The 221,718-nt window shown below is 63.1% G+C and carries 228 protein-coding genes and 1 tRNA gene (1 of these 229 cut by a window edge); 124 read left to right on the forward strand and 105 right to left on the reverse strand.

Annotated features, from left to right (window positions below):
- The 4 genes from H6P80_RS14835 to H6P80_RS14850 all read left to right on the forward strand — a co-directional run.
- Positions 1–386 carry the 3' portion of a thiamine pyrophosphate-requiring protein gene (locus H6P80_RS14835; RefSeq protein WP_185802206.1) on the forward strand. 1,243 nt of this gene lie to the left of the window's left edge, so the window shows 386 of its 1,629 coding nt (coding positions 1,244–1,629); its start codon lies beyond the left edge, outside the window; it ends in the stop codon at positions 384–386.
- Positions 387–475: 89 nt separating this feature from the next.
- Positions 476–1,381 (forward strand): TauD/TfdA family dioxygenase, encoded by a 906-nt coding sequence (locus tag H6P80_RS14840; protein ID WP_221893050.1) that lies wholly within the window; start codon positions 476–478, stop codon positions 1,379–1,381.
- Entirely contained in the window at positions 1,378–2,685 is a 1,308-nt protein-coding gene (locus tag H6P80_RS14845) for a spinster family MFS transporter (protein WP_185802208.1), read from the forward strand. Before H6P80_RS14840 ends, H6P80_RS14845 begins: the two co-directional genes overlap by 4 nt.
- Positions 2,678–2,968: a hypothetical protein gene (locus tag H6P80_RS14850; protein ID WP_185802209.1), complete on the forward strand. Its 291-nt coding sequence runs from the start codon at positions 2,678–2,680 to the stop codon at positions 2,966–2,968. Before H6P80_RS14845 ends, H6P80_RS14850 begins: the two co-directional genes overlap by 8 nt.
- Here H6P80_RS14850 and H6P80_RS16780 read toward each other — a convergent pair.
- Entirely contained in the window at positions 2,940–3,308 is a 369-nt protein-coding gene (locus tag H6P80_RS16780; RefSeq protein ID WP_407947261.1) for an RraA family protein, read from the reverse strand. The two genes, H6P80_RS14850 and H6P80_RS16780, sit on opposite strands and share 29 nt — an antisense overlap.
- Complete coding sequence (locus H6P80_RS16750) at positions 3,209–3,439, reverse strand: hypothetical protein (protein WP_328805042.1); 231 nt, start codon at positions 3,437–3,439, stop codon at positions 3,209–3,211. The genes H6P80_RS16780 and H6P80_RS16750 overlap by 100 nt, the downstream gene beginning before the upstream one ends.
- Before the next feature lie 412 nt (positions 3,440–3,851).
- On the opposite strand from H6P80_RS16750, the gene H6P80_RS14860 reads away from it, so the two are divergent.
- From H6P80_RS14860 to H6P80_RS14895, 8 genes are all read left to right on the forward strand, one after another.
- Positions 3,852–4,862: an amidohydrolase family protein gene (locus H6P80_RS14860; protein WP_185802210.1), complete on the forward strand. Its 1,011-nt coding sequence runs from the start codon at positions 3,852–3,854 to the stop codon at positions 4,860–4,862.
- A 2-nt stretch (positions 4,863–4,864) separates the two neighbouring features.
- Positions 4,865–5,860 (forward strand): DODA-type extradiol aromatic ring-opening family dioxygenase, encoded by a 996-nt coding sequence (locus H6P80_RS14865; RefSeq protein WP_185802211.1) that lies wholly within the window; start codon positions 4,865–4,867, stop codon positions 5,858–5,860.
- Between the two features lie 11 nt (positions 5,861–5,871).
- Positions 5,872–6,543: an RraA family protein gene (locus tag H6P80_RS14870; protein ID WP_185802212.1), complete on the forward strand. Its 672-nt coding sequence runs from the start codon at positions 5,872–5,874 to the stop codon at positions 6,541–6,543.
- Entirely contained in the window at positions 6,540–7,193 is a 654-nt protein-coding gene (locus H6P80_RS14875; RefSeq protein WP_185802213.1) for an RraA family protein, read from the forward strand. Before H6P80_RS14870 ends, H6P80_RS14875 begins: the two co-directional genes overlap by 4 nt.
- Before the next feature lie 3 nt (positions 7,194–7,196).
- Positions 7,197–7,739 carry a flavin reductase family protein gene (locus tag H6P80_RS14880; protein WP_185802214.1) on the forward strand — a complete coding sequence of 181 codons (543 nt, stop codon included), beginning with the start codon at positions 7,197–7,199 and terminating at the stop codon, positions 7,737–7,739.
- A 2-nt stretch (positions 7,740–7,741) separates the two neighbouring features.
- The gene (locus H6P80_RS14885) at positions 7,742–8,032 is read left to right on the forward strand and encodes a YciI family protein (protein WP_185802215.1); all 291 of its coding nucleotides are present in this window, start codon (positions 7,742–7,744) and stop codon (positions 8,030–8,032) included.
- A gap of 198 nt (positions 8,033–8,230) precedes the next feature.
- Positions 8,231–9,271 (forward strand): aromatic ring-hydroxylating dioxygenase subunit alpha, encoded by a 1,041-nt coding sequence (locus H6P80_RS14890; protein ID WP_185802216.1) that lies wholly within the window; start codon positions 8,231–8,233, stop codon positions 9,269–9,271.
- 129 nt (positions 9,272–9,400) lie between these two features.
- Positions 9,401–10,069 (forward strand): GntR family transcriptional regulator, encoded by a 669-nt coding sequence (locus H6P80_RS14895; RefSeq protein WP_268938920.1) that lies wholly within the window; start codon positions 9,401–9,403, stop codon positions 10,067–10,069.
- On the opposite strand, the gene H6P80_RS14900 is transcribed toward H6P80_RS14895, so the two are convergent.
- Positions 10,066–10,386 carry a hypothetical protein gene (locus tag H6P80_RS14900; protein ID WP_185802217.1) on the reverse strand — a complete coding sequence of 107 codons (321 nt, stop codon included), beginning with the start codon at positions 10,384–10,386 and terminating at the stop codon, positions 10,066–10,068. The genes H6P80_RS14895 and H6P80_RS14900 overlap by 4 nt on opposite strands.
- Before the next feature lie 80 nt (positions 10,387–10,466).
- Here H6P80_RS14900 and H6P80_RS14905 point away from each other — a divergent pair, with 80 nt between their 5' ends.
- Entirely contained in the window at positions 10,467–11,735 is a 1,269-nt protein-coding gene (locus H6P80_RS14905; protein WP_185802218.1) for a Rieske 2Fe-2S domain-containing protein, read from the forward strand.
- Between the two features lie 4 nt (positions 11,736–11,739).
- A complete protein-coding gene (locus H6P80_RS14910; RefSeq protein ID WP_185802219.1) occupies positions 11,740–12,525 on the forward strand; it encodes an amidohydrolase family protein in 786 nt (261 codons plus the stop codon).
- Between the two features lie 5 nt (positions 12,526–12,530).
- Here H6P80_RS14910 and H6P80_RS14915 read toward each other — a convergent pair whose 3' ends face one another.
- Positions 12,531–13,745: an MFS transporter gene (locus H6P80_RS14915; RefSeq protein WP_185802220.1), complete on the reverse strand. Its 1,215-nt coding sequence runs from the start codon at positions 13,743–13,745 to the stop codon at positions 12,531–12,533.
- Positions 13,746–13,791: 46 nt separating this feature from the next.
- Positions 13,792–15,207: an MFS transporter gene (locus tag H6P80_RS14920; RefSeq protein WP_268938921.1), complete on the reverse strand. Its 1,416-nt coding sequence runs from the start codon at positions 15,205–15,207 to the stop codon at positions 13,792–13,794.
- A gap of 199 nt (positions 15,208–15,406) precedes the next feature.
- Here H6P80_RS14920 and H6P80_RS14925 point away from each other — a divergent pair, with 199 nt between their 5' ends.
- Both H6P80_RS14925 and H6P80_RS14930 read left to right on the forward strand, forming a co-directional pair.
- Entirely contained in the window at positions 15,407–18,220 is a 2,814-nt protein-coding gene (locus tag H6P80_RS14925; protein ID WP_185802222.1) for a TonB-dependent receptor domain-containing protein, read from the forward strand.
- A 14-nt stretch (positions 18,221–18,234) separates the two neighbouring features.
- Positions 18,235–18,645: a DoxX family protein gene (locus H6P80_RS14930; RefSeq protein ID WP_185802223.1), complete on the forward strand. Its 411-nt coding sequence runs from the start codon at positions 18,235–18,237 to the stop codon at positions 18,643–18,645.
- 5 nt (positions 18,646–18,650) lie between these two features.
- On the opposite strand, the gene H6P80_RS14935 is transcribed toward H6P80_RS14930, so the two are convergent.
- Positions 18,651–20,066, reverse strand: a complete 1,416-nt coding sequence (locus H6P80_RS14935) for an MFS transporter (RefSeq protein WP_185802224.1) — start codon at positions 20,064–20,066, stop codon at positions 18,651–18,653.
- A gap of 132 nt (positions 20,067–20,198) precedes the next feature.
- Here H6P80_RS14935 and H6P80_RS14940 point away from each other — a divergent pair, with 132 nt between their 5' ends.
- From H6P80_RS14940 to H6P80_RS14975, 8 genes are all read left to right on the forward strand, one after another.
- Positions 20,199–21,353 carry a WD40/YVTN/BNR-like repeat-containing protein gene (locus H6P80_RS14940; RefSeq protein WP_221893052.1) on the forward strand — a complete coding sequence of 385 codons (1,155 nt, stop codon included), beginning with the start codon at positions 20,199–20,201 and terminating at the stop codon, positions 21,351–21,353.
- Between the two features lie 19 nt (positions 21,354–21,372).
- Positions 21,373–21,858: a hypothetical protein gene (locus H6P80_RS14945; RefSeq protein WP_185802225.1), complete on the forward strand. Its 486-nt coding sequence runs from the start codon at positions 21,373–21,375 to the stop codon at positions 21,856–21,858.
- Positions 21,859–21,980: 122 nt separating this feature from the next.
- The gene (locus H6P80_RS14950; protein WP_185802226.1) at positions 21,981–23,204 is read left to right on the forward strand and encodes an acyl-CoA dehydrogenase family protein; all 1,224 of its coding nucleotides are present in this window, start codon (positions 21,981–21,983) and stop codon (positions 23,202–23,204) included.
- A 59-nt stretch (positions 23,205–23,263) separates the two neighbouring features.
- Positions 23,264–23,965 (forward strand): GntR family transcriptional regulator, encoded by a 702-nt coding sequence (locus H6P80_RS14955; protein ID WP_185802227.1) that lies wholly within the window; start codon positions 23,264–23,266, stop codon positions 23,963–23,965.
- A gap of 42 nt (positions 23,966–24,007) precedes the next feature.
- Positions 24,008–24,883: an amidohydrolase family protein gene (locus tag H6P80_RS14960; protein WP_185802228.1), complete on the forward strand. Its 876-nt coding sequence runs from the start codon at positions 24,008–24,010 to the stop codon at positions 24,881–24,883.
- Positions 24,880–25,815, forward strand: a complete 936-nt coding sequence (locus H6P80_RS14965; RefSeq protein WP_185802229.1) for a substrate-binding domain-containing protein — start codon at positions 24,880–24,882, stop codon at positions 25,813–25,815. Before H6P80_RS14960 ends, H6P80_RS14965 begins: the two co-directional genes overlap by 4 nt.
- An 18-nt stretch (positions 25,816–25,833) precedes the next feature.
- Positions 25,834–27,141 (forward strand): Rieske 2Fe-2S domain-containing protein, encoded by a 1,308-nt coding sequence (locus H6P80_RS14970; protein ID WP_185802230.1) that lies wholly within the window; start codon positions 25,834–25,836, stop codon positions 27,139–27,141.
- A 12-nt stretch (positions 27,142–27,153) separates the two neighbouring features.
- Positions 27,154–28,020: a peptidyl-alpha-hydroxyglycine alpha-amidating lyase family protein gene (locus H6P80_RS14975; protein WP_185802231.1), complete on the forward strand. Its 867-nt coding sequence runs from the start codon at positions 27,154–27,156 to the stop codon at positions 28,018–28,020.
- A 97-nt stretch (positions 28,021–28,117) separates the two neighbouring features.
- Here H6P80_RS14975 and H6P80_RS14980 read toward each other — a convergent pair whose 3' ends face one another.
- Complete coding sequence (locus tag H6P80_RS14980) at positions 28,118–28,561, reverse strand: hypothetical protein (protein WP_185802232.1); 444 nt, start codon at positions 28,559–28,561, stop codon at positions 28,118–28,120.
- A gap of 122 nt (positions 28,562–28,683) precedes the next feature.
- On the opposite strand from H6P80_RS14980, the gene H6P80_RS14985 reads away from it, so the two are divergent.
- From H6P80_RS14985 to H6P80_RS14995, 3 genes are read left to right on the forward strand one after another with little or no spacing between them, the layout of a single operon-like run.
- A complete protein-coding gene (locus H6P80_RS14985; RefSeq protein ID WP_185802233.1) occupies positions 28,684–31,335 on the forward strand; it encodes a carboxylesterase family protein in 2,652 nt (883 codons plus the stop codon).
- Positions 31,336–31,363: 28 nt separating this feature from the next.
- Positions 31,364–32,470: a 5-methyltetrahydropteroyltriglutamate--homocysteine S-methyltransferase gene (locus H6P80_RS14990; RefSeq protein ID WP_185802234.1), complete on the forward strand. Its 1,107-nt coding sequence runs from the start codon at positions 31,364–31,366 to the stop codon at positions 32,468–32,470.
- Between the two features lie 39 nt (positions 32,471–32,509).
- Positions 32,510–32,995: a hypothetical protein gene (locus H6P80_RS14995; protein ID WP_185802235.1), complete on the forward strand. Its 486-nt coding sequence runs from the start codon at positions 32,510–32,512 to the stop codon at positions 32,993–32,995.
- A gap of 648 nt (positions 32,996–33,643) precedes the next feature.
- On the opposite strand, the gene H6P80_RS15000 is transcribed toward H6P80_RS14995, so the two are convergent.
- From H6P80_RS15000 to H6P80_RS15030, 7 genes are all read right to left on the reverse strand, one after another.
- Positions 33,644–35,254 carry an AMP-binding protein gene (locus H6P80_RS15000; RefSeq protein ID WP_328805043.1) on the reverse strand — a complete coding sequence of 537 codons (1,611 nt, stop codon included), beginning with the start codon at positions 35,252–35,254 and terminating at the stop codon, positions 33,644–33,646.
- 69 nt (positions 35,255–35,323) lie between these two features.
- A complete protein-coding gene (locus tag H6P80_RS15005; RefSeq protein WP_185802236.1) occupies positions 35,324–36,118 on the reverse strand; it encodes an enoyl-CoA hydratase/isomerase family protein in 795 nt (264 codons plus the stop codon).
- On the reverse strand, positions 36,118–36,945 hold the full coding sequence (locus H6P80_RS15010) for an SDR family NAD(P)-dependent oxidoreductase (protein WP_185802237.1): 828 nt from the start codon (positions 36,943–36,945) through the stop codon (positions 36,118–36,120). The genes H6P80_RS15005 and H6P80_RS15010 overlap by 1 nt, the downstream gene beginning before the upstream one ends.
- Position 36,946: 1 nt before the next feature.
- Positions 36,947–37,345: a MaoC/PaaZ C-terminal domain-containing protein gene (locus tag H6P80_RS15015; protein WP_185802238.1), complete on the reverse strand. Its 399-nt coding sequence runs from the start codon at positions 37,343–37,345 to the stop codon at positions 36,947–36,949.
- 33 nt (positions 37,346–37,378) lie between these two features.
- Entirely contained in the window at positions 37,379–37,825 is a 447-nt protein-coding gene (locus tag H6P80_RS15020) for a MaoC family dehydratase N-terminal domain-containing protein (protein WP_185802239.1), read from the reverse strand.
- 2 nt (positions 37,826–37,827) lie between these two features.
- Complete coding sequence (locus tag H6P80_RS15025) at positions 37,828–39,009, reverse strand: lipid-transfer protein (RefSeq protein WP_185802240.1); 1,182 nt, start codon at positions 39,007–39,009, stop codon at positions 37,828–37,830.
- An 81-nt stretch (positions 39,010–39,090) separates the two neighbouring features.
- Entirely contained in the window at positions 39,091–39,741 is a 651-nt protein-coding gene (locus H6P80_RS15030) for a TetR/AcrR family transcriptional regulator (protein ID WP_185802241.1), read from the reverse strand.
- A gap of 142 nt (positions 39,742–39,883) precedes the next feature.
- Here H6P80_RS15030 and H6P80_RS15035 point away from each other — a divergent pair, with 142 nt between their 5' ends.
- The 8 genes from H6P80_RS15035 to H6P80_RS15070 all read left to right on the forward strand — a co-directional run bounded on the left by H6P80_RS15035 (position 39,884) and on the right by H6P80_RS15070 (position 48,381).
- Entirely contained in the window at positions 39,884–40,504 is a 621-nt protein-coding gene (locus H6P80_RS15035; RefSeq protein ID WP_221893053.1) for an RNA polymerase sigma factor, read from the forward strand.
- Positions 40,505–40,518: 14 nt separating this feature from the next.
- Positions 40,519–42,201 carry a long-chain fatty acid--CoA ligase gene (locus H6P80_RS15040; protein ID WP_185802243.1) on the forward strand — a complete coding sequence of 561 codons (1,683 nt, stop codon included), beginning with the start codon at positions 40,519–40,521 and terminating at the stop codon, positions 42,199–42,201.
- Positions 42,202–42,224: 23 nt separating this feature from the next.
- Positions 42,225–43,868 (forward strand): long-chain-fatty-acid--CoA ligase, encoded by a 1,644-nt coding sequence (locus H6P80_RS15045; protein ID WP_185802244.1) that lies wholly within the window; start codon positions 42,225–42,227, stop codon positions 43,866–43,868.
- On the forward strand, positions 43,868–44,314 hold the full coding sequence (locus H6P80_RS15050) for a nuclear transport factor 2 family protein (RefSeq protein WP_185802245.1): 447 nt from the start codon (positions 43,868–43,870) through the stop codon (positions 44,312–44,314). The genes H6P80_RS15045 and H6P80_RS15050 overlap by 1 nt, the downstream gene beginning before the upstream one ends.
- A gap of 215 nt (positions 44,315–44,529) precedes the next feature.
- Complete coding sequence (locus H6P80_RS15055; protein WP_185802246.1) at positions 44,530–44,952, forward strand: hypothetical protein; 423 nt, start codon at positions 44,530–44,532, stop codon at positions 44,950–44,952.
- A gap of 18 nt (positions 44,953–44,970) precedes the next feature.
- Positions 44,971–45,861, forward strand: a complete 891-nt coding sequence (locus tag H6P80_RS15060) for an enoyl-CoA hydratase (RefSeq protein ID WP_185802247.1) — start codon at positions 44,971–44,973, stop codon at positions 45,859–45,861.
- 241 nt (positions 45,862–46,102) lie between these two features.
- Positions 46,103–47,245: an acyl-CoA dehydrogenase family protein gene (locus tag H6P80_RS15065; RefSeq protein WP_221893054.1), complete on the forward strand. Its 1,143-nt coding sequence runs from the start codon at positions 46,103–46,105 to the stop codon at positions 47,243–47,245.
- A complete protein-coding gene (locus H6P80_RS15070) occupies positions 47,242–48,381 on the forward strand; it encodes an acyl-CoA dehydrogenase family protein (RefSeq protein WP_221893055.1) in 1,140 nt (379 codons plus the stop codon). The genes H6P80_RS15065 and H6P80_RS15070 overlap by 4 nt, the downstream gene beginning before the upstream one ends.
- A 23-nt stretch (positions 48,382–48,404) precedes the next feature.
- Here the strand turns inward: H6P80_RS15070 and H6P80_RS15075 are convergent, their stop codons facing one another.
- Positions 48,405–49,166 carry a GntR family transcriptional regulator gene (locus H6P80_RS15075; RefSeq protein WP_185802249.1) on the reverse strand — a complete coding sequence of 254 codons (762 nt, stop codon included), beginning with the start codon at positions 49,164–49,166 and terminating at the stop codon, positions 48,405–48,407.
- Positions 49,167–49,337: 171 nt separating this feature from the next.
- Here H6P80_RS15075 and H6P80_RS15080 point away from each other — a divergent pair, with 171 nt between their 5' ends.
- From H6P80_RS15080 to H6P80_RS15090, 3 genes are read left to right on the forward strand one after another with little or no spacing between them, the layout of a single operon-like run.
- Complete coding sequence (locus H6P80_RS15080) at positions 49,338–51,707, forward strand: TonB-dependent receptor (protein ID WP_185802250.1); 2,370 nt, start codon at positions 49,338–49,340, stop codon at positions 51,705–51,707.
- Between the two features lie 45 nt (positions 51,708–51,752).
- Complete coding sequence (locus H6P80_RS15085; RefSeq protein ID WP_185802251.1) at positions 51,753–52,832, forward strand: phosphotransferase; 1,080 nt, start codon at positions 51,753–51,755, stop codon at positions 52,830–52,832.
- Positions 52,829–54,229, forward strand: a complete 1,401-nt coding sequence (locus H6P80_RS15090; RefSeq protein ID WP_185802252.1) for an MFS transporter — start codon at positions 52,829–52,831, stop codon at positions 54,227–54,229. The genes H6P80_RS15085 and H6P80_RS15090 overlap by 4 nt, the downstream gene beginning before the upstream one ends.
- Before the next feature lie 41 nt (positions 54,230–54,270).
- Here the strand turns inward: H6P80_RS15090 and H6P80_RS15095 are convergent, their stop codons facing one another.
- From H6P80_RS15095 to H6P80_RS15105, 3 genes are all read right to left on the reverse strand, one after another.
- On the reverse strand, positions 54,271–55,167 hold the full coding sequence (locus tag H6P80_RS15095; RefSeq protein WP_185802253.1) for a phytanoyl-CoA dioxygenase family protein: 897 nt from the start codon (positions 55,165–55,167) through the stop codon (positions 54,271–54,273).
- A 96-nt stretch (positions 55,168–55,263) separates the two neighbouring features.
- On the reverse strand, positions 55,264–56,697 hold the full coding sequence (locus H6P80_RS15100; RefSeq protein WP_185802254.1) for an amidase: 1,434 nt from the start codon (positions 56,695–56,697) through the stop codon (positions 55,264–55,266).
- Positions 56,687–58,027: an aspartate aminotransferase family protein gene (locus H6P80_RS15105; RefSeq protein ID WP_185802495.1), complete on the reverse strand. Its 1,341-nt coding sequence runs from the start codon at positions 58,025–58,027 to the stop codon at positions 56,687–56,689. Before H6P80_RS15105 ends, H6P80_RS15100 begins: the two co-directional genes overlap by 11 nt.
- A 468-nt stretch (positions 58,028–58,495) precedes the next feature.
- Between H6P80_RS15105 and H6P80_RS15110 the strand changes: the two genes are divergently transcribed.
- Complete coding sequence (locus tag H6P80_RS15110) at positions 58,496–59,455, forward strand: AraC family transcriptional regulator (RefSeq protein WP_185802255.1); 960 nt, start codon at positions 58,496–58,498, stop codon at positions 59,453–59,455.
- A 2-nt stretch (positions 59,456–59,457) separates the two neighbouring features.
- Here H6P80_RS15110 and H6P80_RS15115 read toward each other — a convergent pair whose 3' ends face one another.
- The 3 genes from H6P80_RS15115 to H6P80_RS15125 form a co-directional block, all read right to left on the reverse strand.
- Positions 59,458–60,351, reverse strand: a complete 894-nt coding sequence (locus tag H6P80_RS15115) for an MBL fold metallo-hydrolase (RefSeq protein ID WP_185802256.1) — start codon at positions 60,349–60,351, stop codon at positions 59,458–59,460.
- Positions 60,352–60,364: 13 nt separating this feature from the next.
- Positions 60,365–61,114 carry an SDR family NAD(P)-dependent oxidoreductase gene (locus H6P80_RS15120; protein ID WP_185802257.1) on the reverse strand — a complete coding sequence of 250 codons (750 nt, stop codon included), beginning with the start codon at positions 61,112–61,114 and terminating at the stop codon, positions 60,365–60,367.
- A 140-nt stretch (positions 61,115–61,254) separates the two neighbouring features.
- Positions 61,255–62,883 carry an FAD-binding oxidoreductase gene (locus H6P80_RS15125; RefSeq protein WP_328805045.1) on the reverse strand — a complete coding sequence of 543 codons (1,629 nt, stop codon included), beginning with the start codon at positions 62,881–62,883 and terminating at the stop codon, positions 61,255–61,257.
- A gap of 292 nt (positions 62,884–63,175) precedes the next feature.
- On the opposite strand from H6P80_RS15125, the gene H6P80_RS15130 reads away from it, so the two are divergent.
- From H6P80_RS15130 to H6P80_RS15145, 4 genes are all read left to right on the forward strand, one after another.
- Positions 63,176–63,502, forward strand: a complete 327-nt coding sequence (locus H6P80_RS15130) for a c-type cytochrome (protein WP_328805046.1) — start codon at positions 63,176–63,178, stop codon at positions 63,500–63,502.
- A gap of 100 nt (positions 63,503–63,602) precedes the next feature.
- Entirely contained in the window at positions 63,603–66,185 is a 2,583-nt protein-coding gene (locus H6P80_RS15135) for a TonB-dependent receptor (protein WP_185802258.1), read from the forward strand.
- Between the two features lie 99 nt (positions 66,186–66,284).
- Complete coding sequence (locus tag H6P80_RS15140; RefSeq protein ID WP_185802259.1) at positions 66,285–67,352, forward strand: aromatic ring-hydroxylating dioxygenase subunit alpha; 1,068 nt, start codon at positions 66,285–66,287, stop codon at positions 67,350–67,352.
- A complete protein-coding gene (locus H6P80_RS15145; RefSeq protein WP_185802260.1) occupies positions 67,352–67,852 on the forward strand; it encodes a MarR family winged helix-turn-helix transcriptional regulator in 501 nt (166 codons plus the stop codon). The genes H6P80_RS15140 and H6P80_RS15145 overlap by 1 nt, the downstream gene beginning before the upstream one ends.
- 1,003 nt (positions 67,853–68,855) lie before the next feature.
- On the opposite strand, the gene H6P80_RS15150 is transcribed toward H6P80_RS15145, so the two are convergent.
- Genes H6P80_RS15150 through H6P80_RS15160 form a run of 3 tightly spaced genes read right to left on the reverse strand, consistent with a single transcriptional unit; the run spans position 68,856 to position 72,056 of the window.
- Entirely contained in the window at positions 68,856–69,626 is a 771-nt protein-coding gene (locus H6P80_RS15150) for an SDR family NAD(P)-dependent oxidoreductase (RefSeq protein ID WP_235973986.1), read from the reverse strand.
- Between the two features lie 7 nt (positions 69,627–69,633).
- On the reverse strand, positions 69,634–70,428 hold the full coding sequence (locus tag H6P80_RS15155; RefSeq protein ID WP_185802262.1) for an enoyl-CoA hydratase/isomerase family protein: 795 nt from the start codon (positions 70,426–70,428) through the stop codon (positions 69,634–69,636).
- On the reverse strand, positions 70,425–72,056 hold the full coding sequence (locus H6P80_RS15160; RefSeq protein WP_185802263.1) for a class I adenylate-forming enzyme family protein: 1,632 nt from the start codon (positions 72,054–72,056) through the stop codon (positions 70,425–70,427). The genes H6P80_RS15155 and H6P80_RS15160 overlap by 4 nt, the downstream gene beginning before the upstream one ends.
- Positions 72,057–72,240: 184 nt before the next feature.
- Here H6P80_RS15160 and H6P80_RS15165 point away from each other — a divergent pair, with 184 nt between their 5' ends.
- The 15 genes from H6P80_RS15165 to H6P80_RS16755 all read left to right on the forward strand — a co-directional run bounded on the left by H6P80_RS15165 (position 72,241) and on the right by H6P80_RS16755 (position 86,647).
- Positions 72,241–72,756, forward strand: coding sequence for an FAS1-like dehydratase domain-containing protein (locus H6P80_RS15165; RefSeq protein ID WP_185802264.1), 516 nt, complete (start codon positions 72,241–72,243; stop codon positions 72,754–72,756).
- Positions 72,753–73,220, forward strand: coding sequence for a MaoC/PaaZ C-terminal domain-containing protein (locus H6P80_RS15170; RefSeq protein ID WP_185802265.1), 468 nt, complete (start codon positions 72,753–72,755; stop codon positions 73,218–73,220). The genes H6P80_RS15165 and H6P80_RS15170 overlap by 4 nt, the downstream gene beginning before the upstream one ends.
- Before the next feature lie 95 nt (positions 73,221–73,315).
- A complete protein-coding gene (locus H6P80_RS15175; RefSeq protein ID WP_185802266.1) occupies positions 73,316–74,455 on the forward strand; it encodes an acyl-CoA dehydrogenase family protein in 1,140 nt (379 codons plus the stop codon).
- Positions 74,448–75,248 (forward strand): enoyl-CoA hydratase/isomerase family protein, encoded by an 801-nt coding sequence (locus H6P80_RS15180; RefSeq protein WP_185802267.1) that lies wholly within the window; start codon positions 74,448–74,450, stop codon positions 75,246–75,248. Before H6P80_RS15175 ends, H6P80_RS15180 begins: the two co-directional genes overlap by 8 nt.
- Complete coding sequence (locus tag H6P80_RS15185) at positions 75,238–75,993, forward strand: enoyl-CoA hydratase/isomerase family protein (protein ID WP_185802268.1); 756 nt, start codon at positions 75,238–75,240, stop codon at positions 75,991–75,993. Before H6P80_RS15180 ends, H6P80_RS15185 begins: the two co-directional genes overlap by 11 nt.
- Positions 75,993–76,457 carry a MaoC family dehydratase gene (locus H6P80_RS15190; protein WP_185802498.1) on the forward strand — a complete coding sequence of 155 codons (465 nt, stop codon included), beginning with the start codon at positions 75,993–75,995 and terminating at the stop codon, positions 76,455–76,457. The genes H6P80_RS15185 and H6P80_RS15190 overlap by 1 nt, the downstream gene beginning before the upstream one ends.
- 5 nt (positions 76,458–76,462) lie before the next feature.
- On the forward strand, positions 76,463–76,936 hold the full coding sequence (locus H6P80_RS15195; protein WP_185802269.1) for a Zn-ribbon domain-containing OB-fold protein: 474 nt from the start codon (positions 76,463–76,465) through the stop codon (positions 76,934–76,936).
- Entirely contained in the window at positions 76,933–77,916 is a 984-nt protein-coding gene (locus H6P80_RS15200; RefSeq protein ID WP_185802270.1) for a VOC family protein, read from the forward strand. The genes H6P80_RS15195 and H6P80_RS15200 overlap by 4 nt, the downstream gene beginning before the upstream one ends.
- Positions 77,913–81,377 (forward strand): indolepyruvate ferredoxin oxidoreductase family protein, encoded by a 3,465-nt coding sequence (locus H6P80_RS15205; protein WP_185802271.1) that lies wholly within the window; start codon positions 77,913–77,915, stop codon positions 81,375–81,377. Before H6P80_RS15200 ends, H6P80_RS15205 begins: the two co-directional genes overlap by 4 nt.
- Positions 81,378–81,396: 19 nt before the next feature.
- Positions 81,397–82,278: an SDR family NAD(P)-dependent oxidoreductase gene (locus H6P80_RS15210; protein ID WP_185802272.1), complete on the forward strand. Its 882-nt coding sequence runs from the start codon at positions 81,397–81,399 to the stop codon at positions 82,276–82,278.
- Positions 82,275–83,435: a thiolase C-terminal domain-containing protein gene (locus H6P80_RS15215; protein WP_185802273.1), complete on the forward strand. Its 1,161-nt coding sequence runs from the start codon at positions 82,275–82,277 to the stop codon at positions 83,433–83,435. Before H6P80_RS15210 ends, H6P80_RS15215 begins: the two co-directional genes overlap by 4 nt.
- A 15-nt stretch (positions 83,436–83,450) precedes the next feature.
- The gene (locus H6P80_RS15220) at positions 83,451–83,852 is read left to right on the forward strand and encodes a VOC family protein (RefSeq protein WP_185802274.1); all 402 of its coding nucleotides are present in this window, start codon (positions 83,451–83,453) and stop codon (positions 83,850–83,852) included.
- Positions 83,853–83,901: 49 nt separating this feature from the next.
- A complete protein-coding gene (locus H6P80_RS15225; protein ID WP_221893058.1) occupies positions 83,902–84,606 on the forward strand; it encodes an SDR family oxidoreductase in 705 nt (234 codons plus the stop codon).
- A 211-nt stretch (positions 84,607–84,817) separates the two neighbouring features.
- Entirely contained in the window at positions 84,818–85,438 is a 621-nt protein-coding gene (locus H6P80_RS15230; protein WP_185802276.1) for a TetR/AcrR family transcriptional regulator, read from the forward strand.
- Positions 85,439–85,456: 18 nt separating this feature from the next.
- The gene (locus H6P80_RS16755; protein WP_185802277.1) at positions 85,457–86,647 is read left to right on the forward strand and encodes an acyl-CoA dehydrogenase family protein; all 1,191 of its coding nucleotides are present in this window, start codon (positions 85,457–85,459) and stop codon (positions 86,645–86,647) included.
- Positions 86,648–86,660: 13 nt separating this feature from the next.
- On the opposite strand, the gene H6P80_RS16760 is transcribed toward H6P80_RS16755, so the two are convergent.
- From H6P80_RS16760 to H6P80_RS15275, 8 genes are all read right to left on the reverse strand, one after another.
- Positions 86,661–87,893 (reverse strand): acetyl-CoA hydrolase/transferase family protein, encoded by a 1,233-nt coding sequence (locus H6P80_RS16760; protein ID WP_185802278.1) that lies wholly within the window; start codon positions 87,891–87,893, stop codon positions 86,661–86,663.
- Positions 87,894–87,908: 15 nt separating this feature from the next.
- Positions 87,909–89,093 carry a cytochrome P450 gene (locus H6P80_RS15245; RefSeq protein ID WP_185802279.1) on the reverse strand — a complete coding sequence of 395 codons (1,185 nt, stop codon included), beginning with the start codon at positions 89,091–89,093 and terminating at the stop codon, positions 87,909–87,911.
- Between the two features lie 13 nt (positions 89,094–89,106).
- Positions 89,107–89,925, reverse strand: a complete 819-nt coding sequence (locus H6P80_RS15250; protein ID WP_185802280.1) for an enoyl-CoA hydratase-related protein — start codon at positions 89,923–89,925, stop codon at positions 89,107–89,109.
- The gene (locus H6P80_RS15255; protein WP_185802281.1) at positions 89,922–90,965 is read right to left on the reverse strand and encodes an acyl-CoA dehydrogenase; all 1,044 of its coding nucleotides are present in this window, start codon (positions 90,963–90,965) and stop codon (positions 89,922–89,924) included. Before H6P80_RS15255 ends, H6P80_RS15250 begins: the two co-directional genes overlap by 4 nt.
- Positions 90,962–92,110 carry an acyl-CoA dehydrogenase family protein gene (locus H6P80_RS15260; RefSeq protein ID WP_185802282.1) on the reverse strand — a complete coding sequence of 383 codons (1,149 nt, stop codon included), beginning with the start codon at positions 92,108–92,110 and terminating at the stop codon, positions 90,962–90,964. The genes H6P80_RS15255 and H6P80_RS15260 overlap by 4 nt, the downstream gene beginning before the upstream one ends.
- A 158-nt stretch (positions 92,111–92,268) precedes the next feature.
- A complete protein-coding gene (locus H6P80_RS15265) occupies positions 92,269–93,042 on the reverse strand; it encodes an SDR family NAD(P)-dependent oxidoreductase (protein ID WP_185802283.1) in 774 nt (257 codons plus the stop codon).
- Between the two features lie 32 nt (positions 93,043–93,074).
- Positions 93,075–94,274, reverse strand: coding sequence for an acetyl-CoA acetyltransferase (locus tag H6P80_RS15270; RefSeq protein WP_185802284.1), 1,200 nt, complete (start codon positions 94,272–94,274; stop codon positions 93,075–93,077).
- Entirely contained in the window at positions 94,267–95,763 is a 1,497-nt protein-coding gene (locus tag H6P80_RS15275) for a 3-oxoacyl-[acyl-carrier-protein] synthase III C-terminal domain-containing protein (RefSeq protein ID WP_185802285.1), read from the reverse strand. The genes H6P80_RS15270 and H6P80_RS15275 overlap by 8 nt, the downstream gene beginning before the upstream one ends.
- 516 nt (positions 95,764–96,279) lie before the next feature.
- Here H6P80_RS15275 and H6P80_RS15280 point away from each other — a divergent pair.
- The 6 genes from H6P80_RS15280 (at position 96,280) to H6P80_RS15305 (ending at position 104,817) form a co-directional block, all read left to right on the forward strand.
- A complete protein-coding gene (locus H6P80_RS15280; protein ID WP_185802286.1) occupies positions 96,280–98,748 on the forward strand; it encodes a TonB-dependent receptor in 2,469 nt (822 codons plus the stop codon).
- 296 nt (positions 98,749–99,044) lie between these two features.
- Positions 99,045–100,106: a DUF7065 domain-containing protein gene (locus tag H6P80_RS15285; RefSeq protein ID WP_185802287.1), complete on the forward strand. Its 1,062-nt coding sequence runs from the start codon at positions 99,045–99,047 to the stop codon at positions 100,104–100,106.
- Positions 100,107–100,115: 9 nt separating this feature from the next.
- Entirely contained in the window at positions 100,116–101,606 is a 1,491-nt protein-coding gene (locus H6P80_RS15290) for a phosphotransferase family protein (protein WP_185802288.1), read from the forward strand.
- Between the two features lie 185 nt (positions 101,607–101,791).
- Complete coding sequence (locus tag H6P80_RS15295; protein WP_185802289.1) at positions 101,792–102,955, forward strand: acyl-CoA dehydrogenase family protein; 1,164 nt, start codon at positions 101,792–101,794, stop codon at positions 102,953–102,955.
- Positions 102,956–102,966: 11 nt separating this feature from the next.
- Entirely contained in the window at positions 102,967–103,362 is a 396-nt protein-coding gene (locus tag H6P80_RS15300; RefSeq protein ID WP_185802290.1) for a PaaI family thioesterase, read from the forward strand.
- Between the two features lie 183 nt (positions 103,363–103,545).
- Positions 103,546–104,817, forward strand: a complete 1,272-nt coding sequence (locus tag H6P80_RS15305) for an NADH:flavin oxidoreductase/NADH oxidase family protein (protein WP_185802291.1) — start codon at positions 103,546–103,548, stop codon at positions 104,815–104,817.
- A 490-nt stretch (positions 104,818–105,307) separates the two neighbouring features.
- Here the strand turns inward: H6P80_RS15305 and H6P80_RS15310 are convergent.
- The 7 genes from H6P80_RS15310 to infA form a co-directional block, all read right to left on the reverse strand.
- Positions 105,308–105,383 (reverse strand) — tRNA-Phe (locus H6P80_RS15310).
- A 40-nt stretch (positions 105,384–105,423) separates the two neighbouring features.
- A complete protein-coding gene (locus tag H6P80_RS15315) occupies positions 105,424–105,621 on the reverse strand; it encodes a DNA gyrase inhibitor YacG (RefSeq protein ID WP_185802292.1) in 198 nt (65 codons plus the stop codon).
- Positions 105,622–105,669: 48 nt separating this feature from the next.
- Positions 105,670–106,722, reverse strand: coding sequence for a phosphotransferase family protein (locus H6P80_RS15320; protein WP_185802293.1), 1,053 nt, complete (start codon positions 106,720–106,722; stop codon positions 105,670–105,672).
- Positions 106,719–107,810 (reverse strand): hypothetical protein, encoded by a 1,092-nt coding sequence (locus tag H6P80_RS15325; RefSeq protein WP_185802294.1) that lies wholly within the window; start codon positions 107,808–107,810, stop codon positions 106,719–106,721. Before H6P80_RS15325 ends, H6P80_RS15320 begins: the two co-directional genes overlap by 4 nt.
- A 55-nt stretch (positions 107,811–107,865) precedes the next feature.
- The gene (locus H6P80_RS15330; RefSeq protein WP_221893059.1) at positions 107,866–108,885 is read right to left on the reverse strand and encodes an Rne/Rng family ribonuclease; all 1,020 of its coding nucleotides are present in this window, start codon (positions 108,883–108,885) and stop codon (positions 107,866–107,868) included.
- The gene (locus H6P80_RS15335; RefSeq protein WP_185802500.1) at positions 108,878–109,450 is read right to left on the reverse strand and encodes a Maf family protein; all 573 of its coding nucleotides are present in this window, start codon (positions 109,448–109,450) and stop codon (positions 108,878–108,880) included. The genes H6P80_RS15330 and H6P80_RS15335 overlap by 8 nt, the downstream gene beginning before the upstream one ends.
- Positions 109,451–109,475: 25 nt before the next feature.
- Positions 109,476–109,694, reverse strand: a complete 219-nt coding sequence (gene infA / locus H6P80_RS15340) for a translation initiation factor IF-1 (protein ID WP_010162480.1) — start codon at positions 109,692–109,694, stop codon at positions 109,476–109,478.
- A gap of 270 nt (positions 109,695–109,964) precedes the next feature.
- Here infA and H6P80_RS15345 point away from each other — a divergent pair, with 270 nt between their 5' ends.
- A complete protein-coding gene (locus tag H6P80_RS15345) occupies positions 109,965–112,457 on the forward strand; it encodes a TonB-dependent receptor (protein WP_185802295.1) in 2,493 nt (830 codons plus the stop codon).
- Between the two features lie 6 nt (positions 112,458–112,463).
- Here the strand turns inward: H6P80_RS15345 and H6P80_RS15350 are convergent, their stop codons facing one another.
- The 8 genes from H6P80_RS15350 to hisG all read right to left on the reverse strand — a co-directional run bounded on the left by H6P80_RS15350 (position 112,464) and on the right by hisG (position 121,056).
- Positions 112,464–113,330, reverse strand: a complete 867-nt coding sequence (locus tag H6P80_RS15350; protein WP_185802296.1) for a JmjC domain-containing protein — start codon at positions 113,328–113,330, stop codon at positions 112,464–112,466.
- Positions 113,331–113,335: 5 nt separating this feature from the next.
- Positions 113,336–114,562: a GNAT family N-acetyltransferase gene (locus tag H6P80_RS15355; RefSeq protein ID WP_185802297.1), complete on the reverse strand. Its 1,227-nt coding sequence runs from the start codon at positions 114,560–114,562 to the stop codon at positions 113,336–113,338.
- 295 nt (positions 114,563–114,857) lie between these two features.
- Entirely contained in the window at positions 114,858–116,960 is a 2,103-nt protein-coding gene (locus tag H6P80_RS15360) for a sodium-translocating pyrophosphatase (RefSeq protein ID WP_185802501.1), read from the reverse strand.
- A 145-nt stretch (positions 116,961–117,105) separates the two neighbouring features.
- Positions 117,106–118,047, reverse strand: coding sequence for a thiamine-phosphate kinase (gene thiL, locus H6P80_RS15365; protein WP_185802298.1), 942 nt, complete (start codon positions 118,045–118,047; stop codon positions 117,106–117,108).
- 66 nt (positions 118,048–118,113) lie between these two features.
- A complete protein-coding gene (nusB, locus tag H6P80_RS15370) occupies positions 118,114–118,566 on the reverse strand; it encodes a transcription antitermination factor NusB (RefSeq protein ID WP_185802299.1) in 453 nt (150 codons plus the stop codon).
- Complete coding sequence (locus H6P80_RS15375; protein WP_185802300.1) at positions 118,563–119,090, reverse strand: DUF1993 domain-containing protein; 528 nt, start codon at positions 119,088–119,090, stop codon at positions 118,563–118,565. The genes nusB and H6P80_RS15375 overlap by 4 nt, the downstream gene beginning before the upstream one ends.
- Before the next feature lie 20 nt (positions 119,091–119,110).
- A complete protein-coding gene (gene hisD / locus H6P80_RS15380; protein WP_185802301.1) occupies positions 119,111–120,406 on the reverse strand; it encodes a histidinol dehydrogenase in 1,296 nt (431 codons plus the stop codon).
- Positions 120,403–121,056 (reverse strand): ATP phosphoribosyltransferase, encoded by a 654-nt coding sequence (hisG, locus tag H6P80_RS15385; RefSeq protein ID WP_185802302.1) that lies wholly within the window; start codon positions 121,054–121,056, stop codon positions 120,403–120,405. The genes hisD and hisG overlap by 4 nt, the downstream gene beginning before the upstream one ends.
- A gap of 47 nt (positions 121,057–121,103) precedes the next feature.
- On the opposite strand from hisG, the gene H6P80_RS15390 reads away from it, so the two are divergent.
- From H6P80_RS15390 to H6P80_RS15400, 3 genes are read left to right on the forward strand one after another with little or no spacing between them, the layout of a single operon-like run.
- The gene (locus tag H6P80_RS15390; protein WP_185802303.1) at positions 121,104–122,141 is read left to right on the forward strand and encodes a DUF2332 domain-containing protein; all 1,038 of its coding nucleotides are present in this window, start codon (positions 121,104–121,106) and stop codon (positions 122,139–122,141) included.
- A complete protein-coding gene (locus H6P80_RS16765) occupies positions 122,132–122,839 on the forward strand; it encodes a helix-turn-helix domain-containing protein (protein WP_221893060.1) in 708 nt (235 codons plus the stop codon). Before H6P80_RS15390 ends, H6P80_RS16765 begins: the two co-directional genes overlap by 10 nt.
- A gap of 23 nt (positions 122,840–122,862) precedes the next feature.
- A complete protein-coding gene (locus H6P80_RS15400) occupies positions 122,863–123,642 on the forward strand; it encodes a CPBP family intramembrane glutamic endopeptidase (protein WP_185802304.1) in 780 nt (259 codons plus the stop codon).
- Here H6P80_RS15400 and H6P80_RS15405 read toward each other — a convergent pair.
- From H6P80_RS15405 to H6P80_RS15425, 5 genes are all read right to left on the reverse strand, one after another.
- Positions 123,639–124,538, reverse strand: a complete 900-nt coding sequence (locus H6P80_RS15405; RefSeq protein ID WP_185802503.1) for an alpha/beta fold hydrolase — start codon at positions 124,536–124,538, stop codon at positions 123,639–123,641. The two genes, H6P80_RS15400 and H6P80_RS15405, sit on opposite strands and share 4 nt — an antisense overlap.
- A gap of 65 nt (positions 124,539–124,603) precedes the next feature.
- The gene (locus tag H6P80_RS15410; protein ID WP_185802305.1) at positions 124,604–125,503 is read right to left on the reverse strand and encodes a pirin family protein; all 900 of its coding nucleotides are present in this window, start codon (positions 125,501–125,503) and stop codon (positions 124,604–124,606) included.
- Positions 125,500–125,949, reverse strand: a complete 450-nt coding sequence (locus H6P80_RS15415) for an NUDIX hydrolase (RefSeq protein WP_185802306.1) — start codon at positions 125,947–125,949, stop codon at positions 125,500–125,502. Before H6P80_RS15415 ends, H6P80_RS15410 begins: the two co-directional genes overlap by 4 nt.
- The gene (locus tag H6P80_RS15420; RefSeq protein WP_185802307.1) at positions 125,946–126,650 is read right to left on the reverse strand and encodes a glutathione S-transferase; all 705 of its coding nucleotides are present in this window, start codon (positions 126,648–126,650) and stop codon (positions 125,946–125,948) included. The genes H6P80_RS15415 and H6P80_RS15420 overlap by 4 nt, the downstream gene beginning before the upstream one ends.
- A complete protein-coding gene (locus H6P80_RS15425; protein WP_185802308.1) occupies positions 126,647–126,940 on the reverse strand; it encodes a BolA family protein in 294 nt (97 codons plus the stop codon). The genes H6P80_RS15420 and H6P80_RS15425 overlap by 4 nt, the downstream gene beginning before the upstream one ends.
- A 37-nt stretch (positions 126,941–126,977) precedes the next feature.
- Here H6P80_RS15425 and H6P80_RS15430 point away from each other — a divergent pair, with 37 nt between their 5' ends.
- Genes H6P80_RS15430 through cobT form a run of 3 tightly spaced genes read left to right on the forward strand, consistent with a single transcriptional unit; the run spans position 126,978 to position 130,505 of the window.
- Positions 126,978–127,571 carry a J domain-containing protein gene (locus H6P80_RS15430; protein WP_185802309.1) on the forward strand — a complete coding sequence of 198 codons (594 nt, stop codon included), beginning with the start codon at positions 126,978–126,980 and terminating at the stop codon, positions 127,569–127,571.
- 33 nt (positions 127,572–127,604) lie between these two features.
- Entirely contained in the window at positions 127,605–128,612 is a 1,008-nt protein-coding gene (gene cobS / locus H6P80_RS15435) for a cobaltochelatase subunit CobS (protein ID WP_185802310.1), read from the forward strand.
- A gap of 57 nt (positions 128,613–128,669) precedes the next feature.
- Entirely contained in the window at positions 128,670–130,505 is a 1,836-nt protein-coding gene (gene cobT / locus H6P80_RS15440; RefSeq protein ID WP_185802311.1) for a cobaltochelatase subunit CobT, read from the forward strand.
- A 165-nt stretch (positions 130,506–130,670) separates the two neighbouring features.
- Here cobT and H6P80_RS15445 read toward each other — a convergent pair whose 3' ends face one another.
- The gene (locus H6P80_RS15445; protein WP_185802312.1) at positions 130,671–131,096 is read right to left on the reverse strand and encodes a glycine zipper 2TM domain-containing protein; all 426 of its coding nucleotides are present in this window, start codon (positions 131,094–131,096) and stop codon (positions 130,671–130,673) included.
- Between the two features lie 185 nt (positions 131,097–131,281).
- Between H6P80_RS15445 and H6P80_RS15450 the strand changes: the two genes are divergently transcribed.
- Positions 131,282–132,274 carry an esterase-like activity of phytase family protein gene (locus H6P80_RS15450; RefSeq protein ID WP_185802313.1) on the forward strand — a complete coding sequence of 331 codons (993 nt, stop codon included), beginning with the start codon at positions 131,282–131,284 and terminating at the stop codon, positions 132,272–132,274.
- A 10-nt stretch (positions 132,275–132,284) separates the two neighbouring features.
- Here the strand turns inward: H6P80_RS15450 and rpmB are convergent, their stop codons facing one another.
- On the reverse strand, positions 132,285–132,575 hold the full coding sequence (gene rpmB / locus H6P80_RS15455) for a 50S ribosomal protein L28 (RefSeq protein ID WP_185802504.1): 291 nt from the start codon (positions 132,573–132,575) through the stop codon (positions 132,285–132,287).
- Positions 132,576–132,726: 151 nt separating this feature from the next.
- Between rpmB and H6P80_RS15460 the strand changes: the two genes are divergently transcribed.
- The gene (locus H6P80_RS15460) at positions 132,727–133,011 is read left to right on the forward strand and encodes a hypothetical protein (RefSeq protein WP_185802314.1); all 285 of its coding nucleotides are present in this window, start codon (positions 132,727–132,729) and stop codon (positions 133,009–133,011) included.
- A gap of 53 nt (positions 133,012–133,064) precedes the next feature.
- On the forward strand, positions 133,065–133,520 hold the full coding sequence (locus H6P80_RS15465) for a nucleoside deaminase (RefSeq protein ID WP_185802315.1): 456 nt from the start codon (positions 133,065–133,067) through the stop codon (positions 133,518–133,520).
- Positions 133,521–133,536: 16 nt separating this feature from the next.
- Here the strand turns inward: H6P80_RS15465 and H6P80_RS15470 are convergent, their stop codons facing one another.
- Positions 133,537–134,229 carry an OmpA family protein gene (locus H6P80_RS15470; protein WP_185802316.1) on the reverse strand — a complete coding sequence of 231 codons (693 nt, stop codon included), beginning with the start codon at positions 134,227–134,229 and terminating at the stop codon, positions 133,537–133,539.
- A gap of 140 nt (positions 134,230–134,369) precedes the next feature.
- On the opposite strand from H6P80_RS15470, the gene H6P80_RS15475 reads away from it, so the two are divergent.
- Both H6P80_RS15475 and H6P80_RS15480 read left to right on the forward strand, forming a co-directional pair.
- On the forward strand, positions 134,370–135,689 hold the full coding sequence (locus H6P80_RS15475) for a hemolysin family protein (protein WP_185802317.1): 1,320 nt from the start codon (positions 134,370–134,372) through the stop codon (positions 135,687–135,689).
- 58 nt (positions 135,690–135,747) lie between these two features.
- A complete protein-coding gene (locus H6P80_RS15480) occupies positions 135,748–135,912 on the forward strand; it encodes a hypothetical protein (protein ID WP_185802318.1) in 165 nt (54 codons plus the stop codon).
- A 15-nt stretch (positions 135,913–135,927) separates the two neighbouring features.
- On the opposite strand, the gene rpoN is transcribed toward H6P80_RS15480, so the two are convergent.
- The 6 genes from rpoN to H6P80_RS15510 all read right to left on the reverse strand — a co-directional run bounded on the left by rpoN (position 135,928) and on the right by H6P80_RS15510 (position 141,004).
- Complete coding sequence (gene rpoN / locus H6P80_RS15485; RefSeq protein ID WP_185802319.1) at positions 135,928–137,430, reverse strand: RNA polymerase factor sigma-54; 1,503 nt, start codon at positions 137,428–137,430, stop codon at positions 135,928–135,930.
- A 9-nt stretch (positions 137,431–137,439) separates the two neighbouring features.
- Entirely contained in the window at positions 137,440–138,219 is a 780-nt protein-coding gene (lptB, locus tag H6P80_RS15490) for an LPS export ABC transporter ATP-binding protein (RefSeq protein ID WP_185802320.1), read from the reverse strand.
- A gap of 99 nt (positions 138,220–138,318) precedes the next feature.
- Entirely contained in the window at positions 138,319–138,867 is a 549-nt protein-coding gene (locus tag H6P80_RS15495; protein ID WP_185802321.1) for an LptA/OstA family protein, read from the reverse strand.
- A gap of 5 nt (positions 138,868–138,872) precedes the next feature.
- Complete coding sequence (gene lptC, locus H6P80_RS15500) at positions 138,873–139,511, reverse strand: LPS export ABC transporter periplasmic protein LptC (RefSeq protein ID WP_185802322.1); 639 nt, start codon at positions 139,509–139,511, stop codon at positions 138,873–138,875.
- A gap of 24 nt (positions 139,512–139,535) precedes the next feature.
- A complete protein-coding gene (locus H6P80_RS15505) occupies positions 139,536–140,153 on the reverse strand; it encodes a ribonuclease D (protein ID WP_185802323.1) in 618 nt (205 codons plus the stop codon).
- A 32-nt stretch (positions 140,154–140,185) separates the two neighbouring features.
- Positions 140,186–141,004 (reverse strand): TerC family protein, encoded by an 819-nt coding sequence (locus H6P80_RS15510; protein ID WP_185802324.1) that lies wholly within the window; start codon positions 141,002–141,004, stop codon positions 140,186–140,188.
- A gap of 74 nt (positions 141,005–141,078) precedes the next feature.
- Between H6P80_RS15510 and H6P80_RS15515 the strand changes: the two genes are divergently transcribed.
- Positions 141,079–141,585, forward strand: coding sequence for a hypothetical protein (locus tag H6P80_RS15515; protein WP_185802325.1), 507 nt, complete (start codon positions 141,079–141,081; stop codon positions 141,583–141,585).
- Positions 141,586–141,731: 146 nt separating this feature from the next.
- Positions 141,732–142,415 (forward strand): cold-shock protein, encoded by a 684-nt coding sequence (locus tag H6P80_RS16770; RefSeq protein WP_185802326.1) that lies wholly within the window; start codon positions 141,732–141,734, stop codon positions 142,413–142,415.
- Between the two features lie 106 nt (positions 142,416–142,521).
- Here H6P80_RS16770 and H6P80_RS15525 read toward each other — a convergent pair whose 3' ends face one another.
- The 8 genes from H6P80_RS15525 to H6P80_RS15560 form a co-directional block, all read right to left on the reverse strand.
- Entirely contained in the window at positions 142,522–145,884 is a 3,363-nt protein-coding gene (locus H6P80_RS15525; protein WP_185802327.1) for an autotransporter domain-containing protein, read from the reverse strand.
- Positions 145,885–146,166: 282 nt separating this feature from the next.
- The gene (locus tag H6P80_RS15530) at positions 146,167–146,973 is read right to left on the reverse strand and encodes a PPC domain-containing protein (RefSeq protein ID WP_185802328.1); all 807 of its coding nucleotides are present in this window, start codon (positions 146,971–146,973) and stop codon (positions 146,167–146,169) included.
- 128 nt (positions 146,974–147,101) lie between these two features.
- Positions 147,102–147,602 carry a DUF6265 family protein gene (locus H6P80_RS15535; RefSeq protein ID WP_185802329.1) on the reverse strand — a complete coding sequence of 167 codons (501 nt, stop codon included), beginning with the start codon at positions 147,600–147,602 and terminating at the stop codon, positions 147,102–147,104.
- Positions 147,603–147,738: 136 nt separating this feature from the next.
- The gene (locus tag H6P80_RS15540) at positions 147,739–147,909 is read right to left on the reverse strand and encodes a DUF1328 family protein (protein ID WP_185802330.1); all 171 of its coding nucleotides are present in this window, start codon (positions 147,907–147,909) and stop codon (positions 147,739–147,741) included.
- 137 nt (positions 147,910–148,046) lie between these two features.
- The gene (locus tag H6P80_RS15545) at positions 148,047–148,538 is read right to left on the reverse strand and encodes a Dps family protein (protein ID WP_185802331.1); all 492 of its coding nucleotides are present in this window, start codon (positions 148,536–148,538) and stop codon (positions 148,047–148,049) included.
- A 122-nt stretch (positions 148,539–148,660) separates the two neighbouring features.
- Positions 148,661–149,227, reverse strand: a complete 567-nt coding sequence (locus tag H6P80_RS15550) for a TMEM165/GDT1 family protein (RefSeq protein ID WP_185802332.1) — start codon at positions 149,225–149,227, stop codon at positions 148,661–148,663.
- A gap of 13 nt (positions 149,228–149,240) precedes the next feature.
- Positions 149,241–149,567 (reverse strand): hypothetical protein, encoded by a 327-nt coding sequence (locus tag H6P80_RS15555; RefSeq protein ID WP_185802333.1) that lies wholly within the window; start codon positions 149,565–149,567, stop codon positions 149,241–149,243.
- Between the two features lie 106 nt (positions 149,568–149,673).
- Positions 149,674–150,468 carry a hypothetical protein gene (locus H6P80_RS15560; protein ID WP_185802334.1) on the reverse strand — a complete coding sequence of 265 codons (795 nt, stop codon included), beginning with the start codon at positions 150,466–150,468 and terminating at the stop codon, positions 149,674–149,676.
- A gap of 194 nt (positions 150,469–150,662) precedes the next feature.
- On the opposite strand from H6P80_RS15560, the gene rpmG reads away from it, so the two are divergent.
- On the forward strand, positions 150,663–150,830 hold the full coding sequence (rpmG, locus tag H6P80_RS15565) for a 50S ribosomal protein L33 (protein ID WP_185802335.1): 168 nt from the start codon (positions 150,663–150,665) through the stop codon (positions 150,828–150,830).
- A 21-nt stretch (positions 150,831–150,851) separates the two neighbouring features.
- On the opposite strand, the gene H6P80_RS15570 is transcribed toward rpmG, so the two are convergent.
- Positions 150,852–151,214, reverse strand: a complete 363-nt coding sequence (locus H6P80_RS15570; RefSeq protein WP_185802336.1) for a response regulator — start codon at positions 151,212–151,214, stop codon at positions 150,852–150,854.
- 42 nt (positions 151,215–151,256) lie between these two features.
- Here H6P80_RS15570 and H6P80_RS15575 point away from each other — a divergent pair, with 42 nt between their 5' ends.
- From H6P80_RS15575 to H6P80_RS15600, 6 genes are all read left to right on the forward strand, one after another.
- Positions 151,257–151,532: a DUF3572 domain-containing protein gene (locus H6P80_RS15575; protein ID WP_328805057.1), complete on the forward strand. Its 276-nt coding sequence runs from the start codon at positions 151,257–151,259 to the stop codon at positions 151,530–151,532.
- A complete protein-coding gene (locus tag H6P80_RS15580; protein ID WP_185802337.1) occupies positions 151,529–152,152 on the forward strand; it encodes an HAD family hydrolase in 624 nt (207 codons plus the stop codon). The genes H6P80_RS15575 and H6P80_RS15580 overlap by 4 nt, the downstream gene beginning before the upstream one ends.
- Positions 152,149–152,616 carry a RidA family protein gene (locus H6P80_RS15585; protein ID WP_185802338.1) on the forward strand — a complete coding sequence of 156 codons (468 nt, stop codon included), beginning with the start codon at positions 152,149–152,151 and terminating at the stop codon, positions 152,614–152,616. The genes H6P80_RS15580 and H6P80_RS15585 overlap by 4 nt, the downstream gene beginning before the upstream one ends.
- Positions 152,609–153,328, forward strand: coding sequence for a glycerophosphodiester phosphodiesterase family protein (locus H6P80_RS15590; protein ID WP_185802339.1), 720 nt, complete (start codon positions 152,609–152,611; stop codon positions 153,326–153,328). Before H6P80_RS15585 ends, H6P80_RS15590 begins: the two co-directional genes overlap by 8 nt.
- Entirely contained in the window at positions 153,325–154,470 is a 1,146-nt protein-coding gene (locus tag H6P80_RS15595) for a GNAT family N-acetyltransferase (protein WP_185802340.1), read from the forward strand. The genes H6P80_RS15590 and H6P80_RS15595 overlap by 4 nt, the downstream gene beginning before the upstream one ends.
- 108 nt (positions 154,471–154,578) lie before the next feature.
- A complete protein-coding gene (locus H6P80_RS15600) occupies positions 154,579–156,636 on the forward strand; it encodes an alpha/beta hydrolase family protein (RefSeq protein ID WP_185802341.1) in 2,058 nt (685 codons plus the stop codon).
- 67 nt (positions 156,637–156,703) lie between these two features.
- Here the strand turns inward: H6P80_RS15600 and rpsU are convergent, their stop codons facing one another.
- Positions 156,704–156,910, reverse strand: a complete 207-nt coding sequence (rpsU, locus tag H6P80_RS15605; protein WP_185802342.1) for a 30S ribosomal protein S21 — start codon at positions 156,908–156,910, stop codon at positions 156,704–156,706.
- Between the two features lie 273 nt (positions 156,911–157,183).
- Between rpsU and H6P80_RS15610 the strand changes: the two genes are divergently transcribed.
- The 6 genes from H6P80_RS15610 (at position 157,184) to H6P80_RS15635 (ending at position 162,812) form a co-directional block, all read left to right on the forward strand.
- Positions 157,184–157,948, forward strand: coding sequence for a class II aldolase/adducin family protein (locus H6P80_RS15610; protein WP_185802343.1), 765 nt, complete (start codon positions 157,184–157,186; stop codon positions 157,946–157,948).
- A gap of 13 nt (positions 157,949–157,961) precedes the next feature.
- Positions 157,962–158,252: a hypothetical protein gene (locus H6P80_RS15615; RefSeq protein ID WP_185802344.1), complete on the forward strand. Its 291-nt coding sequence runs from the start codon at positions 157,962–157,964 to the stop codon at positions 158,250–158,252.
- A 72-nt stretch (positions 158,253–158,324) separates the two neighbouring features.
- On the forward strand, positions 158,325–158,903 hold the full coding sequence (locus H6P80_RS15620; protein WP_185802345.1) for a (2Fe-2S)-binding protein: 579 nt from the start codon (positions 158,325–158,327) through the stop codon (positions 158,901–158,903).
- A 134-nt stretch (positions 158,904–159,037) separates the two neighbouring features.
- Positions 159,038–160,006: an RcnB family protein gene (locus tag H6P80_RS15625; protein ID WP_185802346.1), complete on the forward strand. Its 969-nt coding sequence runs from the start codon at positions 159,038–159,040 to the stop codon at positions 160,004–160,006.
- 105 nt (positions 160,007–160,111) lie between these two features.
- On the forward strand, positions 160,112–160,789 hold the full coding sequence (locus H6P80_RS15630; RefSeq protein ID WP_185802347.1) for a 2OG-Fe(II) oxygenase: 678 nt from the start codon (positions 160,112–160,114) through the stop codon (positions 160,787–160,789).
- Between the two features lie 157 nt (positions 160,790–160,946).
- Positions 160,947–162,812 (forward strand): DUF885 domain-containing protein, encoded by a 1,866-nt coding sequence (locus tag H6P80_RS15635; RefSeq protein WP_185802348.1) that lies wholly within the window; start codon positions 160,947–160,949, stop codon positions 162,810–162,812.
- A 40-nt stretch (positions 162,813–162,852) separates the two neighbouring features.
- Here H6P80_RS15635 and H6P80_RS15640 read toward each other — a convergent pair whose 3' ends face one another.
- Both H6P80_RS15640 and H6P80_RS15645 read right to left on the reverse strand, forming a co-directional pair.
- On the reverse strand, positions 162,853–163,395 hold the full coding sequence (locus tag H6P80_RS15640; protein ID WP_185802349.1) for a SixA phosphatase family protein: 543 nt from the start codon (positions 163,393–163,395) through the stop codon (positions 162,853–162,855).
- A complete protein-coding gene (locus H6P80_RS15645) occupies positions 163,392–166,139 on the reverse strand; it encodes an ATP-dependent DNA helicase (RefSeq protein WP_185802350.1) in 2,748 nt (915 codons plus the stop codon). Before H6P80_RS15645 ends, H6P80_RS15640 begins: the two co-directional genes overlap by 4 nt.
- Before the next feature lie 38 nt (positions 166,140–166,177).
- On the opposite strand from H6P80_RS15645, the gene H6P80_RS15650 reads away from it, so the two are divergent.
- On the forward strand, positions 166,178–167,761 hold the full coding sequence (locus H6P80_RS15650; RefSeq protein ID WP_185802351.1) for a lysine--tRNA ligase: 1,584 nt from the start codon (positions 166,178–166,180) through the stop codon (positions 167,759–167,761).
- A 6-nt stretch (positions 167,762–167,767) separates the two neighbouring features.
- On the opposite strand, the gene H6P80_RS15655 is transcribed toward H6P80_RS15650, so the two are convergent.
- The 5 genes from H6P80_RS15655 to rpmF form a co-directional block, all read right to left on the reverse strand.
- The gene (locus H6P80_RS15655) at positions 167,768–168,112 is read right to left on the reverse strand and encodes a MerR family transcriptional regulator (RefSeq protein ID WP_185802352.1); all 345 of its coding nucleotides are present in this window, start codon (positions 168,110–168,112) and stop codon (positions 167,768–167,770) included.
- A gap of 11 nt (positions 168,113–168,123) precedes the next feature.
- The gene (locus H6P80_RS15660) at positions 168,124–168,423 is read right to left on the reverse strand and encodes an integration host factor subunit alpha (protein ID WP_185802353.1); all 300 of its coding nucleotides are present in this window, start codon (positions 168,421–168,423) and stop codon (positions 168,124–168,126) included.
- A 70-nt stretch (positions 168,424–168,493) separates the two neighbouring features.
- Positions 168,494–169,453, reverse strand: a complete 960-nt coding sequence (locus tag H6P80_RS15665; RefSeq protein WP_185802354.1) for a beta-ketoacyl-ACP synthase III — start codon at positions 169,451–169,453, stop codon at positions 168,494–168,496.
- On the reverse strand, positions 169,450–170,496 hold the full coding sequence (gene plsX / locus H6P80_RS15670; RefSeq protein WP_185802355.1) for a phosphate acyltransferase PlsX: 1,047 nt from the start codon (positions 170,494–170,496) through the stop codon (positions 169,450–169,452). Before plsX ends, H6P80_RS15665 begins: the two co-directional genes overlap by 4 nt.
- A gap of 21 nt (positions 170,497–170,517) precedes the next feature.
- Positions 170,518–170,697, reverse strand: coding sequence for a 50S ribosomal protein L32 (gene rpmF / locus H6P80_RS15675; RefSeq protein ID WP_185802356.1), 180 nt, complete (start codon positions 170,695–170,697; stop codon positions 170,518–170,520).
- A 198-nt stretch (positions 170,698–170,895) separates the two neighbouring features.
- Here rpmF and H6P80_RS15680 point away from each other — a divergent pair, with 198 nt between their 5' ends.
- The gene (locus H6P80_RS15680) at positions 170,896–171,321 is read left to right on the forward strand and encodes an MAPEG family protein (protein ID WP_185802357.1); all 426 of its coding nucleotides are present in this window, start codon (positions 170,896–170,898) and stop codon (positions 171,319–171,321) included.
- Here the strand turns inward: H6P80_RS15680 and H6P80_RS15685 are convergent.
- A complete protein-coding gene (locus H6P80_RS15685) occupies positions 171,318–171,980 on the reverse strand; it encodes an MBL fold metallo-hydrolase (RefSeq protein WP_185802358.1) in 663 nt (220 codons plus the stop codon). The genes H6P80_RS15680 and H6P80_RS15685 overlap by 4 nt on opposite strands.
- A gap of 71 nt (positions 171,981–172,051) precedes the next feature.
- On the opposite strand from H6P80_RS15685, the gene pabB reads away from it, so the two are divergent.
- Positions 172,052–173,827, forward strand: a complete 1,776-nt coding sequence (gene pabB, locus H6P80_RS15690) for an aminodeoxychorismate synthase component I (RefSeq protein ID WP_328805058.1) — start codon at positions 172,052–172,054, stop codon at positions 173,825–173,827.
- A gap of 13 nt (positions 173,828–173,840) precedes the next feature.
- Here pabB and H6P80_RS15695 read toward each other — a convergent pair whose 3' ends face one another.
- The 4 genes from H6P80_RS15695 to H6P80_RS15710 are packed head-to-tail and all read right to left on the reverse strand — an operon-like array spanning position 173,841 to position 177,514.
- Positions 173,841–174,572, reverse strand: coding sequence for a hypothetical protein (locus H6P80_RS15695; protein ID WP_185802359.1), 732 nt, complete (start codon positions 174,570–174,572; stop codon positions 173,841–173,843).
- 10 nt (positions 174,573–174,582) lie between these two features.
- Positions 174,583–175,761 carry an aromatic amino acid transaminase gene (locus H6P80_RS15700; protein WP_185802360.1) on the reverse strand — a complete coding sequence of 393 codons (1,179 nt, stop codon included), beginning with the start codon at positions 175,759–175,761 and terminating at the stop codon, positions 174,583–174,585.
- Positions 175,762–175,775: 14 nt separating this feature from the next.
- Positions 175,776–176,669: a prephenate dehydratase gene (locus H6P80_RS15705; protein ID WP_185802361.1), complete on the reverse strand. Its 894-nt coding sequence runs from the start codon at positions 176,667–176,669 to the stop codon at positions 175,776–175,778.
- Entirely contained in the window at positions 176,666–177,514 is an 849-nt protein-coding gene (locus tag H6P80_RS15710) for a prephenate dehydrogenase (protein WP_185802362.1), read from the reverse strand. Before H6P80_RS15710 ends, H6P80_RS15705 begins: the two co-directional genes overlap by 4 nt.
- Positions 177,515–177,683: 169 nt before the next feature.
- On the opposite strand from H6P80_RS15710, the gene msrB reads away from it, so the two are divergent.
- The 3 genes from msrB to H6P80_RS15725 all read left to right on the forward strand — a co-directional run bounded on the left by msrB (position 177,684) and on the right by H6P80_RS15725 (position 180,569).
- The gene (gene msrB, locus H6P80_RS15715; protein WP_185802363.1) at positions 177,684–178,181 is read left to right on the forward strand and encodes a peptide-methionine (R)-S-oxide reductase MsrB; all 498 of its coding nucleotides are present in this window, start codon (positions 177,684–177,686) and stop codon (positions 178,179–178,181) included.
- Between the two features lie 4 nt (positions 178,182–178,185).
- Positions 178,186–178,878, forward strand: coding sequence for a peptide-methionine (S)-S-oxide reductase MsrA (gene msrA, locus H6P80_RS15720; RefSeq protein ID WP_185802364.1), 693 nt, complete (start codon positions 178,186–178,188; stop codon positions 178,876–178,878).
- Positions 178,879–178,961: 83 nt separating this feature from the next.
- Positions 178,962–180,569: a carboxylesterase/lipase family protein gene (locus H6P80_RS15725; RefSeq protein ID WP_328805059.1), complete on the forward strand. Its 1,608-nt coding sequence runs from the start codon at positions 178,962–178,964 to the stop codon at positions 180,567–180,569.
- Here the strand turns inward: H6P80_RS15725 and pdeM are convergent.
- Positions 180,566–181,228 (reverse strand): ligase-associated DNA damage response endonuclease PdeM, encoded by a 663-nt coding sequence (gene pdeM, locus H6P80_RS15730; protein ID WP_185802365.1) that lies wholly within the window; start codon positions 181,226–181,228, stop codon positions 180,566–180,568. The genes H6P80_RS15725 and pdeM overlap by 4 nt on opposite strands.
- Before the next feature lie 62 nt (positions 181,229–181,290).
- Here pdeM and H6P80_RS15735 point away from each other — a divergent pair, with 62 nt between their 5' ends.
- On the forward strand, positions 181,291–181,674 hold the full coding sequence (locus H6P80_RS15735; protein WP_185802366.1) for a hypothetical protein: 384 nt from the start codon (positions 181,291–181,293) through the stop codon (positions 181,672–181,674).
- A 1-nt stretch (position 181,675) separates the two neighbouring features.
- Here the strand turns inward: H6P80_RS15735 and H6P80_RS15740 are convergent, their stop codons facing one another.
- From H6P80_RS15740 to pgmG, 6 genes are all read right to left on the reverse strand, one after another.
- Positions 181,676–183,097 carry an MFS transporter gene (locus H6P80_RS15740; protein ID WP_221893063.1) on the reverse strand — a complete coding sequence of 474 codons (1,422 nt, stop codon included), beginning with the start codon at positions 183,095–183,097 and terminating at the stop codon, positions 181,676–181,678.
- A 28-nt stretch (positions 183,098–183,125) separates the two neighbouring features.
- Positions 183,126–183,779, reverse strand: a complete 654-nt coding sequence (locus tag H6P80_RS15745; RefSeq protein ID WP_185802368.1) for a hypothetical protein — start codon at positions 183,777–183,779, stop codon at positions 183,126–183,128.
- A 30-nt stretch (positions 183,780–183,809) separates the two neighbouring features.
- Positions 183,810–185,015, reverse strand: coding sequence for a dipeptidase (locus H6P80_RS15750; protein ID WP_235973969.1), 1,206 nt, complete (start codon positions 185,013–185,015; stop codon positions 183,810–183,812).
- Between the two features lie 152 nt (positions 185,016–185,167).
- The gene (locus H6P80_RS15755) at positions 185,168–185,572 is read right to left on the reverse strand and encodes a hypothetical protein (RefSeq protein WP_185802369.1); all 405 of its coding nucleotides are present in this window, start codon (positions 185,570–185,572) and stop codon (positions 185,168–185,170) included.
- Between the two features lie 180 nt (positions 185,573–185,752).
- Positions 185,753–188,182: a ligase-associated DNA damage response DEXH box helicase gene (locus tag H6P80_RS15760; RefSeq protein ID WP_185802509.1), complete on the reverse strand. Its 2,430-nt coding sequence runs from the start codon at positions 188,180–188,182 to the stop codon at positions 185,753–185,755.
- A gap of 371 nt (positions 188,183–188,553) precedes the next feature.
- Positions 188,554–189,936 carry a phosphoglucomutase/phosphomannomutase PgmG gene (pgmG, locus tag H6P80_RS15765; RefSeq protein WP_185802370.1) on the reverse strand — a complete coding sequence of 461 codons (1,383 nt, stop codon included), beginning with the start codon at positions 189,934–189,936 and terminating at the stop codon, positions 188,554–188,556.
- Between the two features lie 85 nt (positions 189,937–190,021).
- Between pgmG and H6P80_RS15770 the strand changes: the two genes are divergently transcribed.
- Entirely contained in the window at positions 190,022–190,372 is a 351-nt protein-coding gene (locus tag H6P80_RS15770; RefSeq protein WP_185802510.1) for a DUF3147 family protein, read from the forward strand.
- Here H6P80_RS15770 and H6P80_RS16600 read toward each other — a convergent pair.
- Together H6P80_RS16600 and H6P80_RS15780 are read right to left on the reverse strand one after the other, a co-directional pair.
- Positions 190,369–190,785, reverse strand: a complete 417-nt coding sequence (locus H6P80_RS16600) for a J domain-containing protein (protein WP_235973970.1) — start codon at positions 190,783–190,785, stop codon at positions 190,369–190,371. The genes H6P80_RS15770 and H6P80_RS16600 overlap by 4 nt on opposite strands.
- Before the next feature lie 6 nt (positions 190,786–190,791).
- Positions 190,792–191,625, reverse strand: coding sequence for a division plane positioning ATPase MipZ (locus H6P80_RS15780; protein WP_328805060.1), 834 nt, complete (start codon positions 191,623–191,625; stop codon positions 190,792–190,794).
- 49 nt (positions 191,626–191,674) lie between these two features.
- Here H6P80_RS15780 and panC point away from each other — a divergent pair, with 49 nt between their 5' ends.
- The 4 genes from panC (at position 191,675) to H6P80_RS15800 (ending at position 194,327) form a co-directional block, all read left to right on the forward strand.
- Positions 191,675–192,520 carry a pantoate--beta-alanine ligase gene (gene panC / locus H6P80_RS15785; protein WP_185802372.1) on the forward strand — a complete coding sequence of 282 codons (846 nt, stop codon included), beginning with the start codon at positions 191,675–191,677 and terminating at the stop codon, positions 192,518–192,520.
- A 110-nt stretch (positions 192,521–192,630) separates the two neighbouring features.
- Positions 192,631–192,927, forward strand: a complete 297-nt coding sequence (locus H6P80_RS15790) for an SEL1-like repeat protein (protein ID WP_185802373.1) — start codon at positions 192,631–192,633, stop codon at positions 192,925–192,927.
- A gap of 135 nt (positions 192,928–193,062) precedes the next feature.
- Positions 193,063–193,653, forward strand: coding sequence for an FKBP-type peptidyl-prolyl cis-trans isomerase (locus H6P80_RS15795; RefSeq protein WP_185802374.1), 591 nt, complete (start codon positions 193,063–193,065; stop codon positions 193,651–193,653).
- Between the two features lie 8 nt (positions 193,654–193,661).
- On the forward strand, positions 193,662–194,327 hold the full coding sequence (locus tag H6P80_RS15800; protein WP_185802375.1) for an FKBP-type peptidyl-prolyl cis-trans isomerase: 666 nt from the start codon (positions 193,662–193,664) through the stop codon (positions 194,325–194,327).
- 14 nt (positions 194,328–194,341) lie between these two features.
- Here the strand turns inward: H6P80_RS15800 and H6P80_RS15805 are convergent, their stop codons facing one another.
- The 6 genes from H6P80_RS15805 to pyrE all read right to left on the reverse strand — a co-directional run bounded on the left by H6P80_RS15805 (position 194,342) and on the right by pyrE (position 199,216).
- A complete protein-coding gene (locus H6P80_RS15805) occupies positions 194,342–195,457 on the reverse strand; it encodes an AI-2E family transporter (protein ID WP_185802376.1) in 1,116 nt (371 codons plus the stop codon).
- Positions 195,454–196,326 carry a signal peptidase I gene (gene lepB, locus H6P80_RS15810; RefSeq protein WP_235973996.1) on the reverse strand — a complete coding sequence of 291 codons (873 nt, stop codon included), beginning with the start codon at positions 196,324–196,326 and terminating at the stop codon, positions 195,454–195,456. The genes H6P80_RS15805 and lepB overlap by 4 nt, the downstream gene beginning before the upstream one ends.
- Before the next feature lie 67 nt (positions 196,327–196,393).
- The gene (acpS, locus tag H6P80_RS15815) at positions 196,394–196,822 is read right to left on the reverse strand and encodes a holo-ACP synthase (RefSeq protein ID WP_185802378.1); all 429 of its coding nucleotides are present in this window, start codon (positions 196,820–196,822) and stop codon (positions 196,394–196,396) included.
- Positions 196,819–197,550, reverse strand: coding sequence for a pyridoxine 5'-phosphate synthase (locus H6P80_RS15820; protein WP_185802379.1), 732 nt, complete (start codon positions 197,548–197,550; stop codon positions 196,819–196,821). Before H6P80_RS15820 ends, acpS begins: the two co-directional genes overlap by 4 nt.
- The gene (locus H6P80_RS15825) at positions 197,547–198,638 is read right to left on the reverse strand and encodes a serine hydrolase domain-containing protein (RefSeq protein ID WP_185802380.1); all 1,092 of its coding nucleotides are present in this window, start codon (positions 198,636–198,638) and stop codon (positions 197,547–197,549) included. Before H6P80_RS15825 ends, H6P80_RS15820 begins: the two co-directional genes overlap by 4 nt.
- Positions 198,635–199,216, reverse strand: coding sequence for an orotate phosphoribosyltransferase (gene pyrE / locus H6P80_RS15830; RefSeq protein ID WP_185802381.1), 582 nt, complete (start codon positions 199,214–199,216; stop codon positions 198,635–198,637). Before pyrE ends, H6P80_RS15825 begins: the two co-directional genes overlap by 4 nt.
- A gap of 258 nt (positions 199,217–199,474) precedes the next feature.
- Between pyrE and coxB the strand changes: the two genes are divergently transcribed.
- The 8 genes from coxB to H6P80_RS15865 all read left to right on the forward strand — a co-directional run bounded on the left by coxB (position 199,475) and on the right by H6P80_RS15865 (position 205,687).
- Positions 199,475–200,446 carry a cytochrome c oxidase subunit II gene (gene coxB, locus H6P80_RS15835; protein ID WP_235973971.1) on the forward strand — a complete coding sequence of 324 codons (972 nt, stop codon included), beginning with the start codon at positions 199,475–199,477 and terminating at the stop codon, positions 200,444–200,446.
- Between the two features lie 12 nt (positions 200,447–200,458).
- On the forward strand, positions 200,459–202,105 hold the full coding sequence (gene ctaD, locus H6P80_RS15840) for a cytochrome c oxidase subunit I (protein ID WP_185802383.1): 1,647 nt from the start codon (positions 200,459–200,461) through the stop codon (positions 202,103–202,105).
- Positions 202,106–202,173: 68 nt separating this feature from the next.
- Positions 202,174–203,127 carry a heme o synthase gene (locus tag H6P80_RS15845; protein WP_185802384.1) on the forward strand — a complete coding sequence of 318 codons (954 nt, stop codon included), beginning with the start codon at positions 202,174–202,176 and terminating at the stop codon, positions 203,125–203,127.
- On the forward strand, positions 203,124–203,255 hold the full coding sequence (locus H6P80_RS16665; protein ID WP_268938923.1) for a hypothetical protein: 132 nt from the start codon (positions 203,124–203,126) through the stop codon (positions 203,253–203,255). Before H6P80_RS15845 ends, H6P80_RS16665 begins: the two co-directional genes overlap by 4 nt.
- Before the next feature lie 5 nt (positions 203,256–203,260).
- Entirely contained in the window at positions 203,261–203,821 is a 561-nt protein-coding gene (locus H6P80_RS15850) for a cytochrome c oxidase assembly protein (protein WP_235973972.1), read from the forward strand.
- Between the two features lie 39 nt (positions 203,822–203,860).
- A complete protein-coding gene (locus H6P80_RS15855) occupies positions 203,861–204,682 on the forward strand; it encodes a cytochrome c oxidase subunit 3 (protein ID WP_185802386.1) in 822 nt (273 codons plus the stop codon).
- 58 nt (positions 204,683–204,740) lie between these two features.
- On the forward strand, positions 204,741–205,118 hold the full coding sequence (locus H6P80_RS15860; RefSeq protein WP_185802387.1) for a DUF983 domain-containing protein: 378 nt from the start codon (positions 204,741–204,743) through the stop codon (positions 205,116–205,118).
- A complete protein-coding gene (locus H6P80_RS15865; protein ID WP_185802388.1) occupies positions 205,115–205,687 on the forward strand; it encodes an SURF1 family protein in 573 nt (190 codons plus the stop codon). Before H6P80_RS15860 ends, H6P80_RS15865 begins: the two co-directional genes overlap by 4 nt.
- Positions 205,688–205,711: 24 nt before the next feature.
- Here H6P80_RS15865 and H6P80_RS15870 read toward each other — a convergent pair whose 3' ends face one another.
- Together H6P80_RS15870 and H6P80_RS15875 are read right to left on the reverse strand one after the other, a co-directional pair.
- The gene (locus H6P80_RS15870; protein WP_185802389.1) at positions 205,712–206,107 is read right to left on the reverse strand and encodes a VOC family protein; all 396 of its coding nucleotides are present in this window, start codon (positions 206,105–206,107) and stop codon (positions 205,712–205,714) included.
- Between the two features lie 17 nt (positions 206,108–206,124).
- Positions 206,125–206,607, reverse strand: coding sequence for an SRPBCC family protein (locus H6P80_RS15875; RefSeq protein WP_185802390.1), 483 nt, complete (start codon positions 206,605–206,607; stop codon positions 206,125–206,127).
- Between the two features lie 60 nt (positions 206,608–206,667).
- On the opposite strand from H6P80_RS15875, the gene H6P80_RS15880 reads away from it, so the two are divergent.
- Genes H6P80_RS15880 through H6P80_RS15895 form a run of 4 tightly spaced genes read left to right on the forward strand, consistent with a single transcriptional unit; the run spans position 206,668 to position 209,677 of the window.
- Complete coding sequence (locus H6P80_RS15880; RefSeq protein WP_185802391.1) at positions 206,668–206,997, forward strand: ArsR/SmtB family transcription factor; 330 nt, start codon at positions 206,668–206,670, stop codon at positions 206,995–206,997.
- A 51-nt stretch (positions 206,998–207,048) separates the two neighbouring features.
- Positions 207,049–208,449 (forward strand): threonine synthase, encoded by a 1,401-nt coding sequence (gene thrC, locus H6P80_RS15885; protein ID WP_185802392.1) that lies wholly within the window; start codon positions 207,049–207,051, stop codon positions 208,447–208,449.
- Between the two features lie 8 nt (positions 208,450–208,457).
- Positions 208,458–209,321 carry a class I SAM-dependent methyltransferase gene (locus tag H6P80_RS15890; RefSeq protein WP_185802393.1) on the forward strand — a complete coding sequence of 288 codons (864 nt, stop codon included), beginning with the start codon at positions 208,458–208,460 and terminating at the stop codon, positions 209,319–209,321.
- A gap of 38 nt (positions 209,322–209,359) precedes the next feature.
- A complete protein-coding gene (locus H6P80_RS15895) occupies positions 209,360–209,677 on the forward strand; it encodes a hypothetical protein (RefSeq protein ID WP_185802394.1) in 318 nt (105 codons plus the stop codon).
- A gap of 9 nt (positions 209,678–209,686) precedes the next feature.
- Here the strand turns inward: H6P80_RS15895 and H6P80_RS15900 are convergent, their stop codons facing one another.
- Both H6P80_RS15900 and ccmA read right to left on the reverse strand, forming a co-directional pair.
- Positions 209,687–210,334 carry a heme exporter protein CcmB gene (locus H6P80_RS15900; protein WP_185802395.1) on the reverse strand — a complete coding sequence of 216 codons (648 nt, stop codon included), beginning with the start codon at positions 210,332–210,334 and terminating at the stop codon, positions 209,687–209,689.
- The gene (gene ccmA, locus H6P80_RS15905) at positions 210,331–210,918 is read right to left on the reverse strand and encodes a heme ABC exporter ATP-binding protein CcmA (protein ID WP_185802396.1); all 588 of its coding nucleotides are present in this window, start codon (positions 210,916–210,918) and stop codon (positions 210,331–210,333) included. Before ccmA ends, H6P80_RS15900 begins: the two co-directional genes overlap by 4 nt.
- A 254-nt stretch (positions 210,919–211,172) precedes the next feature.
- Here ccmA and H6P80_RS15910 point away from each other — a divergent pair, with 254 nt between their 5' ends.
- Both H6P80_RS15910 and H6P80_RS15915 read left to right on the forward strand, forming a co-directional pair.
- Positions 211,173–211,355, forward strand: coding sequence for a helix-turn-helix domain-containing protein (locus tag H6P80_RS15910; RefSeq protein ID WP_185802397.1), 183 nt, complete (start codon positions 211,173–211,175; stop codon positions 211,353–211,355).
- Positions 211,356–211,458: 103 nt separating this feature from the next.
- A complete protein-coding gene (locus H6P80_RS15915) occupies positions 211,459–212,595 on the forward strand; it encodes a serine hydrolase domain-containing protein (RefSeq protein ID WP_185802398.1) in 1,137 nt (378 codons plus the stop codon).
- On the opposite strand, the gene H6P80_RS15920 is transcribed toward H6P80_RS15915, so the two are convergent.
- Positions 212,592–212,984, reverse strand: a complete 393-nt coding sequence (locus tag H6P80_RS15920) for a metallopeptidase family protein (protein WP_235973973.1) — start codon at positions 212,982–212,984, stop codon at positions 212,592–212,594. The genes H6P80_RS15915 and H6P80_RS15920 overlap by 4 nt on opposite strands.
- A 73-nt stretch (positions 212,985–213,057) precedes the next feature.
- Here H6P80_RS15920 and H6P80_RS15925 point away from each other — a divergent pair, with 73 nt between their 5' ends.
- The gene (locus tag H6P80_RS15925) at positions 213,058–213,345 is read left to right on the forward strand and encodes a 4a-hydroxytetrahydrobiopterin dehydratase (protein ID WP_185802400.1); all 288 of its coding nucleotides are present in this window, start codon (positions 213,058–213,060) and stop codon (positions 213,343–213,345) included.
- Positions 213,346–213,425: 80 nt separating this feature from the next.
- The gene (locus tag H6P80_RS15930) at positions 213,426–214,784 is read left to right on the forward strand and encodes an APC family permease (protein WP_185802401.1); all 1,359 of its coding nucleotides are present in this window, start codon (positions 213,426–213,428) and stop codon (positions 214,782–214,784) included.
- A gap of 38 nt (positions 214,785–214,822) precedes the next feature.
- Here the strand turns inward: H6P80_RS15930 and H6P80_RS15935 are convergent, their stop codons facing one another.
- Positions 214,823–215,623, reverse strand: a complete 801-nt coding sequence (locus H6P80_RS15935) for an SDR family oxidoreductase (RefSeq protein ID WP_185802402.1) — start codon at positions 215,621–215,623, stop codon at positions 214,823–214,825.
- Between the two features lie 150 nt (positions 215,624–215,773).
- On the opposite strand from H6P80_RS15935, the gene H6P80_RS15940 reads away from it, so the two are divergent.
- From H6P80_RS15940 to H6P80_RS15960, 5 genes are all read left to right on the forward strand, one after another.
- Positions 215,774–216,550: an ATP-binding cassette domain-containing protein gene (locus tag H6P80_RS15940; protein WP_185802403.1), complete on the forward strand. Its 777-nt coding sequence runs from the start codon at positions 215,774–215,776 to the stop codon at positions 216,548–216,550.
- Positions 216,547–218,100, forward strand: a complete 1,554-nt coding sequence (locus H6P80_RS15945; RefSeq protein WP_185802404.1) for an ABC transporter permease/substrate-binding protein — start codon at positions 216,547–216,549, stop codon at positions 218,098–218,100. The genes H6P80_RS15940 and H6P80_RS15945 overlap by 4 nt, the downstream gene beginning before the upstream one ends.
- A gap of 105 nt (positions 218,101–218,205) precedes the next feature.
- Positions 218,206–219,045 carry a p-hydroxycinnamoyl CoA hydratase/lyase gene (locus H6P80_RS15950; RefSeq protein ID WP_185802405.1) on the forward strand — a complete coding sequence of 280 codons (840 nt, stop codon included), beginning with the start codon at positions 218,206–218,208 and terminating at the stop codon, positions 219,043–219,045.
- A 5-nt stretch (positions 219,046–219,050) separates the two neighbouring features.
- The gene (locus tag H6P80_RS15955; RefSeq protein WP_185802406.1) at positions 219,051–220,565 is read left to right on the forward strand and encodes an AMP-binding protein; all 1,515 of its coding nucleotides are present in this window, start codon (positions 219,051–219,053) and stop codon (positions 220,563–220,565) included.
- 20 nt (positions 220,566–220,585) lie between these two features.
- Complete coding sequence (locus H6P80_RS15960) at positions 220,586–221,197, forward strand: NAD(P)-dependent oxidoreductase (protein WP_185802407.1); 612 nt, start codon at positions 220,586–220,588, stop codon at positions 221,195–221,197.
- 32 nt (positions 221,198–221,229) lie between these two features.
- Here the strand turns inward: H6P80_RS15960 and H6P80_RS15965 are convergent, their stop codons facing one another.
- On the reverse strand, positions 221,230–221,628 hold the full coding sequence (locus H6P80_RS15965) for a response regulator transcription factor (RefSeq protein ID WP_185802408.1): 399 nt from the start codon (positions 221,626–221,628) through the stop codon (positions 221,230–221,232).
- Positions 221,629–221,718: the final 90 nt, after the last annotated feature.

Consider the following 221,718-nt stretch of genomic DNA (forward strand, 5'->3'; position numbering starts at 1 on the left):
GCCTCGGCCTTGCCATGGGCGCGAAGCTCGCCTGCCCCGACAGGCTTTGTATCAATGTCTGGGGCGATGCGGCGATCGGCTTTACCGGCATGGATTTCGAGACGGCGGTGCGCGAGCGCATCCCGATCCTTTCGATCCTTCTCAACAACAGCGCGATGGCGATCGAGCTCAATCAGATGCCGGTGGCGACGGAACGTTATTGTTCGACCGACATATCGGGCGATTATGCGGCCTTCGCCCGCGCGCTGGGGGGATACGGAGAGCAAGTGAGCGCGGCGGACGATATCGTCTCTGCGATCCGCCGCGGGATCGAGGCCACCGAGGCCGGACAACCGGCGCTGATCGAGTTCATCACGGCCAAGGAAACGCGGGCATCGCGGTTGTGACGGGGGCAGGCGTTCGCGACCCCGCCAATTGGCGGGGCGACGATCGCGAGGTCGCGGGCCGGCTGACGCGAATTTTGTCGGAAGATGAAATGCGAGCGTTACGCAATCTTGCAGATTGCCATGCCGGTCGGCCAACCGACCAAATCGCCGCGGTCGATTTTTCAGCGCCGGAAATCGGCGGGCTGATCCTGGACTTGCAGCATGCTGTTATGGATGGGGCGGGAGCGATGATTCTTAGGGGCCTCGATCCCGGTTCGATGGAAGCGGGTACTTTCGAGCGCATCTTCTGGGGACTGGGCGCACAGCTCGGTGATGGTGCGATCCAGTCGGCGGCTGGCGAACGCATCGCGCGCGTCGAGAAGCGCGAGGACAACCCCGAAGGGCGCGGCACGCTGATGGACGGCGAACTCAGGCCGCATACCGATTTGCATGAAATCCTCGCGCTGGCTTGTATCCGTGAAGCGGCTGAGGGTGGCGAATCGATGCTGGTCAGTGCCGCCGCGCTGCGTGATGCCGTGGCAAGTCGCGATCCCGAAGCGCTCGCCGCGCTCGAGCGGGGTTATTATGCCGGCATCAACGAGGCGGTCGGCGGCGCCGAGCCGGTGACGCGCGAACCGGTTCCGATCTTCAGCGAAACGCAGGGACGGCTTAGCTGCTGGTACAACCGGTTTTTCCTGGCCGCTGCTGCCCGGGCGAGGAGGGAGGAATTTCCGGAGGCCTTTGCGCGCGCCATGGCGGTCCTCGACGAAGAGGCGATGCGGCCGGGCCTCGGCTATCGGTTCGACCTTGCGCCGGGGGACATGGTGTTCTGGCACAACTGGACCTGCCTTCATGCCCGCCAGGCGTTCAAAGACGGGGACGGACGCACGCGATTGCTGCTGCGGCTGTGGCTGAATGTCGAGTGCGGCAGGCCCGTTGATCCGCGCGTTGCGGCGCGCGCTGCGGCTATCGACGCCGATCATGCCGCTGCCTTTGCGAGAAGGCAGGTCGCGTGAATGCCGAAGCGGAAAGTGCTGGCGATGACAAACCGCGCGTAGGCGACTGGAATTTCCCGGCAATCTATTCGCTCGGTTTTCTCTGCCTGATATCGGTATTCAACTATCTCGACCGCGCGATCCTCGGCCTCGCTTTGCCGTTGATCAAGGAAGAGATGCAGGTTTCCGATACGGCGCTCGGCCTCGTCTCGGGGCTCGCTTTCGTGCTTTTCTACGCCATTCTCGGCGTCCCTATCGCATGGGCTGCCGACCGGTGGAACCGCCGGAACATCATCGCGATTGGCTTCGCCTTCTGGAGCGTGATGACCGTGGCGACCGGTTTCATCGCAAATATCTGGCAACTTGCGATCGCGCGCTTCTTGATGGGGGCCGGTGAAGCGGCCGGCCTCGCACCGTCGAACTCGATGATATCCGATACATTCAGGCGGGAGCGGCGCCCCTTGGCGCTTGCCATTTTCGGTACGGCCAACTCCATCGCCTTTATCGCGCTCTTTCCCATCGCCGGTTGGATCGCGACCGAATATGGCTGGCGCACCATGTTCGTGGCTGCTGGTCTGCCGGGCCTTGGTCTCGCGCTGCTGTTCTTCTTCACGGTAAGAGAGCCCGAACGCGGTGCCGTCGAGGACAAGCCCTCGCGCTTTGCCAATGTCAATTTTCGCGAAACGATCGGGTTTCTGCGCGGCACGCGGACCTATCTGCTGATCCTGCTGGGTGTCACCTTCATGGGCGCTAACGTGTTTGCAGCGGGCGCGTGGACACCGACCTTCCTGAACCGAGTACACGATATGACGATCGCCGAAGTGGCCACCTCGATCGGCCCGGTTCGCGGTGTGCTCGGGGCCGTCGGCATCCTAGCGGGAGGGCTCATGATCGACAGGTTGGGAGCTCGGTGGACGGCTTGGCGGATTCGCATCCCTGCGCTGGCCTGCATCCTGGTCGGTCCAGCCGAAGCGCTGTTCCTTCTGGGCGATCCGCAATGGCTCTGGCTCCTCGGCTTCGGTCTCACGAGCTTTCTGACGCTCATTCACCAGGGGCCTATCTATGCGGCGACGATGAACGTCGTCGGCGTCCGAATGCGCGCCTTGGCCGTCGCCATACTCATTTTCTGCGCAAGCTTGCTCGGACAGGCCGTTGGGCCGCTGGCTGTCGGCATATTGAACGACGCGCTTCAGCCCGAATTTGGGCCGCTGGCTATTCGCTATTCTCTGCTGATCATCGCGATCACCCCTGTGCTCGCGGGTATATGTTTCTGGGCTGCTGCCGCGTCTTACCGGCGGGATATGACAAGGGCCGAAGGTGACTGATCCGAAGCCGAGCCTGCCATCACAGGCTGGCCAGTCTGAGGTTGCCGAAGAACTTTACGGCATTCTGGGGTTTCATGTCCGCCTTGCCCATATGGCTCTGAAGCAATATTTCCATACGCATCACGGCGGGTTGAATCTCACACAGAATAAGATCGCAATTTCCGAGCATGAATCGTCGGTGCTGCGGAATTTCGGCAAGTCTGAACTGAAACAGGCCGTTTCGCTGCTCAGGAAGATCCACGAGAGGGGGCGCGTTAATCGCCGCGGCCGGGATCGGGAATAGAATACCCCGATGCGCGGAATTTCTCTCTGTCGTCGCGCAGGTTGAAAAGGTCCAAGCTTAAAACGCCATCCGCCAGTTTTCGCCGCTTTTCGCTTTCGTCCGCCTCCCGGTGAAGTGATTTTTCCAATGTGGCGTTCGCTTCGTTCCGGGCAACGACGCAAACGCCATCGTCATCCGCTACGATTACATCTCCCGGATGGATGAGAGCGCCGGCGCAGATCACTGGAAAGTTCACATCGCCTAATCTCGCTTCGTCAGCCGCGCGCCCAGACCGAGCGCGACCAGACCGGGAAGCGGCGATTTCGTAGCGGTCGACGTCGCAGATGGCGGCATCGATAATCGCACCTCGGCAGCCATGCGCAATTGCGATGCGGCAATTGCATCGTCGAGGAAACTCTCATGAGAGGGGCTAACAGTTGCGACGACTAGGATATCGCCTTCACAAAGCCGTTCGATAGTGGCGTGAATCATCAGACAATCGGCTTCCGGAACTGCACAGCTACGGCGGTGCCCGCGATTCTCAAACCCCTGATAGTCGGCCGAATCGTCGAATCGATTAGGCCGCGTCGCCCCTGCGCTTCGTGAACGGTCGCTGCGCCGCCAGATTCGAGACCTTCTGTCAGCCGCCGTTCGGCGCGCTGAATCTCTCGAACCACAATGTCTGCATCGTGGAAAGCAGAGGTGAGAGTGGGGCAAAGCCGGGATAAATTACATACTGAATCATATAACAATATTCGGAATGCGGTAAATTCGGGATGTTCGAGAGGCGCGATCTTCGATCCCGAATGAGCGTCTGCTTGACCGTCCCGGCGCGATAGTTATACAAAATAGTATCCAAATTGCGTAGGTTGTTTGCGCAGAGACGTTTTGCAGGGGCCGAGTCATGATTATCGATTGCCATGGCCATGTCAGTGCCCCGGCCGAGCTTTGGGTCTACAAATCCCTGCTGCTCTCGCACCGCGGCGAACATGGCAGGCACTTTCCCGAACTCAGCGACGAACAAATTCTCGCACATACCAATGCGAGGGAAATGGCGCCCTGTGGCCATCTCGACATGCTCGACAGGGTCGGCACGGACCTGCAACTGCTTTCGCCGCGGCCGTTCCAGCAAATGCATTCGGAAAATCCCGGTTATCTCGTCCACTGGTTTTGCGAAGAGACCAACAACATCATCGCCCGACAGGCGGAGCTTCTCCCTGACAAGTTCATCGGCATTGCCGGCATTCCCCAAGTGGCGGGAGAGCCCGTGGAGAACGCGCTGCCGGAACTCGAGCGGGCGGTGTTGCAGCTGGGTTTCAGGGGCTGCCTGCTCAATCCCGATCCCTATGAAAACAGTGGCGCCGAGCCTCCGGCGATGGGCGACCGCTACTGGTATCCTCTCTACGAGAAGCTCTGCGAACTCGACGTGCCGGCGCATATTCACTCAGCCGGTTCGCGGGCTGCGCGGGCGCCCTACACGCTTAATTTCCTGCTCGAGGAAACGATGGCGGCCTATGGCCTCATCAATTCGGACGTCTTCAGAGATTTCCCGCAGCTCAAGATAGTAGTGAGCCATGGCGGAGGCGCAGTGCCCTATCACGTCGGGCGGTTCCACGCGAGCCATCTGCGCAAGGGCCGCGATTTCTACGAGGAAATGCGCAATCTTTACTACGATACGGTGCTCTATTCCGAAGAGGCGCTGAGGCTTCTTATCAAGACGGTCGGTGCCGACAGATGTCTGTTCGGCGCCGAATGCCCTGGCGTGGGCTCGTCTGTCGATCCTGCAACCGGCCGGACGCTCGATGACATCGCGCCCTTCATCCTGGGTTTCGACTGGCTCGGCGATGCGGAAAAAAGGATGATCCTCGAGGATAACGCCCGCGCGCTCTTCAATCTCGGCGAAGGAGCCGCCTGACCATGGCCGAAATAGTACTCGGTATCGGCACGAGCCACGGTCCCATGCTGGTTACTGACACCGAACTTTGGGGCACGAGGATACCGGCAGACAAGGCGGCGCGGCATCCCTGGCGTGGGAAGCTCTGGAGTTTTGACGAGTTGGTCGAAGCGCGCAAGGACGAGCGGTTGGACCTGCAGATCTCGAAAGCCGTGCTCGACGAACGCCAGGCACGCAGCCAGGCGGCGATCGAGACGCTTGCCGATGTCTTCGCCGAAGCCGAGATCGATGTGGCGGTCATCCTCGGCAACGACCAGATGGAAATTTTCGACGAGCGGCTGATCCCGGCTTTCTCGGTCTATTATGGCGAGACGATCTCGAATACCGAATTCACCGACGAACGGATCGCGCAGCTCCCGCCCGGGATCGCCGAATCCATTGCCGGTTATATCCCGCCCGGCGGCGCCGATTATAGCGGCCATCCCGAGCTCGGACTGGCGATTATCGAGGGCGCAATGGCCGACGGATTCGACGTTGCCACGATGAAGGCGCTGCCCAAGCCCGAAACGCCGCACGCATTCGGCTTCGTTTACCGGCGGATCATGCGCGACGACCCGGTGCCGAGCGTGCCGGTGCTGGTCAACACCTTCTACCCGCCCAACCAGCCGAGTGTTTCGCGCTGCTATGATTTCGGCAAGTCGGTGCTCGCAGCGATACAGGGTTGGGAAAGCGATGCCCGCGTTGCCGTTATCGCGTCGGGCGGACTCACGCATTTCGTGATCGACGAGAAGGTCGACCAGCTTTTCTTCGATGCGCTGCGCGATCGCGATATCGGTCGCGTGGCCGAACTCGGCGAGGCGGTGTTCCAGGACGGCACTTCCGAAATCAAAAACTGGGTGCCGGTTGCCGGTGCGATGGCCGAGCTGGGTCTCGATCCCACGGTGGTGGATTATGTGCCCTGCTATCGAAGCGAGGCAGGGACCGGAAACGCCATGGGCTTCGTCCATTGGCGCGCCTGAAAGGATAAGCGGTGATTGACGATGCCGGTTTAGTAGAGCGCCTGAAAAGCCTCGATTGCTGCGCGCTTTCTGACGCGCTCGATAAGCTGGAACTGCAAGGGGCGGTAACGGGTCTGCGCCAGGAATCCGGTGCGGGGCGCATTGCGGGCCGCGCGGTGACCGTGAAGCTCGACACGGGCTATCCGCCGCCAGGTCCGCCACGTCATCTCGGCACGACGGCCATCGAGATGGCTGGCCCCGATGACGTGATCGTGATCGAACAACGGACCGGCGTAGAAGCCGGCTGCTGGGGCGGGTTGTTGACGCTTGGCGCTAAGGTGCGGGGCATCGCAGGCGTCGTTGCCGATGGCCCAGTGCGCGATATAGACGAGGCGAGAAGCCACGGCTTCCCGATCTTCACCAACAAGACGACCTGTCTGACCGCGCGCAGCCGCGTCGTCGAAAAGGCGACCAACGAGCCCATCGAGATCGGCAATGTGAAAGTCTCGCCCGGCGACTATGTCGCCGCCGACAACAGCGCCGTCATTTTCATCGGTTCGGAAAATATTGAGCATGTACTGGACACGGCGGAAGCGATTGCGGCGCGGGAGGCGGCGATGGCGGGCGCGATCGAAGCTGGCACACCGATCAGCGAGGTGATGGGCGGCAATTACGAGCATATGCTTGATGAGAAGGACGGATGAGCGGCGACGGTAACGTCGTGCGCGCGGCCGCCCTCGACACGGCGAGCCTCAGCGACGCGCTCGATCGCTACGGGATAATCGGCCAATGCTACAGGATCGCGAGCCGGCATCCTTCCTTTGGGATGGCAGGTCGCGCCTTTACCATGATCTGCGGCCCCGCCGCGACGCCGCCCGGCACGGTCGGTGATTATATCGACGACGTTCCCGAGGGGCATGTCGTTGTCATCGACAATGGCGGGCGCGAGGATGCGACGATCTGGGGCGATATCCTGACCGAGATCGCCCACCGCCGCGGGCTTGCCGGCACAGTGATCGACGGCATCAGTCGCGACGTTTCGCTATGCCGCGAGCTTGGCTATCCGGTATTCAGCCGCGGCCACTGGATGCGCACCGGCAAGGACCGGGTGCAGGTCGAGCGGCTGGATTGTATCGTCACCATCGGCGGCGCGCGCGTCGCGCCCGGCGACATATTGCGCGGCGACGCCGACGGCGTACTCGTCATCCCGCAGAACCATGAAGACGCTGTCCTCGACGCGGCCGAAGAAATCGCGGGAGCGGAGAAGAAAATCCGCGATGCGGTGCGGGACGGCATGCGGCTGGACGAGGCGCGTAAACAGCTTGGCTATCACAAGTTGCAGAGCCGCTCCTGAGCCATGACCGCCGATATCGACAGCTTCAAGGCGGGCATGCGAAGGCTTGCCGCGAGCGTTGCGATTCTCACGGTCGATGCCGAGGGGCAGGGGCAGGGCATGACGGCGACGGCCGTCTGCTCTGTATCCGCAGAACCTCCGGCGCTGCTATGTTGCATCAACCGGGCGAGCGCCACGCGAGAGGCTTTCATGCAGGCCGATGCCTTCGCAGTGAATCTGCTGGCCGCCAGAGATCGAACGCTCGCCGACCGGTTTGCCCGGCCGATGCCCGCCGATGAACGGTTCGCGCTGGGGCGGTGGACGCGGGCGGTTACCGGCGCGCCGATATTGGAGTCGGCAATCGCGAGCTTCGATTGCCGTCGCAGCGAGACCGCCGAGATCGGCAGCCACACGATTTTTTTCGGGGAAGTCGAAGCGGTGCGCCTGAGCGAGCACCACATCGCGCCGCTCGTCTATGCCGATGGCTGTTACGGCAAATTCGCGGCCACGCGGGAGGTGCCGCATAGCGAAATTTTCTGGATGTCGGGCTGGCAGGAGGAGGGTTGAAAATGAGTCATTATCTCGTCGAATATGCGGAGCTGGGAAATGCCGAAGCGCGCGAGGCGTTACGGCCCGACCATATCGGCTACCGCAAGGGGCTTGGCGGCGGAATGGCGCTAGCCGGGCCGCTCCTCGACGATGCGGGCAGCCCGGTGGGGAGTGTGGTTATCCTGGAAGCGGAAGATCGCGCCGAAGCCGAGCGAATCGCGTCGGCCGATCCCTATGTCGCGGCCGAAGTGCTCGAGCTCGTCTCGGTCAGGGCCTACCGCATCGTGGCGATGAACCCGCCGCAAGGCTGACTCCTTGCTCGTACAGGGCGAGGCAATGCCAATGACGAGGGGCGGGCGCCCGCTGCAGGCATGGTCCGGCGGAAGTCCGTCCATCACAGAAACGGCAACCGCCGATCATACTGGCGCACTGCACATTCGACGCGCAAAAGCATTGAATAGAATTCATAATCGTTATACGATTTTTCCTAACTCGAAAGGTCGATGCGCATGCCCTATCTGATGAACGGCTGGTACATGGCCGCGTTTTCCGACGAGGTCGGGGAGCGCCCTATCGAGCGAACGCTTCTCGATATACCGGTCGTCCTTTATCGTTTGCCCAACGGCAAGGCTGTCGCTCTGCACGATCGCTGCCCGCATCGCTTTGCGCCGCTTTCCGAGGGGCTTTTGGTCGGAAGCGAGCTGCAATGCCCCTATCATGGTCTCCGGTTCGGTGCTGATGGTGCTTGCGTGCACAACCCGCACGGACCGGTGCCCAAATCCGCACGTGTGCGCAGTTTTCCGATACACGAGCAATATGGACTCATCTGGTTTTGGCCGGGCGATCCCGAAAAGGCCGATCCCGACATGCTTCCGGACCTGCTGTTTCTCGAGGAAAATGGCGGAAATTCAGTAGTTTTCGGACATTTGCACGTCGACGGCAACTATCAGCTCGTCGTCGATAATTTGCTGGATCTGACCCACGCTCCCTATCTCCACCCGCAATTCGCGGTACCGGGCGTGTCGACCGAAGAGCGGCTGAACCAGACGAAAACCAAACTCATACGCGACGGCGATCGCGTATCGGCAATGCGCTGGCGACCGGACAGCGAACCCAATGCGCCGACCCGGACGATCTTCGGTTTTACCGACGAGCGCATGGATTCGCGCTCGCACATGCATTGGTATCCGCCGTCGCTTATCCATTTCGATCTCGGTGCGGCGCCGGTTGGCGGGTCCGAACACGCCGGGCTTTGTATTCCCGCGCTCCACGCCATCACGCCGGAAAGCGAGCTGAGCTGTCACTATTTCTTTGCCCAGGCGCGCAACGTGAAGCCCGGCGATCCCGACGTGGATCGTGCGCTGCTCGAACTGCTCGACACTGCCTTTCGGGACCAGGACGAGCCCATGATCGAACGCCAGCAGCGCCGTATGGGTAGCGTTTCCGATCTGGCCGAACTCGATCCGATTTTGCTGAAGACCGACGCGGCACCTGTCGAGGCACGCCGCGTTCTTGCGCGCCTTATCGCCGAGGAAAAGGCGGAAGCATAACAAGCCGCCGGTCAATAGGTGCGATGATCATTTCTTCGTGAAGTTTCGCCTCGCCGTTGCAAGGCGGGCCACCCTCGTGCATTCGACGAGTTTGCTATACATCATGTCCTACTGTTCGCGGGGTGAATTTTGTCGACCGAGAAAAAGCAGGCATATTCCGGCGTTCCAGCGAAGATCGCCGATGAATTGAGGGCCCGGATTGCACGCGGTGCACTGGGCCCGGGCATGCGGCTTGGCCAGACCGAGCTGGCCGCGCAATTCGAGGCCAGCCGTGTTCCGGTGCGCGAGGCACTGAAGCTGCTCAGTTCCGAAGGTCTGATCGAACATGATCCCAATCGCGGTTTTTTCGTCGCCCAATTGTCGAGCGACGAAGCTCGCCAGCTCTTCCGGATGCGCGATCTGATCGAGGATGAATTGCTGAAGACGGTGGTATGGCCCGAAGCGCGCGCGCTGAAAGCGCTGACGCAGCATGCGGCCAAGCTCGATACCCTGCTCGACAAGGGGGAACGGCTCAATTGGTGGTCGGAGAACCGGGAGTTTCACAATCTCGTTTTCGAGCTTTCGCCCAACAAGATAATGGTGCGCGAAGCGATGCGGCTCTGGGCGCTGACCGACCGGTTCAGGGCGATATTGCCGCTGCCGCGCCGGCCGGGCGCTGCGCGGGATGTCGTTGAAAAAAACTACCTCGTCGATGCCCTGTCAAAACGCGACATGAAGCAGTTGCTCGCCGTTCGCCGGGAGCGGCGGCGGGCGTTCGAGCAGATGGTACTCGAAACCCTTGAGGATCGCGGGCTTTAGGCAGTTTTTCCTTCAGGCTCGGCGAGGTCGGCGAGAATCGCCTCCTCAAGGCGCACCGCGGCCGCGAGCGGGCGATGGTCGACGCCGACGAGATCATGGGCTTCCGCGATTGCGAGGCGCAGATCTTCCAGCCGCTTTCTGTCTCCGCCGCTATCGGGCGTTGCCAAAGCAAGGTCGATAAGCCGCCAGGCCTCGTCAAGTTCGGCCTCCCGATAGATGAAATGCTCAAAGCTGGACGAGCCGCGCAACCGCTCGGCCAGCATTTTCAGCGTCGCGCGATCGACGGCCGTGACTTCCATGATATCGTCGAGATCCATATTCTTTCCTTTTCGGGGCGTGACATCCTGCGTCAATCGCGATATTAAATACAAGATAGTATAACGATCTGGAGAAGGCCATGCTCTCCCACGAAGACAATGAACTGCTGGTCCGGGTTGGCCCGGACACGCCGATGGGGGCATTGATCCGGCGCTACTGGATACCGGCGCTGCTCGAATCCGAACTGTCCGAAGCCGATGGCGCGCCCGTGCGAATCCGGCTGCTCGGCGAGGATCTCGTGGCATTCCGGGATAGCGAAGGCCGGATCGGGCTGCTCGACGAGCATTGCCCGCATCGCCGTGCCTCGCTGGCACTCGGAGTGAACGAGGAGTGCGGCTTGCGCTGTCTCTATCACGGCTGGAAGTTCGATGTCGAAGGCCAGTGCGTCGATACGCCGACCGAGCCCGAAGGGAGCAAGCTTGCCAAGCGGATGCGCACGACCGCCTATCCGACGCATAGCGCGGGCGGCATGATCTGGGCCTATATGGGGCCGGCGGAAGCCGTCCCGCCTTTTCCCGAATTCCCGTGGCTCGACATGGCTGAGGGGCATTCGGTGCCCTTCAAGATCATGGAAGACTGCAACTATGCGCAGGCCGTCGAGGGCACGGTCGATTCGGCGCATGCCGGCGTCCTCCACCGTGAAAGCCCGTGGACGCACGAAGCGAAATATCCGCACGAAAAAGATTTGCGGCCGAAACTCGAAGTGGAATTCACCAATTACGGACTGCGCTATTGCGCGACGCGCAAGCTCGACGAAGAGATGATGCACGGCCGCGTTACCCAGGTCGTGCTGCCTTTCTGGACGCTGATTCCGCCCGATGGCGGGCGAGCGCCCGAACATCGCCGCAACCGCCGCCTCGTCAACGCCTTCGTCCCGCGCGACGATGTGTCCACCTGGCATATCCAATGGTTCTTCGACGAGGGGCTCGAGATCGACGTTCCGGGCCGCATCGAGGAAGGCGGCATGTGGATGGACGAGAATTTCCGCAAGACCGTGAACATCGACAACTGGTATGAGCAGGATCGCGAGATGATGCGCACGACGAATCTGTCGGGCATCAAGGGCATCCTGACCCAGGACCATGCGGTAAGCGAGACGCAGGGGCGGGTCCTCGATCGCACCAAGGAACATCTCGGTAGGTCCGACATGGCGGTCGTCGCCTGGCGGCGGCTGATGCTGCAGGCGGCGAAGGCCCTCGGGCAGGGCGAATCGCCGTGCGGGACGACTGCACCGATCGACTGGTCCAAGGTCGTCGCCGAAACCTTCGCCTTCCCCAACAGCTCGACCTGGAAGGACGAACTGCCGTTGCCCGAGGAACTGAAGCCCGAAATTTCGACCGCCGCCTGAGCCGATGATCGTCGACAGCCACTGCCACGTTTCGACGCGCTGGTACGAGCCTGTCGACACGCTGCTTTTCGAAATGGACCGGTGCGGCGTCGACAAGGCGGTGCTGATCCAGCTGCTCGGCAGCTTCGACAATTCCGATATGGCCGATGCGCGGCGCAATCACCCCGGCCGGTTCGCCTTCGTGGCCGCCCTTCCGCCGGAGCAAGCGGATGCGGCGGCTGTGAAACGCGCGGCTGGGGAAGGCGCGGCCGGGCTGCGCCTGCGAGCTTCGTCGTCTTCTCCGGGTGAAGATCCTGACGCCCTATGGGCGGCGGCCGAGGAAGCGAAGTTGGCGGTAAGCTGTGTCGGCCCCGCTGAAAGTTTCGTCGATGGCCGTATCGCGGGCTTTGCCGAAAGCTTTCCCGGCCTGCCGATCGTGCTCGAGCATCTCGGCGGCCTGGCGCGGCCCGATGTCGGCGATCGCGGGGCGATGGTCGATCCTGTTCTCGGCCTGGCAGCGTATCCGAACATTTTCATCAAAATGCCGGGCCTAGGCCAGCTTGCGCCCCGCGTATCGCTCGACGGCGAGGGGGTCCCGCTCGATCTCGAAGGCGTTGCCGGATTGCTCGAAAGCGCCGTCGCCGCGTTCGGCCCGTCGCGGATCATGTGGGGCAGCGATTTCCCCCCGGTCGCGTCGCGCGAGGGTTATGGCCACGCACTAGCCTGGCCTCGCGAGCTGTTGCACAGTCTCGACGACGAAGCGCTGGGCGCCATATTCGGCGGCACGGCAGCGCGCATTTTCGGGCTCTAAACGGCCTAGGCGGCAACCGCGTCAGGCCGCGGCCGTAACGTCTGCATGAGCAGGACGACCAGCAGCGGGGGGATGGCGAACAGGATATAGAGCGGCGCGCGATCGACGCCGCTTGCCAGCGCATAGCCTGCGATAATCGGCCCGAGCGTGGCGCCAAATCGTCCGATACCGATGGCGAGCCCGGTTCCGCCGGCCCTGATCTCGGGCGGGAAAACGATCGGGGCGAGCGCGTACAGGCTCGTCATCGCGCCCGCCATGAAGATGCCTGCCAGTATTGCCACGACGAACAGCGGCGCGACGGCCGCGGGCAGCAATCCGAAAATGGCGATCAGAACGGCGAAGCTGGCGAAGTAGATCTGGCAGACCCGTTTCCAGCCGAGCCGGTCGGCCAGAACGCCGTAGCTGAGCCCGCCCGCGAGGCTGCCGAAATTGAGCAGCAATGTCGCGGTCACGCCGATCTCGCGCGACAGCCCCAGATTTTCGACAAGCTTGGGTGTCCAATTCAGGATGAAGAAGAAGCTCATCATGTTGAGGAAGAAGGCAAGGCAGATGATGATCGTTCCGCTGCGGACACCCGGCGCGACGAATGTCTTGAGCGGGAAGCGCGGCGCGCCGGCGGATCGCTGCTGGCGCGGCTCGGGCAGAAAGGCCCAGTTGAGCAGGAATACTATGAACGTGCCGATGCCGCCGGCGAAGAACACCCATTGCCAGCCTTGGCCATCCATTACGGCAACGGCGACAAGGCCTCCGAGCATGGACCCTGCAGGATAGCCCATGGAGAAGACGCTGATCGCGAGGTTGCGGCGCGCCGGCGGGGCGGTTTCCGCGACGACAGTATTGAGCGTGGCGAGAATGCCGCCAATGCCGAGCCCGGTGAACAGCCGTAGCGCGAGGAGCTGCTCGACCGATTGCGCGAGACCCGAGGCGAACATCCCGGCCGCCATCGCCGCCATGCAGGCCAATGCGACCCGTCGTCGCCCGAACATGTCGGCGAACGGCGAGATGAAGAGCGAGCCGAGCATCATGCCCGCAAGGCCGGCGCTGAACAGATATCCGAGCATCGCGGGATCGAGAGACCATTCGCCCATTATCGCCCCGCCCGTATAGGCGATCGCCATAACGTCGAAGCCGTCGACCATGTTGGCCAGGACGCAGACGCCGATAACGATGAGGCTGTTTCCGCTACCCGCCTTGCGGCCCGAGAGTTTCGCTTCGCTCATCCTATGTCCTTTTCGGTCAAGACCTGTGGTGGGGCGCCTTGTTGTGTCAATCCGCGGTTCCCGACGCGCTGCAGGTCGTCCCTGTTCCCGGCGGGACGGCCGGACCATTTCCCGAGGCCGGTCGGATCGGTCGCGCTTCACCCACGACCTGTCGGCGGATCGCGCCGCCGCTGATCATGCAGAGGCCCAGGGTGATGGCCACGGTCACGAAGAAGCCGGTCGTCCCGAACATCTCGAGCGAATGAACGCCGGTATAGGAACTCAGCACGGCGCCCAGGCGGCCGAACGCCGATGCCGAACCGATCCCCGTGGCGCGCGCATCGGGGCCGTACAGGTTGGCGGCGAGCGTATAGAGCGAATTGTGCAGCCCTGCGACGAAGAAACCTTCGACCATGATCAAGGCAAAGGTCAGGATCTGCAAATCGGCATTCTGGACCGTCACGGCAAGCAAAACAGCGACGATGCTCCCGCCGCCGCACATCCCGATGTGCGACCAGCGCGATCCGAAGCGGTCGATCAGCAAGCCGCAAGTCAGGCATCCGATGACGCCGCCCATATGGAAAGCGGTAATGCCCGTGCTCGCCAGGGTAAGGCTGAAATCCATTGATGAAAGCATCGTCGGTACCCAACTGAATATCGTGTAGCTGGCCAGGAGGCAGGTAAAGAACCCTGTCCATAGCAGCAGGGTGTCGCGCCAACGGCCGCGACCGAACAACGCGGATAGTGGAGCGCGCGCATGGTGCGCGTCCTCTGCATTGGCAGCGAATTGCGCTCCGGCCGGGGCCGAAATACCCATCCGCCCCATCAGCGCGACGAGCTGCCCTTGCCGCTTCGGATCGCGGGCCAGGATGCGCGGCGATTCCGGCAGCGTTTTTGCGAATATCAAGGCCAACATGATCGGCAGCGATCCGGCCACGAGGAACAATGTGCGCCAGCCCCAGTGCGGTAGAACCGAGGCTCCGGCAGCGCCGGCAATAATTCCGCCGATGGGTATGAATACCATGCCAATGGCTATCCCGCGGCTCCGCCGCCGCAGCGGCGTGAACTCGGTTATCAGTGCCGCGCCGTTGGGAACCGCCGCTCCGATGCCGAGGCCGTCAAGGAAGCGCACCGCCATCAGCATCTCGATATTCTGGACAAAGGCTCCGGCGGCGGTCATGATTCCGAAAAGCAGGATGGCCAGTATCACGCCGATACGCCGCCCGAACCGATCCCCGAGCATGCCGCCCACCACCGTGCCGATTGCAACGCCGGCAAGATTGAGCGCCGCCACCGGAGCGAACGCCGATCGCGCTACACCCCAGTCCGCGATGAGCGCCGGAAGGGCGATACCGAGGCTTTGATTCGCCAATCCATCCATTGCAAACAGCAAAGCGAGCAGTCCGAGAACGCGTTTTTGATAGGATGACCAAGGCGCATCATCGACTGCCGTTCCCACGTCAAATTGCTGTTTTTCCGCCATTTTGCCTCTCCCCTGCGGGCTTGTACTACTCGCCTCTATTCCACTTTGTTAGGCGTCCGTGCATTCAGGATTGTATTCAAAATTGACATGCGGTTTGGAAAAGAGCAATAATCCTTGAAAATAAAGGTAGAGGAAAGGGAGGGGGAGCATGCAGGTTCCATCAGCTATTGCAGACCAGGTTTTCGTTGGACGCAGATTCTTGGCTTGCGCATCCGTGCTGGCCATTGCGGCAACGTCGTCGCCGGCGCTGGGCCAGGATATCGACACTGCCGGACTCGACGGAGAGGATCCGGTTGATCAATCTTCGAGCAATGAAACCATTATCGTTACCGGCACACGGATTCCGGGCATCGCTCCGATTGGTGCCAACGTGCTGGGCCTCGATCGGCAGGCGATCGACGAGACCGGTATCCCAACGACCAACGATCTGCTGAGATCTATCCCGCAGATATTCAATATCGGACTCGACGAGGCCCGCACCACCGGCGCGCAACGTGCGATCGCCAATCTTAACGGCAACAGTTCGGTCAACCTGCGCGGCCTCGGCGTCGAAGCTACATTGACCCTGGTCGATGGCCGGCGCGTGGTTCCCGGTGGCGGTGAAGGCCGCGGTTTCGATCCTAATACGATTCCGGCGATTGCACTCGAACGGATCGAGGTCCTAGCCGATGGCTCTTCCGCGATTTACGGCTCGGACGCGATGACCGGCGTGGTCAATCTCATCACGCGGCACAATTATGATGGCGTTATGGTAAGGGGCAGGGTCGGCGTCGCCGATGGCGGGGTGGAACTCTATCAGGCGGAAGCCGTGGTCGGCACAAACTGGACGACGGGCAACGTTGTCGTCGCCGGCGAATATTATTTCCGCGACCGTCTCCAAACCCTGTCGCGCGCCGATCTCTACGACGATTCCGACGCGCCTTCTTTCCGGACGTTTCCGACCAATATCGGTGGGAGCAATCCCTCAAGCGGGTTTGTCGATGCCAATGGCAACGGCTTTCTCGATCCGGGCGAAGACATGGGAAATCCGGTCTACACGCAGAGCAATTTCCTCGGCACAGACGCGCTTCCCGAGCAGGAACGCTATTCGGTCTACGGCTATCTGGAGCAGGAATTCAGCGACAGGCTCACTTTCTTTGCGGAAGGCTTCTTCTCGCGTCGCAATCACGAACGGCTTTACCCGGCTTCGACGCTCAACAATGGCGTCGTGCCGGCGAACAACCCCTACAATCTCACCGGCGTCCCGGTCACCGTCCAATATTCGTTCATCAACGATCTCGGACCGGACCTGCGCGCGGGCTCTGAGGAAGTGTGGGAGGTCATCGCCGGTCTCGAATATGATCTGACCGATGATTGGCGCCTTTCTGGTTACGCCTCCTATGGCGAGACGACGAACCAGCGTATCCGCGATCGGATCAACAATGGTGGGCTGACAGCAGCGCTCAATAGCTCGGACATCAACACCGCCTTCAATCCGTTCAGCAATGGTATCAGCGGCTATCCTTCGGCCACGGTCAAGCGTTCGGTGTTAGACAATATCGAGCAGTTCGAAAATCTCGATGCGACTATTGGCCAGTTCAACGCGCAAATGCAGGCTGACGGTACACTGTTCAGCATCGGCGGCGGCGATGTCCGCCTTGCCTTTGGCACCGAATATCAGGGCCTGTTCCGTGAACAGACGATCCAGACCGTCCGTCCGACCGGAGAGATTTTGCCGCCGAATATCTCGCCGCGACAGGAACGCGAAGTCCTCTCGGCTTTCGGCGAACTGTTCGTACCGGTCATCAGCGACGAAAATGGCGGACCGGGGGCTCGCGAGCTCTCGATCTCTTTGGCGTTGCGATACGACCATTATCAGGACGAACAGATCGCCCCTGCGCTGACATTGCTCGACGCGGGGACGTGGAACCCGAAAATCGGCATCCGATACCAGCCGTTTGAGGATTTGTCTTTCCGTGCCACCTGGGGCACGTCGTTCCGCGCGCCTGTGCTTGGCGATTATTCTCTCGGCGCCCCGACGGTATCCTTGCCGACGGTGATCTCGCCGGGCGTCGCGGCGGCGAACGGCCTGCCGGCGGCTCCGGTCTATATTACGACGCTTATCCAGGGCGGCCATACGCTGGGCCTCTCCCCAGAAGAGGCCGAGACCTGGACTGCCGGGATGGAATTCACACCGGATTGGCTGCCAGGTTTGGTGGGATCAATAACCTATTATAACATCGAATTCACAAATCAGATCCAGCCGCCGGCGAGCCAGAGCTCGCTGAACGATCCGGACTATGTGGCGGCGCTCGTCAGTTCGTCTGAGAATCTCATCATTCCGGGCACCGGTCTTGTGATTTTCAATCCGACGACGGACCAGCTTCAGCAGTTCCTGGCCTTTGGTGGGGCAGCGACCGCTCATGTCGGCGTACCCGACCCCTTCCTGTACGGTTCGGGCAGCGCTCCGGTGGGTCCGCAGAACACCGCAGTCTACGCCCTGATTGACGGGCTAAGCCACAACACCGGAATTGTGCAGACCGACGGTATCGACGTGTCGCTCCAATATAGCTTCGATACGGATATCGGTACTTTCTCGATCGGCGACACATTTTCATATGTGTTCAATTATGATCAGTCGCTGCTGAGCTCGGCCCCGTTGCAGGATTTTCTCAACCAAGTCGATTTTCCCTTGCGCTTCGTGAACCGGGCCCAGCTCGGTTATGCGGTCGAGGGGTTCGCGGCAAACGTCTTCGTGAATTACCAAAATGGGTATGACAACACGACGGTTACTCCGGCCGCCAGGGTCGAATCCTATACGACATTCGATTTGACGGTGACCTTCGACACCGGCGACCGGCCCGATATGAGGGCGCTGCGCAACATGCGTTTTGCTTTCAGCGCGCAAAATCTGTTCGACGCCGATCCGCCGTTCGCGCGCGTCGTTCAGGGCGCGGCCGTGCAAAACTACGACAGTCAGAATGCGAGCCCGCTCGGCCGGTTGTTGAGCTTCCAGATCACGAAGAGCTTCTGACGGCTGGGGCCGTTATGAGGCAGGCAAGGAGCGGCGGCGATCCATACGGGTTGCCGCCGCTCTTTCTTTTCGGCGCGCGGTTGCTGCTCGCTGCACAGTTTCTTGCGTTCGGCGCGCTGAAAATTCGCAATTCGACGACCATGCACAGCTATATAGAGAGCTTCGGCCTGCCGGGCGAACTGGTCTGGCCGGCGGCCATATTCCAGCTCGTGGCGGGTTTGATGATTGTGCTGGGTTTCTGCACGCGGCTGGCGGCGCTCGCGCTCGCCGGATTCTGCCTGCTCGCGACTGGGATCTTCCATTGGGATCTAGGCGATCTGGGAGAGCTTGCCTTTTTCTTCAAGGATCTGGGCGCGGCCGGCGGCTTTCTGTTGCTCTATCATTGCGGCCCGGGCGGCTGGTCGTTCGACGCACGGCGCGGTTAAACTCGCTACGCGGAGTTCGAGGGACGTCCGCTGGATTCGGCGCCCGCATTGGCGGAGAGCCGCATTAGCGAAAGGCCGGCGAGCGTTGCGATGCCGCCGAACACCAGAAAGGTCATGTGGAAATCGCCGATGGAAGCGGCCTGGCTGCTGTCGCCGCGTAACGCCGGGCCGAGCGCAAGCAAAAGCGCCGAGAGCGATACCGCGAGCGCGCTCGTAACCTGCTGGTTCATGTTCATCAGGACGTTGGCCGGGCTTATCAGCCGTTCTTCGAGATCGTCATAGGCGAGTACGGTTATGCCCGTGAACAGTAGCGAGCGGGCCATGCCGCTCAATGCGAGAATAGTGATAATCACCCAGAGGGAGGTCCCGGGCCCAAAGGTGGTGAGCGCGAACACTGTCGCCGCGCCCGCCAGCGCTGAACCGGTGAGAACGGTGCGGAAACCCCAAGTGCGATAGGCGAAGCGGGCCGCGGGTTTGAGGATGAGGTCGCCGAAGTTAAGCACGAGCAGCAGAAGGCCGGCCGTAAAAGCGTTCATGCCGAAATGGATCTGGAAAAAGATCGGCAGGAGGAAGGGCAGGGCCCTGAGTGGCAGCCGAATCAAGGCCCCACCGCTAACGGTGCAAATGCGGAAGGTGTGATTGGCGATCGGTTCGAGCGATATGATCGGTGCGGCATCTCGCCGCAAATGCCGGATCGCGACGACCATCAAAACGCATCCCGCCGCCAGCAAGGTGATGCCGATGACCACGGATTCGGGGTTCCGCACCTGATCCAGCCCGAAAAGCAGCGCGCCGAGCGAACAGCTGACGACCACAAGGCCGAAAAGATCGAGCCTGCCGCGTTCTTCCGGTTCGAGCGTCGGGATAAGCCGGACGGCGATGAAGAAGGTGGCGAGCGCGATCGGCACGTTGAGCAGGAATATCCAGGGCCAGCTCGCATAGGTGACGAGAAAGCCGCCGATCGGCGGGCCGAAAGTCGGCGCCATCAACATTGGCATGGTGGTGATGGTGATAGCGCTCACCAGCTGGTCTTTGGGCGTTGTGCGCAAAAGCACGAGCCTGCCCACCGGGGTCATCAGCGATGCGCCGATGCCCTGGACGACCCGGGCCGCGATGAACGGCCAGAAGCCCGTGCTGAATGCGCAGAGTATCGATGCCGCGCCGAACAGCAGGATGGCGCCGGTAAATATCCGCCGGGCGCCGTAATTGTCGGCCAGCCATCCGCTCGCCGGCAGGAAGGCCACCAGGCTGGCGAGATAGACGGTGATTGCAAGGCTGAGATCGACCGGCGTGACGCCGAAATCCAGCGCCATGCGCGGCAGCGCCGTGGCGAGCACAGCCCCGTCCAGTTGCGCCATGAACATCGTTGCGGCGACGACGAGCGCAATGGTGCGTGTTTTCGGGTCGGCTTTCGCGCTCATTTCGCTCCCGCTGGATTTCGTGTCATGCGTATCGAGGGTCGCACGTCATAATTTTTAGATCAAATTGTATATTTTATGGAATTCTATCTATCGGCCTGCTACTGATTAGACAAAGAATGATGGAGACGGATAGTGCCAATTTGCCTCTCGCCTAACGGTAAGACCGAATATGCAGGAAGCGCGCCGCCGGACGAGCTGATCGTCGGCACTCTGCGCGGTATCCATTTTTTTGAACGAACCGGCGGCACATGGGAATGCCGGCGCACGGCGCTTGACCATCTGCACATCAGCGCGCTGTTGCACGAGCCGGAAAGCGGAAAACTGTTCGCGGGCTGCCATGGCTATGGTGAAGCCGGGGGGCTTTTCGTCAGCGACGATGGCGGCGCCCATTGGGACAAATGCGTCGAGGGGCTGGTGCATGAACATATCTACACGATCGCTGCGCAAAAGCGCCCCGACGGCATAGTCCTTTATGCCGGAACCGAGCCGCCGGGACTTTTCCGGAGCGTCGATCTCGGGGCAAGCTGGGAAGAGTTACCGGGAATATTAAAGGTGCCGGGTACCGACAAATGGACATTTCCGCCGCCGCCGCACATCGCCCATGTCAAGCAGGTCGCATTTCATCCCAATCACCCCGACACCGTTTATGTTCTCATCGAACAGGGCGCGGTGCTCAAATCCGAGGATAGGGGAGAAAGCTGGCGCGAACTCGATAGCTATGCCTCGGACGCGGACAGCTTCTATCGGGACGTCCATCGTCTCGCCTTCGCGCAGAACGACCCTGCGCGGTTGCATCTCGCCACTGGTGACGGGCTTTATCGCAGCGAGGATGCAGGCGAGACCTGGGAGCATCTGCAAGGAAGGACGGACAGGGTCGGGTATCCCGACGCGTTGTTCGTCGATCCGGACGATGACGATATCGTCTATCTGGGCGGTGCGGGCGATGCGCCGGAAACCTGGCGGACGGAAGGCGGGGCCTTTGCCGGTTTCATCGTCAGCGTCGATGCCGGGGATAGCTGGCAGGAAAGAATGGCCGGGCTCCCCGATCCGATCGAAGGCAATGTCGAGGCCATGGCCATGTTTCACTGGCCCGGCGGCGCCGCGTTTTTCGCGGGCACCGCTGTCGGCGACGTTTTCATTTCCGAGGATCGCGGCGCGCATTGGGCGTTGTTGACCGGCGGCCTGCCGCCGATCTCCAAGGCGCGTCACTATCGGCATTTCCTCAGCGCAGACGAAAAGGCGCGAATCGAAGGAGAGGCGCGTTCGGAGGCGGGGAACGCCGCCTGAACGGCATCCGGCAGAACCCATGGCCAGAAAAGCGGACACACTCGAAATCGATCTGGGCGCGAAATCCACGCGCCTCGCGCTTGTCGATGGAAATGGGAGTATCGCCGAAACGGAGATCGATCTCGGCTTCGATCACCTCTCCTATGATGTTGCAGGGCGCGTGATGGACGTCGCCGCCGCGCCGGGCGCGATGATCGCCGATCTCGGTCTCGCGATTACGCAAGGGACTATACCCGATCAGGGAGTGCGCTTGCGCGCGGCCGGTGCCCTGGCGCGTGAAGCGTTGCGGTGCGCGGCGGTTATCGATGAGCCTATGCGGCGGCCCGAACATCTCGGGGCAACGCCGTTCGCGTCCGGCATGGGCGCGGGCGTGAAGGCCGTGGTCATCAGGGGCGAGGGACGGAAATTTTTCGATCGGGATGACAGCGCGAAAAGCCAGTTCGGTATCGATCTTGCCGAAGCGTTCGAAACGGAATTTACCAATTTGGGCATCGAGTTCCGTTAAGCGAAATGGTTGCGAAATAACCGGATCTCAAAGGACTCGACAAAATATAATTCTATATTGTATACATTTTTGAGATACGAGCTACAGTATTATACGCGAAGGCCGCAGAGGAGAGCAAAAATATGGCGCAAGTTGCAGCGGCCGAAACGACTCAGACCGATGCGGTGCAGGCGGCGGGGATTCGCACATGCGGCGAAGCGGTCGAAGCGGCACGCGGCATCGCGGAGGCGGCAGGAGAGCGCGCCGCGGATACGGAAGCGCAGCGGATGCTTCCCGTCGAAATCATAGGCAGGCTGAAAGAGAGCGGTCTTTTCGGTGTTATGCGGCCGGCGCGTTTCGGCGGCTCCGAACTCGGTTATGAAGCGCTTGTGAAATCCTCTGCCGCGCTTGCCGAACGGTGTGGTTCGACGGGATGGGTGTTCGGCGTACTTTGCGGCCATGACTGGTTTCTCACGCAATTCGACGAACAAGCGCAACGCGACGTGTGGGAAGGTAAGCCCGACGCACTCGTATCGACCGTATTCCGCCTTGGCGGCGAGGCCATCGAAACCGAGGGTGGTTTCAGATTGACGAACGGTGAAGGGCGGTTTTGCAGCGGCGTGGATTTTGCCGACTGGGTTATCGTCGGTGGTGCCATCCAACGTGAAGGTGCCTTGCCCGAGCCTTCCTTCTTTCTGGTGTCGCGCGACGACATCGAGATCGTCGACGATTGGTATACCGCGGGATTGCGGGGTACGGGCAGCCGCACGATCCGGATCGCCGATGCTTTAGTGCCGGCGCATCGCCGGGTATCGGTTGCCGATCTTCAAAATGGGACGACGCCGGCGCCGGCGGATCGACCGCCGCTCTTCCACGTCCCTTTCGTGATTTCGCAGCCCTTTTCCCTGATCGGGACGAGCTTGGGCCTGACGGCTGCCGCACTGGACGGCTATGCAACGGCATTGGGCAGAAGGGGCGCGGGTGCCGATGCCGAGGCACTTGCCGAGTTGTCGCCGTCCTTTGCCCGCTATGCGCAGATGCGGCTCGAATATGACAATGCCCGGGCGATGGTGATCGCCAACTGCCAGCGGCTCGATCAATTCGAAATTGGCGGACTGATCGAGGACAGCGAGCGCGCTCAGATCCTGTTCGAGCTGGCACACGCCGCGCAGGCCAGCCGCAGGATCGTCAACAGCGTCTACGAACTGAGCGGCGGCAGCGGTATTTACGATACTTCGCCGATCCAGCGGATCTGGCGAGACGTCAATGCATCGGCGGCGCATGCGGCTTTTGTCGAAGACCCGGCCGCCGCGGCTGCGGGCCGGGCAATGCTTGGTCTACGACCGTCCCAATCGGCACGGAGATAGACAAGCGACATGAGAGGCGTAAGATTCGATTCCGCATGCTGGAAAAGGGGAGTGCACCCGTGCTGCTGAATCTTGCCGACGATAATATTACGAAGAAACGCAACAAGGCGAAGTCGACGAACATGCCGTTGCTGATTGCGGATCGCATCCGGTCCGCGATCGTAAAAGGCCAGCTGGCGCCCGGCGTGCATCTGGGACAGATGCAGATCGCCGAACAGTTTACGGCGAGCAGAGTTCCCGTTCGCGAAGCGCTCAAGCTGCTCGCGGCCGAAGGTATCATCGTTCACGATCCCAATCGCGGCTTCTTCGTGGCCGCGATTTCCGCGAGCGAAGCACAGCAGCTCTACCGGCTGCGCCATCTGCTTGAGGGCGAATTGCTGAAATCGATTCCCTGGCCGGACAAGACGCAGCTCGCGGCACTGGAAACCCGGATCGAGGAGCTTGAGCAGCTGCTGAAGAAGGGCGACCGGCCGAGCTGGGTCTTGCGGCACCGTGAATTTCACAAGGCGCTGTTCGAGCTGTCCGACCGCGACGTCATCGTCCGTGAATGTCTGCGCATGTGGATGTTGACCGATCGATACCGGTCCCTGCTTCCCGGTCCGCAAGCGAGCGGCGACGAGCGGCGCGGGCCGACCGACGAACGCAAGATTCTCGCTGCCTTGAAGGCGAAGGATCGTGCCAAGCTGCTTGAGGTCGTCGAACGCGACCGGCAGCGCGTGGAACAACTCATTCTCGAGGTGTTCGCCAACCGGGATTCCTGATCCGCGGCCACTTTCGGGCGCGGATCATCATGCGAGGAGTGCATGTTCGATAGCCACGCCCATATTACGAGCGCCGATTGCGCGCGCTATCCGGCTGCGGGGCTGACCGAGCCGCCTGCGCCGGAAACCTTCGACGATCCACTGACCGCGGAGCGGCTGCTCGCGCTGATGGATGCCGCCGGGGTCGCGCGCGCGATGGTGGTCCAGAAGATGCACACCTATGGCTTCGATAACAGCTATGTCGTCGATGCCGCGGCGGCGCATCCCAAGCGGTTGCGCGCTGTGTGCGGCGTCGATGGACTCTCGGACCGGGTCGGCGACGATGTTCGCCATTGGGTCGGTGAGCGCGGTGCCGTCGGTGTGCGCATGGCGGCGCCCTGGTCGCGCGGCGAGCCTGTTCCCAAAGGCGATCTGCGTTGGCTGGCGAGCGAAAGCGCGCACCGGGCTTTCGCTGCCGCCGAAGATCTGGGCGCTTTCCTCGTCCTCCATTTCTATGCCTGGAACCGCGAAGACGGGCTCGTCGTCCTGCTTGAGCGGCTGAGCGAATTCCGGGAGCTTCCGGTGGTCATCGACCATATGTCAAATTTCGTGCCCGGCCTCGGGCAGACGCCGGTTGACGATCCCTTGCTGGTCCGGCTGGCCGAGTTTCCCAACGCGGTTCTCAAATTTTCGACGATCAACCTTTTGCGGTGGCGGGACGCCGGGCACGACGCCGGCGCTCTGATGCAGGCCTTTGTCGGGCTATTCGGCGCAGGCCGGATCTGCTGGGGATCGGATATCAGCAATTCGCCGGGCAGCTATGACGAGATGATCGCCAGCGCGCAGGCGGCGCTTGCCGCGCTCGATGCGGAAAATCGCGACGCGATCCTGTCGGGAACCGCGGCCGGGCTTTGCGGCCGAGCGCCTGCGCGCGCATGACCGGCCTGCCACTCACCGTCGCATTGTCCGCCAATGCGTACACCCGGCCTGTGGTCGGCGGAGAGGTTGCTATCCGCGGAGCCGCGCCCGAGTTCACGGTGCTCCATCCTTCGGAAATGTTCTACCGCCAGCTCCATTTCGCGGAATTCGACGTTTCGGAGATGTCGGTTGCCTCGCTTATCATCGCCCATGCGAGCGGCGATCGGCAATGGCTCGCGCTGCCGATCTTTACGATGCGGCAGGTTTTTCACACCGGCATCCTCGTCCATCGCGATTCCGGAATCGCTGTGCCGAAGGATCTTGAGGGCAAGCGGGTCGCCGTTCCCGAATATCAGCAGACCTCCGCGATCTGGTCGCGCGGCATCCTTGCCGAGGATCTCGGCGTCGACCTGACCAGTATCGACTGGTTCATGGAGCGCGGCCCTGAGCGCAGCCATGGCTCGGCCACCGGCTTCGCGCCGCCGCCCGGCATTCGCCTCCAGACGATCGCGCCGGAAACCAATATCGGCGAGATGCTGGTCGCCGGCGAGCTCGATGCGACGCTGCTCTACCTTAACGCGCCCAATCTCGTCGATCGCAGCAGCATCGACGTGTCGGAGGTCGCGCGCCCCCTCTTCCCCGATCCCGAGGCCGAAAGCCGCCGTTATGTCGCCGAAACCGGCATCATGCCGCTCAATCATTGCCTCGTTGTGCGCCGCAGCCTCGCCGAAACCCGTGCCTGGCTGCCCGGCGTGCTGACCGATGCATTTCTGGAGGCCCGGCTACGTGCAAAGGGCGATCCGATCGCGCCCTATGGCCTTGCCCCCAACCGCGCGGTCCTGGAACGGCTGGCCCGCTATATTCACGGCCAAGGACTGATCGAGCGCCCGGTCGATATCGAAGACATTTTTGCCGCGGAGCCCGCGCTTGCGAGCGCGCCCGGCGCCGCCTGAAACGAAGGAGAACAGACCATGCTTCGCGCCGAAGAAAATGAACGCGTCACGCGCACCGGCCCCGGCACGCCGCTGGGCGAGGTGATGCGCCGCTACTGGGTGCCGGCCCTGCTTTCCGCCGAGCTCCCCGAGCCCGATTGTCCGCCGGTTCGCGTGGGCCTACTCGGCGAACAGCTCATCGCCTTTCGCGATAGCGAGGGCCGGGTCGGCCTGCTCGATCAGCGTTGCCCGCATCGCGGCGCCTCGCTCTTTTTCGGTCGCAATGAGGAATGCGGTATCCGCTGCATCTTCCATGGCTGGAAATTCGATGTCGACGGCAATTGCACAGATCTGCCCAACGAACCTGACGATTCCAAAATGAAGGACAAGGTAAAGGCGACGGCCTATCCAACCGCGGAGGCGGGCGGCGTGGTCTGGGCATATCTTGGGCCCAAGGAGAAGATGCCGCCGCTGGAGAAACAGGAATGGATGACGCTGCCCGAAGGCCATTTCTACTGCACGAAAAACCAGGCCGATGCCAACTGGTTGCAGATGCTCGAAGGCGGCTTCGACAGCTCCCATTCCTCTTTCCTGCACCGTCAGCTCAAATGGGCCGAGGGTGAGGCCGGCACGAAGACGCAAGTGTTCCGCGCCCGATCGACCGCGCCCCGGCACGAGGTCGATGCCAATGATTATGGTTGCTCCTATGCAAGCCTCAGGGCGCTGCCGGACGGCGAGGACAATTATGTTCGCGTCACGCAGTTCGTCATGCCCTTCCACCAGCTCCGGCCGTTCGAGGGCAAGTACGAACGCCCGTTGATCAGCGGCCATATCTGGGTGCCGATCGACGACACCCATTGCTGGGTTTACAGCTGGATGCAGGCGAAGGACGGCGGCCCGCTGGATCGCGAATTCATCGAGGCCGAGGAGCGCGATGCCGGCCGCAGCCCGGAATTCTTCATTCCAGGCACCTTTCGTTTCAAGCAGAACAAGGACAATGACTATCTGATCGACCGTGAGGCGCAGAGAACCGAAAGCTTCACCGGCATCACCGGCATTTCGACGCAGGATCAGGCTGCGCAGGAAAGCATGGGGCCGATCGCCGATCGCACGTTCGAACATCTCGGCACGGCCGATCTCGCGATCGTCCGGATCCGTCAGCTGCTGCTCAAGGCCTGCCGCGATCTTGAAGAGGGCAGTGATCCGCTGGGTTCGCAAGCCGCGCTCGTGCCGGTTCGGCCGGCCGAGAAGGTGGTGCCGAAAGACGAAGACTGGCGCAGCGCCCTTGCCGGGGACCTTGAAATGCCCGGCACCGAAAAGGCTGGCGAACTCGCCGCCGCGAAATAGGGGAGAGAAGCCATGACGCTGCAATTTGGCGACGGCGAGTATCGTTACGAACTTGTCGAGGGATGGGGGCGACTGCCCGATGACTGGAGCTTCATGCAAGTCGCCGGCATCGCCGTGGATTCGCAGGACCGGGTTTACGCCTTCCATCGCGGCATGCATCCGTGCATCGTATTCGATCGCGAGGGCAATGTGCTTTCCGGATGGGGCGACGGCCAGCTCGCCGAGGCGCACGGCCTGTATATCGACAGGGACGACAATGTCTTCTTCGTCGATCGCGGCGCGCACACGATCGAGAAATTCTCGACCGAAGGCGAAAAGCTGCTGACCGTCGGCGAGCGCTGGCAGTGCGCGCCCAAGTTCAGCAACCTGCCTTTCAACCGGCCGCAGGGCGTCGCCACCGCGCCGAACGGGGATATTTATGTCGCCGACGGCAAGTGCAATAACGCGATCCACTGGTACAACCCTCAGGGCGAGCACATAAAATCCTGGGGCAAGGAGGGGACGGGCCCCGGCGAATTCAACGAGCCCCATGGCATGTGGATTAAGGAAGACGGCACGGTGATGGCTGTCGATCGTGGTAATGACCGGATCCAGTTTTTCTCACCCGATGGCGAATATCTTTATTCATGGGACGGCCTGAGCCATCCCGATCATATCTATATCGGCCCGGACGGCACGATCTACATTACCGAGATCGACTCCCACAGTGTCAGCATCTGGAACGATGCGGGCGAACTCCAAACGCGCTGGGGTGGGGAGCGCACCGACAAGCCCGGATTGTTCTGCGGCCCGCACGGCATCTGGGCCGATTCGCACGGCGATCTTTATGTCAGCGAGGTGCTGACCGGGCGGCGCGTGCAGAAATTCCGGCGCTTATAGAGACGGGCCGCCGCGCTTCGCCTTTCGCCGGTCGAGCCACCAGATGATCGCGGTTACGACGGTGGCGATTAGGATCGGTGTGCCGTCGGTCATCAGGTTAAACATCGGCTTCTCCTCTCCGCCAGGCGGGTGCGGGCTGCGCGCGCGCGACGAGCATCGGCCGGAAATAGCCGAAATAGCAAAGCAGCAGCGCGATATTGACGCCGAGCTCGAGCGGCCCGCTGACCAGTTGGCGCGGCGTGCCGACGATCAGCGTGTTGAGGTAGAAAATCATGGCCGATACCGGCATTTCGAGAACGAGCAGCATTGGAACGAGCCGGTTTGCCAGCAGGCCTGCGCCAACGACGATTTCCAGAACCTTGATAATCGGGAACAGACCCATGGCGTATAGCGAGTCGATGAACGGACCGCCGATCGGGTGCGGCACCTGCGGCTGCGCTTGGAACTCCACGAAATAGCGCACGCCCGAATAGAAAAGATGGACGCCGAACCATAGTCGCAGCCACATAATCGCGTAGTGGTCCCAGCCTTTCCTCTCCATTTTTCTCTCTCCCTTGTCTCTCCCCTTTCCCTGCTAACCAATTGCCGATAGATTGTCTCGCAAAATAAGCTAACAATAATGAAAGGCCATTCGATAAGGCCGCAAAGGAGAGGACAAAACCGATGATGAGCATGGTCCGATTGCTGCCATTGGCGTTCGCCCTGTTATGGCTGGGCGGTCTTTCTCCCGCAATTGCGCAGGAGCAGCCCGCAGAAGGCGAATTGGGCCGCACCATCGATGTCGGCGAGACCGGTTACGATGTGCGGCGGCTGGTAATGGCGTCGGCCTGTCCGCATGCCTGCCCGTGGGGCGAGCTTGGCGAGTTCGTCCGCGATGCGATGGCGCCGCTCGATTACGAGATCGTGTTGTGCCGCAACTGCAACCGGATTTACGGCCCGCCGCTGGTCGCGCGCGGCGAAAGGCCGCCGCCGCTCGACCGGATCAACCTTGCGACCGGCACCACCGAACGCGTCGATGCCCCGGTCGATTTCGGTGTCACCGAAAGCGGGATGCTCGACCAGGCCTATCTGGGGGAAGGGATTTATGCCGAGGAAGGGCGGTTTCCCAACCTTCGCCTGATTGCGAAGCTGGAGGACCCGACCTATCTGCTCGTCGCGGTACGGGCGGATTCCGGCATTACGGACCTTGCACAGCTCGCGGCGCTGGACAGGCCGCTGCGCATCCTTTCCGATTTTCAGGGAGCCGCCGATGCGGTGCTCGCGCATTACGGGCTCGACCGCGAAAGCGTCGAAAGCCGTGGCGGGTCCATCGAGTTTTTCATGCGGGCCGATGCGGATACGCCTTTCGATCTTGTCGTCAGCGCGCTTGGCAGTTCGGCCAACAATCTCGAATCGCGGCCCTGGACGGCATTGAGCGAAGCGCATGATTTGCGGTTTCTCGATTTGCCCGAAGAGCTGATCGCGAACATTATCGCGGACGGTCGCGCGCAGCCGGTTACCATGCGCTGGGGCTATTTGCGCGGTGTCGACCATCCGGTGCGCACGGTGGGGCGGTCCGGTGAGGCGATCTTCGCGCGCGCGGATATGCCCGATGACATCGCCTATGATCTTGCCCGCGCGATTGACGGCGCGCGCACCGATCTGCGCTGGTTCGTCCGGCCCTATTCCTATGATCCGCAAACCGCGTGGCGGAATTTCAGCGTACCGCTCCATCCCGGCGCGGCGCGTTACTATCAGGAGCTGGGCTATATGGACGAGAGCGAACCGCCTGCCGCCGCGAATATCGAGGTCGAAACGAGCCTCGGCAGGGTTTCGGGAGTGGGCGAAGAAGGACTAGCGGTTTTCCGCGGCATTCCCTTCGCCGCGCCGCCGGTCGGGTCGAATCGCTGGCGCGCGCCGCAGCCCGCTCAGCCTTGGCCGGGCGTGCGTGTGGCCACCGAATTCGCGCCCGCCTGTCCGCAGCCCGATCAGCGCGAAAGTGCCGTCTTCGAGCGGCACTCCCTCCGGCAGAGCGAGGATTGCCTGTACCTTAACATCTGGACCCCGGCCGAGGCGCCCGATGCACGCCTCCCCGTGATGGTCTGGATCTACGGCGGCGGTTTCAACAACGGCGCGACGTCCCTTCCGACCTATTCGGGCGAAAACCTTGCGGCGCGCGATGTGATCGTCGTTTCGATCGCCTATCGGATCGGCGCCTTCGGCTTCCTGGCGCATCCCGCTCTCACCACCGAGGCATCGGATGGCAGCTCGGGAAATTACGGCCTGCTCGACATGATCGCGGCGCTCCAATGGGTGAATGAGAATATCGCTGGTTTCGGCGGCGATCCAAATAACGTTACGATCTTTGGCGAATCGGCGGGCGGTATCGCTGTTTCGATACTCGCTGCCTCGCCGCCGGCGCGTGGACTTTTCCAGCGTGCAATCAGCCAGAGCGGAGGCTCCTTTGCGCCACCGCGCACGGCCAATGAGGGCGGCAGCAACGTCCCGACCTTGGTCGTTGCAGAAGCCCATGGAGAACGTTTGTTCGAGACCCTTGGCGTGGATACTCTCGCCGAAGCGCGGGCCGTTCCGGTCGAGGCAATTCTCGATGCCGTTGGCCCGGCGATACCCGGCAACCTCTTCTGGCCGGTTCTCGACGGCGTGGTAATTCCCGACGACCAGTACGAACTGTACGCGGACGGTGCCTTTAACGACACGCCCATCCTCGTCGGGACGAACGATGACGAGGGGGCGCTCTTTGTGCCGCAGGGCCCGCCGGCCGAACGCTATATCGGGGGCGTGCGCGCGGGCTTTGGCGAGCATGCCGACGCGGTCCTCGAGACGTATTCCGGCGGAACCGATGCCGAGGCGCTGCGCTCGAGCCGTGATCTCTTTCGCGATACCGCGTTCGCCTGGCACACATGGACATGGGCGAGACTGCAAGCCGAAGCGGGAGGTAGCCCGGCCTTTGTCTATTATTTCGAGCAGCGCCCACCCTATCCCGACATTCCGATGCTCGCCGACTGGGGCGCTGCCCATGCGATGGAATTGCCCTATGTTTTTGGCACGTTACGGCCTGGACGAATGGACTGGCGTGACGGCGACAGACACGTTTCCGATCTTATGATCGGCTATTGGACGAACTTCGCCAAGACCGGCGATCCCAATGGCGAGGGCCTTCCCGAATGGCCGCGTTTTACACCAGACGCGCAACAGGTCCTGTATATCGACGAAACGCCGCACGCCGGATCCGTGCCCAATTCCGAACAGCTCGAAACGCTCGACAGCTACTATCGTTGGCGGCGTGAGCAGCGGGCCCACGAGCAATCCCGATAACTCCATTCCTGCCATAGAGGATCATCGAATGTCGAAAACGCCTCCGTTCCACGCCGATCATGTCGGCAGTCTTTTGCGCTCTACCGCCGTACATCAAGCCCGTGAGAAGTATGCGGCGGGCGAAATCGACTATGCGGCACTCCAGGCGGCCGAGGATGCGCATATCCGCGATCTCATCGCCAAGCAGGAAGAGATTGGGCTCAAAAGTGTAACCGACGGCGAAACCCGCCGGGCCGTGTGGTCGACTGATTTTCTTCAGGAATTGGAGGGCATGTCCTTTGCCGAGGAGCAGGCAAGCTTCGGCGACAAGACGCTGCACCCGATCCGCCATCTCAAGGTTACCGGTAAGCTGGGCTTCTCCGGTCATCCGATGATTGAGCATTTTCGCTTCCTGGACGCGAATACCAACGCGACGGCAAAAATGACCATCCCCTCGCCGGCGATGTTGGTTTCGCCGCGCAGAAACTGGCGAGAGGTCGTCGATCGGGCAGCTTATGACCGGCTCGACACGCTCTATGAAGATCTCGCCGAGGCCTATCGTCAGGCGGTGCAGGCTTTTTACGACGCCGGCTGCCGGTATCTCCAGTTCGACGATTGCGCCTTCGCCTTCCTTTGCGACGAGGGAATCCGCGAGGAGGTCACGTCGCGCGGCGATGATCCCAGGGCGCTGATGGAAGGCTGGACCGAACTTATCAATTCGGTCCTCGCCGCGAAACCGGCCGACATGACGATCACGACCCATATGTGCCGCGGCAATTTCCGTTCCAAATGGTTGGCGCAGGGCGGTTACGAGACGATCGCCGACCTCCTGTTCGAGCGGCTCGGCTATGACGGCTTCTTTCTCGAATATGACAGCGACCGCGCCGGTGGATTCGAGCCGCTTCGGCGGTTGCGAGAGAGCGGAGACCAGGTTGTTGTGCTTGGCCTCCTCACGACCAAGGTCGGCACGCTCGAGGCCAAGGACGACATCAAACGCCGTATCGAGCAGGCGACGGAATATGTTCCGCTCGATCGGCTGCGCCTCAGCCCGCAATGCGGGTTCGCCAGCACCGAGGCAGGCAATGAGCTTGCCCAGGACGAGCAATGGGCCAAGCTGAAAATGGTTGTCGATATCGCGGATGAGGTCTGGTCCTAGGTCAGGCCGCATCCGTTGCGGAGAGGCGGAGAAACACCGATGGGCTACCAGAGAATGATCTTCATCGCCCGGATGATCCTGGGTATCTTCTATCTCATCAGCGGCCTGAATTGGTATTTCGGGTTCATGCCGCTGCCGAGCATCTACATGCCCGTCGACGCGCCCATGAAGCATGCCGTAGTTACCGAGATGATCCGGACCGGCTGGATGTTCCAGTTCGCCAAGACAGCTGAAATCGTGGTGGGGCTATCGCTACTGGCGGGGCGGGCCGTTCCGCTGACATTGGCTCTGACGGTGCCGCTGGCATTCATCACCTTCATGCTCGACGCGATGATATTCGACGAAATCTGGGGCTGGGTGTCGGGTTCGACCGACACGGAAACCTTACGGGCGGCCATTGCCGACATGATCATAGGCGGACTGTGCGTCTTGTCGCTCCATGTCTGGCTGATGCTCTGCTATTTCGATCACTATCGCCCGCTATTCGTGTGGCAGGCGAAGGCAACCGACTGGGGTGGGGCATGAACGCGGCGCAGCCGAAAACGGCCAGGCGCGGTGGGAAATTGCGAACGGCGTTCCTGGTCTGGGGCTGGGTGGCGATTGTTATGCAACTTTGGAATCTGTATCTTTTTGTCGGCCTGATTGGAAAATAGGGGTTCGACAACATGCTGCCGCTGATGCAGATTCTCTCGCTATCTGCTGGAGTGGGCGTTCCGTGGCGGACGCCCAAGTGCCATGATTGCGATTTGCAGCCGCGCGATGCGGCAAATGGCCGAAATTTCGCGTAAAATCGCGCTGAGAATCTCGGTGCCGGAGAGATTGGAAAAAGCGGGAAAAAAGTGGTGCACCGTGCAGTCCGTGGCGAACCGGTCGCTGGTCGGATTTCCCGTTTTTTTGAAAAGGGGGGGGGGACGTTTGCGGTTTCGGCAAATTCTTCGTGTCTTCCATGCCGAGAGCTAAGCGTTGCGGCAGTAGGGGATCGAGCTCGCCGAGTCATAGGCTAGGGAATTTTATCGGTGGAGCAGGGTAAGGCCGTACGCGAAACAAGGACGCGCGCTTTCACCTCAATTCAATGCACGCGTATCGACCATTGAGCGGCGGTGACAGTGACGATCGGCGTACCGACCCGGTTCGTGCCGGTTGCCGTTTGATGGTTCGTGCACGGGCATCGAATTAAAGGGACAATGGCCGATCGGTAGCGATCGCCCGAGCGATTTCGGAACGGAGCACGTCCTTGCGCACCTTTCCCGTCGCGGTCTTGGGCAGTTGATCGACCAGCTCTATTCGCTCAGGCCATTTCTGCTTTGCCAGGCCCGATTGCGAAATGAACTCGGCGAGGTTCGCCCTGCTCAGTTCCGCGTCGGGCCGGAGGACGACGACGGCGCAGACGCCTTCGCCCAAGCGCGCGTGCGGCATCGCGACGACCGCGGCATCCTCGATAGCCGGATGCCGGTACAAGAGGTCCTCGATTTCCTTGGCGCTGATATTTTCGCCGCCGCGGATGATAAGATCCTTTTTGCGGCCCGTAATCAGCACGGCATTTTCCGGCGTGAGGATGCCCAGATCGCCGGTTTTGTAGAAGCCGTCATCGGTAATGGCCTCTTCGGTCTGAAGCGGATCGAAATAGCCAAGCAGCATGGCTGGCCCGCGGGCCAGAATCTCGCCTTCTTCGCCCGCCGCCAGCTCATTGCCATCCTCGTCGACGATCCGGACTTTATAATCCTCGATCTTGCCGTCGGTGGTGGCGGCAAGCTCGTGCTCATCGGCCCCATGAAAGCCCATCGTGATAAGCGGGGCTTCCGTACAGCCGAAGACCCTGAATGCCGGCGCGCGGTCCAGTACGGTATTGGCGTGCCGGATGATCGACGGCGGGACCGCTGCGCCGCCACAGGCGAAGAAGCGCAGCGAGGGCAGGCCGGTTCCGCGGCGTTCGGCGCAATCGGCAAGCTCTTTCAGAAATGGCGTCGCCGAGATCGTGCCGACGACATCATATTTCTCGATCAGGTCCGCCGCTTCCTCGGCATTCCATTGTTCCATGAGCAGGGTTTTGGCGCCCGTCAGAAGCGGCATTTCGAGATAGCCATAGCCGGTCAGATGGGTGACCGGCGAGGGCATGAGCAAGACTTCGCCCTCCTGGATGCGCCATTGCCGGATGCACATGTCGAGCGCGTTGTTGAGCGTGTTCTGGCTGTGAAGGACGCCCTTGGGCGTGCCGGTTGTGCCGGACGTATAGAGGATGATTTTCACGGCGTTCGGGCTGGCCGCCCATCCGCCCAGGGAGCGCCCGCGGCCGCACTCTACCAGAGCCTCGTAGCTGCGCGCCGGATCCGATCCGCGAACGAAAATGACCGTTTCCAGCGAAGGCAGGTCGGGCTGGATGCGTTCGGCCATCGCCGCATAGTCGAAGCCGCGGAACTGCTCGGCAAGAAACAATAACCGGCAACCGGAATCGGCCAACATCTGCCGCATTTCGGCATCCCGATAGATCGGTACGATGGGAACGACCACCAGCCCGGCCATCGCCGCGGCGAGATTGATCGCCGCCGCCTCATGCCAGTTGGGGATCTGGAAGCTGATCCGGTCGCCGGCGTGCAGCCCCAGATCGCCGAACGACACAGCAAGCGCCTCGGCGTCTTCGAAGAGCGCGCCGAATGTTACGCGCGGTTCGTTGCCGATAAATATCTCGGCATTCGGCGTTGCCATCGCCCTGTCATAGGCCAGTTCCGGCAACGTACGGTCGCGCCAGGCTCCGGTGGCCTGATAGGCCTGCAAATGCGCTGGCACGGCGTTCGACAAATCGGCTGAAGCTTGATCCGTCAGTGTCCTGTCTCCTTGGCCTATATGATCCGCTGGTCAGCGGCGCTTGCCGATAAAGTTACGGACGCCGGCCCGGAAATTCTCGGTATCCATGCAGATGAGGAGCCGGTTCAGTTCGGCCTCAAGCTGCTCGCTGACCGATGTCCTTGTCGATTGATAAATCAGCGATTTGGTGGCGGCGATGACTTCGCTGCCGTTTCCCGCAAGCTTGCGCGCAAGGGCCATGGTGCGGTCCGCGATTGCGGCTTCCGGCACGACATGCGTGACAAGGCCGAAAGCAAAAGCCTGATCGGCGGAAAGCTCTTCCTCGGCGAGAAATATCTGCAGCGCGCGCCTTGCACCGACCGTTTCGACAAGGCCGATCGTTCCCCCGCCATCGGGCGAGACGCCAAGCTGCGCATAGGATGGGCGGAACCGGGCGCTTTGCGAAGCGACGCACATGTCGCCCATGAAGCTGAGGGAAAAGCCCGCGCCGGCTGCGGCGCCCTGAACGCTGGTTATGACGAGCTTCGGCATCCGCCTGAGACAGCACAGGAACCGATGCAGTTCGGTGAGCAATTCACGGATAGGCGCAGCAAGCGCATCGAGGTTGGATGCGAAAAGGCCGATATCGCCGCCGGAACAAAAAGCCCGACCCGCGCCGCGGATAACAAGGACCTTTATGTCCTCATTGCGTTCGACCTGGCTGCCCAATACCGCCAGGCAGCGGGCCATTTCTATGTCGATCGTGTTGAGTGTCTCGGCGCGGTCGAGTGTGATCGATGCGACGGCCCCGTCGATTTCGAGCGATGCCGGCGCGCATCTTACGGGTGTCTCTTGCAGCGTCGCCATCAGACGAGAAGTCCTCCGGCACACACCAGCATCTGGCCGCTTATATAGTCGGATTCCGGAGCGCAAAGCAGGAAAACAGCGTCGGCGGCTTCTTCCGGCGTTCCGGCCCGCCCCAACGGGATCATGCGGGCCCAGCTGTCGAGCATCTCCGATCGGATACCGACCTTGATTTCGCGGCCTTCCATGTTGATCGTCGCCTGTTCGGCAGCGATGGCCTGGGTCAACCGGGTTTCGATCAGTCCGAACGCGACGGCGTTGACGTTGACATTGTAGCGCCCCCATTCTTTGGCGAGGGTACGGGTCAGCCCGCCAATCCCGGCCTTGGCGGACGCATAGCCGGACTGACCGGCATTACCGAACAAACCCGCGATCGACGAAATATTGACAACCTTGCGATGGATCGGCCGGCCTTCTTCTTTCTCCCGCCGGGCAGCCTCCCGAATGGGACCCGCCGCGGCGCGGAGGATCCGAAAGGGTGCGCCGAGATGGACATCCAGCATTTCCTGAAACTGCTCGTCCCGGGTGTTCTGGATCGTTGCGTCCCATGTGTAGCCGGCATTGTTGACGATGATGTCGATGCCGCCAAAGCCTTCAAGCGCAGTATCGATGAACCGGTCGGCAAAGTCCGGCTCGGTCACGCTGCCGTTCACCGCCATGGCCTGGCCGCCGCGGTCGCGGAGTTCGGATGCGACGGCATCGCCATGTTGGGCGTCGATATCGTTGACGACCAGCTTAGCGCCTTCCGATGCGAGCTTGAGCGCGACGGCCCTTCCAATGCCCCGTCCGGAGCCGGAAACCAGTGCCACGCGATCGTTCAATCTGGTCATGCTAGCTCCGCGCACCGACGGCCACGACCGCATGTCCGGTGAGTTTGGTTTCGCCAAACTGATCGGTCATTTCGAGGTTGATCGCGATGCGTTCCTCGCCCTCTTCTTCATACTTGCGGACTGGCCGGCCCGTGCAGCTGAGCCGCGCGCCGAGTTGCGTGATGGCCACGAAGCGGGCCGAGAAGCATCTGATCCGCTCAGGCGGCACCGTGTCGCTGATCGTCTGCCCCATATAGGCCATGCCGAGCATGCCCTGGCCGAAGACATCGCTGAAGCCGGCGGCTTTTGCGGCATCGCTGTCGATATGGGCAGCGTTGTGATCGCCGGATGCCCCTGCGTAGAGCGCCAGTGTCGCGCGCGTTATCGGCGGAAAATCCTTCTGCCAAACCCCGGATACCATGCGCCGCTCGGCTCCTCTTATGCGGGGCGATGCTCAGGCCCCGTTCCGTATGACAAGCGTGCGTTCGATTTCCGCCACCTCGACGCCATTTTGATTGGTCACATCCACCCGCTGGGTCAGGAATGTCAGCGCGCCGCCTTTTTTGTGCGCGACATTTTCGAGCCTCGCCAGGAAATCGAGCCTGTCCCCGCTTTTGACGGGATGGCGATAGGTGAAGCTCTGCTCGGCATGCAGGATCGTCTCGATCGGCACGCCAAGCTCTTCGGTGAAGGCGAAGGGGTTTTCCGCGTCGAGCATCTCGAGGCAGAAAAGATAGGTCGGCGGGATCGGAAGGCGCCCCTGTTCGTCCGGCTTTGTCAGCGCGGGATTGGTTTCACCGATCGCCTTGTGAAAGAAACGGAGCCTGCCCGCTTCGACCATCGCCGTAACGGGCACGAAACGATGGCCGATATAGCTGTCCAGCCTGTCAGCTTCGCTCATCGTCAAACCCGCTCATACAGGGTGACGACGCATGCGCCGCCAAGGCCGAGATTGTGCTGCAGGGCGAGCCGCGCGCCCTCGACCTGACGGACGCCGGCCCGATCGCGCAGCTGCCAGGTGAGTTCGGCGCATTGGGCAAGGCCGGTCGCGCCGAGCGGATGGCCCTTGGATAGCAACCCGCCGGACGGGTTGGTGACGACCTTTCCGCCATAGCTGTTATCATTGTCGCTGACGAACTTCGCGGCGCTTCCCTCCGGCGTCAGCCTCAGTCCTTCATAGGAAAGGATCTCGTTTGCGGTGAAGCAGTCGTGGAGCTCGACAACGTCCAGATCGTCCGGCCCGACGCCCGATCGTTCATAGACCTGATCCGCCGCATTGCGTGTCAGATCATAGCCGACCGCCTTGATCGGGCTCGCGCCGTCGAAGCTCGTTGCGGTGTCCGTCGTCATCGCTTGGGCCCGGATCGCGACTCCGGGCGAGAGCCCGTGCTTGTCGGCGAACCGCTTGGATACGAGGATCGCGGCAGCACCGCCGCAGGTGGGGGGGCAGCATTGCAGCCGGGTGAGGGGCCCCAGCATATGCGGCGAGGCCAGTATTTCCTCGACGCTGAGAGGGGTGCGAAAGATCGCCCTGTCATTATGTTCGGCGTGCCGCCGCGCTTTTTCGGTGACTTTGGCAAACGTCGCGTTGTCGGCACCGTAGCGTTGCTGATATTCCAGCCCGGCGGCCCCGAACAGCTTGATCGCCATGGGTGCCGACTGCGCGCCTTCCACCTGATCCGCGACCGCGGTGAAGCGGGAGAGCGGGGTGGGGCGATCGGGATAGAGTTCCTGGAGCGCGCCTGGCGCCATCTGTTCGAAGCCCAGCGCCAATACGCAATCCGCGGATCCGGAAGCGATGGCCTGCCGGGCGAGGAACAGCGCGGTCGATCCGGTCGCGCAATTATTGTTTACGTTCACGATGGGAATGCCGGTCAGGCCAACTTCGTAAAGCGCCGCTTGCCCACTCGTCGAGTCGCCATAGACGTAGCCGGTATAGGCTTGCTCGATGTCGCGATAGTCGATCGATGCGTCCGCCAGTGCCGCGCGTGCCGCCGCGCTGCCCAGTTCGTTATAGGATGGAGATGTGCCGGGTTTGACGAACGCCGTCATGCCAACACCCGCTACAAGGACGTCCGTTACCATTTTTGCGCCTCCCCTTACCAATGGGTCGGGGCTGCTACCAGTGAGTCGAATATTTGGCAAGGGGCGGTTTGGCTCGTCCCGCTAGCTATCCGGAGATAGGCTTCCGCTCGTCTCAATACCGGCCATTACGAAGCCGATAAGCTGCGCGGTGACCTCTTCGACGCCGAGAGAACCATCGCTGTGATACCATTGGGGGAGCCAGTTCATCGCGCCGAAGATGAACATCGCGGTCACCTTGGGGCTGTCGCACTGGAGCGTTCCGTCTTTGCGGCCGTCCTCGAGAATATCGACAAGGGCATCGTTGATCCGGCGTCGGCCCTCGACCACCGTGCCCTGATTTTCGGGTTCAAGCGCGCTGACACCGGTCATCACGAGACAGGTGCCGAAATCGTCGACAACCATTCGGACATAGCGTTTCAGAAACTCTTCCAGCCGCTCGCGTCCGTTTGCCTCGTCTGGTCCGGGCAGCGGGGTCGCGTCGTCGGTAATCGCTTCGATGGCGATGCGATGGCACTCGAACAGGATGTCGTCCTTGCTGCGGAAATAATAATATAGCGTGGGTTTGGAGATGTTCAGCTCTTCGGCGATTTCGGCGAGCGTGGTCTCATGGAACCCGCGCTTGCTGTATGTGCGCGCCGCCGTCCGCAGGACCACTTGCCGCTTCATCTCGAACTGTTCGTCGCGATTCTGAATCGCGGTTCCCCAGGCGCGCTTCGGTGCGTTTTTCGTCATTTCCAACCCTTTTGACGCCAAGCCGAATCTCGACGGGCCACTGGTAGCCCTTGACTTTAATTCGACCAAGAGGATTATTAATCGACCACAAGATGAATATTCGACTCATGAGTCGAATACGAGGATGCAAGAGGGGCGAGCTATGCCGGAGACGAACGGAAGGGCCGAGGCAAAAGGCGCGCTGATCGCGGCAAAAGGCGGAAGCGCGCGCGATAAAGAACGGGTGGTCACCGATCTCTATCGCGAGAATTGCGACAAGCTTCGCAGCTATGTTTTGCGCATGCTGAAATCACCGGCCGATGCCGATGACGTCGTCCATGACGCGTTCGTCCGGTTTTATAGGAGCGACGTCTTCGCCTATGACAATCCGCGGGCGGTGCTGTTCAAAACCGCATGGCGGCTTGCTCTGAACCGTATTCGCTCCCGGCGCAGCAACCCGGTGGACCGTGCGGATACCCTGATTGACGAACTGACCCAATATCCTTGCGCGGCGGTTTCAGCCGAAGAGGACATCATCTCGAGGGAGAAGGAGAGCGTGTTTCGCGCGGCTATTGCGAGCCTGCCGCCGCGCTGCCGTCAGGTTATCGAATTGCGCACGATGCAGGAACTGTCCTTTCGGGAGATGTCCGATCGGCTGGGGATCTCTGTCAGCACGCTCGAAAAGCATATGGCCCGGGGGAAGCGGGCATGCATCGAGGCCGTGTCGGTGGGGTATGACCATGAAAGCCGCGCTTACGCTACGCCCTCAGCTGTCGCCGCTTGAAAGAGCGCGGCAGAATGGCTCCATCCGCTGAAGGTCGAAGCCAACCGGGCCTGGCAATGCCCGGCGCGATGCAGGATATTCCCCTGCAGGTTTCATCCATGCTGCGTCATGCGGCTGCCATCAACGCCCGTCACGAGATTGTGTCGCGCGGGTCGTCGGGGGACCTTCTTCGCTACGACTATCGGACAGCGGAAAGGCGTTCGCGCCAGCTGGCCAAGGGGCTGCGGGGCCTCGGCATTGGAACGGGGGACCGGGTCGCTAGCCTCGCCTGGAACACCCACCGGCATTTCGAACTATTCTATGGCGTGCCCGGAATGGGCGCAGTCCTGCACACGGTGAATCCGCGGTTCCGCGACGACCAGATAATCTATGTCATCAACCATGCCGGCAACCGGGCGCTGTTTTTCGATGCCGATCTTGCCGAGCTGGTCGCGCGGATCGCGCCGCAGCTGACGAGCGTGGAGCATTATGTGTTGCTGGGCGACGACGCGGAGCTTCCGGCCAACGTTCAAGTGCCAATGACAAGCTATGAAAGCCTGCTTGCCGACGAGGATTTTCGCTGGCCCGAGCTCGACGAACGGTCGGCGTGCATGCTGTGCTATACTTCGGGCACGACGGGCAATCCCAAAGGGGTGATGACATCCCACCGGTCGACGGTGCTCCATGCGCTGGCCGCGCAATCCGCGGTCGCATTCGGCCTGACGCCGATGGAGAGCGTGCTGCTTGTCGTGCCGATGTTTCACGCTTTCGGCTGGGCAATCCCGTTTGTCGCGGCGATTTCGGGGGCGAAGCTGATATTGCCGGGCCCGGCTCCGGATTCCGCGACGCTGGTTGATCTGATCCGCAGCGAAGAGGCAACGCTGGCCATGGGCGTGCCGACGGTGTGGAGCGGCATTCTCGATCATGTTGCTAAGGACGGGGTGGGGCTTGCGCCGCTGCGCCGTGCATTGATCGGCGGTTCGGCAGTGCCGTCCCATATCAGCTCCAGCCTAAGGCAGGACCATGGCGTCGATGTCATTACAGGCTGGGGAATGACGGAGCTCAGTCCGCTCGGATCGTTCACGAGCACGACGCCGGAGATCGAAGCGCTTCCGACGAAGGAGGGCGAAGCGGCGAAATATGGGCGCGCCGGACGGATGCTCTATCCAGTCGAGCTGCGGATCGTGGACACCCGAGGCGAGCCGGTGGCCGCCGACGGCGCGGCGGTGGGCGATATCTGGGTCAGGGGGCCCAGCATCGCCGCGGGGTATTTCGGGGACGAAGGGGAAAATGTTCTCGACAAGAATGGCTGGTTTCCGACCGGCGATATCGGCACGATCGATCGCCACGGTTCGATCGCCATCACCGATCGCTTCAAGGATCTGATCAAGTCCGGCGGCGAATGGATCAGTTCCACCGAGCTGGAAAGTGCCGCCGCGCTTGCGCCGGGGGTGGCGCAGGTGGCGGCGATTTCCGCCCGTCATCCCAAATGGCAGGAACGCCCGTTGCTGATCGTCGTACCGGCGTCTGGCGCCTCGCCGGACGCCGAGGCGATCACCGATGTGATGGCGACGACCTTGCCGCGCTGGCAGCTGCCCGATGCGATACTCTTCGTCAATGGGTTGCCGCTGACGGCCACCGGAAAGGTCGACAAAAAAGCGCTGCGTGCGCTTTATGGCGATCATCTGATCGACAATTCCTCCGACAAGCGGGGCTGAGACGGGGCATGGAAGATCCGAACATGATTACGGCAACGGCCACCCCGCCCGCAGGCAAGACCGCTGCCGCTACCTATCATCCTGAGATCCGCACGCTCGGCGATGCGCCCCGGTTTCACGGGCAGTCACGCGGCGATGCCACGGCCTTCATCTTTGGGGACAGGCATACCAGCTATGCCGATTTCGATAGACATACGGCCCGGGTGGCGAACGGTCTTGCCGCCCAGGGTCTGGGTCCGCGCTCGCGGATTGCCTATCTTGGCAAGAATTCGGATTTCTATTTCGAGCTGCTATTCGGCGCGTTCCGGCTGGGGGCGGTAATGGTGCCCGTCAACTGGCGGCTCGCCAAGCCCGAGATCGTGCATATCATCGCCGATGCCGAGGCCGAAATCCTGTTTACCGACGATTTCTGCGCGCCGTCTGTCCACGATATCGCCGATCAGCTGACGGGCATACGCTTGATCATCGCGACCGGAGAGGGTGCAAACGGCTGGATACAATATGAAACGTGGCGCGACGGGCAAAGCGCAGAAGACCGCCCGAGCGCGATTGATCCGGGCGATGTGGCCGTCCAGCTCTACACGAGCGGAACGACTGGCCTGCCCAAGGGCGTGCAGCTGAGCCATCAAGCCTTTTATGCCTTCAACGAGATGGCGGCCTCCGAGCCGTCGTCCTTCGGGGCTGATATGGATTGGAATATGTGGACCGCGGACGACATGAGCATGGTCGCGCTGCCGGCCTTCCATATCAGCGGAACCGGCTGGGGCGTGGTTGGCGTCTATGTCGGCGCGACGAACGTCGTCCTTCCGGAATTTGTGAATGCCGACGTCATCGACGCCATTCGCCGGTTCAAGGTGACCAAGACGGCGCTGGTCCCGGCCACCATCGACATGATCGTGAACCACCCCGATTTGCGGCCCGAAGACTTCGGATCGATGAAACAATTCCTCTATGGCGCGGCGCCCATTCCGTTGCCGCTGCTCGAACAGGCGCTTGCGGTATTCGACTGCGGTTTCGTCCAGATGTACGGCCTTACCGAAACCTGCGGCGCGGTGACCTATCTTCCGCCGGAGGACCATGTGCCGGGAAATCCCAACCTAGCGTCGGCGGGCAAGCCCTTGCCTGGCGTAGACGTGAAGATTGTCGGTCCCGATAGCGACACGCCGCTGCCGACCGGCGAGATTGGCGAGATATGCTTGCGAACGCCGGCGATCATGCGGGGATATTGGAAACAGGAATCCGAGACGGGGCGGGTGATGGACGATGACGGCTGGTTTCGCAGCGGCGACGCCGGTAGTCTCTCGGAAGATGGATATCTCTTCATTCGGGACCGGGTGAAGGACATGATCGTGTCGGGCGGCGAAAATGTCTATCCTGCCGAAGTCGAAGCCGCATTGCGCGGCCATCCGGATATCGCCGATGTTTCGGTGATCGGCATACCAGACCCGAAATGGGGCGAGGCCGTGAAGGCGGTCGTCGTTCTCACGCTAGGCGCAAAGCCCGATCCTGCCGGCATCATCGCTTATGCGCGCGAGAGGATCGCCGGCTACAAGCTCCCCAAATCGGTAGATTTTCTCGATGCCTTGCCACGCAATGCTTCGGGCAAGGTTCTGAAGCGCGAATTGCGCGCTGCCTATTGGGCCGGACGGGACAGGCAGGTGAATTGATGGGGGATCAGGCGATGCACCCGGCGGAAAGGCTTTTGATCGAGCGTAGCTGCGAACGATTGCAGGCGCGCTATGCCCAGACCGCGGACAATGGAGACATAGAAGGATTTGTGGAGTTGTTCGTCGAGAACGGAAGCGTGGAAGTGCCCGAACATCGAGCTTTTGTCGGTCATGCCTCGATCCGCGAGTCGATCCGCGCACTGGCTGCCACGGGCCTCACCATGCGACATGTCATTACCAACCGGCTGGTGACCGTCATCGACGAAACTCATGCCCAGGGCTCCTGTTATCTCACGGTGTATAATAGCGATGCGGAGCCGGACGCTTCGGGGATAAGGCCAGCTGGCCTGCCGGCCACTATTGGCGAATATGCCGACCGGTTTACGAAGACCGATGCCGGTTGGCGTTTCCAGTCGCGAGTGTTGAAGCGCGTGTTTCGGGGATAGCGCAAGGGCCGGGATACGGCCCCGACGCGCGATTTGCCGGAGCAGAGACTAGCGGGTTGGTGCGCCTCATGTGTCCTGACATTGTATGCAACCATGGCGAACAGGGAGAGATCGGGCCCGGGAAAGGGACAGGTTGATAGAAGCGAAAGCCCAATCTGAAAGAACCGATCTGGCCGGGACTGCGTATGAAACCCAGGATGGATGAGGAGAGCGCAATGGCAGAGCGCATCGAGTTCGCAAGCGACGCATGGTTGGAAAAACTTTGCGAACTGCTGGAGAAATACACGGCTCTTGCGGGGCCGGAACTGGAACTCAGCATCTGTGAGGTTTTCACAGGCGTGCCGAAACATCTCGATAAGAACGGCAATGGCGTGATCGCCTGGCATTGCCATATTGTCGGCGGTGAAGTTGTATTCGAAGATGGGGAAATCGAGAGCGCGGACCTCAAGACCGTGGCCGACTATGATTTCGTACTGCCCCTAGCGCGCCTGACGATCGACGACACGACGCAGGAGGAATATCTCCGGCTCCAAAAGCTGGGAGCGGAAACGGGCAAGCTTAGCGGCAGCGGCGACAAGTCGAAGGTCCCGCAGTCCTTTTACGCTATGCACAATGAAATGGCGGAAATGACCGCCTGAATTCGGAGACGAGATACGATGACGCCCGAACATATTCGCTACGAGACCCCGGAACCCGGTATCGCCCGGATCATCATGGATCGGCCGCAGGCGGCGAACGCCCAGGACACCCAGTTTCTCTACGAGCTGAATGACGCCTTCGATCGCGCGGCTGCCGATGACGATATTCAGGTCATCATCCTGGCGGCGACGGGGAAGCATTTCTCGGCCGGGCACGACATCCGGGAGCGCGATCACCATGACAATCAGGACCGCTACAGGCCCGTCACGCCATTCCAGCAGCACCGGCGCCCGGGCGCCGAAGGGCGCATGTCGCGTGAAGAGGAACTGTATACGGGCTTCTGCGAACGCTGGCGCAATCTGCCCAAGATAACGATTGCCGCTGTCCAGGGAAAATGCGTGTCGGGCGGGTTGCTTCTGTGCTGGCCATGCGACCTGATCGTGGCGGCCGACGATGCGCAATTCCAGGAAGTGACGGTCGCGATGGGGATCGCGGGTGTGGAATGGTTCGCCCATCCCTGGGAGATGAACGCGCGCAAAGCCAAGGAAATGCTGCTGACCGGCGAGCCCATTGGCGCGGACGAGGCGCGGCAATTGGGCATGATCAACCGGGTTGTCCCGGCTGACCGGCTGGAGGCCGAAACGCTGGATCTTGCGATGCAGATCGCGCGCCAGCCCGGATTTGCAACCCGGATGGTCAAGCAGGCCGTCAATGCCGCGCAAGATGCCCAGGGCCGGCATTCGGCATTTCAGACAGCCTTCGCCCTGCACCAGCTGGCGCACAGCCATGCGATGGAGGTTCACGGCCTGCCGATTGATCCCACCGGGATTCATGAAAGCGTCTCCCGCCATTATGGCGACGGCGAAGAGCCGTTCCGGACGAAGGGCGCATCTGCATCGGCCAAATAGCGCGATCGACCGCGCGTGCCGTTGGCGGGTTTCCAACTGACCAGTGTCCCCATCAAGGGAGAGCAGGGTGAACACGGCATTGCCGAAACGGGAAACGGGATGGGGCGGAACAAGATGATCGTTGCCATTCGGGGCCCGGCTGCATCCGCCGACCGGAGCTCGGGCTCCGATTTAGGCAGCGGTTCGCCGTCAGCCGCTGAATCCAGGAGAAATGACGTCCCGTGTTAGATCGGCCTTCCCCATGATAGAATCGCGCCATTACACGCCCGAGCACGAGATATTCCGGGAAAGTGTCCGCCGCTTCATAAACCGCGAATGCATGCCCCATCGCGAGGCATGGCAGGAGCAATGCATGGTTTCGCGCGATATTTGGCGTAAGGCCGGCGAACTGGGCATGCTCTGCACCAAGGTCGATGTGGCCTATGGCGGTGGCGGGGGAGACCTGTTTCACTGCCTGATCGTACTCGAGGAGCAGACGCGGGCGGGCTTTGGCGAGCTCGCTTTCTATCTCCATAGCGACATCATTGCGCCCTATATCGAGCTCTACGGCACCGAGGAGCAGCGGCAGCGTTATCTTCCCAAATTGGCGTCCGGGGAAATGATCACGGCGATCGCAATGACCGAACCGGGCGCCGGGAGCGACCTGCAGAACATTTCCACCAATGCCCGGCGCGACGGGAATGGCTATCTGCTCAACGGCCGCAAGACGTTCATCAGCAACGCGCAGCTCGCCGACCTGATCGTCGTTGCCGCCAAGACCGACCCCGCGGGCGCGGCCAAGGGCATGAGCCTGTTCCTTCTGGAGACGAAGGATGCCGACGGGTTCGCGCTCGGACGCAATCTCCGCAAGGTCGGCTGCAAGGCCCAGGATACGTCCGAGCTTTTCTTCGACGATGTCCGCTTGCCTGCCGACGCGCTGCTCGGCGGGGTCGAGGGGCAGGGATTTTATCAGCTGATGGAGCGGTTGCCGGAGGAACGGCTGATCATGGCGATGTCGGCCGTCGCCAATATGGAATCGGCGCTCGACGAGACCATCGTCCATGCCAAGGAGCGCGAAATGTTCGGCCAGCGTCTCATCGACTTTCAGAACACCCGCTTCACCCTTGCCGAGTGCAAGACGATGACCACGGTTGCCCGGGCCTATCTTGAACATTCGATCGACCAATTCGTCGAGGGGCAATTCGATGCGCGCGACGGGGCGATGGCCAAATGGTGGACGACCGACAAATGCTGCGAGGTCATCGACGAGTGCCTGCAGCTCTTTGGCGGTTATGGCTATATCCGCGAAACGCCGATTGCGCGGCGCTATGCCGATGCCCGGCTCGGCCGCATCGCCGGCGGCACGAACGAGATCATGAAAGATCTGATCGGACGCTCGCTATGACCGCCGCGCCTGTCACGATGTTGCCTTACGGCGATGAGCATGAGCTGATCCGCGCGACGGCGAAGCGCTTCTTCGAAAGCGAATGCGCGCCGCATCAGGAAGCGTGGGAGAGCGCGCGCATGGCGCCGCCCGAGATCTGGCGGCGCGCCGGCGAACTCGGCCTGCTCTGCCCGCGTATTGCCGAGACCTATGGCGGCTCGGGAGGCGATTTCCTGTTCGCCGTCGTCCTGATCGAGGAACAGGTGCGTGCCGGCGCCACCGCACCTGTCATGTCGCTCCATAGCGATGTCGTCGCGCCGTATCTCGCGCATTACGGGACCGACGCGCAAAAGACGGAAATTCTGCCGAAAATGATCTCGGGCGAAACCGTGGGTGCCATCGCGATGACCGAGCCGGGCGCCGGCAGCGATCTGCGCGGCATGCGGATGACTGCAAAGCGCGATGGCGACGCTTATGTCCTTAGTGGACAGAAAACCTTCATTTCCAACGGTGCCTCGGCCGGTGTCGTCGTCACCGCCGCGAAGACCGGGGAAGCCATTAGCCTGTTCATCGTCGAGACCGCCGACCTTCCCGGCTTCAGCCATGGCGCACCGCTCAAGAAGCTGGGGCAAGGCCCCGCGGATATCGCCGAGCTTTTCTTCGACGACGTCCGCGTTCCGGCCAACCGGCTGTTGGGCGAAGTCGAGGGTCAGGGCTTTCGCCAGATGGTCGAACGTCTCGCCGAGGAGCGGCTGCTGACGGGGATCGTCGCAGTCGCGATGATGGAACGCGCGATCGATCATGCCGTTGCCTATACCAAGGAGCGCACGGCCTTCGGAAAGCGCATCATCGATTTTCAGAATTCGCGGTTCAAACTCGCCGAGGCCGAGACCGAAGCGCGCGTTGCGCGTATTTTCCTTGAGCGCTGCATCCTCAAATTCGTCGACGGCCGGCTTGGCGAAGACGAAGCCGCGATGCTGAAATGGTGGACGACCGACCTCCAGGGCAAAATCGTCGATGAGTGCCTGCAGTTCTTCGGCGGTTATGGCTATATGCTCGAATATCCCATCTCGCACATGTGGCTCGATAGCCGCGTCGCGCGGATCTACGGCGGCGCCAACGAGATCATGAAGGAAATCGTGGGCCGGACGCTTTGAGGGTGATGTCGAAACCCGCGCGCTTAAGCCGGGGTCTCGCTCAGGCTGTTGAGTTCCTTCAGCACACTGACTGACAGGCTCGAATCACGGAGCAGGCCGGCCAGCATATGGCTGCAAGAAACGCCCATGTCGCCGATGATGGCGCTCAGGGCCGCGGACGGATCCCGCTCCTGAAGGGCGTCTATCAACTTGATATGGTTCTCGAAGCCGGACTGGAGCACTTCCTTGCCCTGGGCATATTCCTCGGCAAGGTGAAGATTCAGCGAGGGGCCGATGAGCAGCCAGAGCCGCTCGATATTCTCGACGAGATAGGCCGATCGCGATGCCCTGTAGACTGCGAAATGGAAGCGCTGGTTATCGCGCATGGCTTTGCGCAGATTACCGGCCAGGGCATATTGCATCAGGCCGTCGTTGATCTCGACGATCTGTTCGACTTCGCTGTCGGTAATTCTTTCGGCGGCTCTGGCGGCGGCATGGCCTTCCAGCAAGCGGCGCAATTCGAGCATCTCGACATAAGCTTCGGCGGAGAGTTTCGACACCTCGATATGCCGTTTGGGATGGACCCGAAGGGCGCCCAGTGCGGCCAATGTCGACACGGCTTCCCGGACCGGTGTCACACTGACTCCCAAAGCCTCGGCGAGCGAGCGGAAGGTCAATTTCTGCCCGGGCGAGAATTCGCCGCGCATTAATGCTTCGCATAATCGGTCATAGGCCCGCTTATGAAGCTGCGCCTCTCCGGGGGACGCATCGATATCGAGATCGGGATAGAGTCGGGCAACCGCCATTTATCTGTTATGCCAAACGCCTTCCCGACAGGCAAGCCTGCCCGCTAGCATATGGCCAGATAGGCCCTGAAATGCGCGATGTTTCGGCCCCAAGATTTTTTCCTTTACTCGGTCCCGATTCATCTGATATCACAGTTTCATATACTGACATAACACAAGAGGGGGTCGGTAATGATTTTGGGGAATGACAAAGGCTCGGGGCGCCGCGACCGTATTCGGCAAACGCGCAAATGGCTGCTGCTCGGTACTTCGGCGGCGCTAATTCTGGGCACGGGCTCGCCGCTCGTGGCGCAAACAGGGGGTACGACCGAGGCGGCGGGATCGACGCCGATCGTCGTCACCGCCACCCGGCGCGAGGCGAATCTGCAGGACGTGCCGATCGCGATAACGGCCTTCTCGCAGGACGATTTGCGCGAAGTCGGCGCCGACCAGCTTCAGGACCTGATCCGCGTCGTTCCCAATGCGACATTGTACGACGATCGCGGGGCCGGTCAGCCGACCTGGGTGATCCGCGGCGTGGCGCTCGCCGATTTCAATCCCAACAACACGCCGACCGCAGCGATCTTCTACGATGAATTCTATCTTCCCTCGAACGCGCTTTCCGGTCTTGCGCTCTACGACGTCGATCGCGTCGAAATCCTGAAAGGTCCGCAAGGCGGGCTCTACGGGCGCAATACGACGGGCGGCGCGGTCCGCCTGATTTCGAGGCAGCCCGATACCAGCGAGTTCGGCGGTTATATCGATGCGAGCTATGGGAGCTGGGGCCGCATTCAAGCGCAGGGGGCGCTCAACGTTCCTCTGTCCGACAGCCTGGCCATACGGATTTCAGCAAGAACGGACCAGGATGGCGGTTGGCAGGACAGCCTTGCAACGCCCGGAGACGACAATCACGGCGACCGGGATATCTTTTCCCTGCGCGGGCAGATTCTGTTCGAACCGAGCGATTTCGTGCGGCTGCGCGTCAAGATCGAAACGGGTAGCGACAATTCCGAAACGCTACTCGGTCGCGCTACCGCGAGCGAGGATCTTGCCGTTCCTTTCGCCTTTTGCGCGCCGGTGATCGCCGGCCGGCAGAACGAGGCGCTATGCGGTACCTGGGCCGACCGCAACTTGCTGGCCATGGGCCAGCCTCTGGGTTTTTCGGCGAGGGATCAGTCGGACAATGCGCGCGTCGTGCTCTCCAATCCGATCAACCAGCTCGACAATGACTGGATGAACTACAACTTCCAGGCCGATTTCGAACTCGGTTTCGCCACGCTGACCTCGATCACCAATCGGCTGACCTATGACTATCGGCAAGTGTTCGACTATGACGGGTCGCAGTTGGCGCTGGGCCATGAAGACAGCGACGTCCATTTCTCGGTCTGGTCACAGGAGCTCAGGCTCACCTCGACCACGGACTCGAATTTCGACTGGCTGATCGGCGGGGTCTATAATTACGATCGTATCGACGACAGCCGCGATTTCGCGCTGACCGACAACGTCATCGCCGCGCCGCCGCCGGTCAATTCGCTTACCCGCAGTTATAACCAGAAGACCGAGGCCTGGGCGGTCTATGCCAATCTCGGCTACGATTTTTCGGATCGGGTCCGTCTCCATGGTTCGCTCCGTTACACGGACGAGAGCCGGCGGATATACAATGCGACGCTTTTCGTCCCGGCGCTCAACTTCAACCTGTTCGAAGGCTATAGCGACGAGATCAATCTCCAGACGCACTGGACTGGCCATATCGGTCTGGACTTCCATCCTTCCGATGATGTGCTGCTCTATGCGACCGCGACGCGCGGGTATAAATCGGGCGGCTTTTTCGGGGGCGTGGCGACCGATACGTCCGTGCTTCTTCCCTATCTGGAAGAAACAATCTGGGCCTATGAACTTGGTTTCAAAACCGAATGGCCGGGTGGCCTCCGCGTCAACGGTGCCGCTTTCTATTACGACTATCAGGATCGGCAGGGCTATCTCAATCAGGTCAACCCCGCCAACAATCTGACGGCGGTCCGGCTCGGCAATCTGGGCGATGTCGAACTGTACGGGGCCGAGCTTGAACTGGCATGGACTCCGCCGGAGGTCGATGGCCTGACGCTAATGGCCAATGTCGCCTATCTTGAAGGGTCGATAACCGATTCAAACGCCACTTCGGTAACGCTGACCGGCCAACCATATGCGCTCGAAGGTCTGCCGGTGAGCGCTCCGCGCTGGAGCATGTTCGCCCTGGCACGGTACGAATTTCCGCTGTCGGCCGCGCTCAGGGGTGCGCTTCAGGTCAACTATGCCTGGCAGGCTTCGCCCAATCCCGATTCCTCCTATACCGCCGGTGGCAGCGATATCAGTTACGCGCTGTATCACATTCCCAGTCACGGTACGCTCGACGCGCGGATATCCGTGGCGGGCGACGAAGGCCGCTGGGAGCTTTCGCTGGAAGGCCGCAACCTGACAGACGTCAGCCATCCGGCTGTCGCGACGCGCGACAGCGGTGGAAGCTATATGAGCTTCTATAACGCTCCCCGCACCTTCCGCGCGCGACTGGTCTACAATTTCTAGTCGCCGGCTCGCCTTTCGTCTGCCCTACAATGCCAAGCGCGCCCGATGAGCATCGCGGGTGCCAATGACGAAGTAAAAACGCTTATGGGTTCGTTATTGGGGCAGGGAACGGGACGAGTTTCGTCGGACGAAGCGGCTGAAATTGCCCGCGACATGTTCGACGTGGAAGGGGTGGCGCGTCCGCTGGGCGGCGAGCGCGACGAGAATTTCCGCATCGATGCCGCCGGCGGCGTCTCCTATGTCCTCAAGATATCCCATCCGGCGGAAGATCTCATCGATACCGAATTTCAGGTGGCGGCGCTTGCCCATCTGGCGCGTGACGGCGCCGGTCTCGTCGTCCCCCAACCCGTATCGAGGCCTGACGGTCGGCTATTTGGCCTGATCGAAAGTAAAGACGGGGAGCCGCGCGCCGTGCGGTTGTTGACCTATCTGTCGGGCGAACTTCTGCACACCGTCACCCCATCGCCTGAACTGATGCGCGAGATCGGAAATGTCACTGCGCGGCTGGATTCGGGCCTGAGCGGACTTGAGGTAACGCGGCCCGCGACCGGCCTTTTGTGGGATTTCGCCAATGTTACGCGACTGCGGCCGCTGCTCAAACATATCGAAGGCGACGATATCGCTAGCCCCGCGGCCGGCGCGATTTCTGCATTCGAGGAACATGTCGTCGAGACGGGACCTCTGCTGCGTTCGCAGATTCTCCATAATGACCTCAATCCCCATAACATTCTGGTCAGCGCCGACGCGCCGCGACGGGTGAGCGGGATTCTGGATTTCGGCGACATGATCCACGGCCCGTTGATCGGGGATCTCGCCATCGCCTGCTGCTATCATCTGGAACCCGGGGACAATCCGCTCGCCGGCGTCGCAGCCTGCGTCGGGGGCTATCACCAATATCTGCCGCTGTGCGAAAAGGAGCTTGAGCTGCTTCCCTATTTCATGGCCGCCCGCCAGGCGATGACCGTATTGATCACCGAATGGCGTGCGCGAGAAAATCCCGAAAACCGCGACTATATCCTCCGCAACAACGCGTCAGCGCGGACCGGCTTGCAAGAGCTGGCACGGTTATCTCGCAATCAGGCACAGGATCTGCTTGTCTCCGCTTGCGAAGGAAGCGTGCAATGAGCGACGTAAAGGAAGCCCGGCGCCAATCCGGGCATGGCGAGGACATGGCGCTCTGGCGCATGGCTATGTACGGCCTGCCGGCGCTTCCGATGGCGTTTCTTTACATCCCGGTGCCGCTCATGGTGCCGGCGTTCTACGCAGAACAATTCGGGTTGAGCCTGTCGGTCGTCGGCGGCTTTCTTTTTGTTTCGCGCGCCTTCGACATGCTCATCGACCCCGCGCTGGGCCGCCTGTCGGACACGACCCGATCGCGATGGGGGCGGCGGCGGCCCTGGATGGTGATCGGCGCGCCGATCATGATGCTGGGAACGGCGCTCATCTTCATGCCGCCGGACTGGGCAAATGGGCTCTATCTGATGGTCGCCTCGATGGTGATCTATTTCGGTGCCTCGATGCTGGGGTTGGCTTATTCCGCCTGGGGCGCGGAGGTCGTCGATACCTATCATGGACGATCGAAGCTCGCCGGTTTCCGCGAAACATTCAACATTATCGGCATCCTGCTCGCAGTCAGCATTCCCGCGATTACCGCGCTCTACGGCCATGGCCTCGATCGCTACACAATGTCGATCATGGGATGGGCCGCGATCCTGATGACGCCGCCCGCCATATGGGCGGCGATACGCTGGGTTCCCGAACCGCCATCCATGCCCAAGGCGCCCGCCGAGAAACCTTGGTGGCCGACCGTCAAGGACATCTTCGGTAACTTCGCCTTCCGCTATCTGTGCATAGGCTTCGTCGTGCTTAGCATCGGATCGAGCATCGCCAGCGCCACCCTGATTTTCTACGTGTCCTACTATCTCGGCCAGCCAGAGCTGATCGGGCCGGTGTTGCTGGTGTCGTTCATTGCCGTGCTTCTCTTCGTGCCGGTCTGGGTAAAAATCAGCCGCCGGATCGGCAAACACAAGGCGGTCGCCTATTCGCTGTTCATCGCGATTATCTGTTCCAGCTGCGTAGCGTTTCAGCTGAGGCCCGGGGATGGCTGGCTGTTTGTCGGGCTGATGGGCGTGTTGGGCGGCGCCAGTTCGGCCTTTCTGACGCTGCCGGTGGGTATCATGGGCGATGTCATCGACTATGATGCGCTCAAGACCGGCGAACAGCGCGGCGGAATTTATTTCGGCATCTGGGCTTTCGCGCAGCAGATCGCGCCCGCCCTCGCTGTTGGCACGGCCTTGCCGATGCTCGACTGGCTGGGGTTCAGCGCGTCACAGGACAACAGCCCAGAAGCGCTCGACGCATTACGCTATGTCTATTGTCTCGCGCCGCTGCCTTTTTATGTAATCGCCGCGGTGCTCCTGCTCTGGTTCCCGCTCGACGATCGCCGGCATGGCATCATTCGCCGACGGCTCGAGAGGCGACGGCTGCGAAAGGCGCGGATCCAGGCATCGCCCGACTGGTAAGGCCCGCGTCTATCCAGCTCCAGTCGTCCTGCCACCCGTTCCTAGCCATATTGGCTTTGATAGGTGCCGTGGACGAGCGCCATATTCTCGAGCTTGGGGCCTTCGGACCGATAGCCCTGCCAGTCCTGGCGGCCGATGATCCGCGCGAAATCCGGACCCTGCCCCGCGACAATCTCATCGGGGAGATCGTCGAACGATTCCGGCGGATAGACGAAATTGCGCGCGAAGCTCGTCGCAATATGGGCGCGCAGCACGTCATTCTTCTTGGGGAAGGTGCAGTGCCAGGTGTTGCCGGTGAAGACGGCAAGCGAGCCGGGCGGCGCGATCAGCGGCGCGACCGTGTCGTCAGGTAGCGCGCCGCCAGCGAACTGCGGTTGCTCGGCTTGGGTGGGATGGCGGCGATAGCGGTGACTGCCCGGAACGAAGCCGAGGGTGCCGTTCTCGACCGTATAGTCGGTGAGGATCCAGCTGACATTGCAGACCGTGCTATAGGCAGGCAGCGGCGGAGGGACGCCGACGCTATCGCTGTGCATGGCCGTTGGCCGTGCTGGCCCGTCTTTGAGAAAAGCGACGAGACCGGCCAGGCGATAGCTCAGCCCCATCGTATAACTCGCCATCAGCCGCACCACCGGGTTCATCATCGCATCAATGAACAGCTGGTCGCGGGCGAGAAGATGAAACAGCTGCCGGCCCGCTGCCGGCTTGGTGTCTTCATGCTTGTTGAGCTCGACGGTCAGTGCATCTTCGTCCGCGATGATCGCTTGCAGCTTGTCGAGCAACTGCTCGGCGAAACCGGCCGGCGCACCTGTTTTTTCGCGAGGAATGACCGTGAAACCGAAGGTCTCAAGCTCGGCGATATTCGTCTCGAGGCCGCGTCCGCGCACTTGCCGATAGACGTCGTCCATCCCCGCCATGGAACTCCAGTTGCCAATTTCCATTGCTATTCCTTTCGGTCTTGCGTGCGGCCTTGTTCGAAAGACACCTGTTTGGCGCATATCCGCCACTTCTCGTCCGATCGCGTGCCCGGCCCTTGGTCAAGGTCGAAACGGCTTGGCCGGAAAACGCTGCGCCCATGGCCGGGCGCTCTCAATTTGGCCCGCGAGCCGGAACAGCGTCGCCTCATCGCCAAAGCGGCCAGCGAACTGGACGCCGATCGGGAGGCCTTCCTCGCTCCATGTCAGCGGCATGTTCATCGCCGGTTGGCCGGTGACGTTGAATGGCTGGGTGTTGGGAATCCACGAGAAGAGACGCTCGGCATAGGTACTGAGATCTTCGGCGTTCGTGTCGAGATAGCCGACCGCCACGGGCGGCTGCGCGACGGTTGCCAACAGCAGCACGTCATAATCTTCGAAAAAAGCCGCCACCTTGCGCGAAATCTGGATAACCTTTGCCTGGGCAGCGAGATATTCGTGCGCCTTGGTTTCCTGTCCGTCCTGGTAGATCATCCAGGTCAGGTGCTCGAGCTCGCCTTTCTCGATAGGCGTCCCCCGTGTCGCAGCTTCGCTTTCGAGCATATCCACGACGGAAGTGGTCACGAGGACATTGGCAGCGATCGCCATCTCCACGAAATCGACCGGAGGCCGCGCTTCCTCGACATTATGGCCTAGCTCCTCGCACAGCCGCGCCGCATCGAGCACGGCGTCCTTGCAGACCGGGTCGAGCGCGCCATGGATCAACGCATCGGTCGTGAATCCGATACGCAGCGGCCCCGGTTGCCGTCCGACTTCGTCGACAAAGGGCGATGGGCTCTTGGCGAGCCAATAGTGATCGCCGGGCCGCGGGCCGCTGGCGATATCGAGCAACATCGCGCTGTCGCGCACGGTTCGGGTCAGTGCGTGCTGGACCGCCAGGCCTCCCCAACCCTCGGTCGAGGGCGCGAGCGACACGCGGCCCCGTGTCGGCTTCATGCCGAATAGGCCGCAACAGGATGCCGGGATCCGGATCGATCCTCCCCCGTCGCTGGCATGGGCGGCAGGCACGATTCCGGAGGCGACGGCTGCGCTCGCCCCGCCCGAAGATCCGCCCGGTGTGCGGTCGAGATTCCAGGGGTTGCGTGTCGGGCCATGCAGCACTGGTTCGGTGACCGCGGCGAGCCCGAGTTCGGGCGCATTGGTCTTGGCGAACAGTGACAGCCCGGCCGCGCGATAGGACGTGACGATGGCGCTGTCCTGATCGGCAACCTTGTTTTCGAAGAGGCGTGACCCGGCCGAAGTAACGGTACCCTCCATCTGCACGGTCAAATCCTTGATCGGAAAGGGAACGCCGCGCAGCGGCCCATCGGGCAGGCCGGCATCTATCGCCGCACGCGCTTGCTCTTCTAGGTCGACGGTAATCGCATTGATCACCGGATTGACGTCCGCCGTCCGCGCGAGTGCCGCGTCGAGCAGCTCGCCGGGCGTTGTCTCGCCGCTCGCGACGAGATCGGCGAGCCCCATCGCATCATAGCTACTATATTCTTCAAACTTCATCGGTCGGGTTCTCGCCTGCTCTGATGTCATGGGTTGGGGTGCCGATTATGTCGCACAGGGCTTCGACAAGAATGTCGACATGACCGGTTTCGAAAATCAATGGCGGCCGGATTTTGAGCGTATGGCCTTCGCGCCCGGTCGCGCTGATCAATATGCGCTTGTCGCACATCGCATTGACGATCCGGTCCGCGCCTTGGGGGGCCGGCTTTTTGCCGGTTTCGGCTTCCACAATGTCGATGGCGGCGAACAGGCCGACCGTCCGGATGGCACCGATCGCCGGGTGTCCGGTCAGGGCCCGGTGGAGCCTTTGGGCGAGATAGGCACCCACCGCGACCGCATTGGCCGTCAGCTGTTCCCGCTCGATGACGTCCAGCACCGCATTTGCCGCCGCGCAGGAAACGGCGTTCCCTCCGAACGTATTGAAATAGCGGACACTCTTGCCGAAGGGCGCGACCACCGCGGGCGCGGCGACAACGGCCGCGACCGGATGGCCGTTGCCCATCGGTTTGCCCATGGTAACGAGATCGGGAACGATACCGTGCCGTTCGAACCCCCAGAAATGGCTACCCGTCCGCCCGAAGCCGGATTGCACTTCGTCGGCGATGAATACGCCGCCGGCTTCATGGACTTCGTCGATGGCAGGCCGAAGAAAGCCAGCGGGATCCGGTCTCAGGCCGTCGCTGGAGAATATCGGGTCGACAAGCAGGGCGGCGAGACCGACGCCTTCCTCTTCGAATCCCGCCGCGGCCTTCCGCACATCGTCGGCGAATTGCGCGCCCGCTTTTTGCCCTTCGCCCGGTAGAGGCACGGTCTTGATGCGCTTCCGGCCGGCTATGTCCGGACCGAGCGAGGGCGACGCGGCAGCGATGGATTCGGTTACGCCGTGATAGGCGTTTTCGGTAACGATCACGCCTTGCTTGCCGGTGAAGGCGCGGGCGATGCGCAGTGCCAGATCGTTCGCTTCGCTGCCCGTGCAAGTAAACATGACATGGCTCAGTTCGGGCGGAAAGGTCTTCAGAATGCGTGCCGCGTAATCGAGGATCGGTTGGCCGAGATAGCGCGTATGCGTGTTCAGCGTTTGCGATTGGGTGCAGATCGCGTCGACGACGTGCGGGTGGCAATGGCCGACCGAGGCGACATTGTTATAGGCATCGAGATAGCGGTTGCCGTCGGTATCGAAGAGCCACACGCCTTCGCCGCGCACGAAATGGACAGGCCGCTTGTAGAACAGCCGATAGGCGGGTCCGAGCAGGCGCGCGCGTTCTTCCACCATCGCGCGTTCGCGAGGTTCCAGGATATCCGCCGCGTTGCCGTCATAGGCGTTGACCATCGTCACCGCAGGTAGGCTCCCCGGTTGGGCGAGCCCGGGACGGGAAATTTGTACGACGCATAGCGCGTTCTCAGACGCGCAAATCTGTTTGCTCGCATCCCTTCCTCCGGCATGGCGAGGCTATTGCCTAATCTGGTATAACAAAAAATGCAACTGGCATAACAATAGAATTGTTCTGGCTATTTGGATGATCCGTCGCGGCGGGTGTTCTCCTGCCAGAATGAACGTGGTGACATCGAGCGCCGGATAGCTAGGTTGAAACAACCCGCCAAAATACTCGCGTCCTTAGTCCGGTTATGGTCAAATGCAGCGGGGTCTGGATGCACATGGAAGTCAGCCGTATTTCACCAAGCGAAATGTAGAATTTGAAACATTGTACCGATCTTTGGCGGCACGTGGCGCTTGTGCTAGCAAGTGTTCTTAAGACATTCCGCCAAATCAAGCGGGTGCGAGGAGGGGATCTTGTCCATGCTACTCGATCCAACGATCGACTACGAGCATTCGATTCAAGGCCGTATCTGCGGTAAAGCTTTGGAAAGCTGGAAAAATTTCCTTTCCGCTTCGGTCATGGAGATGGACATCGTCAGCCTGGATGCCGACCAGTTCGGCGCCAAAATGCGGCATTTCGGGCTCGGGCAGATCAGTCTCAACCAGTTTTATTCGACGCCTCAGCGTGTCGTGCGCTCTCACTCCATGGCGCGGCGTTCCAGCCAAGCAACGTATGAACTCGTATTCGTTCTCGAAAAGCCGGCATATTTTCAACATTGCGGACGAGAGCTGAAGGTGCCCGAAGGCAATTTCGTCCTGCTGGACAATAGCGAGGCATTCGAGTTGCGGTTCGACGAAGGCAGCCAGTGCCTCAGCACGCATATCGAAGACCGGTGGCTGCGCAGGTGGATCGCGCATCCCAAGGCGATTGTGGCTTCGCCATTCGACGGGACCCAGTCCTGGGGCGCCACGCTGGCTTCGTTGTTGCAGGCTGTTTCGTCACGCGGGCTGGTCGATGCGCCGCTTTCTCGCAATGTCATTGGCGATCAGATCGGCGCGACGCTTGCCTTGATGGCTGGCAACGGCGGCCAACCGGCGAGCCGCCATCAGGAGGAACTCTTCAGCCGCCTGATGAATATCCTGCGCGACCGTTTCGATGACACCGAACTTTCACCGGCCAAGGCGGCGCGGCTGGCGGGTATTTCCAAACGACACCTCCATGGCGTGTTTGCATCCAATCACACGACTTACGGCGCGGAACTCATGGCAATAAGGCTTTCGCACGCCGCGATGATGCTGAAGGACAAACGCTACGCGGCATACCGTATGGCGGATATTGCCTGGTCCAGTGGATTCTCCGATCCCAGCCATTTTGCGCGGCGTTTTAGAGAAGGGTGCGGGCAATCACCGACTGACTACCGAAAATACGGGGCGCCCTAACCTTATTCCTCCCAGCGTGGCTCCTCGCCCATGCTGATCCGCGAACTGTTTCCCAAGATGAAATCGCCGAGTGCGTCTATGGCGTCGGGAAAACGCTGCTCAACCATCGCACGCAGCTCGGTGCTGTTTTCGGCCTGCTCCATCGCACCGAGCCAGAAGGCGATATAGTCGCGGCTGAAGATCAGGCTGGACGCATCGTTGGGGAGATCGGGACGGCTATGGCCGGCGACGACGATTTCCGCGTCGAGGGCTGTCAGATCTGCCACTGCTTCGCCCCAAGCGGCGATCTCCTCGCGGCCATGTTCGCCAAACCACATATACATGCCGTTATAAAGCAGGTCGCCCGCGAATAGCGCGTCGATATCGGGCGCATAGAGGGCAGTGGCATGGACGTGATCGCCTTGCATCGGCCCCAATATCCGGAGTTCATGGCCTTCGAGCATGATCGTGTTTCCATCGAGGGCGGTCGGGGCGCTCGGCATTCGGGGCCCATTGGGACCGAGCATTGGACTCCAGCGAAGGACCTTGAGCGGCAGCGAGCGCCAGATATCCGCGACGACCGTAGGATGAGCGACAATGCGCACACCGGGGAAGGCCTCGGTGAGCACCTCCATCGCAAAGAAATGATCTGGATGATCGTGCGTGATGAAGACGGTTTCGAGTTCGCGGCCGCTGTCGAGCACCATTCCAACCACGCGGTGTGCATCGGCCATGGTGAAAGGCGCGTCGACGAGCACCGCTTTTTCCCGGCCCATGATCAACGCGATATTGGCGTTGAGCGAACCCTCGCTGGTGCGCAACACCTCTACAGTCAGCGGCTGTTGGCCGGCATTCTGCGCCAGGACGGGCAGCGGTGCGAGCGTCAAGAGCAGCGCGGCAAGTAATCGGAACACCATGTCTCTCTCCCTTCTAGATTGCGGTCTGTCCGCCATCCATCGTGATAACGGCGCCATTGGTGAAACTCGCTTCGTCCGAACACAGGTGCAACACCATGCCGGCTATTTCCGCCGGCTCCGCGGCACGCCCGATCGGCGAACTTTCGTAAAAACTATCGATGAAGGTTGCATCCTCGAACCAGTCGGCAGTCATTGCTGTCCGAACAAGGCCAGGACAGATGGCGTTGGTTCGGATGCCGAGCCGGGCGTAGTCCAGCGCGGCTGTGCGGGTAAGGCCGACGACCGCGTGCTTGGCGGCGATATAGGGGGCCATGCCGGGATTGGCGATAACGCCGCCGACGCTTGCCGTGTTGACGATGGCGCCGCCGCCATGCTCGATCATCCAGCTGATCTCGGCGCGCATGGCATTGAACACGCCGCCGGCGTTTACGGCCATGACATGCGTATAATCCGCCGGGTCGGTGTCATGCAGCGGCGCGAAGGGCGTCAGGATACCGGCATTGTTGAAGGCCGCGTGGAGCCCGCCGAACCGCGTCGCGCAGTCTGCGATCAGAGCTTCGGTCTCTGAAAGGTCCGAAACGTCGCAATGCCGCCACGCCGCGCGGCCGCCCATCTCTTCGATGGCCGTCACGGTTTGCGCCGCGCCTTCATCGAGATCGCCGATCATCACGGCGGCGCCCTCGCGGGCGAATGCGCTCGCTGTCGCCCTGCCGATGCCCGTCGCCGCGCCGGTGATCAGGACCGTCTTGTCGGTATACCGCATGGCAATCGTTCCTCTCCAGTCGCCTCGTTATCGTCTTATAGCATCATCGCCGCGCGTCTTCGGCATCCATCATTCGCTGGATCAGCTGACGTCTCTCGACGGCGGTGGCGTCCATTTTGAGCATCGTTTCGGTCGGCCCGCTATGCGATGCCCGATTTTCCCGGTGCGATGATGCCGTTGGGGTCGATTGCGCGCTTGAGCTGCGCGTTGAAGGCGCGGTTCACATCGCCATATTGGCTGGCCACGAGATCCATCGATTGGACACCGGTGCGGTAGGATGCCCAGCCGCGCGTACCGAAGCCGGTGACCAGTTCCTCATAGCAGCGTTCCGCCCGCCGGTGCTGATCGGGGTCCGACCGGTCATAGAGCAGCGCGACGATATGGTGCAGTTCGCGAGAACCGATGGCGAAGGCGCTGGTGTAATCCATATTGTAGCGGCCGAGTATCTGCTTTGCCAATTCGACCTGTTCGATCGATTCCGATCCGCGGGCGGGGGCGACCGGCGCAAACCATGCGAGCCCGCCGCCTGCGCCCCGCCAGCGGACGATGCCGATTTCCTCGAGGCTGAGTCCGCCCCGCATCAGTGTCGCATGGTGGTGGAAATAGGGATTGTCGCCCATTTCGGCTTCGGTCAGCACCTCGCCGCCGATCGCTTCGAAGGCCTGGCGTACGATTTCCTCGTTAAGGGCGATCATCTCCGGCGTGCCGTACAGCGCAAAATAGGTATTCCACATACCGAGCCCGGCCGCTTCCGCCGCATCCGCGATCACGCCGTCGGGGATCGGGCCTTCGCCATCGAAAAAATCGGATCGGCGGTTGAACATCGCCAGCTGATAGGCAGCGGACATCATCAGTACGACATTCGGGATGATGTTGTTGATGCGCATAGGGCGCATGGCGTCGATGATCGCCTCGACATCGCCGACATCGGGATGACGAACGACGAAAGGCTTGTAAGCGGGCGGCGCGGGCATCAGCCACATGCCGAGTTTGGTGACGATGCCGTAATTCGACTGCGTAAACAGGCCATCGAGATAGGGGCCGTAACCCCATTTGAACGCCTGCCAGGCGGATGGATTGCGCGTCGATCCCATGCCGGTCTTCAGCAGCTGGCCGTCCGGCAGCACGACCTCCATGCCGCACTGGACCATGAAATGCTCGCCATAGGGTGTGTAGCCGACGCCGCGGTCCAGCGTATTGCCGACCGGGCCGACGATCGGCCCGACGGTGGGCACGTCCAGCCAGAGCGGCAGATCGTGTTCGGCGATATAGTCCGCCATCTGCTGATAGGTAACGCCGGGCTCGACGAGCGCGGTGCACAGCTCGGGATCGATATCGATGATCCGGTTCATGCGTTTGAGATCGAGGATCATCTGGCCGGTGGTCGCCGGACATGTCTGTCCGTACCCCATATTCTTGCCCGTCGAGACCGGCCAGAGCGGCAGGCGATAACGGTTGGCCACCGCGACGATGCGCTGGACCTCTTCGACCGATTGCGGCGCAACGGCGCCCGAAGGCCGATGCCTGTCCTCGACATCCGGGATGAAGCGCTTTTTATATGGCAGCACCGTGTCCGGCGCCGCGTAGACGAAATCGGCACCGACGATGGCGCGCAATTCGTTCAGAGCGCGCGTAAAGCCATTGCGGTCCATGCCCGGCGGCAGCACGGTGATTTCCGGTGCCTGTCCCCATACGGATTGTGTCATCAGTCCCGCTGTCGCGACGCCCAGCGCGCCGAGCACTTCGCGGCGTTTGAGTCCATCGTCCACGCCATATCCTCCACCAATGCGCCTCTCAGGGCGGCCATCGGTTCCGGACTCTACATGCCGGACGGACGATTCTGGCGGATCGGGGTGCATGATATTTAGGACAAGAGTGCGAATCCCGCTTCCGATTGCACTCTCAAACCAGATTTTACGCGTTTTGGTCCGCGCTCGTTTCTGCATTGCCGCGCTATTGATGCGGGAAGTGGCATCTCCCTGTCCGTGGCCAGTTTTTTGGTCGCGGACTCTTTTTCGAAGGAGGGCGAGTTTGGGACGAGGATTGTGGTTGGCGCTTCCGGTGTTGGTCGCCGGATGCGGGAGCGGCGGGCCGGGAGTCGAGCGCGGTGACGGTGTCCTCGTGGGATCGACCGCGGCTCTCGATGCCGTCGCCTCCCAGGGGCCCGAGGGCATCTACGCTCGGGTGTGCGGCTATTGCCATGGCGCGAATGTCGGGCCGGTGCTCCTGGGCCGAGGCCTGCCCGCAGAGACGATCCACGCCATTGTCCGCAATGGAATGAACGCGATGCCGGCCTTTCGGGAGAGCGAAATCACCGACGACGAACTTCAGGCGCTCGCGCAGTGGATCGAGCAGAGCGACGCCGATCCGCAAGAGCATGGGAATTGATTGAGAGACAGGGAGGCCCGGCCAGCGAGTGCCGGCTTCCCGAAGAATCGCACAATAATGGCCATCGCCAAAATCGAGGCCGCCATCCGGGAGGGAAGAAATGGATAATCTGAAAGCCAAATTGCTGGCCGGCGCTGCCGCGCTGACGAGCATTTCAGTGCCGGCCTATGCGCAGGATCAGGGCGCGTCGGGCGAGACGAGCGCGCGCAACGCGCCGATCGTCGTGACGGCCCAGCGCCGCGAAGAAAATGTGCAGGACGTTCCGATTGCGGTTTCGGCCTTCACCGCCGACGCGCTTGAGCAGCGCGGTGTCTCTGACGTATCGCAGCTTTCAGGGGTCGCGCCGAATGTCACGCTTGACGGCGGTACGCCCTTTTCGGGGTCCTCGGCGGTTCTATCGGCCTATATCCGCGGCATCGGCGCCAACGACTTCGCGTTCAATATCGATCCCGGCGTCGGCATCTATCTCGACGGCGTCTATCTCGCGCGTACGGTCGGTGCCAATCAGGATCTGCTCGACGTCGAGCGGGTCGAGGTGCTGCGCGGCCCGCAAGGCACTTTATTCGGCCGCAACACGATCGGCGGCGCGGTCAACATCGTTACCCGCGCGCCGGGCGATGAATTCCGGGTCCGCGGTGATTTTACCACCGGCAGCTTCAACCGCATCCGGGTTCGCGGCACGGTCGACCTTCCGATCACCGACGGGGTCGCGATGTCGATTACCGGCAGCTTTCACGACCGGGACGGCTATCTCGAGCGTATCCCCTATGATGGCCCCGGCGCTGCGCTGGCAGGCAATTCGCTCCAATACACCGATTTTCTGGCCAATGACTACGAAACCGCCAATGACGAAGGCGACACGCACGAATGGAGCATACGCAGTCGTCTGGATTACGATAATGGCGGTCGCTTCCGGGCATCGTTTAGCGGCGATTATTCGAAATCCGACAATAATCAGATCGCCAACCGCGTTATCGCGACGACCGAATTCGTGCCCGGCGCTTTTGCAGGCCTTGCTGCCAACAACGTTCCGGGAACCGGCCTCGACGTCGTAACCGGCGCTTCGGGTTTCCTGTTCGCCGGGCTCTATAACTTCTGTATCGGCGCCTCTCCCGCCGACCTTGCGGCGAGAAATGCCGCCAATCTTTGCGGGCCGCGTCACAATGTCGGCGGCTACGATACAGCGCCGCCGCTGGCCGATCCCGTGCTGGGCGGCGTAAACTTCCCGGGCAACCCGGCTCCCGACCTGCTTCCCTATGATTCCCGCTTCATTACGCAGGACATCGACCAGAGCTATGCGACCGGCAACAATTATGCCCGGCTCGAAAACTGGGGTGTGTCGGCGACTCTGGAGTTCGACCTTACGGACGACATTCTGGTCAAGTCGATCACCGCCTATCGGCGGATCGACTGGGATGTCGGCATGGATCTCGACAACTCTCCGCTCGCGATCCTGCACACCAGCTTCGGCATGGACCAGGAGCAATTCAGCCAGGAGATCCAGCTTCAGGGCAGCGCTTTCGACGGCGACGTCAATTTCGTGTTTGGCGGGTTTTACTTCACCGAATCGGGATCGATGAACGATTTCGTGACCTTCAGCGATGCGTTGCTCCAGGTTTTCGGCCCGAACGATCTCGACACCGAAAATTATGCCGCGTTCGGGCAGATCGATTGGCGCGCCACGGATTGGCTCGGTTTCACGGTCGGCGGCCGCTACACGCACGAAAGCAAGGATTTCATCGGACGCCAGCAGGATCTGAGCGGGTTCAACTACGACCTGTTCAACTGCCTGCCGCCGGGCCCCGTTTGCGCCGCAGCGCTCGGTTTCCCGGATCCCAACCAGCCCTTCCGCTACTATGTGTCGGGAACACAGACCAAGTCGTTCAACAATTTCTCGCCGCGGGTCAGCGTCCAGCTTTATCCGGTCGACGATGTGATGTTCTACGGAACCTGGTCGCGCGGTTACAAGACCGGCGGCTGGACGACGCGCCTTTCTAACCCGCTGCCGACGGCGCCGGACTTTAACGAAGAAGAGGCTGAAAGCTTCGAGATCGGCATCAAGTCAACGCTGTTCGACCGTTTGATGACCCTGAACATGGCGGTTTTCACGACCGAATATACCGGCATCCAGCTGAACTTTCAGCAGGGTGTGTCGCCGACCATCCAGAACGCCGGCACCGCGCGGATCAGGGGCGCCGAGTTCGAGGTGTCGATCGTTCCCAACGAGGTTTTTCGGCTCGATGCTTCGGTAGGCTTTACCGATGCGGAATATACGAACGTGCTCCCGCAGTCGGTGGTTGCTGCAAATCCGTTCCAGGCGGGAACATTCGCAGGCGCCGACCTGCCGAAGGCGCCGACCTTTTCGCTCAATATCAGTCCGAGCGTGACCTTGCCGATCGGAGAGCTGGGTACGCTGACCATGTCGGCGGACTACACCCATACGTCTTCGCTCTGGAACGACACCGAGCGGACGCTCCTGCTTCGCCGGCAGTCGGTCGACATGCTCAATGCCAGTGTGACCTTCCGTCCGCCGAGCGAACAATGGTCGATCACGGTCGGCGGCACCAACCTGTTCGACGAGCGCTATATCATAACCGGCCAGGCACAGATCGCCGGTGGCCAGATTTACGGCACCTATAGCCGCCCCGCCGAATGGTTCGCGCGGGTGGGCTTCGAGTTCTAGCGACCTCCCGGCCTCCGGGGTTCGCCGGGCGCGGACCCTGGTATTTTCGCGGCCGCGCCAGCCCTGGCACCAGACCCTCAGACGAGGAGGAATGGACAGATGACCAACCTGATCAGGAATTGCTGGTATGTGGCCGGCTGGTCTTGGGAATTTTCGGACAAGCCCGAGGCACGAATGATCGTCGGCGATCCGATTGTTCTCTTCCGGACATCGAAGGGCAAGATCGCTGCTCTGGAAGATCGCTGCGTGCACCGGATGGCACCGCTTTCTCTCGGACGCGTCGAAGGCGATTCCATACGATGCATGTATCATGGCCTCAAATTCGATGCCGGGGGGCAATGTACGGAAATTCCCGGCCAGGACCTGATCCCCAAACAAGCGTGCGTTCGCCAATATCCGGTGGTCGAGAAAAGCAATTGGATATGGGTGTGGATGGGTGATCCGGAACGCGCAGACCCTGCCCGTATCGCCGATTCCAAGGCTCTCGACGATCCCGAATGGGTGCTGAAGACGGGCCAGCTCGAATATGACGCCAATTACGAACTGATCAACGACAACCTGCTGGATTTGACCCATCTGGCTTACGTCCATGCCAACAGCTTCGGTGCCGACGAGGCCTGGTCGCTCAATCGTCCGAATCTCGAAGTCCTGCCGGACGGAGTTCGCTCATCGCGCTGGATCCGGAACACACCGCCGACGCCGCCGCTCGGTGAAGCCGCCGAGCATGAAAAAGTCGATATTTGGACAAGCTACGATTTCATATTGCCGGGGGTTTTCCTGCTTTACACCGCAATCTTCGAGAAAGGCACGGCGGAGGCCTGCCATGATGAAGAACCGGACCCGAATCGCCGCGTGCTGTTCTCCAATTTCACGAGCCAGGCCGTGACCGCCGTCTCCGAACGGAAGACCCGATATTATTATAGCTGGGGGCCTCATTCGAGCCAAGGCGACGCGGAGATGGCCCAGGCCATGATCGACGTGGCCCGCCAGGCCTTCAACGAAGACAAGGTCATGATAGAAGCTCAGCAGAAGGTGATCGATACGAATACCGATGTGAGACCGATGCCGACATCTGCCGACAAGTCGATCACGATTTTTCAGCGCCTCATGAGGAAGCAAGACGAGCCTCAGGACGCCGAGGGCGACCTTGAAAGCGCGGCTTCCTAGTGGCGGAAAGCCTGACAGAAGACCCGCCGACCCATGGCGACCGCATTGGCATCCTCAGCCGCCAGAGCGAAGTTCTTGCGGAACTTCAAGCGATCGTCGGGTTTCAGGTCAGCTTGGCGCACAATATGATCCGGCGGGATTTCGACAGGAACTGTTCGGAACTTGGATTGACGCAGAAGCAGATTGCGATCCTGTGGGTCGTCGAGCATTGCCCAAATACCGTTCAGACCGATCTTGTTGAGATGTTTCAATCTGACCGCTCAACCATTTCGAATCTGGTGCGGCGGTTGAAGAGCGCCGGCCATGTCGATTTTCGAGACAGCCGAGACGACGGGCGCGTCGTGCCGCTGAAAATCACCAGTGCCGGGGCATCGAAACTTCGCGAAGCCAAGAAGTTGATCGAAGCGCATGAAGGCCGGGTTGCGTATCATTTGGCGCCGGCGGACAAAGACGTACTGGTTCGGGCGCTCGGGCGTATTCATCGATTGAGAGCGAGTTAGGCGGGCGGTTATCGGGTTTCATCCCGGTTTGCCAAATTTCAGGATTCCGGTGAGGGCGACGCCCTATTGGGATACGTTGGTTGCGGCATAAACCGTCCATCGGCGAGATTTACCAACTAGTCGAATAGCGGCCGTCGAGGCGCGGCGTCTTACGCTCTCCTGCGTGTCAGGCCTGCTGTGTTCCTGCAACAGTCGAGACGGATTCCGTCCTTTTCCCGTCCCGGGCGTAGCTGCGAATCGAAGTCTTCGGTTAAGATGGCGTTATGACCGTCCGCTGCCTCTTCAAACGACACAAACCCTCGCAAGGATCCATCAGGAAGCGCGACGATATCTATGTCGCGCTTTGCGATACATGTACGCAACCGCTTGAACTGACTGAGAGCGGTCGTTGGAGGGAAGCACGGCCGTTGATGGATGAGTATCGCGAACCGGCCTGATTTCGAAGCCGTTCGTCATCGGCACGGTGATGCAAGCCGCCTCCGCGCGTCGACGAGGCGTATCCAAAAAAGGGACGCGCAATCACGCCCTCTTGATCGCCAAGTCGAGCTGGCAGAGATCAGTTGAAAAAGTGATGCTCCGCCGAGTCTATAGCGAACGGGTCTCCAGCTGAACGGCGCGGACTTGTGCGTATCCTCGGCGAAAGCTTCGCCTAGTTCTATGATTGCTATTCGCTGTCTTCGTGACCGACGCCATGCGTAGATGAACAATGAGCCATTTCGGGCAGTGGTGGGGGCCGGTTCGGTAGGAGTTGCGGGCACCGACAAAAAAGAGGCCCGCCCGGAGACGGGCGGACCCCACTGGAGAGAACGCCGAATAACGGCGGTTTCCGGCATGCCATGCGCGATCGGCGGATTGGCGGGCCGTTTCGAACCTTCTGGCGAAGGATCTCTGCACCGTTTCTTCGACGATCGGAATTAGGTGAGGCTTCGCTCAGATCATACTCGTCTTGCTTCTGTTCCCCTCACAACATTGGTCGAAGGAATCGGAGGCCAGCGCGGCGAATTCAGCGGCCGGAGTCGAAGGCGGAAAGCAGCCTGTCCGCGCGTTGGGCCGCCGCACTACGCCATTCGGGATGGGTCGGCGCGAAGAGGCATTTTCGTTCGACGGCATCGAGGATGATCCGCGCGGCGTCGTCCGCGGTGATGACGCGCATGAGCTCGGGGGCGAAGGCCGGCGCCACATCGCCCCCCTCATTCTGGATGGCGGTCGCGATCCAGCCAGGGCAGGCCACGGTCACGTCGACGCCTGCCGGCGCGAGTTCGGCGGCGAGCACCTCGCTGAGGCCGACCACGGCATATTTGCTGGCAACGTAGATGCCGAACCCGTCGAGCGGAACGAGGCCCGCCATGGAAGCGACGTTGACGACATGGCCCCGGCCCGCCGCGATCATGCGTGGAACGAAGGCCGCAATCCCGTTGGCGACACCGATCAGGTTCACATCGATTATCCGTTGCCAGTCCTCGGTCGAGCAGTCGGCCAGCGGCTTGTGGATCACGACGCCGGCGTTGTTGAAAAGATAATCGCAGTCGTCGAAGCGTTCGAAGCACGCGTCCGCCATCGCCTCCATCGCGCTGCGGCTGGCGACATCGGCGGGGACGGCCAGGAGTTCAGCGCCTTGTCCGGCGAGATCGCCAGCGACTCTCTCCAGATTCGCTTCGTCGATATCCGCCAGCACGGTTCGGCCTCCGAGACCGACACAATGGCGGGCGATCGCTTCCCCCAATCCCGAACCCGCACCGGTGACGACGGCGGTCTTGCCGGCCAGATCGAGCATCGTCACGTCAGCGACCGACGAAGGCGGGCTTCGTGCGATTGCGGAAGGCGTCGACGGCGATCTTGTGATCTTCGGTCAGCATGGTGAGATTCTCGTAGCCGGCCGCCCGATCGATGATCGCGTTCGCCGTTACCTTGAGACCGGCGTTGATCGACGCCTTGGTCCACTTAATGGCCTGGGTCGCGCCGCTCGCCATCCGGTTCGCCATGGCCGCGACGACCTCGTCGATCTCCTCGATCGGGACGGAGGCGGTGATCAATCCGATCTCGGCCGCTTCGGCGCCGAAGATCGGATCGCCGGTGAGCAGATATTTGCGCGCCCGGGCGTAACCGATGAGTTGCGGCCAGATCACCGCGCCGCCGTCGCCAGCGACCAGCGCAACCGCGACGTGCGGATCGGCGAAACGTGCCTCGGGCGTCGCGTAGACGAAGTCGCAGAACAGGGCGAGCGAACAGCCCAGTCCGACGGCCGGTCCGACGACCCGGGCGATGATCGGCTTTTCGAGATCGAGCATCGCGTTCTGGATCCGACGATCGTTCTCGATGCTCGCTACGGTCGCCGCCATGTCTCCATGGAGCGAGGTGAGCCAGTCGATATCGCCGCCCGCGCTGAAGGCGTCCCCTGCACCGGTCAGAATGACAACCGACACCTCGGGATCGCGGTCGACATCGAGGAAGATGCGGGAAAATTCGTCATGAACCTGCGGATTCACGGCGTTTTTCACTTCGGGCCGGTCGATGGTGATCGTCAGGATCGAACCGTTCTTTTCGATCTTCAGGGCTTCATAGCCGTCATAGTTCATGTTTCTGCTCCGTTGGGCTGGTCGGTGGGAAGGCCAAATTGCTCGGCCATCAGCGGCAGCAATTCGTGTTTAATGATCTTGCCGGAAGCGGTCGTCGGCATGGCGTCGACAAAGGCGATGTAGCGCGGAACCTTCCAGCGCGAGACACGCTTGCGGCACCATTCCAGGATCGTGTTCGCGTCTTCGTGGTCGGGGGAGGCGGGGCGCAGAACCGCGCACAGTTCCTCGCCATATTTCTCGTCGGGCAGGCCGATCACGGCGGCTTCGGCGATGTCCGGATGTTCGATAAGATAGGCTTCGATCTCAGCGGGATAAAGATTTTCGCCGCCGCGGATGATCATGTCCTTCAGCCTGCCGACGATGGTCACATAGCCGTCCCCGTCCATCGTCGCGATATCGCCGGTCCTCAGCCAGCCCTCGGCGTCGAATGCCTCGCGGGTCGCTTGGGGATCGCCATAGCCGATCATCTTTCCGGGACCGTCTGCGCAAAGCTCTCCGGGAACGCCGCAAGGCTGGATCCGCCCTTCGGCGTCGACCACTTTCAGGCTGACCCCAGGCAGGGCGAGGCCGCTGGTGCCGGTCTTTTTCGACGCATCGTCGCCGGGGCGCACGCTGGCGCTGACGCCGCAGCTCTCGGTCTGACCGTAGCCATTGAGCATTTCCACGCCGAACGTGTCTTCGCATTGGCGCAGGAAGGGGGAAGGGACGGCCGCTCCGCCGACGACGATACGCTTGAGCGCAGACAGATCGCGCGTGCCGAGCGAATCGTCCTCCATCATCGCGGTCAGCATGGAAGGGACACCGATAAAGCCGGTGCAACGTTCCTGTTCCAGGATATCGAGCGCCTCGCCCGCGCGGAATATGTGGATGGGCAGCGTTGTCGTACCGACGATGAGCGAACCCGGCGTCGAATTGCCCGATCCGCCGACATGGAACATCGGGAAGCCGTGGCAGACCCGATCGCCCGGCCCGAAGTCCCAACGGCGATAGGTGCGCGCCGAAATCGTCGCGATCGCACCGTGAGGCAGCCAGGCCGCCTTGGGAACGCCGGTCGTGCCCGACGTATACTGGATCATGAAAAGATCGTGAGGCGCCACCGCGGGAAGCTGCGCGTCCGAAGCCGCTCCGGAAAGCAGCCGGTCGAGATCGATGGTGAGGTCGTATATGTTGCGAAGAGACGGCGTGTCGCCGCGCACAGCGTCTATCGTCGTCGCCATGGAAACACCGCCGACCGAGACTGCATGGAAAATGGTCGTCACGTCCGAGGCGTTGAGCGCATAGGTCAGCTCGGATTCGCGATAGAGCGGGTTAATCGCGACGATGACCATTCCCGCCTTGGCGATCGCATATTCGAGCAGGATCCAATTGGGATGATTGGGCGCCCAGATCGCGATCCTGTCTCCAGGCGAATGGCCGAGATCGAGCAACGCCCGCGCGAGCCGCGTCGAGAGGGCGTCGAGTTCGGCGAAAGTCCAGCGGACCTCGTCGATATTCTGCTGGCAAGCGAAGACGGCGGCTTCGACATCCGGCCATAGCCGCGCCGAGCGGGATACGGCTTCGCCGATTGCGATATCGTCGCAGTCGGGATCGCCGTCGGTACCGATCCACAAGGACTGGTCAAGTCCCAATCATGCCTCCTCTTCCTCTCCGTTATCGGGGCGGAGGCCTAGTCCCAAAGCACCGTCTGCCGCTGCTCGCATATCGCTCGCAGTCGGATCGCGTTGGGGCTGATGCGATTGCAGCCTGAAAGCCCGCGCGCCTAGATGCGGATCAGCAGAAGGGAGCGGCAATTGCGCTGCGGGAAGGGGACCGATGAGCGATCTGCCGCAAAAGGTGAAGGACTGGCTCGGCAAACCGGTCATAGTCGTTGACCATGTCGTGACCGTCGAACAGGGCCTCTGGACCAATTTCTGCGTCGCCGTCAAAGACGGAAATCCGCTGTACTGGGACTATTCAGTTTCGCGTGAGGAGACCGAGACGGTCATCGCGCCGCCGACGATGCTGCCGAGCTGGGCGATCGAGCATGAATGGATGCCGGGTCGGGAGGGGCCGGCGCTGCGCACCCTGGAATTGCACTTCATGGTGAAGGACGCGCTGGGCCTGAAAAACGGTCTCGTCACCGAAGTCGAGCTGGAACTGCACGATCCGCTTCGTGCAGGAGATTCGGTCAGGGCCGAGCAAATTCTGCGGAGCGTTGGCGAGGAAAGGGAAACCAGGCTGGGCCTGGGGCGCGACTGGGAAATCGACGTCGTCTATCGCAAGCCCGATGGCAGTCTGGCCGGCGTCCAGACCCTTCATCTTCTTGGCTATGGAAAGGTCGCGGCATGACGGCGCCTCCCACCCCGCATATCGGAATGAGCCTGCCCAAGCTCGACATTCCGATAACGCGCAAGCTCGTCAGCATGGGCGCTGCGGCGAGCCGCGACTGGCAGCCGCAGCACCACGATCCCGACTGGGCCAGGGACGCCGGCCTGCCCGACATCATAATGAACAACTATACCCAGGCGGGACTGATCAGCCGCTTCGTTACGGACTGGAGCGGTCCGTCCGGTCGGATCGGCAGGCTGCGTTTCTCAATGCGACGGCCGGTCTGTCCCGGCGGTACTGCGAAGTTTCGCGGGATGGTGGTCGATATCTCGGCCGAGGTGGACGCCATGACCTGGGTGGAGATCGATATCGAGATTTCGCTCGACGATACGCGGGCGACGACGGCGACGGTGCGCCTGGCGCTGCCGGCGACCGCGCGGTCCCGTTCGCCCTGGCACTGCCCTGCCGTGAAGTGGAGACCGTGAGCGCCCCGTCGAATGTGAGCGCGAACAGAGTTGAGATGGAGACGGCGCCCCGCGCACATCCCTGAAAGCACGACTGGCTAGGGAAATTGCGCGACATGGAATTGGGACTGTCCGAAGAGCAGGCGCTGTTGCAGGAGACCTTGCGCCAGCTTTGCGAGGATCGGTTCCCGCTTGAGGCATTGCGCAGAACCGAGGCCGAGGAAGACGGCTTCCCGCGCGAGTTCTGGGACACTCTGTGCGAGCTGGGCGTGCCGGGCATCGCCATCGCCGAACGGTTCGGTGGCCTCGGAATGGGGCTTCTCGAATGTGCCCTGGTCCACGAGCAACTCGGCAGATTCCTGGTGCCGACCCCGCATTTCGTAAGTTCGATCCTCGCTGCTGAAGTGATCGCGCGTTCGGGCGAGGAGTCCTGGTTGTCGTTATGGTTGCCGGGAATAGCCGATGGCAGCCATATCATGACCGTGGCCACGCTCGAGTCCGGTGTCGGCCACGACCTGTCGGCCATGGGTGCCGAACTGACGCCTCTGGACGAAGGGGCACGGCTTTCTGGAACGAAGCACTTCGTGCCGTTTGCCAGTGTCGCGGACGATCTGCTCGTTCTCGCGCGCAACCCGAAAACCGGTGCGGTAACCGCGGCGATAGTACCCCGGGAGGCCGAGGGCGTGTCCATCCGCAGACAGGAAAGTCTCGCGACGGAGCCCTGTTTTGAAATTGCATTCGATGATGTCGTTGTTGGCGCGGACCGAATTCTGTCAGGGGACGCCGATATCGGGGCCGCTTGGCATGGCGCAATGTGTACCGGGCTCGTCGTCCTCGCGGCGCAGGCCGTCGGCGCTGCCCAGCACATCCACGAAATCAGCACCGCCTATGCGAAAGAGCGGGAGGCGTTCGGCCGTCCCATCGGCGGTTTTCAGGCGATCGCCCATTATCTCGCCGATGCGATCGTCGAGATCGAGGGATGCCGCACGCTGGTCTATCAGGCGGCTTGGCGGCGGGACAACGGCCGCGCCTATCAATCCGCGGCGGCCATCGCGAAGCTGCAGGCCTGCGCGATGTTCCGCCGCGTTTCGGCGCTCGGTATCCAGGTCCATGGCGGGCTGGGGTACACGATCGAAGCCGATCCCCAGCTCTTCTTCCGTCGCGCCAAACAGTGGCAGTTGCTCAACTGGGATGATGCGTTTCTGGAAGAGGAGATCGCCCGTCTGACGATCGACGAGGAGCCGGAGCGTGTTTGAAACGCTCGCCTATTCGGTCGCGGACGGCATCGCGGTCATCACGCTTGACCGGCCCGGTCGGCACAACGCGATCAACCACCAGATGCATTGCGAACTGCCGCGCGTCTGGGAGGTTTTCGATCGGGATCCCGAAGCGATCGTCGCGATCGTGACGGGCAGCGGCGAGAAGGCGTTCTGCACCGGCGCCGATGTGGCCGATCTGCCGAAACTGGACAGGGAAAGCGCGCCCAGCCATCACGCCATTCGATGGACGGGGTTGCAGAACCGGGTCTGGAAGCCGGTGATTTGCGCGGTCAACGGGCTCACCGTCGGCGGAGGCCTCCATTTCGTCGCCGATGCCGATATCGTCCTGGCCAGCGAAAATGCGGCCTTTTGCGACAGCCATGTCAGTGTGGGTCTCGTCGCGGGGCTTGAACCGGTCTCGCTGGCGCGGCGGATGCCGCTCGAGGCCGTGCTGAGGCTTTCGCTCGTAGGACGCGACGAACGCATGTCGGCCGATCGCGCGCTGGCGCTCGGCATGGTCGGGGAAGTCGTCGCGCCGGACTGTCTGATGAAGCGGGCCCGCGAGCTTGCCGCGTCGATCGCGAAGAATTCACCTTCGGCCATGGGGCGGACCAAGCGTGCAATCTGGCAGTCGCTCGAGCTGCCGTTGCACGAGGCGCTGGACGCCGCCTGGGAGGAAATCCTCGCGCATAACGAAGGGCCTGATTTCGCGGAAGGCGTGAACGCCTTTCTCGAACGCCGCGCGCCGCGCTGGGCGCCGTTGACGCCGGAACAGCCCGATGAGCGGTGAGCGCGAAATCCGGATCGAGCGCGACGGAAATGTCGGCGTCATCACGCTCGATCGGCCCGACAGGCTCAACGCCTACACGCCCGATATGGGCGACGAACTCGTCGATGCGTTCAGGGCTTTAGCCGGCGATGCCGCCATCGGCGCGATCCTGCTGACCGGATCCGGGCGTGCCTTCTGCGCCGGGGCCGACCGGGCCTTTCTGGACGGCGAGCGCGGGCGCAACGGAAAGCGCATCGGCGAAGAGCATTTCATTTCCGATTTCGCGCCGGAACTATTTGCGATTCCCAAACCCGTCATCGCCGCCGTCAACGGTCCGGCGGTCGGCATCGGTGCGACGATGCTGCTGCCGCTCGACATACGGATCGCGGGCAAGAGCGCGCTGTTCGGCTTTCCCTTCGCGCGGCTGGGGCTGATGCCCGGCATGGGTTCCACCTGCCTGCTGTCGGCGATCGTCGGCCTTTCGCGCGCCAAGGAAATTTTCCTGACCGGGGCGACACTCGACAGCGCAGCCGCGCTTGAGGCCGGACTGGTGAGCCGTGTCGTCGCCGATGCCGATCTTCCCGCCGCAGCCAACGAACTGGCCCGGGCGGTGGCGGGCAACGATGCCGCCGCGATGGCCGAGGTCAAGCGGGCCATGGCCCATTCCATGGCCGAGGAACTGGGACGGGCGATCGAGAACGAACAGCGCGAGGCGCGCGCTCTTGCCCAGCGCCGCGCCGCGATCAGGAAAGACCAGGTGACGTGATGGATGAAATCCGGTTCGACGCCATTGCCGCGCTAGAGGCCCGAAAGTCGGAAGAGTTCGGTCCGTGGAGCGCCTCTGTCGAGGTGCCCCAGAGCATGATCGCGGCCTTCGCCGAGATGACCGGCGACCGCCAATGGATTCATGTCGACAAGGAACGCGCGGCGGCGAGCCCGTTCGGCACGACGATCGCGCACGGTTTCCTGGTGCTCGCGCTCTCGCCGGTTATCAAGAACAGCGCCGGCTACGTCGTCGTCGGCCACGGCAGCGCTCTCAACTACGGTCTCGAACGCGTGCGCTTCGTCGCGCCGGTTCCGGCGGGTGCCTCGGTCCACGGGCATACGCGGATCGTCGACGTCGCCGAGGAAAAGGGCGGAACGATGCTCACCACCGGCGTCGCCATCCATGTCGTGGGGTCCGACAAGCCGTCGGTCTGCTTCGACTGGAAGATTCTCTACAGGGCGTGAGCGGGATGATCGAGACCATACCCCTTCCCGTGACGGACGACCCCGTGGATCGTGCCTTCTGGCAGGCCTGTCTCGAAGGCAGGCTGCTCGTCCAGCGGTGCGGCGATTGCGGCCATGTCCAGCATCCGCCTCGCGCAATGTGCCCGGTGTGCCGCTCGATGGAGCTCGGCTGGAGCGAATGCGTCGGCACGGGCACGATCTGGTCGTTCACCGTTCCGCGTCCGCCGCTGCTTCCGGCCTTTGCCGGACTTGTTCCCTATGTCGTGGTGATCGTCGAGCCCGACGACTTCCCCGGAATCCGGATCGTCGGCGCTCTGGCCGGGATCGAAGGGAACGGCATCGGCGGAATCGACCCTGAGACGATCGCGATCGGGGGTCCGGTTCGCCTCACCTTCGTCAGCCTCGCCGACGATGTCGCACTGCCCTGCTGGGCGCCCGTGGCGGCCGACGGCTCATTGGAAAAGGACGCGCAGCAATGAAGATCAAATCGCTCGGCTATATCGGCATCGGCAGTACGGACCCGGACGCTTGGCTGGCTTTCGGAACCGGCGTCCTCGGCATGATGCCGGCCCGCGCCATTCCGGGCGAGGGCTGGGGAGAGCCCGGCCAGCCGCGCGAACCGACGGGTAGGCCCGATGGCGTCGGCGCCGACGGGGCGGTCTATCTCAAGATGGACGAGCGCCAGTGGCGTATCGCGATCCACCCGACAGACGGCGCGCGCGACCTGCTTTACATGGGCCTCGAACTCGACGGCCATATCGAGCTTGAGGCCGCCGTCGCCGAGCTGCGCGCCGCCGGGATCGAGGTACGCGAGGGCAGCGACGAGGATGCGTTCTGCCGCGCCGTGACGGGGATCGCCTATTGCGAGGATCCGTCGGGCAACGCGCTCGAGCTCTATTACGGGCCGACCACCGATTATAATTTCGCCTCGCCCGTGCCCGGTCTCGAATTCGTCGCCGGGCATCTCGGCGTCGGCCATTTCAACCTGTTCGTGCACAACCAGGCGGCCTGCTTCGATTTCTACACACGACTGCTGGGTTTCAAACTGTCCGACTATTTCCGCTACGGGCCGGGGGTCGCGCTCCAGTTCCTGCGTTGCAATCCGCGCCACCACAGCATTGCGATGATCGACATGGGCACGGGCAACGTCCTCCAGCACATGCTCGTCGAGATGGCGACCGTCGACGATGTCGGCAAGGCGCTCGACCGGGCGAAGCGGGCCGGTATGAACGTCGTCAGCGCGCTGGGTCGGCACCGCAACGACGGGATGTTCTCCTTCTACATGCGTTCGCCCAGCGGTTTCGATGTCGAGGTCGGCTGCGGCGGCAAGCTGCTCGATGAGACCTGGTCGCCCAACGAGTTCTGCGAGGGCGATGTCTGGGGCCATGACGGGCTGATCGAGGCCGTGATCGAGGCCAGCGAGGTGGCGCGCGCGCGCGCAGGCCAGGGGGCGCCATGACCGGCGCGACGATCGACACCGGCTATCGGCTCGAAGATCGCTACCGGCGCAAAACCGGGCGCGTCTTCCTGTCCGGCTCGCAGGCGCTGGTTCGCCTGCCGATGATGCAGCGGCAGCGCGATGCCGCAGCGGGGCTCGACACGGCCGGTTTCATCTCCGGCTATACCGGTTCGCCGCTCGGCGGATACGATATTGCGCTGAAACAGGTGCCCGAACTGCTCGAAGAGCATCACATCCATTTCGAGCCGGGGATCAACGAGGATCTCGGCGCCACCGCCGTCTGGGGCTCGCAGCAGGTCGGACTGTTCGGCAATGCGCGCTACGATGGCGTGTTTGGCATCTGGTACGGCAAGGGCCCCGGCGTCGATCGCTCGGGCGACGCGCTCAAGCATGGCAGCTATTCGGGCACCTCGCCCAATGGCGGCGTGCTAGTGCTGGCGGGCGACGATCACGGCGCCAAGTCCTCGACGACGGCGCATCAGAGCGATCACGCCTTCATCCATTTCGGCATGCCTTATCTCAATCCCGCCTCCGTGCAGGACTATCTCGATCTCGGCATGCACGGCTTCGCGATGTCGCGCTATTCGGGTTGTTGGATCGGCATGAAATGCGTGACCGACACCATCGAGAGCAGCGCTTCGGTCGAGGTCGATCCGCACCGCGTCGAAATCGTCATGCCCGACGGAAGCAACGCCGCCGGACAGCGCAGCACGCGCTGGATGGTTCCCGCACTCGCCATCGAAAAGCGGCATTATCAGGAACGCTTACCGGCGGTGCAGGCCTATGTGCGCGCGAACGGCCTCAATCGGACGGTCATTGCTTCCTCCGTCCGTAATCTCGCGATCGTGACCACCGGCAAGGCCTATCTCGACGTCAGACAGGCGCTCGACGATCTCGGACTCGACGAGGCTCGCTGCGAAGCGCTGGGTCTTTCGCTGTTCAAGGTCGCCATGCCCTGGCCGCTGGAACCCGAGGGTGTGCTCGACTTCGTCGCGGGCCATCGCGAGATCCTCGTCGTCGAGGAAAAACGGCCGGTGATCGAGGATCAGATCGCGCGCCTGCTCGTCAACATGCCCGATCATCCCCTGTTGCTCGGCAAGCGCGACGAGGCGGGCGCCGAACTCGTTTCCGCCGAGGGCGAGACCGCTCCGCTGCCGGTCGCGCAGGCGATCGGCGCGCGGCTCGAAGCGCTGACCGCCGATGCCGACCTTTCGGCCCGACTGGCGGTGCTCGGCCGCGAAAATGCCGGGCCGGCGGCAAAGGCTGCCTCGCTTGCGCGCATGCCCAGCTTCTGCGCTGGCTGCCCGCACAACCGTTCGACCAAGCTGCCCGACGGCAGCGTCGCCTTCGGCGGAATCGGTTGCCACGGCATGGCGACCTTCCTACCCGAACGAAACACGCCGACTCTGTTCCAGATGGGCGGGGAGGGCGCGCCTTGGATCGGCATCGCGCCGTTCACTGAAACGCCGCACATCTTCCAGAATCTCGGCGACGGCACCTATTATCATTCGGGCCTGCTCGCGATCCGCGCCGCCGTCGCCGCCGGCGTCAACATCACCTACAAGATCCTCGTCAACGATGCGATCGCGATGACGGGCGGCCAGGAAATCGCCGGCAAGATGCGCGTCGACACGCTGACCCGCCAGGTCCATGCCGAGGGCGCCCGTGCCATCGCCGTCGTCACCGACCATCCCGAACAATATGGGGCGGAAGCCGATTTCGCGCCGGGCACTACCGTCCATCACCGCGACGATCTCGACGAGGTCCAGCGCCGGATGCGCGAGATCGAAGGCGTGACGGCGATCGTCTACGACCAGAATTGCGCGACCGAGCTCCGCCGCCGGCGCAAGCGCGGTAAGGCGGAGGATCCCGATTGCCGGCCCTTCATCGCCAGCCGCGTGTGCGAAGGCTGCGGCGATTGCTCCGTCCAGTCCAACTGCATCGCCATCGAACCGGTCGAGACCGATTTCGGCCGCAAGCGGCGGATCAACCAGTCTGCCTGCAACAAGGATTTCTCCTGCATCGAGGGATATTGCCCAAGCTTCGTCACCGTTCATGGCGGGCGGCCCCGCAAACGCGATAGCGGAGCCGAGCAGGGCCATGCCGCGCTGCTCGCTGCCCTGCCCGAACCCTCTGCAGCTCCGGTGGAGGCGCCGTTCAGCCTGCTCGTTACGGGTATCGGCGGCTATGGCGTCGTCACGCTCGGCGCGATCCTCGGCATGGCGGCCCATCTCGAAGGCAAGGGCTGTTCGGTGCTCGACGTTGCCGGGCTGGCTCAGCGCAACGGGCCCGTCACCAGCCACGTTCGTATCGCGGCTACGCCCGAAGCGCTCCAGGCGACCCGCATCGCCCGCGCCGATCTCGTCATCGGCAGCGACATCGTCGTCACCGCGAGTGCCGACGTACTGGGCCGGATGCGGCCGGGCCTGACGCGCGCCGTGGTCAACAGCCATGTCGCGCCGACTTCCGATTTCGCGACCAATCCCGATCTCGATCTCGCTGCGGATTCGATGGAAGCGTTGGTCGTCGAGCGCACCGAGAAAGCGGAGTTCCTCGAAGCGAGCCGGCTTGCCTATGCGCTGATGGGCAACGAGATCGCAGCCAATCTGATGCTGGTCGGCTATGCCGCGCAGCGCGGCTGGCTGCCGGTGTCGCTAGAGGCGCTCGACCGTGCGATCGAACTTAACGGTACCGCGGTCGGGATGAACCGCGCGGCCCTCGCATGGGGTCGGATCGCGGCCCATGATCCGGAACGGGTGGCGGCGCCGATCTCCCCCGAGTCGGCCGACATCGGGGCGGGCGAAAGCCTCGACGCGTTGATCGAGCGCAACGCCGCCGAACTCGTTCGCTACCAGGACGAAGCCTATGCCGCGCGTTATCGCGAACTCGTCGAGCGCGCACGCACTGCCGAGACCGGGCTGGGCGGCGGGGAGGACGATTTCGCCCGCGCTGTGGCCCGCTATTATTACAAGCTGCTCGCCTACAAGGACGAATATGAGGTTGCCCGGCTGCTAAGCGGCGAGGAGTTCCGCAAGGCCTTGGAGGAGGAGTTCGAAGGCGATTTCCGCATCGAATTCCACATGGCTCCGCCTATCTTGCAGCGCCGCGATCCGCGTACGGGCCGCTATCCCAAACGCCGTTTCGGCGGCTGGATGATCCACGCCTTGCGGCTGTTGGCGAAGTTCCGCCGATTCCGCGGCACTGCGTTCGACGTCTTCGGCTATGCTGCGCATCGTCGGCTCGAACGCGCCCTGATCGCCGAATATGAGAGCGACGTCGCGATGATTGCCGAGCGCCTCGATCATGCCAACCGGGAGGCCGCTGTCCGGCTGGCCGGCTGGCCGGAACTCGTCCGCGGCTACGATAGCGTCAAGGACGGGCACATAGCCGACATGCGGAAAAAAAAGGCCGAATGGATGGCCGAACTCGACGAGGCCCGGCGCGTAGCCGTGCCCGCTTGACCAATATGGGACAGACGGAATGACATTTCTTCAGGGCAAGGCGGCCGTGGTGACGGGCGGCGGACGGGGAATAGGCAAGGGGCATTGCCTCGCGCTCGCCGGAGCCGGCGCGCGGGTCGCCGTCAACGATATCGACAAGGACGTCGCCGGCGAAGTTGTCGCCGAGATCGAGGCGGTGGGCGGCGAAGCGGTGGCCAGCGATGCCAATATCGGCAGCCGGGAAGGCGCGGAGGCGCTGATCGCCTGCTGCGTCGAGAGGTTCGGCGGAATCGACATCCTCGTCAACAATGCCGGCAATCTGCGCGACCGTTCCTTCCTCAAGATGAGCGACGAGGAATTCGACGCCGTCTGGACCGTGCATGTGAAGGGCACCTTCTGGTGCAGCCAGACGGCGGCGCGTGCGATGCGCGAGGCCGGACGCGGCGGGGCGATCGTCAACACCACTTCGGGCGCGCATTTCGGCAGTTTCGGGCAAACCAACTATGCCGCCGCCAAGGGCGCCATCGCCTCGATGACCTATACCTGGGCGCTTGAACTCGCCCGCTACGGCATTCGCGTCAACGCGATCGGACCGACGGGGACGACACGCATGTCGGATACCTTCGCCGGCGAGCCCTTGCCCTTCGTCGATCCCGCGCTGAACGGGCCGCTCGTCGCCTTCCTGTGCAGCGACAAGGCCCGCACCGTCAGCGGGCAGGTCTTCGGATCGGGCGGCGAGCGCGTCGCCCATATGGTGCAGCCGCATTACGGCAAGACTCTCGTTCGCGAGGCGGGCTGGACGGTCGAGGCGCTGGAGAAGCATTTCATCGGCCAGCTTGCGGGCGAATTCGGCGCGCTCGGAATGCTCGCCCGGCCCTATCCCTTTCATGAAGGCGTGGGACCGCAGGGCGAGGGTGCATGACGCAAACGACCGCCTTCAAGGACCGGACGGCGATCGTCGGCATTGGCCAGACGGCCTTCGCCAAGTCGCTGCCCGAGACTGAACTGCAGCTTGCCTGCCGCGCGATCCGGGCCGCGCTCGACGATGCCGGGATCGACCCGGGTGAGGTCGACGCGCTTGGCTGCTTCACCCAGGAGACGACGCCCGAATTCGAGATCGCCCGCAATCTCGGCTTCGGCGAACTGCATTTCTTCAGCCAGGTAGCCCATGGCGGCGGGGCGATTTGCGGCGCGATCGGTCAGGTTGCGATGGCGATCGCGCTCGGTGTCGCCAAGGTCGGCGTGGTCTGGCGCTCGCGCAAGCGCGGCGACCCTTCGAAGCGCCAATGGGCGGGAGTCCAGCCCCGCATCGACGATCATTGGAAATGGTCGCGCCCGCACGGCCTGTCACGTCCCGTCGACGAGGTCGCGGTGATGATGCGGCGCTATATGCACGATCATGGCGCGACGCGCGAGCAGCTCGCCTCGGTTGCGCTGGCGCAACGCGCTTATGCCAATGGCAATCCCGATGCGCTGATGCGCGAGAAGCCGATGACGCTTTCGAGCTACCTCGATGCGCGGATGATCTCCGATCCGCTCTGCCTGTTCGACAACTGCCTCGAAAGCGACGGAGCGATCGCGATCGTCGTCACCGCGGCGGAGCGCGTACGCGATCTCAGACGCTCGCCGGTGCTCATCCACGCCTTTTCGCAAGGGATGACGCGCGAGCATCAACTGATGACCGACTATCACGGTGCCGATCCGTTTCGCAGTTCGTCGGGCGCCACTGCCGCCAATCTCTGGCGGCAGTCGGATATCGGGCCGGCCGAGATCGACTTCGCCCAGATCTATGACGCTTTCTCGCCGCTCGTCCTTTTCAGCCTCGAAAATTACGGCTTTTGCGGCCGCGGCGAGGCGGCGGCCTTTGCCGCAGGCGGCGCGATCGCGAAAGGCGGATCGCTGCCGGTCAATACCTCGGGCGGCAGCCTGTCCGAAGTCTATCTACACGGCGCCAATCTGGTGACCGAGGCCGTCCGCCAGCTGCGCGGCGAAGCGGCGAACCAGGTCGACGGGGCCGAAACCTGTCTTGTCAGCACGTGCGACAGTACGCCGAACGGCGCGCTCGTGCTGCGGCGATAAAGCGAAAGGATGGCCATGACACTCGAACCGGCTGGAGGCGCAATCGACATCGGCATCGTCACCGTGAACGAGGCGGCGATGCGGAGCTTCTACGAAGAACTACTGGGACTGCCGGTCGTCGGCGAAGTGCCGACCGGCGCCGATCGCATCGTCAAGCTCCAGTGCGGGTCGAGCGCAATCAAGCTTTACGTGCTGGCGGCACAGCCCGAGGCCGGTTCGGGCGCGGGTCACTATCTCGCCGCAACGGGCATACGGTATTTCACGATTCCCGTTCGCAATCTGCGGGCGACCGTGGAGACATGCCGCGAGGCCGGTGTTTCGGTCGTCACGGATGTCGTGGAGCCCCGACCCGGCTTGATCGCGGCCTTGATCGCCGACCCGGACGGGAACACGATCGAACTGATGGAAACCCAATGAACTGCGTCGCGGGATCAAGGCGACGTCCGACCGAGGAGAGGAAATGGTAATGGACACATCTCGAAAGGTGCTCGTGGTCACGGGCGGAAGCCGCGGCATCGGCCTTGCGACGGCCGAGCGCTTTGCGGTCGACGGCTACGATATCGTCAATATCTCCCGCACCCCGACTCCGATGGAAGGCGCCACCCAGATCGAGGCCGACCTCATCGATCCGAATTGGGCGGATGCCGCCCGGGACGTTATCGCCAAGGCCCTTGCAGGCGCCGATTCGATCTGCCTCGTCCACAACAGCGCCCTCCAGGTTCCCGGCGAGGTTTCTCAGGTCGACATCGAAGGTTTCAGGAATTCCTGCGAAATCAACGTCGTCGCGCCGGCGATCCTCAATCTGATGGTGCTGCCCGCCATGGGACGCGGGTCTTCGATCATCTATATCGGCTCGACCATGAGCAAACGGGCTACCAGGGGCCTGACGTCGTATATCGCGACGAAACACGCCGTTGTCGGCCTGATGAAAGCCACGGCTCAGGATCTCGGCGGGACCGGAATTCACACCGCCTGCGTCTGCCCGGGCTTTACGAATACCGAGATGCTGCAAAAGTATGGCGGCGAGGCCATGGCGCATCTCGCTTCCAAGGTTCACGAGAATCGGCTGATCGAACCTGCGGAGATCGCCGAGACGATCTTCTTCGCCGCAAACAACCCGGTATTGAACGGATCGGTTGTCGAGGCCGAGAACTGCTTCATCGAGCCCTAGGCGCGCCTCGACGGCAGATGCGAGTTCAATGTGAGCAAAGTTTCAGTTTTTCTGCTATCGCGAATGGCGTCCACCGCAACCCCGAACACGGATGGTGTGGCGGAGTGTACCAGGTCGGCTCGGCGACGATGATCGACGCACGCTATGACTGGCGTGCGATCAGGGTGCCGAGATTGATGCTTCCGGCCGGCGAATATGGAGAGGAAAACCGATGACTGCCTTGGATGCTCAACTGGCCCCCCGCAAGATTCCGCAACAACAGCGTGCCCAGTTCACGGTCGACTGCATATTGCGAGCGGCGGAATCGATCATCGTGAAAAGCGGCTACGATGCCGCCACGACCAACCATATCGCCGAGGTTGCCGGGGTCAGTATCGGCTCGCTCTATCAGTATTTCGCGAGCAAGGAGGCGATTGCCGCCGCGCTCGTCGAGAGCGCGGTGATGAACGCGACCGAGGTGCTGCGCGATTGCCTCATCGAGAACATGGCGAAGCCGCTCGAGGAATCAGCGCGTGAAATCATCCGGGCGATCCTCGAAACCCGCAAGCAATACAGCTTCATCTTCCTGCGCCTGCCGCGAGAGGTTCCGAAGCTTGGCCGGCTGTCGCGCAACGTCACGACCGAGAAGTTCCTCTACAACACGATCCGCGCTTATTATCAGCACCACCGCTCCGAGATCGAGGTCGAAGATCTGGAAGTCGCGATGTTCGTGGCCGAGCACATCATCGTCGGCAGCATCGACGCCTATATCGACAACAACTCGCCCTCCATCACCGACGAGCAGCTTGTCGAACAGCTTTCCGATGCCTTCGTGAAATATCTCACCAAATGACAAGAACGGGATGCGTAAGTGGATTTTGATTTCGACGCCGATCAGCAGGCCTTTATCGCCGAGGTCCGGGTTTTTCTGAACGAAGTGCGGCAATGGCCGGACGCCGCCGAAATCATGTGTCCCGAGCGGGAATCGGATTCGATCCTTGCCGATACGCCGGCGCGCAAGGCTTTCAATCGCGAGCTGGCGAAGCGCGGCTATCTGGGGCTGTCTTGGCCGAGGGAATATGGCGGCCAGGAACGTCCCGGCATATACGAATATCTCCTCAACGAGGAATTGTCCCGCGTCGGCGCGCCGCTGATTGGCAAGGGCGTGGGCTGCGTCGGTCAAACGTTGATTTCCCACGGATCGGAAAAGCTCAAGCAGGAATTCCTTCCGAAGATACTGCGGGCCGAGATCGAGTTTGCGCTCGGCTATTCGGAGCCGCACGCCGGTTCGGACCTTGCCGCGCTCAAGCTCAAGGCCGAGCGCGTCGACGGCGGCTGGCGATTGAACGGTCAGAAGATGTTCACGACCTCAGCCCATTTCGCGGATTGGTACTGGCTCGCCGCCCGCACCGATTTCGAAGCCCCCAAGCACAAGGGAATCAGTCTTTTCCTCGTGCCGATGGATCAGCCGGGAATAACCATCCACCCGATCGAGACTATGGGCGAGCACGTCACCAACCAGGTTTTCATCGACGATGTGTTTGTCGGTGACGACTATCTCGTCGGCGAGGTCGACCGGGGCTGGACCTATATCTGCGAGGCGCTCGATTACGAACGGTTTACCTTCTACACGTTCAGCCCGCTCGAGGAGAAGCTGAAGGCATTGAAGGAGACGCTCCGGAATACGCGTCGCGACGGCGACCGGGTGATCGACGTGCCGCATGTGCGACGGCGCATGGCGCGGCTGATCGCCGAAGTCGAAACCTCCAAGATGCTACAGCGGCGAGTGATCTACGCGGCATCGCTTGGACGCGTGCCCACGGTGGAAGCGGCGATGTGCAAGCTCTACAGCACCGGCCTGCATCAGCGCCTTGCGGATTTCGCGCTCGATGCGCTGGGTCCGGAAGGGCTCCTGCACAAGGCCGATCACGCCGCCCCGGCCGCCGGCAAGTGGGAGTGGTCCTATCGCGCGACCGCGCTCGATACGATCGGCGCGGGGACGTCCGAGATCCAGAAGAACATCATCGCGCGTCGCGAACTGGAATTACCGCTTACCAACTGAAATTCGGTTCGGCCTAGGCGATGCATCTCGCGAGATCGTTCCGGGCGAACGGCGCGGCGATCTCGACCAGCGCCCTCGCGCGCTCCTCCACGCTCTTGCCGCCGAGTTCGGCGATCCCGTGTTCGGTCACGACAAAATCGACATCAGTCCGCGGTACGGTGACGGGAGTATCGGCATCGAGCCTCCCGACGATGCGGGAGAGCGCGCCACTCCTGTCGGTCGAGGGGAGGGCGACGATTGAACAGCCCCCTTGCGAACGGTGGCTGGCGGAGGAAAAATCCGGAAGGCCGCCGGGCGCGCTTACGAAGTGATCACCGATCTTCTCGGCATTCGCCTGGCCGAGCAGATCCACCTGCAGGGCGGAATTGACGGCAATCAACCCATCGATCCGGGCGAGCGTTGCCGGGTTGTGCGTATAGTCGACCGGCAACAGTCGGAAGTCGGAACGGCCGTCGAGCCAGGCATAGAAAGGCGCCGACCCCAAGACGGTCGCGCAGGTTATCGGGTATTCCGGATCCGTCGATCCCGCCTCGACAAGATCGCGAATATCGCCCGTGACCAGACCGGAATGGATGCGCAGCCGCTTGCGGTTTCGGAGCATGCCGAAGAGCCGGCCCGGGACCTTGCCGATACCGACCTGTATCGTCGCGCCGTCTCCGATCAGCCGTGCGACATGGCCGGCGATGGCCAGGGCGACGGGATCGTCGATTCGACCGGATTCCGCGATTTCGAGCGGAGGGGTTTCGTCGAGAAAGGCGTGGCTGAACCGATCGAGGTGCAGCGGGTCGCAGCCGGGCAGGCGGGGCATCGACGGGCAAAGCAGGGCGATCCTGCGATCGGCGACGGCCATCGCGGTTTCGGTGAATTCGGCGGAAAGGCCCGATGTGATGTAGCCCTTGTCGTCAGGCAGGCTGGTCGGCACGAATACGGTATCGGGCGCCGTAGACGCGATCTGAGCGGTAATGCCGAAATAGGTGGACAGCAGCTGGCGGTAGCTGTCGCCGAGCATGGGAGCCGGGAAAAAGCCGGTCACGTCCCTCGCATTGACGAGGGCAGCGCCGTCGAAGCGATTGATGCCCGCCACGCAGGTGGTCAGGATCGAGAGATGCGATACGGATGCGGGATCGTCCCGCACGAGGCGATCGAGGAGGCGCGGCTCGGCCGATGTTCCGAGCAGCAGAAGGCGATCGCTTTCGCGCAGCAGGGCGCAGGCCCTGTTTGCAGTCAGCGGTCGAAAACGCGTCACGGCGCCGGAGGCGGACTATCGGGGATCGAAACGTATCGGCATGGTGGAAAAGCCCTGGAGGAATTCGCCGCGGACGCGCGAGCAGCCTTCCTGATCGACCTCGAACTCTTCGATCGCACCGAGCATTTCCTCGAGGAGGATCCTACCCTCCAGTCTTGCGAGATGCTGGCCCAGGCAGAAATGGAGCCCGGTGCCGAAAGAGAGGTTGCGCCGCTGCCGCCGCCGGAGGTCGAATTTGTCGGGTTCGTCGAACTCGCGTTCGTCCCGGCAGGCGGCGGCATAGAGGAAGAGCACCGACTGCCCCGCCCGCATCGTCTGGCCGTGCAGCTCGACGTCCTGGGCGATGCGCCTGCCAAGGAGGTTGGTCGGCTGATCGAAGCGCGCCGCTTCCTCGAAAGCATCGGCGGCCAATGTGGGATCGTCGCGAAGCAGCGCCAGCTGCTCGGAATGCCGGTCGAGATAGTAGACCGCGCTTGCCGTGCTGAGCGGCACCGTATCCGAGCCGGTGATCACCATGGCGAAAATGCTGAAGAAGATTTGCTCGTCGGTGAGCTTCTCGCCGTCGATTTCGGCGTCGAGCCAGCTCACGATGTGGCTATGTTCGGCTGGCGGATTCCTGCGATACCGTTCGATCAGGCCGACGATGAATTCATGGGCTTCCACGAAAGCCTTTGCACCGCTCTCCGTGGTTCCGCGCACGCCGGGCTCGCGCAAGTAGAAGCGGTCGATGAGGCTGCGGATGTGCAGGATCTCTTCCAGTTCGAGCCCGATAAAGGCCGCGATGATGTCGAGCGCGGTCCTGCTCGACAGGGCGTAGACGTCGAGCTCCCCCGCTTCGAGCAACGGCGGAAGCAGTTTGCGCACGACGCCGCGTACATGATCGTCGAGGAAAGCGACTTTGTCCTTCAGATAGGAGCGGCCGATCAGCCCGCGATGCCGTCCATGTTCCGGTGGGTCCATGAACAGGAATACCCGCGGCGGAGGATCGCTGGCCAGGAACAGGGCGTCGGTCGACGTGCCGTGGACGGCGGTATAGGATTTGCGATCCATGCTCGCCTGCCAGACGTCCTCGAATCGCGACAACGCCCAGCTATCGAGGTCCTCGATATAATAGGCCGGCGCTTCCTCCTGCATCCTTCGATAGGTCGGCCAGGGATCGGACCAGAGGCTTTCGTCGTAGGGAGAATAGCGGAGCGTCATGTCTTCGGACCTTTCATCGGGTCTTGCTGGACAAGGCGGCGACGGCCGCGGCAACCGCCGCGTCATGTTCGCTGCCGTGATGGGCGAGCGCCTGGAGGCTCGCGCAGTGATCGAGAAAATCGTCGAGCGGCGTATGGCCGCTCAAGCGGAGCAACTGCTTGGCGAGCCGCAGCGCCCTGGGCGGCTGGCGGGCGAAACTGGCGGCGAGCGACTGTGCGCGCCCGGCCAGCGTTTCGGGTTCGCAAAGCTCCATGAACAGGCCGAATTCATGGGCTTCGGCCGCTTCGACGATCCGGCCGGAATAGGTCATTTCCGCGGCGCGCTGCGGGCCGATGACGCGGGGCAGGAACCAGGCGCCGCCGTCGCCGGGAACGATGCCCAGAGTGACGAAGGATTCGGCGACCTTCGCGCGCGTCGAGCCCAGGCGGATATCGCACATGCACGCAAGATCGAGCCCCGCCCCGATGGCGGCGCCGTTTACCGCTGCGACGACCGGCACCTCGACCCGGTAGACGGCCCGGCTCATTTCCTGAATGCCCCGACGATAGGCATTACGGATTTCGGCGGGCTCGCCGCCGAACATGCCCGTCTTTTCGGCCATGTTCTTGATGTTGCCGCCGGCCGAAAAGGCGCGGCCATCGCCGGTAATGACAAGCGCGCCGACCCGTTCGTCCTCGCTTGCCCAGTTGCAGGTGGCGATGATGTCGTCGATCAGCGCGGTGCCGGTCAGAATGTTGCGGACGTCGTCGCGGCACAAGTGCAATGTCGCCACGCCGTCTTCGATGTCGAGCGTGCTGTCGCGGCATTCGGGAAGGGGAAGGGCCGTCGTCATTCGTTTCTCTTCCGTTCGGTTTCGAGCAGCCGATCGCTGCGATCGGTCAGCCAATGCCAGAGCGGCTTCGGCCGTTCGGCCAGAGCGATCCGGCCGACGGTTCGCGCCCAATAGGTCTCGTTGCCGAAATCCCGGCCCCAGGCCCGCGCCCGCAACGTGAAGGCGTGGAGCGCATATTCGCGCGTGAAACCGATGGCGCCGTGTACCTGATGGGCGATATCGGCGGCGATGTCGGCGGCTCTGCTCGCCCGCCATTTCGCCGCGGCGATTTCGAAACCGGCCTCGCCGAGCGTCGCCGATTGGCAGGCGCTCGCCGCGGCGCATGACGCAGCTGCGTTTTCCTCGGCGAGGATGGCGAGCTGGTGCTGGATCGCCTGGAAACGGGCAAGCGGCCGGCCGAACTGGCGGCGTTCGCGGACGTGATCGATGGCGAGGATAAGCATGGTCTCGATCGCGCCGGCGATCTGGCAGGCGCGTAGCAGGGCCGCTTCGGCGAAGAACATGGCCGTGCCTTCGGAGAGTGGGCCGTCGGCTATCGGATCGAGCGCGTGGAAGACGAGACTGGCGCGCGGATCGCCCGACAGAAGATTGCGCTCCCTTGTTTCGGCCCCGGCTGCGTCGAGCAGCGACCAGCGGTCGGGCCGCAGGAGCAGGATCCAGTCCGCCCGATCCGTCCAGGGCAGGTCGTTCAGCGTCGTCGCGCTTTCGTCCGGTCCTTCCTTCGCAAAGGCGAACAGGCCCACGCCTTCGGGAGCCTTATGACCGATACGGCCGAGCCAGGCCCGGGCAAGCACGGTTTCGCCGAGCGGCAAGCCGAGACCGTGCGCGCCCAGGGCCCTGAAGACCACGCCCGCATCTTCCCAGTCGCCGCCGAAGCCTCCGGCTTCCTCCGGGATCATGAGCAGTGGCAGGCCGATCGCTTCGATCGATTGCCAGTGTCCGTCGAATTCCTTGCCGCCGTCTTCGCGTGCCCCGACCTCGGCGAGGTTCGCGAAGAGCCTGTCGACCGTTTCCGTCAGTATGGTTCGCCGGTCGTTCATCTGAGACCGAGCCCCCGGGCGATGATACCGCGCAGAATCTCGCGAGTTCCGCCTCTCAACGAAAAGCTCGGCGACGCGGCCGTCAGATAGGATAGCGTCTCGCGCAGGTCTCCGTCGTCATGCCCCCACGCGTCGTCATCGTAAGCGGCTTGCAGGTCGCGCGGGACGGACTGCTCGAACCGGGCGCCGAGATCCTTCACGATCGACGCCTCGATCATCGGATTTTCCCCCGATTCGAGCTTGGCCGCCACGGCGAGCGACATCTGCCGCAGCGTCCATAGCTCGGCCGCCCAGGCTCCGGTCAGTGCAGTCAGGGTATTGCCCGGTTGGTCGCAAAGCGTCGCCAGCAGCTGTTCGATCAGGACATGGCTGCTCAGAAAGCGTTCGGGGCCGCTGCGTTCGAGCGCGAGTTCGGCGGTAACCTGGTTCCAGCCTTCGCCTTCCTGGCCGAGCAGCTGTTCTGCGGGAACGAAGACGTCGTCGAGGAATATTTCGCAGAAATGCGCGTCGCCCGTCTGGTCCTCGATCGGGCGGACGGTGACGCCGGGCGAGGCGAGCTCGATGACGAGCTGACTGAATCCTGCGTGACGGTCGTCGCCTGCATCTGCGCCGGTGCGAACGAGCGCGATCATGTAGTGGCAGTGCTGGGCGTGCGTCGTCCAGATCTTCGAACCGTTAACGCGCCAGCCGCCTTCGGTGGCGGTCGCGCGGGTGCGGAGCGATGCGAGATCCGATCCGGCTCCGGGCTCGCTCATGCCGATGCAGAAATAGAGCTCGCCCGCGGCGATACGCGGCAGCATGTCCGCCTTCAACGCCTCGTTGCCATAGCGCAATAGCAGCGCGCCGCTTTGCCGGTCGGCAATCCAGTGCGCGGCGACGGGCGCCCCCGCGGCGAGCAGCTCTTCCACGACCGCATATCGCTCGAGCTGGCTGGCGCCCCGGCCGCCCAGCTCTTCAGGCCACGTCATCCCGATCCAGCCGCGCTGGCCCAGGGCACGGCTGAACTCCTCGTCCCAGCCGGACCAGCTACGAGCACGACGGGCGGGCGTCATGCCCTTGACCGAGGAAGCGAAAAAGGCACGCAATTCCGCGCGCAGGCCAGCGGCGGCTGGCGCCGTTCTGATGGGAGGAAAGTTCGGTGTCATTGCTATGTGCTTCCCTGCCGGCCTAGGACTCCCTCCTTGGCCTGATGCCCGTTGCCCTGCGGTTGTCGCCGGATTCGAGAGCTATCGAAGCCGGTCGTCACCAACACCTCGCATTGGGCTCACTTGTCGTGAGGAGGGCCGAGGACACGGGCATCGCTTCAGGTCGCGATGTGGAAGCCGCCATCGACCGAGAGATGCTGGCCGGTGACGTAGCTCGCCGCGTCGGTAAGGAAGAACCAGGTCGCAGGTGCCACTTCCGCGGGCGTCGCGAAGCGTCGGAGCGGAATCTGGGCCAGATAGCGGTCGCGGAACCGTTCGTTCCGGATCGTGTCCGTCATCGGCGTTTCGACGACGCCGTAGCAGATGCTGTTGACCGTGATGTTGTGCCGCGCCCATTCGCGCGCCGCGCTCATCGTCAATCCGAGCACGCCGGATTTCGCCGCGCCGTAGTTGATCTGGCCGATCGTGCCGCGGCGCCCCGCATCGGACGAGATATTGGCGATGCGGCCGGGGGCGGGATCGCCTTTTTCCGCCTTTTCGATGAGCGCGCGGCCCACGGCGCGCAGGCACAGAAAGGCGCCGGTGAGATTGACGTCGATCACCTGCTGCCAGTCTTCCAGCGTCATTTCGTGCGCCATCGCGGCGCGGACGATGCCGGCATTGTTGACCAGCCCGTGCAGGTCGCCGAACCGGGCGAACGTGTCCGTTACGACGGTGTCGACCTCGGCCTCCACCGCGACATTGGCGGCGGCGCATTCGAGGTTCGGATTGTCGATCTCAGCCTTGGTCTGTTCCAACACCTTGGCATTGATGTCGACGAGCATAATGTTGGCGCCGCGCTCGAGCCCGAATTCGGCAAGCGCCCGGCCCACGCCTTGCGCGCCGCCGGTGACGATATAGGTGCGGCCTTCTAGCCCGAAGGAATCGTTCATCTCAGTCTCTCGTTTTTGAGGGGGGCGCGCGATCAGCAGGTTCCGATGACGGAAATGCTGCAGACATTCTTATTGGGGAAGCCGCCCAGATTGTGGGTCAAGCCGAGCTTCGGAGCGTCGAGCTGGCGCTCGCCGGCCTTGCCGCGGAGTTGCTGGTATATTTCGTAGACCATCCGCAGCCCGGTGGCGCCGATCGGATGGCCGAAACATTTGAGGCCGCCGTCGATATTGCAGGGCACCTGGCCGTCGGCGTCGAACGTGCCGGCGAGCACCTCGCGCCAGCCATGGCCGACATCGGCGAGCCCCAGATCTTCCATCGTCACGAGCTCGGTGATCGAGAAACAGTCGTGCACCTCGATCAGGTCGAGCTCTTCGCGCGGGTTGGTGATGCCGGCCTCGCGATAGGCGCGCTGCGAGGCAATACGCGTCGTCAGCGCATAGCTTCCGTCCCATTCGTCAAAGCCGATTTCGGAGCCGTTGCTGAGCGCGAGCTGCATCGACTTGACGGTCACGAGCGGGCCGTCGCCGCCGATTTTCTCGGCAATAGCGGGCGTGGTGACGATCGCGCAGGCCGATCCGTCGCTAACCCCGCAGCAATCGAACAGGCCGAGCGGATAGGCGATCATCGGCGCCTTGAGAATCTTCTCCTTGTCGATGCGGCTGCGCAGATGCGCCTTGGGGTTCTTCGCGCCGTTCTCGTGGCTCTTCCACGAAACATGGGCCATGGCTTCCTTGAGCTGGTCCATTTCGATGCCATGGGCCGCGACATAGGCGCTCGCGAACTGGGCGAAGCTGCCCGGCGCGGTGATGCTGGGGAACCACAGGTCCTCGAACGTGCCCTTTGTGCGTTCGGGCAGGCCGCCATAGCCGGTGTCCTTGAGCTTCTCGACCCCCAGCGCTAGCGCGATGTCATAGGCGCCCGATGCCACACCGTAGACGGCACCGCGGAGCGCCTCGGTTCCGGTCGCACACATATTCTCGACGCGGGTCGCCGCGATGTTGGGGAGGCGCAGGGTCGAGGTCAGCGACAGAGCCGACTTGCCGGGCCCCTGATCGTCCGATGACAGGCCGTACCAGGCCGCCTCGATCCGGTCGCGTTCGATATTCGCGTCGGTGAGGGCCTCGCCGAACGCTTCGACTATCAGGTCCTCGGCGCTGCAATCCCAGCGCTCGCCGAAGCGAGAACAGCCCATGCCCAATATGGCGACCTTGTCGCGAATGCCTTCAGCCATGGGAAGCCCCTTCCATTTCCTTGTCGGCGGTGGTGTGTGTCGAGAGCTCGCGCGGGGGGACGGCCTTCCAGCAATAGCGGCGGAAACCACGCCGATCGTCGACGTCCTTGAGGCGGAACTGCATCGCCAGGGGCGCGCCGACGGCGAGCTCGCTTGGCTCGAAATCGCTGAATTCGAGCATCGCGACACCGCCACCCGCGAAGCGGACGTTCCCGTACATGAGCGGTGGATTGAACGAGAGCGCCAGCCAGTCTTCGGTGAAGGATTTCACGGACGCCGGCTTGTCGGCGAAAGGCTCGGAAACCTGCGAATCCGTAGCCCGGCAACCGGGGTTCACGCACACTCGGCTTTTCGGGAATTGCGGCGTACCGCATGCCGTGCAGCGGCCGCCGATACACCCGGTTACGGTGTCGCGGTGGCGGAAAAAGGCCGATTGCGCCGTGCGGTTGTCGCGTTCGGCACGCATGCCCCAGTCCATCGAGACATGGCCGTTGAAGGAGAGGAAGCGGAGATAGTTCCCGTCCTCGACGCCGTCCGCCAGCATGGCATCCGCGCCGGTCATCCCGGACGCCCTGCCGATTGTGTCGGTTGCACGAAAGAGCAGGGCCTCGGCTCCCTGCCCATAGCCGAGGAGGAGAATGAACTCGCCCGGTGCCGCGGACTGGAGGGCCTTGGTCAGCAACAGCAGGGGATGGGCGGTGCCGGTATCGCCGCATTCGGCGTGAAGGTCTGGCGTCACCGCGCCCTCGGGGATACCGCAATGTTTCGCTATCGTTCGCGCATTGCGGTTTCCGAGGCCCGCCGCGACGAAATGCGCGATGTTCTCGCCCCCGATCCCGGCATCTTCGATCAGGCCGCGGATGGGCCCGGGGACGATATGCAACAGCCCTGCGTCCCTCGCCCAGCGTTCCTCGAGTTGATAATCGAACTGGGCGTCTGACGAACGATAGTGGTCGGTGAAATCCACCGAAACGGCGCGGCGCGCCACAAACTCCGCGAGCGGATCGCCTTCGCCGACGACGATGGCGGCGGCCGCGTCGCCGATGCGAAGCTCTTGCGGGCCGCCCGGCCGCGTCAGGCGCTTGTCCGCGGCGACGACCAGCGTCTCGCCCGGGCGTTCGAGCGCCATGCGCAGCGCGCCGACGCCGGCCTTGAGCGATCCGCCCATATCGGCGGTGCAGGTGTTTTCGGACAGCGACGCGGCTTCGGCGATCACGCCGGCATTCTGGCGATCGGCGAACGGCATCGTGGTCGAGGCGAAGACGAGCATGTCCGGGGCGTTGTCTTCCGGGCGCTCGGCCAGCGCATACCGGGCCGCCGCCACGGCCATCGTCAGGCTGTCCTCGTCGTGCGAGCAGATCGCCTTGTGGCCGTGAGCGGTCGCGGCGAGGCCCGGATTGGCCCAACTGTTCGCCGAGCAGATCGTCCGTCGCGCCAGCCGGCGACGCGGAACATAGGCGCCGAACGAAATGATTCCGCGTTGCTGCAATGCGATCTCCTGTGCGCTTTGGGCCAAATCGCGCAGGGCCCGGATTTTCGTCTCGGGCCGGTCGCGGCGATGAATGGCCTTGCTCGCTAAACCGAGCCCGGCTCAGCTTGAACTCGCATCGATACGCATTGGCGCGGCCGTGTTCGGCGCGCCGTTGTCGCCGAATTCCCGTTCCAAATTGTTGTGATCGCCACCCCGGCCGGCGCCTTGCGCGAGAGCGCATAGCAATCGTCGAACGACTGCGTCGTCGGAGCCGCGGGCGAGCGGATGTCGACGCTATGATCCGCGTTCCGACGACGTATATGAATGTCGGGCGCCAGGATGAGAATGAACGCCCTTGCGATGGCGCGATTTTCCCGGAAGCCGGGAGGTTCGAAGAGAAGATTTCTACATGAGCGTTATATGAGCATGAACGAGTGGCTTTTGAAATCTCATGCCGGTCTAAAACTCCGCATCCCGCAGTTGCTCTAAGAAAAATTTCAAAGCAAAAAAATTCCGGGAGGGGAGATCGCTACTATGGGCTATCAAGGAAATTGCGCTATCGGCCGCAAGAGCGTTCGGCGCGGCTCGTGCTCGTCCAAGGCATTCATCCTGGCACTGGGCCTGGGTTTCGGCCTCGCGCCGCAGTCTGCGCTGGCCAATGACGAGGCGCAGGCCGGTAATCAGGGGCAGAACGCAGGAGCCGGCCCGCCGGTCGCCGCCGATGCCGGTCAGGACATCGGCCTGGGCGCGATCGTCGTCACCGCGAGGCGAGTGTCGGAGCTTCTCCAGGAATCGCCTGTCGCCGTAACCGCAATGAGCGGGGAGGAACTGGAATCCCGCTCTCTCAGAAACATCACGGACATCGGTGGCACTGTCCCCAACCTTACGCTGACCGGCGGTGCGCCCAATGGCGGCGGCAGCAACAGCAGCGTCATCTTCATCAGGGGCGTCGGACAGACCGACTTCCTTCCCACCACCGATTCCGGCGTGGCGATCTACGTGGACGGCGTGAATTTCTCCCGCTCGGTCGGATCGGTGGTCGACCTGCTCGATCTCGAGCGTCTGGAAGTCTTGCGAGGGCCGCAGGGCACGCTGTTCGGGCGCAATACGATCGGCGGCGTGATCAACCTCGTGTCCTCCCGGCCGCGCAGCGAACTGGGGGGCTATGTCGAAGCGACGATCGGCAATTACGATCGCACCGATTTCAGAACCGTTCTCGACATCCCGATGGCCTCCAATCTCAACAGCCGGTTTGCGGTGTCGTACAACCGGCGCGACGGCTACGCCGATGTGAGGGCGTGGGATTTCGCGACGTCGACGCCGGGCAGGGTCGTCGATGATCGCGGCGACCAGAACCGGCTGTCGGTGCGCGCCATTTTCGACTGGCAGGCCAGCGACAATTTCAACGCGACCCTGGCGATGGACTATGCCCATTCGCGCGAAAATCCCGCTCCGGTGAACTTGCTCGAATATACCGGCGGTCCGAAGCCGGTTCCGGCGCTGGGCGACCTGTGGAATGGTCTGGTCGGAATCCCCAACGGCACGCCGATGAGCACGGCGTTCATCTCGGACGACGTGGACACGACGTTCGGGATACAGAATGCGGTGAACGATCTCGATCAGGGCGGCGTGGCGCTCACGCTCGAACTCGACGTCGGAGCCGCGACGCTCAAATCGATATCGAGCTATCGGGTTGTCGACGCGCTGTTCGGCCGCGACGGCGACGGCTCACCGATCGACTGGCAAAGCACGCTCAACGATCAGCATAACGAGCAGCTCAGCCAGGAATTCAGTATCGCTGGCACGGGCTTCGACGATCGCCTGACCTGGACCGCAGGTCTATTCTATCTCAACGAAGACAATACCGATCGCAACCACATCATCGTCACGCCGGGCCTCTATTCCGCGCTGGAGGCGCTGCCCGGCCAGTTGCCCAATCCGGTCAACACCAGCTGTGCGCCGCCCTGGATCGCGCCCGGCTGTCCTGGCAACCCGATCAACGTGTCTCTCGACATCGATCTTGCAGCCTACAACAGGGTGCAGAGCGAAAGCTACGGGATCTTCGGCCAGGCGAGCTTCTCCCTGACCGACGCACTGAGGCTGACCGTGGGCATGCGGTATTCCTACGACAAGAAGGATTATACGCTCGAACACCGTCGTCAGGTCAGCAACACCTTCGTCGTTCCGCTGACCAATCTGAACGACAGTTGGGACGCGTTCACGCCGATGGTCAGTCTCGACTATCAGGTGACCGACGACCTGCTTTTGTACGGGTCCTTCGCCAGCGGCTACAAGAGCGGCGGGTTCAACGGCCGGCCCCTCAGCGCGGCGGAAGCGCAGTCATTCGACCCCGAATATGTCGATTCGTTCGAAGTCGGTTTCAAGTCACAATGGTTCGACAATCGCCTGCGTTTGAACGTGGCGGCGTTTCTGAGCCGCTATAAGGACATGCAGTTCAGCGCGAATGTCTTCAATCCGGATACCGGCAACCTCGAACTCATCATCGACAATGTGGGCAGGGCCGATATCACCGGCGTCGAAGTCGAGCTGGAGGCAAGGCCCGTGCCGGCGCTGTCGATCCGGGGCTCCTTGGGCTACACGCACTTCAACATCACGGACCTGACCGCGGACGTGCCGGGCGTGACCGCCGATTCGCAGCAGCCCTTCACCCCGCGCTGGACCGGCAGCTTGGGCGTCGCCTATGACTGGGCGATCGGCGACGGCAATCTGAACACGCGGATCGACTGGACGTATCAGTCCGACAGTTTCGCGGACATCCAGAATACGCCCTCGCTCGTGCACCAGGCGTCCAATCTATTCAACGCGCGGATGACGTACACGCCGCCCGACGAGAATTGGGATTTCTCGGTCTGGGTGACCAACCTGACCAATGAACGATTTGTCGCGACCGGCGTGCAGACGCTGGACAGCTTCGGGCATGTGGAAGGGACCTACAATCCGCCTCGGATGTGGGGCCTGACCGTGCGACGGCAAATTTACTAGGGTGAGACTTGGCGCGAAAGCATGCCCTCGCCTTGGAGAGGTCGTTGATTGAAGCAGGGAGAATCCGAAAAACGCGCAGCACAGGCCTTGCCGCCGCAGCGATGGATATTGACGGGCCCGCTATCGAGATAGCCGGCCCGTCATGTTCGCATATCGCGGGGGACTGGAGACGCTCACGACCTTATTCCTTGGCGCACCATCGACGGCTATTGCGCACTCCGGCGCCCGGCCACGGCGATACGGCGCCCCCCCCCTCCGCCCCGATCCGGGTCCCCGATCACGAAAAGGAAGTCCGCATGATTGAGAACAAGCTTTTGAATCCGTCCAATGTCGATCCCGTCATGGAACTGCCCCATGCCGCGCAGGACATCCCGCTGTGGACCGAATATTGCTATTTCTTCGGCTACGATCCGGAAGCGCAGATGGGGGTTTCGATCCACGCCGGCAGGGAACCGTCGGATACGAGCATCTGGCGCGCGACGATCTCGATCTACCTGCCGGGCGAGAACCTGCTCGTTGCGAAATATTGCGGCCGCGACGGGCATGCGCGCGGTGCCGGCGCCGGCCCGCTTCGCGTCACCTGCGTGGAGCCGATGCGCCTTTGGACGGTGGAGTTCGACGGCCTGTGCCAGGCGACCACCCGATCCGCTTCCACGAACGCAGCCCATCCCGATTCGCCCAGCGAACTCGTCAAATTCTTCCTGACGTTCGAGGGCGCGGCGCCGTTCTGGGACATGAACGCGCTCATGCAGAACCAGAGCTGGGCGTCCTATCACTGGGAACAGATCTGCAGCATTAAGGGGCAGCTGACGGTCGGCGGGAAGACGACAAACATTTCGGCGATGGGCGTGCGCGACCATTCCAGCGGTCCGCGCGACTATGGCCCGCTGCTTTCGAATTTCTGGGTGAACGCGTTGTTCCCGGACGGTGCGGCGCTGCACGGCGTCAATAGCCGCTGCGAAGAGGAAGGCACCGAAATCAGGATGGGCTACATCTTCCGCAATGACGGCTCGCCGCTCGAAAATTGCGAGCTCGTCGAATTGCCGCACGTCTGTACGCTGGATACGCCCGCCGGCAGCGTAGCCAGGGATCCGCTTACCGATCCCGACGTGCGGAAGTTTCGTTTCGTTCTCAATACGAAGGACGGGCTCGAGGAAGTGGAGGGCGAATTGCTGCACACCGCTTCGACGACCTATCTTTCGCCCAATGACGAGCTGCTCGGCACCGATTTCACCCAGCTGACCAAGGGGCAGCCCAAGGCCTCCCAGCTTGCCGAATCGCCGGCGCGTTTTACCTGGCGCGGGCAGACGGGCTATGGTGGCGTTGAGCGGATCGCTCGTCTCGTGGCACTCAAATAGGCGGATATCTTGTTCCCGAATATCAGCACCTATCTCCGGGGGATCGGCAGGGAGTTGCTGCAGATCGCGGACCGCGCCGAAAAGGCGGAGGACGCATCGAGCGCCGTCATGCAGCGGCGCATGGCGGAAACGCTGGTCAACCTCGTCGTGTATCAGGAACGCGGCGCCGAACTCGGTTCCACGGTCGCCCCGCGCCTGCTGGATCTGCTCGAAGAGATCGCCGGGCGTATGAAGGCGCTCTCGCTCGACGTGCCCGCCGGTGCGGCCGACCTGCTTTCGGGGAAGCGGACGGTCCCGGACGGCGGAAATCCGCTTCTCCTGTGTGAAGATGCCAGCGGCGCGATCGTCGAATGCCTCGCTGCGATCGGCGAGCGGAACTCGGATCCCGAGATTGCCGCGCTCGGCGAATGGGCGGGACAAGCCGCGAGCGCCGCCGAAGAAGAGGCGCGCGCCGCACGGTTCGAGGCTGCCGGAGCCGAACGCGCCGCCATGCCCGGCCTCGCCGATACGGCGGATAATGCCTCGATCACCGATGCGGTGCTTACCGCCTATCTGAAGGGGCAAGTGCCCGAATGCCCCGATATCCGGGCCGTCGATGTCAGGCGGCATGTCGGGATCAACACGAAGGAAATATTCTTCTTCGAGACGGCGGGCTGCCCGGACTGGCCCGAACAGGCCGTTTTGCGCCGCAACGGGGAGATCGACACCGTCGGCAATATCGTCGCCGACGAGATCGAGCTGCTGGAATTCCTTTATGCCGCCGGCGTCAGGATCGCCCGGCCCTTGCTCGCGGAAACCGACAGCCCGTTGATAGAACGCGCCTTCGTCATTTCCGAACGCGTGTCTGGCGGGACGCTGGATCTGGCGGCCCCGGGCAGGGATGCCACGCCCGCGGCGCTGGAGCTGGCGAGGCATCTGGGCAAGCTGCACTGTCTCGGCGCGAAGGGCATTCCCGAGTGCTATCGGCTCTATGGCGACGATGCGGAAGAGCGCACGCTCGCCATGGTCGACCGATTCTACCGCATGACCAAGGCCGCTGAATTCCAGCCTTCGCTCACCCAGGAAGCCGCCTTTGCCTGGCTGCGCGCGAATGTCGGCAGGATCGGACCGCAGACGGTGCTGGCGCATGGCGATTTCGATTTCCGCAACGTCCTGTTCGACGGCGACAGGCTCAGCGCGATCCTGGATTGGGAGCTCGCGCATGTCGGGCATCCGGCCGAGGATCTCGGTTATTGTCGCCCGCAGGTCGAGGCGATCATGGACTGGCAGGAATTTCTCGATGCCTATTACAAACATGGCGGCGTCGAGGTGCGCGACGAGGAAGTGCGTTATTTCGAAATCTATGGCGACGTGTTCCGCCTGTCGACGATGTACCCGGCGACCGCGAACTACCTGTCGGGCGAGAGTACCAGTTTCTTGATGGGGACGCTGGCGCTGATCGAATTCCAAGCCTTGATGAGCCGCCTGGCGAGTTTCTTGCAGCGCGAAGCCGGAATTTAGCGACTACCCAAATATCGGAACGACATGTCCGTCCGGATGCCTTCGTGGAAGCGAAGGGCTGTCGGCGGCTTTCTGTGCGCCGCCCTGCGACCGATCCCGTCGCGGGCGAATTGCGAGTTTGAACTGAGGTGATTGGTCCATAGCCAATAGCCTCAATTTTCCGCCTCCCAACGAAGGATGTCGCCATGAATGCTGCCGGAGAAGCCGAGCATCTTGTATTGCTGCGCGATACGTTGCGCCGCTTCATCGAGAAGGAGATGCCGCGCGATCTGGTCGGAAAATGGGACAAGGAAAACATCTTCCCGCGCGACGTGCACGACAAGCTCGCCGAACTCGGACTGACCGGACTGACCGTGCCGGAAGAGTTCGGCGGCAGCGGCCGCGACATCACCGCGACGATCCTGGTCATCGAGGAACTGTGCTCGCGCAGCATGGCGGTCGGTTGCGCCTATATCCAGTCGAGCTGTTATGCCGGGCTCAACCTGAGCGAAGTCGCCAGCGACGAGCAGCGGGCGGCCCTGCTGCCGCGCGTCGCCTCCGAAGGGTTGATGTTCGCCTATGGCTTCACCGAGCCCGATGTCGGCGCCGATCTCGCGAGCGTGAGGACGAGCGCCGTGCGCGAAGGCGACGAACTCGTGATCAACGGCGCCAAGCGCTTCTGCTCGGGCGCCGCGATCTCCGAATATATCTACGCGCTCGTGCGGACCGGGCCGGCCGAGGAGAAATACCGCAACCTTTCGCTCGTGCTGATTCCGCCCGATGCGCCCGGCGTCACGCTGACCCCGCAGGACACGATGGGGCTCAAGGGCGGCGGCACGTTCGACGTCAGCTTCGACGACGTCCGCGTACCGGTGAGCAACGTGATCGGCGGCGAGGAGGGGCTCGGCCAGGGCTGGGCGAAGCTCGTCGGCCCCGGTCTCGACATCGAGAAGATCGAGGTCGCCGCGATGGCGCTGGGCATCGCGCGCGGCGCGGTCGACGATGCCTGGAACTACGCGCAGGAGCGCGTCCAGTTCGGCAAGCCGATCTGCACGATCCAGTCGGTCCGCCACATGCTTGCCGACGTGAAGACGAAATTCGAGGCCTGCCGCCTGATGACATATAACGCGGCGGCGCTCGTCGACGCGAAGGAGCCGGCAGCCGCCGAAACGGCAATGGCAAAGCTCTTCGTCTGCGATACGGCCCGGGACATCGTGCTAACCTGCCAGCAGATAATGGGCGCCTATGGCTATGTCCGCGATTTCGACATGGAGCGCTATGTCCGCGACATCCTCGTCATGCCGATCCTTGGCGGCTCGTCGGCGATCCAGCGCAACAACATCGCCAACCTGCTCAAGCTGCCGCGCTAGAACGCCGTCCCGTGGCTGGCTTCAATGCGCTGATCGGACTCGATATCGTTGGTCCCGAAGCCGATGGCGGCTTTGTCGTGGAACTAGCAGTGCGGCCCTGCCATCTTCATGGCGCCGCCCAGGTGCATGGCGGCGTCTATCTGGCGCTGGCGGACACGGCGATGGCGCGCGCGGCCCAGCACAGGGTCGGGCCGGACCAGTTCACGCCCACCGTGGAACTCAAGACGAACTTTCTGCGCGCTTGCGCATCGGGGAAAATCGTCGCGACCGGACACGTCGTTCGAGCCGGGAAGCGTCTGGTCTTTGCCGAGGCGGAACTGCATTCGGCGACGGGCGACCTGCTGGCGACGGCGTCGGCCACGTTGATCAGGAGTGGAAAATCGCCGGGCGCGGGTGCGGAAAAGTGAACCGAAAACGAATGGTTCGAAGGTCCCGCGCAATGATAGATGTTCGCTTCACCGGTAATCGATCGTGCACATCCCGATGATAGCCCATATGGAAAGGCCGTCCGATTATCCTTTCTGAAGAGGTCGTTCCGGCACCCCTCCAGGCCCGCCGGAGAGGCCCGTTACAATTCGCGAGGAATCCAAATGCCCGCAAGACTTGCCGATCCGCTGACCCTGCCTTGCGGTCTGGTGCTCAAGAACCGGATTTCCAAGGCTGCGATGACCGAAGGCATAGCCGATGCCAGAAATTGCGCGACCGGCGAACATGTGCGGCTCTACGAGCGCTGGGCCGACGGCGGGGCCGGCCTGTTGATCACGGGCAACATCCTGGTGGACCGGCGCTTTCTCGAACGTCCGGGCAATGTCGTGATCGACGCGAATGGCGGTTTCGATCGACTGTCCGCATTCGCCGAGGCGGGCAAGCGCAATGGAGCCCATGTCTGGGTGCAGATCAACCATCCCGGCCGGCAGGCAGGAACCGGCCTGGAGCAACTCGTCGCCCCTTCCGAAAGCAGCCTGATCGGCAAGGAGGGCACCGCACGCGCGCTGGAAGCTTCGGAGATCGACGATGTCCTGCGCCGTTTCCTCGAGGCCGCGAAGGTCGCTGAGGAAACGGGCTTTACCGGCGTGCAGGTTCATGCGGCGCACGGCTATCTGCTCTCGCAGTTCCTCAGTCCCCTCACCAACCGGCGGGAAGACGAATGGGGCGGCCCGCTCGAGAATCGGGCAAGGCTGCTGCTGGACATCGTTCGGGGCATTCGTGCGGAAAGGGGCGCGGGCTTTGCCGTTTCGGTGAAACTCAACAGCGCCGATTTCCAGAGGGGCGGGCTGACCGAGGATGAATCTATCGAAGTCACCAAATGGCTTTGCGAGGCGGGGATAGACCTGCTCGAAATTTCCGGCGGCAACTATGAATCGCAGTCGATGATCGGGCGCGACGAGGAGGGGCGCGCGGTCAGCAAGAAATCCGCGTCGACGCTCGCGCGCGAAGCCTATTTCATCGACTTCGCGGCCCGTCTCGGTCCGCTGGTCGATGTGCCGCTCATGGTGACCGGGGGCTTCCGCACGAAAAGCGCAATGGAAGAGGCGCTTGCGAACGATCAGCTCGACGTGATCGGGCTCGCCCGGCCGCTGTGCATCGATCCTTCCTTTCCCGACAAGCTGCTCTCCGGCGAGATCGAAACCCTGCCGTCGCCGGAGAACGACATCTCCATCGACGAGGCGGCGCTGGGCGGGGTCGACGAGACAATGCGCCGGATAATGGAGGTGCAGGCTTCCATGGCCTATTATTTCAACCAGATCCGCAAGTTGGCGGCAGGCGAGGGCGCGGACGAGGAAATCGACTGGTTCGAGCAGCTAGGGCGGCACGCGGATTTCGACGCGAGAGCCGATGAAAGATACCTTGCCGCATCTTAAGCTACCGGACGTCTTGGGGCGATTGGGGAGGACGATGCCAAGCCTCGTTCAATAGCGATCCGGGAAGAAATCCGAGATTACGGTGACAGTTTACTAAAACCCCAAACTTCGCGTCCCGTCCACGATTTCCCTCGCAAAATAGGAAAACCTCCCTCACCATGACGCCGCCGAGTCCCGAGGCTCGCCAGGCTCTTTGACCCCGTTCGCCACCCCGCCGTTACCGCTCTTCCGGAGCGAGAGGCTTCCCGTCGTTCGGCCGTGTGACCTTCCGAACGGCGTAGGAAATATTCTTGCTTTCGCACACAGCGCTGTGTGCGAAGTTTGTAAACTTGCCGCAATAAAGTAACACGCCCCGGGCATCGCCGCCCCGGCGACCCCCGGCCTGTGTCAACCAGTGTCAACCGGAACGGCACGTCCGTCCCGACCCTTCACTGCCGCTCGGGAGTTTTGCCGGGAAACGTCCCCCGGACATTCTCTTCTTCGGAAAAAATGGTGCCCGGGGACAGAATCGAACTGCCGACACTGCGATTTTCAGTCGCATGCTCTACCAACTGAGCTACCCGGGCACTCCGGCGGATCGCGCGGAAGCCGCGCCTATAGGCCGTGTCAGCCGTCGCTGTCCACCCCGTTTGTGCGGTCTCCAAGGCTTTCGGGATCGACCGGCGGACCGGGTACGCGATAACCGTCGCCGAGCCATTTCAGGAGATCGCGGTCGCGGCATCCGTCGCTGCAAAAGGGCGTGTTTTCGGGGCTCGGCGGTTTGCCGCAAACCGGGCAATCCTTGGGGCGTTTCGGACGGGGCATCGCCGCGCCATAGGGGCTTGCCGGCCCGGCTGGCAAGTCAAAGCGACCCTAGAGCAGGGACAGGCTGTCGAGGTGCAGGATCTGCCAGGCGGGGCGCTCGGCCATCACCGCGAACATCTCGTCGCCGCGCGGCGTGCGCTGGACGTTCATCGAGGCGAAGATCGCCATGACGAAGCCCGAAAAGGCGCCCCGGCGATAGTCGAACCAGAGCTGCTCGCCATCGGTCTCGACGCCCTGCGCCTCCAGCCGGGCCGCATAATCGCGAAGCAGCCGCGCTTCCTCGGCGGCGCGGCGCGCGGGATCGGCGATGCTCGTGCCGATCAGATAGGCGATGTCGCTGGCCCCTGTTCCGATGCCGACGGTCTGCCAGTCGATCACCGTGACGGCACCGGTTTCGGGGTGGAAGAGCAGGTTGTCGATCCGGAAATCGCCATGGACGACCGTCCGCGTCGGGGGCTCATAATCGAGAAAGCCGTCGAGCCGCTCGACAAAGGCCCGGCCCATTTCATGGATTTCGGGCGCGAGCCGGTCCCGGTATCGCGCTTCGAAGCCCATATAGAGTTTCGGCATCAGTGCGCGGACGATCTCGCGATTGCCCTGGGCTGCCAGCCAGGCATAGCCGCCAAGCCGCGGGTTGTTCCACAGCGGCGCTTGCAGCTTCGCGGCCTCGGCAATCGCGCTCTCGATTTCGGCGATGGTCGCGCCGGCGAGCTGGTCGCCTTGCGCGGCGGGTTCCATATCCTCGAGCAGCAGCGCGAACTCCACCTCGTCCTCGGCGATCTCGGCATGGAAGCAGCGCGGGCAGGAGACCGGGATTTCCCCGGCGAGATCGCGATACCAGCTGACCTCCCGCATATAGGTGTGCACGGTCCTGGCGATCTGGCGGCTGTCGGCATTGGCGCTCGGGCATTTGGCGACGATCGTCGCCGGGCCGTCATGGTTCGCCCAGTCGAGCGCAAGACGGAAGCTGTCACACATCTGGCCGGTGCCGATGGTCCGCGCCGTAAAGCCGCGCAGCGATCCCGCGGGCGCGCCCAGCCTTTCTTCGAGCCAGCCCCTGCTGAACTGTTCGGGCCGGGTGGGGATGACCGCTGCGATCATGGCGCGCCGTCCAGCAGGCCGGTGAAGCCGCTCGGCGCATGTGGACCGATCAGCAGCTGTTCGAGCACGCCATGACCGGTATGCTGCTGCTCGCCGATCATCAGGGTCGCGCGCGAAAAGGCCTGGATATGGAAATAGAGCTGCTGGTGCGGATTGGCATCTCCTGGCTCGATCCGGTCATAGGCCGTCTCGCTCCCGCCATGGTCCATGCCATGGCCCCATTTCGGGTGCGTGTAGCCAAGGCCGGACATATGGAAGTCGATGCCTGTCGGTTCGATTTCCAGCCGCGTATCGGCCGCAAGCTCGACGCTCAGCGCCTCGATCCGCCGCGTGCCGGGCGTGTAGCGGAGCACATGGGAAGGCCTGTCATATTCGGCGACCCCGTTGCCGAACGCGTCGATAACCGCGCGCCGGTTCCACGGCTCGCCCGCGCCGTCGTCATTGGTGTGGAAGAAGGTCGCATGACCCGGAAAATTGAGCGGTGCCCAGAGCCAGTAGAATTGCGGCAGGTTTCCCATTGGCGGCGGCTGGCTGTCCGGCGCGCCGACCGGGCGGATACCCCAGCTGCGATCGCGCGTGCCCAGATGCGCGTCCGGCGTCAGCGTCCAGCTTTGCCCCTCGCAGGAAATCGTGCCGGACCACGCGCCGCTCTGCGTCATCCGCGTATAGTCCATGAACAGGCGCGAGCCATTGCGGCGGGTGAAGCGCGGTTCCTCGATCGGCGCGTGGCGGGCTGCGAAGAGCAGGTCCGCCGTTATCGGGCTGTCCTCGCCGCCGACGATCACGCGCAGCTGTTCGAGCGGTTTCGCGATCTCGATACGGATCGGACCGACCTGCAGGTCCAGCCGTTCGGAGCCGAGCCGGCGCGAGACACGGAGATTATGCTGCACGCCATCGACCAGCAGGCAGAAGCTGGCGTCGATAATGTCGAGTTGCGGGTAAAGGCCCATCGCCGCGGCGAAAAACAGGCTGCCATCGTCACTATAGCCGTTGAAGAAATAGCGATCGTAGAAATTGCGGTCGCCGCCGGCATAGGCGATCGGCTCCGGGGTCTGGTGCAACGGATAGTCGTCGCCCTGGGTCAGCACCGTTTCCTCCTCTCCCCCGTAAAACTATTGGGAGCAAATAGATACAGGTGCAAGTTCAACCGGGATAGGCAGCGCTGACATGGCCGCGCCACAGAGCGAGCGAAGGGTTGGCGACGAGCGCGATGTCCGCGCCCTGGCGCCGGGCGAGCTGCGGCAACCAGTCCGGCACCGCTTCGATCCCGGCGATTACGGCGGGATGGGCGGTCAGCGTGCGGGTGCCGGCCCCTGCCGTCCGTTCGGCGGTGCGGAGCAAGGTGCGCGCGGCGGTCGCAGCCGCGTCGTACCGGACGCGTTCGAGGATCGAGGGGCCGGCGCGCTTGCGGACGATCTGGAGCAGGCCGAAACCGTTTACCGCCGTGCGTTCGAACGGCTGTGGCAGCGCGGCGTCGAACGCCTCGGCAGCCGCCTGGCGCGCGGCTTTCGCTTCGAGGCTCGGCAGGTCGATGACCGTCGAGCCGCCGATGCCCAAGCGCCGTATCGCTTCGCCCGCCGCGCGTGCCCCGGCAACGGCAAGGTCTGCCGGGGGCAGGGCGCCGTCGACGTCGACCACGGTCATCGCGGGTGTCGGGTCGATCCGCAATGCGCCGCCGGGAAAGGGGATAGCGCCGGTCGCGGCCTGCTCCAGCAGTTCGGACCAGCCGGCCTCTTCCAGTCGGTCGGGGCCATGGGCGGCGAGCTCAGTAACGGCGATGCCGGTCGCTTCCAGCCGTTCGCGCAGCGAAGGCGCGGGGCGCGCGGCATCGGCTTTCTCCACGTGCCGAGCCTTGGCGCGCTTGGGCCGTCCGGGCTCGGGGATCGCGCTCCGGGTGATCCTGGCAAACAGGTTTCCGCCTTCGGTCACGCCGATGGGCAGGGGATCGATCAGCGCTTCCTCGCCGGTGTCGAGCACGATCAGGCCGGCCTTCTTTCCGGGCAGGATTTCGGCGAGCCTGGCGGCATGGATCGCGCCGGTCCGTGCGCCTTCGCCTTCGGCCTCGATCAGCGCTTCGAGAATGATGCCATTTTCGACGAGCGCCGCGCGTTCCTCGCCGATCCCGGCTTCGTAGAGCCACCCGGTGCCCACGACATCAGCCAACGGAATATCCGGCCGCTTCGAGCAGCGCGCGAGTCTCGTAGAGCGGCAGTCCGACCACGCCCGAATGGCTGCCCGCGAGGAAGCGGACCCAGGCTTCGGCCCTTCCCTGGATCGCATAGCCGCCCGCCTTGCCCTGCCATTCGCCGCTTTCGAGATAGGCCGCGATATCGGCTGCGTTCAGCCGCCTGAAGGTTACGATGGTCGTCGAGAGCCTGTGGCGCTCCGTGCCTTCGGCGTCGATCACGGTCACGGCCGAATGGACGCGGTGGCGCCGGCCCGAGAGCAGGGCGAGGCAATGCCGGGCCTCCTCTTCGTTTTCAGCCTTGGGCAGGATGCGGCGACCCGCAGCGACCACGGTATCGGCGGCGAGGATCAGCGCGCCCGGGTGCCGAGGCGCGGCTGCAGCAGCCTTCTCGGCCGCCATGCGCGCTGCATAGACGCGCGGCAGTTCGCCGGCGCGGGGCGTCTCGTCGATGTCGGCGGGGTCTATCATGTCCGGCACGATGCCGATCCGGGCCAGCAAATCCTTGCGGCGCGGGCTGGAGGAGGCGAGAACGAAAGGCATCGGGCGCATCGGCGCGCGCCCGTTCTTACTTGAAGCGATAGGTGATGCGACCCTTGGTCAGGTCATAGGGCGTCAGTTCGACGAGCACCTCGTCGCCGACAAGGACGCGAATGCGGTTCTTGCGCATCTTGCCGGCCGTATGGCCAAGTATTTCATGATCGTTTTCGAGCTTGACGCGGAACATGGCGTTGGGGAGCAGCTCCACAACCTGTCCGCGCATCTCGAGAAGTTCTTCTTTTGCCATAACCGTCCATATAGTGCCGAAAATTCGCGCCGCCATAGCGGGAAGCGCGCAGAAAGGGAAGCTTTGCGGCATTTTCGCTCCAGCGACCCGAACTGCGACATTTTGCGACATTATTTTCCGCCCCGGGGACAATTGTAACACGCCTATGGTGTTGAAAGGCGGGGTCATTCACTACGGATTCACCGCCGCGCCGACACAATTCCGGCCGGTTCGAAAAGAAAGTCCCCTGCCATGAAATCCAGCCGGTTCGATTTTGGGGGGAGGCTGCCGTTGACCGCGCTTGTCCTCGCGCTGGCCTGTGCACCCGGAACAGCGTTCGCGCAGATGACGGAAGCCCAGGCCTCCGTCGATCCGGTCGATGAGGATATCGGCGGCGATGGGCCAATCGTGGTAACCGGGGAACGGCTGCGCGGGCTCGTCACCGGCGATATCCCGCCCGAACTCGATCTCGGCGAGGAAGATATCGCCAGCTATGGCGCCTCCTCGATTGAGGACCTGCTCGACGCCATCGCCCCGCAAACCGGTTCGGCGCGCGGCCGCGGAAGTGGCGGGCGGCCGATCATCCTGCTCAACGGCCAGCGCATTTCCGGCTTTCGGGAGCTGCGCGACTTGCCGCCCGAGGCGATCGAGCGGGTCCAGGTCTTTCCCGAGGAACTGGCCGTCCGTTATGGCTATCGGCCCGATCAGCGCGTCGTGAACTTCATCCTCAAGGAAAATTTCGCCTCGCTCACCGGCGAAGTCGAACATGGCGAATCCACCCAGGGCGGCGTGGCAACCAGCGAGATCGAAGCGACCCTGACGCGGATCGGCAGCAATTCCCGGCTCAATGTCGATGTCGAATATGAACGCGGGGGAACGCTGCTCGAAAGCGAGCGCGGGATCGTCCAGCCGCAGGACGACGGCGTCGGGCTGGTCGACAATGGCGATTTCCGAAGCCTGATCGGCGAGAGCGACACGTTCGAGGTCAATGCGACCTATAACCGCCAGCTCGCCGAAACTCTGAGCGCGACCCTGAGCGCCGAATATACCCATGAAGACCGCGTTTCGCAGCTCGGCCTGCCGGGCGTCGGCCTGACGGTTCCCGGATCGAGCCCCTTTGCGCGGCAGGCGGGCGACGAGGCGATTTTCCGCTATCTTCCCGCAGCGGGCGGCACCCTCGAACGCTTTACCGGCACGCGCAACGCGGAGGCGGGCCTCACGCTCAATGGGCAGCTTGGCGATTATCGCTGGTCCTTTACGGGCAACTACAGCCGCGCCGAAAGCGAAACGCTGACCGAGCGGGCCTCGAGCCTCGATACGCTGCAACCGCGTATCTCCGCAGGCGATCCGGCGATCAATCCCTTTGCGGCGGATCTCGGCAACGGGCTCGGTTTTACGCGGGACCGGGCGCACAGCGTCAGCCAGAATGCGGACGCCAATTTCAACATCGCCGGCGCCGTCCTCGAGCTTCCCGCCGGGCCGCTGACCGCCAGTGCCACCACGGGCTTCGAGTGGCGGGCGATCGACAGCCGCGCGGAGAGCGGTGGTGTCGTCACCCTGGGCGATCTCAGCCGCCAGCGGGGCTTCGGGCGGCTCAGCTTCGATATCCCGCTCACCAGCCGCCGGGAAGGCGTGCTCTCGGCGGTCGGCGATATCTCGGTGAACGCCAATATCGGCTATGCGGAGCTCAGCGATTTCGGCGGGCTCATCGAATATGGCTATGGCCTCAACTGGGAACCGATCGAGGGGCTGAGCTTTCTCGTCAGCGTGATCGGCGAAGAAGCCGCGCCCAGCGTGCAGCAGCTTGGCGATCCCGTGATCGTCACGCCCAATGTCAGCATGTTCGATTTCGCGACCGGCACCAGCGTCCTTGTCGACCGGACGACCGGCGGCAATCCGGCGCTGCTCGCCGAAGATCGGCGCGATTTCAAGCTCGGCGTCAATTTCGCGCCGGGCAATTCGCGCGAACTGCGCTTCGTCGCCGAATATATTCGCAACCGAAGCGACAATGTCGCGTCCAGCTTTCCGTTGCTGACCCCGGAAATCGAGGCGGCGTTCCCCGAACGCGTCACCCGCGACGCGTTCGGCAATCTCGTCGCGATCGATGCACGGCCGGTGAACTTCGCCGAAGTGCGCGCCGAGCGCATCCGCTACGGCGTCAACCTGTCGGGCCGCATCGGCGGTGATGAACGGGACCAGCCGCGGAGCGAGGGTCGCGGAGAAGGCCGCGGCGAGGGACGGGGCGGGCAGCGCGGCGGCGCGCCCGATCCGCGCGCTTTCATGCGCGGCGGCCGGGGCGGCGGACGCTGGCAGCTTTCGGCCTATCATACATGGAGCCTCGACGAGACGGTGCTGATCCGGCCCGGCATTCCCGAGCTCGACCTGCTCGACGGATCGGTGACGAGCGGTTCCAGCCCGCTGTCGCGCCATTCGGTGGAGCTGGAGGGCGGTGTGTTCCTCGACGGCATCGGCGCGCGCGTGTCGGCCGAATATAGCGGCGCCTCGCGGATCGACGGCAGCGGTCTGCCCGGCTCCACGGATCTGCGGTTCGGCGATCTCTTCACGATGAATGCGCGGCTGTTCTTCAATTTCGACAGCCGGGAAAATATCGTCGCAGCGGTGCCGCTACTGCGCGGCAGCCGGCTGGCCTTGCGGATCGACAATCTTTTCGGCGGCGTCCGGCGGGTAACCGACGACAATGGCGATGTGCCGCTCAGCTATCAGCCCGGTTATCTCGATCCACGCGGGCGGACGATCGAACTCAGTTTCCGCAAGCGCTTCTGAGGCGCGTCAGGCGGCACCCTTCAATGTGCGCTGGACCTTGCTGATCGCGCGCCAGGCGAAGGATTTGGCGAGGTTCTGCTGGGGAAAGCGGCCGGGTGGCGACGGTTTCAATCCGATCGAACGCAGCGCCGCGTTCATCTCGCGCGCATACATTTCGCGATAGGCCCATTCGGATTGCCAGGTGATGGAGAGCGATAGGGCCGGACCCTCGGTGACCTGCACCCAGTGCGGGGCCTTTACCGGAACGTAGAGCGCCTTGCCTGAAGTCAGCGCGAAGGCCTCGCCCTTTTCGGCAAATTCCTCGCGCCAATCGAGGTTCCGGTGCCCGCCCTTGTGGAACGCTTCGTGGGCCGGGCCGGGAACCAGCTCCTCGTCGGCGGACGGGAACACCGTCATCGTCTTCGCGCCCTCGATCTGCAGCAGGATATTATGCTCCGGGTCCATGTGGAACGGCGTTACCGCGCCGGGCGAGGAGACGAAGATGAAGCCTTCGAGCTTCAGCATCTCGCCGGTGACGTCGCGGACCGCAGGCGCGACCTCTGCCAGGGTTTCGTGCAGGAATTCGCGATAGACCGGGTTCTGCTCGATGAACTTCAGCACCATCCAGCTGCCGTTGGTGTCGATCGTCTCAAGCGTCTCGACGATGCCGAGGCCGTTTTCTGGGATGTCCGCAGGATCGATGCCGACCGGCAGGTCCGCCCGGTTATATTCGACATCAACCGGCCGCATCGACAGCGCCAGCTCGGTCAGCGCCGGGCGCGAGAGCAGGGGATGGCCGCCCAGATCATGGTCGAGCAGAACAGGGCGTTCGGGATAGGTGGAACGAAGCGCCGCGAGCGCCGCGTCGGCGAAGACGGGAAGGGGGTCGGACATCGGCTTCAGGCCTTCATCTGCTTCTGAATCTGGCGCACCTTCGCCGCGCGGTTTTCCGCGAAGCGCGCGAGGCGGAAAATCATGCCTCGCCGCCGTCCGCCAAGCGGCACGGTCACGCGCACGATATCGCGCCGCTCGCTCCACAGGCCGTCGATCATCGGATGATCTTCGGAGGCGCAGCTATCGACCCAGGCGATATCGTCGCGGTCGAGAATGCGCAGATTATAGCGTTCGATCAGCACGCCGGGCGAGAAGCGGGCGAATTTCTCGTCAAAGGCGATCTTGAAGGAAAAGCCGCCGGGCGCGGAGAGGAAGTTGACGAGCATCGCGATCGGCTTGCCGTCGAGATCGAGCCGGTGAAAATCGAGAATCCCGCGGCCATGCGCGGCCGTGAGCGCCGTGCGGAAGAATTCGGCGATCGCCGGATCGCAGGCGATCGCGGATCCGGCATCGCCTTTCCAACCGCGGGCCTCCAATTCTAGGAATGCGTCGATCCAGGGCGCGACATCCGCGTCGCGGTGCAGGGTGGTAAAGCCGGCATCGCCGATCTCGCCGAGCCGCTTGACGAGCCGGTCGATTTCCTTGCGCTTTTTCTTGCGGACATTGGCTTCCCAATAGGTTTGGGGCGTGTGCTGGGTCTGGAGCATCGCCCGGCGTGTGCGGTGCACGATATCGCAGCGGCGATCGAGCGTTTCCGCCGCGTCTTCCAGCCCGCGCAGGGCGCGGCCATTGGCCGTGAGTCCGCTGACGTGGAAAAGGCCGCGCGCCCAGCGTTGCGTGTCCAGCGCCGGGAGCAGGGCCTTCCAGAATTCGGTTTCCATGCCGCGCCGGATTAGCGGCACGCCCAGAAAGGCATTGTGATGCAGCCAGTTCTGGACGCTCTTCACCGGCAGCCGGCCGTAGCGCGGCTTCACGGTGAGCGGCATCAGGCCGGCGAGAAGCCCTTCGGGAGACATAAGCGTCGCGACGCGAACGTCGCCCCGTTTGGCAAGCAGGGCGAGCGACGGTTCGAGGAACCAGCGTTCGGCAAAACAATTGGGCTCGGCGGCCTGGTCGGCAAGCACCGTCCATTGAGGGAGAATATCGGCCGGGAGATCTGCCGGGTCGAAGAAATAGCAGGCAAGCGTGCTGCCCTGGGTAATGGCGATCGGGCGCGTCGGCGCGCCCAATTGGGAACGGCGCGCGGCCAATGGCGTTTCTGTCGGCAGCGAGATCGCGTCACCCTGATACATGCTCGGCCCCCCCAGACCTTCTTCCTAAAGTGGTCTAGCCAAGCGCCGTTAAATCTTTTTTGAGAAGTCCGGTTAGCGGAAAGGGTTAATCCGGAGCGCGATCGGCCCGGTCGTCACGGGATATCCGGCCGCCGAAAAAGAAAAAGCCCCGCCAGACGAATCCGGCAGGGCCAAGGTTCAGGAAATCATTTGCTGTCATATTTTCTACACCGATGCAAGCCACGCATCCGGCGTTAAGAAAAAGGCACGTCCGGATCGCTCCGGACGTGCCTGATTTTCTGCGCTTTCGCGCCGCTTAGGCGGCGGCGAGAGCGGCGAGCAACAGCAACGCCACGATGTTCGTGATCTTGATCATCGGGTTCACCGCCGGACCGGCCGTATCCTTGTAGGGATCGCCGACCGTATCGCCGGTCACCGCGGCGTGATGGGCATCAGAGCCCTTGCCGCCGTGATTGCCGTCTTCGATATATTTCTTGGCATTGTCCCAGGCACCGCCACCCGCCGTCATCGACAGGGCGACGAACAGGCCGGAAACGATCACGCCGAGCAGCAGCGCACCGAGCGCCGCGAAGCCATTGGCCTGACCCGCCACCAACGTGATCAGGAAATAGACCACGATCGGCGCGAGCACCGGCAGCAGGGAGGGGACGACCATTTCCTTGATCGCGGCCTTGGTGACGAGATCCACCGTGCGCGCATAATTGGGGCGCGAGGTGCCGTCCATGATGCCCTTGTCGGCGGCGAACTGCGCGCGGACGTCCTTGACGACGTCGCCCGCGGCACGGCCCACGGCGGTCATGCCCATCGCTCCGAAGAGATAGGGCAGGAGCGCGCCGAGCAGCAGGCCGACGATGACATAGGGGTTTTCAAGGCTGAAGCTGACTTCGAGATTCGGATAGAATTCCGCAAGGTCGGCCGTATAGGCCGAGAACAGCACCAGCGCGGCAAGACCGGCCGAACCGATGGCATAGCCCTTGGTCACCGCCTTGGTGGTGTTGCCCACGGCGTCCAGCGCATCGGTCTTTTCCCGGACGCTTTCGTCGAGGCCCGCCATTTCCGCGATGCCACCCGCATTGTCCGTCACCGGGCCATAGGCATCGAGCGCGACGACCATGCCGGCGAGCGCCAGCATGGCGGTAGCCGCGAAGGCGATGCCGATCAGGCCGGCCAGCTGGAAGGCGGTAACGATGCCGATCACGATCACCAGCGTCGGCAGCGCCGTCGCTTCGAGGCTGACGGCAAGGCCCTGGATGACATTGGTGCCATGGCCGGTTTCGGACGCCTTGGCGATCGACCGCACCGGGCGATATTCGGTGCCCGTATAATATTCGGTGATCCAGATGATCAGGCCGGTAACCGCTAGGCCGACCATCATCGACCAGAACAGGTCCATCCCGGTGAAGCCGGTCTCGGCGTCGCCAACAACGGCGTTCATGTCGCCGAGCGTATATTGGGTGGCGAAATAGATGGCCGGGATCGAAAGGATCGCGGTCGTCAGGAAGCCCTTGTAGAGCGCGCCCATGATCGAGTTGCCCGAGCCCAGACGCACCATATAGGTGCCGATGATCGAGGTCACGATGCACACGCCGCCGATGAAGAGCGGAAGGCTCAGCAGGCTGGTGAGAACGCCGCCGCTGACGGCTTCGCCCATCAGCAGGGCCAGCAGCACCATCGTCGCGCCAACGGTCACGACATAGGTTTCGAACAGATCGGCGGCCATGCCCGCGCAATCGCCGACATTGTCGCCGACATTGTCGGCGATGGTTGCCGGGTTGCGGGGATCGTCCTCGGGAATACCGGCTTCGACCTTGCCTACGAGATCGGCGCCGACGTCAGCGGCCTTGGTAAAGATGCCGCCGCCGAGACGCGCGAAGATGGAGATCAGCGAAGCGCCGAAGGCAAGCGCGACGAGGGCGTCGATGACTTCGCGGCTATTGGCTTCGATGCCCATGCCGAAGACCAGCACGTAGAAGAAGACCGAGATGGCGAGCAGCGCGAGGCCGGCGACAAGCATGCCGGTAACGGCACCGGCCCGAAAGGCGACGGTGAGGCCGCTTTGCAGGCTTTCGCTGGCGGCCTGGGCAGTGCGGACATTGGCACGCACCGAAATGTTCATGCCGATATAACCGGCAACGCCCGAAAGGATCGCGCCGATCAGGAAGCCGATCGCCGAGAGATAGCCGAGAAAGACGAAAACGAGGATCGCGACGACGACGCCGACCATGGCGATGGTGCGATACTGGCGGCCCAGATAGGCTTTCGCACCTTCCTGGATAGCGCCGGCGATTTCCTGCATTTTTTCGTTGCCGGCCGAGGCGTTGAGCACCTGGCGGCTGGTCACGATACCATAGATCACGGCGAGAAGACCGCAGATGATGGCCGCGACAACGATTGTCATCGGTTCGATAGTCATTTTGGCTACACAGCCCCCTTGGCAGTTGGTTTTCCGCGGGACAAAAACGCGCCCGGAATCGGGCGCCGTGCGGAGTTGGGGGCGCTATAGAGCGAGAGTTGCGCCTAGTGCAAGCCGGATATGACCGCGCTTAGTGGGCCCAGCCCAGGCTCTGCGGCAGCGGCAACGGGCGCCCGCCTTCCTGGAACTTCAGCCCTTCGCCCTGCTCGACCAGGCCGATACATTGGATGCGGGCGTTCAGCTCTTCGGCGACGGTTTCGATCGCCCTTCTGGAGCGCCGCGGGGCAGTGAAGAGCAACTCGTAATCGTCGCCAGAGGTCGCCGCGGCGACGGAGGTTTCGCGGGAATCTCCCATGAGGCCGACAAGCGCCTCGGAGAGCGGCACGTCGATTGATTCGACAATCGCCGCCACGCCGCTTGCCTCTGCCAGCCGCTTGGCGTCGATAAGCAGCCCGTCCGATATGTCCATCATCGCACTGACCATCGGCGCCAGCCGCTGGCCGAGTTCGAGCTGCGGCGTCGGGCGGCGATAGGCCTCGACCAGCTCCTGCGGCCCGGAAATCTCTCCGCGCGCGATCCGGAGGCCGGCCCCTGCGTCGCCGAGCGTGCCCGACACCCACAGATCGTCGCCCGGCGCGGCGCCCGAGCGGCCGGGCGAATTTTCCGCCTCGCCGAGTGCGGTCATGCCGAATTGACGCGCAGACCCGAGCGGCGCGCGCACGGTGTCGCCGCCGATCAGCGGGCATTGGAACCGGGCAAGCGCCACGCCGAAGCCTTCGGCGAAGCGCCGGTCCCATTCGGTATCGCCGGAAAGATTATAGGCCATCAGCGCGCCGCTCGGTTTTGCGCCTTCGGCGGCAAGATCGGAAAGGTTCACGGCGACGAGCTTCCAGCCAATATCCTCGGGCGGATCGGACGGCAGGAAATGGACGTTTTCGACGATCACGTCATGGGTGAGGATCAGGGTGCGCCCGCCTAGCGTGAGCGAGGCCGCGTCGTCGGTCAGCCCGCGCGCCGCGGGATGCGTCGCAAACACCTGCAAATGGCTGATAAAGGACGATTCGTCTGACATCGGTGCGCGGACGCTAGCAGAAAAAGGCGTCGAAGTTCTCTATAATTCCTTACCCGTAACGGTTCGTCACGCCGCGCCGCGCAGATCCTTTGCGATCGCATCGAGCAGGCCGTTGACGAAGCCCTTTTCGCGCTTGTCGTAAAAGGCATCGGCGACGTCGAGATATTCGCTGATGACGGTCGCGCGCGGCACATCGGCGCGCGCCAGCAATTCATAGGTGCCGGCGCGCAGGATCTGCTTTTGCGGGCGATCGAGCCGGGCCATCGTCCAGCCTTCGGCCAGCTTGGCGGATATCAGCCCGTCAATTTGCTCGCGCCGGTCGTTCACGCCTGCCACGATATCGTCGAAGAAATCGATCTCCGCTGGCGCGAACTCGACATCCTCGATCACCTCGCCGAGGCGGAAATCGTGAAACTCCTTCAGCAGCTTCGCCGTCGGTATCGCTTCCATGTCCTGCTGATAGAGCGCCTGCACGGCGGCCAGCCGCGCGGCGGAACGGGATTGCGAACGCTGGGTCATCCGGCGGTCTTGATCCGCAACTGGCCAAGGAAATCGCGCTTGCCCAGCGCCACGCCTTCGGCCCGCAACACGTCATAAGCGGTCGTCGCATGGAAATAGAAATTGGGCTGGGAGAAGGAGAGCAGGAAATTTTCCGCGGTGAAGGGGATCACCGTCTCCCTGAACGAAAATTGCATGTCGTTACCGATAAAGCCGTCCACTTCCGCCGGGTCCAGCGCCACAAGCGCGCTTGCCGCCTTGTCGAGCTTGGCCCGGAGATCGGCATAACTGGCAGGGGGCGGCGCGAGGTCCGGCGAATAGTTGCCGGTCCGCACGGCCTCGATCGCCCCCAGCGAATGTTCGGCGACCGATTTCACCTGATAGGCGAAGGGCAGCATGTCTTCGGCGAGTTTCGCCTGCAGCATATCTGCTTCGCTCCGCCCGGTCTCGGCACCGAAGGCTTCCGCCTTGTCGACCAGGCCGGAAACCGCGCCGATGATCTGCAGGTTGCCGGGAATGATCGCGTCGTAAAGGGATAGGGCCATGATCGTCTCCTGAGCTTTGTCTAACGCTGCGGCAGGCGCATCGCGACCGATTTCGCATGGGCGGGCAGCCCTTCGGCTTCGGCGAGCGCGACGGCTGCAGGGCCGATCGCTTCGAGCGCCGCGTCGCCGCATTGCAGGAAGCTCGTCCGCTTCATGAAATCGAGCACCGAGAGGCCGGAGGAAAAACGCGCCCGCCGCCCGGTCGGCAGGACATGGTTCGGCCCGCCGACATAGTCGCCGACCGCTTCCGGCGTCGTGCGGCCGAGAAAGACCGAACCGGCATGCTTCACCTGGGCGAACAGCGCTTCGGGATCGGCCACGGCGAGCTCGAGATGTTCGGGCGCCAGCCGGTTCGACAGCGGTATCGCGTCTTCGAGCGTTTCGACCAGGATGATCGCGCCATTGGTTTCCCAGCTCACGCGCGCCGTCTCGCCGGTCGCCAGCCCGCTAAGTTGGGCTTCGAGCGCTTCGGCCACCGTATCGGCAAAAGCGGCATCGTCGGTGAACAGGATCGACTGGCTGGTCGGATCATGCTCGGCCTGGCTCAGCAGGTCGGCGGCGATCCAGTCGGGATCGTTGTTCCCGTCGGCGATGACGAGGATTTCGGACGGGCCGGCGACCATGTCGATGCCGACCGTGCCGTAAAGCTGGCGCTTGGCTTCGGCGACCCAGGCATTGCCGGGGCCGACGATCACATCGGCGCGCGGGATGGTACCGGTGCCGAAAGCGAGCGCCGCGATCGCCTGCGCGCCGCCGATCACGTAGATTTCGTCGATTCCGGCTATCTCGGCGGCTGCGAGGATCAGTGGATCGACCTGCCCGCCGCGCGCCGGGGTCACCATCACGATGCGCTCGACGCCTGCAACGCGCGCGGGAATCGCGTTCATCAGCAGCGAGGAGGGATAGACGGCGCGGCCGCCGGGCACGTAGAGCCCCGCGGTTTCGACCGCGGACCAGCGCGCGCCCATGCGGACGCCCGCGTTATCGGTCGTGTCGCTGTCTGCGGGCCGCTGCGCTTCATGATAGGCGGCGATGCGCTGGGCGGCGAGCGCCAGCGCTTCCTGCAGCGCGGGATCGAGCCCGTCGAGCGCCATGCAGCTGCGCTGCTTGGCGACCTGCCAGCCGCCCTCGACGAGATCGAAACCGTCGAAGCGCTTGGTATAGTCAGCCACGGCCGCGTCGCCGCGTGCCTTCACATCGGCGATGATCGCCGCGACGTCGCGCGCGACATCCTCGTCGGCGCCGCGCCGCGCTTCGACGAGCGCGCTGAAGCGGTCCTCGAAATCGCTATCGCTTGCGGAAAGGCGCAGCGTCATCGCGCAGCCACGATTTCGCGGAACCGCTCGACCAGCGCCATGACCGCGGGCCGCGTCTTGAACGCCGCGCGGTTGACGATCAGCCGCGAGGTCACTTCGCACAGCACGTCGACCTCGACGAGATTATTGGCCTTCAGGGTTCCGCCGCTCGACACGAGATCGACGATCCGACGGGTCAGGCCGAGCGCCGGGGCGATCTCCATCGCGCCGTTCAGCTTCACGCATTCGGCCTGCACGCCCTTCGCTTCGAAATGGCGGCGGGTGAAATTGGGATATTTGGTCGCGATGCGGATATGGCTCCATTCGCGCGGGTCGTCGGTTTCGGCGAGTTCCCTGGGTTCGGCGACCGACAAGCGGCAATGGCCGATATCGAGATCGACCGGCGCATAAATTTCCGAATATTTGAATTCTTCCAGCACGTCCGAGCCGACGATGCCGAGCTGCGCGGCGCCGTGCGCGACGAAGGTCGCGACGTCGAAGGCGCGCACCCGGATGATGTCGATATCGGGATTGTTCGTCCCGAAACGCAGCGCCCGGCTGTCTTTGTCGTGGAAATCCGCACCGGGCACGATTCCGGCCTCGGCGAGAAGCGGCAGCGCTTCGTCGAGTATGCGTCCCTTGGGGATGGCGAAGATGAGTGGTTCGGCCATGGCGGGTGCGCTTTACTTGGGGGCGGCCCAGCGGGCAAGCTAGGGATATGAACGAGAAAGAATCGGAAATCCGCGCCGCCTTCCGCCAGCAGGCCGAATTCTGCCGCACCATGAAATCGCCGCTGACCGCGAGCGTGCTCGATACGATTGCCGAACAGCTGTCCGGCGACACCGCCGTCGGCCGCCGGTTGTTCGCCTGGGATGGCGATCCGTCGAGCGGCGCTGACAACGTAACCTTGCGCCTGTCGGGCGGGCTGCATGCGCTGGCGCGGTCCGGCAAGGACGCGGCGCTGTCCGCCGCCTATGCCGGCGAGGGCGATATCGCCCAAGCGGTGGCGCGCGCGCTCGTCGATCACGACGCGATGCTCGAAAGCTGGCTCGATAGTCCGCCGCAGACCAACGAGGTGGGCCGCGCGGCGGCGATCATGGCCGGGCTGCTGGTTGCGGCCGGCCGTTACCCGCTGCCTATTGATCTTCTCGAGCTGGGGGCGAGCGCGGGGCTCGTGCTCAATCTTGCGCGCTATAGCTATGAACTGGGCGGCGCGCGGGTGGGCGAACCGACTTCGCCCTTGCTGCTCGCGCCCGAATGGCGGGGAGATCCGCCGCCTGGGGCCGGTGTCACTGTCGTCACCCAGCGCGGCGTCGATCTCAACCCGGTCTATCTGTCGGACCCGGCGGCGGCCGAGCGGCTGATCGCCTATGTGTGGGCCGACCAGCCCGAACGGATTGCCCGGGTCGAAACCGCGATCGGCCTCGCCCGCGCCTTCCCGCCCGCCATCGTGCCGGGCCGGGCCGGGGACTGGCTGGAAAAGCGTCTCGCCGGCCCGTCGGCCGAAGGCGCAATGCGGATAGTCTACCACACCATCGCCTTCCAATATTTCCCGGCCGAAGAGCAGGAACGCGTGCGCGCGGCTATAGAAACGGCGGGTGCCGAGGCAAGCGATACGCGGCCTTTGGGCTGGCTATCCTTCGAAATGAACCCGGCCAAGACGGCCTGCGAATTGCGCCTCACGCTCTGGCCGTCGGGCGAAGAACTTCACCTCGCCAACGCCCATCCGCACGCGACCTGGATCGAGTGGCTGTGACCGCCGCCGCGTCGATCTCCCGCCTGGGCGCGCTGGCGACGATCCGGCGCCATCGGCATAGGGCACCCTATGCGACGATCGTCCTGTCCGGCGGTTATGAGGAAGCCGGCGAGAGCGGCCGGCACGAGGTGCAGGCCGGTGACGTGCTGATCCACCCGCCCTTCTCCGCGCATTGCGATAGAATCTTGCGGTGCAGCGCCGAGGTTCTGGACATTCCGCTGCCGATGGACGGGCAGGACTGGCCGCGCAGGGGCAGGGTGGCGGATCCCGACCGGCTGGTCCGTCTCGCCGAACGCGACGAAAGCCTTGCCGCGCAGATGCTGCTTGCCGTGCTCGTACCGGACGAAAGCCGGTGCGACGATCTTCCCGATCGGCTCGCCCGCGATCTCGATATGGCCCGGCCGCCGGCCATCGCCGCCTGGGCCGACCGCAACGGCATCGCCCGCGAGACCCTGACGCGCCAGTTCCGCCAGCTTTACGATGTCGCCCCGGCGCATTTCCGGGTGGAATTGCGCGCGCGCCGGGCGTGGCGGACGATTGTGCAGGAGCGCCGGAGTACCCTCGCGGATATCGCCTCGGCCTGCGGCTATGCCGATCAACCCCAGCTGACCCGTGAGGTCCGGGCGCTAACCGGTTCCCCGCCGGGGACATGGCGCAAATATGCGACGAGCCGGTCACATTCGTTCAAGACCGGCTAGGCGCTCTCCGGCAAAGGCGCTGCATGACTGACAGCGTATCGAAACAGCCCTTTTTCGCGATAACCGGATTCCGCTTCCGCCTCTGGCCCATCCTGCTCGCCGCCGTGCTGATGCAGGGAATACTGGTCACCGGGCGGGAAAGCGCGCGAGCGCTTCTGAAGGCGGGGCCGGATGTCCTCTATGTCGGCTGGATCTATCTGGCCTTCGCGCTTTTCTTGCAGGCCGTTCTCGCCTTTGCCGGGATCCTCGTCATGCGGCGCCTGCTGCCCGAAGCGGACGATCATGTCCGCTGGCCGCCGGAGAAGAGTTATGCCGGCCTCGCCTTGCTGATCGGCATCGGCATGGGGCTTGCCATGCTGATTGCCGATTACTGGCCCGCGCTGATAGCCGGCCACGCACCGGCGGCGGGCTATGATATCGCCCCGGTGCCGGCCGCCGGAATGCTGGCGGCGTTGCTGTGCACCGGTTTTGCAGAAGAAACGCTATTTCGCGGGCTGCTGGTGGGAATGCTCGTCATTTTGGTGCCCGGGCGCATGAGGATCGGCGGCCTGGATCTGCCGATCGCCGCCTATATCGTGGCGCTTCTCTTCGGCCTTGCCCATTGGGAAAGCTTTCTCGTCAATCCGCTTCATCTGGCGATCGCGCAACAGCTTTACGCCTTCATCTGGGGCCTGATCTATGTCTGGCTGATGGAAAGGTCGCAGAGCCTGGTCGCGCCGATCATCGCCCATGGCGTCGGCAATTTCACCGAGGTCGGGATCGTGATGGCGATGATGGCAACCATGCCGCCGATGGCGCCCTAGCCGATCGGCTTCGCGGCCAGGAAATCCTCGATCGCCGCGTTGACCGGCCCGGGCGCTTCCCAGGGCACGAAATGCCCAGCGTCCACCTCGACCAGGGTCAGATCCTCGACGACCTCGCCCAGTCCTTCGAGCTGGCAGGGGAGGAGCGCGGTATCTCCCGTACCCCAGACGATGAGCACCGGCATTGTGAGCGGGGGGAAGGGCGCGTCGAGGAACGTCGGGCGTTCGATCTCCTCATCGGGTTCGGGCACGACGATCTGCGCGGCGCGATACCAGTTCAGCATGGCGATCGGCGCGCCTTCGCGGGCCCAGTCCTCGAAATAGATATTGCGCTCCGCGTCGCTCATCCCCGGCGACCGGTTCCAGTCGAGTGTCTTGGCGAGAAAGGCGGCAAGGCCGTGTTCGTGGATGAAAGGATCGTGGGAGGGATCGCGAAAGGCGCGCATATATTGCGAAGCCACCCGCTGATCGCGGCTTTCGACGAGCGTGCGCTGGAAGATGAAGGGATGCGGCGCATTGGCGATGATCAGCCGGTCGACTCGGCCCGACAGGGTGAGCGCGCCGCCCCAGGCGATGGCGCCGCCCCAATCATGTCCGGCCAGCGAGAAACTGCCGATGCCGAGCGCATCGGCCAGCGCGGCAAGATCGCCGATGATCCTGTCGGGCGCGTAATTCTCGACGCCTTCGGGCTTGTCCGACTTGGCGAAGCCGCGCTGATCGGGCGCGATGCAATAATAGCGGCCGGACAGCGCCTCGATCTGGTTGCGCCAGGTGCGGTGCGATTCGGGAAAGCCGTGCAGGAAGATGATCGGTTCGCCGTCTTTCGGCCCGGCGGTCGCGACGTTGAGCGTGACCCCCGTCGCAAGCGCAATCCGCTGTTGCTCGAACGCGGTCATCCTCATTCTCCGAATCGCTATTGGTTTTTCTTTGCAACCTAGCGCCGGAGCCGACGCGCACAAGCTTAAGGGTAGCTCACCGTCTTGGGCCTGCCGGCGGGGAAGGGAATGCGCTCGTCATGGTCGGTCGGGATGATCGGAAAGCGTTCTTCCTTCCAGTCGGCGATCGCCTGGTCGATCCGTTCGGGCCGCGAGGAGACGAAATTCCAGTAGACATGGCGGGGGGAGGCGAAGGCCTCGCCGCCGCATAGCATGATTTGCGCGCCATTTTCGCTGCGCACGGTCGTCGCCTGGCCGGGGCGCAACACCGCCAGCGTTTCGGGCGTCAGCGCCTCGCCGTCGAGGCTGGCCTCGCCTTCGAGCAGGTAGAGCGCGCGCTCGTCGGCCTCGGCATCGATCGGGATGCTGCCGCCCGGCGACAGGTGGATATCGGCGTAGATCGTTCCGGCATAGGTGGTGACCGGCGCAGTCTGGCCCCAAAGGCTGCCCATGATGATCCGCGCTTCGGCGCCCGCGCCGCTGCAGATCGGGAGATCGGCCTTGGGCACATGTTCGAAGGCGGGGTCCATCTCTTCGGCCGCTTCGGGCAGCGCAAGCCAGGTTTGCACGGCGTAGATGTCCGATCCGCCGGGCCGGTCTTCCGGCGGCGTGCGCTCGGAATGGACGATGCCCTTGCCCGCGGTCATCAGGTTCACCGCGCCCGGCTCGATCACCTGCACGGTGCCGAGCGAATCGCGATGTTCGAAGCGGCCCTTCAGCATATAGGTGACGGTGGCGAGGTTGATATGGGGGTGGGGGCGGACGTCTATGCCGGTCCCCGCGTCGAGCGTCGCCGGGCCAGCCTGGTCGAAAAACACGAATGGGCCGACCATCGTCCGCTCGCGCGAAGGCAGCGAGCGATAGACTTTGAAGTCGCCGAGATTGTGGCCCACCGGGCGCAGCGTCTGGAGGATCGGGCCGGTCATTGCGTCGTCTCCCTGAGCATGTCGAGCAGAGCGGGCAAGTCGGCAGGATAATAATGTTCGGCCGTCGCCGCCAGTTCTTCGGCGTACCACCAGCGATGCTCGCGCATCACGTCGCGCTCCAGCGCGGTATGGCCGCTGGTGTCGATGCTCGGCGCCTCGACGCGAATCGCGAAATATCGCTCGACCGCGCGCACAGCGATGCCGTCGAAGGTGGTGAACTCCGACGTCCGGGAATCGATGCTTTCGCCCGGTTCCGCGAGGATGCCGGTTTCCTCGGCCAGCTCGCGCCGCGCCCCGTCTTCATAGCTTTCGCCGGGATCGAGCGCGCCGCCCGGCGTTGCCCAGAAGGGCGGCCGGTCTCCCGGCGTGAAGCGGAACAGCAGCAGGCGATTGTCCCGGTCGATCACCAGCAGCCGTGCCGCCTTGCGATCGGGGCGGCTGTTCATACCGCGTCGAGTTCGGGATAGTGGCGGAAGATGCCGTCGCCATAGGGCTGGCGCCGTCCGCTTTCGAAATAGGCCTGGAGAGCGGGGAGGGCGCGGACGCGGCCATGCAGCGCCATGACCTTGGGAACATTGACTGCCAGCGCCGTCATGCGCAGCGGGAAGGCGTAGAGCAGCCCGTCAACGAGCTGGAACAGCGAAAGATCGGCATGGCACCAGCTATCGCCGAGCAGCCATTCGCCATCGCTCCGCGCCAGCACCGCCTCGAAATGGCCGAGAAAGCGAGGCAGCCGCTCCGTGCGCAGGAAATGCGCGCGGCGTGCGGCCTCGTCCTTCTGGTCCTCATAATAAAGGCTGCCGGCGATCGGATGGTGGACCTCGTGAACCTCGTCGAGCGCGTCGAGGATCGTCAGCTGGTGCTGGAGCGCGCGGCTGCGCCCGGCTTCGCCCGGCGGCGCCAGGCCGTCATGGGCGCGGGCCAGCCAGTCGAGGATCGCCGCGGTCTGCGCGATCACGCTGTCTCCGGTATCGAGAAACGGCGGCGCGAGCGGCGGGCCCTCGGCCGCTTCCAGTGCCTCGAGGATCGCGTCCCTGCCGCCTTCGGCAGCGCCGTCGCGATAGGCAATGCCGCTTGCCTCCAGCGCCAGCCTGATAAACTCGCCGCGCCCGGGGATGCCCGGCCAGTACCAGAGCGTATAACTCACTCGGCGATCTCGCTGGGCGCGCGGGCGTTGATCGCGAGCGCATGGACGCGCGCTTCCATCAGATCGCCCAGCGCCTTGTTCACCGCGCGCTGGCGCTCCAGCCGGTTCATATCCTCGAACTGCAGGGCGACGATCTCCACGGTAAAGTGCGATTCGCCGCTGCCATCGTCGCCGGCATGGCCGCGATGCTGCGCGCTGTCGTTGATTACCCGCAAATGCGTCGGGCCGATGGCTTCGATCAGCCGTTTCTCTATTTCGGCCGCTACCGGCCCTTTCGAATCCTCTGTCATGCGTCCTATATAGGCTGATTGAACGGAAGGAGCACCCTTGGCCTCACGCCCGCATCATGATCGTTTTCACGGCCGCATCGACGGCAGTGAACGCGCATGCGACCATCCGGCCTGCGATGCACCCGGCGAATTCCGGGCACCGAGGACCGGGCACAAGCGCGGCGGGTTCGACGGGCCGGGCGAATATCACTGGCTGTGCCTCGATCATATCCGCGAATTCAACGCCGGCTATGATTATTTCGAAGGCATGAGCAGCGAGGAGCTTCACGAGGCGCAGCGCCCCTGGTCGGGCTGGGAGCGCGAGACGCGGGCCTTTTCGACCGCGGGCGCGAGCCCGACGCCGCGATGGGCCGATTATACAGATCCGCTGGACGCGATCGGCGCGCGCTTCCGCACCCGGGTTCGCGCGCCGCGCAAGGACGGCAGGCCGCTTACCGACCTCGACCGGAAAAATCTGCAGATATTGGGGCTGACGACCGATGCCGACCGCAGGACGCTACGGCGCCGCTATGCCGAGCTCGTCCGCCAATATCATCCGGACAGGAATGGCGGCGATCGCAGCCATGAGAAAATGTTGCAGCGCGTAATAGAGGCCTATACGCAGTTGAAAAGCGCTCGGGCCTTCGCCTGAGCGCCCAGAACAGCAAGACTTTCAGGAATTCCCATGGCGACGATATCCAACACCCAGCCCGATAGCCGCGGCGACACGATCATGGCCGAACCCGACAGGATGGTGAAGGTCCGCGAGGCCTTCGGCATCGATTCCGACATGGAAGTGCCGGCGTTCAGCGAGGCCGATGAACGCGTGCCGGATCGCGACGAAAGCTATGTCTTCGATCCCGATACGACGATCGCCATTGCGGCGGGCTTCGCCTTCAATCGCCGGGTGATGATCCAGGGCTATCACGGCACTGGCAAGTCCACCCATATCGAGCAGGTCGCCGCGCGCCTCAACTGGCCATGCATCCGCATCAACCTCGACTCGCATATCAGTCGGATCGATCTGATCGGCCGCGACGCGATCGTGCTGCGTGACGGGCAGCAGGTCACCGAGTTCCGCGAGGGCCTACTGCCCTGGGCGCTGCAGACGCCGACCGCGCTCGTGTTCGACGAATATGACGCCGGCCGGCCGGACGTGATGTTCGTGATCCAGCGCGTGCTGGAAACCGACGGCAAGCTCACCCTGCTCGATCAGAACCGCGTCATACGCCCGAATAAATGGTTCCGCCTGTTCGCGACCTCGAACACGATCGGGCTCGGCGATACGACCGGGCTTTATCACGGCACCCAGCAGATAAACCAGGGCCAGATGGATCGCTGGAACATCGTCGTGACGCTCAACTATCTGCCGGCCGCGACCGAGGCGAAGATCGTCCTTTCGAAGAATGACGAGTTTGACGACGAAACCGGCCACAAGACGGTCGAGGACATGGTCAAGGTTGCCGATCTCACCCGCCAGGGCTTCATGGCCGGCGATATCTCGACGGTGATGAGCCCGCGTACGGTGATCACCTGGGCGCAGAATACGACGATCTTCGGCGATATCGGTTTCGCCTTCCGGCTCTCTTTCCTCAACAAGTGCGACGAGGCCGAACGGCCGCTAGTGGCGGAATATTATCAGCGCGTGTTCGGGCAGGATTTGCCCGAAAGCGTGGTTGGTCAGGTTGAGTAGTGATCGGGAATAATCCTTTCTTCCCCTCGCCCTGTGAGGGGAGATGGGGGTTTTAAGGTGTCCGAGAAAAATCCCCTCGACGATTTGAAGGCGGCGCTCGCCGGCGCCGCCCGGGCGATGGCGCACGAGCCCGAGATCGAGCTCGCCTATACCGCCGATGCGCCGGTTTCCAGCGGCCGCCATATCAAGGTGCCGATGCCGGGGCGTGCGTTACCCGCCGACCAGGTGGCCGAGGCGCGGGGCTTCGCCGATGCTGCGGCTCTGATGATCCGCCACCATAATGACGCGCTCCACGATGCCGCCCGGCCGACCGAGGCGATCGCCCGCTCGGCCTATGATGCGGTCGAAAAGGCGCGGGTCGAGGCGCTCGGCGCGCGCCGCTATGCCGGGGTGAAGGACAATCTCGCCCACGCGCTGGATATGCGGTTGAAAGCCGATCCGATTTCCAAGGCCCGCAGCCGCGACGAAGTGCCGCTGGCTTCGGCGATCTCGCTGATGGTCCGCGAGCGGCTGACCGGCGATCCGGTCCCCGAGCGCGCCCGGGCCGGGGTCGACCTGGTTCGCGAATGGATCGAGGAAAAGGGCGGTGCCGATCTCGATGCACTCGAAATGCTGCTCGACAACCAGAAGGCATTCGGCGAACTGACGACGCAACTGCTTGAGGATCTCGAACTGATCGACGGCGATATGCAGCCTGACGATGCCGAGGAGCCCGGCGACGAGGAGGATGGCGACGACGATAATGACGGCGAGGACGAGGATGGCGACGAGGATCGTGAGGGCCAGGGCGACGCCGACGCCGAAAGCCGCGCCGAACAGTCGGACGACGAGACCGGCGAGGATGGCGACGGCGAATTCATGGACGATGACGAACTCGGCGACAGCGATGCCGAGCCCGGCGACGGCGATGACGGGATGCTCCCGGTACGCCCGAACCGTCCGTTCAGCGATCTGACGCCCGAATTCTCCTATCACGCCTTCACGACGAGCCATGACGAGATCATCGCCGCGACCGAACTGTGCGACGAGGAGGAGCTGACCCGGCTGCGCGCCTATCTCGACCAGCAGCTCGTCCATTTGCAGGGCGCGGTGACCAAGCTCGCCAACCGCCTCCAGCGCCGGCTGATGGCGCAGCAATTGCGCAGTTGGGATTTCGATCAGGAAGAAGGCACGCTGGATGCCGCGCGGCTTTCACGCGTGATCGTCAATCCGGCCCATTCGCTCTCCTACAAGATCGAACGCGATACCGAATTTCGCGATACCGTGGTTACCCTTCTCCTGGACAATTCGGGCTCGATGCGCGGGCGGCCGATCTCGATCGCCGCGATCTCGGCCGATATCCTCGCCCGCACCCTGGAGCGCGTCGGTGTGAAAACCGAGGTTCTCGGTTTCACCACGCGGGCCTGGAAGGGTGGGCAGGCGCGCGAGGCATGGCTTGCCGAAGGGCGTCCGGCCAATCCGGGACGGCTCAACGATCTGCGCCATATCGTTTACAAACAGGCCGACGAGCCCTGGCGCCGGGCGCGCAAGAATCTCGGCCTGATGATGCGCGAAGGACTGCTGAAAGAAAATATCGATGGCGAGGCGCTGCTTTGGGCGCATAATCGCCTGATCGCGCGGCCCGAGGAACGGCGCATATTGATGGTGATTTCGGACGGAGCACCGGTCGACGATTCGACGCTATCGGTCAACAGCGGCTCCTATCTCGAAAAACATCTACGGCAGGTAATCGCCTGGATCGAGGGGCGTTCGCCGGTCGAGCTTTCCGCCATTGGGATCGGCCATGACGTGACCCGCTATTATCAGCGTGCCGTGACGATCATGGATGCCGAACAACTGGGCGGGACGATGATCGAACAGCTTGCCAGCCTGTTCGACGAGCCGCCGAAATAGATCCCGGCAATCCAATCCACTTGAATGTTGGAAAATGTCTGGCCGATTGGCCGGAGCGGTTTCGCCGCGCCCGGGCCCCAATAATTCGGGGGCCGGCGCAGATACGCGCGCCGGCCCCCTCGTCCCCGCTAAGCCACCGGGGGACTAGTCACTGATGGGCGTCTGCTAGCAGTCGCGGTCGATCGCGCGGCCGGCCAGCGCACCGGCGATGCCGCCAATGATGGCACCGGCCGTGCCGTCGCCGCGGCCGCGCCGGCCTTCGCCGATTTCATGGCCGAGCAGCGCGCCGGCGATGCCGCCGATCACGGTACCACCATCGCCATCGTCGCGGCAGCGGCCCCTATAGTCGCGGCGATAGTCGCGGCGCGCATGGCGGCGATCGTAGCGGTCCTGATAGCCGCGGCCCTGGTAATAATCGCCGGGCCGATAGCGGCGGTCGCCGCGATAGCCGCGATTGTCATGACGGACTTGGTAATATCCGTCGTTATAGTGGCCGTCATTATAGCCATGGCCTGCCTGCGCGGCGGCCGGGACGAGCATCGTGCCCGCAAGGGCGGCGGATGCGGCAAGGGCGATTTTCTTCAGTGCCATCGTTCAAACTCCGTGTTCCAAAAAAGCCGTTTCAAAGTCGCGTGTCGGGCGCCCCTTTGGTTTCGGCTCCCTCTGACAGATGCCGCTATGGCAGGGCCTGGCAGAACCATGTCTGAACGGGGATGTTGCCTCGCGTTAATCTTCGCCTGTGCCGCGCCGCGACGGGGTGATAGGGCGGGCGCCTGATGCGCAGGATAGTCGCCGCCTTGCTGGTTCTCGCCCTAGCGGGCTCCACGGTCGTGCTGACGGGCCGGGGCAGCGGCGCGCCCGACGGGCCGTTCGCGATCCGCGCCGAGCCGGTGATGCTCGATGCCGCCGATCCGGCCCATGTCGCTGTCGGCAATCTCCGCTTCGTACGCGGCTGGACCCTGACCAGCGATGATCCCAATTTCGGCGGCCTTTCGGCGATAGCGCGAGACGGGGACGGGTTCGTCGCGGTCGGCGATGCTGGCGGCGTGTTCCGCTTCACTTTCGACGCGGCGGGTGCGATCCGCCGCGCGGAGATCGGCGCATTGCCCGCAGGGCCGCTACCCGAAGGCGGCGGCGCCGTTGAGAAGCGCGATCGCGATGCCGAGGCGATGGCTCTCGATCCGGCGAGCGGCCGGATCTGGGTGGGATTCGAGCGCGCCAACGGGATATGGCGCTACGATCGCGCCTTTGCCGGGTCGGACGCGCATCGCCGCCCGGCCGAAATGCGGCGCTGGCCGAGCAACGGCGGGCCGGAGGCGATGGTGCGGTTGCCGGACGGGCGTTTCCTTGTCTTTTCCGAAGCCGGGCGTGGCGCGCAGGGGGCGAACGCGGTGCTTTTGTTCGCTGGCGATCCGAGCGAAGAGGGGCCGGAGCCCGTGCAGCTCGGCTATCGTCCGCCCGGCGACCACCGGATCACCGACGCGGCGCTGCTGCCCGATGGCCGGCTGATGGTGCTCAACCGGGCGTTCAGCCTGGTGGACGGGGTATCGGTGATCGTTACTCTGGTCGATCTTGGCGGCGATCTCTCGCCGGGCCGGATTCTCGAGGGGCGGCAGATCGCGCGCATCGATCCGCCGCTGACGATCGACAATATGGAAGCGCTCGCCATTGGCGAGCGCGGGGGGCGGACCATCGTCTGGATGGCCTCGGACGACAATTTCAATCCCCTCCAGCGGACCTTGCTGCTGGAGTTCGAACTGCAAGACTAGATCGAAAAGACTAGGCGGCGGCCTTTTTGGCGGCCGTGATGTCCTTCTTAACCTTGCGCGCATTGGCGCTCAGCTTGTCGTCGGAGGTTTTCAGTAGCCAGTTGTCGAGGCCGCCGACATGTTCCACCGAACGCAGGCCGTTCGTCGAGACGCGGAACTTGAAGCTCCGGTCCAGCGATTCGGACATAAGGGTCACGTTCTGCAGATTCGGCAGAAACGTTTTCTTGGTCCTGTTATTGGCGTGGGAGACATTCATTCCCACCAGCCGGCCCTTGCCGGTCAGTTCGCAAATACGCGACATGGTTCTCGTCCTGAAATCTTCGGTTTCCCGGAAAGCGGCGCAGATAGCGCTGGTGGGCGCTTTCGTCAACCGCGAAGGGCGCATTGCGACGCGGATGCAACCCAATAGGCCGATCAATCGTTTGAGCCGCGTAACCAAAGGGAGAATCACTATGCGTGCGCTTTTGACGCTGCTCGTCCTGGCCGCGATCGTTATTGTCGTCCTTGTGATGACCGACGTCATCAATATCCGGCAGACCAATGACGGCAGAATGCCAGAAATCGCCGTCGATGAGGGCGAAATGCCCGAATTCGAGGTCGATACGGCCGATATCGACGTCGCCACCGAGCGCCGCTCGGTAGAAGTCGATGTGCCGACCGTGTCGGTTCGCGGCGCCGACGAGGTTGGCGAAGACCGGACAGACCGGCCGGAAATGGCAGAAGAAGAGGCGCAATAGGGCGCCGCGTTACAGCTTTCCCGGCGGGCGCTGCTGGTTTAGGAGCACCCGCCATGGCCTTTCCGCTTCCCCATCCCATGCGCCGCGCGCTCGAACTCGCCGAAATGGCGGCCCGGGCGGGCGAAGTGCCGGTCGGCGCAGTGATTACGCGCGGCGACGGGATAATCGCGGAGGCCGCCAATGCGATGCGTGCGAGCGGCGATCCGACCGATCATGCCGAAATGCGCGCGATCCGGCTGGCGAGCACGGCGCTCGGCACCGGCCGGCTCGACGGATGCGATCTGTGGGTGACACTGGAGCCTTGCGCGATGTGCGCCGGGGCGATTGCCCATGCGCGGCTTGAACGCCTCTATTATGGCACCGCAGACCCCAAGGGCGGCGCGGTCGCACATGGTCCGCACTTTTTCGGCCAGCCGACCTGCCATCACCGGCCCGAACTCTATTCGGGCATCGGTGAGGAACGAGCGGGGGCACTCCTCCGCGCCTTTTTCGAGGCGCGGAGGGATTAGGCGTTGACGCGGCGGCCTAGCCGCCGACCGCGTTCACATCCTGCTGGGTGATCGGGACGATCCGGATTTCGACACGCCGGTTCTGCTGCTTGCCTTCCGCGGTCGCGTTGCTGGCGATCGGCTGGCTTTCGCCGAAACCTTCGGTCGCAATCCGCGCACGCTGGACATTGCGGCTCACCAGATAGTCGGAAACCGAACTGGCCCGGCGCTGCGAGAGCGACAGGTTATAGGCATCCGATCCGTCCGAATCGGTATGGCCATAAATATCGATATAGGTTTCCGGATAGCTCGACAGCGTCTGTGCGATGTCGTTCAGCGTTTCGCGGAATTGCGGCCGAATCGAACTTGAATCGACGTCGAACTCGGCGACCGATCCCGGCATCTGCAGATAGAGATTGTCGCCGTCGCGAATCACTTCGGTGTCGGTGCCCGCCGTGGCGCGCTCCAGATCACGCTGTTGCCGGTCCATATAGGTGCCGATGGCCACACCTGCGACCGCGCCGAGGCCTGCGCCGACGATCCGTTCGGTGCGATCGTTACGGCCGCCGAGAAGGTCGCCCAGCAGATAACCACCAACGGCGCCGGCCACGCCGCCGATTGCGGCACGGGAAACGCGCTGATTCCCGGTTTCCGGGTTGGTAACGCAAGCGGTGGTTCCCAGCAGCGAAATCGCCGCCGTACCGGCAAGAATTGCGGATCTGACCCTCATTATTGTCTCCTCTGTTTGTCGTTTTTCACAAGCTAAACGGTTCAATCGTCGCGCTTGTTCCCGGTTGTGGGTGAACGCAAGCTGATCGGGAGGTTGTGGTCGCCCGCGAAAGCGGGCAAGGATCGGATACCGTTTCCGCCATGCCACCAGCGCTCGCTCCCTTTCCCTGGACGGATCTTTTCATCATCCTTGCGTTGGTGCTGCTCAATGGCGTCTTCGCGATGTCGGAACTCGCCATCGTATCGTCCCGCCGCGGGCGGCTTCAGGCGATGGCGAAAGATGGCAAGGCCGGCGCGCAGACGGCGATCGATCTAGCCTCCGAGCCCGGTCGCTTCCTCTCGACCGTCCAGATCGGCATCACGCTCATCGGCATTTTGGCGGGCGCCTATTCAGGTTCGAGCCTGGGCGGGCCGGTCGGCGACCGGCTGGTTCGTTTCGGCATCGAACCCGAACTTTCTCAAACCCTGGGTTTCGCGCTTGTCATTATCGTCACGACCTATGCGTCGCTAGTCGTCGGCGAATTGGTGCCCAAGCAGTTCGCGCTTCGCAATCCCGAGCGGATCGCGGTGCTGGTCGCGATACCGATGCGCTGGCTGGCGGTGGCGACGGCGCCTTTGGTCTGGCTGCTCGACAAGACGAGCGCCCTGATCTTCCGCCTGCTCCGCATGAGCCGCGAATCGCAATCGCGCGTGACCGCGGAGGAACTGCATATTCTGGTCAGCGAAGCGACCCGATCCGGCGTGATCGAGGAAAGCGAGCGCGCGATCATCTCCGGCGTGGTGCGGCTTGCCGATCGGCCGGTGCGCGAAGTGATGACGCCGCGGACCGAGGTCGATTGGGTGGAAGCCTCGGCGAGCCCGAACGAAATTCGCGAGAAACTGCTCGAATCGCCGCACACCCGCCTGCCGGTCGCCGAAGAGTCGATCGACAATATCATCGGCGTCGTCCAGGCGCGCGACATCGTATCCGCGCTGTTCGAGGGGCGTTCGCTGGACCTGACGACGCTGATGCGCGAGGCGCCTGTCATACCCGACCAGCTCGATGCGATGGACGCGCTCGAGGCACTCCGCGAATCGGATGTGCCGATGGCGCTGGTTCATGACGAATATGGGCATTTCGAGGGGATCATGACGCCGCTCGACCTGTTGATCGCCGTGGCTGGCGAGTTCGTGTCCGATCAAGACGAGGGCACCGATCCGGCCTTTGTCCAGCGCGAAGATGGCAGCTGGCTTTTCTCCGGATCCCATTCGGCCGATAATATGGCGGAAAAGCTGGGTTTCGACCTGTCCGACGATCGCGATTATGCGACCGTTGCCGGCTTCTCGCTGTCGGTGCTCAAGCATCTGCCGACGGTGGGCGAATATTTCGAGCAGGATGGCTGGCGTTTCGAGATCGTCGATATGGACGGCCGCAAGATCGACAAGCTGCTGGTAACGCGGCTCGAAGACGAGGAAGACTGAGCGGCCTTGCAAACGCCCGCTGCTGTCTTATATCTATAAGACACTAGGGAGATACGTCATGGGCCAATTGGTCAAGAATCTGCTTCTTCTCGTCGTCGCGCTCGTGCTGATCTGGGTGGCGATCAAATTCTTCGTGTCGATCGTGGCATTGTTGTTCTACGTCGCGGCGCTCGTCCTCATCGGCTATGTCGTTCTGCGACTCGTCAAGGGATCGAAGACCTAGCCCGCGCGGAACCTCCTAGGCGGCGCGGTTTTTGAGTTTGCGCTGCCGTCGCCGTTCGACCGAGGATCCGATCCCCATCGCTTCGCGATATTTGGCGACCGTGCGGCGTGCGATATCGAACCCCTTGTCTTTCAGCAGCGCGACGAGCTTGTCGTCGGAGAGGATCTTCTCCTCATTGTCGATCAGCGCGCGGATATGGCTCTTCACCGCTTCGGATGAAGCCTCCTCGCCATCTTCGCCGGCCTTGATTCCGCTCGTGAAGAAATATTTGAGTTCGAACACGCCGCGATCGCAGGACAGATATTTGTTGGAGGTCGCCCGGCTGACCGTTGATTCATGCATCTCGATCGCTTCGGCGATTTCGCGCAGGGTCAGCGGCTTGAGATGCGCCACGCCCTTGCGGAAGAATTCTTCCTGCCGCCTCACCAGCTCGCTCGCGACCTTGACGATCGTCCGGGCCCGTTGGTCGAGCGCGCGGACCAGCCAGTTGGCGTTCGACAGGCACTCGTTGAGCCAGGCACCGTCCTTGTCGCCATTCTTGCCGCCGCCATTGCCCGCCGATAGCTCGTTATAATAGCTGCGGTTGACGATCAGCCGGGGCAGGGTCGCGTTGTTGAGTTCGATCGCCCATCCGATCTTGCCCGGCGCGACGAAGATATCGGGGACGACCGCCTGCACGGCTTCGCCCCCGAAGCGGCAGCCGGGCTTGGGATCATAGTCGCGAAGCTCGGCGATCATGTCGGCCAGGTCCTCGTCGTCGACATTGCACAGCCGCTTCAGCCGCCCAAGCTCCCCGCGGGCGAGGAGATCAAGATTGTCGATCAGCCGCGCCATTGCGGGATCATAGCGGTCCGCCTCATGCGCTTGCAGGGCTAGGCATTCGGAAAGGTCGCGCGCGCCCACGCCGGTCGGCTCGAACGACTGGATGGCGAGCAGCACCTCCTCGATTTCGGCCATCGGTACGCCCAGCTGGTGCGAGAGGTGCAGCAGATCGGCGCGCAGATAGCCGGTTTCGTCGATCCGCTCGATCAACTGTCCGGCGATCATTTCGCGATGGCCCGAGAATATTGCTCCGGCCTGGGCGAAAAGGTGATCGTGGAGCGAGATATCGGCGGCGGCGAAGCTGTCGAAATCGGGGCCGTCCTCCCCCATAGACGAAGCAATGCCCGACAGGCCGAGCGATCCGTCAAGGCCACCGGCATCCGAGCCGCTATCGTCCGAAAGGGCGCTTTCTTCGATATCCAGCCGGGCTTCGTTCTCGCCCGCCCCGCCGCTGAGCAGGCTATCGGCGGTTTGCGGCCCGGGCGTGTCGGCAAAACCGTCCTCTTCGCTCGGCTGGGCCGGTTCGCGTTCTTCGTCGCGGGCGGCCTCGAGCAGCGGATTGCGTTCCAGCTCTTCGGCGATGAAGCCTTCGATTTCGAGATTGGACAATGCCAGCAGCTTGATCGCCTGCTGCAGTTGCGGCGTCATGACCAGAGACTGGCTCTGCCTTAGGTCGAGGCGCGGTCCTAGTGCCATACCGGCACCCTAGCGTTGGAAGCCTTCGCCGAGGTAAAGGCGTCTTACCTCGGGATTGGCGACGAGATCGTCGGGGGCACCGGAAAACAGCACTTTTCCGTCATAGATGATGCAGGCCTGATCGACGATGCCGAGCGTTTCGCGAACATTGTGATCGGTAATCAGCACGCCGATATTGCGGTTCTTGAGGTCGGCAACGAGTTCGCGAATATCGGATATAGAGATCGGATCGATGCCCGCGAACGGTTCGTCGAGCAACATGATCGAAGGGTTGGCCGCCAGCGCCCGGGCGATCTCGCAGCGCCGCCGTTCGCCGCCCGACAAAGACATTGCAGCGCTGTCGCGCAGATGCTCGATCGAGAATTCGTCGAGCAGCCGTTCCAGCCGTTCGGCGCGCGCATCGGCGTCTGGTTCGGACATTTCGAGCACGGCCGCGATATTCTGTTCGACGGTCATCCCGCGAAAGATCGACGTTTCCTGCGGCAGATAGCCGAGACCTAAGATCGCGCGGCGATACATGGGCAGGCCGGTAATATCCTCGCCATCGAGCATGATGCGCCCGGAATCCGGCCGCACAAGCCCCATTACCGAATAGAAGCAGGTCGTCTTGCCGGCGCCGTTCGGCCCGAGCAGGCCGAGGACCTGGCCCCGCCCGACATGCAGGGAGACGTCGGACAGCACCTGCTTCTTGTCATAGGATTTGGCGATCGACACGATCGACAGCCCCTCGGCTTCCGAATCGAGGCCGGGTTTCTGTTCAGCAGGTTCTACAAGTCGGACGTCGTTCATCGCTCACGGCTTTTGGCATTATTGATGCATGTTGGAAAGGATCGGCGCCCTTTCAATGCCCCTATGGCGCGGAATACCTAATGTTTTGGTTGGGGGTGTCTAATTGTTGCGCTGGGGCACGGTGAACCGGCCGGTGACGCGACCCGAGGCATTGCCCTGGGTGGTAATGCCGTCGCCGCCCTGCGAACGCCCGTCGATTACCGCCCGGCCGCTGTTGAGATCGATCACCAGCCGGCCGCCGCGGATGACATTGCCGCCCTGATTCAGTTCGACGCCGCCGATCAAGGTGATCAACCGGCGGTTGAGATCGTAAACGGCAAACTGGCCGCGCGCCGATTCGCTGGGACTCTGGATATGGACGCCGCCCGAAGCGTCGAGCCGCTGGACCTGCGGGCCGCTGCCCGCGATCCCGCCCGAATAGGCGACCGTAATGCGCGCCGCATCGAGCGAGAGATTGCCCTGCCGAACCTGCACATTGCCCGAGAAGATCGCACGGTCTGCGCGGTCCTGCACCTCGATCCTGTCTGCCGCGACATCCACGGGCGCATTGGAATCAAGGCTCTGCAGCGCTGACTGGCTGGAGGCCGGGACGGCGGCGAAAAGGCCGAGCGCAAAGCTGGTCGCGAAGGGAAGGAGGAAGCGTCGCATGGCGGCTATCTGCCTTGGCTCTGTTCGATGCGCAAGCGCGCACGGCCCTCAAGATAGATTGTGCGGGTCGGAATATCGACGCGCATGCGCTGCGCGCTGAACGCGCCGAGCGGGATACGGCCGGTGACGTCTCCGGCGCTGCGCATTTCGCGGTCGTGCAGGCTGACGAATACGTTGCTGGTGTCGAGCCGATAGCCGTCGGCCGCGCGGAAGGCGAGCGGACCGTTGATGCGCACGGCCTCCTCGTCGAGATTGTATCGGCCGCGGTTTGCCGTGATCGTCGCCGGGCCGTCTTCGAGCTGCAGTTGGGCGGCAAGCTCGGCAAGTTCGACAAACGGCGTCGTCGAGCTGCGCTGGACTGCCGATGCGGCACGCAGCTGGAAGGGGCGGCCCGTCGCGTCCGTACCGCTATAGCGCGCTGCCTCGACGCGTAGCCTTTCCCCGGCAATTTCGACATTGTCGCGCGAGAGCAGGAAGCTCAGCTCGTTGCTCTTCTGGAGGGGTGCCATTGCCAGAAATGCGGCGAGCACGCCCACCGCAGAGGGCAGCGCGATCTGCAGGAAACCGACGACGCGGTCATGCCTGCCGCCGGGCGTCGCCCAGGCCTGGCGTTCGCCGAGCTTCTTGCGGGCGGCTTCAGACATGGTTCTGCTTGGGCATGATGCGGATCAGATATGGGCGAAGATATCGATCTCGGGCCAGCCGGCGAGATCGAGCCGCGCGCGATGCGGCAGAAAATCGAAACAGGCCTGGGCGAGCTCCATGCGCCCCTCGCGCTCCAGCCGCGCGTCGAGTTCATCCTTCAGGCGATGGAGATACCGCACGTCCGAGGCCGCATAGTCGCGCTGCGCGTCGGAAAGTTCCGGGGCGCCCCAGTCCGATGATTGCTGCTGCTTGGAAATGTCGGTGTTCAGCAGCTCGCGGCAAAGCTCCTTCAGGCCGTGCCGATCGGTATAGGTGCGCACGAGCCGTGAAGCGGTTTTCGTGCAATAGGCGGGGGCCGCGGTCACGCCGAGATAATGCTCGATCGCCGCAAGGTCGAACCGCGCGAAGTGATACAGTTTCAGCCGGCTTTCGTCGGCGAGCACCGCCTTCAGATTGGGCGCGGCATAGTCGCTACCTGGCGAAAAGCGCACGAGATGTTCGTCGCCGCTGCCGTCGGATAGCTGGACGACGCAAAGCCGGTCGCGGGGCGTGATAAGCCCCATGGTTTCGGTATCGACGGCGATCGAGCCGCAGGTGAGCACGCCCTCGGCCAAGTCTTCTTCGTGAAAATGAACTGTCATGCCCCGGCACATAGGCGCATTGCGCCGGGCGCTCAATGGTTGGCGGTCTGGCTTTCCTCGCCGGTCGCGAGCGCCGCGCGCTTCTGCCGGGCGCGGCGCGCAAGGATGTTGAGCGTCTCGACCCCGGCCGAGAAAGCCATCGCCATGTAGATATAGCCCTTGGGCACATGGACACCGAATCCGTCCGCAATCAGCACCGCGCCAATCATCAGCAGGAAGCCGAGAGCCAGCATCACCACGGTCGGATTGCGATCGATGAAGTTCGCCAGTGGGTCGGCCGCGAGCAGCATGACCCCGATCGCCACGATAACAGCGACGATCATGATCGGCAGTGCGTCGGTCATGCCGACGGCGGTCAGGATCGAATCGACGGAAAAGACCATGTCCAGAAGCAAAATCTGTACGATGACGGCCGTGAACGTCATCGTCGCCTTGCCCTTCTTGTCGAGCATGGTTCCGGAGGGTTCGGTGTCCATCGCATGATGGATTTCCTTGGTCGCTTTCCACAGCAGGAAGAGCCCGCCAGCGATCAGTATGAGGTCGCGGAACGAAAATGCGGTCTCGAAGCTGGGTGCGCCATGGGTATCCAAAGGCCCTGCCCACCCCAGATCGAAGATCGGCTGCGTCGCCTGGACGATCCAGGCAATCATGGAAAGCAGGGCGAGGCGCAATATGAGCGCCAGGGAAATACCGATCCTTCGTGCGCGCTGGCGTTGATTTTCAGGCAGCTTGTTTGAGAGAATCGAGATGAAAATCAGATTGTCGATGCCGAGTACGACCTCGAGCACGATCAGTGAGAAGAGGGCGGCGAGGTTGCCGGGGTCGGTGAAGATCGCAAGCAGGCTTTCCATGGCCGTTTCATTGCCTTTACGCCGGTCCCGGTGCAAGCTTCTTGCTAGGAATAACGGTGATCGAAGGGGGCGAAATGGGCGACGACGACAAGCTGGAAGTGAATGCGCCCAACACCGAAGAGCCGCCGCGCGAGACCGTGCGCCCCCGTGGCCGTTACGAATATGACGATCGTCGCGGCGGTGCGCAGTCCGATGCCGCCCGCGATGCGGGGCGCGAAAGTGCTTACCGGCCGTCGCCTTCAGGCGACACTAGCAAGCCGATCATCGTCGCCGCTCTCTATATCTCGAGCTTCCTCGTCGGGCTGACCGGGCTGGTCGCGTTCGTTCTGGCACTGATCTGGAAGTCCGAGCCGCACCAGGAATGGGAAAGTTCGCATTATGATTATCATGTCCTGACGTTCGTCGTCTGGCTGGTCGAAACGATGGTCGCGATTGCGCTCATTTTCACGATCATCGGCGCCTTGATCGGGATTCCGCTGCTGCTTGTCGCCTATGTTCAGGTGCTCGTGCGCGGTATCGTTTCGCTGTCCCGGGCGACCAATCGCGAGCCGATGCCGAACCCCGGGACATGGCTCGTTTGACGCCGCCGCTAAAATGCTCGCGAAAGCAGGGTTTTTCGTCTATATTGATTCGCGATACGAGAGATTCGTTTCGTGAGGTTGGCGCGCACCGCCCGGCGTGAACACTTCGAATGCAAGGGTGGGCGACTGGGAAGAATTGAAGACATATGAGTTTCGACAGGGACCGGCGAGGACGCCGGCGAGACAAGCGCGACAGCTTCGGCGACGAAAACTATCAAGGCTATAGCGAACCGAGCGGCTTCGGCGCGCCTCGGGAATCCGGGGGCTATGAAGACCGTGGCAGCGGAGGCGGCGGCGGTGGATATCGCGGCGGTGGCGGCGGTGGGGACCGGATGCCGGCGCAGATAGTTGGCGAAGGTAAGGGCATCGTCAAATTTTTCAATGCACAGAAGGGCTTCGGCTTCATCGTCCGCGACGATGGCGGCGAAGATGTCTTCGTGCATATCAGCGCCGTCGAACGCGCCGGGCTTACCGGTCTTGCCGAAGGCCAGCCGCTGAGCTTCAGCCTCGTCGATCGCAACGGCAAGGTTTCGGCCGCCGATATCACCATTGAAGGGGAGCCTTTGCCGCTTCCCGAGCGCGAAGAGCGTGGGCCCCAGCGGCAGCTGACCGGCGAAAAGGCGAGCGGTACCGTGAAGTTCTTCAATTCGATGAAGGGCTTCGGCTTCATCCAGCGCGATGACGGACAGCCGGACGCTTTCGTTCATATTAGCGCGGTCGAAAAGGCAGGCATGCCGACCCTCAACGAGGGCGACCGGCTCGATTTCGAACTCGAGGTCGATCGTCGCGGCAAGCATGCGGCGGTGAATCTCCAGCCCAAGCAGGACTGATCTTCCGCACGCCGGGCGGCCTTTAGGGCCATCGGCGATCGCGATAAAAAGGGCCCGGGAAGCGTAACGCCTCCCGGGCCCCTTTTTATTGGGCGTTACGCTTCCTTCAGAAGCGGAACGAAAGCTCCGCGACCGCCCGGTCGTCCCGCTGGTCGGAACGGGCGATGTCGGTTTCGAACGCGGTCGTCAGTGAAAGATTGCCGTGTTCGATGCTGATGCCGCCGCGCATTTCGGCCCAGGCCGTGTCGTAGCCGAGACCCGGCAGCACGATCGGCACGCCGGAGGCTTCGGCGAAGCGCACCGTCATGTTGCCGTCGCTCTGACCGAGTGCATGGACATAGTCGGCGGAAAGCTGGGGCCGTATCGTCCAGCTCCCGCCGATCGCCCGTTCGCCCTCGAAGGCAAAACCGACGCGGCCCTCGATTCGCTGTTCGCGGATGTCTTCCACGCGCAACGCGATTTCGGAGCCCGCTTCGTTGTAACCCTCCACTTCCGACCGCGTGTAACGGACCGCGGCCCGCGGGGTCAGCGTGAAGTCGCTGGCGATACCGATATTCATGCCGGCCTCGGCGCCCAGAGTATAATTCGATGCCTGGGTGCCGTTATCGAAACGTGCCGATTCGAAGCCGCCGCTGACATAGCGTTCGGTTTCGATATTGCTCACCGATGCCGAACCGACGCCTGCCACGTAGGCGCCGCCGCCAAGGCGGTAGGACGCATAGGCAAGTGCCTGATTCGTCCGGACGCGCGCCTGGGAGCCGGACAGGTTGGAGCGGCCGTTGATGAAGGCCGTCGCGCCGCCCAAAGTGAGCGAATCCGTCATTTCGACTTCCATGCCCATCGCCATATGCCAGTTGGCCTGGGCGTCGTTGCGGCTGCCAAAGCGGCTCGCGGTACGGCTGTTTTCATAGCCGCCCGAGATGAATCCGCTCATATTTTCCGGCAGAGTACCGAGCGTGCGGCCGTCCGATACAACGCGGCCCGTAAAGCTCCTCTGGCTTGCTGCGCCGTCCGAAATCGAAGCTTCGGTAGCGGCAAGGCGGAGCGTTTCGGGTGAGCCGACAACGTTGAACGTGCCGGTACGGTGCCGGCCGGTGCCGAGCATGGACAGGCGATCGGTGACGATACCCAACATCATGTCGTTCTGCATCGTTCCCATTTCCATCGCTTCGTTGACGATGGTCGGGGCGAGACCGGACAATGTTGCCGTCAGGGTGTCGGGATCCATCACGTCGATGGCGCCGTAAAGGCCGTAGAGCGAATTGTAGCTCGTCAGCCGCATCGTATCGAGCGCATCGGCGAAGGATGCCGCAGCGGGGGAGGACCGGCGAATGAAACCGCCGAGCCGGCCGGCACGGAGCGTCACCGTCACATCGTTGGGTCCGTAATCCAGTTCCGGCCGCAGCACGCCGACACGGCCCAGGACATGGTCGAACGTCCCGTCGACGCCGCCTTCTGCGGTGACGATCTGGAACGACTGGCCATGGCGCGGGGTTCGTCCGGGGCCGCGCGAAAAGACCGCGACGCCGCCGAGCGACGCGATGCCGCTATTGTCGGCATCGCCGGTCACGGCCAGCAGGTCGTTATCGTCCCGCGACAGGTCGAACGCCGTGATGGCACCGGACGTCAGGATCAGATCGCCCTGCACCGTCAGCGTGCCCGTCCTGTTGCCGTCCGGCGTGATCGCGCCGAGCATGACCGTCAGATAGGTCGGATCGATGGTGCCGCGTCCGGTCAGATGTCCGGCGACGATCAGGGCTTCGCCCGTATGAAGCGTGCCATTGACGATCGTCCGTCCGCCGAACTGCGTATAGTCCGACACGACCGTGAGGTCGGCGCCGGGCCGGATGTTGAGCCGCGCCAGGCCGGCAACCGTCAGCCGGTCGACCTCGACCGTCGAGCGCAGGGTCGTCTGGCCGGGGGCGGAGAGGGTAACGTCGAAATAGCGCGCCCGGAGCCCGGTTTGCGGATCGGGATCGATATTGTCCGGTACGAAACCGGTCGCGCCGGGCAAGCCGTTCTCGATGGTTGCCGTCGGCAAGCCGCTCGAAGGGCCGGCCACGGACGGCGCCGATACCGCCGCCGCCGGATCAAGCGATCCGCCGGCCGCCTGGTTGGCAACCGTTCCGGGCAGGGTCACGGCTTCCGGCATCGCGATATTGCCCGTCCCGATGCCCGAGGCGACGGCGTCGCCTATATCGCGCGAGGGCGGGGTGAATTCGCCCGTGGCCAGGTCGAAACATTCATCGCCAGGATCGCTGCCTACGGGATCGAAGCAGACCTCGCCGAAATCGGGAGTGCCGCCGTCGACGCCGCCGCCGGGTGCATCCGGCGTACCGACCACGACATCGCCGTTCGCATCGATGATCCGATAGGCCGGATCCTGGAGCGAAACCCAGTGATTGGGATTTTCCCAGCGACCGCTGCCGTTCTTGGCGCTCACATAGCGGTACGGATTCACCTCGGCGATATAGTCCCAGAACAGATAGAGCGGCTGGTAAAAGCTCTCGGTGCCGTAGCTCGAAAAGACCTGAGGCCCGAAGAAGCGGCTGCCGCCCGAAAGGACGCCGAGTACCAGATCCTCCGAAGAAAGCGTGTTGTTTGCGGCGTCGAGGATCAGCGGTCCGCCGGAATCGCCCCCCGCGGTCGTCCCTTCGCGTTCGAGCGGTTCATCCCGGTAGAGGTTGAAGTCGAACTCGTTGGCGCCGTTCGGGTCGTCGAAATCGAGACGATAGAGGCTTTGCGGCAGATCGCCGAAGGGTTCGCCGAACAGGAAGGTGTTGCGCTCGTCGAACGAGGTCAACGCGCCGATCATATTCTCGGCAGCGCGACGGCGCCAGTCGATGCCCTGTATGTCGCCCGGGGTGCCGTTGCCCGAACGGCCATAGCCGGTGATGTTGACGTGATAGCCCGTACCCGTGACCGGATCGATCGAGTCGGGAACCGGGAGGGCCGAAAAAAGCAGCGCCCAGGTGGGGATGTCGGCCGCCGGCGTACTCAGGCTCGCGACGGCGATATCGCCCTCAAGAAAGCCGAACGCTTCGGGATCGACGAGCGAATCCGGATTATAGAGGATCTGGTTGATATTGTAGACGAACAGCTCGGGGTTGCTGGCAAAGCTGTTGGCAAGCCAGTCTTGGAAGCCGGGAAGCGCGTTCACGGCGAACGAAAAGGCGGATTGGATTGTGCCATTCGTATCATAATCGCTTTCCGGCCGGTCGTTCACGCAGTGCGCGGCGAACAGCACGGTGCGCGGATTGATCAGCGTGCCGGTGCAGACGAAGCCGTCATTGCGGTAAAACATGCCGACACCGTTCACGCCGCCGTCATTGTCGACGACGTCTTCGGGCGTGAAATTGTCGTTGGGCACGATTGCTTCGGCCGGCGCGGCAAGCGCCAGAGAAAGTGCGATCGCACCAGCGGCAGTGCCGGTGTTGAAAATGGAAGTGCGGATTTTTGTGTGCATCATGACTGACGAAGCCCCCTTGGTCAGATTTGCGGATGCAACAGGTATGACTCATCATGGGCAACGGACAAGATGAATCTTGTCTTAATGGCGCTATTTTATTGTTCGCAACACAAAGAAAATAAACACTAAATTTCACCAATGCCTTGGATTCCGGGCCTTAGCTGTGTTTACCCGGGTTAATAGCGGGGTCCCCGTTTGAGACAGAGCCGCGCAAATAAGAAGGGCCCCGGAGCGCAAATACTTCGCTCCGGGGCCCTGACGCGCAAGGCGTGCTCCGAGTCGCTATTCGACGGCGAGAGAATATTCGCCTGTCGCGCCGCCGCCGAGCGTCGTCGCCCGGATCGTCAGCGTGCCCGATTGGACGAAGGTGAGGGTCAGCCGGGAATCCAGACCCAGCGGGTCTTCGCCTTCACCCGCCAGTCCGTCATCATTGCTTTCAACGGCCGCGAAACCCAGCGGCGTCATCGCGCCGGCCTCGAGATAGGCGTCGAAATCGTCGGAGCGCAGGGTGACGGTGACGGTCTGTCCAGCGCGCCCACGCAGATTGTATAGCGCATAATGCCGGGTCGAAGCGCCATAGCTATCGTCCATATAAACGGGACTAGCGTCGGTCAGCGTGCCGCTCACCGTCTGCCCGAGGCGGATACGGCCGGGCGGCGGCGGCGGCGCGGGCGGCGCGACCTCGGACATCTCGATGCTGTAGCTGCCGGTCGCATTGGCACCGAATGTGCGCGCCCGGACAATATAGGTGCCGGTTTCGGGGAAGGTGAAGAGAAGCCGTGAGTTGAGGCCCTCGCCGCCATCGTCATCGACAGCGATCTGCTGGAATTCGCCATCGACCATCCGGCCGATCTCGATCAGCGTATCGAAATCTTCGGCCTGCATGGCGATGGCGATGCGCTGGCCGGCCTCGCCGGAAACCGAGTAGAGATCGAGATAATAGTCATTCTCGTACATCCGCGTGCTCTGGTTGGTCAGCTCCCCGGTCATGGGTTCGCCGGGCGTCAGCATATTTTGTGCCATGGTTGCCGGAGCGGCGAACAGCGCAAGCGCCGTCGCCATCGCAACGCGCGAAAGATGGGTGTTCATCGGAGATTCTCCCTGTGATTCGAAAGCCATGCGGCTTCCTTTCTCGCTTTCGCGACCCCGGGGATCTATCGACCAGCCGTTCTTTATGTGCGATGAACGGAGTGACGAAATGTTTTGCCTGAGAATCGCTAGTCGATGCGCGTGAAGGTAAACGTCTCGATCCGGGTTTCGCCGTTGCTGCTCAGTCGAAGATGGATATGCATCTCGTCGTCGCCGATCCGGCTATAGGTTATGCCCGAAAAATAGGCCGTATCGCCGTCGATCGCGACGAGCGGGAATTCGACGGCGGTCTCGGCGCTATTGTCTTCCCATCCCGAAAGATCTGCGTTGAAATGCTTGAGGCGAAGGACCAGCGATCCGTCTCGCGGCACGAATTGAAGCAACTCGTAGAACCTCAATTCCCCGTCGTTGCTCTGGTGAAAGATGCCGGCCATCTGCCCGTTAACCGGCGGTAGCCAGCTCTCGTGGCTTTCGCCGCCAAAGCCCGTGCCCTGCCAGCTTCCCGCGAGCCAGGCGATTTGATCGATACTGGCGGGCGGCGATTCTCCTTCTCCGAGCGAACGCACCTCCTGAGCGGCGACCGGTAGCGGCAGTAGCAAGAGCGATAGAATGGCGATCAGTCTGCGCATCACATCTTCCCCCGAAATTCCCATAGGCATTTCTGCCACGAACACCGGGGAACGCAAAATAAAAAGGGACTGGCTTTTCGGCCAGTCCCTTTCCGTGCGGCGAGGGTTGCAGCTCGCCGCAAATCAGCGGGGGCTGCTAAACGCGTCGCGCGCCGAGCAGATGCAGCACCAGGAACAGCAGGAATACGGCGATAGCGACGACGAACAGGATCTTGGCGATACCGACAAAGGCGCCGCCGATGCCGCCGAAGCCGAGCAGCGCGAGCACAAGCCCCACAACGAGGAATATAATGGCCCAACGTAACATGATGAATCTCCCTTTGTTATGATCCATCAACCGATGAAGCGCGTGGTCTGTTCCGGCGAAATTGCCGACTATGAAAGAAAAACGGGCCAGCCCAAAGGCCAGCCCGTGCTTTTCCCGGTCCGTTGAACGCTTGCTACCTAGCCGTTGCGTCCCGCTTCGAAGAGGAACCAGGCGCGTTCTTCGGCCTGGTCGGTGAAATCGTCGAGCAGGCCGTCGGTAGCGTTGTCGCCCGCTTCGCCGGCCAATTCCTTGGCCTCGCGATAGGCTTCGACGAGCTTGAGGTTGTCGTCGCGAAGTTCGTTCAGCATGTCGGCGGCGCTGACGAAATCGGCGTCGTTGTCTGCAATCGTCTGGTGACGGGCGATATCGCCGATGGAACGCAATGTCGTACCGCCGGTCTTGCGCACGCGTTCGGCCAGGGCGTCGGTCGTTGCCAAGATTTGCGCCGCCTGCTCGTCGAGCATCAGATGATAATCGCGAAAATGCGGACCCGATACGTGCCAATGAAAGTTCTTGGTCTTGAGATAGAGCGCATAGCTGTCGGCGAGGATGCCGTTGAGCGCTTCGGCGACGCTGTGAAGCTTGTTGTCGTTGAGGTCGGTCGGGGTTGCGAGTTGGCTGTTGGCCATGATGGAATTCCTCCTTTTTCTAACGTTTTTCGTCATTCACACCATCAACGCGTGATAGGGAGGTTTGTGCCCGAAAATCGCGGAAAAGCGGGGAAATAGTCTCAATCTTTGTGATCGACAAACTAGATCAACGAGAGCGCATTGATCGCCAAAATAGATGAAACGATCAAGAACAGCCCGCCCGCAATCCGGCGGATGAGCTGCAAGGGCACCGCTTCACGCAGTGCCGTTCCCATCATGATCGCCGGCGCCGCGCCGAGCAGCACGCCCAGCGTGGCCCCTATCGCGGCGAACGCCCAATTGGCGCCCGAAGCGCCGAAGCCGGCGGCGATGAACTGCGTCTTGTCGCCGATTTCGACCGCCAGGAAGGCGACGAAAGCGGTCGCGAACGTGCCGATCTTCCAGTTGAGCCCGGTGGTGGGATCGCGGAATGGCACAAAAGCTCCGACGCCGGCGAACAGGAAGCCGAGCGCAAGGAACAGCATCGCCGCGTTGGGATCGATCATCGTTGTCAGCAGGCGCCCGCCGAAGGAGGCGATCCCCATGTTGATCGCCGCCGCCGCGCCGATGCCCAGGAACAGCGGCAGCGGTTTTGCAAAGCGCGCGGCAAGCAGCATCGCCAGGATCTGGGTCTTGTCTCCCCATTCGGCGATCGCCGCCGCAACCAGGGGCAGGAAGAAGGAGTCCATCCGGTGGGCGGGGTTACCCCGCCATCCGTACCGAGATGGCGGCGAGCATCGCGTCGCGCGCATCGGCTTCATCAATCTCAGCGCAGCCGGTGGCGAGTTTCAGCTGGTCGAAATAGAGGCCGAAAGCCGTCCCTTGGCGGTTGCGGGCGATGGAGCGTTCGAACGCATGGGCGATGCCCTCCAGCGCGAGAAGCCGGTGCGTCATCGCCGCGGTGCGAATGGATTCGACGGCTTCATGGAGGGCCGGCAGCGTCATCGCGCGCCAATCGCGTTCCAGTTGCTCGATCCGCGTGTAGAGATCGGCACAGACCGGCAGAACGGCGTCGTTGCGAAGCTGCATTATCCTTGCTCCTCGGCAGTCGGGATGCCGTTGTGCGCGCTTATGGTTAGCAAAGGGTTAAAAGCGCCCAGAAACTGGGCCCGGGCATCGACCACCCCAGACAGAACTATCCCCGAGAGAGAGTGTCCCGGATTTCGGCCAGTTCGGCATTTATGCGGTCGCGCATCGCGAGCAATTGCGGATCGCTTTCGACCAGCTGTGTGAAAACGCCGTTCTTGCGTCGGATGCGATAGAAGGACTGCATGAGGGCACGGTGTCCCTCGACAAGTTTCTTCTTGTTTCCGATCAGGCGCCGGGCAGCGATATTCGCGTTGAGGGCGACAACGGCGGCGTCGATGCTCATCGCGACATTATATGCCTTTTCTGGCGGCTGGATTGCGCCTGCCGGCAATGATAGCATCGCCGAAATCCGGTCGTAAAAGGTGGTCGGGGAATCTCTCATCTCAGAAAAATCGAGAAACTCCACCCGGCCACGGAGAAGCGACGATATTTTTTCGCGCGAGGATGTCCTCAGGAAGCTGCGGGTTCTCGCTGTATAAAAGTCGTTCGGATACTGCGCCAGTCCTGCCCTGGTGACCGCCATTTTATAGTGGGATTCGAAGCGTTCAACGGCCGGTCGCCAGACCACCAGGACGGTGGCCTCCGGATATTCTGCAAGAGCGGTGATCAGTTTCGGCGCCCGCACGGTAACAAGGGCCTCGTGGCTAACAAATAGCGGGAGCAAGGGTGCTGCGGGCATTGTCCGCGACAACGCCTTCGAGATTGCGGTCACGCTGCGCAGCGAGGTTGCCTTTACCTCCTTTGCCGAGATGAATTGGACTTGCGAAGCGGATTTCACTGCTTTTTGCAGACTTGTCGAACCGGATTTCATCAATCCGACATGAAAGACCAGTGGCACCATCGGCGAACGTTTACCGTCAACGTGCGCGGTATCAAGGTTAGCATTCGGATCGCGCTCGCCCTCGACGGCCTTGAAACCATGTCCTCCTTGACATTTGGGCGGTTCATGGGCATTTGGCCGCGCTTCGGGCGGGCGGCCGCGATGCCGCCTTCAACAGCCCTCGTCAGTCAATTTAAAGTGAGAAGGTTAGGGCCATGGCCAAACCGGCGACCGTGAAAGTCAAACTCGTCAGCTCGGAAGGCACGGGCTTCTTCTATGTAACCAAGAAGAATCCGCGGAACCTGACCGAAAAGATGGTCTTCCGCAAATATGATCCGGTTGCGAAGAAGCATGTCGAGTTCAAGGAATCGAAGATCAAGTAAGCGCGCCGCGCTTGCCGGACGCTATATCAGCGTCCGCACTTCCTCGATAAACTTTACCACCGATATCGGTTTCGAGACGTAGCTCTCCGCGCCCGCGGTGCGGATACGCTCTTCGTCGCCCTTGGCGGCATAGGCGGTCACGGCCATGATCGGGATGGATTTCAGGCCCGCATCGCCCTTCAGCTCGCCGATCAGGTCCAGCCCAGAAACGTGCGGCATCTGGATATCCATGATGATCAGGTCGGGCGTATGATTCTTCGCCGCGGCCAGTGCCTCGCGCCCATCGCTCACCGGCTCGGCGGTGTAGTCATGCGCGCGCAGCAGGTCGCAAAAAAGTTTCCGGTTGAGTTCGTTGTCCTCGACAACGAGCACCTTTTTCGCCACGTCCCACCCCGGTTCTATACGCAAGCAATCTAGGCGATCATCGTGACGGATACAAATGCCGAAATCGAAGACGATGCGACGACTCTGGCGCTGCGTGCGCTGATCTGGACGTTGAGCGACGAGCGGCGTGCGGACCGTTTGCTGGCGCTGACCGGACTGACGGCCGAACGCTTGCGCGAGGGTATCGCCGAACCTTCCATGCAATCCGCGATCCTGGCCTTCCTCGAAAACCATGAGCCCGATCTCATCGCCTGCGCCGACGCGATCGGCGCTGCACCGGGGGCGCTCATCGAGGCGCGGCGGGCACTCGACGCATGAGCCGGCCGCTCGTCATCTGCGATTGCGACGAGGTGCTGCTCCACATGGTCAGCCATTTCAGCGACTGGCTGGGCGAGGCGCACGACCTTGATCTGAGGATCGAGAGCGGCAGCTTCGCCGATGCCGTGCGGCCGCGCGACGGCAGTCCGCCGCTTAAGGGCGAAGACGTGTGGCCGCTGCTCAATGCCTTTTTCGATACCGAGATGGACCGGCAGACGATCGTGCCCGGCGCGAGCGAGGCCCTGATCGAAATATCCGAATATGCCGAGATCGTGATCCTCACCAATTTGCAGGACGAGTTCCGCGACGCGCGCGCGGCGCAGCTGGCGCGGTTCGGTATCGAATTCCCGGTGCACACCAACCAGGGCGGCAAGGGCGAGCGGGTCGAGACGCTGCTCGCCGATCATGCGCCGCCGCTCGCCTTCTTCGTCGACGATCTCGGCCAGCATCACGAATCGGTGGCCCGCCGCGTGCCGCATGTCTGGCGGCTGCACATGATCGCCGAACCCTCACTCGCGGTGCATATTCCGCAGGCCGAACATGCCCATGCCCGCATCGATGACTGGCATGAGGCGCGCCGGTGGATTATTGACCATATTACCGAGGGAGATTCGGCATGAGCGGGACGGTTGCTGAAACGCTGGAAAAATTGGGTATCACGCTGCCCGATGCAGCGCCCCCGGTCGCATCCTATGTCCCGGCCGTCGTGCAGAATGGCATGATGCATATTTCCGGTCAGCTGCCGTTCGAAAATGGAGAGCTGATGCAGGGCCGGCTCGGCGAGAATCGGGACATCGCCTATGGCATGCGCGCGGCGCGGGGCTGCGGCGTCATGCTGCTTGCCCAGATGCAGGCGGTGCTTGGCGATCTCGATCGCGTCGAACGGATCGTGAAGCTCGGCGTGTTCGTGAACTCCGCCCCGCATTTCGTCGATCAGGCGCAGGTCGCCAATGGCGCGTCGGAACTGATGCAGGACGTGTTCGGAGAGGCCGGGCGTCATGCGCGCGCCGCCGTCGGCGTCGCCGTGCTGCCGCTCGGCGCCGCCGTCGAGGTCGACGCGATCGTCGCCGTCGCGGATGGCTGACCTCGCCTTCCTGGCGCGCGTGCCCTTCACGCATCGCGGCCTTCATGGCGGCGGCATCGTCGAGAATAGCCGCGCCGCTTTCGAGGCCGCCATCGCCAAGGGCCATGGCATCGAAACCGATGTGCAGGTTTCATCCGACGGCGTCGCGATGGCGTTTCACGACTATGAGCTCGACCGGCTGACCGCGAAGAGCGGCCCGGTGATCGAGCGCACCGCGAAAAAACTCGGCAAGATCAAGCTGGCGGGTACCGAAGAAACCATTCCCACGCTTGCCGAGATGCTGGCGCTGATCGACGGGCGCGCGCCGCTGCTCATCGAGATCAAGACCAGGGGCCGCAAGCTCAAGAAACTTTGCCGTTCGGTCGCCGAAGCGCTCAAGGACTATCGCGGCGAGGCGGCGGTGATGTCCTTTCATCCCGAGGTCGGCCGCTGGTTCGCGAAAAAGGCACCGGGGGTCGTGCGCGGCCTCGTCGTAAGCGAACAGGGCGAAACGAGCCTGGCCGAGCGTTTGAAGGGGCCGGTCCAGCGTTCCTTTTCGGTGATGCGGGCGACGCCGCAATTCCTCGCCTATGATGTGCGCGACTTGCCCTCGTCCTTCGCCCGCTCGCTGCGGCTCGAAGGCCTGCCGGTGCTGACCTGGACGGTGATCATGGGTGCCGACAACAGCATCGCCGCCGAAGAGGCGGATCAGATCATCTACGAGCAACGGTGAGCGAGGGCGATCCCGAGCCGCTCGTCGCCCGGATAGCGGGCAGTGTCGGATCGCTCGACGCCGGAGAATGGGACGCCTGTGCCGGGACAGGCAATCCGTTCCTCAGCCACAATTTTCTTTCGATCCTGGAAGATTCGGGCAGCGTGTCCGCCCGTACCGGCTGGCAGCCCCTGCCGATCACGATATCGGGCGCGGACGGGCGGCTCGATGCGGCTGTGCCCGCCTATGTAAAGGGCCACAGCCAGGGCGAATATGTCTTCGACCATAATTGGGCCGATGCATGGGAGCGCGCGGGTGGGCGTTATTATCCCAAGCTCCAGATCGCCGTGCCTTTCACCCCGGTGCCCGGGCCCCGTCTGCTGGCGCGGGATAGCGCGCGAATTCCGGCGCTGATCGCGGCGCTGGAAACCGTGACCGCCGACAACGGCATGTCCTCCGCCCATGCGACCTTCATTTCGAAGGAGGATCTGCCCTGGTTCGAACATGCCGGCTGGCTGATCCGCGAGGGCAGCCAGTTCCACTGGCAGAATGACGGCTATGAAACATTCGACGATTTCCTTGCCGCGCTTGCCTCGCGCAAGCGCAAGGCGATCCGCAAGGAACGCGCGCGGGCGGTCGAGGGGCTCACGATAGAGCATGTGACGGGCGCCGCGCTGACCGAAGATCATTGGGACGTCTTCTGGGAATTCTATCAGGATACCGGCGCGCGCAAATGGGGGCAGCCCTATCTTACGCGCAATTTCTTCTCGCTGCTGGGCGAGCGGATGGCGGAGCAGACGCTGCTGATCCTCGCCAAGCGCGACGGGCGGACGATAGCGGGCGCGCTCAACCTGATCGGGGCGGACACGCTCTATGGCCGCTATTGGGGCTGTATCGAGGACGTGCCCTTCCTCCATTTCGAACTTTGCTATTATCAGGCGATCGATGCCGCGCTGGAGCGCGGGCTCGACAGGGTGGAGGCGGGGGCGCAGGGATCGCACAAGCTTGCGCGCGGCTATCGCCCGGTGCCGACCTGGTCGGCGCATTTCTTCCCTGACCGCAATTTCCGCAGCGCCGTTGCCGACTATCTGGCTGCGGAGCGCCAGGCCGTCGAACGGGAAATCGAGTTTCTCGGCGATATGATGCCGTTCAGGAAGGCCTGAGACAGCCGCGCGAAATAGCCCCCTGAGAAAACCGATCGCGCGGCGGCGGCTGGCTAGCCCCGTACCGATATGCTTTAGGGGAAGGCACAAGCGCATCAGGGGGTCGTCATGCTGAAACGGATCGTCGCCGTCATTGTCCTTGCCATCGCCGCCACCGCTGCCGCCGAACCGGCGGCGGGGCCGGAACGGGTGCTCACCGGCAGCGATCTCTTCTCGCTCGAAGTCGCGGCCGATCCGCAGATCAGCCCGGACGGGCGCTGGATCGCCTATGTCCGCCGGTCGGGCGATATCATGACCGACCGGTTCCGGCCGACCATCTGGCTCGTCGATACGCGGTCGGGCGAACAGGTGCCGATCGCCGCCGGGCCGGGCTCGCATATGAGCCCGCGCTGGTCGCCCGACGGCCGCCGGCTCGCCTATATATCCTCGGCCGAGGGCGAAGCCTCGCAGCTTTTCGTGCGCTGGATGGCGAGCGGGGAGGCGGTGCGGCTTACCGGCCTGCCGAATGCCCCGGGCAGCATTGCCTGGTCGCCCGATGGCCGGAATATAGCCTATGCGATGCTCGTCCCCGGCGAGGCGGCGCGGCTGGGCAGCCGCCCCGACGCGCCCGAGGGCGCCGAATGGGCGGACCCGCTCGACGTGACCACGGCGATTTCCTACCGCGCCGACGGGGCCGGCTATCTGCGGCCCGGTTTCAGCCAGATCTTCGTCGTCCCTGCCGATGGCGGCGCGGCGCGGCAGTTGAGCTTCGGCAATTATCAACATGACGGCCCGCTCTCCTGGAGCGCCGATGGCCGCACGATCCTGTTCAGCGGCAATCTGACGCCCGATTGGGAGCTCGATCCGATCGAGAGCGAGGTCTATGCGCTCGACGTCGCGACGAGCGCAATCACGCCGCTTACGGATCGCGACGGGCCCGATGCGAGCCCCGCCGCCTCCCCCGACGGCCGCCACATCGCCTGGCTCGGCTTCGACGATCAGCGGCTTGGCTATCAGAATGTCGAGCTCTATGTCGCGAACCCGGACGGCAGCGGGCGGCGCAGCCTGACCTCCACGCTCGATCGCAGCATCGGCGCGGTCGATTGGGCGGCGGACAGCCGCGCGCTCTATATCGCCTATGACGATCATGGCCGCACGCGGGTGGCGCGGGTTTCGCTCTCGGGCGATATCCGCACGGTTGCCGAAGGACTGACCGGCGCCTCGCTCGACCGGCCCTATTCCGGCGGCGGCTTCAGCGTGGCGCGGGACGGCACGGTCGCGATCACCGGTGGCCCGGCGACGCGCCCGGCCGATGTCGTGCTGGTGCGCGGCGGCAACCGCCGGCAGCTGACCCATCTCAATGACGGGCTGCTGGCAGGAAAGACGATGGGCGAGGTGCGTCATATCGAAACCGCCTCGTCTTTCGACGGGCGGACGATCGAAGGCTGGCTCACCCTGCCGCCACACCATGTCGAGGGCCAGCGCCATCCGCTGATTCTCGAAATCCATGGCGGGCCGTTCGCCGCTTACGGCCCGCATTTCTCGACCGACAACCAGCTATATGCCGCCGCCGGCTATGCCGTGCTGTCGGTAAATCCGCGCGGATCGACCTCCTACGGCGCCGAGTTCGCGAACCTTATCCACCATGCCTATCCGGGGCATGATTATGACGACCTGATGAGCGCCGTCGATGCGGCTATCGCCCAAGGCTATGCCGATCCGGACCAGCTGTTCGTGACCGGCGGATCGGGCGGCGGCGTACTGACATCCTGGATCGTCGGCAACACCAACCGGTTCCGCGCGGCCGCCACCCAGAAGCCGGTGATCAACTGGACGACCCAGGCGCTGGTTTCCGACATACCGGTGTTCGTCGCCCAATATTGGTTCGGCGCGCTACCCTGGGAGGACCAGCAATCCTATTGGGCGCGCTCGCCGCTATCGCTGGTCGGCAATGTGGAGACACCGACCCTGGTCGTGGTGGGCAGCGAGGACGAACGCACGCCGGTGAGCGAGGCCGAGCAATATTATATGGCGCTGCGGATGGAAGGCGTGCCGACGACGCTCGTGCGCGTGCCGGGTGCCAGCCATGGCGGCATCGCCGCGCGGCCCTCGCAAAGCGCGGCCAAGGCATCGGCGATTCTCGCCTGGTTCGACCGGTACCGGACGGCAGCGCCGAGCGCGCCCTAGGAGCCGGGCGCGGACACAAAAAAGGCCGCTCGAAAGCGGCCCTTTTCGGTTCGATTGTTCGGCTTTTCTAGCGCGTACCGTCACGCTCCATGCGCTTGCGCTCCAGCTTGCGGGCGCGGCGAATGGCGGCGGCGCGCTCGCGCGCGCGCTTTTCAGACGGCTTTTCGTAATGACGACGCAGCTTCATCTCGCGATACACGCCTTCGCGCTGCAGCTTCTTCTTGAGCGCGCGGAGCGCCTGATCGACATTGTTGTCGCGGACCGAAACTTGCATAAACCCGTCTGTCTCCAATCGAACCGTCTGGCGTGCCGCAGGCTCTATCGCCGGCGGTTTCCAGTCATATGCTACAAAAGCGATTATGCCGCGGAACCTGTTCCGCAGCGATCAAGGTGGGCGAGCTAGCAACGTAGCAGCCCGATTTCAAGCAAAAAGCACATATCACCGCTCTCGACATCCGGCGTGCTTTGGGCGACACTTCCGGCAAAACAGACCATCGGCTGCCCGCTATCAAGGCAGAAAAGATGGCCGAAATGATGGAGAATTCCGATGGCCACCAAGATCGACCCCTCGAACGACCGGATGACCGACGAAGAATGGAAGGCGCGGCAGGATCTCGCCGCCTGCTACCGCGTCTTTGCGATGATGGGCTGGGACGAATCGATCTATAACCACATCACCCTGAAGGTGCCGGGCGAGGAGGGAGCCTTCCTGATCAATCCGTTCAGCCTGCACTTCTCCGAAGTGACGGCGTCGAGCCTGATCAAGATCGATATCGACGGCAACAAGCTCAGCGACAGTCCCTATCCGGTCAACAAGGCGGGTTTCGTCCAGCATTCGATGTTCCACCGCCACCTTCATGACGCGCATTGCATCATCCACACCCATACCACCGAGACGATGGCGGTCTGCTCGGTTGAGGGCGGGCTGCAGCCGACCAATTTCTACGCCTGCAACTTTATCGGCCGGATCGGCTATCACACCTTCGAAGGGGTGACGGTGCGCGAGGAGGAGGGGCAGCGGCTGCTCGAAAATCTCGGCAGCCACCGCATCCTGATGCTCCGCAACCACGGCCCGGTTGTGATGGGGCCGACCCTCCCGATCGCCTTCGTCCAATATTGGGCGCTGCAGCGCGCCTGCGAGATCCAGCTCGCGACGATGTCGATGGGCAAGCCGATCCTCGTTCCCGACGAGGTGATCGCCGTCCATCAGCGCGACATCTTCCAGACCCAGGCGTCGGCCGAACCCGGTCGAGCCGATTTCGACGCGATGGTTCGCAGGGCCGACAAGATCGATTCGAGCTGGCGAGAATAGGGAAAGGGGGGGCATGATGATCGTCTCCCTTGCCCTGATGCTCCAGTCCGCCGGGCCGGTCGCCGCGCGCGGCAACACGGGATGCGAGAGCGGCGACGGCGAGATCGTGGTCTGCGCGCAGGGCGATTCGGCGGATCAGTTCCGTATTCCAAGGGAACTTCGGGAAGAGCGTGATGCGCCGCCCGAAACCGGGCTCGTCATTCCGATCACGGATGACATCAACGCCAATCTCCATGTCGAATCGGTGGGCGTGGGCGGCTTCACCAGCGAACGGGCGATGGTGACGTTCACCTTGCCATTCTGAACCCGCGGTCATGACGCCGGGTGTGTGCAAACCGCTTGTGGGGCTGCGCCGAGAGGCGCTAGACGAAACGCCATGACCCGGATGACCGTCAACGGCCAGCCCGTCCACTACCGGATGGATCCGCGCACGCCGCTGCTCTGGGCGTTGCGCGACGCATCGAACCTTACGGGCACCAAATATGGCTGCGGGATCGGTATGTGTGGCGCGTGCACCGTGCATCTCGATGGCCGCGCGGTGCGTTCCTGCCAGATTACGATCGCCGATGCCGAGGGCGCGGTCGTCACGACGATCGAGGAGCTTTCGCGATCGCGCGACCATGCCGTCCAGCAGGCATGGATCGAAAACATGGTGCCGCAATGCGGCTATTGCCAGTCGGGCGTGATCATGGCCGTCGCCGCGCTGCTCGATAGCAATGCCAATCCGACCGACGAGGAAATCGACGTAGCGATCACCAATATCTGCCGCTGCGGAACCTATCCCAGGATGCGCGAGGCGATCCGGCTGGCGGCCCGCGTCGCGCGCGGCGAGGAGCGGCTGGCCTCGGCGCCGCCGCCGGGAATCGATCCCGGCGATGCCGCGCGCAGCGTGGAAGCGCTGACCCCGCCGGAAGAGGGCGCAGAGGCCGATCCCGGCCGTATCGTCAACGAATAGCGCTCTCCCAGGCGTCATTAAGGAAATCTTGCTGTTTCCTGACTCGCGGGTTCAGGCTCGTCTCATGGCAGCGCTGCTAGTCCGGCTACACAGGTGGCCGAACCGTGCCGCCGCAAGATGAGGAGTAGTAACATATGCGTATCAGGACGATCGCACTGTTGCTGGCGGCGAGCGCGGGCATTCCAGCGCTGATGGCGCCGGCACAGGCGCAAAATGTTCGCGGGCTGGGCGTTGAGACCAACGCCAGGACCGAAGTCGCCATGCTGCAGCGGAACGACCGCCGCGCGGATCGCGGTGAACGCCGCGGAAATCGCAACGGGCAGGCCCAGCAACGCGGTCGCAACCAGCAGGCTGTCCAGCGGAGCAACGGCAATCGCGCCCAGCGCCAGGAACGCCGGGGCGACAATCGCCAGGTTCAACAGCAACGCCGGCAGAATGTGGGGCAGCAACAGCAGCGCCGCGCCGACCGTACCCAGAACCGTCAGCAGAGCCGCTTCGACAATCGCCAGAACCAGCGTCAGGCCCAGCGTAACGTAAATCGTCGCGATGCGCGCCAGGATAACCGGCAGGACCGTCGTTGGGATCGCCGCGACAACCGCCGCGATGCCCGGCAGGACAACCGGCAGGATCGTCGTTGGGACCGCCGCGACAATCGCCGCGATGCCCGGCAGGATAACCGGCAGGACCGCCGTTGGGACCGGCGCGACAACCGCCGCGATGCCCGGCAGGACAACCGGCAGGATCGTCGTTGGGACCGCCGCGACAATCGCCGCGACGCCCGGCGCGACAACCGGCAGTGGAACCGCGGATGGCGCAACGATCGCCGCTACAACTGGCGGGACTATCGGCAGCACAACCGCAATGCCTACCGGCTCGGACGCTATTATGCGCCCTATAACGGCTATCGGTATCGCCGGTTCAACGTCGGCCTGTATCTCGGCTCGGCCTTTTACGGCTCGCGCTACTGGATCAACGATCCCTGGGCCTATCGGCTTCCGGCAGCTCACGGACCCTATCGCTGGATCCGCTATTACGACGATGTGCTGCTGATCGATGTCCGCAACGGCTATGTCGTCGACGTGATCTACGATTTCTTCTGGTAGATCGGCTGCACGGCTGACGTCCAAGACGGCCCGGAGCGCATCGACGTTCCGGGCCGTTTCCTTTCGCCCTTTGCACGAATCGTCCCATTTGATACCGGATCGGCCATGAGCATCACCGACAAAGCCGTGCTTGCGGAACGCAACGAGGCGATCATCGCGCATATCGCCAGCCAGCCGGACGTCCGGAAGGTGCCGGTCAAGCAGATCGACATCTTCACCTGCCCCGATTTTCTCGATGACGAGGAGTGCCGGCTGCTGGTGGAGAAGATCGACCGCGATGCGCGCCCCTCGACTTTGCTGTCGACCACCGACGATACCGAGTTTCGCACCAGCTCCTCGACCGATTTCGACCGCCAGGCACCGGAGATCGATCGCATCGAGGAAAAGATCGTCCGTTTCATGGGGATCGCCAAGGATAATGGCGAAACGATCCAGGGCCAGCGCTACGAGGTCGGCCAGCAATTCAAGCCGCATAACGACTGGTTCTACGAAACCCAGGACTATTGGAAGGAAGAGCGCAACCATGGCGGCCAGCGCATCTGGACGGCGATGGTATTCCTCAACGATACCCAGACCGGCGGCGCGACGCGCTTCAAGCGGCTCGGCAAGATGTTCCATCCGGAAAAGGGAAAGCTGCTCTGCTGGAACAACCTGACCGCAGAGGGCGAACCCAATGAATGGGCGCTTCATCAGGGCATGAAGGTGCGCCAGGGCGCCAAATATATCATCACCAAATGGTTCCGAGAATTGCCCTGGGTTAGCGGGGGCACGAGCGCCTATTGAGCGCCGCCTGCGGGCTGCATTCCCGCTGGTTTTGCCATTTGGCGAAGGATGTCGTGCGCCGGTCAAAGACCGGTTGACGGATGACGGTGCCACCGTTGCCATGCCGCAATCACTGATTTATACGACTAATACACTCGTTCTTCCGGAGATCCGATCCATGAGTCGCAAACTTCTTTTCCTTGCCTCGGCGGCCGCGCTGTCCGTCTTTTCCGTACCGGCTTTCGCCGATCACCACGAAGGCGGCGAGGTCGCGGCCGAAGCGGCGGCAACCGCCGACGAGCAACTGCGCGCGCTTTTCGCCGAAAGCGACGAGGATGATCTGCGCCGCAATCCGATCGGCGCGATCTTTCGCGGCGATATGCGCTATGCCGATCATCTCGGCATCTATCTGTCCGACGAATATTATGACGGCGAGCGCGCGGCCGCCCAGTCCCAGCTCGACGGGCTCCACGCGATAGACCGCGAGGCGCTCTCCCCGGTCAACCGGATCGCCTACCGCATTTTCGAACTCGATCAGGAAGAGGCGCTGCGCGATCTGACGCCGGAGATGATGGCGCTTACCGTCGTGCGTCCGGTCAACCATTTCTCGGGCTTCCACACCTTTTACCCGACCTTCGCTTCGGGGCAGGGCGCGGCGCCGTTCGACACGGTCGAGGATTATGAGAACAACCTTGCCCGCCACCGCGAATTCCTGATCAATCTCGATCTCGCGATCGACAGGTTCCGCGAAGGCATGGCCTCGGGCGTCGTCGAAACCCGGCTGACGGTCTCCAACGTCATCGACCAGCTCGACACGCAGCTTGCCATGGATATCGAGGAATCGCCCTATTTTGCGCCGGTCAACGCCTTTCCGGAGGATTTTTCGGACGCGGACAAGGCGCGGCTGACCGAGGCCTATCGCGTGGCGACCGAGGAAATCTACGCCGCCTATACGCGGTTCCGGGATTTCATGCGCGACGAATATCTGCCCGTGGCGCGCGAGGGAGTCGGCCTGACCCATATGCAGGGCGGCGACATGCTGTACGCGCAGATGGTGCGCGACACGACGACGCTGGACGTAACCCCGCAATATATCCACGATCTCGGCCTGGCCGAAGTCGCGCGCATCACGCGCGGGATGGAGGGCGTGCGCGACGAGGTCGGCTTCGATGGCACCTTGTCCGAATTTTTCGAATTCATCCGCACCGATCCGCAATTCAAGCCCGAAAGCCGCGAGGCTCTGACCGAAGGCTATTATGCCATAGGCCGGGAGGTGGACGGCCATATTGCCGACTATTTCTCGGTGCTCCCGCAAAGCCCGCTCGAAATCCGGCCCTATGAGCCGTTCCGCGAACAGCATGAGGCGGGCGGTTCCTACCAGTCCGGTACCCCGGACGGGTCACGCCCCGGCGTCTTCTATTTCAACGCCTATAATCTGCCCGAACGGCTGACGCCGGGCATGACGACGCTCTATCTCCACGAAGGCGCGCCGGGCCATCACTTCCAGATCAGCCTTGCCCGCGAAAATGAGGAGCTGCCGGCCTTCATGCGCTTCGGCGGCAATACCGCCTTTGTCGAAGGCTGGGGGCTCTACGCCGAGACGCTCGGCTATGAGATGGGCTTCTACGAGGATCCCTATCAGCGCTTCGGCACGCTCAACGACGAGATGCTGCGCGCGATGCGGCTGGTCGTCGATACCGGCATCCATGCGCTCGGCTGGACCCGCGAACAGGCGATCGATTACATGCTCGAAAATTCGGGCATGACGCGGACCGAGGTCGTTTCCGAAGTCGAGCGCTACATCGCCATTCCCAGCCAGGCCGTCGCCTACAAGGTCGGCGCGCTGACCATCCAGGCGCTGCGCCAGCAGGCCGAGGAAGCGCTGGGCGAGAATTTCGACATCCGCGAGTTCCATAACCAGGTGCTCAACACCGGCGCCCTGCCGATGGCCGTGCTTCAGGAGAAGATCTACGACTGGATCGAGGCCGAGGGCGGCGTGCGGCCCATGGGTGTCGACCTGATGGCGGTGCACGCCGGAGAGTAGCAAGGGCCGCTTCTATCGGACTTTCGCCGAAGATCGGGGGTCAGGGAAGATCCGGCCCCAGATCTTCGGCGAGATCGCGCGGACGGACGAAACGGAGCAGCGTTCCGGCGGCGGGGCGGATATCGGCCCAGCTATCGGCATCGAATTCCATCTCGGCGAGGCTGCAGGTCGGGAATTTTTCCTCGACCGCCTCGCGCAGCGTATCTCCCTTGGTGTCGGGCACCAGCAGCAGCACCAGATCCTCGAGCCCCGAATTATGGCCCGAGAGCAGCAGCGCATCGCCGTCGTCCGATGCCTCGTGGACGATATCGAGCAAGGTCACGTTGGAGGCGAGATAGGCGCGCCGGTCCCATAACGGATCGATCGGTTTGCCATAGCCCTTGCCGACATATTGCAGCGTTTCGACGACGCGGATGGCAGGCGAGGCGATGGCCGCGTCGAAGGTGACGCCTTCCTCGCGCATGTGCCGCCCCATGGTTTCGGCCGCGCGCTTGCCCTTGGCGTTGAGCGGGCGATCGAAATCGCGCTCGACCGGATCGTCCCAGCTCGACTTGGCATGGCGCAAGAGGATCAGGCGCTTCATTCGCTCTCCAAGGAAATGTCCCCCGCCGCCTGTTGCCCGATTTCCGTTACCGAGGAAAGACGGTGCGCAACACGCGCCACCGCCTCGTCGAGCGGCACCCGCGCTACCGGCGTGCCTTCGGGAAAGGCGGTGAGCAGGCGAGAGGGCGTGGCCGCGGTCAGCAGCACGAACATGCCGACATCGTCCTTGCGCCGGATCAGCCGGCCAAAGGCCTGGGCCAGCCGGGCGCGGACAAGGCGGTCGACATAGGCGTTGCCGCCATTGGCGAGCTTGCGGGCGGCGTGGAGGACGGTCGGCCGCGGCCAGGGCACGGTTTCGAGGACGACCAGGCGCAGCGATTCGCCCGGAACATCGACGCCGTCGCGCAGCGCATCGGTACCGAGTAGCGAAGCGCGCGGATCGTCGCGGAAGATGTCGACAAGCGTGCCGGTATCGATCGGATCGACATGCTGGGAATAGAGCGGCAGCCCTTCGCGCGCGAGCCGGTCGGCGATCCGGGCATGGACGGCTTTCAGTCGCGCGATCGCCGTGAACAGGCCCAGAGTCCCGCCGCCCGCCGCTTCTATCAGCTTCGCATAGGCACCGGCGAGCGCGGGCATATCCCCCTTCTTGATGTCCGTGACGATCAGCACTTCGCTGTTCGCTTCATAGTCGAAGGGTGACGGCGCTTCGAACCGGTCGGGCGCGAAATCGAGATGCGGCGCCCCGGCGCGCGCGTCCGCCGCGTCCCAGTCCTCGCCGCCCTTCAGGGTCGCCGAGGTGACGATCAACCCGTGCGCGGGCTTGATCACGGTTTCCGCCAGCGGTTTCGTCGGATCGAGCCAGTGGCGGTGGAGGCCGATATCATATTCGCGCCCCTCAATCCGGTCGACGGCGAGCCAGTCCACGAAATCGGGGTCGGCAGGCCCGCCGAGACGCGAGAGCAAGGCGATCCAGGCGGCGATCATCTGGTTGCGCAGGGTCAGCCCCATCATCGCGCCTTCGATCCGCGCCCGTGCCTGGCTGTCCAGCCAGTCGGGCGCATCTTCGAACACCGCTTCGAGGCGTCCCCGTAAAGTCGCGAGCGGCCGGTGCAGCGCTTCGAGCGCGGCGATTGCGGTCGCCGCGGCAGCGACAAGATGGCCATCGAGCTCGGCCGCTTCGGTTTCGAGGCCATAGCCCGCATCCTGCGCGTCGGCGCGGGCATAGACCGTGCCGCGCACGGCGGCGAGCAGCTTTTCTATCGGCCCGAGCGGCACGCCCTCACCGATCCGTCCTAGCCAATTGTCGCTCGGCAGTTCGGAGGCCGCCGCGTTCGCCGTCTCGATCGCCTGGCCGCCCGCCTCGTCATAGGAGGCGACATCCATAAGCCGCGCGGAAAGCCCGCGCCGCCGTCCGCGATGGCGGCCCTCGGGGCCGACGATCCAGCGGCGCAGCTCGATCGTCTCCTGTCCGGTCAGAGCTGCCGAGAAGGTAGAGTCGGCGGAATCGAACAGGTGGTGGCCCTCGTCGAATATGATGCGGGAGAGCGCGCCGCCATTGTCGTTATTCTCGGCGCGCCGCCGCTCGGCAAGGATCATGACGAGCGCATGATTGCCGATGACGATCTCGGCATTTTCCGCGGCCCGCGCCGAGCGTTCGATGAAGCATTTGCGGTAATGCGGGCAGCCCGCATAGACGCACTCGCCGCGCCGGTCGGTCAGCGCGGTCGCGCCCGCCCGGCGAAACAGGGTGGTCAGCCAGCCGGGCAGGTCGCCGCCGACCATGTCGCCATCCTTGCTGTAGGCCGCCCAGCGCGCGACGAGCTGCGCAAGCACCGCCGCCCGCCCGGCGAAGCCGCCCTGCAGCGCGTCTTCGAGGTTGAGCAGGCAGAGATAATTTTCCCGGCCCTTGCGCACGACGACCTTTTCGCGCCGGATTTTCGGATCGGGGTAAATCCGCTCGGTCTCGCGGTCCAGTTGCCGCTGCAAGGCCTTGGTGAAGGTCGACACCCAGACGGCGCCGTCGGCCTCGGCCGCCCAGAGCGAGGCGGGCGCGAGATAGCCCAATGTCTTGCCGATCCCGGTTCCGGCCTCGGCGAGCAGCATATGCGGCTTGCCGGCGGTGCGGCGCGGCTCGAAGATGTGGGAGGCGGCGCGCGCATAGTCGCGCTGACCCTCGCGGCGTTCGGCATCTTCGCCGATCAGCGCATCGAGTCGGTCGAGCGCGGCCTGCTCGTCGACCGTCACGGTGAGCGGCGCGGGGCGGGGAGCCTGGTCCTCCCATTCGGGCAGGCGCGAAAACAGCCAGCGTTCGGCCTTGGCGGGCCTGGCGATCCGTTCGGTCACGGGCCCGGCCCAAGGCCAGCGCAGGCGGAACAGGCTTTGCGCGGCGCTCCACGCGCCCTCGCGCTCGCCCCAGCCATCCCATTCCAGCGTGTCGAACAGATGGCGCGCCGCCTCCAGCAGCAGCATCGCGGCGTCTTCGTCCTGCTGGGGCACCGGCAGCCCCAGCGTGCGCGCGATCCCCGCCGGCGTCGGCACTGTGAAGCGCGCGGGATGGACGAAGGCGAACAGCTCCAGCAGGTCCAATCCGGAAAGCTCGGCATAGCCGAGCCGCTGGCCGGTCATCGGCGCATTCAGCAGGATCATCGGTGTGTCGGCCGCCGCGGCGATGGCTTCGCCGCGCCCGACTTCGCGGATCTCGCCGTCGGGCGTGGCTATCCAAATGCCGCCATGGGTGGCATGGAGCGCGCGATAGGGTAGAGGGGCGGCTTGATCTGACACCGAATCCACCCATCGCCCAACCGGAACGAAAGAGCAACATGAACGCCCTGCGCGAAGCCGCCCTCGAATCGAAAGCCTGGCCCTATGAGGAAGCGCGCAAGCTGTTGAAGCGCTATCCGGATGGCAAGCCGGCCAAGGATGGAAAACCCGCGCCGATCATCTTCCAGACCGGCTATGGGCCGAGCGGATTGCCGCATCTCGGCACTTTCCAGGAAGTCGCGCGGACCGAGATGGTCCGCCATGCGCTGGAGGAGATGACCGGCTGGCCGACCAAGCTGATTTCGTTCAGCGACGATATGGACGGGATGCGCAAGGTTGCCGAGAACCTGCCCAATCGCGACATGCTGGCGGAGCATCTGGACGAGCCGCTGTGCAAGGTGCCCAATCCGTTCGACGACAGCGAGCATGAAAGTTTCGCCGCGCATAACAACGCGATCCTGCGAACTTTCCTCGATCGCTACGGTTTCGATTACGAATTTCTCGCTTCGTCGGACTGCTACCAGTCGGGCCGGTTCGACGAGACCCTGAAGCTGGTACTCGAGCGTTACGACAAGATCATGGACGTGATGCTGCCGACCCTGGGCGAGGAACGGCGCGCGACCTATTCGCCCGTGCTGCCGATCTCGCCGAAAAGCGGCAAGGTGCTGCAGGTGCCCGTCGAGATACTCGATGCGCAGGCCGGCATGGTCCGCTTCGTCGAAGAGGGCGAACCGATCGAGCATTGCATTCTCTCGGGCGGCGCCAAGCTGCAGTGGAAGGTGGACTGGGCGCTGCGCTGGGTGGCGCTCGGCATCGACTATGAAATGGCGGGCAAGGACCTGATCGATTCGGTCACGCAAAGCTCCAAGATCACCCGCGTGCTCGGCACGAAGCCCCCCGAGGGGTTCAATTTCGAGCTGTTCCTCGACGAGAATGGGCAGAAGATATCGAAGACCCGGGGCAACGGCGTCACCATTGATGAATGGCTAACCTATGCGCCCGAGGAATCGCTGCATTTCTATATTTATCGCGAGCCGAAAAAGGCCAAGCAGCTGAGCTTCGGGATCATTCCCAAGGCGGTCGACGAATATTACCGCTTCCTCGCCGCCTATCCGGATCAGGAATGGAAGGAGAGGCTCGGCAACCCCGTGCATCACGTGCATCGCGGCAATCCGCCCGCGGCGAACATGCCGATCAGCTTCGCGCTGCTGCTCAATCTCGTCAGCGTTGCGCATACGGACGACAAGGATCTGCTCTGGGGTTTCGTGCAACGCTATGCGCCGGAAGCGACGCCCGAAACGCATCCCGCGCTCGACGCGCTGATCGGCCATGCGCTCGCCTATTTCCGCGATTTCGTCGCCGATTCGCTGGAGCGCCGCGCGCCCGACGCGCGCGAGGCGGCGGCGCTGCGCGATCTCGACGAAGCGCTGGCCGCGATGCCGGCGGATGCCGATGCCGAGATGCTGCAGAATGCGGTGTTCGAAATCGGCAAGAAACACGATTTCGATCCGCTGCGCGACTGGTTCAAGGCGCTTTACGAGACCTTGCTGGGATCGAGCCAGGGGCCGCGCATGGGCAGCTTCACCGCGCTTTACGGGATAGACAATGTGCGCAAGCTGATCGCCGAGGCGCTGGCGGCCTGAAGAGGCTTATTCGCCGAGCGCGTCGGCAAGGCCGTTGCGAATGGCCTTGAGCTTGAGGGCGATATTGGCCGGTATCGCATCGGCCCGCGCCGCGGAGGATTCCGGTTCCTCGACCTTGCCGGCGAGCACTTTCTGGACGCCCTTGATCGTGAAGCCGTCCTCGTTGAGCAGCCGGTCTATGCGCTTGACCAGCGCGACGTCGTCGGGCCGGTAATAGCGGCGATTGCCTGCGCGCTTCAGCGGCTGGAGCTGCGGAAATCGGGTTTCCCAATAGCGCAGGATATGCTGGGCGACGCCCAGTTCGTCCGAAAGTTCGCCAATGGTTCGAAAGGCTTCGGCGTCCTTCGCCATCGAATCTCCGTTTAGCCGACGTCTGCGATCGCGTCCCGCATGGTCTGGCTGGCACGGAAGGTCAACACCCGGCGCGGTGCGATGGGCACTTCGATGCCGGTCTTCGGATTGCGGCCGATGCGCTGGCCCTTGTCGCGGAGTACGAAGCTGCCGAAACCGGAAATCTTCACATTCTCGCCCTCGGCCAGGGCGTCGCACATATGGCCGAGCAGGGACTCGACCAACTGGGCGGAATCGGCGCGCGATAGGCCCAGCGAGCTATGTACGGAATCCGCGAGATCAGCTCGCGTCAAGGTGCCTGCTTCGCTCATTTAAAACCCCCTAATCGTATTAGTCGATTACTTCTTATCGCAGGACCACACTATGGGCAAATCCTGCCTTTTAGTATCGAACCACCGCCGCGCCCCAGGTGAAACCGCCGCCCATTGCCTCCAATACGATCAGATCGCCACGCTTGATCCGCCCGTCGCGAATGGCGGTGTCGAGCGCCAGCGGGACGGAGGCAGCCGAGGTGTTGGCGTGCTGATCGACGGTGATGACGACCTTTTCGGGGGGGAGGCCCAGTTTCTTCGCGGTCGCATCGAGGATGCGGCGATTGGCCTGATGGGGCACGATCCAGTCGATATCCGCGGCGGTCAGCCCGGCGGCGTCCAGCGTTTCGTTGAGCACGTCCGCCAGATTGACGACCGCATGGCGGAACACCTCGCGGCCCTTCATGCGCAGCTTGCCGACCGTCCCCGTCGTCGAGGGGCCTCCATCGACATAGAGCAGGCCATTGTGCCGCCCATCGGCATGAAGCTTGGTCGCGAGAACGCCGCGCCCGTCTGCTTCCGCGCCCAGCACGATGGCGCCGGCACCGTCGCCGAACAGCACGCAGGTGCCCCGGTCTTCCCAGTCGAGGATACGGCTGAAGGTTTCCGAGCCGATGACGATCGCCTTTTTTGCCATGCCGCCTCGGATCATCGAGTCGGCGACGCCAAGCGCATAGAGAAAGCCCGAGCATACGGCCTGAACGTCGAAAGCGATGCAATCGTCGATCTCGAGCGCGGTCTGGATGATCGTCGCCGACGCCGGAAAGGTCTGGTTGGGGGTCGAGGTTGCAAGAACGATCAGGTCGATCTCGCTGGCGTCGAGCGCGGCGGCTTCCAGTGCCCTGCGCGCCGCATCGGTGCCGAGCGAAGCCGTGGTTTCGTCTTCATCCGCGATATGGCGGAAATGGATGCCGGTACGCTCGACGATCCATTCGTCGGAGGTGTCGACGGTCTCGGCCAGTTCCGCGTTACTGACGCGCTTGCGGGGCAGGGCGGAGCCCGTCCCTAAAATCACCGATTGCAAGGTCATTCGGCTGCGTCCTCGATCGCCTGTTTCGGGAAGTTTTCGAGGTCGCTCGCTATCTTCCGGGTGATGTCGGCTATCGCCATTTTGGCGGCGACGCCGATCGCGTTGCGAACGCCATTGGCATCCGCGCCGCCATGGCTCTTCACGACGAGGCCGTTGAGACCCAGGAACACACCGCCATTGTGGAAATTGGGGTCCAGCGTGTTTTTCAACAGCTTGGCTGCCGGCCGCGAAAGCATGAAGCCGGCCTTGGAGCGCAGCGAACTGGTAAAGGCCTGGCGGATGAGGTCGGCGACGAAGCGAGCCGTGCCTTCCACGGCCTTGATCGCGATATTGCCGGAAAATCCGTCGGTCGCGACGACATCGACATGCCCGCGCGAGAGGCGGTCCGCCTCGATAAAGCCGGTGAAATCGAGCGGCAGCGTATCGGCGGCGCGCAGCCTTGCCGCGGCGTCTTTCAGCATGCCGGTGCCTTTTTCGTCTTCGCTGCCGATATTGAGAAGCGCCGTTCGCGGGCGTTCGATGTCGAGCACGACGCGCGCATAGGCGGCGCCCATCACCGCGAACTGGACGAGATTTTCAGCGTCGCATTCGGTGTTGGCGCCGAGATCGAGCATGACAACGTCATTGTCCCCGAGGGTGGGCATCAGCGCGGACAGGGCGGGGCGATCGATGCCTTCCATGGTCCGCAAGGCGACCTTGGCGATGGCCATCAGCGCGCCGGTATTACCGCCGGACAGCGCGGCATCGGCCTCGCCGGCCTTCACGGCGGCGATGGCCAGTCCCATCGAACTGTCCTTGGAACGGCGAAGCGCCTGGCTTGGCTTGGCTTCGCCCGAAATCACCTCGTCGGAGTGGATGATCTCCACGTTCCGGGCCAGCGCCTTGTGCTTGGACAGCTCGGAACGAATCCGGGCTTCGTCGCCGAAAAAGGTGAAACGAATCTCGGGGAAGGCTGCGCGCGAAAGCGCTGCGCCCGCCACCATCACTTCCGGCCCTACATCGCCGCCCATCGCATCGATGGCGATCCGCGGCGATTGTGTCATAGGGTTTTCTCCGCGGACCCGTTAGACCTTGGGCTGCATGATCTCGCGGCCGTTATAATGGCCACACGCCGCACACATATGGTGCGGGCGCTTGAGTTCGCCGCAATTCGGGCATTCGCTGAAGGCTTCAACCTTCAGCGCATCATGTGCGCGGCGATTGCCACGGCGGGAGGGCGATGTTTTTCTCTTCGGAACGGCCATGTCGGCACCTTAATTACTAGCAATTGCCAAAAAATCTCTCTCGCAACGGCATTAGAAGCTTCCCCGACGGCCATCAAGGCTGCCGTACGAACATCGGCCGATACGCGAATGAAGTGGCGGGGATATAGCGATTTCGCGCCTGCTTGCAACCTTTATGAACGCATGCGAGGGCAGGCCATAACGATAAAGGGGAGCGCCATGAAACTGGAAATCACGCTGATCATCGCGGCTGCCGCTGCGCTCATCAATATCTGGCTTGCCATGCGGGTCGGCAGGGTCCGGGTTTCTGAGAAAATTTCGGTCGGCGACGGGGGCAACGAATTGCTCTCCCGGCGAATGCGCGCTCACGCCAATTTCGTCGAATATACGCCCTTTGTGTTGATCCTGCTGGCGCTGGTCGAACTGGCATGGGGCACTAATGTCTGGCTCTGGGCGGTGGCGATCATCTACATATTGGGCCGTATCGCGCACGCCTTTGGAATGGATGGCAAGGAAAAGTTGCGGGCGGCGGGCACGATCGTCACCATGCTCACGCTTCTCGGCCTCGCAATCTATGCGCTCGTCATCGCCTATTCGGGAACCGTCTTCGAAGGCTGGCCGGCCGAACCGGGCATCAGCGCCTAACCGGCGAGTATCCGGTCGGCGACGAAGCCGTTCGTCTGCCGCTCATGGCCGAAGGTCGACATCGGCCCATGACCGGGGACGAAGGCTGTTTCGTTGCCGAGCGGCCAGAGCTTTCCGGTGATCGAATCGATGAGGTCCTGGTGATTGCCCATCGGGAAATCGGTGCGGCCGATCGAGCCCTGGAACAGCACGTCGCCGACGATCGCGAAGTTCGACGGGGCGTGATGAAAGACGATATGGCCGGGCGTGTGACCGGGACAGTGATAGACGTCGAGGGTCACCTCGCCGACCGTAACCTCGTCGCCATCCTCCAACCAGCGGTCGGGTTCGAACACCTCGCCGCGAAAACCCCATTTATGGCCGTCATCCTCAAGCCGTGAGATCCAGAAGCGATCGGCTTCCTGCGGCCCTTCGATGGGTACTCCGAGTTCTTTCGCCAATATGCCGGTCTGGCCGCAATGATCGAGATGGCCATGGGTGACGAGCAGCTTCTCGATCGTCACGCCCATCTTTTCGGCTGCGGCCTTGAGCTTGTCGAGATCGCCGCCGGGATCGGTGAACGCGCCGCGCATCGTCTTGGTGCACCAGATCAGGCAACTATTCTGCTGGAGCGGTGTCACCGGGATAATCGCGGCCTTGAGCGGGGCAGTGTCGGTCATGCCGGAGACATGGCGTTTCGGGCGCGCGCTTGCAACTGGCGAAACCCGTCAGGTCTTGGCATGGAGCGCGGGTGACCCGATCGATTTCCGCCGAAACGCCTTTCGTGCTGCTCGACGACGCCCGCCCGGGCGGCGCGGCCGCGCGGCTGTTCCGCGCCCCGGTCGAAACGATAGAGGTGCGCGATCATGCCGAGGTTGCCGCAGCGCTCGACCGGGTGGAACAGGCACGGGGCGAAGGACGCCATGCGGCAGGCTTCCTCTCCTATGAAGCGGGGCTTGCGCTTGAAAACCGGTTGGCGCCCTTGCGCCGCCCGCTGGAGCAAGGCGCGCCGCCGCTGCTCTGGTTCGGACTGTTCGAGGAGATGGAGCGCATCCCCGCGGACGAAGTCCTCGGCCTGCTGCCCGATCCCGCGGGCGGCTATGCGGCCGCGCCGGTGCCGCGTATCTCGCAGCGCGCCTATGAGAGCGCTTTCGCAAAGGCGCAGGATTTCATCACCGCCGGCGATATCTACCAGACCAACCTCACTTTCGGGTGCGACGTGCCGGTCGCCGGCGATCCGCTGGCGATCTATGCGCGGCTGCGGGCGGGATCGCTGGCCGGTTATGGTGGCGCGCTGTGGACCGGCGCGCACTGGCTGCTCTCGCTCTCGCCCGAGCTGTTCTTCTCTCTCAAGCATGGCACGATCACCGCGCGGCCGATGAAGGGGACGGCGGTCCGCCATGCCGATCCCGAGGCCGATCGCTTGGCAAGCGAGGAGTTGCAATCGGATCCCAAGCAGCGCGCGGAAAACCTGATGATCTGCGATCTGCTGCGCAACGACCTGTCGCGCGTCGCGGCGGACGGCAGCGTGCAGGTGCCCTCGCTCTTCCATGTCGAGAGCTATCCGACCGTTCATCAGATGACCTCGACTGTGACGGCGCGGCTGGCCGAGGGGATGGGCGCCGCCGATATCCTGCGCGCCATCTATCCCTGCGGCTCGATTACCGGCGCGCCCAAGATCCGCGCGATGGAGATCATCCATGCCTTGGAAACCGATCCGCGGGGGCCTTATACGGGGTCGATCGGCTGGCTGGGTCCTGACGGAGACGCCGCCTTCAATGTTGCGATCCGCACCCTGGTGCTGGAAGATGGCGCGACAATGGCGACGCTGGGTCTCGGCTCGGGGATCGTGGCGGACAGCCGCGCGGGCGAGGAATGGCGCGAATGTTTGGCCAAGGGGGCATTTGTGACTGAGGGGCAGGCCGAGTTCGACCTCATCGAGACGATGCGCTTCGATCCGGTGGACGGCGTCTGGGAACTCGAACGCCATCTGGAACGAGCCAAGGCGGCGGCCGTCGATCTCGGCTTCGCCTTCGATCGCCATGCCGCCCGCAACGAATTGCAGGCGGCGACCTTCCGGCTGACGGACGCCGCGAAGATCCGGTTGCTCGTTTCGCGGCGCGGGCGGTTAGCGATTGAGATTCGCAAGCTCGGCGAAGCGTCCGAGGAAGCCGTGCCGGTCGCAATCGTGAAGCGCGATGCGCCGGCCTCGGATTTCCGGCTGCGCTACAAGACGAGCGCGCGGAGCATTTACGAGGATGCGCTGGCCGAGGGCGGCACCTGGGACGTGCTGCTGGAGGACGGCGAGGGCTATCTTTCCGAAGGCTGCTTTACCAACATCTTCGTTGAGCGGGACGGCGCGCTGCTGACTCCGCCGCTATCGCGCGGGTTGCTGGACGGGATCCTTCGCCAGACGCTGATCGCGGAGAGCAAGGCGGTGGAGCGGGACCTGACCCGCGCCGATCTCGAAGACGGATTCTTTCTCGGCAATGCCGTGCGCGGCATGATACCCGCCCGGCTCGCCTGAGCGAGATCCCCGGCTAGACGCCGAGTCGGTAGAAATCGAGCGCGAGGATACGCTCGATATGGGCCAGCCATTGGCCGATACCTTCGCTGGCGCGCGTGCAATCGAGCTCGATAACGACATTCTGGCCCTTGCGGCCGGTGCGGACCTTCACTCCGTCGGCGAGGAACACGCTCTTGAGCGCTACCGTTGCCGCGCCATGCGCGCCGACGATCCGCGGCGCATAGATGTTCGCATCCTCGAACTGGAATTGCGCGCCCGCACTGTCGGTCGCCGGCACGCCTTCGATGCCGGTATAGACGGTCGCGCGGTGCGCCGAGGTCGCCGAATCCGAAATCCCGGCATGGCGGAAGAAATCGACCGCCTTCTGCGTGTCTTCGAGCGCGCCGACATCGATATGCTGGCGGGCTTCGAGAAAATCGTGCCAGCGCCCGACATTTTCGAGGCTCGAAAACTCCGAAGCGAAAAGCGCACGAAAATTGTTCGCATAGCTGTAGCGCAGATTCTCGTCCTCTACGCCCAGGGTAATCAGTTTGACGATCGGGCGGCGCGAACGGGCCATCAGGATGGCGTTGGTCAGCAGAAAGGCCGCGGCGATGGTTTCGGCAAGATCGGCGCTCGGCCGCAAGTTACGGCAACGCAGCGCGAAAACGCTGGCCTCACCCGATGCGATATCGGCGATCGCCTCGCCAAAAGCCGCCTTCTCGCCGTCGAGAAACAGATTGGGAATATTGGGAAGGCTGGCCATAATCGGCTCCTTACAGCACGCTCACCAGCTTGGCGGCGATCTCGTCGACCTTGCTGGTATCGATGCCGGCGATATTCATCCGGCCATCGGGAATGACATAGACGCCCTGGTCCTCGCGCAGGGTCTTGGCGTCCTCGGGCGTGACGTCGAGCAGCGAGAACATACCGAAGCCCTTGTCGATATAGGTCCAGTCGCGATCCTGCTTGGCGCGGGCGAGAGCAAGCGCCAGCGCGGAGCGGTTGACGCGGATGCGGTTGCGGATTTCCTCCAGCTCCGCCAGCCAGTCGGCCTTCAGCGCGTCATCTTCGAAGATCGTACGGACGATCGAGGCGCCGTGATCGGGCGGCATCGAATAGCTCTGGCGCGCGATGGCCAGCAGTTGCGAATTCGCCACCGCGAGCTGGGGATTGCCCTTTGAGACGAGCAACGCCGCGCCGGTGCGCTCGCGATAGATGCCGAAATTCTTGGAACAGCTGAGTGCGAGCAACATTTCCGGCGCGCGTTCGGCGATCAGGCTGATACGCGCCGCATCGTCGGCCCAGCCATGGCCGAAGCCGACATAGGCCGCGTCCACAAAGGGCATGAGCTCGCGCTCGACGATGCCATCGACGAGCCTGGCGAGCGCTTCGGGTTCGGGATCTATGCCGGTCGGGTTGTGGCAGCTGCCGTGCAGGATGACGACATCGCCCGGGTTCGCGGCATCGAGCGCGGAAAGAATTGCGTCGACATCCACCTCGGCCTTGTATTTGGGATAGGGATAGCTCTCCATCGTCGCGCCAACCGCGCCGAGGATTGCGCCATGGTTCGGCCAGGTCGGTTCGGGCAGCCAGAAACGCGCATCGGGGTTGAGCGTGCGGGCGAGTTCGGCGAGCAGCCGCACCGCGCCCGAACCGCCGATCGCCTGTACGCCGATCATATCGGTGCCATAGCCATAGCCGGGCAGAACGGCGCCGGAGAGCAGATCGACGAATTTCTGGTCGCCGCCGACGCCGACATAAGTCTTGGTCTTCTGGCCCTCGACCAGCCGGCGCTCGGCTTCCTTCACCGCGCGCATGACCGGCGTGTTGCCCATCTCGTCCTTGTAGACGCCGATGCCGAAATCAACCTTGTCGGTCCGCGGGTCCTCCGCATAGGCGCGGGTGACGGCGATGATCTGGTCTATCGGGCGGGGCTGCGCATTCTCGAACATCGAAACGGTCTTTCCTACGGGTTGATCGACTTGACGGGGAGGAAGCCGGAATTGGCATTGCGGACGTCGCTGGCGACATAGCTGCCGAGCAGCTTTACGTAGCGTGCCTTTGCCTCAAGCGCGCCCAGCGCTTCCTGCACCGCTGCGTCCTCCAGCCCGCCGCCGATATCGATATAGAAGGTCGGCAGCGCCGTTTCTTCGGAGATGGTATAGGTTTCCAGGGTCGTGATGTTGATCCCGGCGTCGCGGAACACCGCCAGCGCCTCGATCAGAGAGCCCGGCTGGTGATCGATCTGGAAGATCAGGGTGGTAATGTCGCAGCCCGCATAATCGGGATCGAGAGCCGGCTTTTCGAGCGCGAGGAAACGCGTGTAATTATTCTTCTGGTCGGCGATGTCGCGTTCGACGACAACGCCGCCGAAAACTTGCGCCGCGACCGAGGAACCAATGGCGGCGACCCCCGGATCTTCCATCCCGACGATCACCCGCACCGCGTCGGCGGTGTCGACCGTTTCGATCTGTTCGGCGTCGCGGCAATGCGCCTCGATGAAGCCCGAGCATTGCAGGAAGCCCTGGCGGTGGCTGTAGATCCGCGTGATCGCCGAAAGCTCGGTCACCGGGCGCGGGCCCGAATGCGCCTGGACCAGGCAATGCTCGACCCGCTGCATATGTTCGCTGGTGATCGCCATCTCGGTCGAAAGCATCAGCCGGTGGACGTCGGGGATGCGGCCGCTCGTCGAATTTTCGATCGGGATGACGGCGGTCTTGTGGGCGCCTGCCTCCACCGATTCCATGATCTCGCCGAAGGTGCGCAACCCGACATGCTCGGCTTCGGGAAACATCGTCGCTGCCGCCTGGTAGCTATAGGTGCCGGGCGAACCCAGATAGGCGATGGTATCGGCGGTCATGCGTCATTCTCCAGGGCGTCGATCCGGGCCTTTGCCGTTTCCAGCGTTTCCAGCAAATTCCCGGGGGTCGGCTCGTCGGCCATGGCGGCGATCAGATCAAGCCGTTTTTTGAAAGTTTCGAGAGCCTCGGCAAGGCCCTCGCGGTTGGCGCGGAAAATGTCCGCCCACATCCGGGGGTCGGATGCGGCATAGCTGGATATGCCCCTAAACGAGGCGGGTAGCAGGTCGCGGACTTCTTCTTCGGCGAATTCGGCGAGCGCGAAGGCGATCAGGTGCGGCAGGTGCGATCCGCGGGCGAGCAACTGGTCATGTGCCTCGGCGTCCATCTCGACGACATGTGCGCCGAGCGTTTCGAGCAGCGCGCGCGCCTTGGTCAGCGCGGCGGGCGCGGTCGCCTCCGACGGCGTCAGCACGAAGGGGCGGGCGGTTATGATGTCCGGCGTCGAATGGCCGGGACCCGTCGAAATTCCGCCGGCGAGCGGGTGGCCGGGCACGAAGCGCGCGGCGTCCACGCCGGAGGCGGCGATGGCCGACACGATTTCAGCCTTGGCCGAACCGGTATCGATGACGAGCGTATCGCCGCCAAGCGCGAGCAGGGCTTCGACCTGTCCGGGGATGGAAGCGACCGGCGTTGCGACGAAAATCGCGTCGCAATCGGCCATATCCGCGAATTGTCCGGTCGATCCGTTCGGATGGCGCTCGGCGACATAGGCGGCGTTGCCCGGGCTCGCATCGTGGACGATCAGGGCCGCATCGGCTATTCTGCGGCCGAGCGCGGCGGCGATCGATCCTCCGATCAATCCCGCCCCGACAAGGCCGATCCGCTGGAATATGCGCTTTTCCATTGCGGCGCTCCTAAAGCGGCTCCCGGCAATAAATGCAAATGCAATGGCGAAAATCTGTAACTTTCGCGCGTGTCGCACCGAACCATATGGCGTGCCGGGCGATGTGACGGGCTTCACAGCCCTTTCGCGCGGCACGGGGCAAAACAGGGCGATGACGAGGAAGGACGACATGACCCTAGATCGACGAACCCTGATGGCCGGCGGCGCTTTCGGCGCGCTGATGACGCTGATCGGCTGCAACAGCCGCGCCGAAGCGACGAGCGGCGGCAATTTCCGCGTGTCGCTGAGCGATGCGCAATGGCGCGCGCGGCTGACGCCCGCCGAATACCGGGTGCTGCGCGGCCACGGCACCGAGCGGCCCCATTCGAGCCCGCTCGACAATGAGCATCGTAGCGGTGTCTTTGTGTGCGCCGGCTGCGCCAACCGCCTGTTCAGCTCGCGCACCAAATTCGACAGCGGGACGGGCTGGCCGAGCTTCTACCGGCCGATAGACAGCGGCGCGATCGGCACGAGCACCGACCGTACGCTCGGTATGACGCGCACCGAGGTGCATTGCGCCGATTGCGGCGGGCATCTCGGCCATGTGTTTCGCGATGGTCCGCGCCCGACGGGCCTGAGATACTGCATGAACGGCGTGGCGATGGATTTTCGCCCGGCGGGGAGTTGAGGCGATGACCGGCAAAATTATCACGACGCTCGCCATCGGGGGTGCGGCTGCGCTCGCCGCCACTGCGGCGGTCTTGCTGCCCGGCGCGCCGCAAGCCGCCGAAGCCGCGGTTTCGATTCCTGCGCCTTCGGTCAATGTTCCGGCCACCGGTTCTCGCCAGGTGGCGGTGCTCGCGGGCGGCTGTTTCTGGGGCATGGAAGGCGTGTTCGAACGGATCGACGGCGTCGTCAGCGTCACCTCCGGCTATGCCGGCGGCACCCGCGCGGACGCGACCTATGCCCGGGTAACGACCGAACGCACGGGCCATGCCGAGGCCGTCCGCATCGTCTATGATCCAAGCGAGATCAGTTACGGCCAGCTGTTGCAGGTCTATTTCTCGGTCGCGCACGATCCGACGCAGGTGAACCGGCAGGGGCCGGATCACGGCCCCAGCTATCGGTCGGCGATCTTCCCGCAAGACGCGGCGCAGCGCCGGGCGGCCGAAACCTATATCGCGCAGCTCAACCGTTCGGGCCGTTTCCCCCGGCGGCTGGCGACGCGGATCGAGACGGGGCGCTTTTACCGGGCCGAAGACTATCACCAGAATTTCATGCGCCGTAACCCGCGCCATCCCTATATTCTGGCCCATGACGTGGAGAAGGTGCGGGATCTTCGCGCGACCTTCCCCAACCTTTACCGGCAGCGCCCGGCGACCTGAGCTTTACCGGTCTTTTCCTGGCCCGGCTCTGGACGCGCCTCGCGGCGGACGGCAGACTCGCCTTGAATAAGGGGAGAGTTGCCGTGAAGCGCCTTTTTGCCGTTTTTTCGATCTGCCTGACAGGAGTCGCCGGGCCCGCCGGCGGGCAGGGCATGCCGCAGCTCTCGCCCGTCGTCGAAACCGAATATGGCCGTGTCCAGGGTCTGAGCGAAAACGGCATCCACGCCTTTCGCGGTATCCGCTACGCCGCACCGCCTATAGGCGATCTGCGGTTCATGCCGCCCGCTGATCCCGAATCCTGGCAAGACATCGCCGATGCCGCCCATCTGGGCGCGCCTTGCATGCAGGATTATGCGCCCTCGGGACCCAATATCACCGATTTCATGCGCGAGCTGAACACGCTCTTCCCGACCTTGTCCGAAGACAAGATCGACAATGAGGATTGTCTGTTCCTCAACGTATGGACGCCCGGGACGGATGATGGCGTGCGGCCGGTGATGGTCTGGATCCATGGCGGCGGCTATGCCTATGGCTCGGGCGGCTGGCCGGCTTATGACGGCGCCAATCTCGCGCGGCGCGGCGATGTCGTCGTCGTCACCGTCAACCACCGGCTTCATCTGTTCGGCTATATCAACCTCGCGCCGATCTTCGGCGAGGAATTCGCCGGTTCGGGCAATGCCGGGAACGCCGATCTCGTCCAGAGCCTCCAATGGGTGCGCGACAACATCGCCAATTTCGGCGGCGATCCGGACAATGTGACGATCATGGGGGAATCGGGCGGCGGATCGAAGGTCAGCCATTTGATGGCCACGCCTGCGGCCGACGGCCTGTTTCACCGCGCGATCATCCAGTCGGGCGCGGGTGTGACCAGCGGCGATGCCGGTCAGGCCGCCGATCTGGCGCGCCAGCTGCTCGACGAGGCCGGGATCGAAACGGTGGAGCAGTTGCGCGCCGCGCATCCCAACGCCTTGCTCGAGGCAATGGATGCGCTGCTCGGCCGGCTGGGGCGCGGTTTCGGCAGTCCGCATTTCCGCCCCATCGTCGACAGCGATTTCCTGCCGCGGCATCCTTTCCGGGAGGGCGCGCCGGAGCAGTCGCACGACGTGCCGGTGCTGATCGGCTGGAATACGGACGAGATGACCTTCTTCACCCTTTCCCATCCCTGGTTCGGTAATCTCACCGACGACGCGCTCGATGCGATGGCCCCCGGCTTCGGCGAAGCGGGGCCGGCGCTGGTGGCCAATTTCCGGCAGAAATATCCCGAGTTCAGCCCCACCTATATCGCCACGCGCGCGCGGCAGGCGGGATTCGTGCAGCGGACCTTTACGCTTGCCGATGCCCAGGCGCGGACGGGCGCACCTGTCTATATGTACCAGCTGGCCTGGGAGACGCCGGTCGATGGCGGGCAATTGCGCGCGCCGCATATGCTCGATATCCCGCTGATGTTCGATAATGTCGAACGCTCGCGCGTCTTTGTGGGCCTCGGCGAAGAGCCGCAGCGCATGGCGGATATGATGAGCGATGCGTGGATCAGCTTTGCCCGCACCGGCGTGCCGTCGAGCGATACCTTGCCCGATTGGCCGCGCTATATGCCCGATAGCCGCATGGTGATGCAGCTGGACCTCGAACCCGGGATTGTCGCGGACCCCGAGCGCGGAGCCCGGGAGATCCTGTCGGCGGGGCGGGACTAGGCCGCGAGCGGAAAGCGCAGCAGCCTGTCACTGACCGGCACGAGCGCTTCGGCACCCGGCCCGGCGGCGCGGACGATTTCCGGGTGCGCGGCGTCGAGCCCGCCGGTCAGCGCGCCGAAGGCCGGCAGGATCAGCTTGGTTTCCGAGGCGACGAAGCAGCGCCGCGCGACATTCTGGCCGCGCACGCGGACACGCAGCTTGGGATGGAAATGGCCTGAAAGTTCAGGGCGCGGGTCTGATGGGTCCGCCTCGTGGCGCAGGACGAGGCCGTCGACCTCGGCTTCGTGTACGATCCGCCCGCCATGGGTATCCTCCATCGCGAGATCGTGATTGCCGGCGATCCAGGTCCATTTCAGCGTCGAAGTCAGGCCCCTGAGCTGCGCTGTCGCGCGCACGGAAAGGCGCTTGCTGCCATCGCTATCGTGAAAGCTGTCGCCAAGGCACCATAGCTCCCGCGCATTTGTTGCCGCCGCCAGCGCCTCAAGATCGGCGAGCGTCGCCTCGCTGTCATAGGGCGGCAGCATCTGGCCGAAGCGCGCATACCAGCTCGCCTTCTCGAAATGCAGATCGGCAACGAGCAGCGCATGGCGCGCAGGCCAGAACAAGGCGGCCTGGGGTAGGGCGATCAGCTCATGGCCGGAGAACGAAAAGCGAACCATTGCATTGCCATAAGGCGGGTCTAGAGAAAGCGGCAAGACTTTTGTCCGGGAGCGATCACCCAATGAAGAAGTTTTTCGCGATTGGCGCTGCGTCGGCGGCGCTTGCCATGTCGAGTTCGGCGTCCACCCAGGTTGCGACCGACGAAGCGTCGGACGTCGAATGTCTCGCCGCGACGCTGATCATTTCGCAAAATGCCGAACAGCCGGTCGCCGATCAGGCGATGTCGGCGGTCATGTATTTCATCGGCAAGATCCAGGCACGCGGACTCGATTATACCTTGGCGCTGGAGACGGCGCTGCGGGAGATGACCAATATCGGCCTCGACCGCGCGACCGCACGATGCGAGGCGGAGCTCCAGTTCGTCGCCACCGACATGCAGCGACGCGGGGACGAGATCGAGGCGCGTGAACAGCTGGAGCTTCGCGAAGGCATGCCTGCCGAATAGCTCAGCTCTTTACCGCGGCTCCGGACTGTTCCGCCCTTGCCAAGGCGACAAGGCGCATCGCCGCCAGCGCGCCGATCAGGCCGAAAGGCACGCCGATAGCGCACACCCAGAAGCCGGCTGCGGCGACCGACTGCGCGTTCGGGCCATCGGCAAATCCCGTCACATTGGCCGCGATGCCGACGATCGCGGCCCCGGCCGCCCCCCCGGCGTTGCGCATCGCCGCGATGCCGCCCGATCCGGTCGCGCCCTCATGCTCGTCCAGATTGGCCATGACGAGCCGGTTGGCAAAACTCGAATAGAGCCCGAAACCCCCGCCCATCATGGCGCCCCCCAACAGCACCAGAGGAAGGTCGCCGCTCGCGAGGAAAAATGCGAGCAGCAGGAGGCCCATCGGGATCAGCAGCGTTCCGATGACGATCCAGCGCCGCCGCCACTGCGGTCCCGAACCGGCAACGAGCAGCGCCGCAACCGTCCAGACGGCCGCTTCGATAGCGACGACATATCCCGCTTCGAGGGCGGAAAGCCCGTTGGTGAATTGCAGAATGGCCGGCGCGTAGATGCTGAAACCGATCGCTCCGGCCATGGTCGCGAAATAGGTGGCATAGGCGGCACCGATCAATGAACCGAAATTGCCGGCCTGGCGCGGAAAAAGGCGGGATTCGGCTTTGCGGTCGACAATGAGGGCGAGCGTCAGAAGGACCACGCCGGCGGGAACTAATGTCCATTGCAGCCAGGCGGCAGTGACGACGCCCGCGCTCGAAAGCAGGACGATGCCCAGGGTGATTATTATCAGTTGGAAAAAGGGTACGCGCCCGCCCTGTTCGCCGCCATGGGCAGGGACGAGGTGGATCGTGGCCCAGGCGAAGAGCAGAGCCTGCACCGCGAACAGCCAGAAAACGCCGCGCCAGGCGCCGCCATCGGCGAACAGCCCGCCGATCAGCGGCCCGATAAAGGTCGCGACGCCCCAGATGGCGGTCGCCGCCGCGAAGATGCGGACGAGAAAGCGCTCGGGAAAGACGACGTGGATGGTGACGAAGCAGAAGCCGAGTACCCAACCGGCGCCGATCCCCTGGATAACGCGCCCGGCGATGAAGAAGCCGATGCCCGGCCCTGCCGCGCTCATCGCGCACCCCGCAGCGAGCAACAGGCCCGACCCGACCATCGCCCGGCGCAGGCCGATCCGGTCGGCCAGCCATCCCGCGCAGGCGCCCGCGACGACGACGCCGACCAGATAGCCGGAGGTTGCCCAGCCGAACCAGGCATAGCCGTCGAGATCGGCACCGACGCTGGGCATGATGGTAGTCGTGACCAGCGCATCGGCCGCCTGCAGCCAGACGCCGAGCATGATCAACGCAAAGGCGGGCAAGCGGTCAGCCGAGAGGAGTTCGCGCCAGCGTGCCGTATCTTCGGGCGTTCCCGTCATGGACATCGCAACGCTGATCCGGGCCGCGTCAGCAGCGGATCATCTCGTGATGGCTGCCATCGGCGAACACGGCCGCCCCGGCATTCTGGCCCATCCAATAGACGGTCCAGCGGCGTTCGGACGGAGTTTCAAGCGGCTGGAGGTCGCCTCCTTCGCCTTCCGCATCGGTAACCGTTATCACGAGCTGTTCGCCGTCCAGCGTCCAGCGACCCGCTTCGCCCATCGCCCAATAGCGGCCATCCGCTTCGAGCATGAAGCCGCCGTCATTCTCGCAATTGCCCTCAAAATTCCATGTGCCTGACAGCCAATATTCGCTTGTTTCCATCATCATCGGCGAGGACGGGTCGAGCGGGATGCGCGGAGCGCGGTCTTCGGGCGAGCGTATGTCGAGCGCGAGCCAGCCATTGTCGCCGCCGACAAAGATTGCGCGTTCGGTGACGCCCGGATTGTCGCATGGCCCGGCGACGCCCTCCGCGACGCACAGGTTGATGCTCCACCGGCAATCATAGCCGGGCTGGCCGGGAACGGTTTCGCAGCCCTCCGGCTCGATCGCCTCGACGGGAACGCCGTCGCCGCCGAGCGCGTTGTGGAGCGCCTGGGCGATCGCACGGGCATCGGGTTCGGCGCTCGCGGGAACGGCGAGCGCCAATATCAGCGGTAGGGAAAGGGCGAAACGGGTCATGATCATCTCCTGCGGGGCGGCCCATTTATGTCAATCGGCGAGCGACGCGCTATAGGCCTCGGCCTCGCGCAGCAGGCGCAGCACATTGCCGCTCCACATTTTTGCCAGATCGTCTTCGCCATAGCCCGCGGCGATCAGCCGTTCCGTGATCTGCGGCAACGCCGTGATATCGCGCATGCCGACAACGCCGCCGCCGCCATCCCAGTCAGCCCCGAACGCGACATGGTCGACCCCGGCGACCTCGATCAGGTGCAGCACGCTCGCCATGAAGGTCTCGAAATCGGCCTCGGTGCGCGGATGTTCCGCGTCGTAGGCGCGCAGCGCGGTGATGGCTGCCGCCTGCTCTTCGGCCGACATCGCGGCCAGGCTTTCGAGCCGTTCGGTCAACTCGTCGCGCACCGTGTCCTCATCGCCGCCGCCCGAGAGATAGACGCTGTTGACCGCGATCACCCCGCCCGATTCCGCGAGCCGCCGGATGCGTTCGTCGGTCAGGTTGCGGGGGTGATCGAAAATCGCCTGCGGGCCGGAGTGGGAAAGAATGATCGGCGTCGCGCTGAGCTCGATCATCTGGTCGACGACATCGTCCGAAGCGTGCGAGCCGTCCGGGACAATGCCCAGCCGGTTCATCTCGACGATCAGCTCGCGCCCCAGCGGACTGAGGCCATTCCATCGTGGTTCGGGATCGGTCGAGCTGTCGGCGAACTGGTTGTTACGGAAATGAACGGGCCCCGCCATCCGCACACCGCGATCGTAAAAGCCCTGCAGCGCCGAAATATCCTCGCCCAGCGGATAGCTGTTCTCGATGCTCTGGAAGACGAAGCCGCGGCCCCGGGCAACGATCCGTTCGGCATCGTCGGCGGTCCAGGCGGCCTCGAGAGTGCCGGCGTTGGTCGCGAGCATCAGCAGGATTTCGAGCTGGCGCTGGGCTGCGGAGGCACCCGCTTCGGCAAAGCCTTGCTCGGTCAGTTCTCCTTGCGATGTGTAAATAACGAAGAAGCCGCCATCGAGCCCGCCTTCGACCATGCGTGGTTGATCGACCTGGGCGATGTCCGTTTCCAGGCCGTGACGGTCGCCCATGCGCCAGCCGGGGCGCGCGAAATGGATCGGCGTATCGAGATGGGTGTCGAGCGTCAGCAGGTTTTGATGAACCGCGGCGGGATCCTGTATGGCGAGCGCGGGCACCGCCGCAATCGACGCGGCCAGTGCCGCCATAGCTGTCCTAACCGAATTGCGCATTGCCGATCCCCTTGCTGATGCCATGGGCAGACTAGCGCGGCTTTTTCTTGCTGTCTCGGTCGGCTGTGGAACTAACTGCTGGGAAAAAGCCGGCATCCGCCCAAGGGGCCGGGCGGATGCCGGAGACCGAAATGGGTATTTCCGGGGAGGGCTTAGAGGCCGCGCATCCCGATGCCGACGATCTTCGGCGGATCGCGGTCGTTCATGACGAGGCTGATCGCTTCGGTCCGGCTGGTGCCGTTGCTGACCTGCACGATGATTCCGTTCGACGCTTCCTGCACGCCGACGAGCGAAAGATCGCCATGCCGTCGCGCGATGCGATTCAGCTGCTGCAATTGCATGCGGAAGCTGGAATTTTCGACATGTTGCTGCGCCCAGCGCGTCCGATCGCCGCTGCCGCCGTTCAGCGCAGCGACCAGCGATTCGCCGATCTGCTGCGCCGAATGACCGGCCTCGGATTGGGCGAGCGCGGGGCTCGTGGCCACCGTCAGCCCGGCGAAGGGAAGGGCGAAGGCGGCAAGCGCGAGCCGTAGTCGCGCGGCTTTTGTTTTCGTCATCATGACTCTCCTGAACCTTGGTACGCATGCACGAATCATTACGAAACGAGCTATTACTGTTGTAGGTGGATAGGACAGTCGATGCGCCCCGGATTCGACGAGTTGCAGCCTGCGCTCGACGGGTGCCGATCAAATAACGACAAATGTCTTAGGCTGCCGTCGGAGCGTGCCTCGTGCGCGTCAGTCAGTGCGCATCGCGATTTCCGCCAGCGCTTCAGCCTCGATCAGCAGCGCATCGTCGACGGTTCCTTGGGCGACATGTTCGCGGCCAATGAGAACCAGCACCGGCACGGCGAGTGGCGAGACACGGGGGAGGTCGACATGGACCATCGTGTCTTGCGCGCGATCCAGCAGCGAGGCGAGACGGCCGACATCGGTGAGCTTGGTCCGCGCATCGGCCCAAGCCGCCTGCAGCAACAGATGATCGGGTTCGTACCGGCGAAGCACGTCGTAGATCAGGTCGGTCGAAAAGGTAACCTGCTTGCCGGTCTTGCGTTTGCCCGGGTGCTGGCGCTCGACGAGGCCGCCGATCACCGCCACTTCGCGAAAGGCGCGCTTGAGCAAGTGCGAGCCCTCGACCCAGTCGACAAATTCATGTTCCAGGATATCGGGAGAGAAAAGCGGCGCGGGATCGCGCACCCGTTCCAGCGAATAGCAGGCGAGACTGTAATCGTTGGCGACAAAGCCGATGGGTTTCAGCCCGGCCGTTTCCATTCGCCGGGTCAGCAGCATGCCAAGCGACTGGTGCGCGTTCCAGCCTTCGAAACTATAGGCAACCATATAGTGGCGATGTTCGTGCGGGAATGTCTCGACCAGCAGTTCGTTCGCCTTGGGCAGGCGGGATCGGAGCGCCTGGATCGTCAGCCATTCCTCGACATCCTCGGGAAAGGCCGCCCATTCGCTGCGATCGGCCAGGAAGCCGCGCACCCGGTTGGCAAGATGCGTAGTCAGCGGCATCCGCGCGCCCATATAGGAAGGAATGCGCGCGGCCTTGGCCGAAGCGCGGACGAGGAGGTCGGGATCCTTGATCGAAAGAACTTCGAGACTCATGCCCGCGAAGAAGAAGGTGTCGCCGGTTGATAGCGAAGCGGCAAATATCTCCTCCACCCTGCCGACCTTGCGGCCGTTCCGGAACCGGATGTCGAGCATCGGCGCCTCGACGATGATCCCCGCGTTGAGCCTGTGCTGCTTGACGAATTTGGGATGGCTGACACGCCAGATGGTCTGCCCGTGTTCGTCGATTTCCGACGTCAGCCGCTTGAACTTGTCATAGGCTTTGAGCGCATATCCGCCGTTGGCGATATAATCGAGTTCGCGCGCGAATTCCGCCGATGTGAGCTCGCGATAGGGCGCGGCCGAGCGGATCTCGGCCAGCATCGCGGCTTCCTCGAACGGCTGAGCGCAGGCGCAGGCCATCAGATGCTGCGCGAGGACGTCCAGGCCGCCGGGCCGGAAAGCATCCGCGTCGAGTTCCTTTTCCGCCACCGCGTCGAGCGCCGCGCGGGCTTCCAAATATTCGAAGCGATTGCCGGGGACGAGGATCGCCTCGGACGGTTCGTCGAGCCGATGGTTGGAACGGCCGATACGCTGGAGCAGCCGTGAAGCGCCCTTGGGCGCGCCCATCTGAACGACGCAATCGACATCGCCCCAATCGACGCCGAGATCGAGGCTGGCGGTCGCCACCAGCCCGCGAAGCTCGCCGCGCGCCATCGCGCTTTCCACCTTACGCCGTGCCTCGCGGGAGAGCGAACCATGATGAATGCCGATCGGCAGCTGCGCCTCATTCGCCTTCCACAGTTTCTGGAAAGTCAGTTCGGCGAGGCTGCGGGTGTTGCAGAAAATAAGCGTCGTCTTGTGAGCGGCGATGATTTCCATCACCTGTTCGGTCGCATACATGCCCGAATGGCCGGACCAGGGGACGCGATCCTCGGGCAGCAGGATGCGGATATCCGCCTCGGCGCCGGGATCGCCGCGCACGATCGAGACATTGTCCGTCTTACCGCCGGGCGCCAGCCATTGGGCATAGGCATGCGGGTCTGCGACCGTCGCCGAAAGCGCGACCCGGCGCACATTCGGTGCGAGCGCCTGCAGCCGCGACAGGCCGAGATTCAGCAGGTCGCCGCGCTTCTGGGGAGCAAAAGCGTGGACCTCGTCAATGATGACGGTCTTCAACTCCGCGAACAGCGTTGCGCTGTCGGAATAGGACAGCAGCAGGCTCAAGGATTCGGGTGTGGTCAACAACATCTGCGGCGGGCGCCGGCGCTGGCGGACCTTGCGGTTATGCGGCGTATCACCGGTGCGGGTTTCGACTCGGATATCGAGCGCCATTTCCTCGATGGGTGCGAGCAGATTCCGCTGGACATCGACCGCGAGCGCCTTGAGCGGCGATATATAGAGCGTGTGCAGTCCGCCAGATGGCGTCTCGATCAGATCGGCGATGCTCGGCAGGAAGCCGGCCAGCGTCTTGCCCGCCCCGGTCGGCGCGACGAGCAGCGCATGTTTTGCCGCTCGCGCCGCCTCCAGCATTTCCCGCTGGTGCCGTCTTACGTTCCAGCCGCGACTTGCGAACCAGTCATCGATTGCGTTCGGCAAAAGGGATTGTGTCGCCATCGCGGCCATATAGGCACGATGCCGCGCCGCGGATACTGGATCGACCCGTTCGATCGGCGTCATGCCTTGTCGGTCGGGAAATGAGGCGAATGGCAGTTAGAAGCTGCGCCGCGCCTAACAGGTTGTTATTGCGACGCACAAAATCCGGACAAAAAAAGGGCCGCCCCGAGGGGCAGCCCTGAAGTTTAGGAGAGGATGCCTGAAAGGCACGATCTTTGTATGTCTTACTGCATTTTGCTGCAACTGCGAAAAACACAGATACGGTTGCAAATGCTGCAACGCACAAAAATCCCGCGCAAATGTGCGATTCCATGCCTCAGATCGTTATTTCGGGGGGATCGATTGCAGCCTTGGGCGGGATTCTAGCGCCCTCAATGCCCGGTTTGCGCTCCGCGTTCGAGACCCGACGCGGCAAGTTGCGCGTCGATTTGCCCGACAAGCCGCTCGAGTCCGCCCTGACTTGAGGCTTCGGCGCGGGCGACGAGCACGTCCTGCGTGTTGGATGCGCGCAGCAGCCACCAGCCGTCTTCGGTGTTGACCCGCGCGCCATCGGTATCGTTGACCTCGGCGCCTTCCGCCTTCAGCCGTGCGAGCACTTCCTCGATCACCGGGAATTTGCGGCTTTCGTCGACCTGGAAGCGCATTTCCGGGGTGTTGATCATCTCGGGAAGTTGGCCGCGCAACTCGGTCACGCTCTTGCCGAGTATGTGCGCGGCCGAGATCAGCCGTATCGCGGCGAACAGCGCGTCGTCGAAGCCGTAATAGTCCTGCGCAAAGAAGATGTGCCCGCTCATCTCGCCGGCAAGCGGCGCGCCGGTTTCCTTCATTTTCGACTTGATCAGAGAGTGGCCGGTTTTCCACATCAGCGGCTCGCCGCCCAGTTCCGCGATCCGGTCGTATAGCGCCTGTGACGCCTTCACATCGGCGATAATCGTGGCGCCGGGAGCCTTGCGGAGCACCGGTTCGGCAAGGATCGCGAGCAATTGATCGCCCCAGATCACCCGGCCCGTGCCGTCGATCGCGCCGATCCGGTCTCCGTCGCCGTCGAAAGCCAGTCCGAAATCGAGCTTGTTGTCGGCGACGAGCTTTTTCAGGTCTGCGAGATTCGACTCGTCCGTGGGATCGGGATGATGATTGGGAAAAGACCCGTCGATATCGGTGAAGAGCGTGAAATGTTCGCCGGGCAGCCGTTCGGCGAGCCGTTCGACGATCGGCCCCGCGGCACCGTTGCCCGCGTCCCAACCGATGCGGAAGGTGCCGCCTTCATAGCCGGCCATCAGTCGGTCAAGATAGATATCGGCGATGTCGAGCGTTTCGTTGGTGCCCGTTCCGTCTTCCCAGTCGGCGGCTGCGGCCATCTCCCCGAGCCCGAGGATGTCGGTGCCGAAAAACGGCCTATGCTGAAACACCATCTTGAAGCCGTTATAGTTGGCGGGATTATGGCTGCCGGTTATCTCTATGCCGCCATCCACCTCTAGGGTCGCCTCGGCGAAATAGAGCATCGGCGTTGGCCCGCAGCCAATTCGCACGGCATTGCATCCCGATGCGTTGAGCCCCTCGACGAGCGCCGCTTCGAGTATCGGCGAGCTTTCGCGGCCGTCATAGCCGACCGCTACCCGGCTGCCGCCTGCGCGGCGGATAAGCGTGCCGAAGCTGCGCCCGATCGCACGCGCGTCGTTTTCGCCCAAGGTTTCGCCGACGATCCCGCGGATATCATATTCGCGAAGGCTGGTCGGGTGAAAGGTGTGGGACATGGGGCAATCGCTTTCGGTTCGTTTGTCGGGCCAGCGCATACCCAGTCCGGCTGGCAAGGGCAAAGGCCGCGTGATAGCCAGTGCCATGGGCTATCTGCTTCTCAAGGCCGCGCTGTCGGGGATCATCATAGCGATCGTTTCGGAGATTGCGCGGCGTAGCCCCGGCTTCGGCGCGCTCGTCGCTTCGCTGCCGCTCATATCGGTGCTGGGCATGATCTGGTTGTGGCGCGACACCCATGATCCGGTCCGCATGGCCGATCACGCAATGGCGACGTTCTGGTTCGTGTTGCCATCGCTTCCGATGTTCGTGGCGATCCCGGTGATGCTTCGGCAGGGCCTGCCGTTCTGGGTGTCGCTTGCCGTCGGCTGCCTGCTGACGATCCTGCTCTATTTGCTGATGACCTGGATCGGCCCGCGCTTCGGCCTGAGGCTCTAGTCGTGCCGTTCGGGCACGTGATTGCGCGCTTCGGACAGCAATATCTCGCGCGCGGCGTTTACGCGGCGAGCAAGTTCAACCGATCCGCCGGCGTCGGGATGGACCTTGGCGATCAGCCTCCGGTGCGCCGCGCGGATTGTTTCCTGATCGGCATCGTCGGGCACGCCCAGCAATTCGCGCGCCTCGGCGACCGGCATCCTCGCCCGGCGAAATTGCTGCGAGCGATAGGCGGCCCATAGCGCGACGCCTGAAAAGCAGACCAGCGCGAAAATCCCGTTGCCGGTCGAGAACCAGCGCAAGCCGAGAACGACCGCTGCGACCGCTGCAAAATCCCCGGTGTCCGCGCGCTTGAGACGACCGGTTTTCCAAGCCCAGAGCGTCAGGAGGACAATCGCGATCAGGATCGGGTACATGGCCCCTTATACCGCTTCGAACATATCCTGGGTAACCCCCGTTTGCGGAAGTTGTAGCGCGCCGATCATCTCGCGCAGCTCCTGCCGTGCCGCGACATGGCTGAGACCGACACTCTCGAAATGATCGATATCGAGCAGGGTGAGGCCGCTGGGGAAGAGTTCGCGGTAGACGACACGTTCGGAAAGCCCGGGAATGACGCGGAAGCCAACACGCCGCGACAATTCTTTCAGCGCGTCGGCGACACGAAGCATGTTCTTCGCGCCGATATGCTGGAGGCGGTTGCGCAGCACGACCCAGTCGACCTCTCCGCCGCTCTGCGCCTTGTTCTTGCGGGCTTCCCAGACGATTTCGGCATAGAAGCTCGGCCGGCGGACCTTGTAGGTTTCGGGATCGACCTCGCCGATCAGGTCAAGATCGACGAAACTGTCGTTGATCGGCGTCACCAGCGTGTCGGCGCGCGCGGCCGCTATGCGCGCAAGCGGATCGTCGCGGCCGGGCGTGTCGATGACGAGGATTTCGTTGTCGGCGGTGAGCGCGTCGATATTGCGTTCGAAGCCCGCAAGGCTGCCGGCTTCGTTTACCCGAAAAGCCGGCATTGGCAGCGCATCGCCCAATCGCTCGACACTGGCCGCGCGGTTTTCGAGATAGCGGGTGGTCGTGCGTTGGCGATCGTCGAGATCGAGCACGCCGACCTTGCGGCCGCTCGCCGTCAGCGCCACGGCCGTGTGAACGGCGGTGGTCGACTTGCCGGTGCCGCCCTTCTCGTTGGCGAATACTATATAATGGCTTGCCGCCAATGGCTTTCCCCCGAAATGCTGGCCGTCCCTTGATTCGGACATCGCGTCCGCGCAAAGGCGACGGACCGGAACTATCGGAGGCGGCACAGCGGTGCAATTGGCGCGAACTCTCGAAACGTTGAGAAAAACGGTCGCGACGTTGAAAAGCGATGGCGGCACCCTGGCGCTGGTGCCGACCATGGGCGCGCTCCATGAAGGCCATATGGCGCTTGTCGCGCGGGCGCACGAGGTCGCCGATCATGTCGCGGCCTCGATCTTCGTCAATCCGACTCAATTCGGCGAAGGCGAGGATCTGGACGCCTATCCCCGCCCCGAAGCGGAAGATTGCGCGAAGCTGGATGCGGCGGGATGCGACCTCCTCTGGATGCCGCTGCCGTCGGAGGTCTATCCGCAGGGCTTTTCGACAACGGTGCGTGTGGAAGGCGTTTCGGGCGGACTGTGCGGCGATGCGCGCCCCGGCCATTTCGACGGGGTGGCGACGGTTGTCGCCAAGCTCTTCAACCAGGTCATGCCCGATGTCGCGTTGTTCGGCGAAAAGGATTATCAGCAGCTGGCGGTGATCCGGCGCATGGCGTGCGATCTCGATTTCTCGCTCGATATCGTGGGCGTTCCGACCGTGCGCGAGGCGGATGGCCTCGCCCTGTCTTCGCGCAACGCCTATCTTTCCGATGACCAGCGGCAGCGCGCGGCGGCTCTGCCCAAGGCGCTGAGCGAGGCTGCCGATACGATAATTGCCGGCGGCGATGTCGGCGTGACGCTCGATACGGCGATCGCGAAACTCGAAGCCGCCGGCTTTACGCCCGTCGATTATGTCGAGCTGCGGGATGCCGACAGCCTCGTCCCGGTCACCCGGCTTGAGCGACCGGCCCGGCTGCTGGCGGCGGCCAGGATCGGCCGCACACGCTTGATCGACAATATTGCCGTCGTCCCGGTCTGACGTCACACGCCTTATGGCCAATGAAAAAAGTAAGCGCTGCGTTAACCATTTGTTATCCACGGCAAGCCAAACCTTGTCCGACAGAAGGGTTAATACAGGGGATTGGGGTAATGGCTTTCAGTGCTGACACGGCAAACTTCCTGATCGAGAGTCGGCTGCGCGATGCTGCCGGCGGCGATATGGACGCCTATTTCGATCTGGGCATCGCATATTCTTCGGGCAGCGATGGACTCGAAGTCGATCTCATCGAAGCGCATAAATGGTTCAACCTCGCGGCGGTCAACGGCCATGAGCGGGCCCAGCAATGCCGCGCGGAGATTTCGGACGAAATGACGGCGCGAGAGATCGCCGAGGCGCAGAAGGAGGCCCGCGCCTGGCTCTCCGAAACGGTGCGCCGCGCGGCCTGAAAAGGGTTTTCCGGCTACGGCCGGACATGACCGACATTCGCCACCCGTTGCGACGGGACTGGATTTTTTCGGGGCTGCTCCATAGGGGTGGCCCTTGTTCTTTTGCGCGCGCCGCGCAGCCATAAGGAAGTCGCCATGTCGGTTACCGCCGTTCCGCTCCGCCCCATCGAAAAGAGCGCGCTCGTCAAATTATGGGCTGGCGTGCTCATATTGCTGGCAGCGGCCGCGGTCGGGGCCTGGTGCCTGACGGGGCGGGTGGTGGCGCTCCACGGTTCTGCGGAAGAATTTCTCGCCTGGAATGCAGGCCAGTCCGGTGTCGAGACGACCGAGTCAGGTTTGCAGTATCAGGTAATCGAGGAGGGCGACGGGGGCGGCCGGCCGGGGCCGGGCGCGGGGGTGATCGTCAATTATCAAGGCCGTCTCGTGGACGGCACCGTTTTCGATGCCGCCGACGAACGAGGCCTCCCGCTCGACATGGTGGTTCCCGGCTGGGCCGAGGGCCTCCAGTTGATGGATCGCGGCTCCAGCTATCGTTTCTGGATACCGCCGGATCTCGGATATGGCGAAAGCGGCCAGCCGGGAACGCCGATCGGCCCCGATGCCGTGCTGGTTTTCGATGTCGACCTGCTCCACTTCATCTCGCGCGAAGAAATGATGCAAATGCAGATGCAGCAGATGGGAATGGCGCCCGGCGGCGAGGGCGGCCCGCCTCCGCCCGGCCAATAGCGCGGACGATGCGTGATGACGATCATCGGCGGCGCGGATCGCTGCTCGAAGTTTCCGAACCCAATACCAGCATCCCGCCGCCTGGAAGCGCCCGACGCGCGCGCGCGGTACGTGGTAAGCGCCCTGCCGGTTCGGGCCGGGGGATAATAGTGATGGCGGTGGCGTTGACTGTATTGAGTGCGGCAGGCGGCATTTTCTTCATCGCCCAGCAGGCCGGGACTGCCGATGATTTGTCGGTGGAATCGGCCTTGTCGGCGCCCAGCGCGTCAGGGGAATTTCTCGCGACCAACGGCGCGCGGTCCGATGTCGAAACGACAAGCTCGGGTCTCCAGTATCAGATACTCGGTGCCGGCGACGAAGCCGGCAGCCCCGGGCCTACCGACTATGTGCTCATCAACTATACGGGCCGCATTGCAGGCGGCGAGACGTTCGATTCCGGTGAGAGCGTACCGATGCCGCTGGACGGCGTCGTGCCCGGCTTTTCCGAAGGCATCCAACTGATGAGCAAGGGCGCCCGCTATCGCTTCTGGCTGCCGCCGGCTCTGGGTTATGGCGAGAGCCCGCCGCCCGGCAGTCCGATCACCGCCGAAACCGTGATGGAGTTCGATGTGGATCTGATCGATTTCATTACCCGCGCGCAATATCAAGCGCTTCGGAGCCAGGCGCAGGACTAGCCCGACAAAAGGCTCTAGCCCGGATCGGTGACGAAGCCGCCTTCCGCTTCGGTTCGGCGGGCTTCGTCCTCTTCCTCGTCATTATGCTCCGAGCGCCGTTCCAGTGCGGCCTTGGCCATCGCAACGATCGGATCGGCGAGCGCGAGACCGACGATGCCGAACAGCGCGGCGAAAAGGATCTGGGTCGACAGCGTCAGTGCGGGCGGTAAATCCACGGTTTGCTGCGCGACCATCGGCACGACGACATAACCGTCGAAGGTTTGGACCACGAGATAGATGACGAACGCCCACATGCCCGATTCGGGACTGTCGCTCAGGCCCACGGCCACCATCAGCACGCCGGTGATGAATGCGCCGACATTGGGAATGAAGGCGAGCAGGCCCGCGATGATCCCGAGCAGGAGCGCCATGGGCACGCCGGCGATGGACAGGAGCAGCCAGGTCAGAAAGCCCTCGACCACCATGCCGAGGATGCGTCCCGCGAGCAGCCGTTGCAGCGTCTTCAGCATACGTGTCGTCGTTTTGCGGAATTCGGGGCGCGACCCCTTGGGCAGCATCCACTGGATGCCGCGATCGTAGATATTGGGATCGATGGCGACGAACAGGCCGATTACCATGATCAGGAAGATCGTCGCGACGCCGCCGAGCGCAGAACCGATGGCGGAGGTCAGGCTGCCGACCGATCCCAAAACCTGGCGCAGTAGGTCGTTGAGGTCGATTCCTTCGGGGGTCAGCCCGAAATCGTTCAACCAGTCGAGCAACAGGGCGAACTGCAGCGTCAGCGTTTCCCTGAGCTCGCCCGCTTGCGCGGCGATTTCGAGCCCGGCGATGAATATCGTGCCGGCCAGCCCGGCAACGATCAGCAATACGGTAATCAACAAGCGCCAGCCGCGGGCGATCGGAAGGACCCGACCGAGAGCCCGGGTGCCGAGATCGAGCAGCGCGGCGAAGACGAGCCCGGCGACGATCAGCAGGATTGGCTGGGCGAGCTGCCACACGAGGATCGCGGCGACCGCCACCATCGCCCAGGCGCTGGCGCGTTTCAGTTCCTGGCGGATGATCGGGTCGTGGACCTCGGCGGGGCCTGCGCGCCCGTCATAGGGGCCGGGAGTGTCGTCCCGTTTGCTCATTCGTCCTCAATGCGTCCTGGGTGAAGCCCGCTGCCCGCGCGACCCGACCGCATCGCCGTGAACCAGCTGATCGGATTGTACCAGGCCGATGTGCCGTCGAGCGAGAAGGTGATGAATTCGGCCCGGCCGCCGATAGATTCCACGGGCACGGGACCACCAAGACCTGCGGATTCGAGCGATGCGCGGCTATCGGCGGACTGGTCGCGATTGTCCCCCATCAGGAAGACATGGCCCTCGGGAATAGTGATCTCGTCGTAGAAATCGGCGCCGGTGATGGCGAGATCGACAGTATCGTAATAGCGCCCTTCGGGCGTATATTCGCGATAGATCGGAAGGCGGCAATATTCGCGCCCGTCCTCGCCGGTCGTGCGCCGACCGATCAGCAGGTCTTCGTTGCACGGCATATTCGCGTCGACCGGGATCATCGCCGGTTCGCGCAGTTCGCGGCGTAACGGTTCGCCGTTCAGGATGACGGCGCCCTCACGCACCTCGATCGTATCTCCGGGCAGACCGATGACGCGCTTGATATAGTCGGTGCCGGCATTGGGCCCGCCACGCGGCACGACGATCACGATGTCGCCGCGCTCGGGATAACGGCCGAACAGCCGGCCCTCGATGAACGGCAGGACATGGAAGGAGGGCGAGACATAGGACCAGCCATAGGGATACTTGGTGACGACCAGGCGGTCGCCCTCGATCAGGCCCGGCATCATCGATTCCGAGGGGATATAGAAAGGTTTGGCGACGAGGCTGTGAAAAGCGAGCACGGCGACGACGAGCCAGAAAATGCCCTTGATCTCGCCCCACCAGTCGGTCTTCTTGTCGCCGTCATCGGCGTCGCCGGGCACGGCTTCTTCCTGCGCCGCCAGCTCCGCCGCCAGGGCTTCGTCGTTGTCCGTCAGATTTTCCTGGTCCAAATCACTCACTCTTTTATCTTTATCGGTCTTCCCGACCCCGGCCATCTTCAAGGATCCGGGCATAGAGAATGACAAAGGCCTGCGCCCAGGGATGGTCGTCGGTCATCGTCAAATGCACCTCCAGCCGGTGGCCGGACGGGGTCAGTGCGTCAAGCCGTTTCTTGGCCCCGCCGGTGAGCGCCAAAGTCGGCGCTCCCGATCTGGCGTTCACTACACCAATATCGCGCATGAACACACCCTGACGAAAGCCGGTGCCCACCGCCTTGGAAAAGGCCTCTTTCGCGGCGAAGCGCTTGGCATAGGTTCCGGCGATCGTATGGGGCCGCCGCGCCGCCTTGGCACGCTCGATCTCGGTAAAGACACGCCGTTCGAACCGCTCGCCGAATCGCTCCAGCGATTTCTGGATACGCTCGATATTGCAAAGATCGGAGCCGATCCCGACGATCATCTTGCCAAGTCCATCAATTCGCGCATCTTCTTCACGCTCGCTTCGAGCCCCGTGAAGATCGCCTCGCCGATCAGGAAATGCCCGATATTGAGTTCGGCCAGCTGCGGGATCGCGGCAATGGGCGAAACATTGTCGAAAGTCAGTCCATGGCCGGCATGGGGTTCGATGCCGTTCTTGGCGGCGAGCGCGGCGGCGTCGGCGATGCGGCGCAGTTCCACGGCTTGGGCTTCGCCCTCGAGATGCGCAAAACGGCCGGTATGAAATTCGACGACCGGCGCGCCGAGGTGAATCGCCGCCTCGACCTGCGCGGGATCGGGCTCGATGAAAAGGCTCACCCGGATATTGGCGTTCCTGAGTTCCGCGACGAACGGCGCGAGATGGTTGTGGCCGCCCGCCGCATCCAGCCCGCCTTCGGTGGTCCGTTCCTCGCGCTTCTCCGGAACGATGCAGGCGGCGTGCGGCGTGTGGCGCAATGCGATGGAAAGCATCTCGTCGGTTGCCGCCATTTCGAGGTTGAGCGGAATATCGAGGCCTTCGGCAAGCCGGCGGATATCTTCGTCGGTAATGTGCCGCCGGTCCTCGCGGAGATGCGCGGTGATGCCGTCGGCGCCGGCGGCCGCTGCGAGTTCCGCCGCGCGCACGGGGTCGGGATAGTCGCCGCCGCGTGCGTTCCGTACGGTCGCGACATGATCGATATTCACACCGAGGCGGAGGGGGGTAACGCTCATTCGGGCGTGGCCGGGCAGGCGGCAACGGAGAGCAGGGCGTGGGCGAAACCCTCGCCGCGCCAGACCTGGCCGAAAGCGAATTCGGCTTCGGTCCGGTTGATGAAGGCGATCACGGCGATGTCGAGCTCCGGCAGGATAAAGTTGCGCGCCTGGACGCCGCCGATCCCGCCATGCCGTTCGACGAGCCGTACAGGTTCGGCGCATCCGGCAAGCGAAACGGGCAGTACCCATTGGCCGAGCGCGGCATAGCCGATTGCCGGGTCGCCGGTCCACATCGTCGCGCGCGCGTCCTCGTCGATCAACGCGCCGGTCATCAACGCGCGATCGAAGAGCCACAGATCGCGAAGCGTTCCGTTCATTCCGCCGGCGCCGCCATAGGCGGCTAAGCGGATTGGGGGTTCGCTCTCGCCGTAATGATAGCCGGGCACGGTTTCGCCGCCGGCCGGGAAGAGCATGGGCGTGCCGGGGATGTGCCCAGCGACGAGCGCGTCGAGCCGTTCGCCCGATACGCGTTCCAGGATCTGCCCCAACACTATGAAATCGCAATTATTATAGTGATAGCCGGCGCCCGGTTCGGCGCGGAGCGGGCCCGCGCAGTAGTTTTCCATCGCCGTGCCTGCGCCTTCGAAGCCGTAAAAAACTGGCAGGCCGCTGGGCAGGCGCGGCGTATCGTCCGGGTCCGGAAGCCCCGAAACATGCCGCATGAGCTGACGTATCGTGACCGTCCGCGCCACAGGATTGGGAAAATCCGGCCAATAGCGGCCGATCGGCGCATCGAGTTCGAGATTGCCTTGCGCGACCTGCTGCATTGCGAGCACCGCCAGAACCTGCTTGGTGATCGAGGCCCAGCGCCACCGTTCGTCGAGCCGGTGCGCTTCGCCGCTGCCCGGCCGCACCTCGCCGAAGGCGCGCTCGAAGAGAATATCGTCGCCGCGCGAAATCAGGATCAATCCGGCAAAGCCGCTCTCGGTCGCCAGGCTCGCCGCCCGCGCCGGATCGAATGCCGGGGATGGAATATCTTCGGCTCGGGCGGGTCCCGCCGCGATAAGGCCGGCAAATGCCAGCAGCGCGGCGAGCCGCTGGATCATTTTTTCCGGCTGCCGGGCTTTTCGGCAGGAATATCGGCCAGTTCGGGTGGCAGATCGTCCGGTTCGTATACCGGGAAATCGAGCGACAGCAGCGGCACGAACGGTACGCCGAGATCAACCTCGCCGCCTGACCGGTCGACCAGCGCCGCTTCGCCGACGACCTTGCCGCCGGCTTTCTTCACCGCCTTGATCGCCTCGCGCGAGGAAAGGCCGGTGGTTACGACGTCTTCGACCATCAGCACCTTCTGACCCTTGGAGAGTTCGAAACCGCGCCGCAGCTCGAATTTGCCTTCGGGCCTTTCGAGAAACATCGCTTCCACGCCCAGCGCGCGGCCCATTTCATGGCCGATGATGACGCCCCCCATGGCCGGCGAAACCACGACCTCGATCTCACCGCGAAGATCTCGCGGGAGGCGTGCGGCCAGCGAAGAAGCAAGGCGCGAGGCGCGCATCGGATCCATCAGAACACGCGCGCATTGCAGGTAGCGGGCACTGCGTTTCCCTGAGGAAAGAATGAAATGCCCTTCCAGCAACGCCTGCGCTGCGCGGAACTCGGCAAGAATGTCGTCTTCGTTCATAAACCCCTGTAGCTCCCTTTTGCCGGGGGGCACATAGGCTGGGCGGCGCCGGGCTTCAAGCCGGGCAATTTCCTGTAAAGGCTGCTTGAGGCATCGGAATCTCGCGCCTATAAGCGCGCGCGAGACTCAACTGCTTCTAGGTGTTTGCCGCTTTTCGTCGGCGGCAAGAATGGGGACGCAATGCGTATTGTCACGAATTTGTTGCTGGCTGCAGGTCTCGCTGCAGCTTCGCTTTCCGTAACGTCGTCTGTCGGAGCCATGGCGCCGCAGACCGAACTTGCTCCGGCTCCCGAGGCCGAGCTGGCTCCCGCGCCGGATGTCGAATCCGACGCAGCGGCGGCCGCTGCGACTGCCGAAGAAGCACCGGCATTCGAATATGCCGAGCCCACCGAAGGCATCGGAACGCCGGTCGATGGCGGCATGACGCTTCCCGAACAGGTCACCGAAGTCGGTCAGGACGCGCTGTGGTTTCACAATGCGTTGCTCCTTCCGATCATTACCGTGATCTCGCTGCTCGTCCTGTTTCTGCTGCTCTGGGTGATCGCGCGTTTCAATCGCCGGTCCAACCCGACGCCTTCCAAGACGACGCACAACACCTTCCTTGAAGTGCTCTGGACGCTGGTTCCCGTCCTCATCCTCGTCGGGATCGCGATCCCCTCGATCAATCTCTTGCAGGCGCAATATAACCTGCCCGAGGGCGAAACGGTTACCGTGAAGGTGACGGGCAATCAGTGGTACTGGACCTATGAATATCCCGATCATGGCGAGATCATGCTGATCTCCAACATGTTGCCCGAAGAAGCCGACGCGCAAGAAGGCCAGCGTTTCCGTACGGATGCAGATGGCCCGCGCCTGCTCGGTGTCGACGAGCGCATGGTGATTCCGGCGGGCACCAATGTTCGCTTCCTGGTGACCGCGGCCGACGTGATTCACAGCTTTGCCGTTCCGGCCTTCTGGACGAAAATCGATGCAGTTCCGGGCCGCCTCAACGAACGCTGGGTCCGTGTCGACCGGCCCGGTGTCTATTTCGGCCAATGTTCGGAACTGTGCGGCGCGCGCCACGCTTTCATGCCGATCGCTGTTGAAGTCGTCTCGCCGGAAGATTTCGAACGCTGGGTGCTCGCCCAGGGCGGATCGATGCCCGGCGCCGAAGCCGAAACATCCGATGACGCCGCCGAAGACACGGCCACCGATACATCCGCCGCCGAGGCGGCCGAGACCGCAAGCTAAAGGTTCGCAACCATGACCGACACCGCCGCCACTCCCGCTCATTTCGAAGCGCATGCCGATAACGCGCATCACGATGCGGACCACAAGCCGGGCTTTTTCGTCCGCTGGTTCATGTCGACGAACCACAAGGATATCGGCACGCTCTACCTGATCTTCGCGATCATCGCCGGCATCGTCGGCGGGATGATTTCGGGCATGATGCGGATGGAACTGGCCGAGCCGGGCATCCAGTATCTTGCGGACTGGTCGGGCGAGGAGGGCGACGCGGCCCTTCATTTCTGGAATGTGCTGATTACCGCGCATGGCCTGATCATGGTCTTCTTCATGGTGATGCCGGCGATGATCGGCGGCTTCGGCAACTGGTTCGTGCCGCTGATGATCGGCGCGCCGGACATGGCCTTTCCGCGGATGAACAATATCAGCTTCTGGCTGCTGGTTCCCGCTTTCCTGCTGCTCATGGGTTCGGCCTTTTTCGGGGCGGGTGCGGGCACCGGCTGGACCGTCTATGCGCCGCTATCGACCTATGGCGAGCCCGGGCCCTCGGTGGATATGGCGATCCTGTCGCTCCACCTTGCCGGCGCCTCGTCGATCCTCGGTGCGATCAACTTCATCACGACCATTTTCAACATGCGTGCGCCGGGCATGACCCTGCACAAAATGCCGCTGTTCGTGTGGTCGGTGCTGGTCACCGCCTTCCTGCTGCTGCTCGCGCTGCCGGTGCTTGCCGCGGCGATCACGATGCTGCTGACCGATCGCAATTTCGGCACGACCTTCTATGATCCGCAGGGCGGCGGCGATCCGCTGCTCTACCAGCATCTGTTCTGGTTCTTCGGACATCCCGAGGTCTACATCATGATCCTGCCGGGCTTCGGCATGGTTTCGCAGGTCGTCGCCACCTTCAGCCGCAAACCGGTCTTCGGCTATCTCGGCATGGCCTATGCCATGGTCGCGATCGGCGTGGTCGGTTTCGTCGTTTGGGCGCACCACATGTTCACCGTGGGGCTGAGCCTCAATACGAAGCTCTATTTCACGGCCGCGACGATGGTTATCGCGGTGCCGACCGGCATCAAGATCTTCAGCTGGATCGCCACCATGTGGGGCGGTTCGGTGACCTTCAAGACGCCGATGCTCTGGGCGATGGGCTTCATCTTCATGTTCACCGTCGGCGGCGTCACCGGCGTCGTGCTGGCCAATGGCGGCTTCGACGACATCGTTCACGACACCTATTATGTGGTGGCGCATTTCCATTATGTGCTGTCGCTGGGCGCCGTGTTCGGCCTCTTCTCGGGCTGGTATTACTGGTTCGGGAAGATGAGCGGGAGGATGTACAACGAATTTCTCGGCCAGCTGCATTTCTGGCTGTTCTTCATCGGCGTGAACGTGCTGTTCTTCCCGATGCATTTCCTCGGGCTCGATTCCATGCCGCGCCGCTATCCGGACTATCCGGATGCCTATGCGCATTGGAACGAGATCGCGACCTATGGCTATTGGATCATGCTGGCCGGCATGGCCGTGTTCTTCGTTAACACGATCTGGTCGCTGGTTGCCGGCAAGAAGGCCGCCGACAATTATTGGGGTGAAGGCGCAACGACTCTCGAATGGACGCTGTCGAGCCCGCCGCCCTATCATCAGTTCAACACGTTGCCGAAAATCGACTAGGCCTCGTGCGCTGAAATCAACCGTCCGGTCCCGTGCTGCGGGTCCGGGCGGAGAAATTGCAAACGGTTATGACCACCACGACCGCCTCATCCCAAGCCCATCGCGGGGCTCAAGCCGCGGCTTCGGCTGTGCCCATCGTCGCCGACTGGCGCGATTTCTATGCGTTGACCAAGCCCGGCGTGATGAAGCTCGTCGTGTTCACGGGCCTGTGCGGGATGCTGGCGGCGCCGACACAGCTTCATCCGATACTTGCCTTTGCCGCGATCCTCGCCATCGCACTCGGCCATGGCGCGGCCGCCGCGCTCAACCAATGGTATGAAGCCGATATCGATGCACTGATGAAGCGTACCGCCGCGCGCCCGCTACCGGCCGGGCGGATGGACCGCGAGACTGCACTGCATTTCGGCGTCGGTCTCGGCTTCTTCTCGGTGATCCTGATGGGCATGGCGACCAACTGGCTCGCCGCTGCCACCTTGGCTGCCGCGATCCTCTTCTACGTAGTCGTCTATACGATCCTCCTGAAACGCCGCACGCCACAGAACATCGTCATCGGCGGCGCAGCCGGCGCCTTCCCGCCGCTGATCGGCTGGGCCGCCGCGACCGGAGAGATCTCGGCGCTGCCGCTGCTCCTCTTTGCGCTGATCTTCCTTTGGACGCCGCCGCATTTCTGGGCCCTCTCGCTCTGGGTGAATTCCGATTATGCGCGCGCCGGGGTGCCGATGATGACGGTAGTTGCCGGACCTCAATCGACGCGGCGGCAAATCGCGTTCTACACCCTGCCGATGGCGCTCGTCGCTATCGCGCCATGGGCGCTGGGCCTGACCGGGCCGGTTTATGGGCTGACGGCGATCGTTCTGAGCCTCGCTTTTGCCGCTCTAGCGCTCGCCGTCGCGGCCAATCGCGCGACCGATCCGGCGGCGATGAAACCTGAAAAGCGGCTCTTCGCCTTTTCGATTGTCTATCTGTTCGCGCTGTTCGGGGCGCTCGTTATCGATGCTTGGGCACCGAGGATTTTTGCATGACGCCCGAGGAAGAAGAGATTATCCGCCGCCGCCAGAAGAGTCGGGCCGTAATGACGGCGTTGCTTCTCGTGGCGATGTGCATCCTGTTCTACCTGATCACCATCGTGCGCATCGGGACGGCGGGATGAACGGGATGACCGATTCTCGGCTGACGACGAAGAACCGGCGCAGCGCGTTCGCGGCCGCGATGCTGGTGGCGGGCATGGTAGCCCTCGGTTTCGCTTCGGTGCCGCTCTACCGCATCTTTTGCCAGGTTACCGGCTATGGCGGTACGACCCAGCGCGCCGAGGCGATAGCGGCCAATATCGTGCCCACCGGCCGCGTGATCACGGTCCGCTTCGATTCCAACGTGTCGCGCGAACTGCCCTGGAATTTCGTGCCGGAACGCCATACCGACCGGGTCGCGATCGGCGCGCGCGAAATGGCCTTTTATCGCGCCGAAAACCTGTCGAACCATGCGATTACCGGATCTGCCAGCTTCAACGTGACGCCGCTCGCGGCGGGCCAGTATTTCACCAAGATCCAGTGCTTCTGTTTTACGCAGCAAACGTTGCAGCCGGGCGAGAATGTCCGCATGCCGGTGACCTATTATGTCGATCCGGCGATCCTCGAAGATCCCGATGTCGGCGATGTCGAGGAAATCACCCTTTCCTACACCTTCTACCCCGTGGACGAACCATCGTCCGATGGCTAGAGACCTGATTCGAACGCTTCAACAAGGGAATTGAGCGCAATGGCTGGAGCCGCCCCGCAACACGACTATCATCTGGTGAACCCCAGCATCTGGCCGCTGGTCGGCGCCTTTTCGGCGCTCGCCATGGCGGCGGGCGCGATCATGTGGATGCACGAAGCGGCCTATGGCGGCTGGCTTTTCTTCGCCGGGCTGATCGGCGTGCTTTTCACGATGTTCAGCTGGTGGAGCGATGTGATCCGCGAAGCCCATGCTGGCGATCACAAGCCGGTGGTGCAGCTGCACATGCGCTACGGCATGATCCTGTTCATTGCCTCGGAAGTGATGTTCTTCGTCGGCTGGTTCTGGGCATTTTTCGATGCCTCGCTCTTTCCGCGCGCCTTTGGCGATGCCACGGCCGCGACCTGGCCGCCCGAGGGCGTCCATGTCTTCAATCCGTTCAGCTTCCCGCTGCTCAACACGCTGATCCTGCTCTGCTCGGGCACCACGGTTACCTGGGCGCACCATTCGCTGCTCAACGGCGATCGGCAGGGCCTGAAAACCGGCCTGTGGCTGACGATCCTGCTCGGAATCCTGTTCAGCTGCATCCAGGCCTATGAATATGCGCATGCCGCGTTCGATTTCTCGGGCAATATCTACGGCGCGACCTTCTTCATGGCGACAGGCTTTCACGGCTTCCACGTCATCGTCGGCACGATTTTCCTGATCGTGTGCCTGATCCGCGCCTATCAGGGGGATTTCACGCCGAAGCAGCATTTCGGCTTCGAAGCGGCCGCCTGGTACTGGCATTTTGTCGACGTCGTGTGGCTGTTCCTCTTCGTATCGATCTATGTCTGGGGCGGCGCCGGAGCCGAAATCCACTAGGATTTGCGTCGATGATCCCGTCACGCCAGCGTGCGCCGGAATGACACAGGATCGACCGATGGACCAAGTGACGCCTCTGGCGACCGGGTTGACGGGCGCCTGCCCCCGGTGCGGCGCCAGAACGCTGTTTGCGGCGCCGACACGGTTCGCCGACAGCTGCGGCGCCTGCGGGCTTGCCTATTCGAGTTTCAACGTCGGCGATGGCCCTGCGGCTTTTCTGACACTTGTCATCGGCGCGCTGGTGGTGGTTCTGGCGCTTACGGTCGAGCTCAGCCTGGGGCCGCCCTTCTGGGTTCATATCCTGCTCTGGGTGCCGTTTACGGTGGCGGCTGTCGTCTTTGGCCTGCGCATCGGCAAGGGGATGCTGCTCGCGCTGGAATATCGCAACGCCGCGCGCGAAGGCCGGATCGCTGCGCACGACGATAGCGAGGAATGAGACTCCCGTTCATCCCAACGATCATCGTCGTTGCCGCGATGGCGACGATGATCGGACTTGGCGTCTGGCAGCTCCAGCGCAAGGCGGAGAAGGAGGCATTGCTCGTCCAATATGGCGCAGCGGCGGAAATGCTGCCGGTCGCCTGGCCCGAAACGCCGGACACCGCCTATCTCTATCGGCGCGCCACCGGCTATTGCCTCGCGCCCGTCAGTTGGCGCGCGATTGCCGGGCAGAATATCGAGGGCGAGGCCGGCTGGCGGCATATCGCCTCCTGCCGCACGGGCGGCGGCGAAGGGCCGGGGATGCAGGCGGTGATGGGCTGGTCGCAGAATTTCGACGATCCGGAGGGCTGGGAAGGCGGCGAAGTGACCGGCACGATCACGCTCGATCCCGAATATGGCCTGCGGCTCGTGTCCGACGAGCCGGTCGCGGGGCTCGAGCCGGTCGCGCGGCCAACGCCGGAGGAGATTCCCAATAACCATCTGCTCTATGCGATCCAGTGGTTCTTCTTCGCTGCGGCGGCCGGCATCGTCTACCTCTTGGCGCTCAGACGGCGATTGCGCGCCTGAGTGCGCCCGGCGAGCGTTCCGGCGCTATGCGAGGTTGAGTTGCCAGGGCACGCCGAAACGGTCTGCGACCCATGCGTAGAGCCGCGAGAAGCCGTAATTGCCCGTCGGCATCATCACCTTTCCGTCGTGCGATAGCGTCTCGCTCAATCCGCGCAGCTCCTCCTCGCTCGAGCATTCGACGAAAAAGGATTGGGAGGGTGTGAAAGTGAAACCGTGTACCGGCGGGCTGTCGAAGACGCGGATTTGCTGTCCGGCAACACTGAAGACCGCCATCTTGACCGCGCTCGGCGGCATTCGCTCGCCCTCGCCATACTGTTCGATCGCTTCGAGCTTCGCGCCGGCGAAGGTCGCCAGATAGAAATCGAGCGCCGCCTTGGCCTCGCCGGTAAACATCAGGAACGGGATGCAGCTTTTCGGCATGATGCGCCCTTCTGCTTCTATTTGTACATGCCCTCGCGCAGGTTGAGGCCGTGTTCGACCCAGGCCTTGAGCGCGCAGAGCATCTGCGCCCAGCCCTGGCAGTTGCCATAAGAGGCGTCGAGCGCGCCCTGGTTCTCGCGCCAGCCTTCCTCCTTGATCTCCAACAGCGTGCGGCCGTCATCGAGGGCGGTGAAGCTCATCGTTACCGTCGTCTTGTAGTCGACCTCCTTCATGTCGCCGCCATCGAGATTGGGCGCTTCGCCCTCGGTCGCCTGCCATTGCAGCACGATCTTTTCGTTCTTCACGACCTCGACGACGTCGACCGGGAAGGCGCCGGGGTAGTCGTGGAAATCCCAGGTAACCGTCGCGCCGGTTTCGATCCGGCCCTTGGCGCCGCCCGTGGTGAAATAATGGGACAGCTTGTCGGGATCGGCGACCGCCTCGAATACCTCGTCGACCGGAGCGGCGATCCGCGCCGCCACCCTGAACTTCAGATCCATCGCATCCTCCCAGGGGACATTCGGCTTGAGTCGCGCCTATTTATGTTATAAATATATAACATGTCAATCTCGGACCACTTCGATACGATTTTCAAGGCGCTGGCTGCGCCCGTGCGACGGCAGATCCTAGACGATCTGCGCGATCAGCCGCTGACGACGGGTTCCCTATGCGCGCATTTTCCGGAGCTCGACCGCTGTACGGTGATGCAGCATATCAAGGTTCTGGAGGAGGCCGATCTCGTCCTTCCCGTGCGCAAGGGGCGCGAGCGCTGGAATCATCTGAACCCGCTGCCGATCCATGAAATCCATGAACGCTGGATCGGCCCCCATGCTGCGCTGGCCGTCGGCAAGTTGGCGACGCTCAAGGCCGATCTCGAAAGACAAAGCTGAACCGCGGCAGTCCTTGCCCCTCGCCGCGCACACGGCTAACCCCCGCCGGTCATGCGATACATCAGCACAAGAGGCAGCGCCCGGGCGCTCGATTTCGAAGGCGCGACCCTTGCGGGGCTGGCGTCGGACGGCGGGCTTTACGTGCCCGAGCGCTGGCCCGAATTTTCGCGCGATCAGATCGCTGCCATGGAAGGGCTGTCCTATGCCGAAACGGCGGTGCACGTGCTGCGTCCCTTTGTTGGCGATGCGTTGTCGGAAGAGGATCTGCGCGGGCTTTGCGAGGCTGCCTATGGCCGCTTTTCCCATGCCGCCGTCACGCCGCTGAAACAGCTCGATCATCGCCACTGGCTGCTCGAGCTGTTCCATGGTCCGACCCTAGCGTTCAAGGACGTCGCGCTCCAGCTGCTCGGACTGCTATTCGAGAAGTTCCTTGCGCAGCACGATACGCATTTGACGGTGATTGGCGCGACATCGGGCGATACCGGATCGGCGGCGATCGACGCGCTCGCCGGACGCGAAAAGGTCGACATCTTCATGCTCCACCCCAAGGGGCGGGTTTCCGAGGTCCAGCGCCGCCAGATGACGACCGTGCTCGCCCCCAACGTCCACAATATCGCGATCGAGGGCAATTTCGACGATGCCCAGCGGCTCGTGAAATCGATATTCGGCGATGCACAGTTCGCCGATCGCTTTCATCTTTCGGCGGTCAATTCTATCAACTGGGCGCGACTGGCGGCGCAGATCGTCTATTATTTCTATGCGGCCGTGCGCCTCGGCGCGCCGCATCGGCCGGTCGCCTTTTCGGTGCCGACGGGGAATTTCGGCGATGTATTCGCCGGCTATGCGGCGGCCAAAATGGGGCTGCCGGTCGCCAAACTGATCGTCGCGACCAACGTCAACGACATCCTCCACCGTGCGCTTTCCGAAGGCGATTATTCGGTCGGCGAGCTGGTGCCGACGGCCGCGCCCTCAATGGATATCCAGGTCAGTTCCAATTTCGAACGACTGCTGTTCGATCTTTACGATCGCGATGGCGACCAGATGGCGTCGCTGATGCGGCAATTCGATGCCGAGCGGCATATCGCGATTCCCGAAGCGACGCGTGACAAGATCGGCGCGCTTTTCACCTCCACCCGGATCGATGCCGACGCGATGGCGCTCGCCATGCGCAAGGCGGCCGAACATGCCGGCGAGATCATCGACCCGCACACCGCGATCGGCTTTGCCGCGGCGATGGAAACACAGCTTGATCCCCATATTCCGGTGGTCACCCTGGCGACCGCCCATCCGGCCAAGTTCCGCGAGGCCGTGGAGCGGGCGACCGGTCAGCGCCCGCTGCTCCCGCAACGCGTCGCCGGGCTGTTCGAGCGCGAGGAACGCTATGAGACGCTGCCCGCCGAGCTGCAGGCGATCGAGGGCTTCGTCGCCGAGCGGGCGCAGGCCCGCGCCTGAGCCGCGCCGTGACGCTCGATACCCTTATCGCCGAGCCCTGGGCCGATTACGGGCTCGTCGATTCCGGCCATGGCCGCAAGCTGGAACGCTATGGGCGGTTTCGGTTTATCCGTCCCGAACCGCAAGCCATGTGGGCGCCGGCTTCTGGCGACTGGAAGGCCGATGGCGAGTTCATTCCCGCATCCGATGACGATGGCGGCGGCCGCTGGCATCTCGACCGCAACGTGCCGGAAGAGGGCTGGCCGCTTGGCTGGGAAGATGTGAAATTCCAGGCGCAATGCACGCCCTTCCGTCATTTGGCTTTCTTCCCCGATATGGCGTCGCACTGGAGCTGGATGCGGGACCGTATCAGCGAAGGCAGCGAGGCGCTGAACCTGTTCGGCTATACCGGCGTCGGCAGCCTCGCGCTGGCGGCCAAGGGCGCCAAAGTCACCCATGTCGATGCGTCGAAAAAGTCGGTGGAGGCGGGCAAGGCCAATGCCGCGCTTTCGGGGATGAGCGACAAGCCGATCCGCTGGCTGGTCGACGATGCGGCCAAATTCGCGGCGCGCGAGGTGCGGCGCGAACGGCGCTATGACGGGATTATGCTCGATCCGCCAAAGTACGGCCGCGGCCCGAACCGGGAAATCTGGCATCTGGAGGAGGGGCTTCCGGGCCTGATCGCCGATTGCGCCAAGCTGTTGGACGACAAGAGCCGCTTCCTCGTGCTCACGGTTTATGCGGTGCGGATGTCGGCGCTCGCGATCGGCGAACTCGTCCGCCAGCAGCTTGGCGATCTTGGCGGTACGGTCAGCTGCGGCGAGATGGCAGTGCGCGAGGAAGCGCGCGGATTGGCGCTGCCGACCGCGATCTTCGCGCGCTGGGAGCGCTAGGACTCCACAAAAGCGCGTGTTCCGTTCATGGTTAACCGATGGTTATCCGAGTCGTTTTCGCCGCGAGCCTTGCCCTTTGTGCCGCCCCGTCGCTGGCCGAGCAGGCGCTGCCCTATGACACCACCGGTCTTGGCGGCGCAGCGGCGCCCGAGCCGCGCCTCGTCTATCGGCTCGGCGCGATCACAGGCGAACATGTTACCGGCCCGTCCTCGCTCGAATATGCGGGGCTCGCCCGGCTGATCAGCGCGACCAGTTTCACCGCGAGCGATGGCTGGCGGCTCGGTTACGATCTCGATCCGCTGCTCTATGTCATCGTCGCCGATGCGGGCGGAAGGCCCGCTGCCGCCGCGCCCTAGACAAGGTTATCAATCGCGCAGCGCGCGGATCGCTGCGCCCGCCGCGAACGGCCCGGCCGCCAGCAGCACCAGCGCCGAAGCCGCGAGCAGATAGAAGCCGCCATTCTGGATCGGATCGAGAGCGCCCGCGCCGAAGATCAGCACTGGCACCGCCAGCGGCAGCATCAACAGGCCGGCGAGCGCGCTGCCGCCGCGCAGGCCCGCGACCAGCGCGCTCACCGTCACTGCCAGCGAAGCTAGGCCCAGCGTGCCGAGCGCCAGCCCCGCTTCCAGCCGCCCGAGCATCTCCGGCGCCACGCCCAGCAGCGCAGATGCAGGCAGCGCGGCGAGCATCAGCGGCGGGCCGAAGCCCAGCCAGTGCGCGCCGATTTTGGCGACGGCCACCGCCTCCTCGCTGATTCCACGCACGGCATATTGATCGAGCACACCCGCTTCGGCATCGGGCGCGACCAGCCGGTCGATAGGGAGCAATGCGGCGAGCAGCGCCGCCGTCCACAACACGCCGCCGCCGACCCGGTCCAGGATCGTCGGATCGGGTCCGATGGCGAAGGGAAAGAGCGTGGCGACGAGCAGGAAGAAGATCACCGGCATCAGCCAGCCCCCGCCCGCAAAGGCGCGCCTCAGATCACGCGCCGCTATGGAAAGGAGAGCGCTCACGCCGCCCCACCGATCGCGATTTCGACCGCGCCGTCCATCGCGAGCGGCTGATGGGTCGCGGCGACGACGATACCGCCCGCCGCCCGGTGCGCCGCGATTGCCGCTTCGAGCCGCGCTTGCGCGTCCCGGTCCAGCCCGTTGCCAGGCTCGTCGAGCAGCCAGATTGCCGCCGGCCCGGCGATGGTGCGGGCGAGAGTCGCGCGTTTCAGCTGGCCTGCCGACAGCATCCGCACCGGAACTTCGGCAAGCTTTGTAAGCGCCATCGCGTCTAGCCCGCGCGCGATATCTCCAGCGCCGCCGCCGTCGATCCGCGCCCAATAGGCCAGCGCCTTCGCCAGCGCGACATCCCGGTCGAGCGCCGGTTCCATGCCGGCAAAAGCGATCGCGCCCTGATGCGTCACGCTGCCTGCGCCCGGCGTGAGCAGCCCGGCGATCAGCCGCAGCAGGCTCGTCTTGCCCGCTCCGTTCGGGCCTGTCGCCACCGCCGCGTCGCCTGCGTCCAAAGACAGATCGACGCCCTTGAACAGCACGCGCCCGCCGCGAATGCAGCCAAGGCCGTCGAGGATCAACGAAGACGCAGTCATGCAAGGCGCTTAGGGCGGGAAGGGGCGCAGGTGCAAGCCACGCCTTTGACGAGGAATGCGTCTCTCTCAAGGCAAGGAGAAAGCAAATGTCGAATACCGACCTCTTCGCTTCTCTCCTTGGGGTTTCCGGGTTGGCTGTCAGCGTTGCCGCGCTGGTAGTCAGCCTCTCCCGGAAGCCCTAGGTAGAGGGGTGGCCGGTTCCGAAAGGTTCCGGTCACTCCCCACCATTATGCGATGGAAAAGGTTATCGTGCAATGACCGGAGAAGAATTTACCGCCTGGCTGGCTCACATGAAACTGAGCAAGATCGCCGCCGCCGACCTGTTGGGGATCGGGCGCAATACCGTTGCTCACTATGAAAAAAAGGGCGCTCCGGCCTATATCGGCTATGCCTGCGCTGCCATCGCTTTTGGCCTGCCGAAATGGTCCGGGGTCTAGGCGTATTTCTAGTTATGGTTGCGCGAAATTGGATTGGTGCGCAATTGTCAAACGGAGGCGCTCTCCCCTTGTCGTCCGGCAATATTCAGGGGAGAACCGGGAAATGACCATCCTGCGCAAAGCCTTGGGCCTCGCGGCGGCGCTGATACTGTCGCTGACGCCCGCCCAAGGTGAGCCGATGGCGGCTCCCCATCCCGCCGCGCGCCAGGCACTTGCCGAAACGATGGCCGCCGATCATGTCCCGGCCTATGCCGTTGCCGTCTATCGCGGCGAGGACCTAGTCTGGAACGAGGCCTTCGGAACTGCCGATATCGAGAATGATCTTCCGGCGACCCCCGTCACTCTGTTCCGCACGGGCAGCATCGCCAAGCTGTTCACCGCGACCGTCGCCGCGCGCATGGCCGAGGCCGGGATCGTCGATCTCGACCGGCCTATCCGCGACTATCTTCCCGAATGGCCCGAGCGCCATCCGCCGATCACCCTGCGGCAATTGCTCGGCCATCTTGCCGGTATCCGCCATTACATCCCGCGCGACCGGGATTTCAGCCAGCCGGGTAGCGTGATCGATTTGCGGCCCTATGCCGACCGGGCCTCGATCCTCGCCGTCTTCGCGGGAGATGACCTACTCTCGGCACCTGGCCTCGAATATCACTACTCGACCTTCGGCTATGCCTTGGCGGGGCTCGTTCTCGAGGCCGCGGGCGGCAGTGACTATATCGACCTTCTGGAAAGCCATGTGCTGGAGCCGGGCGCGATCACCGGGGTCAAGCTCGATCATATGTTCGCGATCGTTCCGGGCCGCGCGGCGCCCTATGACGCCGTCGAGGACTATGCCGGCTATCTGCCGCAATCCATGGGGCCGGTCGTCAATTCGCTGCCGCTCAATTCGGCATACAAGGTCGCGGCGGGCGGGCTGGTTGCCGATGCCGAATCCGTCGCCTGGTTCGGCAAGCTGCATTTCGCGCCGGGCTTTCTCGGTGAGGATATGTTTCGCCAGATGATGACATCCCAGCGTAACGCGGCGGGGGAAGAAACGGGAACGGGGCTAGGTTGGCGCATCGTGACCGATGAAGCCGGGCGCACGCTCTATTATCATACCGGCTCGCAACAGGGTTCGCGCGCTTATCTCGGCGTATATCCCGAGCAAAGGCTGTCGATTGCGATCATGACCAACTTGGGTAGCCGTCCTGAGAACATTGCGGCCCTTGGCCGGGCCGTGGCGGCCGACTTTCTCGATTAATCCGGCTGGTCCTCCAGCGCGTGCATATCGGCATCCGACAGGCCGAAATGATGGCCGACCTCGTGGATCAGCACATGATGGACAAGCTGGTTCACGCTGATCCCGCGATCCTGCGCCTCGGCAAGGATCGGCTGGCGATAGAGATGGATAACGTCCGGGAGTGTGCCCGAATCCGATACGCTTTTGTCCCCGATCGGGCGGCCCGTATAGAGGCCCGAAAGTTCCATCGGATGGCTGAGGCCCACGGCTTTCAGCGAATCCGCGTCCGCATAGTCTTCGACGCGGATCACGACATTGCCCATTTCGGCGAGGAACTCCTGCGGTAGCGTATCGAGCGACCGCCGCGCCATCGCTTCCATCGTCTCGACGCTCGGCATCTGCCAGGCCATGGTTTCTCCATCGGGCATAATCGGGCAGATAGGGACCGAAACCGCCCAAGAAAAGGCTTAGGAGACGGGATAGATGATCGAGAAACTGAGCGATGAAGCGCGGAGCGCGGCCCTGTCGGGGCTTCCCGATTGGACGCATGATGCGGAGCGGGACGCGATTACGCGGCAATTCCGCTTCGCCGATTTCAGCGAGGCCTTCGCGTTCATGACGCGGGCGGCGCTGCTCGCGGAAAAGATGGATCACCATCCCGAATGGTTCAACGTCTACAACAAGGTCGAGGTGACCCTGATCACGCATGATTGCGACGGACTTTCCGAGCGCGACGTGGCAATGGCGAAGGCAATGGACGGGTTCGCGTAGTTTTCGCGCTGCAATAACAAATGCTTGTGTGATCACCGGATTAGCCTACCCCGGTCTCGGTTCAAAAGCCGGGGGGCTCCATGACACTGACAACGGACAGGCCGGCGGGCCATCTTCAAAAGACGCTCGGTTTCGCTTTTGCGATGGCGATCGGTATCGGCACGGTAATCGGTGCGGGCATTTTGCGCACGCCGGGTCCCGTTGCCGATCTGATCCCTTCGCTCTGGCTTATCCTCGGTCTGTGGGGGTTGGGCGGTGTCCATGCGTTGCTCGGTGCGAATGTGGCATCCGAACTGATTACCACAGTCCCCAAGGCCGGGGGCGCATATGTGCCGGTTCGCGCGGCTTTTGGCGAATCGATGGGCCTCTTGATCGGCTGGACCGACTGGCTGGCATTTGTCGCCGGCTGTGCTGCACTTTCGGTTGTGTGCGCCAACTTTCTTGCGTTGCTGGTGCCGACGCTGGCTATCCATACAGCCTGGGTCGCAACCGGTTTTGCGCTCAGCCTGACGGTTCTCAACTGGATCGGGGTGAAGGAAGGCGCCATCGCCCAAACGCTCGGCAGCACTTTCAAATTCCTGTTCATGAGCCTCATTATCGGGGTTATTTTCTTTGTGACGCCCGATGGCTCGGCCAGCACAGCGGTGGAAGCGACAGGGCCGACCGTTGGCGAGGTTGCTGCCCCGATTGGCTTTTTCGCCATGATCGTCGCCTACCAGATGGTCTACGGTGCCTATGCGGGCTGGTACGGATCGATCTATTTCGTCGAGGAAGATCCCAAGGCGCTATCCAACATTCCCAAGGCGATGGTGCTGACTATCCTGGCGATAACGCTCGTCTATGTGGCCCTTAATGCCAGCCTGTTGAAGGCGCTGCCGATAGACATGCTGCGGACGTCGGACCTGCCGATCGCGTTGGCGCTTGAGCAGATATTCGGCGTGATGGGCGGCAAGATTGTCGCGGCCATCGCGCTGGTGCTCGCCTCGACTTGTCTCAACGCCAACATTATGACCACGCCGCGCATCCTTTACGGCCTCGGGCGCGACGGCCTGTTTCTGCCGATCGCGACGCGGGTCAACAAGGGCGGGACGCCCGATGTCGCGCTCGGGCTGAGCGCTGCGCTGATGGTTGCGCTGATCTTTTCAGGTGGTTTCGAATTCCTGTTCCTGCTGATGGGCGCGTTGGCGATTTTCATCTTTGTTGCCTATGACGCATCGCTGTTTGCGCTGCGTATCCGCCAGCCCGATCTGCCGCGTCCATTTCGCGCCATTGGCTATCCCTGGCTGCCCGGCCTTGTTTTGCTACTTGATACCAGCTTGCTGATCGCGTTTCTGGCCGCCGATCCATGGAGCGGGCTCTACATGCTGGTGCTGATCGCGCTGTGTATCCCCGTCGGCCATCATCTGGCCAAACAACGCAAACTGGCGCTCGCCGCCTAGGCAAAGGCCGTCGGCAGGGCGATGGCGGTGCACACCGGCTATTTGATGCTCTCGCGCTGCCGCGCCAAACCCATATTGCGGCGTAGCTTGTTCGGCATCCAACGCGCGGCGAAGGCGAGGCGCTTGGCAGTCTTGCCGACGGTCGTGTGGATCTTCTCGCCATGTACGGCCTCCCAGGCACCCTGGGCGACTTCCTGTACCGGCGTGATCTCCAGCCCCGCCGCCTGTACAGTTTCGCGGGTCGAGGCGTTGCTCCCCGTTACCGGCCCATCGAGCAGCGGCGTGTCGATAAAGCTCGGCATCAGCGCGCGCGAGCGGATGCCATGGTCGCGGAACTCGATATCGAGCCCTTCGGTGAGCGCGCGGACGGCGAATTTGGTGCCCGAATAGACGACCAGTCCCGCCGATCCATAGATCCCGGCCGCCGAGCTGGTGTTGAGGATACAGCTATCCGGTGTGTCGCGCAGCATCGGGAAGGCGGCGCGGATACCGTTGACGACGCCGGTGAAGTTGATCGCGATCACCCGGTCGATATCCGCGTCGCTCATTTCTTCGAGCGGCCCACCGACGCCGATCCCGGCATTGTTGAAAAGGACGTCCATCGTGCCGCCGGTTTTCGTGGCGAAGGCGGCCAGCGCCTCCTTCCATTGCTGCCGGTCCGTCACGTCGAGATGGTGGATCGAGAACTGTCCCTCGGCCAAGCCTTTCGCGGTTTCCGCCATGCCGGCATCGTTGACGTCGGCCAGCCCGACAAACCAGCCGCGTTCCCCGAAATAATGCGCGACGGCGCGGCCGATCCCCGATGCGCCGCCGGTGATGAATATCGATTTGCCTGCCATGGGCGTCCCCCTCGTGCGATTTTTTCTGTTATCGGCTTTCCATAGACCGACCCGGACGGTCGCGCCAATCCCGTTGCAATCCACTACGCAAGGACGCGGATCGTGCAGGGCGGTTGACCGCGTCCTTCCGCGCCGCGATGCTCGCCGGCTATGGCAGCAGGGTCAGGTCCGTCCGTCCGTTTCGAGGGTCTAGCGAAGAGCTTTGACGGCGGCACGACCCATGCGGTCGCGCCGCTCGATCTCGATATTGCGGGCGGGACTTTCGTCGCGCTGGTCGGCGAAAGCGGGTCGGGCAAGTCGACCTTGCTGAAGACGATCAACCGGCTGGTCGATCCGAGCGCGGGCAGGGTGCTGCTGGGCGACGTCCCGGTCGGGGATCGCGACCCTGCCGACCTGCGCCGCCATATCGGCTATGTATTTCAGAATATCGGGTTATTCCCGCATATAACGGTCGCTGAGAATATCGGCATCATTCCCCGCCTGACAGGGGACGAAAGCGTCGCCCAGACCGCAGACCTGCTCGATCTCGTCGGCCTTTCTCCGGATATGGCCGATCGCCTGCCGGCCGAACTTTCCGGCGGCCAGCAGCAGCGCGTCGGCGTCGCCCGCGCGCTCGCCGGCGAGCCGGGGCTGATGCTGATGGACGAACCGTTCGGCGCGCTCGATCCGGTGACCCGGGACCAGCTCGGCGACAGCTATCGCGAACTCCATGATCGGCTCGGCCTCACCACGATCATGGTCACGCATGACATGGCCGAGGCGTTGCTGCTCGCCGATCGCATCCTGGTGATGCATGAAGGCGAGGTTGTTGCCGATGGCACGCCTCAGGCCCTGCTTGCTGGGGAGGGCGGCGAGACGGCGGACGCGCTGATCGCGGTTCCCAAGCGCCAGATCGCGCGGCTCCGCACGCTGGAGGGCGGCATATGACGGGCCGCTTTGTAGACGCCCTGGCGCAGGCTCCGCCGCTGCTCGCCGATCATGTGCTGCTCTCGGCCGCGGCGCTGGTGCTGGGGTTGGCGGTGGCGCTGCCGCTCGCCGTTGGCGCTTCGCGCAGTCCGGGGTTGCGGCGGGTCGCACTTGGCGCGGCAAGCTTCGTCCAGACGATACCGGGGCTGGCGCTGCTGGCGCTTTTCTATCCGCTTCTGCTCGCGCTCAACGGCTTGCTGGAGCCGGTCGGTGCGGCGGTTCCGGCGCTCGGCTTCCTGCCGGCCTTGCTGGCGCTCGGTCTCTATGCCGTGCTTCCGATTCTCCGCAATGCCGTAACCGGCCTGACAGGCATCGATCCGGCGATCATCGAGGCGGCCGATGGCGTCGGCATGACGCCGCGCCAGAAGCTCCGGCTGGTCGAAGCGCCGCTCGCCGCCCCCGTCGTCATGGCGGGTATCCGCACGGCAGCGGTGTGGACGATCGGCGCGGCGACGCTTTCAACTACCGTTGGCCAGCCGAGCCTTGGCGATATGATCTTTGCCGGGCTGCAGACGCAGAATTGGGCGTTGGTGCTCGCGGGCTGCCTTGCTGCTGCGGGACTTGCGCTTGCCGCCGATGCGCTGCTCGGCTTGATCGAGGCGGGCATTGCGGACCGCCGCCGCTGGAAGGTCTGGGCCGGGCTGGTGGCTTTGCTTGCCGGCGTCCTGCTCGCCCTTTCGCCGATCCTTTTTTCCGGCGCGCGCGGCGACGTCGTCACCGTCGGCGCCAAGGGATTCAGCGAGCAATATATCCTCGCCCGGATGATCGGCGGGCGGCTGCAGGCAGCCGGCTATGAAGTCCGTTATCGCGACGGGCTGGGGTCGACCGTAGCATTTGCGGCGCTGACTCGCGGCGATATCGACGTCTATGTCGACTATACCGGAACGCTCTGGACCAACGCCATGCGCCGCGAGGACAATCCCCCGCGCGACGAGATGCTGGACGAACTCGGCGCGTGGATCGATGCGAGCTATGGCGCGCAGGTGATGGGCCGGCTCGGTTTCGAGAACACCTATGCCTTTGCCGTGACCCAGGAAACGGCGCGGCGTTATGGCCTTGAAACCATCGACGAACTTGCCGGCGTTGCGCCCGATTTCACCATGGGCACCGATATCGAGTTCCTCAACCGCCCGGAATGGACGAGCATCCGCGATGCCTATGGGCTTGCATTCGCCTCGACCCAATCCTTCCAGCCGACCTTCATGTACCGCGCGGTGGAAAGCGGGCGGGCCGACGTCATCACCGCCTTTTCTTCCGATGGCCGGATCGCGGCGAGCAATCTTTTTGTACTTGGCGATCCGCGCGGCGCCATTCCCAACTATGATGCAGTGCTGCTGGTCGCGCCGGGTCGCGCGGGAGACCGGCGTTTTCGCGGCGCTCTCCAGCCGCTGATCGATGCGATTCCGGTCGAAGCGATGCGTGAGGCGAATTTCATGGTCGACCGCGATGCCGACAAGGCGACGCCCGCCGAGGCGGCGCGGTGGCTGGAATCGCGGATCGCGGCACACTGAAAATATAAAAGGCCATGAGAGAAAAGACGTCAGGCGACTTGATTGCTATGAAACAAAACAATATCGTCTTCCACCAACAAGGCGAAGACGATTAGGGGATGATGAATGGCTGAAGGTCGTACTGAAGAAGATACCGTAGCTTTCGAGGTGAAAGACGGCATCGCCTGGGTACAGTTCAATCGGCCCGAAAAGCGTAACTGCATGAATCCAAGGCTCAATCGGCAGATGCTGCGCGTGTTGGACGAACTGGAGTTTCGGGACGATGTTTCCGTGCTGGTGCTGACCGGCGAAGGCGAAGCCTGGTCGGCCGGCATGGATCTCAAGGAATATTTCCGCGAAAATGAAGAAAAGGGTCTCCGCGCGATCCGCACGGCGCAGCGCGAAGCCTATAGCTGGTGGGAACGTCTTCGCTGGTTCGAGAAGCCGACGATCGCGATGATCAACGGCTGGTGTTTCGGCGGCGCTTACGGCCCGCTCTTTGCCTGCGATCTGGCTTTCGCTGCCGAAAGCGCGCAGTTCGGCCTTTCAGAGATCAACTGGGGCATCCTGCCCGGCGGCGGGGCTTCGAAGGTGGCTTCCGAGTTGCTCAATTTCCGCAACGCCATGTATCATGCGATGATGGGCGAAAATCTCAGCGGTATCCAGGCGGCGGAACAGGGGCTCGTGAACGAGGCACTGCCCGCGGCGGCGCTCGAGGATCGCGTGATCGAGGTGTGCAAAACGCTACAGGAAAAAGACGCCACCGCATTGCGCGCGACCAAATGGGCGGTGCGGCGGATGCGCGAAATGACCTATGATAATGCCGAGGATTATCTGATCCGCGCGCAGGAAGCCGCCAACAGCTTTGGCTGGGACGCGCGCAAGGAAGCGACGAAACAATTCATCGACGAAAAGACCTTCAAGCCGGGTCTCGGCACGTTCGACAAGAGCAAGGTGAAGGCCTGACATAGATGAACACGGAACCCGTCGCCGATTTCCTGGCGCATTATGCCAAGTGGCGGCCCAAATATCCGGCATCGATAGACGCGGTTACGGGGGTAAGGACAAGCTATGCCGAGCTTGAAGACCGCGTGCGCTGCGTCGTCGGCCTGCTCGTCGCCGATTTCGGGATTGCCGAGGGGGACCGGGTCGCGATGCTCGCGACCAACCGGCTGGATATCGTCGTGCTGCATTTCGCCTGTTCGCGGATCGGCGCGATCTTCGTGCCGCTCAACTGGCGGCTGAGCCAAGGGGAAATCGCGAACCAGCTGGAGGATTCCGATCCCAAATTGCTGATCGGCGACGACCAGATCGACAAATTCTCCGCCGATGCTTTGCGAGGCATCGAGACGGTCGGATTCGCGGACCTCGCCAAACGCATCGACGCGGCGGAGCCCGTGGCCATGCTGGGCCGCGATGCGGACCTGCCGGTGCTGATGCTTTTCACCTCGGGAACGTCGGGACGCCCTAAGGGCGCGCTCCTTTCCGAACGAAACCTGACGACCAGCGGCCTCAACTTCATTGCCGTGGGCGGGGTCGGCCCGGATAGTGCCTTCCTGTGCGATGCGCCGATGTTCCATGTGCTGGGGCTCGTTTCCAACATCCGCCCGCCGCTGATCCTCGGCGGGACGATGGTGATGTCGCCGGGCTTCAACCCGCCCGATACGATGGCACGCTTCGCCAATCCCGATCTCGGCATCACCCATTATTTCTGCGTGCCGCAAATGGCCGAGATGATGCGCAATCACGAGGCGTTCGATCCGGAAAAATTTCGCGGGCTTGCCGCACTCTTCACCGGCGGCGCGCCGCATCCGGCGGGCAAGATCCGCGAATGGATTGCCGACGGGATCGCGATCGGCAACGGCTATGGGATGACGGAAACCGGCGCCGCGATGGGTATGCCGCTCGACCTGGAACTCGAAACCGAAAAGATCGAATCCTCCGGCCTTCCCGGCCCCTTCATGGAGATCGGTATCGCGGGCGCAGACGGAGCATTGCTGCCGACCGGCGAAGTCGGCGAAATTTGGATGCGCGGCCCGGGAGTCACGACCGGTTATTGGCGGCGGCCCGAGGCGAACGCGGAAAGCTTTACCGAAGATGGCTGGTTCAAGTCCGGCGATCTCGGCTATCGCGACGAAGACGGCTTTTTCTATCTCGTCGACCGCAAGAAGGACATGTTCATATCGGGCGGCGAAAATGTCTATCCGGCCGAGGTGGAGGCAGCACTGCTCGCCCATAGCTCGATTTCCGAAGCCGCCGTTATCGGTGTTGCCGACGAAAAATGGGGCGAAGTCGGTCACGCGGCGCTGGTGCTGCGGCGCGGAGCCAGCGAGAGCGATTTCGATCTCGCGGCCCATTGCAGCCCGCGGCTCGCCCGGTACAAGATCCCGAAATATGTTACATTCCTGCCCGAATTGCCGCGCGCGGGATCGGGCAAGCTTCAGAAAAAGGGGCTGAAGGATATTCTGGAAAAGCGGGGCAGCTAGCCCGCGAAAAGGAGAGGGCCATGAAAATCGCATTGATCGGAGCGACCGGAAATGTCGGCCAGCGGGTGATCGATGAGGCGCTGAGCCGAGGCCACGAAGTGACCGCGCTGGCACGGAGCGCCGACAAGCTCGACCCGCGCGAGGGCCTGAAACCCTTGGCGTTTGACCTCACCGAGGAGGAAAGCGCTCCCGCCGCGATCGCCGGGCATGATTGTGCTGTGCTTTCGGTGCGTTTCAACGGACTCGATTTCGAGCAGGTGCTGCGGGTGATCCGCAATTCCGGTGTGCCGCGCGTGCTGATCGTGGGCGGCGCGGCGTCGCTGGAGGCGGAACCGGGCAAGCAACTGATCGATCAGCCGGGGTTCCCGGATGAGATCAAGACCGAGGCCGAACCTGCGCGCCAAGCGCTCAACCGGCTGTACGAAGTGAAGGATATCGACTGGACCTTCCTGTCGCCTTCTGTCTTTTTCGGTCCCGGCGAACGGACCGGCAAATTTCGGCTCGGCAAGGACGCACTGCTGACCGCCGAGGACGGCAAGAGCCATATTTCATACGAGGACTATGCCGTGGCGCTGCTCGACGAGATCGAGAAACCCCAGCATAGTCGCGAGCGCTTCACTGTCGGTTATTAGTTCGCTGTCGTCCGCGCGTGACCGGAAAGGCGCTAGGCGCTCTCGGCTCTATTGCGCAACGAGCCACCGGGGCGCAGCATATTGTCCACATGCACCAGGAGCTCCGCGGGATCGAAGGGCTTGGTCAGGAAATCGTCGATACCCGTCAACATCGCCTTGAAGACATTATCCCGTTCCTTGCGGGCGGTCAGCATGATCAGCACGAGATCGGCATGAGCGGGGTTTGCGCGTAGTTTTTCCGCTACCTCGAACCCCGAGAGGACTGGCATCATCGCGTCGAGAACGGCTAGGTCGAAATCGCCGTTATCGGCGAGTTCGAGGGCGGCGGCGCCATCAAGGGCCAGTACGACGTCATGACCGCCGCTTTCGAGCTTTATACGTATGAATTCGCCCAGCAGCGGATCATCGTCCGCGACAAGAATCTTTGCCATAGTGACACCCGTTTCCAGTTATTGGTTGATGCGCGGCAAAAAAAAAGGGGGGGAGCCGCGCATTCTGGTGACACGAATAGTCTGAAAATC

The organism is Parasphingopyxis marina (genome assembly GCF_014237875.1).
GTDB lineage: Bacteria > Pseudomonadota > Alphaproteobacteria > Sphingomonadales > Sphingomonadaceae > Parasphingopyxis > Parasphingopyxis marina.

What these genes read in the sequence shown, in the direction of transcription:
- H6P80_RS14840 (WP_221893050.1), top strand. Translation starts at nt 476, where the DNA reads ATGCGAGCGTTACGCAATCTTGCAGATTGCCATGCCGGTCGGCCAACC.
- H6P80_RS16750 (WP_328805042.1), bottom strand. Translation starts at nt 3,439, where the DNA reads ATGATTCACGCCACTATCGAACGGCTTTGTGAAGGCGATATCCTAGTC.
- H6P80_RS14860 (WP_185802210.1), top strand. Translation starts at nt 3,852, where the DNA reads ATGATTATCGATTGCCATGGCCATGTCAGTGCCCCGGCCGAGCTTTGG.
- H6P80_RS14865 (WP_185802211.1), top strand. Translation starts at nt 4,865, where the DNA reads ATGGCCGAAATAGTACTCGGTATCGGCACGAGCCACGGTCCCATGCTG.
- H6P80_RS14875 (WP_185802213.1), top strand. Translation starts at nt 6,540, where the DNA reads ATGAGCGGCGACGGTAACGTCGTGCGCGCGGCCGCCCTCGACACGGCG.
- H6P80_RS14880 (WP_185802214.1), top strand. Translation starts at nt 7,197, where the DNA reads ATGACCGCCGATATCGACAGCTTCAAGGCGGGCATGCGAAGGCTTGCC.
- H6P80_RS14885 (WP_185802215.1), top strand. Translation starts at nt 7,742, where the DNA reads ATGAGTCATTATCTCGTCGAATATGCGGAGCTGGGAAATGCCGAAGCG.
- H6P80_RS14890 (WP_185802216.1), top strand. Translation starts at nt 8,231, where the DNA reads ATGCCCTATCTGATGAACGGCTGGTACATGGCCGCGTTTTCCGACGAG.
- H6P80_RS14900 (WP_185802217.1), bottom strand. Translation starts at nt 10,386, where the DNA reads ATGGATCTCGACGATATCATGGAAGTCACGGCCGTCGATCGCGCGACG.
- H6P80_RS14905 (WP_185802218.1), top strand. Translation starts at nt 10,467, where the DNA reads ATGCTCTCCCACGAAGACAATGAACTGCTGGTCCGGGTTGGCCCGGAC.
- H6P80_RS14910 (WP_185802219.1), top strand. Translation starts at nt 11,740, where the DNA reads ATGATCGTCGACAGCCACTGCCACGTTTCGACGCGCTGGTACGAGCCT.
- H6P80_RS14915 (WP_185802220.1), bottom strand. Translation starts at nt 13,745, where the DNA reads ATGAGCGAAGCGAAACTCTCGGGCCGCAAGGCGGGTAGCGGAAACAGC.
- H6P80_RS14920 (WP_268938921.1), bottom strand. Translation starts at nt 15,207, where the DNA reads ATGGCGGAAAAACAGCAATTTGACGTGGGAACGGCAGTCGATGATGCG.
- H6P80_RS14930 (WP_185802223.1), top strand. Translation starts at nt 18,235, where the DNA reads ATGAGGCAGGCAAGGAGCGGCGGCGATCCATACGGGTTGCCGCCGCTC.
- H6P80_RS14935 (WP_185802224.1), bottom strand. Translation starts at nt 20,066, where the DNA reads ATGAGCGCGAAAGCCGACCCGAAAACACGCACCATTGCGCTCGTCGTC.
- H6P80_RS14945 (WP_185802225.1), top strand. Translation starts at nt 21,373, where the DNA reads ATGGCCAGAAAAGCGGACACACTCGAAATCGATCTGGGCGCGAAATCC.
- H6P80_RS14950 (WP_185802226.1), top strand. Translation starts at nt 21,981, where the DNA reads ATGGCGCAAGTTGCAGCGGCCGAAACGACTCAGACCGATGCGGTGCAG.
- H6P80_RS14960 (WP_185802228.1), top strand. Translation starts at nt 24,008, where the DNA reads ATGTTCGATAGCCACGCCCATATTACGAGCGCCGATTGCGCGCGCTAT.
- H6P80_RS14965 (WP_185802229.1), top strand. Translation starts at nt 24,880, where the DNA reads ATGACCGGCCTGCCACTCACCGTCGCATTGTCCGCCAATGCGTACACC.
- H6P80_RS14970 (WP_185802230.1), top strand. Translation starts at nt 25,834, where the DNA reads ATGCTTCGCGCCGAAGAAAATGAACGCGTCACGCGCACCGGCCCCGGC.
- H6P80_RS14975 (WP_185802231.1), top strand. Translation starts at nt 27,154, where the DNA reads ATGACGCTGCAATTTGGCGACGGCGAGTATCGTTACGAACTTGTCGAG.
- H6P80_RS14980 (WP_185802232.1), bottom strand. Translation starts at nt 28,561, where the DNA reads ATGGAGAGGAAAGGCTGGGACCACTACGCGATTATGTGGCTGCGACTA.
- H6P80_RS14985 (WP_185802233.1), top strand. Translation starts at nt 28,684, where the DNA reads ATGATGAGCATGGTCCGATTGCTGCCATTGGCGTTCGCCCTGTTATGG.
- H6P80_RS14990 (WP_185802234.1), top strand. Translation starts at nt 31,364, where the DNA reads ATGTCGAAAACGCCTCCGTTCCACGCCGATCATGTCGGCAGTCTTTTG.
- H6P80_RS14995 (WP_185802235.1), top strand. Translation starts at nt 32,510, where the DNA reads ATGGGCTACCAGAGAATGATCTTCATCGCCCGGATGATCCTGGGTATC.
- H6P80_RS15005 (WP_185802236.1), bottom strand. Translation starts at nt 36,118, where the DNA reads ATGGCGACGCTGCAAGAGACACCCGTAAGATGCGCGCCGGCATCGCTC.
- H6P80_RS15010 (WP_185802237.1), bottom strand. Translation starts at nt 36,945, where the DNA reads ATGACCAGATTGAACGATCGCGTGGCACTGGTTTCCGGCTCCGGACGG.
- H6P80_RS15015 (WP_185802238.1), bottom strand. Translation starts at nt 37,345, where the DNA reads ATGGTATCCGGGGTTTGGCAGAAGGATTTTCCGCCGATAACGCGCGCG.
- H6P80_RS15020 (WP_185802239.1), bottom strand. Translation starts at nt 37,825, where the DNA reads ATGAGCGAAGCTGACAGGCTGGACAGCTATATCGGCCATCGTTTCGTG.
- H6P80_RS15025 (WP_185802240.1), bottom strand. Translation starts at nt 39,009, where the DNA reads ATGGTAACGGACGTCCTTGTAGCGGGTGTTGGCATGACGGCGTTCGTC.
- H6P80_RS15030 (WP_185802241.1), bottom strand. Translation starts at nt 39,741, where the DNA reads ATGACGAAAAACGCACCGAAGCGCGCCTGGGGAACCGCGATTCAGAAT.
- H6P80_RS15035 (WP_221893053.1), top strand. Translation starts at nt 39,884, where the DNA reads ATGCCGGAGACGAACGGAAGGGCCGAGGCAAAAGGCGCGCTGATCGCG.
- H6P80_RS15040 (WP_185802243.1), top strand. Translation starts at nt 40,519, where the DNA reads ATGGCTCCATCCGCTGAAGGTCGAAGCCAACCGGGCCTGGCAATGCCC.
- H6P80_RS15045 (WP_185802244.1), top strand. Translation starts at nt 42,225, where the DNA reads ATGATTACGGCAACGGCCACCCCGCCCGCAGGCAAGACCGCTGCCGCT.
- H6P80_RS15050 (WP_185802245.1), top strand. Translation starts at nt 43,868, where the DNA reads ATGGGGGATCAGGCGATGCACCCGGCGGAAAGGCTTTTGATCGAGCGT.
- H6P80_RS15055 (WP_185802246.1), top strand. Translation starts at nt 44,530, where the DNA reads ATGGCAGAGCGCATCGAGTTCGCAAGCGACGCATGGTTGGAAAAACTT.
- H6P80_RS15060 (WP_185802247.1), top strand. Translation starts at nt 44,971, where the DNA reads ATGACGCCCGAACATATTCGCTACGAGACCCCGGAACCCGGTATCGCC.
- H6P80_RS15065 (WP_221893054.1), top strand. Translation starts at nt 46,103, where the DNA reads ATGATAGAATCGCGCCATTACACGCCCGAGCACGAGATATTCCGGGAA.
- H6P80_RS15070 (WP_221893055.1), top strand. Translation starts at nt 47,242, where the DNA reads ATGACCGCCGCGCCTGTCACGATGTTGCCTTACGGCGATGAGCATGAG.
- H6P80_RS15075 (WP_185802249.1), bottom strand. Translation starts at nt 49,166, where the DNA reads ATGGCGGTTGCCCGACTCTATCCCGATCTCGATATCGATGCGTCCCCC.
- H6P80_RS15080 (WP_185802250.1), top strand. Translation starts at nt 49,338, where the DNA reads ATGATTTTGGGGAATGACAAAGGCTCGGGGCGCCGCGACCGTATTCGG.
- H6P80_RS15085 (WP_185802251.1), top strand. Translation starts at nt 51,753, where the DNA reads ATGAGCATCGCGGGTGCCAATGACGAAGTAAAAACGCTTATGGGTTCG.
- H6P80_RS15090 (WP_185802252.1), top strand. Translation starts at nt 52,829, where the DNA reads ATGAGCGACGTAAAGGAAGCCCGGCGCCAATCCGGGCATGGCGAGGAC.
- H6P80_RS15095 (WP_185802253.1), bottom strand. Translation starts at nt 55,167, where the DNA reads ATGGAAATTGGCAACTGGAGTTCCATGGCGGGGATGGACGACGTCTAT.
- H6P80_RS15100 (WP_185802254.1), bottom strand. Translation starts at nt 56,697, where the DNA reads ATGAAGTTTGAAGAATATAGTAGCTATGATGCGATGGGGCTCGCCGAT.
- H6P80_RS15105 (WP_185802495.1), bottom strand. Translation starts at nt 58,027, where the DNA reads ATGGTCAACGCCTATGACGGCAACGCGGCGGATATCCTGGAACCTCGC.
- H6P80_RS15110 (WP_185802255.1), top strand. Translation starts at nt 58,496, where the DNA reads ATGCTACTCGATCCAACGATCGACTACGAGCATTCGATTCAAGGCCGT.
- H6P80_RS15115 (WP_185802256.1), bottom strand. Translation starts at nt 60,351, where the DNA reads ATGGTGTTCCGATTACTTGCCGCGCTGCTCTTGACGCTCGCACCGCTG.
- H6P80_RS15120 (WP_185802257.1), bottom strand. Translation starts at nt 61,114, where the DNA reads ATGCGGTATACCGACAAGACGGTCCTGATCACCGGCGCGGCGACGGGC.
- H6P80_RS15135 (WP_185802258.1), top strand. Translation starts at nt 63,603, where the DNA reads ATGGATAATCTGAAAGCCAAATTGCTGGCCGGCGCTGCCGCGCTGACG.
- H6P80_RS15140 (WP_185802259.1), top strand. Translation starts at nt 66,285, where the DNA reads ATGACCAACCTGATCAGGAATTGCTGGTATGTGGCCGGCTGGTCTTGG.
- H6P80_RS15150 (WP_235973986.1), bottom strand. Translation starts at nt 69,626, where the DNA reads ATGCTCGATCTGGCCGGCAAGACCGCCGTCGTCACCGGTGCGGGTTCG.
- H6P80_RS15155 (WP_185802262.1), bottom strand. Translation starts at nt 70,428, where the DNA reads ATGAACTATGACGGCTATGAAGCCCTGAAGATCGAAAAGAACGGTTCG.
- H6P80_RS15165 (WP_185802264.1), top strand. Translation starts at nt 72,241, where the DNA reads ATGAGCGATCTGCCGCAAAAGGTGAAGGACTGGCTCGGCAAACCGGTC.
- H6P80_RS15170 (WP_185802265.1), top strand. Translation starts at nt 72,753, where the DNA reads ATGACGGCGCCTCCCACCCCGCATATCGGAATGAGCCTGCCCAAGCTC.
- H6P80_RS15175 (WP_185802266.1), top strand. Translation starts at nt 73,316, where the DNA reads ATGGAATTGGGACTGTCCGAAGAGCAGGCGCTGTTGCAGGAGACCTTG.
- H6P80_RS15185 (WP_185802268.1), top strand. Translation starts at nt 75,238, where the DNA reads ATGAGCGGTGAGCGCGAAATCCGGATCGAGCGCGACGGAAATGTCGGC.
- H6P80_RS15190 (WP_185802498.1), top strand. Translation starts at nt 75,993, where the DNA reads ATGGATGAAATCCGGTTCGACGCCATTGCCGCGCTAGAGGCCCGAAAG.
- H6P80_RS15195 (WP_185802269.1), top strand. Translation starts at nt 76,463, where the DNA reads ATGATCGAGACCATACCCCTTCCCGTGACGGACGACCCCGTGGATCGT.
- H6P80_RS15200 (WP_185802270.1), top strand. Translation starts at nt 76,933, where the DNA reads ATGAAGATCAAATCGCTCGGCTATATCGGCATCGGCAGTACGGACCCG.
- H6P80_RS15205 (WP_185802271.1), top strand. Translation starts at nt 77,913, where the DNA reads ATGACCGGCGCGACGATCGACACCGGCTATCGGCTCGAAGATCGCTAC.
- H6P80_RS15210 (WP_185802272.1), top strand. Translation starts at nt 81,397, where the DNA reads ATGACATTTCTTCAGGGCAAGGCGGCCGTGGTGACGGGCGGCGGACGG.
- H6P80_RS15215 (WP_185802273.1), top strand. Translation starts at nt 82,275, where the DNA reads ATGACGCAAACGACCGCCTTCAAGGACCGGACGGCGATCGTCGGCATT.
- H6P80_RS15220 (WP_185802274.1), top strand. Translation starts at nt 83,451, where the DNA reads ATGACACTCGAACCGGCTGGAGGCGCAATCGACATCGGCATCGTCACC.
- H6P80_RS15225 (WP_221893058.1), top strand. Translation starts at nt 83,902, where the DNA reads ATGGACACATCTCGAAAGGTGCTCGTGGTCACGGGCGGAAGCCGCGGC.
- H6P80_RS15230 (WP_185802276.1), top strand. Translation starts at nt 84,818, where the DNA reads ATGACTGCCTTGGATGCTCAACTGGCCCCCCGCAAGATTCCGCAACAA.
- H6P80_RS15245 (WP_185802279.1), bottom strand. Translation starts at nt 89,093, where the DNA reads ATGACGCTCCGCTATTCTCCCTACGACGAAAGCCTCTGGTCCGATCCC.
- H6P80_RS15250 (WP_185802280.1), bottom strand. Translation starts at nt 89,925, where the DNA reads ATGACGACGGCCCTTCCCCTTCCCGAATGCCGCGACAGCACGCTCGAC.
- H6P80_RS15255 (WP_185802281.1), bottom strand. Translation starts at nt 90,965, where the DNA reads ATGAACGACCGGCGAACCATACTGACGGAAACGGTCGACAGGCTCTTC.
- H6P80_RS15260 (WP_185802282.1), bottom strand. Translation starts at nt 92,110, where the DNA reads ATGACACCGAACTTTCCTCCCATCAGAACGGCGCCAGCCGCCGCTGGC.
- H6P80_RS15265 (WP_185802283.1), bottom strand. Translation starts at nt 93,042, where the DNA reads ATGAACGATTCCTTCGGGCTAGAAGGCCGCACCTATATCGTCACCGGC.
- H6P80_RS15270 (WP_185802284.1), bottom strand. Translation starts at nt 94,274, where the DNA reads ATGGCTGAAGGCATTCGCGACAAGGTCGCCATATTGGGCATGGGCTGT.
- H6P80_RS15280 (WP_185802286.1), top strand. Translation starts at nt 96,280, where the DNA reads ATGGGCTATCAAGGAAATTGCGCTATCGGCCGCAAGAGCGTTCGGCGC.
- H6P80_RS15285 (WP_185802287.1), top strand. Translation starts at nt 99,045, where the DNA reads ATGATTGAGAACAAGCTTTTGAATCCGTCCAATGTCGATCCCGTCATG.
- H6P80_RS15295 (WP_185802289.1), top strand. Translation starts at nt 101,792, where the DNA reads ATGAATGCTGCCGGAGAAGCCGAGCATCTTGTATTGCTGCGCGATACG.
- H6P80_RS15305 (WP_185802291.1), top strand. Translation starts at nt 103,546, where the DNA reads ATGCCCGCAAGACTTGCCGATCCGCTGACCCTGCCTTGCGGTCTGGTG.
- H6P80_RS15315 (WP_185802292.1), bottom strand. Translation starts at nt 105,621, where the DNA reads ATGCCCCGTCCGAAACGCCCCAAGGATTGCCCGGTTTGCGGCAAACCG.
- H6P80_RS15320 (WP_185802293.1), bottom strand. Translation starts at nt 106,722, where the DNA reads ATGATCGCAGCGGTCATCCCCACCCGGCCCGAACAGTTCAGCAGGGGC.
- H6P80_RS15335 (WP_185802500.1), bottom strand. Translation starts at nt 109,450, where the DNA reads ATGCCTTTCGTTCTCGCCTCCTCCAGCCCGCGCCGCAAGGATTTGCTG.
- infA (WP_010162480.1), bottom strand. Translation starts at nt 109,694, where the DNA reads ATGGCAAAAGAAGAACTTCTCGAGATGCGCGGACAGGTTGTGGAGCTG.
- H6P80_RS15350 (WP_185802296.1), bottom strand. Translation starts at nt 113,330, where the DNA reads ATGTCCGACCCCCTTCCCGTCTTCGCCGACGCGGCGCTCGCGGCGCTT.
- H6P80_RS15355 (WP_185802297.1), bottom strand. Translation starts at nt 114,562, where the DNA reads ATGTATCAGGGTGACGCGATCTCGCTGCCGACAGAAACGCCATTGGCC.
- H6P80_RS15360 (WP_185802501.1), bottom strand. Translation starts at nt 116,960, where the DNA reads ATGACAATCGTTGTCGCGGCCATCATCTGCGGTCTTCTCGCCGTGATC.
- thiL (WP_185802298.1), bottom strand. Translation starts at nt 118,047, where the DNA reads ATGTCAGACGAATCGTCCTTTATCAGCCATTTGCAGGTGTTTGCGACG.
- nusB (WP_185802299.1), bottom strand. Translation starts at nt 118,566, where the DNA reads ATGACCCAGCGTTCGCAATCCCGTTCCGCCGCGCGGCTGGCCGCCGTG.
- H6P80_RS15375 (WP_185802300.1), bottom strand. Translation starts at nt 119,090, where the DNA reads ATGGCCCTATCCCTTTACGACGCGATCATTCCCGGCAACCTGCAGATC.
- hisD (WP_185802301.1), bottom strand. Translation starts at nt 120,406, where the DNA reads ATGACGCTGCGCCTTTCCGCAAGCGATAGCGATTTCGAGGACCGCTTC.
- hisG (WP_185802302.1), bottom strand. Translation starts at nt 121,056, where the DNA reads ATGGCCGAACCACTCATCTTCGCCATCCCCAAGGGACGCATACTCGAC.
- H6P80_RS15390 (WP_185802303.1), top strand. Translation starts at nt 121,104, where the DNA reads ATGAACGAGAAAGAATCGGAAATCCGCGCCGCCTTCCGCCAGCAGGCC.
- H6P80_RS15400 (WP_185802304.1), top strand. Translation starts at nt 122,863, where the DNA reads ATGACTGACAGCGTATCGAAACAGCCCTTTTTCGCGATAACCGGATTC.
- H6P80_RS15405 (WP_185802503.1), bottom strand. Translation starts at nt 124,538, where the DNA reads ATGACCGCGTTCGAGCAACAGCGGATTGCGCTTGCGACGGGGGTCACG.
- H6P80_RS15410 (WP_185802305.1), bottom strand. Translation starts at nt 125,503, where the DNA reads ATGACCGGCCCGATCCTCCAGACGCTGCGCCCGGTGGGCCACAATCTC.
- H6P80_RS15415 (WP_185802306.1), bottom strand. Translation starts at nt 125,949, where the DNA reads ATGAACAGCCGCCCCGATCGCAAGGCGGCACGGCTGCTGGTGATCGAC.
- H6P80_RS15425 (WP_185802308.1), bottom strand. Translation starts at nt 126,940, where the DNA reads ATGACAGAGGATTCGAAAGGGCCGGTAGCGGCCGAAATAGAGAAACGG.
- cobS (WP_185802310.1), top strand. Translation starts at nt 127,605, where the DNA reads ATGGCGACGATATCCAACACCCAGCCCGATAGCCGCGGCGACACGATC.
- H6P80_RS15445 (WP_185802312.1), bottom strand. Translation starts at nt 131,096, where the DNA reads ATGGCACTGAAGAAAATCGCCCTTGCCGCATCCGCCGCCCTTGCGGGC.
- H6P80_RS15450 (WP_185802313.1), top strand. Translation starts at nt 131,282, where the DNA reads ATGCGCAGGATAGTCGCCGCCTTGCTGGTTCTCGCCCTAGCGGGCTCC.
- rpmB (WP_185802504.1), bottom strand. Translation starts at nt 132,575, where the DNA reads ATGTCGCGTATTTGCGAACTGACCGGCAAGGGCCGGCTGGTGGGAATG.
- H6P80_RS15460 (WP_185802314.1), top strand. Translation starts at nt 132,727, where the DNA reads ATGCGTGCGCTTTTGACGCTGCTCGTCCTGGCCGCGATCGTTATTGTC.
- H6P80_RS15465 (WP_185802315.1), top strand. Translation starts at nt 133,065, where the DNA reads ATGGCCTTTCCGCTTCCCCATCCCATGCGCCGCGCGCTCGAACTCGCC.
- H6P80_RS15470 (WP_185802316.1), bottom strand. Translation starts at nt 134,229, where the DNA reads ATGAGGGTCAGATCCGCAATTCTTGCCGGTACGGCGGCGATTTCGCTG.
- H6P80_RS15475 (WP_185802317.1), top strand. Translation starts at nt 134,370, where the DNA reads ATGCCACCAGCGCTCGCTCCCTTTCCCTGGACGGATCTTTTCATCATC.
- H6P80_RS15480 (WP_185802318.1), top strand. Translation starts at nt 135,748, where the DNA reads ATGGGCCAATTGGTCAAGAATCTGCTTCTTCTCGTCGTCGCGCTCGTG.
- rpoN (WP_185802319.1), bottom strand. Translation starts at nt 137,430, where the DNA reads ATGGCACTAGGACCGCGCCTCGACCTAAGGCAGAGCCAGTCTCTGGTC.
- lptB (WP_185802320.1), bottom strand. Translation starts at nt 138,219, where the DNA reads ATGAACGACGTCCGACTTGTAGAACCTGCTGAACAGAAACCCGGCCTC.
- H6P80_RS15495 (WP_185802321.1), bottom strand. Translation starts at nt 138,867, where the DNA reads ATGCGACGCTTCCTCCTTCCCTTCGCGACCAGCTTTGCGCTCGGCCTT.
- lptC (WP_185802322.1), bottom strand. Translation starts at nt 139,511, where the DNA reads ATGTCTGAAGCCGCCCGCAAGAAGCTCGGCGAACGCCAGGCCTGGGCG.
- H6P80_RS15505 (WP_185802323.1), bottom strand. Translation starts at nt 140,153, where the DNA reads ATGACAGTTCATTTTCACGAAGAAGACTTGGCCGAGGGCGTGCTCACC.
- H6P80_RS15510 (WP_185802324.1), bottom strand. Translation starts at nt 141,004, where the DNA reads ATGGAAAGCCTGCTTGCGATCTTCACCGACCCCGGCAACCTCGCCGCC.
- H6P80_RS15515 (WP_185802325.1), top strand. Translation starts at nt 141,079, where the DNA reads ATGGGCGACGACGACAAGCTGGAAGTGAATGCGCCCAACACCGAAGAG.
- H6P80_RS16770 (WP_185802326.1), top strand. Translation starts at nt 141,732, where the DNA reads ATGAGTTTCGACAGGGACCGGCGAGGACGCCGGCGAGACAAGCGCGAC.
- H6P80_RS15525 (WP_185802327.1), bottom strand. Translation starts at nt 145,884, where the DNA reads ATGATGCACACAAAAATCCGCACTTCCATTTTCAACACCGGCACTGCC.
- H6P80_RS15530 (WP_185802328.1), bottom strand. Translation starts at nt 146,973, where the DNA reads ATGAACACCCATCTTTCGCGCGTTGCGATGGCGACGGCGCTTGCGCTG.
- H6P80_RS15535 (WP_185802329.1), bottom strand. Translation starts at nt 147,602, where the DNA reads ATGCGCAGACTGATCGCCATTCTATCGCTCTTGCTACTGCCGCTACCG.
- H6P80_RS15540 (WP_185802330.1), bottom strand. Translation starts at nt 147,909, where the DNA reads ATGTTACGTTGGGCCATTATATTCCTCGTTGTGGGGCTTGTGCTCGCG.
- H6P80_RS15545 (WP_185802331.1), bottom strand. Translation starts at nt 148,538, where the DNA reads ATGGCCAACAGCCAACTCGCAACCCCGACCGACCTCAACGACAACAAG.
- H6P80_RS15550 (WP_185802332.1), bottom strand. Translation starts at nt 149,227, where the DNA reads ATGGACTCCTTCTTCCTGCCCCTGGTTGCGGCGGCGATCGCCGAATGG.
- H6P80_RS15555 (WP_185802333.1), bottom strand. Translation starts at nt 149,567, where the DNA reads ATGCAGCTTCGCAACGACGCCGTTCTGCCGGTCTGTGCCGATCTCTAC.
- H6P80_RS15560 (WP_185802334.1), bottom strand. Translation starts at nt 150,468, where the DNA reads ATGGTGCCACTGGTCTTTCATGTCGGATTGATGAAATCCGGTTCGACA.
- rpmG (WP_185802335.1), top strand. Translation starts at nt 150,663, where the DNA reads ATGGCCAAACCGGCGACCGTGAAAGTCAAACTCGTCAGCTCGGAAGGC.
- H6P80_RS15580 (WP_185802337.1), top strand. Translation starts at nt 151,529, where the DNA reads ATGAGCCGGCCGCTCGTCATCTGCGATTGCGACGAGGTGCTGCTCCAC.
- H6P80_RS15585 (WP_185802338.1), top strand. Translation starts at nt 152,149, where the DNA reads ATGAGCGGGACGGTTGCTGAAACGCTGGAAAAATTGGGTATCACGCTG.
- H6P80_RS15590 (WP_185802339.1), top strand. Translation starts at nt 152,609, where the DNA reads ATGGCTGACCTCGCCTTCCTGGCGCGCGTGCCCTTCACGCATCGCGGC.
- H6P80_RS15600 (WP_185802341.1), top strand. Translation starts at nt 154,579, where the DNA reads ATGCTGAAACGGATCGTCGCCGTCATTGTCCTTGCCATCGCCGCCACC.
- rpsU (WP_185802342.1), bottom strand. Translation starts at nt 156,910, where the DNA reads ATGCAAGTTTCGGTCCGCGACAACAATGTCGATCAGGCGCTCCGCGCG.
- H6P80_RS15610 (WP_185802343.1), top strand. Translation starts at nt 157,184, where the DNA reads ATGGCCACCAAGATCGACCCCTCGAACGACCGGATGACCGACGAAGAA.
- H6P80_RS15615 (WP_185802344.1), top strand. Translation starts at nt 157,962, where the DNA reads ATGATGATCGTCTCCCTTGCCCTGATGCTCCAGTCCGCCGGGCCGGTC.
- H6P80_RS15620 (WP_185802345.1), top strand. Translation starts at nt 158,325, where the DNA reads ATGACCCGGATGACCGTCAACGGCCAGCCCGTCCACTACCGGATGGAT.
- H6P80_RS15625 (WP_185802346.1), top strand. Translation starts at nt 159,038, where the DNA reads ATGCGTATCAGGACGATCGCACTGTTGCTGGCGGCGAGCGCGGGCATT.
- H6P80_RS15630 (WP_185802347.1), top strand. Translation starts at nt 160,112, where the DNA reads ATGAGCATCACCGACAAAGCCGTGCTTGCGGAACGCAACGAGGCGATC.
- H6P80_RS15635 (WP_185802348.1), top strand. Translation starts at nt 160,947, where the DNA reads ATGAGTCGCAAACTTCTTTTCCTTGCCTCGGCGGCCGCGCTGTCCGTC.
- H6P80_RS15640 (WP_185802349.1), bottom strand. Translation starts at nt 163,395, where the DNA reads ATGAAGCGCCTGATCCTCTTGCGCCATGCCAAGTCGAGCTGGGACGAT.
- H6P80_RS15650 (WP_185802351.1), top strand. Translation starts at nt 166,178, where the DNA reads ATGAACGCCCTGCGCGAAGCCGCCCTCGAATCGAAAGCCTGGCCCTAT.
- H6P80_RS15655 (WP_185802352.1), bottom strand. Translation starts at nt 168,112, where the DNA reads ATGGCGAAGGACGCCGAAGCCTTTCGAACCATTGGCGAACTTTCGGAC.
- H6P80_RS15660 (WP_185802353.1), bottom strand. Translation starts at nt 168,423, where the DNA reads ATGAGCGAAGCAGGCACCTTGACGCGAGCTGATCTCGCGGATTCCGTA.
- H6P80_RS15665 (WP_185802354.1), bottom strand. Translation starts at nt 169,453, where the DNA reads ATGACCTTGCAATCGGTGATTTTAGGGACGGGCTCCGCCCTGCCCCGC.
- plsX (WP_185802355.1), bottom strand. Translation starts at nt 170,496, where the DNA reads ATGACACAATCGCCGCGGATCGCCATCGATGCGATGGGCGGCGATGTA.
- rpmF (WP_185802356.1), bottom strand. Translation starts at nt 170,697, where the DNA reads ATGGCCGTTCCGAAGAGAAAAACATCGCCCTCCCGCCGTGGCAATCGC.
- H6P80_RS15680 (WP_185802357.1), top strand. Translation starts at nt 170,896, where the DNA reads ATGAAACTGGAAATCACGCTGATCATCGCGGCTGCCGCTGCGCTCATC.
- H6P80_RS15685 (WP_185802358.1), bottom strand. Translation starts at nt 171,980, where the DNA reads ATGACCGACACTGCCCCGCTCAAGGCCGCGATTATCCCGGTGACACCG.
- H6P80_RS15695 (WP_185802359.1), bottom strand. Translation starts at nt 174,572, where the DNA reads ATGGCCAGCCTTCCCAATATTCCCAATCTGTTTCTCGACGGCGAGAAG.
- H6P80_RS15700 (WP_185802360.1), bottom strand. Translation starts at nt 175,761, where the DNA reads ATGTTCGAGAATGCGCAGCCCCGCCCGATAGACCAGATCATCGCCGTC.
- H6P80_RS15705 (WP_185802361.1), bottom strand. Translation starts at nt 176,669, where the DNA reads ATGACCGCCGATACCATCGCCTATCTGGGTTCGCCCGGCACCTATAGC.
- H6P80_RS15710 (WP_185802362.1), bottom strand. Translation starts at nt 177,514, where the DNA reads ATGGAAAAGCGCATATTCCAGCGGATCGGCCTTGTCGGGGCGGGATTG.
- msrB (WP_185802363.1), top strand. Translation starts at nt 177,684, where the DNA reads ATGACCCTAGATCGACGAACCCTGATGGCCGGCGGCGCTTTCGGCGCG.
- msrA (WP_185802364.1), top strand. Translation starts at nt 178,186, where the DNA reads ATGACCGGCAAAATTATCACGACGCTCGCCATCGGGGGTGCGGCTGCG.
- pdeM (WP_185802365.1), bottom strand. Translation starts at nt 181,228, where the DNA reads ATGGTTCGCTTTTCGTTCTCCGGCCATGAGCTGATCGCCCTACCCCAG.
- H6P80_RS15735 (WP_185802366.1), top strand. Translation starts at nt 181,291, where the DNA reads ATGAAGAAGTTTTTCGCGATTGGCGCTGCGTCGGCGGCGCTTGCCATG.
- H6P80_RS15740 (WP_221893063.1), bottom strand. Translation starts at nt 183,097, where the DNA reads ATGACGGGAACGCCCGAAGATACGGCACGCTGGCGCGAACTCCTCTCG.
- H6P80_RS15745 (WP_185802368.1), bottom strand. Translation starts at nt 183,779, where the DNA reads ATGACCCGTTTCGCCCTTTCCCTACCGCTGATATTGGCGCTCGCCGTT.
- H6P80_RS15750 (WP_235973969.1), bottom strand. Translation starts at nt 185,015, where the DNA reads ATGCGCAATTCGGTTAGGACAGCTATGGCGGCACTGGCCGCGTCGATT.
- H6P80_RS15755 (WP_185802369.1), bottom strand. Translation starts at nt 185,572, where the DNA reads ATGACGAAAACAAAAGCCGCGCGACTACGGCTCGCGCTTGCCGCCTTC.
- H6P80_RS15760 (WP_185802509.1), bottom strand. Translation starts at nt 188,182, where the DNA reads ATGGCGACACAATCCCTTTTGCCGAACGCAATCGATGACTGGTTCGCA.
- pgmG (WP_185802370.1), bottom strand. Translation starts at nt 189,936, where the DNA reads ATGTCCCACACCTTTCACCCGACCAGCCTTCGCGAATATGATATCCGC.
- H6P80_RS15770 (WP_185802510.1), top strand. Translation starts at nt 190,022, where the DNA reads ATGGGCTATCTGCTTCTCAAGGCCGCGCTGTCGGGGATCATCATAGCG.
- H6P80_RS16600 (WP_235973970.1), bottom strand. Translation starts at nt 190,785, where the DNA reads ATGTACCCGATCCTGATCGCGATTGTCCTCCTGACGCTCTGGGCTTGG.
- H6P80_RS15780 (WP_328805060.1), bottom strand. Translation starts at nt 191,625, where the DNA reads ATGTCCGAATCAAGGGACGGCCAGCATTTCGGGGGAAAGCCATTGGCG.
- H6P80_RS15790 (WP_185802373.1), top strand. Translation starts at nt 192,631, where the DNA reads ATGGCTTTCAGTGCTGACACGGCAAACTTCCTGATCGAGAGTCGGCTG.
- H6P80_RS15795 (WP_185802374.1), top strand. Translation starts at nt 193,063, where the DNA reads ATGTCGGTTACCGCCGTTCCGCTCCGCCCCATCGAAAAGAGCGCGCTC.
- H6P80_RS15800 (WP_185802375.1), top strand. Translation starts at nt 193,662, where the DNA reads ATGCGTGATGACGATCATCGGCGGCGCGGATCGCTGCTCGAAGTTTCC.
- H6P80_RS15805 (WP_185802376.1), bottom strand. Translation starts at nt 195,457, where the DNA reads ATGAGCAAACGGGACGACACTCCCGGCCCCTATGACGGGCGCGCAGGC.
- acpS (WP_185802378.1), bottom strand. Translation starts at nt 196,822, where the DNA reads ATGATCGTCGGGATCGGCTCCGATCTTTGCAATATCGAGCGTATCCAG.
- H6P80_RS15820 (WP_185802379.1), bottom strand. Translation starts at nt 197,550, where the DNA reads ATGAGCGTTACCCCCCTCCGCCTCGGTGTGAATATCGATCATGTCGCG.
- H6P80_RS15825 (WP_185802380.1), bottom strand. Translation starts at nt 198,638, where the DNA reads ATGATCCAGCGGCTCGCCGCGCTGCTGGCATTTGCCGGCCTTATCGCG.
- pyrE (WP_185802381.1), bottom strand. Translation starts at nt 199,216, where the DNA reads ATGAACGAAGACGACATTCTTGCCGAGTTCCGCGCAGCGCAGGCGTTG.
- coxB (WP_235973971.1), top strand. Translation starts at nt 199,475, where the DNA reads ATGGCGCCGCAGACCGAACTTGCTCCGGCTCCCGAGGCCGAGCTGGCT.
- ctaD (WP_185802383.1), top strand. Translation starts at nt 200,459, where the DNA reads ATGACCGACACCGCCGCCACTCCCGCTCATTTCGAAGCGCATGCCGAT.
- H6P80_RS15845 (WP_185802384.1), top strand. Translation starts at nt 202,174, where the DNA reads ATGACCACCACGACCGCCTCATCCCAAGCCCATCGCGGGGCTCAAGCC.
- H6P80_RS16665 (WP_268938923.1), top strand. Translation starts at nt 203,124, where the DNA reads ATGACGCCCGAGGAAGAAGAGATTATCCGCCGCCGCCAGAAGAGTCGG.
- H6P80_RS15850 (WP_235973972.1), top strand. Translation starts at nt 203,261, where the DNA reads ATGACCGATTCTCGGCTGACGACGAAGAACCGGCGCAGCGCGTTCGCG.
- H6P80_RS15855 (WP_185802386.1), top strand. Translation starts at nt 203,861, where the DNA reads ATGGCTGGAGCCGCCCCGCAACACGACTATCATCTGGTGAACCCCAGC.
- H6P80_RS15860 (WP_185802387.1), top strand. Translation starts at nt 204,741, where the DNA reads ATGGACCAAGTGACGCCTCTGGCGACCGGGTTGACGGGCGCCTGCCCC.
- H6P80_RS15865 (WP_185802388.1), top strand. Translation starts at nt 205,115, where the DNA reads ATGAGACTCCCGTTCATCCCAACGATCATCGTCGTTGCCGCGATGGCG.
- H6P80_RS15870 (WP_185802389.1), bottom strand. Translation starts at nt 206,107, where the DNA reads ATGCCGAAAAGCTGCATCCCGTTCCTGATGTTTACCGGCGAGGCCAAG.
- H6P80_RS15875 (WP_185802390.1), bottom strand. Translation starts at nt 206,607, where the DNA reads ATGGATCTGAAGTTCAGGGTGGCGGCGCGGATCGCCGCTCCGGTCGAC.
- H6P80_RS15880 (WP_185802391.1), top strand. Translation starts at nt 206,668, where the DNA reads ATGTCAATCTCGGACCACTTCGATACGATTTTCAAGGCGCTGGCTGCG.
- thrC (WP_185802392.1), top strand. Translation starts at nt 207,049, where the DNA reads ATGCGATACATCAGCACAAGAGGCAGCGCCCGGGCGCTCGATTTCGAA.
- H6P80_RS15895 (WP_185802394.1), top strand. Translation starts at nt 209,360, where the DNA reads ATGGTTATCCGAGTCGTTTTCGCCGCGAGCCTTGCCCTTTGTGCCGCC.
- ccmA (WP_185802396.1), bottom strand. Translation starts at nt 210,918, where the DNA reads ATGACTGCGTCTTCGTTGATCCTCGACGGCCTTGGCTGCATTCGCGGC.
- H6P80_RS15910 (WP_185802397.1), top strand. Translation starts at nt 211,173, where the DNA reads ATGACCGGAGAAGAATTTACCGCCTGGCTGGCTCACATGAAACTGAGC.
- H6P80_RS15915 (WP_185802398.1), top strand. Translation starts at nt 211,459, where the DNA reads ATGACCATCCTGCGCAAAGCCTTGGGCCTCGCGGCGGCGCTGATACTG.
- H6P80_RS15920 (WP_235973973.1), bottom strand. Translation starts at nt 212,984, where the DNA reads ATGGCCTGGCAGATGCCGAGCGTCGAGACGATGGAAGCGATGGCGCGG.
- H6P80_RS15925 (WP_185802400.1), top strand. Translation starts at nt 213,058, where the DNA reads ATGATCGAGAAACTGAGCGATGAAGCGCGGAGCGCGGCCCTGTCGGGG.
- H6P80_RS15930 (WP_185802401.1), top strand. Translation starts at nt 213,426, where the DNA reads ATGACACTGACAACGGACAGGCCGGCGGGCCATCTTCAAAAGACGCTC.
- H6P80_RS15935 (WP_185802402.1), bottom strand. Translation starts at nt 215,623, where the DNA reads ATGGCAGGCAAATCGATATTCATCACCGGCGGCGCATCGGGGATCGGC.
- H6P80_RS15940 (WP_185802403.1), top strand. Translation starts at nt 215,774, where the DNA reads ATGGCAGCAGGGTCAGGTCCGTCCGTCCGTTTCGAGGGTCTAGCGAAG.
- H6P80_RS15945 (WP_185802404.1), top strand. Translation starts at nt 216,547, where the DNA reads ATGACGGGCCGCTTTGTAGACGCCCTGGCGCAGGCTCCGCCGCTGCTC.
- H6P80_RS15950 (WP_185802405.1), top strand. Translation starts at nt 218,206, where the DNA reads ATGGCTGAAGGTCGTACTGAAGAAGATACCGTAGCTTTCGAGGTGAAA.
- H6P80_RS15955 (WP_185802406.1), top strand. Translation starts at nt 219,051, where the DNA reads ATGAACACGGAACCCGTCGCCGATTTCCTGGCGCATTATGCCAAGTGG.
- H6P80_RS15960 (WP_185802407.1), top strand. Translation starts at nt 220,586, where the DNA reads ATGAAAATCGCATTGATCGGAGCGACCGGAAATGTCGGCCAGCGGGTG.
- H6P80_RS15965 (WP_185802408.1), bottom strand. Translation starts at nt 221,628, where the DNA reads ATGGCAAAGATTCTTGTCGCGGACGATGATCCGCTGCTGGGCGAATTC.